We start from the raw sequence: 171450 nt of genomic DNA, 5'->3' as shown, positions 1-171450 counted from the left end.
AGAACGAAATTTCTTTCGTTTTAACCGACTTTAGAGTCTGACGTGTCACTTTATTTCAACTGGAGTTGTGACTTCCAGCGATTTACCAAGAGTAAAAAACTCTCGAAATTTCAGGTTCGCACTACAACCTTGTTCATATCGAACAAAAGTTTAAGCACATCGTTGTTTAATTTACAAGGTACAATCTGCTGTTTTCAAAGAGTTTTCACAACTTTTCGTCGTTCCCAACCGCTCATCAACAGCTTATTTAGTATATCAAAACCAGAAGCGTTTGTCAAGAACTTTTTTCAAATTCTTTTTTGAAGAATCAAGCCGTTCTAAATCAAACTTTTCGGTTTTGCGTTTGTCTCTCAGAGACAGCTTTAATAGAATACCAAATCCCGGAGCATTTGTCAAATACTTTTTTTCGTTTTTTGCAAAGAATTTTGCTGCAAACAAAAAACGGCGGCTCACGCCGTCGTTTTCTCTTTCTCCCGATGTTCGGACAAAATCAGACCGCCGAGCGCCAAAACCGTGCCCAGCCACATGATCGGCGTCATGGTTTCGTGCAGAATCAACGCTGAGCTTACTATTGTAATAACCGGCGTTGCATAAATGTACACGCTGGTTTTCACCGGACCGAGCAGGAAAACCGCGCGATTCCACGTCACAAAGCACGTTGCAGACGCGCAAAGGCCCAGAAACAACAGATTTGCCAGATGCACCGGCTGCGTCCACACGCTCAAACCGGACGGAAACCCTTCAATCACCGCAGGAACGAGCAAAAACAGCAAGCCGTATCCAAAAATGCGGCAGGTGAGCGGAATGGTACGGTAGCCCATGTGACCAAGCTGGCGCACGAGCACCGAGTACACACCCCAGACCAACGCCGCGCCTACGCCGAGCAGTGCGCCAATCGGGCTGAAATGCAGCTCACTGACGCCCGCGAGCGACACGAGCGCGACACCCGCCATCGCACAAACAAAGCCGAAAAAGAACCATTTGCTGAGTTTTTCGTGCAGCACGACCGCTGCGATCAGCGCGGTAAACAGCGGCGCTGCCGCTACGATAACGCCGACCAGTGACGCAGAGATGTACGTCAGCGCGATATTTTCCATCAAAAAATAAAGCGTAACGCCCGAAAGACCGGCCAGCGCAAACAATCCCTCATGCCACCTTTTCTGCGGACGCATGAGGCCCTTGCCCACGATGAGCAGCGCCAGAAAGCCGAGCGTAAACCGCGCTACCATAATCTCCAGCGGCGTGAAGGCGCGCAGCAGTACTTTCGTTGAGACAAATGTCGTACCCCAGACAAGCACGCTGAACGCGCCGAACAAATGCCCCTGTATTCTGTGATTTTCCTGCATGATATTCTCCTTTTCAGCGAAAACGAGCGGTTACGGCTTGACCCAGTTCTCCTGTCCTGCGAATGCGTTATACGGTGCCGGATTGAAATGATTGATCAGACCGCTTCTGAGCACAACCTGCTGCCGCTCAAATGCCAGCGGAATGAGCGGCATTTCATTCAGGAACGTCGTGTACAGACCCTCCGTATTCTCGCCGCTGCGGTACGCCGTGATGGCATTGCTCATGTCCTCACTCGAGTACGATCCATAGTTCAGTCCGCCCTGCGGAGACAGCAGCGGGCGCAGATCGAAGTCCGGCGTCAGCTGGGTTTCGCCGTAGTACGCGTCGAACGAGCCGCTCTGCAGCATGGAAACATAGGTATCATACGGCTCCTCATCCACCGTGACATTGACGCCGTTCAGTGAATTCCACGATGCCGCAACCTGTTTTGCCGCCGCTACTTTAAACGCGTTGTCCGAGTTGACGAGCAGGCGGAACGAAAGCTGCACGGTCGCCGCGTCTGTCACTATCGTATCGGTTACTGTGGTGTCGGTCGAGCCGGAATTGTCTGCAGAGTCGGTCGAATCGCCGGAATCCGTGTTCTCATCGTCCAGAAGCACAGCTTTCCCATCCGAAACCGTCGAATCAGTTCGGTTTTTCGACGTGCGCACGGTCAGAAAATCCACCTTGTAATCGGTATCGCCTGCCCGGCCGCTCGTATAATAGATAAAGTCGCCGTCCTCGTCGTAGTAGCCGTCCTCCTCAGAAGAGTCCGAGTCCTCATCGGAACTGTCTGTAGAATCCGAACCTCCGTCCGAAGAATCGGTGCTGCTGTCACTGCTGCCTGCAGAAGATGCACCTTCCTGTGCCGCCTCGCGCAGCAGCTGCGCCGCAGTCATCAAATCTGCCGACAGGCTGTACGACACGCCGGTGTCCGCCGGCTGCGGATTGATCGGCAGCACCGCCGGATCGGCATAATCCTGCAGCTGGGTTGCACACAGACCCTGACGGCTGATCGCCATAGAAAGCGCCTGCCGCACTTTTGCATTCGTGAACTGGCTGTTATTGTAATTCAAACCGATATAATGCAGCATAGCACTGCTCACCGGAACGGTATCGACCTCGCCGGTGAACGCAATATTCTGGTCGTCCGGCGCAATACGCGCGCTGCGCATGATGGATACATCGCCGGTGCGGAAGCTGGTGTCCGCCGCATCCGCGCGCGTCATTTTGACCAGCGTAATGTGGCGAATGGTGCCGAGAAAGCCGCCGTGCCAATTCTCGTTGGCCTCCAGCGTCCATGCGGCGCCGTTCTGAACCGGCTTGTACGGTCCGGTGCCCTCTGCGAACTCTCCTTCGTCAGTCGTACCCGCCCGATAGATCGGAATATCCAGCAGTTTCGGGAAGTTGACGTTCGGCGACGCAAGCGTAATGCGGACCATGCGCTTTGTCACCGCTTCGATCGAGGCAACCTCGGTCAGTCGGTTGTGGTACGGCGAACTTTCGTTTTCCAGCACAGTCTTGAGACTTTCGGCAACATCACTTGCCGTCAGCTCCGCACCCGACCAGAACTTGATGCCCTTTTTTATCGTAAAGCTGAACGTGGTTCCATCGCTCGTATAGTCCTCGCACAGCTCGTTTTCGAGTGTAAAATCGCTTTTTATCTCAAAAAGGCCCTCGTAAAGCGCCTCACGCAGCATGCTGTTGACCTCGGTGCCGTCCATAACCGGATTGAGCGTTGTGCCCGAGCGATACCACGCCAGACCGAAATACGCGTCCGACACATCCACGTTGTCTACCGGTGCGCCGTCGCCGTCGTTTCCCTGTCCAAACGGGAACGTGCAGCCGCTGAGCACGACCAAAGTTGCCATTGTCAGCGCCAGCGCACGTTTTTTCCAACTTTTCATTGCATTTGATCCTTTCGCTTACAGACAGATCATGCCGCCCTGCACGCCGCGCACGCCGTGCGTTACGCGGTGCGACCAGAATTCATCCGAATGACACATGGTGCAGATGCCGCTGTCGATCACGTTTTCCGCCGAAAGTCCGGCATCCTGCAGCAGCTTTACGCCAATGCCCTGCAGGTCCACATGGAATTTCGGACCTTTCTCCATGATGAACGGATGCACCTGTGCACCGAGCAGCTCTTCCATCGCTTCCGGCACATCCGCATCGGTCTCGAAGCACTCCTGCCGGATGGACGGACCGAGCACGGCGATCAGGCTTTCACGTTTTGTGCCGAGCTGCTCCGCCATCACATCAACGGTTTTCGGCAGAATGCCTGCCGCCATGCCGCGCCAGCCGGAATGACACACGCCTGCGGTATGCGTCGCCGGATCATATAATAAGGTGACAACGCAGTCCGCGTAAAAGCCGATGATGGGCGTGTCCGCGAGTGCGGTCACGATCGCGTCCGACTGCCACTCCATCGGGCGGTGCAGCCCCATGCCGACCTTGTCCTCGGTCACGACCGACACCTGCGTGTCGTGGATCTGCTTGGTGAGCGTCATGCGCGTCTCATCCACGCCGAGCGTCTCGCCCAGCAGGCGATAGTTTTCGCGCACATTCTCCAACTCGTCGCCGCGGTTGAAGCCTAAATTCAGGCTTTCGCACGCGCCCGTGCTCACACCGCCGAATTTGGTGGTGAAGGCATGCCGCACCGGAATCCGTCGGCAGGTATAATATACGAAAGAACCGCGCTGTACGCGGCACATAGACTCGTTCATAGTCGTTCCTCCTCGTCTCTTCCATGAGGGAATACAGAATTATTATAGCAAATCGCCCTGCCGTTCACAAGAGCGCATACCGGCCGTTTTCAAAAAACGCCAAAAACCGCGTATGTCAGCTTGTCTTTTTCTTGACAGTTTGACGAATAGGCTTTACAATTAAACATAGTATAATACCTGCTGTAACAGAGCCGGTGCCAATGGTGAGCACGGCTTTTTTCAAAGGCATTATCTGATTGAACCGATAGCTTTATTTCTATCGGAACCGCATTTTTCTTTTGACAGCGCAAAACTCTGATTTTTTTCGAGCGAAGCTTCGCTTTTTCGGCATATTCCGCCTTTATTCTTCGTGCAGTGCTCATGCGTGCTGCGCGTGTTTCACCGCGGAATCAGCCTGTTTTCTGCCGAACTGCCGCTCTATTGAGAAACAGCACCGCAGATCTGCGGTATTGTCTTGGTTTTGTGCCGTCTCCCAAAATTCGTAAATAGGAGGACACACCAACAGACATGAGCAACATCATCATACCGATCATCACCGGTATCGTGTGTCTCGCAGTAGGCGTAATCATCGGATTCCTGTATCGCAAGAGCGTTGCGGAAAAAGAGATCGGCTCTGCCGAGACCGAGGCCACCCGCATCATCAACGAAGCGATCAAGGCCGGCGAGACCAAAAAACGCGAATCCATACTCGAGGCAAAGGACGAAATCCACAAGCAGCGTGTCGAAGCCGACCGCGAGCTGAAGGAACGCCGCAATGAGACCCAGCAGCTTGAGCGCCGCCTGATTCAGCGCGAGGAAGCACTGGACAAGAAGAGCGATATGCTCGACCGCAAGAATGATGACCTTAGCCGCCAGCTGGACGCAAGCCAGAAGGAAAAGGAAGAACTCGAGCGCATCAAGCTCGAGCAGGTAGAAAAGCTGGAACAGATTGCCAGCATGACCCGCGACGAGGCACGCGATATGCTCGTCCAGTCCATTGAAAACGAAGCAACCCACGATGCAGCCGTCAAGCTGCGCGAGATCAATCAGCGCCTGAAGGACGAGAGCGAGCAGACTGCCCGTGAGATCATCTCGACCGCAATCCAGCGCTGTGCCGCCGATCAGGTATCCGAGGCGACCGTTTCGGTTGTTCCGCTGCCGAACGACGAGATGAAGGGCCGCATTATCGGTCGAGAGGGACGCAATATCCGCACGCTGGAAACCCTTACCGGCGTAGACCTCATCATTGACGATACGCCCGAGGCGATCACCCTGTCCTCGTTCGATCCGGTTCGCCGTGAAATCGCACGTCTGGCACTCGAAAAGCTGATCGTTGACGGTCGTATCCATCCGGCCCGCATTGAGGAAATGGTTGACAAGGCTCGCCGCGAGGTGGAGCAGATCATCAAGAGCGAAGGCGAGCGCGCTACCTTCGAGACCGGCATTCACGGCATTCACCCCGAGCTGGTCAAGATCCTCGGCCGCCTGCGCTACCGCACCAGCTACGGTCAGAACGTCCTGCAGCACTCCATCGAGGTGGCTCACATTGCCGGCATGATGGCCAGCGAACTGGGTCTCGATCCGGTTCCGGCACGCCGCGCAGGCCTGCTGCATGATATCGGCAAGGCCATCGACCACGAGGTTGAGGGCAGCCACGTTCAGATCGGTGTAGACCTTGCCAAGAAGTACAAGGAATCCCAGCCGATCATCCACGCCATCGAGGCACACCACGGTGATGTGGAGGCAAAGACCATCGTAGCATGTCTGGTTCAGGCAGCCGATGCCATCTCCGCTGCACGTCCGGGCGCTCGCCGCGAGAACCTGGAAAACTATATCAAGCGTCTGGAGAAGCTCGAGAGCATCGCCAACGAGACGCCCGGCGTTTCCGGTTCGTTTGCCATTCAGGCAGGCCGCGAGATTCGCATTATCGTCAATCCGGAGAAGGTTTCGGACGACAAGATGGTGCTTCTTGCCCGCGAAATCGCCAAGAAGATCGAGAACGAGCTGGATTATCCCGGCCAGATCAAGGTCAACATGGTACGCGAAACGCGTGCGATCGATTACGCAAAGTAAGCAAAATCATACCCCGCAAGAAAATCTCTTGCGGGGTATTTTTATGCCCTTTTTCAGCCTTTAATCTTTATTGCAGACGATGAACCGCACGCCGCCCTTTATATTTTCCGCCTTGCATGTCAGGCCGTGCAGAGCGAGTATTTTCTGCAGAATGGCCAGTCCCAGTCCGTGCCCGCCCGCTCGGTCACGAGCCTTATCGCCGCGGTAGAACATCTCGAACAGGCGCGGCAGCTCGGTCTCCGGAATGGGTTCGCAGTCGTTCTCGACGGTCAGCAGGTGATTGCGGCTGTTCGTCAGCCGAACGGACACGCGCCCGTTTTCCGGCGAATACTTGGCGGCATTCTCCAGCAGACAGCCGACGGCACGCCGCAGCAGCGTTTCGTCGCCGCGGATGCGCACACCGTCCGCAATATCAGCGGTCAGACGGCGTTTTTCAAACAGCGGTGCATACTCAGTCAGCATATCATTTACAAGTGCGGTCAGATTGAGCGTTTTGCGATTTTTCAGCTCGTCCGTGCGGTCCAGACGGGTGTAATCCAGCATTTCGCGCACAAGGCCGTTCATCCGGTCAGTTTCCTGCTCGATGGCGGCAAGGTAGCGCGCGTTTTCCTCGGGCGAAATGTCCTGCGCGATAGCCTCGGCGTACCCGCCGATGAGCGCAAGCGGCGTTTTCAGGTCGTGGCTTGCCGCCGAGACAAACTGCTGGCGTTTCTCCTCGAGGTCGCGCTCGCTGTCCCAGCGGGTGTGCAGAGTCGTCGCCATTTCGCTCAGCGCACGGTTAAGTTCACCGATTTCGTCTCCGCGCTTCAGGTCAGGCTTGAACTCGTCGAATGCGAGAATCGATACCCGATTGGCTTCTCTTGCCGTGTCAACCAGTGGGTTGGATACCATGCGGCGTACAATTTTATAAAAAAGGAACACGAACATCAGGTACAGCGCAATCGTGATGAACGGCATACGGTAAAAGCACGCGTCATATGCGTATTGCCGGTCAACTAACGCCGCCGTAACGATGAGCCCCATGTCATCATATGGCATTCCGTAAGATGTGCCGACATATCGTTGCGATGCCCGTACCTCTGCCCACTCCTCGTCCGGCATATTTTCGCCGTCTATCGCCCGCAGTTCGGTATCCAGATAGCGCAGCGCATCAAAGTAGCCCTCCATCACTTCGTCCGTGCGAAACGGCCATACCCCCTGTATATAGTCGCCTTCGTCGGAGCGGAACTGATTGGTTTCCTCAACCGGCGTCTGTGCCGTCCATTCCCCATCACCAATACCAATTTGAAGCCGATTCGGGAAAAAGATAAATCCTGTATCTGTCTTAATCTGTTGGCCATAGACTGTGATTAAACGATCTTCCGCGTGCTCGTGACCGCCGAGTATCTCGTTCATTTCGCGCAGCGATTGCTCGGAGAAATCACTTAAATCAATGCCATAGCAGCAGCCTGTTGCCGGATGATAGTACAGCATCAACGGCGATCTAATCAGAACCCGCTTATGATTTTCGTCATAATACCGTATGATATAGGGCGTATCTACATTATAATAGGACGTATCTACACCATCTCTACACAGATTGCTGCGCAGCAAATAATATTCCTCTGTGCCTTCCGCTGGGTAGCGCGCTGCATCACCTTTCAGGATTTCAAAGTCACGCATTAGCAATTCCGTACTCGCTTGCATTCTGGCCCAAGCTAAATCTTTGGCTTCATCCTGTGCAAGTTCTGCCACTCTCCACACCCACGGCACCAGAAACACCGCCAGAATCACTGCCACAATCGCGGTCAGCCTTACCGCGATGCCGATTTTGTGAATTCGCTTTGTCATGTCGATCCCCCCAATCGGTAGCCCTTGCCGTACACCGCACGGATGTGCTGCGAGGCTGTTCCAAGCGCTTTACGCAGACTGGCAATGTGCCGGTCTATCATGCGCTCGTCCCCGTCGAAATCCGTGCCCCATACCCGCTCAATGAGTAGGTCGCGCGACACCGTGCGTCCCTGTTCGCGCAGCAGCAGCTCGAGTATCTTCGCCTCCTTGGGACGCAGATTCACCGGGTTTCCGTCCACCGTTACCGTGCCCGAGGCCGTATCCATCAGGATATTCGCGTAGCCGAGCTCACTCGCGCCCAGCCGCAGCCCGCGGGCCCGCCGCATGAGCGCCTGCGCCTTTGCCACCAGCACCGGAAACGAAAACGGTTTTGTGATGTAATCGTCCGCGCCCGCGCGGAACCCTGCCAGCGTGTCACCCTCCTGTCCGAGTGCCGTGACGAAAATGACCGGTACGTCGCTCTCCTGCCGCACCGCTTCGCAGACCTCCAGCCCGTTCAGATGCGGCATCATCACATCCAGCACCAGCAGGTCGAACGGCTGCTCCTGTGCCAGCACGAGCGCCTGTTCGCCGTCATACGCCGGTGTCACCGCCACGCCTGCCGCCCGAAAGAAATCCTGCATCAGCGCGGATAACGCCTTGTCATCCTCCGCTAAAAGAATGTGTCCTGCCATGGGAATGCCCCCTCTCTATCTGTCATTGGTCTATCCTTTTCCTGTATTTAGTATAGCATAGAATTGTCCATTCTTTATCCAATAAAAAAAGCCTTTCCGAATTTTTCGGAAAGGCTTTTGCGCTATTCGATTTAGACAGCAATTTTATGCCTGCGGCGGAATACAGCCGACACCATCCAGAATAAAGTGCGGACGGTACGCGTAATTCTCCACATCCTGACGGGAAGTACAGCCGGAGAGCACCAGAACGGTGTCCAGACCGGTTTCGATGCCGGCAACAATATCGGTATCCATGCGGTCGCCGATCATAGCCGCCTCGTGCGAGTGCACACCAAGCAGGCGCAGACCGGTACGCATCATCAGCGGGTTCGGCTTGCCGACATAGTATGCGGTCTTGCCGGTGGCCAGCTCAATCGGAGAAACCAGTGCGCGGCATGCCGGAATAATGCCCTGCTCGGACGGGCCGGTCAAATCGGAGTTGGTGGCAATCAGGCGTGCGCCCTTATTGATAAGATCAACGGCCTTGAGAATGGTCTGATAGTTGTAGGTGTTGGTCTCGCCCGCAATAACGTAATCCGGGTCAACATCGTTCATCACGATGCCTGCCTCGTACAGCGCACCGACCAGACCGGGGGCACCGATCACATACGCAGATGCGTGCGGCTTCTGGCTGGCGATAAACTTTGCCGTAGCCAGAGCAGAGGTGTAGAAATGCTCCTCACCGATCTCCAGACCCATACGGGCCAGCTTCTGCTGCAGCTCGAGCGGCGAACGCTCGGAGGAGTTGGTCAGAAAGAGGAAGCTCTTGTTTTCACGCTGCAGCCAGTCTACAAATTCAGGTACACCGGGCAGCAGACGGTTGCCGTGATAGATAACACCGTCCATATCGCAGATGAAGCCTTTCTTCTCTCGAAGCAGCTCTAATTCTTCGTTCATTATGCTGATCTCCTTTCGGTAGGCGACCCATGCTGAAATAGCATAGCCGGAAATCTTTTGTCCATTCTTATTATGCGTAAAATTTCAGCCAACGTCAAGAGCCAACCGAGGAAAAAATGTTAAATCCTCGTAAAGAGCTGAAAAGAGAGCGGAGAGCGAGGAGTGGAGAGTGAAGATTTTCTTCTCCGGGCGCATACCAAGGGACACAGGCGGCTCTGCCGCCGTGTCATTTTTAACAAACACCAAAAAGGACCCGGAATCGATAATTCCGAGTCCTTTTTGGTGCAATAGCCCTTACAGGCGCAAGCCTTTTACGGCTCGAGGCGGTTCATATCACGCGGGAACATAGAAGCCTCGCGGATGTTATTCAGCCCCAGCAGCTGCATGGTCAGGCGCTCCAGACCAATGCCCAGACCGCCATGCGGCGGCATGCCGTACTTGTGCAGCATGGTGAAGGACTCAAACAGCTCGGCGTTCATCTTGCGGGCCTCCAGCTTGTCCATCTGCTCCTGATAATCGTGGATACGCTGACCGCCGGTGGTGATCTCCAGACCGCGGAACAGCAGGTCGAACGACAGCGCCAGCTTCGGGTCCTCCGGATCATCCTTCGCGTAGAACGGACGCTTTGCGGACGGGAAGTGGGTTACAAATACGAAATCAGAGTCGTGCTCCTCCTTTGCCCACTGGCACAGCAGCACTTCTTCGTCCGGGTTGAGGTCATAACGGTTCTTGGACTTGTGGCCGTACTTCTCCTCCATGATCTGCTTGGCCTCGTGGAAGCGGATGGTCGGGATTTCCTTGATCTCCGGAACCTCGGCGTTCAGCATAGCGAGTTCCTCAGCGCAGTGCTCCTTAACGTAAGCCATAACGCTCTTCAGCATGCCGGTCTCCATTGCCATTACATCGTACATGGAATCAATGTAGGCCATCTCGAAGTCCAGACCCATGTACTCGTTCAGGTGACGAGAGGTGTTGTGACGCTCTGCACGGTAAACCGAGCCGATCTCGTATACACGGCCGAATGCACCGGCGAGATACTGCTTGTGGAACTGCGGGGACTGTGCCAGATAAGCCGGGGTGCCGAAGTAATCCAGCTTGAACAGGTTTGCGCCGCCCTCAGCGCCTGCAACTACGATCTTCGGGGTGTGGATGTGGGTGAAGCCCTGCGACTGCATGTACTGTGCAAAGCCGTCAGCGATCGCACCCTGTACGCGGAAGATCGCCTGCTTGCGCGGATGACGCAGCGTGATCGGACGCAGCGGCAGATCAACATCAAGGGACAGGCCCATATACTTCTTGCCGAGCGGTACCGGCAGCTGGTCGTACGGCTTGCCGAGGATGGACAGTGCGCTCAGAACGACCTCAACGCCATGCTCTGCACGCGGCTCCTCACGAACGGTACCGGTAACCTCAAGTACCATTGCATCCTTGACATCCGAACGCTTGATGCCGCCGATCTCGTCACCCTGGAAGGTGCACTGGATCAGACCGCGCTCAACGCGCATTACAACAAAAGAAAAGTCAGACATATCGCGTACACGGTGAACCGTGCCGCGGAACGTGACCTCGCTGCCGACTGCTTCGCAGACGCGCTTTACGGTGTCAACGTACTGACCCGCTTCATGAATCATTTCCATAATATTACGCCTCTCTGTTTACAATTTTCAGATAGAGTTATTGTAGCATGGATTTAATGCCGTGACAAGGTTTTACCAGTGAAATCCACGCTGTTTCGACAATTTTTCTTATCGTTTCAGCCGGCGGAGCACCGCCTGTACTTCCTCGCGGCCCTCACCGCTGACGATAATGCACACTGCATAAACGCCCGCACCGACCACGACAGCCGCGCCAAGGCGAATGAGATTGCCGACCGGCAGCAGCGTGCATGCAAAAGCCGCCGCACCGCACAGCAGCGCCGAAACGATGATGCGCACCAGACTGACCGGTGCCACGCGGAACAGAAACCGGCTGCGCACGCGCACGCAGGTAATGATAAAGTAGGACGCAAATGCGACCACCGAACCGAGCGCACCGCCCGTAAATCCGAGGATTTTGAGCAGAATGACACTCGAAACCACCTTGATAACTGCTGCGATCGCGCTGTTCTGCAGAACGTGTACGGTGGATTGCTCCAGCTCATATGCCTTGTTGGCGTATTCGGTCAGGCCCATGAACAGCATGGCAAGCGCGGTATACGCGATGACCGGCGCACCGGCGGCGTACTTCGCGGGGAACAGGAACCGGCTGAGCGGCAGCGCGACCGCCGTCAGACCTGCAACCGCAGGCACGGCGATCAGCAGATACAGCCGCACGCCCTGATCGAGCAGCGGCTTTGCTGCGGCTTTGCCGCCCTCACGCCAGCCACGCAGCACAGCAAGATACACGCCGCGCATAATGCCGACCGAGATCATCGTGAACAGACCGCTTGCGATCGAGTTGTTATTCGAGTAGTATGCGTACAGAATGTTGCCGTAAAAGCCGACAACAAGGTATTTGTCGATCTGGTTGAGCAGCGCCACCGAAATGGAAACGCCCATCAGCGGTACGCCGTATTTGAGGAACCTGTTCAGCAGCGGCTTGGAGAAATATTTCAGCCGCACAACAACCGGCAGGCTGAGCGCAAACACCGCACCGATGGTGGCTACACCGTCCGCAATGGTATTGGCGAAGATAGCCGGGAACGGCGACGGATAATTCGACTTGCCGCCGACAAGCGCAAATGCAACCGCGAGCTTGAGCACCGCCGAGGTCAGCGACCACAGGATGGACGCTTTTACTCTGCCGAGCTGAATCAGCGCCGCATTGAGCACCTGAAACGCCGTGTAGGTGCAGAACATCAGCGCACCGCCCAGATAAACCGGACTTTGCGTCACAGCTGCCGTAATGCAGCAGCCGATGGCAACAAGCACGCACAATCCCACATAGATGGTAGAAACCGTGGAGAACAGGCCGCGTCCTTCATCGGCGCGGTACTCCTCACCTACATAACGGGTGGCGGAGTTCGCCATCCAGCCCGCGAGGATGAGGTAGAGCAGCTGTATCGTAGTGTTGGTCAGGTTGAACGCGCTGACCGCACCCTCCACAAAGATGTGAGAATACAGCGAGGAACACCCGATGACGAGCAGTCCCTCGACCACCTTGGCCGGCAGGAACAGCATGGCATCGCGCGTCATGGTATTTTTAGAGGACAAAAGAAAAACCCTCACTTTCCGTCAGATAAAATCAGTATACCATGTTCTGAGCAAAAAAACAAACTTCGTTTGCCAAAATACTGCCGAAAAAGACGACATTTACCGCGTCCGAGTTTTGCAATCCCCCTGTTTTCATGGTATACTGATTATACTTGTCAAGTGGAGGTATTTGACTTTGCGAATCATGCATGTAATGGGCGGCGGCGATGTAGGCGGCGCCAAGACCCAGATTATGAATACCGTGACCGGACTCAACCGCAATAACGATGTGATGCTCATCTCGTTCCGCGCAGGTCCGTTTGCGGATGAAGCGCGCGAACGCGGCATTGATGTGCGCGTGATCGAGCGGCACAATCCATTCCGTGCGGCACGAACCATGCGCGACCTGGTAGATGCGTTCAAGCCCGACATTATTCACTGCCACGGCGGCCGTGCCAACCTGATGGGAGCCATGGTGCGCCGCAGCCGTCAGGTGCCGATCGTCACGACCGTGCACTCGGATTATCGGCTGGACTACCTCGGCAGTCCGCTCAAGCAGTACACGCTCGGCACGGCGAATGCCATTGCCCTGCGCTTTCTCGACTTCTATCAGCCGGTCGCGGACCGTATGGCACGCACGCTCATCGAGCGCGGCTTTGACCCGGAGCGCATTGTAAAAATCTACAACGGCATGGATTTTGACCGTCCGAAGGGCGAATTTGACCGTGTTGCCTATCTGCGGGACACCTACGGAGCCGAGATCGAGGACGGCGACGTGCTGTGCGGCATTGCCGCGCGTCTGACTGCCGTCAAGGATATTGCGACCACCATCCGCGGCTTTGCCGAGGCGCTGAAATCCGCGCCGCAGCTGCGCCTGTTCATCGCCGGTGACGGCGAGGACGAGGATATGCTCAAAAAGCTGTGCGACCAGCTCGGCGTGCGTGAGCGCGTAACATTCTGCGGCTGGGTATCGCCGGTCATGCCGTTCTTCCGCGCGATGGACATCAACCTGCTGTCCTCGGTGTCCGAAACCTTCCCGTACTCCATTCTCGAGGGCGTTTGTGCCGGCTGCGCGACCATCTGCTCGGATGTCGGCGGCATGCCCGAGCTCATCGACACCGGCGAAAACGGCTATATCTTCCCGGTCGGGGACGATAAGCGGCTGGCGGAATATCTGGTCCGTCTGGGCAACGATGCCGAACTGCGGCAGAAATTTGCGGACGCGCTGTACGAAAAAGCCTCCCGTGATTTCTCGCGCGACAAAATGTGCGAACGTCAGATGGAAAACTACCATCACCTGCTGGCACGGTTCCACCGTCCGAAAAACGAGCGCGAGAGCATTGTCATCTGCGGTGCTTACGGACGCGGCAACGCCGGTGACGACGCCATCCTCGAGGCCATCGTGCAGGAGATGCGCCAGCTCGATCCCGAACGCACCATCTGCGTTATGTCGCGCAGGCCGAAGGAAACGCGCCTGATCTACCGCACGAACGCCATCTATACTTTTAATGTGTTCTCCGTCCTGCGCAAGTTCCGTCATGCCGCGCTGTATATCAACGGCGGCGGCTCACTCATGCAGGATGTTACGTCCACCCGCTCGATCTGGTACTACTGCTACACGCTGTACGCCGCCAAAAAGCGCGGCTGCAAGGTAATGATGTACGGCTGCGGCATCGGTCCGATCAACCGTCCGGGCAACCGCCGGATGGCCGCCAGAACCATTGATGCATCGGTTGACCGCATCACGCTGCGCGATGACAATTCCCGCGCACTGCTTGCCGAAATGGGCGTTACCCGGCCGGATATCCGTGTTTCCGCCGACCCGACCATCATTCTGACGCCGGCGCCGCGTGAAATCGTCAATATCGCCCTCGAGCAGAGCGGCATTGACCCGAACGGAAAGTATATCGGCTTCGGTCTGCGCAACTGGAAGGGTCTGGACACGGCTCTGCCCGAAATCGCGGCTGCAGCCAACTATGCCTACGAAAAGCACGGCCTGACGCCGGTTTTCGTACCCATCGAGTTCCCGAGCGACCTCATGCCCGCAGAACGTGTCGGCGCACTGCTGCACTGTCCGTGGCACGCCGTGCGTACCCGACAGCCCATCGAAGTCACCATCGGCATCCTCTCCCGCATGAAAACCGTGGTTGGCATCCGACTGCATTCGCTGATGTTCTCCGCCGGTCAGGGCGTTCCGGTCGTCGGCATGAGCTACGACATCAAGGTGGACGGCTTCCTGAAATATATCGGCAGCCGCACCTGCCTGCAGCTTTCGTCCGTCAAGGCGGAGCCGCTGTGCCGCCTCATCGACGAGTGCGTCTCCGGTGCGCTCGATAACGAGGTGCACCGCACAGCGGAAATGCTGAGAGAAAGAGAATCCGAGAATGTGAAGGGTGCAGCGAAGCTGCTGAACATTTCCGAAAACTAAACCGTAGGGCGGGGTGCCCTCACCCCGCCGTCTTTACCATCTGCATACCGCTAACCACGGCGGGCCGAGGTCAGCCCGCCCTACGATATATGATAAAACAATCCACTAAAGGGGTTATATAGATATGAAGAACCACATCGTCTGTCTTTCGACAACGAACTACCATCCTCTGCCGACGCGCAAACAGAACGTGATGAGCCGTCTGCGCAACAGCGAAATCCTGTATTTTGATCCTCCGGTGTCCATGATCGCACCGCTCAAGGACAAAAAAGCCTCCGCATATATCGAAAAGTACAAGCAGCCTGGCGAAAAGGTCGAGGGGCACGAAAACATCACTGTTTACGCACTGCCGCCGGTACTGCCGTTTTTCAACAAGTTCCGCTGGATCAACAAAATCAACCAGAAGCGGCAGGCGGCGTTCATCCGCGAAAAGATGCGCGAGCACGGCTTCGGCGACGAGACCGTGCTGTGGTGCTACTCGCCGTCCTCGTGCGATATTGTGGAGCACCTGCCGCACTCCAAGCTGGTATATGACTGTGTAGACCGTCATTCCGCATACAAGGGCCACATCAATCCCAAGGTTGTGGACAAGATGGAATGCGATCTGGCCAAGCCTGCCGATCAGGTATTCGCAACCGCAGTCGGACTGGCAGAGACACTGGAAAAGATCAACCCGACCACCCAGATGATCCCGAACGGCGCGGCTTACGAGATTTTCTCGCGCGTACAGACCGAGAAGGACACCCTTCCCTGCCCGGAGGACATGAAGGATCTGCCGCATCCGATCTACGGCTTTGTCGGCATGCTGCAGGAGTGCATCGACTATGCACTGATCGAAAAGCTGGCGAAGAGCCGTCCGAACGCGACGATTTTCCTGATCGGACGCACGCTGCCGGGTGTTGACCTGACAAATCTCAAGCAGTACCCGAACATCGTATTCCACGGTCTGGTGCCGCAGCCCGAGCTGCCCGCATATCTGGCGCAGATGGACGTCTGCCTGAACGTATTCCGTGCCGGTGCGCTCTCCAAGGACGTTTCGCCGCTCAAGTTCTACGAATATCTGGCAACCGGCAAGCCGATCGTTTCCACGCGCGAGCCGCTGCAGGTCGAGGATTTCAAGGATGTGGTCTACATTGCCCGCAATCCCGAGATGTTCCTGCCGCTGTGCGATGCCGCTGCCAAGGAAAAACGTCCGGCATGGACGGAAAAACGCCTTGCCTACGGCGCGCAGTGCTCGTGGACCGAGCGCGTGCACCAGATGGAAGAGGTGCTTTATAAAAAGGGCGTTCTGCACGAAAGTGCAGAGGAGTAAAATTTATCTTTGGGCATTTACACAAATCCCGAAAAAAGCGGGTAAAATACTTGCATTAACAAGTTAAATTAGCTAAAATAAATATGTATCGTCACCGTTGGTTTTAAGAAAGAGGTGTACACATGACCGGCAGCGTATTTTTGAACCAGACTGCAGCTGAACAGTTTTTCGTTCTCGGGCATTCGTGCATTCTCTCGGGCATCGGTGCACATAAATGAGCGATTATAGGGCACGGGTATACCCGTGCCCTCATTTGTTTTTGTAGGAGGAATAACAAATGAAAAAAGTTCTCGTTGTCATGGGATCCGACAGTGATCTCAAGGTAATGGAAAAGTGTGTTGACCGTCTGAAATCGTTCGATATTCCGACTGAGGTCCGCATTTGCTCCGCGCACCGCACCCCGGCCGCTGCCGAGCAGCTGGCGAAGAACGCGGCAGCCGAAGGCTTCGGCGTTATCATCGCGGCAGCAGGCAAGGCCGCACACCTCGGCGGTGTACTGGCAGCTTATACCACGCTTCCGGTAATCGGCGTGCCGATGGCCACCAGCGTGATGGGCGGCATGGACAGCCTGCTCTCCATCGTGCAGATGCCCAAGGGTATTCCGGTGGCAACCGTTGCGATCGACGGCGCAGACAACGCCGCCATCCTCGCAGCACAGATGATCGCCCTGTCGGATGACGCGCTGGCACAGAAGCTCGCGCAGTTCAAGGCCGATATGGCAGCGGAAGTTACCGCAAAGGACGAAAAGGTTCGCGCTCAGTTCGCGTAATCTATATAGGTATCTCTGATACCGCATCCCCGCAAGGTAAAGGCATTGGGGCTGCTCCCATTGGCAGCTTCGATGTACAACCTGCAAACAACATTGTTTCAAATTAACACTACTTATACAAATGGAGGAATTGGACATGGAAAAGAAAGAACAGCTGTACGAAGGCAAGGCTAAGAAGGTATTCGCTACCGATGATGCAAATCTCGTAATCGTTGACTACAAGGACGATGCAACCGCATTCAACGGTGAGAAGAAGGGCACCATCACCGGCAAGGGCGTTATCAACAACGTAATGAGCAATCACATGTTCCAGCTGCTCGAGCAGCAGGGCGTGCCGACCCACTTTGTTGAGCAGCTCTCCGAGCGTGAGACCCTGGTAAAGAAGGTCTCCATTGTACCGCTGGAGGTCATCATCCGCAACATTTCCGCCGGTTCCTTTGCGAAGCGTTTCGGCGTGGAAGAGGGCATCGTATTCGACGAGCCGACCATCGAGTTCTCCTACAAAAACGATGAGCTTGGCGACCCGCTCATGAACGCTTACCACGCGATCGCGCTGAAGGCTGCTACCCGTGAGGAGATCGAGACCATCAAGGCAATGGCCTTCAAGGTAAACGAGGTTATGAAGCAGTACTTCGATACCCTGAACGTCATCCTCGTTGATTTTAAGCTCGAGTTCGGCAAGACTGCGGACGGCAAGATCGTTCTCGCGGACGAAATCTCTCCGGATACCTGCCGCCTGTGGGACAAGACCACCAAGGAGAAGCTGGATAAGGACCGCTTCCGTCGTGATATGGGCGGTGTCGAGGAGGCATATCAGGAGATCATGAAGCGCGTTATGGGCAAGTAAGCCCATCCGCAAGGCAAGATTCGGACAAGAAAAGGCTGAAGAATGAAATATCGTATTTTAAGAAAAAGCAGCACTCCGTTTGACAAGGTGCATGAGGAGTGCGGTGTATTCGGTATCGCAGCGCCGGAAGGCAAGGAGATTTCCGCCGCGCACGACGCGTATACCGCACTGTTTGCTCTCCAGCACCGCGGTCAGGAGGCTGCCGGTATCGCCGTAAACAAAAACGGCGTGATCCACTGCCATAAGGACACCGGTCTGGTCAGCGCTGTGTTCAATCAGGACATCCTGGACAACATGCCCGGCTCGATGGCCATCGGTCATGTGCGCTACTCCACCACCGGCGATACCCGCCGCGAGAACGCGCAGCCGATCTCCATCACCCATGTAAAGGGCAATCTCGCGGTTGCACACAACGGCAACCTCGTAAACGCAGGCGAGCTGCGCCGCGAGATCGAGCTGGACGGCGGCATTTTCCGCTCCTCGAACGACACCGAGGTTCTGGTATACACCATTGTTAAGGAACGCCTCAAGTGCGGCTCTATCGAAGAAGCCGTTATGAACACCATGCACCGCATTGAGGGTGCCTACTCTCTGGTCGTTATGTCTCCGCGCAAGCTGATCGCGGCACGCGACCCGCACGGCTTCCGTCCGCTGTGTATCGGCCTGTTGGACAACGACTGCTACATTTTCGCTTCCGAGACCTGCGCTTTGGACGCGCTCGGCGCAAAGTTCATCCGCGATGTAGAACCCGGTGAGGTCTGCGTTGTCGAAAACGGTGAGCTGCGCTCCATGCACTGCGGTATCGAGTGCAAGTCCTCCGCGTGCGTATTCGAGTACATTTACTTTGCCCGTCCGGACTCCATCATTGACGGTGCATCGGTTGAGCTGGCCCGTCAGGAGGCCGGCAAGTACCTGTCCATCGAGCATCCGGTCGGCGCTGACGTGGTTATCGGCGTACCGGATTCCGGTATTCCGGCAGCGATCGGCTACGCAAAGTTCTCCGGCATTCCGTACGGCGTGGGTCTCATCAAGAACCGCTATATCGCCCGCACCTTTATCCAGCCGGGTCAGGACAAGCGCGAGCGCTCGGTGCGTCTCAAGCTGAATGCCCTGCGCACCGCCATTGAGGGCAAGCGCGTGATCATGGTCGATGACTCCATCGTCCGCGGTACGACCTGCGGCCGTCTGGTAAAGCTGCTGCGCGATGCAGGCGCGGCTGAGGTCCACATGAGAATTTCGGCGCCACCGTTCCGTCATCCCTGCTTCTTCGGCACGGATATTCCGGAGCGCAACCAGCTTCTCGCCCACAACCGCACGGTTGAGGAAATGCGCGAGATCATCGGCGTGGATTCGCTCGGTTTCCTGTCGCTCGAGGCCTGCCGCAAGATCGCAGTCGGCTGCAAGCTGGGCTTCTGCGATGCATGCTTCTCCGGAGAGTACCCGATTCCGGTACCCGAGCAGGTGGATAAGAACATGTTCGAGATCGAGATTCCGCTCCCCTCTAACAAAGACTAACTTTTGAATTGAGAATGGAAAATGGAGAATGGAGAATTGCGGTACGGCGCACCGCGCCGCATAAAATAATCGCGCATTGCGCGAATCCGCAATTTTCCATTTTCAATTCTCAATTTTCCATTTTTCCCGTTCATACGATAAATGAAAGTGAGATGTAAAACATGAGTGTAAGCCGTTCTGAAAGCTACAAGGCTGCCGGCGTTGACGTTACCGCAGGCTATGAAGCGGTCAAGCTGATGAAGCCGATGGTAGAAAGCACCTTTACCAAGGGCGTTATGGGTACGCTCGGCGGCTTCGGCGGCCTGTTCCGTCCGGAGTTCAAGGGCATGAAGGATCCGATCCTCGTTTCCGGTACGGATGGCGTCGGCACCAAGCTCAAGCTGGCGTTCCTGATGGACAAGCATGACACCGTTGGCATCGACTGCGTTGCCATGTGCGTAAACGATATCGCCTGCTGCGGTGCACAGCCGCTGTTCTTCCTCGACTATGTTGCAGTCGGCAAGAACCATCCGGAGAAGATCGCACAGATGGTTTCCGGTATCGCAGAGGGCTGCCGTCAGGCAGGCTGCGCGCTGATCGGCGGCGAAACCGCTGAAATGCCGGGCTTCTATCCGGAAAACGAGTACGATATGGCCGGCTTCTCTGTCGGCATGGTCGATAAGGAAAAGATGATCGACGGCACCGGCATCAAGGCCGGCGACGCGCTGATCGGTGTAGCGTCCTCCGGCGTACACTCCAACGGCTATTCTCTGGTTCGCAAGACGCTCGGCATCAACGAGAAGTCGGTTCGCCGCTACATCGACGAGTTCGGCAAGACCCTCGGCGAAGAGCTGCTGACCCCGACCAAGATCTACGTTAAGGCGATCCAGTCCCTGATGGGCAAGGTTGAGGTTAAGGGCATCAGCCATATCACCGGCGGCGGCTTCTATGAGAATGTACCGCGCATGCTGCCGGCAGGCATCGTTGCCAAGATCGAGAAGGCTGCTATGCCGGTTCCGCCGGTATTCGACCTGATCGCAAAGACCGGCAAGATTCCGGAGCGCGACATGTACAACACCTTCAACATGGGCGCCGGTCTGGTTCTGGCCGTTGCCGCTGAGGACGCTTCCCGCGCGGTTGCAGCAATTTCCGCTGCAGGCGAGCAGGCTTATGTTATCGGCGAGTGCGTAAACAGCGCCGAAAAGGGCGTAGAACTCGTTTAAGTAAATTGAAAATGGAGAATTGAGAATTGGCGCTATCCTTGCGCGGGTTTCGTCCGCGCTGCGTGGTTCAGTGCAAAGCGATGTGTTGAATAATCGCGTTCTGCACGAATCCACAATTCTCCATTTCATTTGTTTTTTGGAGAAAAATAAATGACAAAAATTGCAGTTTTGGTTTCGGGCGGCGGCACAAACCTGCAGGCGCTCATTGACGCACAGCAGGCGGGCAAGATCGAAAACGGACAGATTTCGCTCGTGGTTTCGTCCAACCCGAAGGCGTATGCACTCGAGCGTGCCGCAAAAGCGGCTATTCCCTCCGAGGTGCTGCGCCGCAGGGACTTTTCCGACGCGGAAGAGTACGGCAAGGCGCTTACCGCTCTGCTGGAGAACGCAGACATCGGTCTGATCGTGCTCGCAGGCTTCATGACCGTCCTGCCGGACAGCTTCTGCCGCCATTTCGAAAACCGCATTATCAACGTACATCCCTCGCTCATCCCCTCCTTCTGCGGAGAGGGCTTCTACGGTCTGCGCGTGCATGAAGCCGCGTTGGCAAAAGGGGTAAAGGTTACCGGTGCGACCGTGCATTTTGTATCCGAAGTGGTAGACGGCGGCGCAATCATCGCGCAGAAGGCCGTTGAAGTGGAAGATGGCGACACACCGGAGACCTTGCAGAAACGCGTCATGCAGAACGCGGAGTGGATTCTTCTGCCGCAGGCAGTATCCGACTTCTGCGCAGGCAGACTGCGCGTGGACGGCGCTATCGTCCATAAAAACTGAACAGGAGTGACAGCATTATGAGCAAGAATGTTTTTGACATCAGCCAGGAGCTGATGAGCAACGCATATCCCGGCCGCGGCATTATTCTCGGCCGCACCCCGGATAATAAAAAGAATGTTATCGCCTACTTCATCATGGGCCGCTCGGAGAACAGCCGCAACCGCGTGTTCACCGAAACCGAGGACGGTATCCGCACGGAGGCATTTGACCCGTCCAAGATGGTCGATCCCTCGCTGATCATCTATCATCCGGTGCGCCTGTACAACGGCACCCTGGTCGTTACCAACGGCGACCAGACCGATACCATCGTGGACTATCTCAAGCAGGGCAAGAGCTACTTTGAGGCGCTCCGCACCCGCCAGTTTGAGCCGGACGCCCCCAACTACACCTCCCGCATTTCGGGCGTTGTCAATCCGGACGGCTCCTACAGCCTGTCCATCCTCAAGAACTTCACCTCGGACCGCACCGCCAACAAGCGTTTTTTCTATGAGTACGATAAGCCGGTTGCCGGTCTGGGCCATTTCATCCATACCTATCAGTGCGACGGCGATCCGCTGCCGCCGTTCCGCGGCGAGCCGAAGTGCATCCGCATCGAGCTGCCCATTCACGAGTTCACCAACCTGCTCTGGAACAGCCTGAACGAGCAGAACAAGGTTTCGCTGTTCGTGCGCTACGTCGATCTGGAGACCGGCGAAGTTGAGCAGGAAATCCGCAACAAGAACGCAGAATAACTGCGGCCTGATGAGCAGAAAGGACTATTTATGAAAGAATTAGCCTTAAAGTACGGCTGCAACCCCAACCAGAAGCCGGCCCGCATTTTTATGACCGAGGGCGAGCTTCCGATTGAGGTACTCAACGGCAAGCCGGGTTATATCAACTTCTGTGACGCATTCAACTCTTGGCAGCTCGTCCGTGCGCTGAAAAAGGCGACCGGCCTGCCCGCAGCTGCGTCCTTCAAGCACGTTTCTCCGGCCGGTGCCGCGCTCGGCAAGCCGCTGACCGATGTTGAGCGTCAGATGTACTTTGTTGACACCGACAAGGAGCTGTCCCCGATTGCATGCGCTTACATCCGTGCACGCGGCGCTGACCGTCTGTGCTCCTACGGTGACTGGGCGGCGCTGTCCGATACCTGCGACGCAGACACCGCTTCCTACCTCGCACACGAGGTTTCCGACGGCATCATCGCACCGGACTTCACCGCTGAGGCCCTCGAGATCCTCAAGACCAAGCGCAAGGGCGGCTACAACGTTGTCAAGATCGACCCGAACTACGAGCCAAAGCCGATCGAGCAGCGCGACATTTTCGGCATCCGCTTTGAGCAGGGCTACAACAACTACGAGATTAACGAGAGCCTGCTCACCAACATCGTTACCGAGAACAAGAATCTGCCGGAGAGCGCAAAGCACGACATGATCCTTGCGCTCATCACGCTGAAGTACACCCAGTCCAACTCGGTCTGCTACGTCAAGGACGGCATGACCATCGGTGTCGGCGCAGGTCAGCAGAGCCGCATCCACTGCACGCGACTCGCCGGCAACAAGGCCGACAACTGGTTCGTTCGTCAGCATCCGAAGGTTCTCGGTCTGCAGTTTGTTGACGGCATCCGCCGCCCGGACCGCGACAACGCGATCGACGTTTACACCTCGGACGAGTACGAGGATGTGCTGGCTGAGGGCGTATGGCAGAAGACCTTCAAGGTAAAGCCGGAGGTGCTCACCGCTGAGGAAAAGAAGGCGTGGATTGCAAAGAACACCGGCGTAACCGTTGGTTCGGACGCATTCTTCCCGTTCGGCGACAATGTAGAGCGCGCACGCAAGTCCGGCGTGGAGTACATTGTACAGCCGGGCGGCTCCATCCGTGACGACAACGTAATCGAGACCGCGAACAAATACGGCATCACGATGGCGTTCACCGGCATGCGTCTGTTCCATCACTAATGAAACTGCTGAAAGGCTATTATGCCTACTTAGCCGTATCCGGCGGACTGCTGCTCAGTCTGGCCGCGCAGCACAACTGGGCACTGCAGATATTGGCGTTCGCGCTGGTGTCTGCCGGTGCGCTGTCCGTGCAGAATGCGTCCCGCTGGTATATGCGCGCGAGCATTGCCGCGGACGTGACGATGGCGTTCAAGCTCATCCTCGGTCCGGCAGTCATCCCGCCCTGTCTGCTGCGGATTGTGCTGCAGTATGCGGCGCTCGTGCCGCTGCTGCTCACCGGCTGCATGCTGCTGATGGGTGTCAAAGACCAGATGCACAAGATCGAGCACAGCACGCTGCCCGAATGGGTTTTGCTGGTGGTCTGGAGCGCGGGCTACATTCTCGTGCTCGTCAGCGCCCCCGGCTGGCTGAACGACTATCTGTTTAACACCGTGTGGACACTGGCGAACAGCCTCATCTCCATCGGCGGTGTGGCACTCATCGTTGAAATGTTCCGCGCACAGCGCATATACCTACAAACGGAGGAACAATAAATGAAAGTTTTGGTTATCGGCGGCGGCGGCCGTGAGCACGCCATCGTCCATACATTGAAGAAGAGCCCCAAGGTTGACCATATCTGGTGTGCACCGGGCAACGGCGGCATTGCCGCTGAGGCGGAGTGTGTTGCCATCAAGGCGACCGACATCGACGGCATGGTGGCTTTCGCCAAGGAGCACAAGCCGGATCTCGTTATGGTAGCACCGGACGACCCGCTTGCACTCGGCATGGTAGACGCGCTCGAGGCCGCAGGCATCCGTGCCTTCGGTCCGCGCAAGAACGCCGCTATTATTGAGGGCAGCAAGTCCTTTGCGAAGGATTTAATGCAGAAATACAACATCCCGACCGCGGGCTACGCTGTTTTTGAGAACTCCGCAGACGCGATCGAGTACATCAAGAAGAACGGTGCGCCGATTGTTGTCAAGGCGGACGGCCTTGCGCTCGGCAAGGGCGTTACCGTGGCTATGACCGAGGAAGAAGCCATCGAAGCAGTCAAGGACGCCATCGACGGCGGCGCATTCGGCGGCGCCGGTGCGCGTGTCGTTATCGAGGAGTTTCTGACCGGTCCGGAGGTTTCCGTGCTGGCATTCGTTGACGGCAAGCACCTCAAGACCATGCCGTCTGCGCAGGATCACAAACGTGCCTACGACCATGACGAAGGTCCGAACACCGGCGGTATGGGCGCATTCTCGCCGTCCCGCTTCTATACCGACGATATTGCTGCCGAGTGCATGGAGACCATCTTCAAGCCGACCGTCGCGGCTATGGAGAAGGAAGGCCGTCCGTTCAAGGGCGTGCTGTATTTCGGCCTGATGCTGACCCCGAAGGGCCCGCGCGTTATCGAATACAATGCTCGTTTCGGCGATCCGGAGACGCAAGCTGTTCTGTCCCGACTGGACACCGACCTGTTCGACATCTTCAATGCCGTTATCGACGAAAAGCTCGAGGACATTGACATCAAGTGGGCGGACAATGCCGCCTGCTGTGTCTGCATGGCGTCCGGCGGCTATCCGAAGTCCTACGAAAAGGGCAAGGAGATCACCGGTCTGGACGATGTGACCGACTCGTTCGTATTCCACGCCGGCACCGCCGTCAAGGACGGCAAGCTGGTAACGAACGGCGGCCGCGTGCTCGGCGTAACGGCAGTTGCCCCCACGCTCGACGAAGCGATCCTCAAGGCGTATGCCGATGTCAAGAAAATTCACTTCGATAAGGCGCATTATCGCACCGATATCGGCGTAAAGTAATATTTTACGTTTATTGTAGGGCGGGCTGACCTCAGTCCGCCCTACATTCTGCGTGAATGGAAGAAAGGAAAAAAGAATGAAAATCGAACAGCAAAATCAGATTTTAGGCTGCATGAACGATGTTCTCAACCAGAACGGCTTCCGTGCGGAAATCATGCAGAAGGACGGCGCACCGACCATTCTGCGCTGCGAGGCAATGCGTCAGGGAAAGGTTGCCAAGGACGTTGTGATTGAAGCCTGCTTCATCCCGATGCAGCTGCCCGCAGAGGACATGGGTCTGCTGCAGTTCTTCGTCACTCTGTTTCAGGGTGCACCGGAAAACAACAAGGTGCAGCTCCGCCATGCGTGCGATTACTGCAACAACTTCTGTGCGCTCGGCTCGTTCGGCTTCTTTGAGGAGGCCGGTCAGATTTACCTCAAGCACAACACGCTGGTGGACGGCTCTCTCGAACTCGAGAAAATCATTCCGTTTGTGGCGGATAACATTTCCGTGCTGATTGCGGCAGTCTCCCGCTTCATCGACGGTCTGGCGCAGATTGCCTATGCAGGCATGACGCTCGACGCTGTTATCGAGCAGGACTTGTTCCCGAAGCTCGGCTGAAAAGCATAAAAACACCGCAGAGTAATGCTTAACCGTCGTAAGGAACTATAAGTCCTGCGGTTAGGGCAGAGAACGGTGTGACCGTTAAGGTCACGCCGTTTTTTTGCGTCCAAGGGTAGATTCTGCAATCATGGGTTCTGCCAGTGCGGGGATTTCCACATGGTTTCTTTCAAGAATCCGCGAAATCTGCTCTGGGCCTTTGCCGTCAATGCAGAGATCAAAGACGCGCTTGACAATCTGGGCAGCATCCTCATCCAGAATCCACTTGTCCTTGCCGCTGCTCGTTGCCCCATCTGCCGTGTTCGTCCAAAGGGCGAATGGGACACATGACATGAAGGTGCGGATTGGAAATGCCGACGTCCTCCTTGTCGAGAGAATGAACGGCAAAGTCCACTACCATCCCCGGCTCACAAAGTTCTCCAACAAAAATTGCCTTGCCAGAGCGATGTTCTCCTGCAAGGAAAACTCGTTCTGCAAGGCAATGTCAAAGCTGTACGCAAGCTGCGCTTTCTTTCCGCGTTCGACTTTCTCCACCGCGTTCCAGAGGGTTTCACGGTCTGCATACTCCGATGGCGCATGCGATGGCAACAGGATTTCAGAGCAGCGGACGCACAGTCTGTGTCGATTTACTCCGGCTCATCCTCATCGAGCAGCGTGAGTACATCAATCGGCGCGTCATTCTGCGTCACCTGCACATGCACATGGGTGCCGAGTGCGGATTCTGCGGGAATGCTGTCCGCGCACACGCCGAGCGCCTCACCGGCGGAGACAACCTGTCCTTCCTGCACGCGTACATCGTCCATGCCGCAGTACGACGAGGTCAGGCCGTTATTGTGCGTCAGCGTCACGCAGGTGCCGTACAGGCCATCCTCGGCAATCTGCTGCACAGTGCCGTCGGTCAGTGCGAGCACGGTTTCGCCGGCTTCGGCAGAGAAGTCCGTGCCGGCATGAACACGCCAGTCGCCCATGGTCGGCTGGAACAGCAGCGTGTCACCCGAGAACGGCGTCAGCACGGCTCCGGACACCGGCCGCACATACACGGGTGCGCTGACCGTCACCGCCGGTTCCGGCTCTGCCGCCGTGACCGGCTGCTCCTCAAGCACCGGCTCGGGTTCCTGCTCCTGCTGCGGAACAGTGGCCGGTTCGGTCGGTGCTTCTGCGGTCGAGTCGGCCGGTGCGATGATAGGCATGCCGGTGTCCGGCTCGACCGCGTTCTGCCGGTGTGCATTGCCCCAGATCACCCATGCGGATGCGGCGATGATGAGCGCACACAGCGAAAGAATGGTGTAGAATCCGCGGGTAGAGAGCACCGCGGTGTGTTTGGATTGATATTGCTTCATGTCCCTTTACCTCCGTTGCTGACAGTATGGTCGGCTGCTGCGGAAAATATACGCGCCGCCGAAAATTTGCCGCACAGCGAACACTTCATCGGCAGATGCCGGATAGTCCACAAAATGGGAGACGTCTGCGGATTGTACCCAATCGCCGAATGTGGTATACTAAATAAAAAAAGAGAAACGCAAGGAGGGTAAAGACTATGGAACTGGCTGACTTTTTCGCAATTGACCGGCTGTCGCAGCACGACGAGGAACTGCTGATCGAATCCGCGATGCAGATGCAGCAGATGATGCTGCTGTACGAATCCGGCATCCGTGAGATCAAGACCAAGCTGGATATTCTAAGCGATGAGTCGCGTATTTCGGGCAAGCCAAGCCCGATTGATGCCATCAAAAGCCGCATCAAAAGCCCGCGCAGCATTATCAGCAAGCTCAAGCGGCGCGGATTCCCGATCACGCTGCAGTCCATGATAGACAATCTGAACGATATTGGCGGTATCCGCGTGATCTGTCCGTTTATCGAGGATATTTACACAGTAGCGGACATGCTCATGCGGCAGGATGACTTGACGCTGATCGAGAAGAAGGACTACATTGCCAATCCCAAGCCGAACGGCTACCGCAGCCTGCATCTGATCCTCGAGGTGCCGATTTTCCTCGCGGAACGCACGCAGCCGGTACGCATCGAGCTGCAGATTCGCACGATGGCGATGGATTTCTGGGCCAGCCTGGAGCACCAGCTGCGCTATAAATCCGATGTGGAGATTCCGGAGCATGTATCCGATGATTTGAAGAAGTGTGCGGATGTTATTGCGGAGACCGATCAGGAGATGCAGCGCATCGCAAAAGAACTGAAAGTGCTGTAAAAGGAGAAATTATGCAATACATACCCATTATAACCCTGGTCCTGGTTATTATTCTGCTGGGACTGGTCATCGTTCTGCTGACCCGCAAGCCGGAAAAGCCGGAGCTTCCGCAGCAAATTGACCCAACCGCATCCATTACTGCGCTCGGCACGCTCGTGACACAAAACCTGCGCGAAGGCCGGGAAGCACAGAGCAATCAGCTTTCCGCGATGGACAAGAGCCTTGGCGACAAAATGAGCGGTCTGACCGATCAGCTCGGTCGGTTTGAGACGCGTCTGCAGGGCTTTACAGCGGAAACAACACAGAATCTGACCAATATCCGCGAAACCGTGGACAAAAACCTGCACACCTTCACGGGTGAGACTAAGCAGAATCTGGAAACCATTCGCAGCACGATGGACAAGAATCTGCACACCTTCACGGGTGAGACCAAGCAGGATTTGGAGAACATCCGCGTTACAGTGGATAAAAACCTGCGTGCCATGCAGGAGGACAACAACAAAAAGCTGGACGATATGCGTCAAATTGTAGACGAAAAGCTGCAGAAAACGCTGTCTGAGCGCATGAATGAGTCATTCAAGCTGGTCAACGAGCGTTTGGAGCAGGTTTACAAGGGCCTCGGTGAGATGCAGACGCTGGCACAGGGTGTCGGTGATTTGAAGAAGGTGCTCACCAATGTCAAAACCCGCGGCATTGTGGGTGAGATTCAGCTGGGCGCGATCCTCGAGGACATTCTCGCGCCCGAGCAGTACGAAACCAACGTGGCGACCGTGCCGAACAGCCGCAATGTGGTCGAGTATGCGGTCAAGCTGCCCGTTGAGGACGGCAGCTTTGTCTGGCTGCCGATCGACTCCAAGTTCCCGGGAGACACCTACGGGGCGCTCCGTGATGCGTACGAGGAAGGCTCGCGCGAGCAGATTGACGCATGCGTCAAGCAGCTGATCGCCACTCTGAAATCCGAGGCGAAGGACATTCACGACAAGTATCTTGCACCGCCGCATACGACCGAGTTCGGCATCATGTTCCTGCCCTTCGAGGGACTGTACGCCGAAGCTGTCAGCCGCGGCATGGTGGAGATTCTGCAGCGGGACTACCATGTCAATCTGGCCGGTCCGAGCACGATGGCGGCGCTGCTGAACAGCCTGCAGATGTCGTTCCGCACGATTGCGATTCAGAAGCGCTCGGGTGAGGTCTGGAGCGTTCTGGGTGCGGTCAAGACCGAGTTTGACAAGTTTGAAGCCTGCCTGACGCAGACGCAGAACCGACTCGATCAGGCGAGCCGCGAGCTGGATAAGCTGGTCGGTACGCGCACGCGCGCTATCCGCCGCAAGCTGAAGGGCGTTACCGAACTCAGCGAGAGCGAAACGCAGAAGGTTCTGGATATCGGCACCGATTCGGAAGAAGAGTGAAGCGCTGAGCGGAAAGAGATTCTCAACCGCTTTCTCGGCAAAAGAAAACACCGCAGAGCAAGGCTTAATAGTGATAAAGTACTATTTAGCTTTGCGAGGGGCAATATACAGATACTGCCGCCGTATCGGCGTATGAGCCGAATATCTGACTTTAACCCCAAAAGAAACCCTGTCTGTTCCAACAACAGACAGGGTTTTCTCACTGTTACAGCACCTTTTTTTGCCGCCCGGAATCTTTGGCAGATTGAGCGTAGTCACGGCCGAGCACGGCGCTGCACAGCTCTACCACGGCTGCGACCGGTGCATAGCAGAATACATCGTCGAAGCCGGTGCCGCCGGTCATTTCGCGCAGCTCTGCCGCCGAATTTTCCATCTTGCCGGTGTTGACAAAGTGCAGGTCGATGCCGTCCTTCTCCTTAACCTCTGCGGGCGGGAACAGCGCCTCGGCGCGTGCCAGACGGTCCTCGTTCACATCGGTCACAACGTCCATGGACGGACAGACATCACGGTGCAGCGCATACGTCAGCGCACTCAGGCCCATCGGACCGGCGCCTGCCATGATGACCAGCTTGCCGCCCTTTTCAATACCCATTTCGCGGTGATAAACACCTATCTTGGTGTGATAAGCGGCGTTAAACGCACCGACCGAGCAACTCATCGTCTCCGCAAGAGACACCTCGTAGTAAGCGCGGGCTGCAGCGTGAACTTCATGCCCGGCTTGAATTTATCCTGATGCTTCGCGCCAACCTTGACGATATCGCCCGCGAACTCGTGCCCCATGACGGCCGGATGCTCAGCTACATCGGGATGCACGCGCTTGTGCTCGGTGCCGAGGATGGCACACTTGTAGGTGGACATACAGATGCTGTCGGATACGACCTTGACCAGAATCTCATCATCGCGGATTTCCGGCAGTTCAAAGGCATCCAGACGCAGGATCATTCGCAGCATGCAGACGTACATTCCTTGCTTTCATAATAAAACTCTCCTTCACCATATCTTAAAACACGATAGATTTCAACAATTACAGCTTGGAAAAGCGTACCTTCGGAAGCAGCGCCTCGATAACCGAGCGCTCGGCGGCCTGTGTGCCGCTGCACATGACATTCGCGGCTCCGGTTGCAGTCGAGAGACGGACCGCGTTCTCCTCGCTCATATCCTGCGACTCGGCATACGCCAGCGCGGCCACCACGCTGTCACCCGCACCGACCGTACTGCCGACCGGAACCTTGAGTCCCTCAGCGTAAATCGTGCTGCCCTTGCGCAGATACAGCGCACCGCGGCCGCCCAGCGAGATAACCACCCGTTCGATACCGCTCTCCAGCAGCTTTTGACCTTCTGCGGTCAGTTCTTCGATGGTTTCCAGTTTTCTGCCCGCCAGACGCGACAGTTCATCATCATTCGGCTTGATGAGGTACGGCGCGGCCTTTAAGCCTTCCGCCAGTAAAGCGCCGTCCGCATCGAGGAACACCCGCGCACCTGCGTTTTTGCATGCGCTCGTCCACACGCGATAGGTTTCCTGCGGTGCGCCCTTCGGCAAGCTGCCCGCCAGCACCACAATGTCGCCTGCGTGCACCTCAGCCAGAAGGTCGTTCAGCAGCGCATCTAAATCTGCGTTCGTAACGGTCAGACCCGGCTCGTTGATGTCGGTATTCGTGTGGCCGACCCGGTCGATGATTTTGATATTCGTGCGGGTCTGCCCCTCAACGAACCGGAACTGCGTGGTGAAATTCTCGTTTTCGAGCAGCTTTTCAAGCGTTCTGCCGCTCTCACCGCCCAGAATGCCGACGGCGCGGCTCTCGCCGCCCAGCTTGGCAATCACTTTGCTCACGTTAATGCCCTTGCCGCCGGGATCCGTGCGCATTTCCGTGATGCGGTTGACCGTGTCAAGCGCAATACCCGGAATTTCTACCGTTTTATCCAATGCAGGGTTGAGTGTTACCGTATAAATCATGGAATGACTCCCTCCAGATATTTGAAACTATTGAAACAAAAGCTATAATCAAAATAACAACAGTCCATATAAGCGTCAATCTGTTATTTCAACAAATAATCCCTTTCGTTTTTGTAAGGAATTACAAGAGCACATTCTCCCTGTAAATTCTGTTCTGCGTGCAAAAGGAACGGCAATGCAGAATATTTTCCGCATTACCGCTCCCTTTTATGCTTAATCTCTGTGTTCTGAGAACAGACGATCCAGCTTTTCTTCCAACAACTGCACGGCTGCGTCGCGCTGACCGGTCCGCAGGCGCTCGATCACCTCAGGCTCCTCGATCAGCTGTGCGCTCACCATGCGCATGACCTCCACTGGAATCGGATCACCGGTATCCGGCGCAAGCAGCACGAGTGCCCCCATAATCATCTTTCCGGCCTCGTAGACCGGCGGCTGTGCCTGTAAATAGCCGAATCGGCAGTCCGATACCGCCTTTGTCCTGCAATGCAGCAGTAGCGCGAACAGCGGCTTGATATAGGTATCGCCCATGGCTTCCCGCCGGCGCAGCTGCTGCGCTCGAGAAGATGTTCGCTGAGATCAAGTAACTGAATTTCGAGACAATCAAACCTGAAAAAACAGGAGAGGTTATCCCTCTCCTGTTTTTTCAGGTTCCGAACGCAAAGGGTCTCCCGCCATTCGGCGGGAGACCCTTTCTCATTTTACCGGCTTATTTACCGGTCTTTTCACACAGCTTCTGCATGATAACAGCTACCTGTGCACGGGTGGCCGTGCCCTGCGGGTCAAAACGGTTGCCCGATTTGCCGCTCAGCAGACCAGCCTTCTGCATTCTGGTTACAGCGTCCTTCGCGTAAGCGCGGATGCTTACGCTGTCGGCAAATGCGGCTGCACTGCCGTTCTCCTCTACCTTGGTGCCGGTGGCGGTCAGGTAATTGTCCATGATAACCGCAGCCTGCTCACGGGTGATGAGCGCATTCGGATTGAAATGCGAAGCGTCCACGCCGGAAACGATCTTGTTGGCTGCTGCCCAGTTGACGTATGCGTTGTAGTACATTTTGCTGTCTACGTCGGCAAACTGGCTCTGGGTGTTGTACGCGGAGATATCTGCGCCTGCCATACGGCCAAGCACGGTGACAAACATGCCGCGGGTCATACCCTCGTTCGGGGAGAAGGTGGTTGCGGTCGTGCCGTTGAACAGCGCCTTATCGGTCACATATTCGATGGCATCCTTTGCCCAGTGGCCCGCGATGTCGGTAAAGGTGCTTACCGTACCCTCAACGACCTTAACATTCTTGCCCACGGTGCCGTAGTTGTCGTAATCCACAGAGTAATCGTTGAATACATCATCGGATTCGTAGCCTACTGCATCGGTGAAGGTGCCCTCGTTCCAGTCTGCCAGCGTTGCCCAGGTATTGGTATTGCCGGCCTTGACGGTGTACGCGTTGATAACCGGAATATCGGTGGACTTCTCTGCAACAGAGGAGTTCAGTACGGTAGTAACGCGAACATACTTTGCACTGCCCAGTGCGGAAATATCAACCGTGTTCTTGCCGTTCTTCAACTCTGCGGACTGGGAAGCCTTTACGGTCTTGCCGTCGTCCGAGGTCTCAACGGTTGCGGTTGCAGAAGCCGCGCCGGTAATCTCTGCGTTATAGGTAAACTGTGCTGCACTGCCGGTCATTGCGCGCCACTCGGTGGTGTGCGTGCCCTTGGTGACGATATTCTCCGGTGCGTAATCCAGCCATACGACCAGCTTGTCGCTTTCCGGACCCTTTGCAGTCGGATTTGCGTAAATCTGCTTGTTCTCCTCTGCGGTCAGCTTGGTGGTATAGAAGCGGAGCTGACCGATGTCACCTGTCAGCATGGTGTGCGTCTTGCCGCGGCCGCGGCCCGTCAGCAGATGACGGTGGAATGCAAAGCCGGAGTACATGGACTTGCCTTCCCAGTTGCGGATCTCAGAATCAAAATTCGGTGCATCGGTGTGACCGCTTGCCTTGGTATCCTCGTAGCTGTCGCCGCCGGTTGCACGGTCAAAGCCGCCGGTGTACTGTACCCACTTGCCGAGGGTAACGCCGCCGCCCATATTCTCGTCGTCGTTCCAGAAGTACTCGCCGTTATCGTTGTTAAAGCCAATGCCATAGGTAACCATGCCGGTCTTGCGGACTGCCATGCGGAACAGGTAGTTGGTGCCGTAGCTGATGGAAGCGCCCTTCATCAGCAGCGGGTTGTGGTCCCACTCATCGCCCGTTGCCAGACGGTCGATGTTTGCCCAAACCATGCCGGTAACGCCGTTGTCTACCACATAGTTCTTGTTATCCGGAATTTCCACATAATCGTCCACGCCGTCCAGAGACAGACCCCAGCCGCCGTTGTACTTAACGAGCGTCGGATTGCCGCGGATGATGCCGTCGTTGCCCTTGCCGGACTTATCCTTTACGATCGGGGTGCCCTGCATGGAGCCGAGCACGGCAACGGTCTTCTCTGCCGAGTTGCCGACCTTGACGGTATAGCTGCCGCCTGCCGGTGCCTTGTAGGCAAACTCAACCGTGCGGGTCTCGCCTGCCTTAAGCGCAGTCTTCTGCGAGGTAACGGCTGCGCCGTTGATGTACAGCACTGCCTCTGCGGTGCCGTCCTCATTGCCGATGTTCTGCACATCCGCCTTGGCGTAGATGACATCGCTGGTCGGCTCGCTTACTGTGCCGCCGCCGAGCTGCAGGCGCAGGTTGCTGTAGGTGTAGGTTGCCTTGCGGAAGGTAACATTGACAGTCTTGGTGTAGCTGTCCAGCTTGAGGGTATGCGTGCCGAGTGCAGAAAGCGTCAGCGGTGCGCTCAGCGTTGCGGACTCGCCGGGATTCAGACCGACAACACGCTCCTTGCCGCTCTTGCCGAACTCATACAGCCAACGGTCGGTGCCGTTGTCCTTGACACACATGGAGGCGGTCGCCAGACCCTTGCCGACATTGGTCACCTTTGCGGATACCGTAACAGTGCCGTTGGACTGAACGGTGTCCGGGGTGATGGAAATATCGCTGTACGCCAGCTTGGTGCCGTCCTTGGACAGCGTAACCGTCTCAAATACCTTCTCGCCGTCGCTGCTCAGACCCAGGTTCTTATAGGTCAGCAGACCGTCCTTGACGGTTACTTCGAGCATATCGCCCTTGCCGGTTGCAAGCAGGTTGGGATAGTTGTCGTTTAGGCGCTGATCCGGCTTGCCGGTGTCGATCTTGCCGTCGCCGATGCGGGCATCGCCCTGGGTTACATACAGGGTATCCGCGCCGCGCTTCGGATCAGCAGAAGCATAGCGGGAATACAGATGGGTATGGCCGCTGAACATGATATTCACGTTGCCGTTCTCCACGATGGAAGGAACGTACTTGCGGGTCAGGTCATCCTCGAACGGATGGTGCATGGTAACAACGCGGAAGTCAGCCTTCTTGGCATCGTCGGTTGCAAGATCGGCCTTGAGCCAGTCGAGCGACTCGTTTACAACGGCCTTGGTTGCCGCATCTGCCTCGCCGCCGCCCGCAGTGGAGTTCAGCTCGAACAGGGACCACGGGTTGCTGTCCAGCATATCGAAATGCACCGGACCGCAGTCAAACGCTACGTTGCGTCCGGTCTCGTTGGACTTATACTGCTCCTTCTGCACCTTGGTGACATACTCATCAAAGTAGGCACCGTAATCGTGGTTGCCGCTGTTGTAGATAACCGGCACATTGTGCAGGAACGAGCCGACATTCTGGAACCAGTACGGGAACTGATCCTTCTGAGAGCCGGTGCCCTCTACCATATCGCCGGTATGCAGGATAAAGTCCGGATCGAACTGTGCGATCACATCGGAAACCTTGGTTGCCGTTTCAAAGCGATGGCTGTCGCTGACAACCACAAAGCGGATCTCATCCGAATTTTCGGGCAGCGTGCGGAAGTGACCTTCCACAGTCTGTCCGTCCTCGGTCTCAACCTTGTAGGTATAGGTCGTACCCGGAGTCAGATCGGTCAGGCGGGCACGATACATGTGCATGCTCTCACCCTTAAACTTTTCGCCCTCCTCTACCGGAACCTCGAGCGTTTTCTTGTCCGCATCGCTCGTACCGTAGGTAATGGTGGACTTCATCGGTTTATCCAGTTCCCAAACGACAACCATGCCGTTTGTTTTCGGGGTCATCAGGTACGGACCCGTCAGGAAGGAGCCGGTATCCGTCCTTCCGATTGCGAAAGCAGTGCTCGGCACCAGTGTTGCCAGCATCACGGCCGACAGCACACCGCTGAGCAGCCGCCGCATACGCGAAGATTTTTTAGCCATTTTCTTTTCTCCTTTCTCTTCACGGTACGGCTGCCGCCATACCGCCGCGTCTATGTTAAACCTTTTAAGCCAAGGTTCACGCGCTGTAAATATGCGTGTCGAAGTACGAAATCAGCCGCGTGCGGTTCTCGCCTGCCCACTCCAGATCGTAGGTGATGAGCTTGACCTCGTCCAGCGACGGCAGTCCGTCCGCTGCGCGGGCGGTGCTGTTTGCCGGAAGGCGGCAGCTTTTCGCTTCGATATAGCATTCCTCTCCGCGGGAAGAGGTCAGCCAGTCGATAAAGATGCGGGCGTTTTCGCGCTCCTGCTCCGGTGCATTGCGCACAAGCGCGCACGCGCCGATCTCATAGCCGGTGCCGTCTGCCGGACTGCGCACCTCAATGGGATAGCCATCCAGCGCCGCACGGAAGGCATCGTGCGAGAACACGATACCGACGGCGTATTCGCCGTTTTTTACCCGCTCTGCCGGCTCCACACCCGAACGGGTGTACAAACCGACGTTTTGGTCTAATTTTTGAAAATACTCCCACGCCTTGTCTTCGCCGCGCATCTGCACAAGCGTTGCCAGCGTGGTATACGAGGTACCCGAGCTTTTCGGAGTTGCCATCACAATCTGCCCTGCCAGTGCAGGCGACAGCAGATCGTCCCAGCAGGTCGGCATCGGCGTTCCCGTCCGTGCAAACCAGTCGGTGTTGCAGGCGAAGCACAGCGTGCCGATGTAGATCGGATTCCACACGCCCTGCTCATCCTGATAGGCTTCGGACACATCGGTCAGCTCGGGACTTTGATACGCCTCCAGCAGACCGGCCTCTCGCAGCTGAATATAGTTATCCGCCGAGCCGCCCAGCAGCACAGAAGCCCGCGGGTTGTCCCGCTCCTGCTCGAGCCGCGCGGTCATTTCTCCGGCAGGAAGATGAATACAGTCCACGGTAATGCCGGTATCCTTGCGGAAGGCACTGCAGTACAGCAGCGTTTCCGACTCCGGCAGCGGACTGTAAACGGTAAGATGGTCATATTTCGGTGTTTCTGTCCCCTCCTCCATCGCATGATTGTGCTCCTGCGGTGAGGGATCGTTCTGCTGCTGACCCGTACAGCCGCAGAGCAGTCCGGTCAGCAACAGAACAACAGGAAGAAAACATATTCTTTTCATAGCTTCCACCTCGATACAAAAGGCGGGGCAGTTTTTCTCTGTCCTTATACTATAACAGTTTAAGCAGCTTCGCTCTACCGTTCATCATCCGATAAAATTTCACCATTCAAGAAGACCGTTCCTGAATGGTGAATTTCTTACGATATTATTTTACCCTTCTTCCGACCGGCTGCGGTACTCGCGCGGCGAAACGCCGACGTGCTTTTTGAACAGATAGCTGAAATAGTGCGAATCCTGATAACCGACGTCAAACGCAATATCGCTCATGCGGCTGTTTCCCTTGGTCAGCAGATGCTTTGCCGCCTCGATACGGACAGCGGTCAGATATTCGACAAAGGTCTGACCGGTCTCCTGCGAAAACACGGTGGAAAAATGGTTCGGACTGAACCCGACCTCTGCCGCCACCATGTGCAGCGAAATACCGCTGTCCGCATAATTTTCGCGGATAAACTCCTTTGCACGGCTGATCTCCGCGCTGTATCGCACATTCTGATGGCGATAACACAGACGAGTCATGCGGCCGAGCACCTCGGCGGCACAGGCCTTTGTGCCCTCGAGCGTCGCCGCCTGACCGAGCACCGCCTGCGGATCCTCCGGAGGCGGAATGCTGCCTGCCTGCACCTCATCAGCCAGCTGAGAGGCCGTGACGAGCAGGTTCATCAGCAGATAATATCGGTACAGCACGCTCTGCACGTCCTGCGCCGCAGAGCCACCGAAGTAGCCCTCGACAATACGCGGCACGTCCTCGGGAGCGGCATGCCGCAGCTTGTCCGCCAGCGAGCCGCCCGCCGAGAAATCGAACTCGTGCTGCACACCGGCAAAGTCCGTGCTGCCGAATACGCCGTCCTCCGCACATGCGGAGGCCTGCAGCAGTGTATCCTTCGCTGTGCGGTAGCTTTCCGGCAGGGCGCTGACACGGGAGACCGGTGCGCCGATCGCGCACAGCGCGTTCCAGCCCAGCACCTGACAAAGCTCATGCCGCAGGTTCTGACAGAACTCGTAGGCGGTTTCGCGCACAGCTTCCTCGGTCTCTCCGCGCAGCAGGAGCATCAGCCGGCGGCTGCCGCGGAAAAAGGCGCAGACCTCGCTTTCCTCACCGCACAGACGCTCGGTCAGCGCGCGCACCTGCTCCTGCACGGCATTTTCCGGCAGGCGCACGATGCACACAAGATACTGCTTCGCTGTCAGCAGCAGCCCCCAGCGTTCTCCCTGTACAGCCGCCTCCGCAGTCGGCACGCTGCCCGAGAGCAGGTCGTTGAGAAAATGCTCACGCAGCACGTCCTCCTCGTGTTCGCTGCGGCTGTTTGCACCCTCCGAGCGAAGCTGCTGCTGCTCCTGCTCAATCTGCTCGGCAACCTGTCCAAGCGTTTCAAGCAGCTGCGCCGAGCTGACCGGCTTGAGCAGATACGCATCCGCGTGCAGCGAAACCGCCTTCTGTGCATACTCAAATTCATCGTGTCCGCTGAGGAACACAATACGCAGCCATGGCATGGTGCGCCGTACAACCTTTGCCAGCTCCAGACCATCCATAAACGGCATGCGGATGTCCGTAATGAGCACATCCGGCTTCATTTCCATCAGCATAGGCAGTGCCATTTCGCCGTCCGGCGCCTCACCTGCAAATAGAAAGCGTCCCTGCTCCTTTTCAATGCAGTTGCGGATGCCGTCCCGGATGATCTCCTCATCATCCGCAATGAATATACGCATCATAGCGTTTTCCCCTCCTGTTCGTCCGGTACGGTGAAGCTGATGCGTGTGCCGTGCCGGTATTCACTCTCAATCGTCAGTCCGCAGCCGTAATACAGCCGCAGGCGCTGTTCTACATTGCGCAGACCGTAGCCGCCCTTGCCGTCCGGGTCAAGCGGTGCGCCGTTCTGCAGCGAGGTCCGTACCTCGGCAAGACGCTCAGGTGTCATGCCCATGCCGTTGTCCTCCACGGCGAAGTACATGCCTCCTGCCTGCCTGCGGCCGGTCACGGTAATCTGTCCTCTGCCGCGCCTGCGCTTAATGCCGTGATAAATCGCGTTTTCAACCAGCGGCTGCAGCACGATTTTCAGCATATACCGCTCGTGCAGCGCGGGATCAATATCAATCGTATACCGCATGATGCTGCCGTACCGCACCGACTGAATCTGCAGATAGTTTGCAACGTGCTGTTCCTCGCGCTCGACCGTGATGTAATCCGCGCCGCGGCTGAGCGAGATGCGCAGAAAGCCGGTGAACGCCATCGTCATCTCGACAACCTCGCTGTTGCGGCCCTCTTCAGCCAGCCAGACGATGGTTTCCAGCGTATTGTACATGAAATGCGGCGTAATCTGCGCCTGCAGCGCCCGCAGTTCGGCTTTTTTGATGGTCTTTTCCTGCTCGACCCGCTCATGAATGAGCGCACCCAGCTGCTCCGCCATTGTATTGAGATCGTGTGTCAGCAGATGCAGCTCGTCGATCTCAGTCGGCGGGACGCGCTCGGTCAGCTCACCGGCGGCAATGCGGTTGGCAAACTGCTCCAGCTGCCGCAACGACGCGCCGATCGCGCCTTCAAGATTGTCGGATGCCCGAATAGTCAGCCAGACCATCACGCCGACCAGCACAATGAGTGCAAGCGCTGCCGCACCCAGTCCGTGCTGAATGCGGGCGTTGAAACGCCCCATGCGGGCGATCTCATTCTCGATATAGCGGTCAAGCATGCTGCCCGCCAAATGGCCGACGCTGTGAATCTCGCGGTACAGCGATTCGTTGCGGCTGACCGCGGCACCGGCGTCCATCTGCGTTTCCAGCTGATCAACGTAGCTGTCGATCGTGCGGATGGCGCGCAGCGCCGCATTGAGATACTGTGCCTCGTCCTCTCCGGCACTGTCCAGCATGTCGTTCAGCTCGTGCAGAGCGCTGTCAATCAGCATCCGCTGCCGTCCATCCTCGAAGGAAATGCGGCCGGAAACCACGTTCCACACCTCATCCGGCAGGTCCTGCACCAGCACAGTACGAACCTCGGAGGCACGGGTCGTCAATGCAATATCCACGCCATAGCGCTGTGTCAGCACAACCAGCAGACCGGCCAGCACGCACACCGGAAGAATCATGCAGGCCACGCTGCGCAGCAGCGACTGCCGCAGCAAGCCGTGCAGGCTGTGATGGTTTTTACGCATCGGCCGTTCCCTCCTCCGTCAGCACGGCGGTGTCCGCCAGAGCGATATAGGGCTTCCACGGTGCCTTCGCAATCTGCTGGGCTGCGTCTGCGGTCAGTTCAGCCAGCTGCGTATCATCCAGTGCGCCGATTACGGCAACCTCCCCTTTTTTCTGCAGCGCGCGCAGCTCTGCACCGCCGCCAAAAGCACAAATCAGCACATCCTTGCCCGGTTTACGGCCGTGGCTGTGCAGATAATCCACTGCACCGAGCGCCATCGCGTCATTCTGGGCGAAAATGTAGCCGATTTCGTCCAGATGGTCCTCCATCTCCTCCAGTATTTCGCAGCCGCGCGAGCGCATGCCGTCGCCGCACAGGCTGTAGGTTACGGTCAATCCGTGTTCCTCCAGAGCCTCGCGGCAGCCGCGTGCAATCTCTCTTGCGTCCGAAGCATTTACCGTGCCGTAAAGCTCCAGTACACCGTCCCGCGGCATGCGCTGCTGCAGAAGCGCATCCGCCGCCTGCCCGGCGAGCGACGCATAATCAAATCCAATATGCTGCAGCGGCACATCATCCACGCCGCGTATCGCGCGGTCTATCGACAGCAGCGGCACGGAGGCGGATTTTGCTTCGCGCAGCACGTTGTCCCAGCCGCTTTCCACCAGCGGCGTAAATGCGATTGCGTCCACCTGATACACGATCAGCGCACGCACGGCTTCAATCTGTGCCTCCTGCGTGCGCTCGACCGGCATTTCCAGCACTTTGAAGCCATGTTCCTCCGCCGCATGTACAAGCGCTTCGGACTGCGCTTCGCGCCGGTCATCCTCTGCCGCCGTGGTGACAATACCGAGCACCGGCACATGGGCATTCTCTTTTTCCGGCTGTGCCAATCCCTGCAGCAACCGCAGCATCACAACTGTGCAGAGCAGCAGCAATGCCGCCCCTTTCCATCGTTTCATGGTTTTCTCTCCGTTTCTCTTTCTCTCCTGAATGATTTAATCATATCACACTTTGGAGGAATGAGCCAAATGTATTTGACAATAGTATAAAAACTATCCAAATAAGCGCCAATGATATTATGCATATTTCCTCGTTTGGACAGAGAAATATCTTCCGGCGCAGTCGGATCTACTTGCATTAGCTGTTGATATGCGATATATTATGATTACACAAGGAAAGACAAAGTGATAGACATCGTGCACACCCCCTTTCCTGCCGGTATGGGGAGTGGCAGCATAATCAGTATATCATAGCCGCAGTAAATTCGATAAGTATCGACAAAAGGAGCGCAGATTGCAAACATCTGCGCTCCTTTTGCACCTGTATTACCGTTCTTCTTTTTCTGTCGGAATCTCCGTCTGCTCGGCTTCGCGCGCCTTTCTGCGCCGACGGCGCAGGACCGCAACAGCGCCGCCTCCGGCAGCAGCCAGCAGGAGCACCGGCCAGAACATCACCGCACCGACGATGAGCGCGCGAACCGCGTCAACCAGACCGCGTGTTCCGGTCTTAGCCGCCTGCGTGAGCTGTGCGCCGAAGCCGCTGCCTTCTGGCGTTGCGGTCAGCGTCTGCACCTCTTCCAGATCCACATAGAAGGTCGAAAATCCGACCAGATCATCGTAATGGCGCTTAGAGCCGGTCAGCGAGTCGATCTCGTATTCACAGTCGGCCAGCGCGTTCTCGAGCGAGATGATATCCTCCATCTTATCCGCCTGATCGAGCAGCGCCAGCAGCCGCTCGTGCTTGGTGGTCAGCGTTGCCAGACGGGTTTCGATATCGGTATACTGCTCGGTCACGTCCTCGCTCGAACGCGAGCTGTACACCACATGAACGCTGCTGCCGAGCTGCTCGTAAAACGCCTCAAACTTCTCCTGCGGAATACGCAGGACATAGCTTGCATGCCGGCTGCCTGCATCGCCGGAAAGACTGCTCGATTCAAGGTAGCCGCCTGCATCCGCTGCCATCTTCTCAATATCTGCAGAGGCTTTGTCGAAATCCTGCGTTTCGAGCGTCAGATTGGCGTTCAAAATCAGCTTGGCATTCTTTCTCACCGCAGAAAAGTCCGCACCGCTCTCAGCGGTATCTGCCGACGCATCCTCGGTCCAGCCGTTCGCGGCATCCGGCATACTGCCGCTGTCACCGGCTGCCGCCGATGCCGAATTGCCGACGCCTGCTCCGCAGGCGGAAAGCAGCAGCAAAAGTGCAAGGAACAGGGGGAACAATCGCTTTTTCATAACAGACACCTCGTTTCTTGAGCGGTGCGGCGCACGGCCGCTGTATTTTCTCTTGTTACTTGATTAGACGAGATGCCGTGCAATTTGGTTCCCTCTGTTCTGTATATCAATCAAACAATTTTTAATACCCCATCCTATTGAAATTGCGGTCGATTTTGCGTCTTTCTCTTGCAACTCTGTCATTCTTCACCTATAATAAACAAATAAATATTCAGCAAACCAGGCGAAAGCCTGCGACGCAAAGCTAAGAAGCCGCTTTCGCAATGACTGCGAAGCCAGCTTCACAGGGCCTGTAAAATGGCAGCCAACTGCCTCGTTTGAGATGCACAGATGCATTACCGATGTAGCAGTGCATCTTTTTCCTTTTACAGAGAAAAGCCGGACGCATTCCGGCTTACGGAGGGGCATATGAACAGAATTACAACCAGACTGAAACGGTACGGCTGTCTGCTGCTGTGCCTCTGCCTGCTTATGCCGCTGCTGCAGGGCACAGCCGCCGCTGTGCAGGATTCCTCTGTCGTGCGCGTTGCATGGTATCCGGATTCCGCCTACAACATCACCTGCGAAAACGGCGAACGCAGCGGCTACGGCTACGAATATCAGCAGTCCGTCGCCGCATATACCGGCTGGACCTATCATTACATCGAAGCAAACTGGCCGGATTCACTGAACATGCTGCAAAAGGGCGAAATCGACCTGATGGCCGGCGTATCCTACGCCGAGGGCCGTGCCCAGACCATGCTGTTTTCCGATCTGCCGATGGGCGAGGAAAAATATTACCTGTATGCAAATCTCGCCGCTGCCAACATTTCCGTATCCGATTTGACCACCCTGAACGGCAAGCGCATCGGCATGCTGTCTGAAAGTATCGCGACCACGCAGTTCTGCGAATGGGAGACGCGCCACGGTCTGCACACCGAGCATGTGACCATCACCAGCGACGAGGACGCAGCCGCCAAGATCGCCAGCCGCGAAATCGACGGTTTTATCTCGGTCGAGAGTCCCCAGTGGCAGAAATACGGCCTGTCCGCGATCACCTCGTTCGGCAGCTCGGATGTTTACTTCGTGATCAGCAAAAGCCGTCCCGACCTCAAAGAAGCGCTCGATAATGCCATGCGCCGTATTGCACACGACAAGCCGTTCTATCAGGATGATCTGTATCAGCGCTATCTGTCTGCCCAATCGGTCGAGATCCTCTCGACCGAGGAGCGGGACTGGCTCCGGCAGCACGGCGCCATCCGCATCGGTTTTCTGAATCATGACACCGGTATCAGCACCTTTGATATCCAAACCGGTGATGTTGCCGGTGTTCTCACGGATTATGTCGTATATGCGACGAATTGTCTTGGGGATAACGCCTTGCATTTCGACCTGCACGGCTTTGACACGCAGCTTGAGCAGCTGCAGGCACTGCAGAACGGTGAGATCGACCTGATTTTTCACACCAGCCAGAACCCGCGTGCCGCCGAAGAGAACGGTCTTGCTCTATCGAACACCGTCTTGAGTTTCAGTCAGGCGGCGCTTACCACGAAGAACTATTTTAATGAGCTTGAGCCAAACACCGCTGCCATCCCCGAGAACGATTTTTCACTCAAGCAGTACCTTTCCTATAATTATCCCAAGTGGACGATCCTCGAATACCCTTCAGCGAATGACGCGATCAAAGCCATGCGTACCGGCAGTGCGGACTGCTATGTAATGCGTGCCGGTCAGCTGCCGCGCTATATGAAGGACAAAACGCTGTACCGCGTGTTCCTCACACAGCCGAGCAAGACCTCGTTCGCCGTACGGCAGGGCGATACGGCTTTGCTGTCCATCCTGAACAAAACGCTCAAAACCATGCCTTCTTCCCTGCTGACCGGTGCACTTGCCATGTACGACAGTGCGCCCGAAAAGGTCACCGTTGCGGACTTTGTCAAGGACAATCTGACTACTGCCTCTGCTGTGTTCATCCTGCTCTCTCTGCTGCTGTTCGGTCTGTTCCGCAAAGCCCAGCAGTCCGCCAAACAGGCGCAGGAGCTGAACCTCAAGCTGCAGCAGAGCCAGACAGAGCTGCAGGAGGCGCTCACGCAGGCCAAGGCTGCCAACGCCGCCAAAACAACGTTCCTGAACAACATGTCGCACGATATCCGCACACCCATCAACGGCATCATCGGCATGCTGACTATCATCCGAAAAAATAAGGACGACCACGCGCGCATACGCGATTGTCTGCATAAAATCGAGCTGTCCTCTCAGCTGCTTCTGTCTCTGGTGAACGATGTTCTGGATATGGCTCAGCTGGAAAACGGCACCGTTGTTCTGCGGAGCGAATCCATGAATCTGGATGAAGTCTGCGGCAGCATTACCAATTCGGTGCTGTTTCAGGCGGAAGCCGCCGGTCTTACCGTCATCGGTGAGCATGACGATTTTTCCGGTATTTACGTCCGCAGCAGTGCGCTGCATCTGAAAAAAATCCTGATGAATCTGTTCACCAACTGCGTGAAATACAACAAGCCCGGCGGTTCCATCCATATGCAGATGCACATGCTCGAACGGACGGATGCGAAGATCACCTGTCAATTCATCATCGAGGACACCGGTCTGGGCATGTCCGAGGATTTCATCAAAAACCATCTGTTCAATCCGTTTGAGCAGGCGGACGAGTCCCCCCGCTCAAGCTATATGGGTACCGGACTCGGCATGTCTATCGTGCATCAGCTCATCGAGCAAATGGGCGGCACCATTTCGGTGGAAAGCAAACTCGGTGAAGGCAGCCGGTTTACCGTCGTACTGCCTTTTGAACTCGATTGTGACGCGACCGCAGCAGCAGCTTCGCCGCAGACACCGTCAGATATTTCCGGCGCGCGGCTGATCGTTGCCGAGGATAATGAGCTCAACATGGAGATTGCAATCTTCCTGCTGCACGACAGCGGTGTGCAGACCGTGCCGGTGCAGAACGGCAGGCAGGCGCTTGCAGCCTTCCGGGATTCCGAGCCGGGCAGCTTTGATGCCATTCTCATGGACGTGATGATGCCCGAGATGGACGGTCTGGAGGCTGCAAAAGCTATCCGGGCACTCGACCGGCCGGACGCGAAAACCATTCCGATTATCGCCATGACAGCCAACGTCTTCAAGGAGGACCGCGAGAAGTGTCTCGCCGCAGGCATGAACGCGCATCTGTCTAAGCCGCTTGATGCCGAGACGATGAAACGAACCATCTCTGAGCAGCTGAAAAAGCTGAATTAAATACAAAAAGCGGAAGAAACCAAGGTTTCTTCCGCTTTTACTCTGCAAATCTTACTCTATTTCCTCATCGTGCTCCATCGCTCCGACAAGCGGCGCTACCATCTGCTTCTTGCGGCTGACGACGCCGGGCAGGACGACCGAATGCTCGCCGCAGTCGGTCTTGAAGGCCGCACGAACCAGCTGCTGCGCGCCCTTGCCGACGTAGAGCAGCTCTGTCTTTTCCTCGATAATGTTGGTCAGCATAGCGAACAGCATGGACAGACCGCTCGATGCCAGGCAGCTTTCCATGTACTCGAGCATTTTATCACGGATGCCGGACAGCTCGTTCTCACTGACACTCGTCACCTGCGAAATCGCAATCTTCTGATTCTGCACCTGAAAATACTTGAAATCCATGTGGAACAGCTCATCCATCGAGCGATCGAGCAGACGCGAGCTGGAACGGAACATTTCTGTTGCATACTGCTTGATGTCCAGACCGGCGATTTTCGCCAACTCTTCTGCAGCCATGCGGTCAAGCGGCGTACACGTCGGCGAGCGGAACATCAGCGTGTCCGACAGGATTGCCGAGCACAGCAGACCCGCGATTTTCGGCTCGATCTCCACGTTGTGCTCATGGTACATCTGCGTGATGATGGTCGCGGTGCAGCCGAGCGGCTGATTGCGGAAGTAGATCGGTCCGCTGGTTTCCACCGAGTCAATGCGGTGGTGGTCGATGATTTCAACAATATTGGTCGAACGAATGCCTTCGGCGGCCTGATCGCGCTCGTTGTGATCAACCAGAATGACCGACGGACGCTCCAGATCCAACAGGTTGCGCTGTGAGAACATACCGACATATCGTCCCTGTTCATCCATCAACGGGTAATAGCGGATACGCTTCTTGGAAACCGTGCGCTTTACATCCTCAACCGTTTCCTCCGGCTCGAAGGTGATAAGTCTCTTTTTCCGCATCACATGCCGCACCGGAACCGCCTGACCGATAACCTTGACACAGGTATAGGTATCATACGGGGTGGCGATGATGGAAACGCCGTTTTCCGAGGCCAGCTTTCGGATGGTGCGCGAAACCTTGGAGCCGAGACCGATGACCATGCAGCCCGCGCTCATCTCAATGGCGCACAGCTGGCTTTCGTAACGGTTGCCGAGAATGACCATATCATTTTTGCCGATGTAGTCCTCGAGCACGTCCGGATTAGCCGCCGCAACGACCACACTGCCCTGCTCAAACCGCTGGTCAATGTCGCCAACCTCGAGCGTGCCGTCAAGCACATCGACCAGATTGCGATAGCTGGTCTTGGCCTCCGCCAGCGCATTGGCGTCCTGATCCTCGATGTAGAAGCGCGCGATGTCGCCCAGCGTCAGCAGACCCTTCAGATGGCGATCCTCATCGACAACGGCCAGCGTCTGAATGTCATTTTCGTTCATGTAATCCCATGCACGGCGCAGCGACAGCTCCTCGCTGATGCCCGACACCTCGCGGTACTGCACATCGCTCAGGCGCGGCTCAAACGACTTGATGTAGCGCGGCGGCTCCACGCCGAAGCGCTCGAGCACAAATTTGGTCTCCGCATTAACGTGACCCGCGCGGCAGGCTATGTATTCTCCGCCGGTCAGTCTGCGCTTGAGGTGCGCATAGCAGATTGCAGAGCAAATGGAATCCGTATCCGGATTGCGATGTCCGATAACAAAAACTGGGTTCATGCACTGATGCTCCTTTATGTGATAAGGGATGGCTCCCCTTCGGAATCCGTTTGATGGAATGAAACCTTGTGGTTTGATTGTATCATTTAACCGGGGAAATAGCAAGGTACGGAAGAGGAATCCAACCCCAAACCATCTGCAACCGCATTGCGTATGCGATGGAGCTGACCGTACGGATTCCGCCGCTGCACCGAAAATCCTGCCGAAGTCCGCTTCTCCGTCTGCTCGCCTACCTTTTGAAAAACCGAAAATCGCAGCAGTCACCGCCGCAGCCCAGCGTTTTTGTGCGCGAAAAGCCGAGCTTGCGCAGTCCGCCGTAGGTCACGTCATCCACGTCGCAAAACAGCGGACACAGCTCCGGACAGCCGTTTTCCTGGCACGCCGTGTGCCAGAGACACTTGGTAATCGACGCGGAAAAGTGCGTTTTGTCGTGTTCCTGTGTACTCTCCCACAAGTCGGAGGTGCGCATGACTTTGAGAAAACAATAGCTGTAAATCCGATAAAATCCCGGCACAAGCTCCATTTTCGCCGTGAAAGCGTGCTTTTCTGCCGCCACCCAATCCATCATGTACGTCCGCATGTGTGCAAAGGTTTCCTCTGCAGGCAGCTCTGCCTGCAGCACCTTGTACAGCGCAATGCGCGGCAGAATGGTCTGCACCAGTGCTTTCATCTGGCTTTTGGACCTGTTTGCTGCGGTTTTGATTAACATATCCAGCGTTTTTCCCTGCCGTGAAAACAGCGAGCCGCCCCTGCTCCCGCCGAAGGTCCGTACCAGAAACTCCTTAATTTGCTTTTGCTGTTTGCTTTGCATAATTTCTTCATCTCTTTGCTTTTGCGGGATTCCAGTGTCAATCGTTAGTTAGTTCATCCTAACTATATCACACCGGCTTCCAATATGCCACCTTAATATACGAAAACCCTGCCGTTAATCGACACGGGATTGCTTTTCGCCAGTCTCGTTCGCTTTGTTATTCCGCGCAGAAATACGCAGTCTGCAGCTTCCCAGAGTGCTTATGCCGTACCACTCTCGTTCCGCGAGCATGGCAGAAATGGAAAACCACCTGCAAAAAATTGAAGGAAATAGAAAGACAAGTCTGGGCAAGTACAGCAGACGTGACAAGGAGAACCTGCAGATTGCAGAGAAGGTGGAACAGCTACCTATGCAGCATCCGGACAAAGGCTATCGCCGTATCCGAGATGACATCGTTGGTATCCTGCTCAGTGAGCCGGCACTCGACAGCAAGGCGTCTGCTCTATCCACCGAAGCGTTTCAGTGAGATCGTTTTGGGTAATCTTCCAAAATCATTCGTACACCAAGACAATCCCATTCCTGCATCGTCAGCCTTTTGTCTCCCCGTGCGCGATACTGTCCTCAAATTTCATCCATATTGTTAAAACTGCGAAAAATGCCTTGCATATTCCACACAAAAAGTGCTATAATCATTGCGAAAAAATAAAAAGGAGGCAAGCCCTATGGACAGTTGTGACAGACGAAATGTACATATGACGATGGATACAGACTATACTGCTGTTTCGAGTGTCCGTAAGCATCCTCTTTTGAAATAAGCGCTGAGCCTTGCTCCATCGTGATGAACAAGTCCACAACTGATGTTTGTGTCACTGTATCTGTTACGGTGGATTTTTTGTGCCCTTTTCCGGGCACAGAAGGAGGCTGATTATGAAAAAAGCAACATGGAAAAAAACATCTTTTGCCGAGAAAATCGTTGAGATCATCCGCACCTCCCCTTCGATCAATGAGATGCGGGAACAGCTGCAGGATTATCACGACAACGATATCGCACAAAGTCTGCAATTCCTAAACCGCGCGGAACGCAATCTGCTGTACAGCGCACTTGATGCGGAATGGCTGGCGGAGATCATCTCCTATCTGGATGATCCGGCAGAATACATTGATGAAATCGGCATTGACAAGCTGGCCGAAATTCTGAACGAAATGGACGCGGACGACGCGGTCGATCTGTGGGAGAACATCGACGAAAGCGTAAAAGTAAAGCTGCGCCCGATGATCGATGACGAAACCAAGTCAGCCATCCTGCTTATCAATTCCTATGACGACAGCGAAGTCGGCAGCCTGATCACAACCAACTACATCTGCATCAAGCAGAACCTGACCATTCGGCAGGCCATGCACGAGCTGGTAAAGCAGGCCGGTGAAAATGACAACATCGGAACGATTTATGTGGTCGATGATAAAAACCGCTTCTGCGGTGCAATCGATCTGAAGGATCTCATCGTTGCCCGAGAGAATGTTCCGCTGGATTCCATCATCAGCTACGCGTATCCGTATCTGCTCGACCACGAGAAAATCTCAGAGAGCATCGAGAAGATCAAAGATTATGCCGAAGATTCCCTGCCGGTGCTGAATAAGGACAGAAGGATCATCGGTATCATCACCGCACAGGACGTTGTCGAGGCCGTGGATGACGAGCTCGGTGAGGATTATGCAAAGCTCGCCGGTCTGTCCGCCGAAGAGGATCTCAACGAAACCACCAGGGAAAGCATGAAAAAGCGCTTGCCGTGGCTGATCATCCTGCTGTTCCTCGGCATGGGCGTTTCAACCGTTGTCGGTGCATTTGAAGGCGTTGTAGCCGTGCTGCCGGTCGTTATCTGCTTCCAGTCGCTGATTCTCGATATGGCCGGCAACGTCGGTACGCAGTCGCTGGCGGTTACGATTCGTGTGCTGATGGATGAAAAACTGAGTGCTAAGGACAAGCTGCACCTCACCTTCAAGGAAATGAAGGTCGGCATCTGCAACGGCGCGCTGCTCGGCATTATGGCGCTTGTCTTTCTCGGTGCATACATAGCGCTGTTCAAGGGCTATGCCATCGGACATGCGTTCCTGATCTCCGGCTGCGTCGGCATATCACTGCTTGTGGCGATCGTGATTTCCAGTCTGGTCGGTACGCTCGTGCCGATCCTGTTCCATAAAATCAAGGTGGACCCGGCGGTTGCGTCCGGTCCGCTGATTACGACGATCAACGATCTGGTTGCCGTTGTAACCTATTACGGTCTGGCATGGCTGCTGCTGGTTCAGCTTTTGCATATTGTTTGAGCGAAAAAACACCCTCTATATCGGATGATATAGAGGGTGTTTGCTATCTGTTTTTGCTTTTAATCGTGCTTTCTGCGGATACCGAAGTACGCCAGTCCCATTGCGGACAGACCGCACAGAGCCGCCCACAGACCGCCGATATCGCCGGTTTTCGGAACGCTGGACGTCGGAGTCTTGCTGTCGGGAATGTTCACTGTCTTCGTTTTATCCGGCGTCTTGGTCTGTGTTTCCGGCTTGGTCGTCGGAACCTTGCCGTCCGGGATGTTCTCCGTCGGCTTCAGCGGATCAAGCGGTGTAGGCTGATCCGGAATGTCAACCGGAGGCTTCGGATCGGGATCGGGAGTCGGTTTCGGGTCCGGCTTATGGTGACCGCCGCCGCCACCGCCGCCGGATCTCTTGCTGTTGGTGATGGTAAAGCCATCTGCCATGCTGCCGGAAATCGAGGTATTAAAGCCGTCAACGGCCTCCTCTTCGACGGTATAGGTGTAAGCGCCGTCCAGATTTGCAAAGGTGTACGACCAGGTTTTGCCGTCCTTGTCGGTGGATTTTTCGCTCAGAAGCACCGTACCGATTGCGGTTCGCGTGCCGTCCTTCGCAATGCGGATAAGGTTTACGGTAACAGCGGTCGGATACGCGCTTGCGCCGCTCCAAACCTTGTGTACGGTGAGGGAAACCGGATTTTCCAAGGTGTCCTCACCCGGAATGATCACTTCGCCGTTTGTGCCGACACCGCCGCCGCGTTCTGCGGTATTGCCCATAATCTTGAGCGGTGCGGTTTCAGCCAGTGCCTTGCTCTCTGCGGAAACAACAGCCTTGAGACCGTAGCCCTTGATCGCACCGGAAGCCGGCTCAACCGGAGCACCCGGGTTCGCTGCATCGTAGCGGTCGCCTCCGAAAACGCCGTAGTTTGGATCACCCGCGGCGATTGAGGTATCGCGGTACCAGGTTACCAGTCCGCCGCCGTACATCTTGCCGCTGAAGCTGGTGGAAAACGTCTTGTCCCACTTAAGCAGGAATGCCGCATCATCAGCAGATTTGCCTGCCGTATTGCCGAATACAGCTGCATCCGTGCCAAGGCTTACCGTGCCCACCGGGCAGGACCAAATGCCGCCGCCCTGAATGGCTGCCTTGTTTGCGGTAATCAGCGCATTCTTAATCGTGATCGACCACGGTGCATGGCTGACGTAAACGCCGCCGCCCTGTCGACGCGCCGTATTGTTTACAATATTGCCGCCTTTGAGTACAACGCGGTTTCTGCCGGACCAGCTGTATACACCGCCGCCGCAGGATGCCGTATTGTCCGAAATCGTGCCGCCGGTCATGCGGAACTGGCCGCCGCCAACCGTGTCATTCTCGCTCAGAACAGCCGTTGCAACGCCGCCGCCCATGCCGTTGGTCTTGTTGCCGGTAATCGTGCCGTTTGTCATTTCAAACGCTGCGTTATCCTCTACGAAGACACCGCCGCCGCCTGCATTCGGCTGCTGAATTGTAGCGGAATCGACTGCCGTGCTGTTGCCGGAAATCGTACCGTCGGACATGGTGAACTTGCCGTTCTCACGCACGCATACACCGCCGCCGCGCTTTGCCGTGTTGTCTGCAATCGTGCCGCCGCTCATGGCAAGAGACGAAGTGCCGTTTACGAGTACGCCGCCCGCAGCGTTATACTCCGATGCGGTATTGCCCGAAATCGTGCCGTCGGTCATCGTCATGGTGCTGTCCGCGAGGGCAACCGCGCCGGAATACTGGCTCTTGAACATACATCCGGTGATTTTGCCGCCGTTCATGGCAAATGTACCGCCGTTCTTCACATAAACCGCGCCGCAGTATGCGGACGAAGCGGAAATGCTGCTGAGCTCGCCGTTCCCCATGGTGAAGGAGCCGCCGTCCACCGTAATCGCACCCATGTTCGAGCCGCTCAGGCTCATGCGGGTAATCGTGCCGCCGTTCAGCGTCATTGCGCCGTTTACCTCGGCAAACGAGCCTTTAGCGATGCGGAAGCAGGAGAAATTGAAGCTGCCGTCCAGAATCAGCGCCGCGCCTTGCTCCACGCGGAAAGCCGGACCGGCGAAGCCGTTCTTGAACACAACCGAAAGGCCCTTGCCTGCATCGGTCAGCGTGATGGTCTTGCCGGACGGAATCGTAACCGTGCCGCCTACAATGAAGCTCTTGTTTGCGGTAATGGTGGTGTTTCCCTCTGCTGCCGCGTCAACGGCCTGCTGCAGCGTGCTTTCTTCGTCTTCGCGGATATTTGCGCCATCGACAGTGACCGCAAACTTTACAGCAACACCGGCAGGAATCGTCAGCGGATTCGAGTCAATCGCAACATCCGCCGAGCATGCTTCAATATAGAAGTAGGTGATATTGATATCGTTGTTAAATGCCCTATAGCCGATGGTCTGCAGCTGGCTTTTGCCCTTGCCCTGTTCGCCAATCTGCACGGAAGTCAGCTTGGCGCAGGTGCTGAATGCACCGTCCGAGATGGTCTGTACGCTGTCGGCAAGCTCCAGCTTTTCGATACCGGTTTGCGTGAAGGCTGCCTTACCGATGGAAACAACCCCTTCAGGGATGATCAGCGTACCGGAAAGATTCGAGCATCTGTAAAATGCGTAGCTGCCAATATTTTTCAGCGCACTTGGGAACGTAACACTGCTGATGGCAGTGCCGCGAAATGCCTCGGTACCCAGAAAAGTCAGTGCACTCGGCAGCACCAAATTGCCTTCAATCTTGACATTTCTAAATGCCTCATTGCCAATCGAAGTGACCGAATTCGGAAGCTGTAATTCTCCGGTCAGACCGCTGTCTTTGAATGCGCGTTCTCCAATCGACGTAACAGAACCCGACAAGTGCAGTTCGGTCAGACCCTTACAGTTGCTGAACGCACCCGTGCCGATGACCGTGATATGAGACCAGTCAACGCCGGTAATTCCGGTGTTCAAAAATGCACCTTCCGGAATTTCGGTAATGCGTTCCGGCAGAACAACCTTACCGGTAATATCCGTCATGTTAGCGAATGCGCGGACACCCAGAGACTCGAGCGCATCAAAGGTATGCTCACCCAGCTCCAGCGAGAAGGAACCCATATTATTGAAGGCTTCCTGTCTAATGCTCGTCAGCGCGGAGAAATTCAGGCCTTCCAGCGCAGTCAGCGAAGAACAATTCATAAATGCCTGAATACCGACAGAAGTAACCTTGGACAGATCAGCGACCGAAGTCAGCGCCGAGCATGCCGTGAACATATAGTTGCCGATTGCGGTAATATTATCCATGCCGACAACAGTCGTCAGCGACTTCTGACCACGGAAGGCATACTCGCCGATTTCCAGCGGCAGACCGCCCAGATCAACGGTTTCCAGTGCGAGATTGCGGTGATTTGCCCAGTCAAACGCATGATCCTGAATGCCGACAACCTTGTATTCCTTATCGTCATAGGTTACAGTTTCCGGAATAACCAGCTTGGTCACGCTGTCTGCGCAGCCAGTAACAACGGCATCGCCCGAGGAAACATCATACCGGATGCTATCCTGCGTAAACGCGGTGACTGCATACGCCGCAACCGATGCCTGCTCGGCAGATTTTTCTTCAGCAGGCTTCTCCTCTGCCGGAATCTCAGCCGCAGGCGCTTTCTCCGCCGGTGCGGACGGTGCCGCCTCGGTCGGCGATGCAGATGTACTCGGCGATGCAGACTCGCTCGGTGCAGACGGCTCGCTCGGTGCAGACGGCTCGCTCGGCACAGACGGCTCGGCGTTCTCGCCGGTGCCCTCTGTCGGAGCGGGGCTGCTCATGTCCGGTGTGTTTTCTGTACCGCTGTCCTCTGCTTTCGGAGCGGATGCTGCGGGATCGCCGCTCTCGGAGTAACCGGTGTCGGTGCTGCCGTCTTCCGCTTCAGCCGCAAATGCTGCAAAAGTACCCGTACTGAACGTCAGATTAAGCGACAGCAGGATAGCCATCAGCCTTGTAAACTTTTTGCTCATATTACTCAGTCCTTTATCATGAAATCAGGAAATATATCCTCCTCGCCGGTTGTCTGCATCCGCGACAGACGAGGTATTCTCTCTGTATGGTACAGCTTACCATACAGAGGGTACGAAAAAAGGATACATTTTGGCAGAAAGCCTTCAATACGATATCGACAAAACGTAGAAATTATTGATATGCGATTATACAATGTGCTGAAACGCGCGGTCAGGCGTGTAAAAACAATCAAAATCTGCACGAAATATCCAGTATCGGTGCGTCTGACAGATATAATTTTTTCCGTCAAGCAATAAAATATATCCGATTTTACAACTTAAATCAGATATACTATAATATTATGCAAAAAACGAGGTGAGCACATGAAGCCCAAAATACAGACTGTGATACTGTTTTTTCTGACAGCGGTGTTTGCCGTCAGCGCATTTATGCTGGTGCGCCAGATGACGAGCTACCGTGCAGGTGATCAAGCCTACGCCGAGGCTTCCGAGATTGCCGCGATACCCGAAGTGCCGGAGACGGAAACCGTTCAGCAGCCAACCGAACAGCCGCCGCAGGAAACGCAGACCGAACCCGAACCCGCTCCGTCTGCCGACCCGTATGCACAGGCGCTGGAGCAGATGGACCTGCCTGCTCTGCAGCAGGTCAACAGTGATGTCATCGGCTGGATTGCCATTCCGGGCACCGAGATTTCCTATCCGCTGGTGCAGGGCACGGACAACGACTATTATCTGACACACACCTGGAACCAAAACAGCAGCGCAGTCGGCGCGATTTTCATGGACTGCCGCTGCTCTGCCGATTTCAGCGGCTTTAACACCATCGTGTACGGTCACCGGATGAACAACGGCTCGATGTTTGCCGCGCTAAAGCACTATAAAAAGCAGGATTTCCTGCAGGCACATCCGCAGGTATATGTGACCAATGCAAGCGGAACCCATGCGTACAGCATCTATGCGGCCTATGAGGCAGCGCTTGACGGAACCGCGTATTACAGTGCGTTTTCCGATGAAACAATCAAAAAAGCCTTCATTGACGAAGGCGTTTCCCTGTCGGTGATCCACACCGGCGCAGTACCGACCGTAAACGACCATATCCTCACGCTTTCCACCTGCACCGGCAACGGGCATGCAACCCGCTGGGTAGTGCAGGCGGTCATGGAATAAAAAAGTATCCCGCTTGCTGCGCTTCAGCAAGTGGGATGTTGTTATATACTCTTATTCTTCCTCGTCCGCCAGCTTTGCCACGCGGACAAATTCATCCATTTCGCGTGTGCGCCATTTCTCCTTGTGGCTGAAAATCTGGCGGTAGAGCGAAATATAGCAGTCCTCGACCGACAAACGGATCAGCCTTCCCTCTTTTACGCTGTTCTCGACTGCGTACCACGGCAGAAAGGATACACCGCGGTCAATCTCAAGCATGCGAATGAGCAGCGAGGTATCACCGCACTCGAGCGACGGCGTAAGGATGGTCCGCCGCGCGGCAAGACGGCGGTTGAGTACACGGCGATAGTTATCCTGCTCGGTAAGGAAAAAAGGCTGCGTGAGCAGTTCCTCAATCGTCAGCTCTTTTCCGCCCAGCTCCTCGCGCAGCGATGCAGATGCCACAAATACGATTTCCTCGCGCTGCTCCATCAGCTTGTTCCAGTTGTTGCTGTACAGCGGCTCATCAAGCACATAGATCATGTCCAGCTCGCCGCGTTCCATATGCTCAATCAATTCTTCCGGCTCACCGACCGTGATGCGGATAGACACTTTCGGGTTGAATTTGCGGTACAGATGCAGCACCGTCGGCAGCTTGAGACATGCAAGCGACTCAATCGTGCCGATATGCAGCGAACCGTGCAGCTCTGCCGTAGATGTGACCGACATGCGCGCCTGATTGACCTGATTCATCACGTCGCACGCGTGGCTGAGAAAACGCTCGCCCGTGTCGGTCAGCGCGATACGCTTTCCCATACGGTCAAACAGACGCGTGTCCAGTTCCTCCTCCAGCTGGCGTATCTGCACCGTTACCGCCGACTGTGAGTAGCCGAGGCTCTCTGCTGCGCGTGAAAAACTCTTAAACTGTGCTACTCGAATAAAGGTTGCAAGCTGCCGAAGCTCCATGAATTTCCCTCTCTCCCCTATATTATCAATATTTTGAATCGAAATGATAAAATATATGAATTTGACTTAACCCATTAAACAGAATATACTAAATCTACAAAGAGGTCAAGAAAGAAATTGGAGGTTTACCATAGATTTTTTAATTATCCTTTTTACACAAAAACCGCGTCCTATTTTACAGCGTTTCGCCTAAAATAGGCGGTTCTTTTTGTGTCCGGAGGCAAAAATCTCGGCAGACTTTCACGGCAGCAGACCAAAGAGGGGCAAACAAACGGTCTGCGCCGCAAAGGGTAACACCGCATAACCGAACTGTGTGGTGCTGCCCGCCAAAAAAGGAGGAAAAAGAAATGGAAGAAAAGAAAAAATTCAAACTCGGATTACTGCCCAAGCTCATCATCGCCATTATTGTCGGCATCCTGTTCGGCCAGTTCCTGCCGGAAGGCTTCTGCCGCTTTGTGGTAACGCTCTCGTCGTTCTTCAGCCAGTTCCTGTCGTTTATCATCCCGCTGATGATCCTCGCGTATGTTACCATGGGCATTGCTAACCTCAAGAGCGGCGCGGGCAAGCTGCTGCTCATCACAGTTGCCATCGCCTACTGCTCGACCCTGATCGCAGGCTCGGCTTCGTTCTTTGTAGCCGACACCCTGTTCCCGCACTTCATGAGTGCGGACGCGCTCGACAAGATCGCCGCAACCGCAGGCAACTCGCTGGAGCCGTACTTCAGCCTGGAAATTCCGGCGCTGATGAACACGCTGTCCGCTGTTGTTACGGCGTTTGTGCTCGGTCTGTGCATGTCCAGCCTGCGCGGCAAGACCATCGGCGACACGCTGTACAACGGCGTTTCCGACTTCTCCGGCATCATTGACTGCGTACTGCACAAGGTCATCATTCCGCTGCTGCCGCTTTACATCTGCGGCACGTTCACCGATATGACCAAGTCCGGCAAGACCTTTGCCATCCTCGGTATTCTGTGGAAGGTATTCATCGTTGTTATCATCATGCACCTGATCTGCATCTGCATCCAGTTCATAATTGCAGGTCTGGTCAGCCACAAGAACCCGCTCACGCTCATCCGCAACCAGATTCCGGGCTACGCAACCGCACTGGGCACCCAGTCCTCTGCGGCTACCATTCCGGTCAACCTGCAGTGCGCTGAGGCAGACGGCGTTTCCTCGGAAATCCGCAACTTTACGGTTCCGCTGTGCGCGAATATCCACATGGCAGGCTCGATGATTACCATCACAGCCTGCGCTACCGCAGTCTGCCTGATGAACCAGCTGCCGATCTCCATCGGCACCGTTATCCCGTTCATCATGACCCTCGGCATTGCCATGGTGGCGTCTCCCGGTGCGCCGGGCGGCTCCATTATGACCGCCCTGCCCTTCCTGTACATGATCTTCGGCACCGAGGCCGGTGACCCGAGCGGCCCGATCTGCGCTATCATGGTTGCACTGTACATCACGCAGGACTCGTTCGGCACCGCCTGCAACGTCTCCGGCGACAACGCGATCGGAGTAATCGTGGAGACCATCTACCGCAAGTTTATCTGCAAATCCTCCGCTCAGTAAGGAGAATCTCCTATGTCCTTTATCAGTGTTTTTGATGTGCTGGGACCGAATATGATCGGTCCCTCCAGCTCCCATACCGCCGGTGCGGCCGTTATCGCGTATCTGGCTCATAAGATGATCGCGCCGCCGCTTAAAAAGGTGGATTTCACCCTGTACGGCTCGTTCGCCAAGACCTACCACGGCCACGGCACCGACCGCGCCCTGCTCGGCGGCATCATGGGCTTTTCGACCGATGACACCCGCATCCGCAATTCGTTTTCGATTGCGACCGAGCGCGGTCTGTCCTACTCATTCACGCCGTGTGAGACCGAGACCGATGTCCATCCGAACACCGTGGACATCCGCATGGAGAACGTCGCCGGTCAGGTGATGACCATCCGCGGCGAGTCGCTCGGCGGCGGCAAGTGCCGCATCGCGCGCATTAACGGCGTCGAGGTTGACTTTACCGGTGAATACAGCACGGTCATCGTCGTTCAGCAGGACAAGCCGGGCGTTGTGGCGCACATCACCAAGGTGCTCAGCGACAAGGGTGTAAACATTGCGTTCATGCGCCTGTTCCGCGAGTCCAAGGGCAACACCGCTTACACGATCGTCGAATCGGACGGTCATTTCCCCGAGGGCATTGAGGAACCGCTCAAAAACAATCCCAACGTCCACGATGTCATGATCATCGAACCGTAAGGAGGAGAGCAGATTATGGATTTCAAAAACGCATCCGAGCTGCTTGCACTCTGCACGCAGCAGCAGCTCCCCATCTCCGAGATCATGCGCCGCCGCGAGTGCCAGCTGGGCGAAACCACACGTGATGAGGTCACGCACCGTATGAAGAAGGCACTCGAAATCATGCGCTCGTCCGCGCTGACACCGCTCAAAACGCCGGTCAAGTCCATGGGCGGCCTGATTGGCGGCGAAGCAAAAAAACTGGCGCAGCACGCGGCCAAGGGCCACTCCATCTGCGGGGATGTGCTGCACAAAGCGGCGCAGTACGCGATGGCAGTGCTTGAGGTAAATGCTTCTATGGGCCTTATCGTTGCCGCTCCGACCGCAGGCAGCGCCGGTGTTCTGCCGGGCATGCTGTTTGCCCTGCAGGACTGCTACAACATCTCGGACGAACGGCTGATTGACGCCCTGTTCAACGCCGGTGCGATCGGCTACCTCGCCATGCGCAACGCAACCGTTGCAGGCGCGGTCGGCGGCTGTCAGGCTGAGGTCGGCATCGCTTCCGCAATGGCGGCCAGCGCAGCTGTCGAGCTCATGGGCGGCAAGCCTGAGCAGTGCCTTGACGCGGCCTCCACCGTGCTGATGAACATGCTCGGTCTGGTCTGCGATCCAGTCGGCGGTCTGGTCGAGTATCCGTGCCAGAACCGCAACGCGGCAGGCGTAGCCAACGCGCTCGTTGCCGCTGAGCTCTCGCTCGCAGGCATTCACCAGTTTATCCCGTTCGATGAAATGCTCGATACCATGTACGCGGTCGGTCGCCGCATCCCCATCGAGCTGCGCGAGACTGCCCTCGGCGGCTGCGCTGCCACACCGTCTGCATGCGCGAAATGCGGACTGTGCTCTTAAATCAGATCATATCGATACTCTTTTTCGCAGGACATTCCCACCCCTCGGGAATGTCCTTTTCGCTTTTCGCTTACAGAATAAGCCCTTATCATGAAAGCAGAACCGCCCAAATCGAACTATCCCTCCCGGGCAGTAACCGGGAGGGATTTTTGTATCATTTGATTATCACTGATACTCCGCATTGAGGAACATGGGCTTGATGGCGACAACCTCATCGTATTCCTCCTGCGAGACTGTGACATCCGCGTTCAGCGCCTTCAGGTCAGTCTTCACAACGTCGAGCGCCTGCGCGGTAGTCACTGCGCGGCCATCCATGACGGCACGCTGCATGCGGCGCAGCACAACCGGATGTGCATAGCGGGCCGGCAGCGGGAAATTCATATAATCCGCAAGGTAAGCCTGCATTTTCTCCTGTGCCTGCGCATCATTCTGCATGATGGAGGTACGGTTGTTGCGTGCTGTCGGCAGGACGCTGAAGCCTGCAAACGTGAAAATCGCGGCAAGGCCGAACAGCGTAAAATAAATCGAGAACGAGCCGTGACGCACGAAAGAAACGATACCGTAAGCCAGCGCCGCAAATCCCAGCAGTGTGATCGCCATAGCGGCCCAGCGGTAGCTGCCGTTCGTACACTGAAAGTTCCGGCGGCGTTTTGCGGCTGCGCTCAGTCGTTCGGTCAGCTCAGGACGGCGCTCCAGATAGTCGATTGCGTTATCGAGTGCCTGCACGGTTTTCTCCGCCTGTGCGCTCATCGGCGGACGATTGCGCTCTTCTTCCTCCCGGCGGGCCTTCTCCTCGGCAATGCGCTGCTCTGCCGCCGCGCTGACGCACGGAATAGACGGGTGCTCAGCTCGGATAACGCTCAGAAACTCATCGACCTGCTGCTCGTACTTGAAATTGCACACCTTCTGTCCGCCGTCGAACTCCACGACCAGATAGGACAGCGTGGCGAAAATGCCCTTGCCGGAAAAGCCGCCCTTGCTCATCGCAACGCGCTTGTACACACGCGTTACCATGGAAAACGGAACATAATACCGCCGGTCAATAAAAAAGCTGTTCAAATAGAGGGCATGCCTGCCGATGCCGCACGGACCGATTTTCCGACAGGTTTTTTTATCCTCGGCAAGCGACGCGTCATCAATACGTCCCGCGCTGAGCGGATAAGGTTTCAACATTTTCCGTCACCCCGCAATTATCGTTATGGATGGCCGCAGCCGACCGCACAAAGGAACGGCCGGCTGCAGCAATGCTATTATATTCAAGCAGATTTCTTTGCGCCGCGCTTCTTGGTCGCACGGATGAACAGTGCGAGCAGCAGTGCCGCGAATACAATGCCGATCGGGTACGCCACTGCGGTATTGTAAATTACCGTGCCGTCCGCTGTCTTGCTGTTCAGCAGGCTGCCGAGGCACTCCGGTGCAAGGATGAAATAGGTGCAGGAAACTGCACTCATGAACGTAGCCGGAACAGCTGCAATCCAGAAGTTCTTCTTTTCGGTAAACAGGTACATAGCTGCTGCCCACAGAACGATCATAGCGAGCGTCTGGTTGGTCCAGCTGAAGTAACGCCAGATAACCGTGTAGTCGATCAGACCGGTTGCATTGCCGATGCCGAGGATAGCGCCGATACCGAGTACCGGGATGCACAGCTTCAGGCGGTTTGCGTACGAACTCTGATCCATGTGGAACCAGTCGGACAGCGTCAGACGAGCGGAACGGAATGCGGTATCACCGGAAGTGATCGGGCAGATAACAACGCCGATCATGGCCAGAGCAATACCGACGCCGCCCATGGTCTTGGAGCATACATCATAGATTGCTGCGGACTGACCGCCTGCCAGCGCTTCCGCCAGACCGGTGTTGAGACCGCCGGTGACCTCATACAGAGCACAGCCGACTGCCGCCCAGATCAGTGCGATAATGCCTTCGGCTACCATTGCACCGTAGAATACGAAGTGACCCTGCTTCTCGTTCTTCATGCAGCGCGCCATCAACGGCGACTGCGTGGAATGGAAGCCGGAAATTGCACCGCATGCAACCGTGATGAACATGAAGCTCCATACCGGCGTACCGGACGGGTGCATATTGTACAGGTGAGACCAAATCTCCGGAATGGTGTAATTCGGGTTGGTGAAGATACCGATGATAACACCGACCGCCATGATGATCAGGCACATGCCGAACAGCGGGTATACCTTACCGATGATCTTATCGATCGAAATAAAGGTTGCAATAAAGTAGTAAACCAGGATGAGGATCAGCCAGAACAGCGTGGTCGAAAGCACACCGGACACACCGTTGCTCTTGCACAGCGTAACGATCAGACCGGCCGGGCCGACTGCAAATACCGTACCGACCATGATCAACAGTACAACTGAGAACACACGCATGATATTCTGCATGGTGTGACCGAGGTACTTGCCGGTAACCTCTGCGATGGAGGCACCGTCGTTTCGCTCACTGATCATGCCGGAGAAGTAATCGTGTACGCCGCCGGCAAAAATGGTACCGAATGTGATCCACAGGAATACGACCGGGCCCCAGAGGGCGCCCTGCAGGGCACCGAAGATCGGGCCAAGGCCGGCGATGTTCAGCAGCTGTACCAGAAACAGCTTCCACTGCGGCATGACAACGTAGTCAACGCCATCGTTAATGCGAACTGCCGGCGTTTCCCGGTCATCCGGGCCAAAGGTTTTGTCCACAATTTTACCATAAGTAAGATAGCCGGTGATCAATAATAATAAGCATACGATAAAGCTGATCATATTATCTCCTCCTCTATACCGGCTGCGAAAGCATGACTTTCGCATAAAAATCACCGAAAAGCCTACTTTTGGAATTCCTCTTTTTCCCTTTCGGCAATCCCTATTATGAACCTATGATATAAAAACCACAAGGACAATATGTTATAATTTTAACAAGAAAAATTTGCCGAAATTTGTTTCCTTTAGAAAAAACTATCAGCGCAATAAAATCCCCCGACCAATGGCCGGGGGATTCGTTCGCCCTTATAGGAAAGTATTTACTTTTCCAGTTCGGTCCAATCACGAGTTTCGCGCAGCTTGCTCCACTTCTCGTGCTTGTTTCCCTTGATGTCGTAATAGTGGCTGTTCGTAGCCTCCTGTACGGCCAGGTAATACCATGCGGAAGTATCGGAGTTGTCGCTCCACTTGATCATGTCGTTGTGCAGATCCTTTGCAGTCTCCGGAAGGCGCTTGAGGACGCGGTTTACGAGCATCATCGCCTCAGCACGGGTGATCTTGTTATTCGGACGGAAGGTGCCGTCGGTATAACCGTTGATCCAGCCGTTGTTGGCAGCGGCGCTGATTTCGTTCTTTGCCCAGTGGGATGCAATGTCGCTGAAGTCAACAGCGGTCGTGTTGGCCTTGTCGTCAAAACGAGCTGCGATCGCAGCGAACTCCGCACGGGTGATCGGCGCATTCGGATTGAACTTGCCCTGGCTGTCGCCCTTCACGATGCCCATAGCGCTCAGCGTAGAAACAGCGTGGTTGTACCATGCGCCGGCTGCTACATCGGAGTAGCTGTTGGACTTGGTGGAGTTTGCATTGCGGGTCTCATCGGTGAGCAAACGGAAGAAGATGGTTGCTACCTCAGCACGGGTAATGCCGTTCTGAGGACGAACGGTGCTGTCCGGATAGCCTACGATGTAAGCATAGTGGTCATCGCCGTTCAGACCGGTCGGTACATCATCCGGAATGGTAACGGTGGGCTTGCGGCCGCCGCCGCCACCGCCGCCGGAAGAAGATCTTCTTGCGTAGGTGTAGGTAAAGACGGTGTCAGCCTTGATTTCCATGTCAACCTTCGGCTCAACATTCCAGCTGCCAGCACGATAGTCAGCGTCCGGGGTATTGCCTGCCTGTGCGATGTTGGATTCAACCAGCTTCGGCTGAACCGTTTTGCCAGTTTCCATGTTAATCGTGGAAACGTAGAAGATAATGTCCTTGTTATCCTTCGTGTGGCTGTCCCACTTGCCGTTTACTACCTTTTCGGTTACCTTGTACTGGTAACGATCGGGAATGCCGTCACCCTTGTTTTCGGGATCCTTGGAATCGCCCTTGGTGTCAGGATCATAGAACAGCTTGAGCGTCAGCTTCGGAACAGTGCCATCTGCATTTTTAGTCACCGTACCGCTTGCAAGGTAACCATCTGCATGCAGATTCAGCACATAACCAGTGTAACCCTTCGACTTGGCAGTAATGGTCTCATTCAATGCTGCAGTACCGGTTTCGGTATCAGCTTCGACAATTTCATATCTCTCAGTCGTCGGATTGTACTTGTAGTGCTCGATGGCGTACGCGTACTTCGGTACAGTAGCGTAGGTGTAGGTGAATACGGTGTCGTTTGCAACCGTCGCACCAACAACAGGGGTCGTATCCCATTTGCCTTCGCAGTAACCAGCAGCCGGCTTTTCGCCAGCAGTCGGAATACCGTCCGGAATAACGACTTTTTCGATTGCGTTGCCGTTTGCGTCATTGAACGGAACGTAAACGATAACGCCAGCGTTAGTGTCATTGTTCCAGTTGCCGTTTACAACCTTGAAGGTCAGACGGTATTCCCATGCGTCCGGGATGCCGTCACCCTTCTCTTCCGGCTTCTCCCGGTCGCCCTTGGCGTCAAGGTAGTAGTGGAGGTTAATGGTTACAACTTCTACCAGCCTACCGTCCTGCGAAGCAGGGGTAATCGTGGTCATAGACGGAACATAAACGTAGTTCTGCTGGTTCTTCGCATAGTCCGCGTAGAGAGACGCAATCGACGTACCCTTAACAGCAGTACCCTTCTTCGAGAAAGCCATGTCGGCAATCTCGTCACCATTTTCATCGTAGAAATGCTGGTTAATGGTGTACTTATACTCCGGATCCGGATTCTTCACGTAGTTCGGAGTAAAGATAACATCATGTGCAGGCATGGTGAACTTGCCGTCAGTAATCTTTACACCCTCCGTCTCAAGCGTCCAACCAGTAAAGGTGAAGCCGTCCTTTTCAGGATAGTCTTTCTTTACAGATACCTCAGAATTAACATCGTGAGACTCTTCTTCATACGTGGTTTCATCTTCATTCTGGTAGATTACCTTGTAGGACTTCGGCGTCCACTTTGCGTACAGAGTCAGGTCTGCATTCGGCATCCGATCGCCAGTCTGGTACGGCTTATTGTTTGCTTCATCGTACCAACCGTCGAACCTATAGCCTTCACGAGTAATTTCTGCATCAGTCGGAAGCGTCAGCTCCATCTTGGGGTAAACCTTATCCTTGCTGTAGCTGCCGTCAGCAAGCGTACCGCCGTTCGCATCATAAGTCAAATTATGAGAAGTTGCGGAAACATAAATCTTAACGGTAGCATTGCGCTCGTCATTCGTAACCTTAGCAAGATCAAGGCTAAACTGATACTCACCATTTACCTTCTCAGGCTTTCCGAGACCCTCCGGGTCAAGTACTACACTATCAATCATGTAATCCGCAGTCTCCGTCTGACGAACACGTACCGCAGAAACATTAACGGCCGAATTGTACCAGAACGTCTCACTGCGGAGCTCTTTACCAGCATCGAGACCATCCTTAATAATAACCTGATAAGTTACGCTGCGGCGTTCAGGATACTGTATCCAGTTCGGTTCAGCATTAACAGTCCAGTCGGACACGTCAATCTGAACCATCTGAGAATACTCAGTGCGAATCAGATAGTAGAATACAAGCTGAGAGCCTTCAGCAAATGCAGTCCACTTAGGCGAATTCTTTGCCTGATACTCAAGCTGACCGTCGTTGTAGCGAATATTGGTGATTTCGGTACCCTTAGCGGTCTTGTCATCGCCACCCTAGTCAGTCTGCTTTTTGTTGCTGGCATGCACACGAGCCTGCCAGAAAACGGTGTTGTAGGCCGCGTCTGCAGTTGCTTCGCGCTCAGCGGGTGCGAGGTCGGTAACAGCCTTGCCATTGCCGACAACAGCTTCGTTGATGGTCATCGAGTTGCCATCGTCACCGACTGCCCGACGGTTGGTCAGCCAATATTCAGCCTCGATGGTCTGAACCTTATTGGCATAAACATCAACTGCGTTATCGCTATTACCGCTCGTCGTTGCAATTTCATTTGCCGGAGAATTGCTTACTGCATCATTATTCTGAGAATCATTTTCATTGGAATTGCTATTATTGCCAGTCTCCTCGATGTCCGTACCGCCGGACGGTGCCTGTGCAGGATCCTGAGCCTCAGGCTGTCCTTGGGTCCCAGCATCGGGAGTTTGAATGGTGTCTCCTGTGGGAGTACTGTCAACCACCGGCATCTGGCCTTCCGGTGCCGGAAGGGTGGTGATGCCTTCATTGTCGGCCAGCGCCCAGGTCGGGCACATGGTCAGCGCCATGATAGTCGCAAGTGCTCCTGCGAGCAGACGTTTACGCATATTCTTTTTTAACATAGGAATACCTCCTTGGTCAGCGTGCATGCTGATCGAGAGGGATTGCAAATGTATTTCTGGCAACCGGCTGCCATGCGGAAAGAGACTTTCCGTTTAGGCCCCTGGCTTTGCGAGACCGGCTTTCACCGATGGTGCCCTTGTCTGTACAACTTACTCCTTATCGAGTAGCACAGATGGTTGGTTCTTTTTGAAATGGCTGTTGGCAACGCAGAATGGTTGTTCAGTCTCCAAATAAAATACCCCCTTTACAGCGCGCATAGCTCTGCAAGGGGGTACAAAGTACCTTTGGCAACCGGCTGCCATGCGGAGAGGAAAAAACCTCCGTTTAGGCCCATCTGGCTTTGCGACACCGGTTTTCACCGGCTGTGCCTTTGTCTGTACCTGTATCCCTTTACGGAAGTCATGCACAGAATTTTACGATCTTTTCTGTCGGCAGATACGCCGGACTGCATACACAGTCCCTTGCCCGCGCAGGACAGAAATCCTTCGGATCCTCTTCTTCAGTATACCATAAATGCCTGCGAACAACAAGCAAATACTGTAAAAACGAAGAAGAGTTTCAATCCGGAATCGTCTTTTTTATGCAAGAAATCGCCGCTGATTGGGCATAAACATATCCAATCAGGACCATTTGCATACAAAATAAAACGAAAAAGTGTTAAGCCGCAGCTACTGCAAGCGCATCGCTAGTGTTGGTGTAGGTCAGCGGAGATACGCAGTCATGCAGGGTTTTTGCGTTCTTTACGCTGCGGGTAACCGCGTAGGTCAGGTCGATCTGATACCACTTGCCATTCAGGTTTACCTTGTTCCAAGCGTGGTAGCTGGAGCCGGTGTAGCCCTTGGTCAGTGCACACGGGATGCCCTGGCTGCGGCACATTGCTGCAAACAGCGAGGAGAAATCGTAGCAGATACCGGTGGTGCCCTTCAGGGTAGCGGCGGTATCCGGGATGTACTTGGTAATCTTGCCGCTGGTGATCTCATTCGCCAGCTTGTTATCATAAGTATAACGGCTTGCCATGTAGTTGTAGATGGCGATAACCTTAGCCTCGTCGGTCTTGGCGTTCCTGCAGAGCTCAGCAGCCTTAGCGGATACCGTATCACCCTTGGAGAACTGAACCTCGGAAGTGGAGGCCAGATACGGAGCGTAGCTGTCTTTAACGGTTACGTTCATGGACTTGGACTCGACCTGCTGATAGGACGTACCAGAAACGTTGCGGTACAGCGTTACGGTGTACTTGCCGTTGCCCTTATCGAGAGAGAAGGAAGCATCCTTGCCGCTCGGGCAATCATAGAATACGGTCTTGCCGCCGTTGTACTGAATACCAACCTTGAGTCTTGCACTCGAGGAGTAGTTTACGGTAACATAACCGTGGGTGGAATTACTCATATCCACAACATCATTTACTGCTGCTGCGGTAACGCCCATCGAGAGGGCAGTTGCTGCAAAAACTGCGCATACAACACGAAAAAGCCGCTTCATATCCGGCGATCTCCTTTCGGTAACTGGCTGCCAGCCCTCTCGATGAGGGGTAAGGCCCTATAGCTTTGCGTCGCCACCTTTCGGTGGGTTTGCCATTATCGTTTGAGATGCGGTCAAAGCGACTGCATCATCTTCTTTTATCCACACTATAGCGCATCTGTCGTGTTTTGTCAACAGGGTTTTACAAAAAAAGAAGAAATTATGACACGTTGCCGCAGAGTTACCGAAACTATGACATTTTCCCCGTTTCTCCCGCTCTTATCGCAGCGATTTGTCCGGGAATGCAGCTCACTCCAAAGCGTGAGATGGCGGCAAAAAATCGGTAAACAGACGGCGGCAGGGGTATTCCCCTGCCGCCGCTTTCCATCGGTTGATTTGCTTATTTGCTGCCGTACAGTCTGTACAGGAATGTGACAATCTGTGCACGGGTGCAGTTGTTATGCGGACCGAACAGACCGTTTCCGATGCCGCCGGTGATGCCCTTCTGCTCTGCCCATGCTGCCGCATCGGCGTAGTAGGCATCAGCAGGTACATCGGTGAAGGACGCGCTGCCGCTGACTGCCGGACTGCCTGCCGCACGGTACAGGAGCGCTGCGCCTTGTGCTCTCGTGCAGATAGTGCCGGGTGCAAACGTTGTATCGCTCGTGCCATCGGTAATACCGTTCTCAACCGCCCACAGAACTGCCTTTTCGTAATAGCTGCCGGAAGGCACATCCACAAACGGATGGTTTGTGCTCTTCGGCTCGGGCGAGCCCGCCGTACGCCACAGGAAGGTCACAATCTGCGCTCTGGGGCAGGCAGCGTTCGGAGCGAACAGCGTGTCGCTCATGCCGCCGGTAATGCCCTTCTGCGCCGTCCAGAGGACTGCGTCATAGTAATAATCCTCCGCGTGCACATCAGTGAAGAAGTTGAGCATGGTGTTGTCGTCCATAAAGACTGCCTTCACCGTGATCCTGCCTGCAGGCATGACGAAGGTGTACTTGCCGCTGCCCTTGTCGGTCAGCGCAAGCGCCTTGCCGTCCTTGTCCAGCACGGTCAGGCTTTCGAGGACGTAGCCCTTGTCGGGGGTTGCCGTGATGGTCACAGTGTCGCCCTTGGACGCAGACTCAGGAGATACGGTGACAGTGCCGTGCTTTACATCATCTACAGATACCGAATAGCTGGGTGCGGAGAAGCCTCCTCCGCCGCCGCCACCACCTCCGGCGGACGAGCCGCCGCCGGAGGTGGAGTCTGTGATGCGAATGATAATCTTCTTTTCCACGATCACATTGGTGTCTGCGTTGACCGCAGCACAGATCAGGGTCATCGTGCCATCCTGATCACCGAAGCTGAGTGTATTTCCGCTGATAACGGCGTGCGTATCATTCTTTTCCATCGTCCAACGTACAGAAGCCGGATAGGCCGCCAGCTCTTCCGGAGTAAAGGCCTTGCCGAACTGATCGAGCGTCGTTACCTTAACTGCAGACAGATCCAGCGTAGTGTTTTTCCGAACGGACGACGGAATTCCGTCTGCGGTGATTGCAGTCAGCCGTCTCGGGGCATTGACCGTCAGTGTAATGTGGTTACTCTCGATGTCACCGGAACGGGCATAGATCTCGGTAGAATCCTCTTTCAGTGCCTTGAGTGTTCCGTTTTCGAGCGAAACCACATCCGGCTTGGAGGTAACCCATTCAAAGCTGCCGCCGGTCATTTCTCTGCCATACTGATCGTAGCCGGCAGCGGTAAACTGATCTGCAAGAACCGCATTTTCATCCAGCCGCAGGACAAAACCGTCCTTCATGTCAGCGCGAATTGTCTTGAGGGTCGGCTGCTGCTCGACCTTAACAACGACATTCTTTGCAGTCTTGCCGGCAGAGGCAGAGGAGGCTTCCAGAATCACATCCGCATAGGAGGCATCCGGGACACTGCCAACCGCAACGAGCAGTTTTCCGTTTTCAATCGTGGCATTGGTCTGATTGGTGTCTGCCAGCGTCCACTCGATGTCCGACGGAATTCCACAGGGATTGCCGTGCTGATCGCGCGCCAGCAGCGGAATGCGGGACAGATCATACTCTGCGCCCTCTACTGCGGCGGGAGCGCCGTCATTATAATACAGCTCATTCAGATACGGCTTTGCCGTCACCTGTACGGGCAGCGGCTGTGCCGTCCGATAGACCTTTTCGCCCTGCTCGTCCTGTCCGACCGGATAATACAGGGTAACCGTATCCGTGCCGACTACAAGACCGGTGATTACGCTGCCGCTGATTTCGGCATAGCCCTTGTCCGTGGCAAGCCGCCACTCAAACAGGCCATCGTCAAGCGTCATGTCCTCGCCGTACTGATCCTTGGCCTCCACATTGAGCGTGCTCAGGTCAAAGGTGTTCGCCGTATCATCATTATAGATGAGATTGGGAATCGTGCCGTTCACGGTCAGCGTATCGAGCTGCCGTTCGGGCAGAACCTGCAGCGGTACACGGTTGGATTCCGTGCCGTTCACTACGGCATAAATCTGATAGGTTCCCGGTGCGGTAAACTCGATGCTGCCCGTGGTTTCGTCAACCGTAATGTCATCGTTTGCTTCTGCATACCACTTGACCTTGCCGGTTACATCAAAATCGTTGCCGTCCTCGTCCAGAGCGGTCACGGTCAGATTCGAAACATCGGCGGTGTTGCTGCCGTCGTTGAAGTAGAACGGCTCAAAGCTGCCCTCTACCGTAACCGAGGAAAGCACAACGGGCAGGATGGTCAGTTCAATCAGCTCGCTGTTGAAATCATCCGTTGTTTCGATCGAAGCCTTCGGCTGATAGCGCAGGAACAGCTGTGCTCCGTCATTCGGCTTGAGCGCATTGAGGACAGGATAGCCATTGCGGTTTGTCGTGACCTCGGCGTACTCCGAAGCGTCGTTCAGGCCTTCGTCCACAACCGTCCATTCGCCGCTCAGGCGGGGATTGAAGCCGTACCAGTCCACGTCGTGTTCGTTTTTCGCCTCGACCTTGATGCTGTCCAGACGCAGGCTTTGCTGCTCGTACAAAGAAACCTGTTCGGTATCAGGCACCAGACGATCGAGTGCATAGATCGGGTACACCTTCTGCGGGGTGATGACGGTGTTCTTGGAGGTGTAGTGAAACGAACCGAAGTACGGTGCAACCGGCTGACCGGAGCGCAGCTGATCGGCTGCCGTCTTGAATGCTCCCTGATACAGGGTGTTCATGTCCAGCTTGTCGGGGTCGTAGCCGGAGACATTCCGGTTTTCGATGCGGGCATCCAGATCCTCGATTGCACTTCTGCCGTTCCGGCCGAAGGTATACTGCTTAAACTCCCGTCCTTTCCAGCTGTCCACCGAGACACCATTCCCCTTGGTTCGATGATAACCAGTAACCGAGAGGAGCATGGTCTTATACTTGATGTACACCGCGCCGGTATAGGGGATGGTCGTTTGCAGGTCGGTCACATCGACATTGATGTCAATGCCCGTATGTGCCGGCAGCGGTACGGAGATGGTATCCGTAATGGACTGCGCGTAGGACTCCTCCTTGCTGCTCTCGTAGGTCTTTTCCATGCCATAGGAGTAGGAAAAGCTCTGCTCTACCTTGGCAGTGGGCGAAAGCGCGGCCAGAACGGGCACGCTGAATTCGACGCCTACCGTGGTCTCCTCGGTCCAGTTCTGCGAATAGGTATTGGAGACCGTGGTCGAGGTCGTGGTGCTCTTTTCATAGGTATAGCTTTTTTCGACCGTGTTTTCAAAGTCATTGCGGTTTTCCGCCGTCACCTTGTAGCTGTCCGAGCTGCCGCCCAGATTAAACTGGTAGCCCTTCTGCTCGAGCGACGCCGTTGTGTCATCCGCCTCGATGGAAGGCGTTTCAAACCGGTTCGCAATACCCTGAATTTCAAAGTCGTAGAACGCCTGTACATAGTAGCCGTAGCCGGTACTTACATAAGAGTGATGGTCATCGCGTTCCTTCTCCGCTCTGGTAGAGACATAATAAACCGGGGTTTCTTCTTCCGGAAGGCTGTTCAAAACACCCGAGCCGCTCAAAATCGCACTCTGGTCAACGACGCTGCTGACAGCATCCCGCAGGCCCTTGGATGTATACTGTACCTTTGCGTAATCTGCCGCAGTCAGAGCGGTATACGGCTCATGATAGCCGTGTTCATTGTTGTCGTTATAGTACGTTTTTGGCAAAACATTGTTTGCAATGCCCGCCCACTGCTCCGCAAATTCGGGGCTCTTGATCATCTCCTGCAAAATCTGCTCCTGTGTGCCCGGCAGATTGTAGGTGTCTGAGGCATCAAAGATCTCCCAGTCGTTTTCTGCCGTCACGGCTGCCCCGGCTGTTGGGGGCAGCACCCCTATACACATCGCCATCGCCAGCAGGCCGCACAAACCTCGCCGTCGTATCATCTGCTTTTTACTCATACCATTTTCCTCCTTTTCTGTGGTGTTCCTGCTCGGCCATGGAAAACAGCTCGTTATGGCTCATCTCCACATCGCCAAAGCGGACAAAAATGCCGTTTGTCACCGCGCTGTTCCACACCTGCGGGTCGGAAAGTGACCGGAATCGGAATTTATCCAGATAGGGCTTCATATCCAGCAGCAGGCGACTGCCGGAGATAAAATCGACCTGCAGAACGTGGTCGGTCAGCGGCTTGACCGACTGAATGTATTTCCGGTCCAAATGCGTACCTCCTCTCGCCTACACAAAATAAAAGGTTCACCGTACCTATAGGATACGGTGAACCATTCAAAAAAACCATTCACAAGTTGTTAGTTTTTATCCGCAAGCAGGTCGAGCAGCAGCTTGCGCTTCGCACGCGGCTCTCCTGCTATCTGCAGTTTGGTGTAGATTTGATTCACATACTGCCGGATACTGCCCTCGGACAGATACAGCTTTTCCGCGATCTCGCGGTTGTTCAGCCGCTGTGCCATCAGCCGGACAATCTCATATTCCCGCTCGGTCAGCGCCGACAGGGCTTCCGGACGGTCAAACCCGGCCTTTCGCCGCTCTGCGGCTTCTCCCAGTTCGATAATCTGTGCAACCGTTCCGGTTTGCAGCCGCTCTGTCAGCAATGGCTTGAGATAGCGATAATTCTCCGCAAACGGAATGACAAAGCCGTCCGGTTCCGCGTCGGTCAGTGCCTGATCGAGCTGCGCCTGTGCCTCCGCGTGCTTACCCAGCATTTCATACGCCGCTGCCGTCTGGATTCGGATATGCATCGCGACCAGTGCGTAGTGCATGCCTTCGCACACAGCAAGCAGTCTTTCGCTCCGGCCAACGACACGGGCGTAGTCGCCCTGTGCCAGACCGACCTGATTTTCGATCATTTCGATCATCGGCTTGCCCGGTGCAAGTGTATGCACGGTTGAAAGCCTGTGCGCGCGGAAAACCTCCGGAATCTTGTCGGTTTTGCCAAGCAAAGCGTAATAATACGCCGCAATCGCGTTCCATAGGTTCAGCCAGGAAGCATTGTGCTGCCGCAGCAGCTCCGCGTGCCGCTCGGCAAGCGTGCAGTGATACTTCATCTCCGCAAACAGCGACAGCCGCCACGCCAGAAAATCACAGCACAGCGCCATATTGGCCTGCCCGTTGTCCTGAATCCGGGCGCACGCGCTTTCGAGTTCGATATGTGCATCCGTCAAGCGTCCCTGCAGGAACGCCGCCTCGGCACGCATGATGGTCTCGGCACCCTGACCGTGATTGCCGGTGATTTTATAATAGTGCGGCATGCACTCATCCATCTCGGCAAGCTCGCTCTGCAGCTCGCCCGGTGCGCGGTAAAACATCATCAGCACGGACGGTGAACCGAAGGTCCAGCCGCCGCCGGACTGGATGCTGATCGCCTTCCGCGACATCTGCGCGCTGGCACTCCGGTGCAGGCGGCTCATGGCGCTGATATCGTTGTAGCAGAGAAAACTCATGATCAGGTCGCATTCTCCCCGCAAATCGCCTTTTTCCTGTGCGGAAAGCGCTGTATTTTCGGAAATCGCCGTCAGCAGCAGCTCCTTCAGCTCCAGCATTTTCGGGATATTGCGCCAGTTGAACATACTCCGCATAAGCACCAGAATCGCCAGCGGATGGCTTGCGAGCACCGCTGCCGGGCATTCGTCCAGTGCTGCCAGCACTGCCTTCGGGTGCAGCGAGGAAAGCAGAATGCCTGCATCCTTCTGCAGCGTGCGCAGCATCGCATCGTAATCGCCGTTTTGCCGGTACTCGATCATGGCATGCAGATACAGCCGATGATCCTCATACCAGATGCCGAGCCGCCCGCGGTAGACGGTCTGCCGCTCCTTCGGCATGGACAGGAAGGTGTGCAGCGCGCATTCCTTCATCATGTGATGAAACCGGTAGGTCACGCCGTCCGGCAGACGCTTGACAAACGCATTCTGCCCGGTCAGCGCGGCAAGCAGGTCCTCGGCATGCGCGTCTGCCATGACGAACTGCGCCATTTCGACCGTAAATTCGTCGGCAAGTCCCATCACCGCAAGGAATTCCCGCTGCTTTTCGGGCAGCGGATCAATCATCGCAGCCGTAAAGATGGATGAAATATCCGAATTCGGGTCCGGCAGCACACCGTGCTCGGAAAACATCCGCAGATTCAGATAAACCGCCGAAAACCAGCCCTCGCTGTAATACAACAGCGTATCTATCTGCTCATCGGAAAGCGCGGTTCCGCACCGCTTGGTATAGACCGCCAGCTCGGTATGGTTAAGCCGAAGCTGCGCCGTGCCGATCTGGTACACCTTTCCACCCAGCCGGACAAGCTCTGCCGCCGGCAGGAACAGGTCGCGGCTGGCTAAAATCAGATGAACATTGGGCGGCAGCCGTCCGGCCAGCGCACACAGGAATCCCGGTGCGCGCTTGTCGGTCAGCAGGTGAAAATCGTCAATAAAAATATAGCAGGACTTCTCACCGGTCAGCGCATGACACAGATCGTCGATCAGAAGTCCGCCGCTGGCTCCGTCGGTCGGACAGTCGTACTCCCGCAGGAAGGCAAAGCCTGCACGCGCAAAGGCGTCCTGCACACTTTTCCAGAAAATCGCAAGATTGCTCGAGTACACACTGATGCGCACAATGTACGGTGCTTCGGCTCTGGCACGTTCCGCGAGATACCACTCCACCGCCGTCGTTTTGCCGTAGCCCATGGGTGCAACCACGGTCGTCATGGCACAGCGCGAGATTGGCCGCAGGCTCTCCTGCAGTCGCTCAGATATGTAGATCGTGTTCAGATTCCATTTCGATTTTGGCATGGCGCACCTCCGAATACTGTAATGTGCTCTCCTGTCCGTTATACTGTCTAAATTATACGGGATTTCAGAGCGGGTGTAAACCGTGTATGCTGTTAAGGCAGCGTGCATAAATAAGGGAGCCGCCTTCCGGCAGCTCCCCTGCAGCTGATGTTTTTATACCTTAAATATACGGTGCAGCAGCGCATGCTGAACAGCAGTGCGTATATATGCCCTCAATTTGAGCGTCAAGCCGCTTTTCCAACCGGCAGTGTTACCAGAATAGTCGTTCCCGTATCTGCGCTCTGTTCAACGCGCACTGTGCCGCCATGCAGGCGGACAATCTCCTGCACGAGCGCCAGTCCCAGTCCCACGCCGCCCATTGCGCGGCTGCGCGACTTATCCACGCGGAAAAACGGCTGAAAGATGCTGTCCCGGTATTCCTCGGCGATGCCCGGGCCGGTATCGCGCACACGGATGGCCGCCTGACCGCCTTCCCGCTCGACAGACACTTCCACCGAACCGCCCGTGCGATTGTACTTGATCGCGTTCTCTGTCAAATTGAACAGCAGCCGGTACAGCAGCACATCGCTGCCGGTGAGCTGCACATTTTCGCCTGTCTGCGTCAGTGTAATACCGTTTTTCTGTGCCAGCGGTGTCAAATCGACCAGCACCTCCTCAACCATCGGTGCAAGGTCGATACGGTCGGTGCGCGGCACCGACCGCAGGTCGCTCATCTCAAGCAGGGTACGCACAAGCGCACTCAGGCGCTCAACCTGCTCCTGCTGAAAATGCAGCAATTTCGCAGTTTCTTCGCTCATCTGCCGATGTTCTGCCGCAAAGAGCTCCAACCTTGTCTGCATCAGCGCCAGCGGTGTCCGCAGCTCATGGGCGGCGTTGCCCGTAAACTGCCGCTGTGCATCGAACGACTGCGCCAGCCGGTCCAGCATACCGTTCACCGACTCGCTCAGCTGCCGGAACTCGGCAGTCGTATCCTCCGGCAGACGGGTGTCCGTCAGGCTTTCTTCGTTGATCTGTTCGGTCTGCTGTGCAAAATCCTTCAGCGGCTTCAAAGCCTTTCCGCTGAAGAAATACGCGATAATGGCACTCAGCAGTGTCACCAGTGCGGTGATGTACCAGCCTATGCGCTCAAAACGCACCTTTTCTTCATTGACCTGCTGCGAAAAGTCACTGAAAAATGCCTGTATATTCTCTTTGGGTATCTGAATGGTCATTTCCTGCTGGTTTTCCGTCTTGTATTCCACCACAAAGCCGTTCAGCGCATCCATGCTGCCCGAACCGGAGTAAAACAGCAGCAGATTCAGGCTCACACACGCCGCCGCGATAAGCAGCGCGGTCAATATCGTAATGCGCCACTGGACAGAAATTCGTTTGCTCATTCGCCCGCTCCTATCTCATAGCCCTGACCGATCTTGTTGCGGATCGGGTCGTATCCCAGTGCTGCACGCAGTTTTTTCCGCAGCATGGAGATATGCACACGGATGGAGTTGCTGAAGCTGTCCACGCTGCTGTCCCACACATGCTCGATCAGCTCCTCCTGGCTGACGGGTCTGCCGCGGTTGAGCAGCAGATATTCCAGAATGCCGCTCTCCTTGCGCGTGAGCGAAAGCGTCTGTCCGGCTGCCGTGGCCGTGCGGCTGCGGGTATCAAACGTCAGCCCGCCGCACCGCAGGCACACGTCCTGCTGCACAAATCGGCGGCGCGTCAGGCTGCGCACACGCGCTTCCAGTTCCTCTAAATGGAACGGTTTGGACAGATAATCGTTCGCACCGGCATCCAGTCCGTCAACCTTGTCGGATATTTCACTGCGTGCCGACAAGATGAGCACGCCGGTCTCCTGATCATGCTCCCGCAGAGTACGCAGCACCGTCATACCGTCCACCTTAGGCAGATTCAGGTCGAGCAGCACCAGATCGTATTTTTCTACCGCCAACAGCTCCAGCGCCGCTTCTCCGTCAAAGCAGATATCCGCCTCATAGCCGGACAGACGCAGTTTTTTTGCAATGTCCTCACACAGATCGCGCTCATCCTCTATCACCAAAAGACGCATGGTCCTTCCTCCTTGCCGTTTCGTTACCTTTATTATAGCAGATACGGATAAAGTTTGTGTTAATGAAACTGTCAAAAAACTTCATTTTTCCGAGCAGCCTTTGAACTTGCTTCGCAAATTCTATTTTATACGCGCTTCCGCGCGAAACACTGTATGCTCGAAAAATTAACTTTATCGACAGACTGTATGGCACTCTCGCAAAAAAATCTTCCGCATTTCCAGCCTGTTAACAAAGATTTTATGTCGTCCGCTGTATACTGTTCACAACAACTGTGAGAGGAGCACGACTATGCCGCGTTACAAAACCGCCGCTCAGCTGGTGCTGCTGCTGAGTGCTATTGCGATGATTCTTCTGGGCATCCGCCTCGGCGAAGCCGAAACCGTATTATCAAAGGCGATCCGCCTGTGTATGGAGTGTGTTGGCATTGGATAAGAAAAAAATCCCCTTTTTAGCCCGCTTTCGCGGCTGGATACAGGCGGCAGCCACCCTGTTGACCAATATCCACCTGCCGAATTTTGTACAGGGCAAACTATATCAGGGCGGCGGCAAGGCGGTCTGCGTGCCCGGCCTGAACTGCTATTCCTGTCCCGGCGCGGCGGGCGCGTGCCCGATCGGCGCATTTCAGGCGGTCGTCGGCTCGTCGAAATTCCGGTTTTCGTATTACATCACCGGTATCTTGATCCTGCTCGGCGTGCTGCTCGGACGGTTTATCTGCGGCTTTCTGTGCCCGTTCGGCTGGTTTCAGGAGCTGCTGCACAAAATCCCCTCGCCTAAGCTGTCCACCAAAAGGCTGAAGCCGCTCCGCTATGTGAAATATGCGGTGCTGCTGATCATGGTGGTGCTGCTGCCCGTACTTGTCACAAACGAGCTCGGCATGGGCGACCCGTTCTTCTGCAAGTACCTGTGCCCGCAGGGCGTGCTCGAGGGTGCGCTGCCGCTGGCGGCGGTCAACTCCGGCATCCGCGCCGCGCTCGGCGCACTGTTTACCTGGAAAGCAGCCGTTCTGCTGACCGTTATCGTGTGCAGCGTGCTGTTTTACCGTCCGTTCTGCAAGTGGCTGTGCCCGCTCGGCGCCTTTTATGCCCTGCTGAACCGCGTTTCACTGTTTCAAATGCAGGTGGATACGCATAAGTGCGTATCCTGCGGCGCGTGTGCCAAAGCCTGCAAAATGGATGTGGATATCACGAAAAACCCCAATCATGCCGAGTGCATCCGCTGCGGCATGTGTATGAAAGCCTGCCCGACCGATGCTATCTGCTACCGCTACGGTCTGGGCGATAAAACCCAAACGCATAACAAAGGAGAGACCATCTAATGAAACGAAATCGACTGATTGCATTTGCCCTGTCCGTAAGCCTGCTGCTCGGCGCATCCGCCTGCGGCAAACCGGCAAAAACCGTCTCCGAGCTGATAGCGGAGGAAAACGCCATCCTCGACCAGCACCAGGAACTGTGGACAACGGCTCTAAATTCGCTCGACAAGGACAATCTGTCGCAGAGCACCCAGAGCACCAACTACGCTGATGTACTCGATCTTGCGATTAAAAACGTCAAGGACCAGCTCTCGGACGAGGACTACAAGACGCTGACCGACGATGCCGCCAAGGTCCGCAAGCTGGAGGACCAGCTGCAGGAACTTCCGCCCGAGGAAGGCACCACCGCATCCGACGACAGCACGTTCCCCGCTTTCGAGGGCAAAGACCTGGACGGCAACGCCGTGGACAGCAGCTTGTTCGCTAACAACGCGTTTACGGTCGTGAATCTCTGGTTCAGCGGCTGCAAGCCGTGCGTGGCCGAACTTGGTGATCTGGACAAGCTGAATCAGACCGTCAAGGCTCAGGGCGGCGAGGTTATCGGCATCAATACAGAAACGCTCGATGACAATGCGGATGCCATTGCCACCGCTAAACAGATTCTGCAGACCAAGGGGGCATCCTACCGCAACATCACCTTTGCATCCGGCAGCGAGGCCGGTCAGTTTGCACTGAACACCACGGCATTCCCGACCACCTATGTTATCGACCGGAACGGAAAAATCGTCGGTAAACCAGTACTCGGCGGCATCACGAACGAAAACAGCATGAAGCAGCTGCAGGAGAATATTGATACCGCGATTGCAAACGACGGAAAATAACACCCACGGGTAACTGCCGCTGCAATCCGCATCATAAACATACACAGCGCAGATTGTGCTGAGAAAGGCAACGGAGATTAGCACGTGAACGAAGCCGCAGACGAAAGTCTGCGGCTTCTGTCTGTCAAAAAAGTCAGATTGGCGTTTTGCGTTTCGTGCGGTAGCACGCATAAAATAGAATTTGCGAAGCAAATTCATAAATTCCGGGAGCATGTATCTCGGAATTTATACAAGGGAAGAAAAAATGTGCCCGTCAGGGCGCGGTTTTTCTTCGGTTTCGCTCGAAAGCGTGGTTTCGAGCGAGAGGCTGCTCGGAAAACGTTAGTTTTTCGACAGCCTCCGAAGCCGCAGACAAAAGTCTGCGGCTTTTGCGTGCCTGCGGAAATATCCACGAAGATATGCACAAACCTGTGGATAAATTTGAGGACGGAACTTTTCCTTGTTTCTCCTATATGGTATACTAAAATTATACAAGCGAAAATCGCAGGAAAAAGAGAAACACGAGGGAGAAACATGGGACTGTTTTCAAAACCGGAGGTTGTGATTGCGAAAGAATCCAGCAACGCAAAGGAGTATCTGCGGCAGCTGGAAGAGCTGGCGGAAAAGGCAACCGGAGAAAACGCGAAAAAAATCGCAAAAGAGATTGCCGTGGTGAAAGCCGGCATTATCGGTGAGGATAATATTCTGTTTGAGCTGAAAAACAGCGGTATGGATATGGTTGTGCTGCACGATTTGTATATTGAAAGCGTGTCCGGTGCCTCGGCACAGATTGACTTTCTGGTGCTGACTCCAAAGATCAACTTTGTATTGGAGTGCAAAAACCTGTTCGGCAATATCGAAATCAACAGCAAGGGCGATTTTATCCGCACCATTCGCTGCGGCGGTCGGTACTATAAAGAGGGAATTTATTCGCCGATTACGCAGAATCAGCGGCATTTGCAGGTGCTGAATGAATGTCGAAACGAAAATCATGGTAAGGTGATGGCAGCACTTCGAAATCACTGGTTTAGTAACTTTTTCAAGGGATTGGTCGTGCTTTCTAATCCTAAAACGATTATCAATGACCAAGATGCTCCACAGGAAGTAAAAAAACAGGTTATCCGTGCGGATCAGTTGGTGGAAACGATTAAGCGGATGAACAGAGAATCAAGTGAACTGAAATCTTCCATGAAGGATTTGAAAGAAGATGGTGAGTATTATCTGAACAAAATGCACATTGAAAAGCCAATCACCTATATCGAAAAATTCAAGCAGGAGGAGCTGGAAGACCAGCCTGCCGCCGAGCGGCCTGCACCTGCGCCGTCGGAGGGAAAATACTGTCCGAAGTGCGGCAAGCCGCTTGTCATGCGGGAGGCCAGACGCGGCACACATATCGGCGAAAAATTCTGGGGCTGCACAGGATTTCCTCAATGTCATTTTATAAAGAAAATCGTGAAAACCGAAAACAAATAAACAGAAAAGCGGCATGACTTGCATCAAAGTCATGCCGCTTTATGGTTACTTAGAACACCAACGCCTCGCTCTGCTCGATCTCAATCCCGCAGTCCGCGATAACCGTCTGATACTGCGCGTAAACTTCAGCTTCCATGCGCCACGCGATGCCGCATCCGGCGGAAAGCCTGCGCGGCACCGGCACCAGCCGGCCGGCAATACCATTCTGTTTGCAGAACGACTCCATCTCCATGGCGGCATCGGTGGTGTGGAAGGTGAGCACCTGATACGGCTTTTTCTCTCGCATTACGCCTGAAAAACGATCTCGAAGCAGCCGTCCGGACGCACGGTCGTCTGACCGGACTTATTCTCATACTCGAGCATTTTCTCGATATTCTTGCGGGTGTGCGCCTCGTCGCCGAGCACACGGATCAGCTTCCCCGGGTGATCCTGCATCGCGTCCATCGCCAGCAGAACCGGTTCCGGACAGGACAGACCACGAACATCTACTTCAACATATTCAGCCATTGCATATTCTCCTTTTCCGACTTACTTTGCCGTCTTTTTGCGGCGCAGATTGGTGCCCGCAATGACAAACAGCACGATAATGCAGACGATCACGGCGATTTTGCCGGCTGCCGCCGGACCGCCTGCGACTGCAGGCTCGTTTTCGGTTGCCGCCTTGGCAGCCGCGCCGACCAGACCGAAGTTATGCGCAAATGCCGCGCCGATCAACATACCGAGGAAGGTGACCGCGCTGTCAGACGAGCCCTGACCTGCCAGAATGAGCTGACGCAGCGGGCAGCCGCCAGCCAGCACAGCCGCAAAGCCTACAACATACATACCAAGAATGTTCCACAGGTGCTGGGAATGCGCGATCGGCTGACCGGAAAAACCGAGGTGGAAGCTGCCGGTTGCCGCATTGTAGACTGCCATCACTGCAAACAGAGCCGCGATAATGCTGATCAGGTTGAAATTCTTCATCAGAATGATGTCGCGGATGCTGCCTGCAAAGCACATACGGCTCTTCTGCGCGAGCGCACCGATGATGAGCGCAACCACCAGAGAAAGAATGATCGGCGCATGCTTGCTGCCCGGGCCCTCGGTGCTGACCGCGTAAGCGCCGGTCGCCACGCCGATTGCGAGCAGCGCCGCCAGCACAACCGGCAGAACGGCGCCGCCGACCGGCTTGGCCTCATACGCACGACCGAGCGAGAAACCCTTCTTGAGGAAGAACGAGCCGGTCGCCACGCCGCCTGCAAAGCCGATGAGCGCGACCCATGCATTCAGGTCACCGGCGGACATACGCAGCACCATGCGGAGCGGGCAGCCGAGGAACACAAGGGCGCCGATCATCATCGCAGCGCCCAGAATAAAACGCACCATCGGCGAAGAACCGGCGGTGGACTTATACTCCCTGGTCAGCAGCGCCAGCAGGAACGAGCCGCAGACAAAGCCGACGACCTCCGGGCGGAAATACTGCACCGGAGCCGCTGTATGCAGCTTGAGCGCACCCGCTGTATCGCGGATGAAGCAGGCAACACAGATCGCCATGTTGGCAGGGTTGCCGTAAATTGCCAGAAGCATGACCAGCAGTCCGATCACCGCACCGGACACCGCCAGCTTCCATGTCTTGTCAAACAGTTTCATGATTTTCTCCTTTTTTGTGAAATGAGGGAATTTTATGCTGTATTCAGTATATCATGCGGTGTTTTCAATGTGAAATTGATTCTATTGATAATTTGATTGAATCTATTGATATAATCTATAAATACAGCTATAATGGAGAAAACGAAAGGAATGCCGCCCATGGATATTCGTCAGCTGGAAGCCTATGTCTATACCGTGAAGTACCGCAGTTTTTCACTTGCTGCACAGAAGCTGTACCTGTCACAGCCGACCGTCAGCGCACACATCTGCAATCTGGAAAAGGAGCTGCACACGCAGTTGCTCAAGCGCACGACAAAAACGCTCTCGGTGACACCGGCCGGTCAGACGCTGTATAATTATGCCGCAGAAATCCTCGATTTGCGGCACAAAGCCATTCTGGAGCTGTCCAACGAGCAGGAAACCATGCTGCATATCGGCGTATCGTCCGTGCCGTCGCTGTATCTGCTGCCCGAGCTGCTGGCAGCGTACCACGAGAAGGCCCCGGAGATCCGGTTCCGCACCAGCTGCTCGGACAGTCTGGATGTGATAAACAAGGTCGCAGACAGCACCTGCGATATCGGTCTGGTCGGCACAAAGACCGCAGAGGCCAACTGCGAATTTTTGCCGGTCACCTCGGACGAGCTGGTAATCGCCGCACCGAACACACCGCATTTCCGTGCCTATCAAAGCCAGTCGGACCCGCTGACAGCGCTCCTGCGCGAACCGTTCCTGCTGCGCGAGGACAACTCGGGCACCAAGCAGGAAACACTGTATTTCCTTCAAAATCACGGTCTGTCGCTTGATGAACTGAATGTCATCGCCGTCATGGATGACGCGGCAGCGCTCAAGCGTTGCATCGCACTTGGCATGGGCATTTCCATTCTGTCGCGCGCAACTGTGCAGACCGATGCACAGCAGGGACGCCTGCTGCTGTTCCCCCTCGGACAGTCAGCGTTCCTGCGCCGGCTGTACATTGTGTATCCGTCCATACGACGTATGTCCGAGCAGGCTATTCACTTTCTGGATTTTATAAAAAGGTATTATCGGATCGGATGACAGCCGTGCTGTCCGGCTTGACACAGCCAATCGAGCAGGAGGCTCTCCTGCATAGAAAGCCGGCCTCCCGCACCACCGTGCGCGTACCGACCGGTACACGGCAGCCCTATCCGCAAGGTCGAAACCGGCAAAACGTATTTCTTAAATTTACCGGGTATGGTCTTGACAACCGAAGCAATCTGCGAGAACATTATTGCGATAACTATCTTGTTCATGCTGATGTATTCTTTGCGTACAGCAGTGTGTCCTTATGCTTTCGATTACAGATCTAATCATTGTACCGATCGCACTTGCTATGCTCGTACTTTCTGATAAAAAGCAGGAAATTGTGGAGGAATATGATCATGTCAAAAGATGAATATTTGATTACCGATGCGCCCCTGAAAGCGCTGACGGTTTTTGCCATGCCGATGATTCTCGGCAGCTTTTTTCAGCAGGTATATAATATGGCCGACTCCATCATCGTCGGTCAGTTTGTCGGCTCCTCCGCTCTTGCAGCGGTCGGCGCCTGCGCTGCCCTGACCAATGTTTTCATTTGTGTGGCGCTGGGTGCCGGTGTCGGTGCAGGCGTACTCGTAAGCCGTTATTTCGGCGCCAGAGAGTATGGAAAAATGAAAACCATTGTATCTACCTCCCTGATCAGCTTTTTACTTCTGAGCATCATCCTGGGCGTCTTTGGCTTTTGCTTTTCCCATGCGATGATGAGCGGATTACAGACCCCTGCCGATATTCTGGAGAAGGCGGTACTGTACTTGCGGGTCTATTTTGTGGGTTTTCCGTTTTTGTTCATGTATAACATTCTCTCTACCATGTTCACGTCCATCGGTGAATCAAAAATTCCGCTGGGACTGCTGATCTTTTCATCAATCCTGAATATTGTTATGGATCTTTGGATGGTAGCCGGTCTGGGACTTGGCGTGCTCGGTGCGGCGCTTGCAACGCTGATTGCACAGGGCATTTCGGCTGTATTTTCACTTTTGATTTTCTTTTACCGGATGCGGCGGTATAAGAGCAGCTTTGTCTGGTTTGACGGGCAGGAGCTGCGTTCGATGCTTCAGATTGCTGTTCCATCGGTTCTTCAGCAGTCTACCGTATCCATCGGTATGATGATCGTACAGGCGGTGGTAAATCCCTTCGGCACACAGGCACTTGCGGGATACGCGGCGACGATGCGGGTGGAAAATGTCTTTTCCCTGATTTTTGTGTCCATCGGCAATGCGGTTTCGCCGTATGTTTCCCAGAACCTTGGCGCAAACAAAACCCAGCGCATCAAAAAAGGCTACCGCGCAGCATTGATGCTGGATGTATGTTTTGCTGTTCTTGCCTTCCTTGTCATTGAAACGCTGCACACGCAGATTTCCTCGCTGTTCCTTGGAAAAGACGGAACCGCCCTGGCTTATCAGGTGTCCGGGGATTATATGAGATGGCTTGGCTGCTTCTTTATCTTTATGGGTATCAAAATGGCAACCGACGGAGTTCTTCGCGGACTCGGAATCATGCGGCCGTTTCTCATTGCCAATATGGTAAACCTTGCGATTCGCTTGTCCGTGGCGTTGATCTGTGCTCCGCGTTTTGGTATTGCATTTGTCTGGCTTGCCGTGCCGGCAGGCTGGCTTGCCAACTTCCTGGTTTCCTATGCGGCACTCAGAAAATCCTGGCCGACTGAAAAAGTGGTGTTATCCCGGTAAATTCCAGTTTACCGAAAAGATGAAATCCTTCGGAACGGCATCTGAAATAATTAACAGCGAAGTAAAAAAACATCCCGAGTCCTGTGCACAGTCCGGGATTGAACTGCACCCCCTCTGTCAGACAGTATGATATACTGTCTGACAGAGGGGGTGCTTTATTATGTTAAGAGGAAAACCGAAACTTACTCTCCAATCTTCACCCTCAACTCTTTACGCTTTGCACAGTCAGTCGATAATCTTAATGCTCTCAATAACCGGCTGATTTTCCGTCTTAACCGTGCCGTTATCGTCCTCGACCGGCGTATTATCGCAGATTTCATCCACAACATCCATGCCCTTGGTCACATAGCCGAAGCAGGCATACTGACCGTCGAGATAGGTGCTGTCCTGCTGAACGATGAAGAACTGCGAGGATGCGCTGTCCGGGTCGCTTGAGCGTGCCATCGAAACCGCACCGCGCGTGTGCGACAGCTTGTTCTCCACGCCGTTCTCCGAAAACTCGCCCTTGATGGTGTTCTCCGAGCCGCCGGTGCCGTTGCCCAGCGGGTCGCCGCCCTGCATCATAAAGCCGGTAATAATGCGGTGAAAGGTCAGTCCGTCGTAAAAACCGTCGTTTGCCAGGTCCATAAAGTTCTGAACCGAGATAGGCGCTGCATCGCCGTCCAGCTCGATGTCGATCGTGCCGTGGTCCTTGATGGTGATCTGTGCATGGTGCTGACCGATGGGCTGTGCGGTCTCCTCAGCGGTCGTCTGCTGCGCGTTATCGCTCGTGTCGGTGGCATCATCCGTCGAGGTCTGCGCGCCTGATTTGCCGCCGCAGGCGGTCAGAACCAGCATCGCCAGCAGGCCAAAAAGCAAAAATGTACGTTTTTTCATGTGAAATTCTCCTTTTTAGGCAATACCGCATAATTGAACAAGAGCGATTTGCGCGTAAATTTTGCGTTCTGATTAAGCGCGGGTTTGCAGCAATACTTTGTGTATTGCAAAAATCCGCAACGACATCAGAGCGTAAAATTTCCGCAAAGCGCCGCAGCTTTAATTGTGCGGTGTTGCCTTATATCCTGAACGGGTGGAATATGAAAATGTTCCCGCGGTACTCCCCTATTATACGGTACTGAGAACGCGAAAACCAGTGTTTTTTCGGTGTCTGCAAAAAAATGCACCGCAGAATTGCGGTGCATTTTCTATCAAATAATACTGTATAGAGCCGATTCCTGCACAAACCGTGTAGTTCCGCGACAGGTCATAGCTTACTTCATAATGTCCTTGTCGTGGGCCGCCTTGGCAACCAGACCGGACAGCGCCAGCAGCGCGATCAAGTTTGGGAATACCATCAGGCCGTTGAACAGGTCGGACAGGTTCCAGACCAGATCAACATGCAGTGCGGAGCCGATCACGATGCAGATAACAACGATAGCGGCGTAAACCTTAACAGCCTTGTGGCCGAACAGTGCCTTTACGTTCTGCTCACCGAAGAAATACCAGCCGATGATGGTAGAGAACGCGAAGAACAGCATGCAGATCGCAACAAAAGCCATGCCTGCCGAGCCAAGCGAAGCCTTGAAGGCCGCCTGTGCCAGCTCGGTGCCCTGCAGACCGTCCGGTGCACCCGGATTGAGCATGCCCGAGGTCAGGATGACCATAGCGGTCAGCGTCAGTACGATAAAGGTGTCGATAAATACGGAAACGATAGCAATTTCGCCCTGATCCTGCGGACGCTTTACCTTTGCCAGAGCATGTGCGTGCGGGGTGGAACCCATGCCGGCCTCGTTGGAGAACAGACCGCGTGCAACGCCGTAGCGCATTGCCTGACGAACCGTGATGCCTGCAGCGCCGCCGAGGATAGCCTGCGGGTCAAATGCTGCAACAAAGATGGACTTGAATGCCGGAATGATCGCTGCATGATTGATGCACAGGATAACAATGCAGCCAGCCATGTAGAACAGCGCCATGATCGGAACGACCTTCTCGGTAACGGATGCGATACGGCCAACGCCGCCGAGGAAGATAAACGCTGCAATGATCGCGCAGATGATGCCGACAACGATCATCGGTGCGCCGAACGCGGTGTTGAACGCGACGCTGATCGAGTTTGCCTGTACCATGTTGCCGGTAAAGCCCAGTGCAAAAATAATCGCAACCGAGAAGAAGCCGGCAAGGAATTTGCCGAATTTACCGGTAAAGCGTGCGCGGATGTAGTAGATTGGACCGCCGGTAACGTGGCCCTTGTCATCCGTGGTCTTGTACTTCTGCGCGAGAACCGCCTCGCCGTAGATGGTGGACATGCCGAAGAACGCACTCAGCCACATCCAGAAAATCGCACCCGGACCGCCGGAATACAGTGCGGTAGCCGCGCCTGCAATGTTGCCGGTGCCGACCTGCGCCGCGATTGCGGTGGTAAGCGCCTGGAACGGACTCATGCCGTCCTTACCCGCCTTCTCACCGTTGAGCGAGAAATGGCCGAACAGATGCTTCCAGCCTGCGCCGAACTTGCGCACCTGAACGAAGCGCGTGCGGATGGTAAACACGATGCCGGTGCCAACCAGCAGGTACAGCAGCAGGCCGTTCCATACGACGTTGCTGACCTTGCTTACCCAGTCTGCCAATACTTCCATTGTCATTTTACATACCCCTTCTTTGTTTTGCGGCAAACAAAAAAGCCGAACCCAATCAGCATCGGGTTACGGCTCCAAAGAAACGGAAAGACAGCAAACAGACGGTACACCCTGCACCGTGAGAAAACATTTGCTGTGGTTCCGCGGAACTTATTTTTATATCCTAACGTCTATAAAAACAGGTTCATCTCTGTCCTTTTGCCTGAGAGATTGGCACGCAAACCTCTTTGCGCGCGTTGCACCTTCGGCAGTCCCCTTGAGGAACGTTCTCCAGAGCCACATCCATTTACAGTCCTCATCCGGAAAACCGGACACCTGAGAGTTTTGCTCCTTCGGCAAGCCATGGGCAGTTGCCCGCGCGGCTTTTTCCTGCAAACTTCGTTTGTCGCGTATGTAGTTTATGGATTCAGTGTAACACCGTGACAACATTCTGTCAATGTCAATCAAGATATTCGTGAAAGTTTGTGAAAAACAGCAAATTTCTTGACAACCTATGCTATAATAGATAGGCTATACTGGTAGTATTATTGGTAAATCCAAGTAATCAACAGCATCCCTCGAAAGGAGGAAATTTACATGAATGATGCTTTGCAGCAGCTTCTCGACAGGCTGACGGCTCTGCTGGCGGAAAAACCGCTCATCGGGGCGTGGTACACGACCGTTGTGCGCTTTGTGTTCCCGCTGCTGGCGCTGATGATCCTTGTCGGTGCGATCCGCTCGCTGTGGAAGGTCAAGCACCCGGATGAGGTCTGGGGCTATCTGGTGCTGCGCAACGGCGTGCGCCTGCCCATCACCCACTGGGAGAACATCATCGGACGCGCCCCCAGCTGCGATGTGCAGCTGGAATATCCGTCGGTATCGCGTCAGCACGCCGCGCTCATCCGCGAGGATGACGGCAGCTGGACGATATACGACCTCGGTTCCAAGGGCGGCATCAAGGTAAACGACCTGCCGGTGGACGAGTATGCACTCGTCGAGGACGGCGACACGGTCACCTTTGCGGGCATTCCCGCTATCATGGAGCCCATTACCGCTGAGGAGAAGCGCACACAGATGGTCGAACGTCGCATTGAGGGCAAGCCTGCCGGCATGTGGGGTTCGCTCGTACTGCTGACGCTGTTCCAGATCCTCACCGGTCTGCAGCTCATTATCGCACAGGGCGACAAGGCGACCACCACCATTCCGCTCACCTTTTTTGTCTTTACGGTAATCTGCTGGGCGTATTTCATCGTCATGCGCCTGTTCCGCCGCATCGGCTTTGAAATGGAGACGATAGCGTTCTTCCTATGTACGCTGTCACTCGCCGTCACCGGCTCGACCGTGCCGGACGAGCTGCCCAAGCAGCTGATTGCGATTTTGATGGGTCTTGCCATCTTTATCGTGCTCGGCTTCTTCCTGCGCGACCTGACCCGGGCGCAGAAGGTGCGCTGGTTCATGAGCGCAACGGCGGTCGGACTGTTGGCCATTACATTGCTGATCGGCTCGTCGCAGGGCGGTGCGAAGGCATGGCTGCGTCTTGGTCCTCTGTCTCTGCAGACCTCGGAAATTGCGAAAATCTGCTATATTTTCGCCGGTGCCGCAACGCTCGACCGCCTGTTCAACAAGCGCAACCTGTGGATGTTCATCGGTCTGACCGCCATCTGCGGCGGCTGTCTCGCGCTGCAGAACGACTTCGGCACCGCACTTGTGTTCTTCGTGACGTTCCTCGTCATCGCGTACCTGCGTTCGGGCGATTTTGCCACCATCGGCCTTGTGTGCGCCGGCTGCTTCGGCGCCGGCATGGTCATGCTGACCATCAAGCCGCACGTTGCCGCTCGCTTCGCTTCCTGGGGACATATCTGGGAGGACGTGTACGACAAGGGCTTCCAGCAGACACACACGCTGACCGCAGCCGCCTCCGGCGGCATGATCGGCGTCGGCGCGGGCAAGGGCTGGCTCTCGAATCTCCCTGCTGCGGATACCGACATCGTGTTCGGCATGCTGTGTGAGGAATGGGGTCTCGTCATCGCCGTACTGACCATCCTCTGCATCATTACGCTGGCGGTGTTCGCTGTCCGCGCCTGCCGCGCCGGACGCTCCAGCTTTTACACCATCGCCGCATGCGCGGCCACCAGCCTGCTGGTATTCCAGACCTGCCTGAATGTATTCGGTGCAGTCGATATTCTGCCGTTTACCGGCGTTACGCTGCCGTTCGTATCCAACGGCGGTTCGTCCATGCTGTCGGCATGGGGTATGCTCGCCTTTTTGAAGGCGACCGACACCCGACAGAATGCATCGTTCGCAGTTCGTCTGCCCAGCCGCCGCGAGCTTAGAGGGGAGGAGTAACCATGCGGAAAATCGAAAAACGCAGTATTTTCTGTCTGATCCTTGCCGCGCTGCTCGGTCTGGGTCTGGCGTTCTTCTGCTTCCAGTTTGTCGTAGACGGCGGCGACTGGGCCTCCTACCCGTACAACCGTCATCTCTATAACAACTCCGGTCAGCTGAAAGGCGGCACCATCCTCGACCGGGACGGCGATATGCTGTCCACGCTCGATGAGGACGGCAACCGCATCTACAACGATGACGCAGCCGTCCGGCGCGCCACACTGCACGCCGTCGGCGACAAAAACGGCAACATCGGCGCGGGTGCGCTCACCTCGTTCGCGGATAAGCTGTCTGGCTACAATCTGCTCACTGGCGTATATTCTCCGCTCGGCACCGGCAACAGCCTGTATCTGACGATTGATGCCTATTTGAACAATGTCGCCTATCAGGCTTTGAACGGAATGAACGGAACGGTTGGCGTTTATAACTATAAAACCGGTGAAATTTTGTGCATGGTGTCCACACCGACGTTTGATCCGGCTAATCCGCCGGACATTGCGGCGGACGATCCCGCGTGGGACGGCGTTTACGTCAACCGCTTGCTGTCCGCGAACTCGATTCCGGGCTCTATCTTCAAGGTTGTGACCATCAACGCCGCTATCGAGAACATCCCTGACCTGTTCCAGCGCAAGTGGACGTGCACCGGCTCGGTCAACATCGGCGGCGAGGAAGTCACCTGCCCGCACGCTCACGGCGAACAGGATATCGAGGAAGCGCTCGCCAACTCGTGCAACGGTGTGTTCGGTCAGCTGGCCGTCGAACTCGGCGGCGAAACCATGCAAAAATACGCGGATGCGGCAGGACTGACCAAGTCCATCAAGGTGGACGGCATCCAGTCCTCGGTCGGCAAGTTTGATTTCTCGGGCAATGACAATCAGCTGGCGTGGTCGGGTGTCGGTCAGGGTCAGGATACCCTGTGCCCAATCAACATGCTCCAGTATATGGGCGCGATCGCCAACGGCGGCAAGGCTGCCGTGCCGCGTCTGATTGAAAAATCCACCACAGATTACGGCCTGCCGACCGGCATTTACTATCCGCACAAGTCGGCGCAGCTGATTGACGAAAAGACCGCGGGTACCATCGCGGATATGATGCACAACAACGTCATCGAGACCTACGGTCAGGACCGTTTCCCGGGCATGGATATCTGTGCCAAGTCGGGCACCGCCGAGGTCGGCGCGGATAAGTCACCGAACGCATGGTTCACCGGCTTCCTGCGCGACGAGGCTACGCCGTATGCTTTCATCGTTCTCGTCGAGAACGGCGGCGGCGGCTCGTCGGTTGCCGGTACGGTGGCTTCGCAGGTTCTTCAAGCGGCGGTAGAAAAAGCCTACTAAGGAGAGAGAAATCATGGCGCAAAGCACCGAAATACTCCCTAACGGACTGCAATTATTACAGGACGACCGGTTTTTTAAGCTCGGACAGGACAGCGTGCTGCTCAGCGCGTTCGCCAAGCCGAGACGCAATGCCAAACTGCTCGACCTCGGCTGCGGCACAGGCGCACTGGCGCTGCTCGTATGGCGGCCGGATCTCAAGATCACCGGACTGGAACTGCAGGACGGCCCGCTCGACCTGTTCCGGCAGTCCATCACAGCAAACGAGCTGGAAAACGTAACCGCTCTGCAGGGCGATCTGCGGCAGATGCGTACGCTGCTGCCGCACGGCAGTATGGATTACGTCATCTGCAACCCGCCGTATTTCGACCGCAACGCGGGCGCGAATGCGCCGACCGCCGAAAAGCGCACCGCTCGCCAGGACGCCACCTGTTCGGTCGAGGAACTGGCGGTTGCGGCCTCGTTCGTGCTGCATACCGGCGGTAAAGCCGCGTTCGTATTCCGGCCGGAGCGGCTGTGGGTGCTGCTCGAAGCGCTTTCGCGCGTGCGGCTCGTGCCGAAAAGAATGCGGTTCGTACACCAGAGCGTGCAGGCCGCGCCGAGCGTTGTCATGGTCGAGTGCCGAAAAGGCGGCAGCGCGGAAGGACTTGTTGTTGAGCCGCCACTGATCGTTGAGAGTGATGAATATTTCCGTATTTACGGAATTGAGCATTGAAAATGGAGCATCAGGGCTATTCTTGCGCCATGATTTAATTCGGCACCATGTGCCGCACCTTCATTTTTCATTTTCCATTATCCATTCTCCATTTAAGAAATTCCGGAGGGATTGAATTGTCTACATTATACTTAGTCGCAACGCCGATCGGCAACCTGAGTGATTTATCGCCGCGGGCACGCGAGGTGCTCAGCACGGTGGATTTCATCGCGGCAGAGGACACCCGCGTGACGCAAAAGCTGCTTAACGCCTGCGAATTGCCCAAAAAGCCGATGATCTCGTACTACGAACACAATCGCCGCGCACGCGGTGAAGCAGTTTTGGAGAAGCTGCTCGCCGGTGAGACCTGTGCGCTCGTAACCGATGCGGGCACGCCTGCGGTTTCCGATCCGGGTGAGGATCTGGTCGCGCTGTGCGCCGAGCACGATGTGCCCGTTATCCCGATTCCGGGCTGCTGCGCGGCGGTCTGCGCGCTGGCGGCATCCGGTCTGCCGACCGGACGCTGGTGCTTTGAAGGCTTCCTGTCGGTCAACAAAAAGGCCCGCAGAGAGCATTTGGACGCACTGCAGGGCGAAAAACGCACGATGATCTTCTACGAAGCACCGCACAAGCTGTGTGCAACGCTGCGCGACTTGCGCGACGCCTTCGGCGGCGACCGTCGGCTGTCACTCTCGCGCGAGCTGACCAAGCTGCATGAGCAGACGCTCCGCATGACGCTCGACGAAGCGGTTGCCTACTTTGACGCCAACGCGCCACGCGGCGAGTTCGTGCTCATCCTCGAGGGTGCGCCGGACGAGCCGGAGACCGAGCAGGACGAGGCCGAACGTCTTGCCTCTGCCGCCGAGGCGGTCCGCCGCCGCGTGGAACAGGGCCAGACCCAGAAGGACGCGGTCAAGGCGGTTTCCGCCGAAACCGGCGTAAAGAAAAACGCGCTGTACCGATATGTACTCGATCACGAAGAATAACGAAAAAACCGTTGCAAAAAGCAACGGTTTTTTCTTTTTCTGCACCTATTTGAGATGTTTCGGACAGCTGCTGCGGCAGCAATGTCCGCGTCCGGGACACTGCGCATGACGCTCGCACAGCGCAACATCGCCGCCCTCGATCACCAGTCGTTTGCCGTTTACAAGGCAATCTGCCAGCTTGCGGCGGGCATTGTTGTAGATCAGCTGCACCGTTGTGCGGGCTACCCCCATCTGCGCGGCAGCCTGCTCCTGCTGCAGATTCTCCAGATCCAGCAGACGGATGGCTTCATATTCATCCAGCGTCATTTGCACGCACTCTGTCGTATTTTCCTGCGGGGAAAACTCGCTGAACGGCGGCATACCGCAGATTCTGCGGCACTTTCTCGGTCTCGGCATGGATTATTCGTGACAGTGACCGCCGCAGCCGTGGCTGCCGCAGGAATGGCCTTCGCCGTGATCATGGTGCGTGCAGTGCACATTGGGATCAAACGCCAGCGTACCGTTCAGGAAAGCCTGCACTGCCTCATCGGCATTGCCCTGCACACCGCCGATCAGACGGATATTGGCCTCCGCAAGCGCTGCCTGTGCGCCGCCGCCAATGCCGCCGCAGATCAGCGTATCCACACCGAGCTGTGCCAGCAGGCCGGCCAGCGCACCGTGACCGCTGCCGTTCGTATCCACCACCTGTGTATGCAGCAGCTTGCCGCCGGATACCTCGTACAGCTTAAACTGCTCCGTGTGGCCAAAATGCTGGAAAACCTCTCCGTTTTCATAGGTAACTGCGATCTTCATAACCATTTCCTCCGAATCATTTCTGGCATATGCCAATAACGTTACTTATAGTCTATCACGTTTTCGGCATATGTCAATAATAAGTTTTGGCATACCGCTATCCCATTATATAGAAAGCAGACGCCGATATCCGGATAAAGCAAAAACCCTTCCGAAAATCGGAAGGGTTTTGGAGCTTGTGGCCGGACTCGAACCGGCGACCTGCGCATTACGAATGCGCTGCTCTACCAACTGAGCCACACAAGCAGCTATTTGCTGCCGGAACGAGTCTTTTCTCGTTCACAGTGTTCTCAGTATATCATGCTTTTGAAAGTTCGTCAATATTTTTTTGAAATTTTTCTTGACATTCTCCGTGTATCCGTTATAATGGTATAGTATCCTTGCTCACATCAAAGGATGTGGGCCAAAAGTCCAAAAGGAGGTGCTAAGAATATGGCAAAGATTTCTGGCAAGTACGAGACTATCTTCATCGTTAACCCCAAGCTGGAAGAGGCAGCGGCTACCGCTGTTGTGGACAAGTTCAAGTCTCTCGTTGAGGCGAACGGCACGAACGTAGAGGTCGAGGACTGGGGCAAGCGCCGTCTGGCGTACCCGATCGAGGATCAGACGGAGGGCGTTTACACGCTGGTTCGTTTTGAGTCCAAGCCCGATTTCCCGGCTGAGCTGGACCGTATCTACAAGATCACAGACGGCATCATGCGTTCCATCATCGTCTGCCTGGACGACTAAGGCGGTGAACACCAATGCTCAATAAGGCGATTCTGATGGGTCGTTTGACCCGCGATCCCGAATTGCGCCATACCCAGTCCAACATGGCTGTGTGCTCGTTCTCGCTTGCGATCGACCGTGGTCGCAAGGATCAGAACGGCGAACGCCAGACCGACTTCATCGACTGTGTCGCATGGGGCCGTCAGGCAGAGTTCGTTGCACAGTGGTTCACGAAGGGTTCTATGGCAATCGTAGTCGGCCGTATCCAGTCCCGCCGCTGGCAGGACCAGAACGGCAACAACCGCACTGCAATCGAAGTAAATTGCGACGAGGTTTCCTTCGGTGAAACGAAGAAATCCCGCGATGCCTACAATGCAGGCAATCAGGGCGGTTTTGGCGGCTATGACAACGGATCGCAGATGCGGCCCGAGCCTGCCGCGTCCCAGGTTGCTCCGGCTTTCGATCTCCCCGCAGGAGATTCGGATTTTCAGGAGCTTGCTGATGACGACGGCGATGTCCCATTCTAAACTGAAGGAGGTTACGTGATCATGGAAGAAACCAAGAAGGAATTTACTCCCCGTCCGGAGCGTGCAGAGCGCCCGCAGCGCGGCCGTCGCCGTCGCAAGGTATGCGCATTCTGCGTAGATAAGGTTGCACACGTTGACTATAAAGATGCCGGCAAGCTGAAGAAGTACATGTCCGAGCGCGGCAAGATCCTGCCCCGCCGCATGACCGGTACCTGCGCTGCTCATCAGCGTCAGCTGACCGAGGCTATCAAGCGTGCACGTCACATTGCTCTTCTGCCCTACACCGCAGAGTAAGCAATTCGTTTTTTATAATCAAGGATACGCAAAGCGTCGTTTTCGCAAGAAAGCGGCGCTTTTTTGCACCCTTGTTTCTCGTTTGCGGTAAACAAAAAGGACGCGTTATGCGTCCTTTTTTCGTTATTCCTGTGTTCAGTTCATCAGATCGAGCAGCTTATAGCAGCGTGTTTTGGTATAGCTCTGCTTAAAGCTGTAGGATGCAAGCTGCTTTGCGGTGTCATCCTCGGTCTCCTTTGCGGCATTTTCCGCACCGGAATCCCGCTCCTGCACCCACTGCTTGTAGCTTGCCTCCTCGGAAGCGTACTGATCGGCGTTGAGCACGGTCGCAAGGTAGTCGTACATCTCACTCAGCAGGTTATCCCATTGCTCAAACGAGCTTGCGGTCATGGCCAGCTCATCCTCCTGGTTGGCTGCCGACGAAATTTTCAGATCGTCACTTTCCAGCTCATCCATCTTTTTGCTGAATGCATCGCGCTGCTCGGCCTTTTTCTGGCTGTTCTCTTCCTGCTGCTTTTCCTGCTGCTGTGCATCGGAAAGCTGCTTCTGCAGCTCCTTGACCTGCTTTTTCTGGTCAGCGGTCAGCGAATCATCATTTGCCAGAGAATCCAGCTTGCCGCTGGCAGCATCGTACTTTTTATCGTCCAGATAGCTCTGTGCCTCGTCCAGATCGGAGTTAAACTGATCGTCCGACTGAGCAGACTGCGCCTTATCGAGCAAATCCTCGATGGCCTTGTACATCGCGGAATCCGGGTCGGTGACACGGTTCTGCAGCTGCTTGAGCGCCGCAATGGCCTCGGTGTACTGGCCGTTGCCCACATAATCCTCAGCAGACTGATAGTCCTTGATCAGCTGAATGGTTGCATCCAGAGCAGCCGGGTCCTTAGCCTCCTCCTGCGCCTTCTGGTAATACGTAAGCGCCTTGTCGAAGTCACCGTGATCCATGTACTTTTCGGCCATGATGAGGTTTTCGTCGGTCTTGTGCGAATTTGCAAAATACCACACACCTCCGCCGATCAAAGCCGCCACGATGATGACCACCAACGCAACGATCAGGCCGCGTTTTCCCTTGGACGGCTTTTTGTAAACGCGGTCCTTCGGATCGGCCTCGCCATTGTAGTAGGTCGTGCGGCGCTCGGGCATGCCCGCAGCACGGCGGACCGGCGGCGTGTCGATCGGACGCATGGTATCCTGCGTGGGAATGTTCGGATTCGGGATATTGGGATTAGTGTCTGCCAGCGGATCGGCAACCGTGTCGTCCACCGGAAGCTGCTGCTTTTCATCCCGCATAGCCGCGTCAAACGCGCTGGTGTCAATCGGACCGGTTTCGACAGGGTCCTTCATATCATCCGGCAGGGTGGTAAATACAGCGGTTTCGTCGTTGACACCGGTCTGCTCAACAGCTGCGCCGCAGAAGGGGCAGAATTTGCCGGCGATTGGCAGCTCCTTGCCGCAGTTTTTGCAAAGCATGAGTGATTTCCTCCTTTGAAAAAGGGTCGTTTTTATGCTTATTTTATAGTATAACATGCTGTATTCAGATTGTAAAGCGTGGATGGCTGTTCCAGTATTGGGATTGCCGCTTGCGAAGCGAGGGAATCTTGCCTGCCCTCTTGCCCTCTCGGCGTGGGTACGCCGCCCCCAGCGGGCAACGAAATGTTTCGGAACTGAAACCTTACTCGTCTTGACAAGCTCTGGTCCGGAACGTAAAATATAGGTAATAAGGTAAGGCAGAATGTCCGCATTCTGCAACTGTCAAAAAGGGGATAGTATTTTGAAGTTGACAAAACGCATTTTCAGCGGTCTGCTGGCCGCCATGATGCTGTTCACCACTGCTTTTGCCGTAAATGATTCGGCGACAACCACGGCTGCAAACGCGCTGATGTTTGCACTCAAGCCGATCACCGGCAGCGCGTACGACAGCACTGCTCTCCAGACCGATCTGGCAGCAGCGCAGAAGACCATCTCGCAGCGCATGCAGCTTGAGGGTCTGACCGGCGCGTCTACCGCCGTTTCCGGCGATGTGATCACCGTTTCCATTCCGAAAACAGCTACCGGCAGCACTGCCGCTTACTGGGCCGCTCGTCTGGGCGACCGCCGTCTATGCAGTGTGACCGACTTTCTGAACGAGGAGTGGCAGTTCGACCGTGCAGATTTTGCCTCTGCCAAGGCGACCACCGAAAACGGCAAAGAAGCCGTTGAGATCGCCCTGACCGACTCCGGCAAGACCAAGCTGACCGAGGCCCACAACAAGGTAAAGGCATACCTCGCGGACAGCAAGAACGACACTGACAAGGCACAGTGGCTCACCTTCCACTGGGGCACCACCACCTTCCGCATGCTGGTGGACACCAGCTTCTCCGACAGCAAGCTGGTGATCGGCGGCGATTCCGATCCGCTGCGTGCCGGTGCGTCCAAGTACATGCCGCAGTATCTGATGCTCGATCCGCTCCCGTTTGCACTGGAACAGACCGCCGTTCCGACGACCACCGAGCCGACGACTCCGACCACTCCCACCGAACCCACGACTCCGACTGACCCGACCACACCTTCCGATCCGGCGACCACGGATTTCCCGGACATCGACGGTCACTGGGCTGCCGCTTCGCTGCGCAAGGGTGTTGAGCTGGGTCTTCTGAAGGGCATCAACGGCAAAATTATGCCGAATAACTCGGTCAAGCGTTCCGAAGCTATCGTTATCCTCAACCGCGCACTTGGCGCAGCGCAGGCCGACAGTGTATCCGGTCTGGCTGCCAATCAGCAGTCCGCATGGTACAGCAAGGATCTGGGCAAGGCCATCCACCTCGGCCTGATTACCGCAAACGACAACCGCAACTTTGACACTGCAGCTACCCGTGCTGAGGCTTTCGTGCTGATGGCTCGTGCGTTTGCATACGACCGCGCAGAGACCGCTGCCGATGAGCTGAGCAGCTTCACCGACACCTCCTCCATGACCACCGAGCAGAAGCAGGCAGCTGCCGCTCTGATCAGCAAGGGCGTTGTAAACGGTACCTCTGCTACCAAGCTGTCTCCATCGAACAAGCTGACCCGTGCACAGTTCGTCACCATGATTGTGCGCATTGCCGCTGCCACCAACGCAGACAGCGCACCGACCGAGCTGGCCGGCGGCACCGTACTCACCAATCCGAGCATCGCTCTGACCGGCGCTGTCGCAGACGGCGACTGGATCTTTGCCGCTCCCACGAATGAGATTTCGCTCGATTCCGTCAGCAGCTCGCACCGCATCGTCCTCAAGGGCGAGGAGCGCGCTGTACTGAATGCCACCAAGCAGACCAGCATTTCCACGCTTGCTGTTGACCCGGCAGGCACGGCGGATGTTAAGATGGACAACACTTCGTCCATAAACACGCTCGTTATCGCAGGCAAAGGCGGCTCCGTTGGCTACAGCGGCGCAGTCTCCAACATCGAGATCACCGCTTCCGGCCGCACGATCGTGCTCGAAGGCATGACCTCGGATGCCATCACCATCACCGGCAGCAACAACACCATCCTGCTCAAGGGCGACGCGGATACCGTCTCCGTACTGCGCGGCTCCGGCAACCGCATCACGCTGTCCGGCACGGTCGGCACGATGGTTCTGGCCGGCAAGAACACCACGGTCGACGGCACCGGCAAGATCGGCACCGTAGACACCCGCATGGTCGGCTGCACGGTAACGGCTAAGGCCGACCACACGATCGACAACATCGATCCCGGTCTGGATGGCGTTCAGATCACGATGACCGTTCCGGATAAGGTTAAGGCCGGCGGCTCGCTGACTGCCAAGGTCAGCTTCTCCGGCGTAAAGGAAGGCGTTACCTGCACTGCAATCTGGTATCAGGACGGCTCCGCGATCAAGGGCTGCACAAACAACAGCTTCGAGCTGACCAACGGCAAGACCTCCAGCCACACTAGCACCTTCACCTTCACCAAGAATATGAAGACCAGCACGGCGATTGGCTTTAAGCTGCTCTACGACAACCCGTCCACCGGCGAGACCGAGCAGGTTTACGCCCAGAAGACCGTTCCGATCGAGAATTACTCTGCCGAGTGGTATGCACAGCGCGATGCTGCCGCTATCCTCAAGCAGGTATCCTCGGTTTACCGCGGCAACTACACCACGTCCTACGCCGCTAACAACGACTACTCCACCACCACCAAGGAGGTATGGATCAACGCCAAGGGCTACTCCAGCAACACCAATTATCTGGTCTGGATCAACCGCGCATACCAGCATGTAAACGTATTCACCGGCTCCAAGGGCAACTGGAAGCTGACCAAGAGCTTTATCGTCGGCACCGGTGCTGCCTCCACCCCGACTCCGGTCGGCGTGACCACCGTCAGCTACAAGCTGAAGGCAGGCTGGACCACCGGTACTTACACAGTTCGTCCGGTTGTAGGCTTCTATCCGGGCACCGGCTACGCGTTCCACTCCCGCCTGTGCTATCCCGGCACCGATACCGAATACGACTTCAGCAGCGGCTATCCGGTTTCGCACGGCTGTGTACGCATGAAGCACAACGACATCAACTGGATTTACAACAACGTACCGATTGGTTCGACTGTCGTAATCTACTAAACCGCAGCTGCAAACACCGATATTCTCCGTTTTTCCGGAGAGTATCGGTGTTTTTTGCCGCAAAACAGTGTGTACATCATCAACATCCTGTCTTGCACCGCAACGATAAATTCTCACCATGATAATGAATTCGTCATTTTATACGCATTTTTCGCAAATGCGATTGATTATCGTTGTGACATTTTAATGTTGACACCGACAACATCAAGGACTATAATAAACCCATTACAACAAACAACGAGGTGAGCAAATGGCCGATCAGTATCATCACGGAAATCTCAAAAGCAAGCTGCTGGAGGAGGCGGTCACGCTGATCTCGCAGGACGGCCTTGAAAATCTTTCTCTCCGGCGGCTGGCAACGCAGTGCGGCGTGAGTCACAACGCCATCTACCGCCACTTTGACAGCAAGGAGCGCCTGATCGACGCCTGCCGTGCCTACGTCATGCAGGAGCTGACGCGCACACTCGAGCTGACGCTCAGCGGTCTGGACGAAAGCCTGCCGCAGACCATGGAGCAGCTCGGCACCGCCTATCTGGATTTTTACATGCGCAACCCGACGTATTTCAGCGCGTATTTCCGCAACGCATCCCAGAAGCTGACGTTCTCGCTTGAGCCGATCGAGGGCAACTACCCGCCGTTTTCCGTTTTCCGCCGTGTGGCTGTCGCTATCGCGGAAAAGCAAGGCATTCCGCAGGATGAGGCACGATGGCGGCTTCTGCGCTACTGGACGATGCTCAACGGCATGTTCGCCATGTGGATTTCCTCCAACGTGGAACTGCCCGAAAACTGGAAAACCTGTCTGAAAAACGAATTTTAAGGAGCGTTTACGATATGAAACAGATCATTCTCACGGGCGACCGCCCGACCGGCAACCTGCATGTCGGCCACTACGTCGGCTCACTGGCCGAGCGCGTGAAGCTGCAGAATTCCGGAAAATATGACGAAATTTACATCATGATTGCGGATGCACAGGCGCTGACCGACAACGCCGAGCACCCGGAGCGCGTGCGTCAGAACATTATGAAGGTCGCGCTGGACTATCTTGCGGTCGGCATTGACCCGGAAAAGACGAATATCTTCATCCAGTCCATGGTGCCGCAGCTGACCGAGCTGACGTTCTACTACATGAATCTTGTCACGGTGTCCCGTGTACAGCGCAACCCTACCGTTAAGGCAGAGATTCAGATGCGCAACTTTGAAGCCAGCATTCCGGTCGGTTTTTTCTGCTATCCGATCAGTCAGGCGGCGGACATCACCGCATTCAACGCTACGGCTGTTCCGGTCGGCGAGGACCAGGAGCCGATGCTCGAGCAGTGCCGCGAAATCGTGCACAAGTTCAACACGATTTACGGTGAAACGCTGACGATGCCGCAGATTGTTCTTCCGTCCAACAACGCCTGCATGCGTCTGCCCGGCACGGACGGCAAGGCGAAGATGAGCAAGTCGCTCGGCAACTGCATCTACCTTGCGGATCCGGAGGAGGTCGTTCGTGACAAGATCATGTCCATGTACACCGATCCGGACCATATCCGCGTGCAAGATCCCGGCAAGCTGGAGGGCAATACCGTGTTCACCTATCTGGATGCGTTCTGCCAGCCGGAGCACTTCGCAGAATTCCTGCCGGATTACCAGAACCTTGACGAGCTGAAAGCGCACTACCAGCGCGGCGGACTCGGCGATGTGAAGGTAAAGAAGTTCCTGAACAACGTCATGCAGTCTCTGCTGTCGCCCATGCGTGAGCGCCGTGCGCAGTGGGAGGGTCGCCTGCCTGAAGTCTACGAGATTCTCAAGAAGGGCAGCGAAATCGCCGCTGAGACCGCTCAGGGTACGCTCGATCGAGTCCGTCACGCGATGAAGATCGACTATTTCACCGATAACGCCCTGCTCAAGTAAAAATAGCAAAATAAAGGACGAACCGCTTGGTTCGTCCTCTATTTTTACACTTTCGGGATTTGTTGGGTCACGCAGTGGATATTGCCGCCGCCAATCAGAATATCGCGGGCAGCAATCGCAACCACCTTACGGGTCGGGAAAAGCTCCTGCAGGATGGCCTGCGCCTTTTCATCCATCGGGTCGCCGAAGGCGGGCATGACAACAGCCTCGTTCGCAATGTAGAAGTTGACGTAGCTTGCCGCCAGACGCTCTCCCGGGGTACGGGTCGGCTCGCCGTCACACAGGTCAAGGCCGTCGCACTCCTCTGCGGTGATGGTCACCGGCTTGGGCAGCGGCAGCTTGTGCACCTTGATCCTGCGGCCCTTGGCATCGGTCGCAGCTTCCAGTGCATCCAGACTGGCCTTGGAAAGCGCATACTGCGGGTCGGTCTCGTCGTCCGTCCACGCGAGAACCACCTCGCCCGGAGCCGTGAAGGCGCACACATTGTCAACGTGCTCGTTGGTTTCGTCGTTATAAATGCCGCGCGGCAGCCAGATCACCTTGGAAACGCCCATATAATCGCACAAAACCTGCTCAATTTGAGTCTTTGTGAGATCAGGATTGCGTCCCTCGCTCAACAGGCAGGCTTCGGTGACGAGCGCGGTGCCCTCGCCGTCCGAGTGAATGGAGCCGCCCTCGCAAATGAAATTGCGTTTATCATATACATCGTTGTTCAGCAGGTCGCAAAACTTGCGCGCCACACGGTTGTCCTTCTCCCACGAGGGATACAGGCCGTCCACATCGCCGCCCCACGCGTTAAACCCCCAGTCGATGCCGCGGCGCTCTCCCCTGCCGTTGATAACAAAGGTCGGGCCAACGTCACGCGCCCACGCATCGTCAGTCTCCATCACGACCAGACGAACACGGTCGGGCAGCTGCGCACGCGCGTTGTCATACTGCCCTTCCGAGCAGAGCACGGTCATGCTTTCGCTTTCGGAAATCGTCTCGATCACACGCAGAAAGGCTTTCCGGGCCGCATAGGCGCCGTACTGCCAGCTGTCGGCGCGTTCCGGCCAGATCATCAGGCAACCCTCATGCGGCGCAAACTCCGCAGGCATATAAAACCCGTCCTGCGCGGGTGTAGTGTGCAAAATTTTCATGGTATCTCTCCTGTTCGGTGGTACATCAAGAGTACAACATTTTGATGGAATTTGCAATGGTCGTAGGCGGTTTGAAATGAAAAATTGAGAATGGAGAATGGAAAATGAACGTAATATTGAACGGTATGCGGGCGGTCGCCGGCCGTCCCTGCGATTCCACGATTGCCGCCGTTTCTTAACGGATAACGCCATCCTCATCTGATAAATACACCGATTTTCCCCTCGCCTGCATTTTCCATTCTCCATTCTCCATTTTCCATTCTCAATTATTCAACTTTCTCTTTATCAACCCCGCAGAATATGGTACACTAAAAATGTATCAACCCATTTCCAAAGGAGAGGTGCATACCATGAATTACGCTTACACCTATACATACACACCGCTTTTCTCAATGATTTTGCCGATTCTGGCACTTTTACTGATTCTTGCGGGCGGCATCGCGCTGTACACGCTGTTTGTCCGCAAGCCGAATCACTACCACGGCGCGGCAGCTAAGCTGCATGATTTTCTCAATTTCCGGCACGCATACACCGAGGGTCTGCTGAAAATCCTGTACTGCATGACGGTCGCTGCGCTGGCTGTTTACAGCGTTATTCTGCTGTTTTTCCACTTTTTCTGGGCGATCCTGCTGTTTATCGTCGGAAATATTGCTGCACGGCTCGGCTATGAATTTATTATGATGCTGTTCAGCATGCACCGCACCCTGCGCAGCATTGACCGCAAAATGCCCGAGCCGCAGCCGTTCGAGCAGCCGGCTCCCGCACCGCAGCCCGAGCCGCAGAATACACCGGAAAATCCGCTCCCGCCCGATCAGCCGTAACACAGACCGCTGTTTCCACTTGAAATTTGTTCAACGCAGATTGCAAAAACACGCAAGTCATGATAAAATAGATATACTATTACAGAATTTCGCGGCAGGACCAACCCATGTGCTGCCCTACAGAAAAGAGTATCTTAGAAAAGGAGGTCCGTGCATTGAAAATTCAGGAAAGCGCGGAAAACTACCTGGAAGCCATCCTGGTTCTGACGCAGAAAAATGGACAGGTGCGCTCGATCGACGTTGCGCACTACACCGGCTTTTCCAAGCCGAGCATCAGCCGTGCCGTTGGCCTGCTGCGCGATAACGGTTACGTTTCCATCGACCAGAACGGTCTGCTGGGGCTGACCGAATCCGGCATGCAGATCGCCACCAGCATTTACGAGCGCCACACCGTGCTCACCGCGTTCCTCACCGCTCTCGGCGTGGACGCTGAGACCGCCGCTGAGGATGCGTGCCGCATCGAGCATGTGCTGAGCGAGGAAACCTTCGACAAGCTCAAACAGCATGCGAAGGCGTATATCGACGCACAGGGTAAATAAGACCCGTTGAAAATCCTGCCTGAAAAGGCAGGATTTTTTATATCAAACTTTATCGAACAAATTTTCGATAAAATCATTGCATTCAAATCGGCACCCTGTTATAATGGGTGTATCGAATCCGAATGCACCGCCGCTCTGCGGCTTTCATATTTGTAACTTTTTCAGGAGGAAATGCTATCATGGCTACCAAAAAGCAGTTGGAACCGGTCGCTCCTGCGGCTGATAAGAAGAAAGCACTTGCCGCTGCGCTCGGTCAGATCGAAAAGCAGTTCGGCAAAGGCTCGGTTATGCGTCTGGGCGAAAACACCGGCATGAATATCGAACACATCCCGACCGGCTCGATCGGTCTGGATCTCGCACTCGGCATCGGCGGTTTGCCGCGCGGCCGAATCATTGAGATCTACGGACCGGAATCCTCCGGTAAGACCACGGTTGCGCTGCACAGCGTTGCAGAGGCGCAGAAGCTGGGCGGCACGGCTGCGTTTATCGACGCCGAGCATGCGCTCGACCCGGTTTACGCCAAGGCACTCGGCGTTGACATTGACAGCCTGCTGGTCTCCCAGCCTGACACCGGCGAGCAGGGTCTGGACATTGCGGAGGCGCTCGTGCGCTCGGGCGCGATCGACATCGTGGTTATCGACTCGGTTGCCGCGCTGACACCGCGCGCCGAAATCGAAGGCGAAATGGGCGATTCCTTTGTCGGTCTGCATGCCCGCATGATGAGTCAGGCGATGCGCAAGCTGGCCGGCTCGATCGCCAAGAGCCAGTGCGTAGCCATCTTTATCAACCAGCTGCGTGAGAAGGTCGGCGTCATTTACGGCAATCCGGAGGTCACCACCGGCGGCCGTGCGCTCAAGTTCTATGCGTCTGTCCGCATGGAGGTCCGCCGCGTAGAGCATCTGAAAAACGGCACCGAGCTGATCGGCAGCCATACCCGCGTAAAGGTTGTAAAAAACAAGGTCGCTCCCCCGTTCAAGCAGGCTGAGTTCGATATTATGTACGGCGAAGGCATTTCCCGCACGAGCGAGCTGGTCGATCTCGGCGTGGAATTCGGCATCCTCAACAAATCCGGCGCGTGGTTCTCCATGGGCGATACCCGTCTGGGTCAGGGCCGCGATGCTGCCAAGCAGTATTTCAAGGATCATCCGGACATCGCGGATGACGTACAGAAGCAGATCATGGAAAAGGTAGCCGAGGAGCGCAGCAAGCTGGCGCAGAGCCATGCGGCACGTCCTTCTGCCGCTGTGCCGACCGAGAAGGCCGAAAAGCCTGCGGATAAGGCACCGCGTCCGTCGTCCTCCAAGGCAGTCTCCATCGACGCGGACGATTTTGACGACCTCGACGAAGAATAATGAGCGAGGATAAATACCGCGCAGCCCTCGATATGGCGGCAAAACAGCTGTCTTATCGAGCACTGAGTGCGAAAATGTTGCGCGACAAGCTGCTTGCCAAGGGGCACGATGAGGAAGCCGCCGATTACGCGCTTGCGTGGCTGACCGAACGCAGTCTGCTGAACGATATGCTTTTCGCGGAAAGCGTTGTGCGCGGCTACGCGCGCAAGGGCTACGGCGCGGCACGCATCCGGCAAGAGCTGACCCGCCGCGGCATAGACCGCGACACCGCAGAAGCGGCTATGCAGACCTTCTCCCCGGATGAGGCGCAAATGCTGGCTCTGCTCGAAAAACGCCTGCGCGGTGACGTTTCCGATCGAAAAGAGGTCGAAAAAGCCGTTGCGGCACTCCAGCGGCGCGGTTTTGCATGGAATGATATCAAGCGCGCACTCGAAACCTACGGCAATTCGCTGCCGGAGGAAGAATAATTTTTTATTCAAGGGTTTCCATCATCAAGTGAATCTTTTCGCGCGATAGCGCGCATGAAATAGAATTTACTGTGCAAATTCCAAAAAAGTCAGGGCGTGTACCTGACTTTTTTGACTTATAGAGGAAGAAAGTTTCTGCACAGGAACTTTCGGACGACTCTGGAGCGGCCCACGGTCCGTTCCTCTTGTCGGCAAAACGGTAGTTTTGCGACAGGGTCTTGCATGAATCCCGCGGTTGGAGTATCATAATAAGAGGAGAAAACTCTACCGGAAAGGAAGTATTTCCATGGAAACCAATAAAATTCCCGCCCGCGCAGATGTGCCCGAAAAGGACAAATGGGCGATTCAGGATCTGTTTGCGACCGACGATGACTGGCGTGCCGCGTTAGCGAAGGCCAAGGAGTTCATTCCACGCATCACCGCATTCCGCGGCAGACTGGCCGAAAGCGGCGCTGCTCTGCTGTCTTTTTTCCGTCTGGATGATGAAATCAGCCTTGCATTTGACGCGCTCGTACACTATGCGCAGCGCCGCAGCGATGAGGACACCCGCGTCGCCGCGTATCAGGAAATGGTCAGCCAGGTGACGCGCTTCGCGGTCGAAATTCAGTCTGCCGCCGCGTTTGAGACCCCTGAGCTGCTCGCCATCAGCGATGAGGACATGAACCATCTGTACGCCGAAGCACCCGAGCTGGAGCTGTACCGCCTGAATATCGACCGCATTCGCCGCCGAGAGCATGTGCTGTCCGACAAGGAGGAGGCAATCCTCGCCGCTGCAGGCGAAATGGCCGCCAGCCCGGACGATATTTACTCCATGCTCAACGACGCCGACCTCAAATTCCCGGACGCGGTGGACAAGGACGGCAATAAACACCCCGTCACGCATGGCACGTTCATCCCGCTCATGCAGTCCTACGACCGCGTGCTCCGCAAGTCCGCGTTCGATTCGCTGTACTCGGTTTACGGCCAGTTCCGCAACACCTCGGCGGCAACGCTGTCCGCGCAGCTCAAGCAGCTGCTGTTCTTTGCGAATGTCCGCAAGTACCCCTCGACGCTGGATGCCGCGCTCGACGGCAACGAGGTGCCGACCGGGATTTACCGCAACCTGATTGACGCGGTGCACCGCTCGTTTGCGCCCATGTACCGCTATGTTGCGCTGAGAAAGAAGCTGCTCGGCGTGGACGAACTGCACATGTACGACCTGTACGTGCCGGTCGTGGACGGCGTGGAAATGAAATTCACGTTCGAGGAGGCCAAGGAGATCGCACTGAAGGCGCTTGCGCCGCTCGGTGAGGACTACCTGAATCTGCTCCGCGAGGGCTTTGCAAACGGTTGGATCGACGTGTACGAGAACGAAGGCAAGCGCTCGGGCGCGTACTCGGCAGGTGCGCGCGTACACCCGTATGTGCTGCTCAACTTCAAGGGCACGCTCGACGATGTGTTCACGCTCGTGCATGAGATGGGCCACTCTATCCACTCGTACCTGTCCAACAAGACCCAACCGACCGCGTATCAGGATTACGTTATCTTTGTTGCTGAGGTTGCATCCACCTGCAACGAAGCGCTGCTGATGGAGTACCTGCTGTCCGTCACGACCGATAAGAAGGAGCGCGCGTACCTCATCAATCACTTCCTCGAGCAGTTCCGCGGCACGCTGTACCGCCAGACCATGTTCGCCGAGTTCGAGCTGACCGCCAACGAGATGACGCAGCGCGGCGAGGGCACGACCGCCGAAGCGCTCTGCGCGATGTACAAAAAGCTGAACGAGCAGTATTTCGGACCGGAAATGAACGTAGACGAAGAGATTTCGCTTGAATGGGCGCGTATTCCGCACTTCTACTACGATTACTACGTTTACCAGTACGCGACCGGCTACGCCGCTGCCATCGCACTGTCGCGCCGCATTCTGCGGGAGGGTGAACCGGCGGTGAAGGATTACCTCGGCTTCCTGTCCGGCGGCTGCTCCGCCGACCCGATCACGCTGCTGCGCGGCGCAGGCGTGGATATGGCAAGCCCGAAGCCGATCGAGGACGCAACAAAGCTGTTTGATGAAATGATCTCGGAGATGGAAAAGATTCTGAATTGAGAATTGAGGATGGAAAATGAAGAATGACGTTTCTTTTTGCATTTTTCATTGTCTGTAACACTCAATTAGTGTAAAGAAAAGGCACAGCCGTCTGAACAGCACCCCATCTGTTAGATAGTATATCATACTGTCTAACAAATGGGGTGCAGTTCATCTACACATTCTCTATTTTTGAACATACCTATTCTCTCTCTCATCTTGGCGCGGCTGTACTCTCTCGGCTGAGCCATTCTTCTGTCTGCATGGGTGTGTCCCCTCTTTCCTCCTTTTCTTCTTTATGATATGATAAACGAAAGGAAAGCAAACGCGGAGGAACACAGCCATGAAGATGACCATACGTAAAATCGCAGAGCTATCAGGCGTATCGCGCGGAACGGTAGACAAAGTAGTACACGACCGTGAAGGTGTAAGCAACGAAGTGCGTACACATGTGCAGAAGATCATCGATGAATTCGGCTATAAGCTACCCACACGTAAACCGAAAGAGATTATACAGCAAGTTGAGCCAGAACGGAGTTATCGTGTGGCAGTGCTTTCGCCCCGGCTGACTAATCCATTCTTTGAAAAAGTCATTCGCGGCATGCAGGATGCATTGATGAGCGAAAGCGCGCAGTCAGTCCATGCAGAGTATTTTCATTGCGACAGTGAAAACGTCAACGAACAGCTTTCTATTTTATATTACCTGGAGGAGCACGGCATTGACGGCATTCTGCTCCGCGGTACGCGCAATCAGCGCCTGTGTGACCGCATCAATCACTTGACGGAAAAAGGCATTCCGATCGTGTTGTTCGACTCGGATGTTCCCGGCTCCAAACGGCTGTGTTTTGTCGGAGAAAACAGCGGTGCATCCAGCCGTGTCGCGGCCTCGCTGCTAGCGAAAAGCATTGGTGAGGAGGGCGAAGTGGCGATCATCAGCGGCCTGCCTGATATGTCGACACATCGTGCACGTGTACAGGGGTTCGAGCAGGTCATGCGTGAGCGCTTTCCTAAAATATGTATCGTTGAGAAAATCAATTCTCGTGACCAGAGTGTTATTGCATATGAGAAAACACGATATCTGTTGCGACAATATCCGCATTTGCGCGGTATCTTTAACGCAGTAGGCTGCACCGGCGATATTGGGCAGGCACTGATTGATCAGCAGGCGCAGCACATTAAAATGGTGTGTTACAACATGACACCGGACATTGTAGCGCTGGTCAAGCGCGGCATTGTGGATTTCGCGATCGGTCTTGCGCCGTATCAGCAGGGCTTTTCTGCGATGAATGCCATGACAGCGTACCTGACACAGGGCAAGCAGCCTGCCGCGTTCATCGAACTGCCGCAGCTGATCGGCATTGATGAGAACATCGAAGCCTTGGCGAAAACCATGTGAGGTTTAGGTTTTCCTTTCCGTGCCTTCTACGTGCCTTTACAATTCTATCGGTAAAAACGCCGATAGAAACCGTGTTTTCAAAGCGTGCCTTTTTAGGCACGCTTTTTTCTTTCCGCTTTTTCTGCTGCGTGCACGTGTTTGCTTGTGAAATACCACAATCTTCCGCAGCGGTTTTGGACTGATTTCACGAAAACTGCGGTTCGTTTTGTTTGCGAATGGAATCGCAGGTTGCAGGCAGGTATAATTGAACCATGGAAACTGGGAACACCCCGGAAGAGAAAAAAGAAGTTGCCATATCGAAAAGGCACGTAATGAGAGGAGCAATTTCATTATGAAAAAGAAAATCTTAGCAATGTTGATGGCAAGTGCAATGGCACTGACAATGACCGCCTGCGGCGGCTCCGCTTCCCAATCCGGCAGTGACAGCACGGCTGACACCGGTTCGGACGCAGCCGGCGGCAATCACAAAATTTCGGTCATCCTCAAGACGCTGAATTCAGAATACTGGCAGGCGGTTTCCGCAGGTATCAATCAGGCAGCCGATGACCTTGGCGTGACCGTTGACCTGCAGGGTCCTCCGAGCGAGACCTCCTACGACGAGCAACTCAACATGATCGAAACGACGCTCGGCTCGAGCGACGCAGAGGCACTGGTGCTGGCGCCGCTGCAGCCCGATGTAGCGACCACCGCTGTTGCAAATGCAACCATTCCGGTGCTTTCGGTTGATACCACCTTTACCTCGGATAAGCTGGTCAGCTACGTTGGTGTCTCCAACGAGGACGCAGCCAAGAGCGGCGGCGAGTATGTTGCCGAAAAGCTGGGCGGCACAGGCAATGTTGTCATTCTTGCTGGCGTGCAGGGTGACACCACCTCTGAGGATCGTGTAAAGGGCTGGACCGAAGGCATTGAAGCAGGCGGCTGCACGGTGCTGGATATGCAGTACACCGACGCGGTAGCAGACAAGGCAGTTACCACGCTGGAAGGCTTAATGCAGCAGTATCCGGATCAGATCGACGCCGTTGTATGCCACTCCGATGACGTTGCAATGGGCGCAGCGCAGGCGCTGCAGTCCATGGGCAAGCAGGATGATGTTGTTGTCTGCGGCTTCGGCGGTATCTCGGGTGCAACGCCGGTCAAGGAAGGCTCGATCACCGCAACGGTCGATATCGGCGCTTACCAGATGGGCTATGACTGTGTAGCACGCGCACTCGACGCCATCGAGGGCAAGACCATTGATTCGTTCTATCCCTCCGACCCGACCATCATCGACAGCTCCAATGTAGACGACTTCCTTGCGAAACTCGCTGAGTGGAAGGGCTGAGTTCATAATGACCGAGGACCAGCCATATGCTGGTCCTCTTTTCACAACAAACGATACAATATGAAGAAGAAAGGCTGAAATAGTTATGAAGAAGATCAAGATCGGACTGATCGGCGCAGGCTTCATGGGCCGCACCCATTCCACCGCATACAAGTCGGTAAACAACATTTTCGGCGATGATTATGTACCGGAGCTGGTCGTTGTAGCCGATGTGAACAGCGATAACGCGAAGGCGCTTGCGGAGAAATACGGCTTCAAGCGCTGGACGACCGACTGGCACGAGGTCGTTTCGGACCCCGAAGTTGAACTGGTGGACATCACCACGCCGAACGCTTCGCACTGCCCGATTGCGGTCGAGGCAGCAAAGTACGGCAAGAACGTCTACTGCGAAAAACCGCTGTCCATGACCGCGCAGGAGGCGGTTAATGCGACCAAGGTAGTCGAGGACGCCGGCATTGTGACTTCTGTCGGCTTCAATTACGTCCGCAACCCAATCCAGCAGTATGTCAAGGAGCTGATCGCGTCTGGCGAGCTTGGCGAGGTCGTCAACTTCCGCGGCATGTACGATCAGGACTACTACAACGATCCGGATCAGAAGCACGAGTGGCGCATGTTCAAGTCCGCGTCCGCGTCCGGTGCGCTGGGTGATCTGGCAAGCCACACGCTTTCCCTGTCGCAGTACCTCATCGGCGATATTGCCGAGGTCTGCGGCATGACAAAGATCATTGTGCCCGAGCGCCCCGACCCGAAGGACTCCTCCCGCATGCTGCCGGTCGAAAACGACGACGTTGTACAGTTCATGTTCAACTTTGCGAACGGCGCGTGCGGCACGATCTTCTCCAACCGTCTGGCTGCGGGCCGCAAGATGTCGCTCGGCTATGAGATCCAGATGACGAACGGCTGTATCGTATACAATCAGGAAAATCAGAATCAGGTGCAGATCTATCGTCACGATGATCCCAAGACCGAGCGCGGCTTCAAGACCGTACTTATCGCACCGGGTCACGGCGAGTATGACAAGTTCTACGGCGGCGCCGGCATCTGTCTCGGCTACGCAGACCAGAAAACCATCGAGGTCTACCATACCCTCCAGTGTGTTGCGGAGCATAAGCCGTACGAGATCGACTTCCGCTTCGGCATGAAGGTCATGCAGGTCATTGACGCAGTTCTGGAGTCTGCCGAGACCCGTCAGTGGGTAACGGTCAAGTAAGGAGGTCCCTGCCATGAAAATCGGTCTGGTATCCGACTGCCTCGGCGGTCAGTCGTTCGACGAGCTGCTCGACTCGTGCGTAAAACTCGGCATCGAACAGGTCGAGCTCGGCGTGGGCAACTGGTCAAGTGCGCCGCATGTTGATCTGGACGGTCTGTTGGAGAGCGAAGCCAAGCGCGATGAAATGAAGGGCAAGCTGAAGGACCACGGCCTGAGCATTTCGGCGTTCAACTGCTCGGGCAATCCGCTCGCCCCGGGCGACTGGGGAAAGCGCGAAGACGAGGTGACGCACAAGTGCTTCAAGCTGTCCGAATATTTCGACCTCGATAAAGTTGTCATGATGTCCGGTCTGCCGGGCGGCGGTCCGGAGGACAGATACCCGAACTGGGTCGTGACCTCGTGGCCGCCGGAAACGCAGGAAATTCTGGATTATCAGTGGAGCACCGTCGCCATTCCGTACTGGAAGGAGCTGAAAGAAGTCGCAAAGGCGCACGGCGTGACCAAGCTGGCGCTTGAGCCGCACGGTTGTCAGCTCGTGCACGATGTGGAGAACTTTGAGAAACTGCGCGACGCATGTGGCGGCGACAAGACCATCGGCTTCAACCTCGATCCCTCTCACCTGTTCTGGATGGGCGCGGACCCGGTCGCGGTCGCGCGTGCGCTCGGTGACGCGATTTACCATGTTCATGTCAAGGATGTGCGCGTAGAAAAGCCGGCGGCGGTCAATACCCTGCTCGACGGCAAGGGCGTGCTCGAATTTGCCAAGCGCTCGTGGAATTTCGTAATCCCCGGCTACGGCCACGATGAACGCTGGTGGCGCGAATTTCTCGTCACACTCAAGATGATGGGTTACGACGGCGTACTCTCCATCGAGCACGAGGACTACACCATGGATACGATGGAAGCACTGGGCAAAACCGCCCGTCTGCTGCGCGAAAACCGCGTTTGAGCAGCAAAAAACAGGTTCTCTCGCGTCCGCCGCCCGCTCAGAACCTCTCTTTCCTCAAATAGCTGATACGCTCCAATGTTTTGCTCTCGTTCCTTCTCTCTTTCCCCTGTTGTGAAAACAAACTGCGGAAACGCCGCTTGATTGGCTGAACAAGCCTTCGGGCGACGTTCTGTTTACGTTATCGCGCAAATTTCTCTTGCAAAACCATTAAAAAGCATGGATAATAGAAATGGATACCGGTATCGTATCATAAAATTTGTCACATCGAGGAATTATCGTTATGGGAATTACGCTTAAACAGATTGCGGATATGGCGGGTGTGCATAAATCAACCGTGGATAAGGTGATCCACAACCGTCCGGGCGTCAGTGACGCCAAACGCCAGCAGATTCGCGCGCTGCTCAAGGAATACGGCTACGAATCCAATCCGCTGGCGAAAGCGCTCAATTATCAGAAAAAGAAAATGACAATCGGCGTTGCACTGCCGCGCGTCAATGCAACACCCGATCTGCGGCGCGGTATTGAAATCGTGCGGCAGGACTTCAACAGCTTCAATATTGAGATTGACTACCGCGAAATCGACTACCCTAATGCAGATGAGCAAGCGCAGTGTTTAAGGGAATTCCGTGCGGCCGGTGTCGCCGGCGTAGTAGTCAGCCCGATGGAAAGCGAAGCCGTTCTGTCCGAACTGAATTCCCTGCACGATGCGCAGATTCCGGTGGTCGTGGTTCATTCCGATTTGGGAAACGCACCCTGCCTGTGCTTTGTCGGACAGGATATGCAGCAGGCCGGTCAGGTCGCGGCGCGTATGCTGCACCTGCTGACCGACAGCGGCAAGGTCGGCGTTGTCACCAGCCGCAACAGGCTGCACTCGGTCGAACTGCGTGAACAGGCATTTGCCGACTATATTTCCAATTATCCGGAACTGACAATCGCAGATACCATTGATACGCAGGAATCGCCCGATGTCGCGTATGCGCAGACACAGGCCATGCTCAGGCGCCATGCCAACCTAAACGCGCTGTTCATCACCTGCGGCTGTGTGATTGATGTATGCCGTGCGGTGCGAGATGCAGCGCTGCCAGTTCAGCCGTCCATCGTGTGTTTTGAGCGCTATCCCGAAATTATAGAACTGCTCCGTCAGGGCAAAATCGCCTGCACCATCAGCGGTGATTTGCAGGAGCAGGGACGGCTTGCCATGCGCTTCCTATTTGAATATATCATCTATGACCGCACGCCCGAATGCAGCACGGTCTACACCAAAAACGAAATCATCATTGCGGAAAATGCGTAAATTTTTCGGCAGCCCCAGCGGACACTTCTCGTAGTGTCCGCTTTTTTCGTCTGCCCTGTTTTGTGAAGGGTGCATAAAAAATTTGTAAAAAGTATGTGCGGTATTCCTGTTTACAAATTCAGATTTACAATGATATAATCATTTTGCAAACAAGAGATACCGGTATCGTAAACAGCGATTCCGGTATCGTAGAAACATTATATTCATCTAACGCAAGAAAACCGCCTCTGGCGGGAAATTTTTTAGAAAGTTACGATACCGGTATCGTAACTTGAAAAGTACAAAAGGAAGGTATAAAAATGAGCGAACTGAGAATTGGTCTTGTAGGCACCGGCGGTATCGGCCGCACCCACATTGAACGCATCAACAACACCCTGCAGGGCGGCAAGGTTGTAGCCTGCGCGGATCCGGTAGGCGCATTCGGTCTGTCGGTTGCAGAGAAGTACGGCATTAAGGGCTTCGAGAACCCGATCGACATGATCAACGATCCTGAGATTGACGCTGTCATGTGTACCACCGCTGATCCGTATCACGAAGAATACGTTCTGGCTTCCATCGCAGCCGGCAAGTATGTGTTCTGCGAAAAGCCGCTGGCTCCCAAGGCTGATGCCTGCAAGCGCATCGTAGAGGCTGAGATGAAGGCTGGCAAGAAGCTGGTTCAGGTTGGCTTCATGCGCCGTTATGATGAAGGCTACAAGCAGCTCAAGGCAGCGGTTGACAGCGGCAAGTACGGCGAAGCGCTCCTGCTGCACTGTGCACACCGCAACCCGTCCGTTCCGGCTGACTGGGACAACTCCATGGCGGTTGAGAACTCCATGGTTCACGAAATTGACGTTCTGCGCTGGCTGCTTGGCGAGGACTACGCAACCGCTGAGGTTCGTTACGGCAAGTCCACCAACAACGGTCCGAAGGATCTGCACGATCCGCAGATTATGATTCTGACCACCAAGTCCGGCGTACGCATCGACGTTGAATCCTTCGTAAACAACAAGAACGACTACGACATCAAGTGCGAAATCGTATGTGACGGCGCGGTACTGAATATGCCCAAGCCGAATTACATCTCGGTCAACGCGAACGCAACCACCGGTCAGGCAATGTACACCGACTGCTTCCAGCGCTTTGCAGATGCATACAACGCGGAGATTCAGACCTGGATCAACGCTTCCAAGGCAGGCTATGTTGACGGCCCGACCGCTTGGGATGGCTACTGCTGTCAGGTTGCAGCGGCTGCCGCTTCCAAGGCACGCGAGACGCAGACCATCGTTCCGGTCGAGTACGACGAAATGCCGGATTTCTATAAGAAGTAACGCTGAATCTCTCCAATATCCCTCATTTCTTCTCCGAGGCAGGCGCCTGATACCCAGCACCTGCCTCAATCATTCAAAACAACGGAGGTTTTATAGATGAAACTCGCAATTTGCACTGACGTATTCGCTGATCTGTCCTACACGGACATGCTTGACAAGGTAAAGTCCCTCGGTATCGACGCGGTCGAGATGACCGCCGGCGGCTGGGGTGCGCGCAAGCACTGCAACACCGCCGAGCTGCTCGCGGACGAGGGCAAGCGCAAGGAGTTCATGGGCGAACTCGAGAAGCGCGGCATGCGCATTTCTGCACTGAACACCTCGTGCAACCCGCTTTGGCCGTCCAAGACCGGCGAGGAATACAAGAAGTCCATGTACGACTGCGCAACGCTGGCCGGTCTGCTAGGCGTTAAGAAGATCGTAGCGATGGCAGGTCTGCCGGCAGGCAGCGAGACCGACACGACCCCGAACTGGATCACCTCTACCGTTTCTTGGCCGGATTTCATGGCTCCGGCTTACGAGTACCAGTGGAAGGTGACTATTGAGTTCTGGAACGAGTTTATTGTGCACTGCAAGAAATGCGGCATTGAACATATTGCAATCGAAGAATTTCCGGGTACAATGGTATGGTCGGCTTCTACCCTGCTCAAGCTGCGTGAGGCTACCGACCCGATGCTTGGCATCAACCTTGACCCGTCCCACATGATGGTTCTGGGTGCGGACCCGATCGCGGCTGCTCGTGCTCTCAAGGGCTGCATTTTCCACGTTCACGGCAAGGATGCCCGCATCGAGCGCGGTCTGGCTGACACCGACGGTCTGCTCGAGCCTCGCCCCGTTACCGAGTCCGCTGACCGCGTTTGGAACTACGTTGCAGTCGGCTGCGGCAAGGATTTGCAGTGGTGGAAGGAATTCTTCTCCGTTTGCCACATGATGGGCTACGACGGAGACGTTTCCCTCGAGATGGAGGACCTGACCATGACCGTTGATGCAGGTGTCAACACCTCGATCGACGCGCTGCGTCAGACCATCAGCCAGTAAAAAAGCAGCAAAAAAAAGAAAAAGAGAAAGAAACGAGGTAAAGAGTATGAATCTGAACGGCTACGGCAAGCTGATCAAAAAAGATCGCGTGTCCGGATTTGAGAAATTCGCCTTCGGCATGGGTGAAATTTCAACCAATATCGTTTTCACCATCGCAACCAGCCTGTTGACGATGTTCTACACCGATGTAGCGCACGTTTCGGCGGCCGTTATCGGTATGATTATCGCGGTTTCGCAGATTTTCAACGGCATCTCGGATATTTCCGCAGGCTTCATCGTGGACCGCACCCGTTCCAAGTACGGACGCGCCCGCGTCTGGATGCTGCGCATGTCCATTCCGTATGCGATCGCAGCCGTGCTGCTGATGACCGTTCCGCAGCATGTGGGACAGTTCGCACAGGCGATCTACGTGTTTATCACCTATAATCTTATGCTGACCGTGGTCTATACCATGTTCCAGCTTCCGTTTGCGACCACAATGACCTATATGACGCGCGATCAGGACGAGCGCGCCAAGATCAATATTGTCCGCATGGCGATGAGTCCAATCGGCAACATTCTGGTCACCTATTTCTTCACCCGTATCCTGAATTCTATGCCGGGCGGCATGGATTCCCAGCGCAACTGGATTGTGCTGACCGCCATTTACGCTTCTCTGGCAGCGGTTGCGATGCTGTTCTGCTTCGCGTGCGTCCGTGAGCGCGTGCAGGTGCTCGATGAGTACGGCGAGGAGAAGATCCCGCTGAAAAAGGCGATTCCGGCGCTGTTCAAGAACAAATACTTCATCATGCTGTTCCTGTTCTTCGTATTCTTTGCCATGTACCAGACCTTCTCCGGCACGATGGCATCGTACTACTGCAAGCAGATCATTCAGGATTCCAATATCATCGGCAACGTAAACGCGGCTTGCTACGGTATTTCGATTTTTGCAACGTTGCTGCTTGGCAAGGTCATGCACCTGACCACCAAGCGCAACTGGTGCATTATCGGTGCACTCTTTATCATCGCCGGCTCTCTGGTAGTGAAGATTGCTCCGCTGAGCGTCACGATGGTAACGGTCGGCGGTCTGCTCCGCGGTATCGGCATGACACCGATTCTCGGCCTGATCTTCACCATGATTGCGGATGCCATCGAGTACGGCCAGTGGTACACCGGCCTGCGTACCGCCGGCGCGATTCAGTCTGCCGTTACTTCCGGTCAGAAGTTCGGACAGGGCATTGGCTCTGCGCTGATCGGCTTCATCATGTCCGCTTCCGGCTACACCGGCGCGGCAGTTGAGGCAGGCTCCAAGGCAGCAGCAACTATCTCCAACCTGTACATTTACGGCATTGCCATCCTCGGCGCAGTCATGATCTTCATCCTGCTGTTCTATAAGCTGGATAAGGAATACCCGCAAATCATCAAGGAACTGCTCGAACGCGAGTCCAAGAGCAAGTCGAACAACGCTTAACCTGCAATCTCTCCTATATCTTTCCCTCTATGCAGACCAGCGCCTCACCGATTCTGTGAGGCGCTGGTTTTTTGTGCGTGTGAGACCGCTGCCGAGCTATATGCTTGGAACACAGGGATTTCTACAGCTTTTCATCATGCTTCGTATGCGTCATGCTGTGCCAGAAGGATTGACGGAATTTCCCGGGCGGCGTGCCGGTGTATTTCTTGAACATTGCATTAAAGTGACAGATACTGCTGAAGCCGAGCATATCCGCAATCAGTGTGACCGCATGCATAAGCATATCCTGCATCTCGCCGATACAGCGCTTCATCACATACTGCGCATTACTAACTATTGACTACTTCGCAAACTGTCCGACTCTTTCCACTTGATATGAAGTAATTATCTTGCGTACATACCAAAGCCTTCAGGCATGGGCTCGGTGATATCGGGCACGCCGACAAGTTTTTTCTCGATGATCTCGCGGGTGCGGGTACCGTCCGAGATGGCGCGCTCTGGGAAGCCGAGCGGATTGAAGGTCGCAATCCCCTAATGCAGTTCTTCTTTCAGCCTACATTAGGGGATCATTATCTTGAGTGATTCTATCGATTCGCTACAGTGTTTTAATCGACTTACTTGCCCATCTCGCAGAAGCGCATGAGAATTGCAGCAACCTCTGCGCGGGTTGCATTGCTCTTCGGGTTGAGTTTGCCGTTCGAGCCGTTTACAATGCCGTTGGCAACTGCCCACTGCATTGCGTTCACCGCGTAAGTGCTGACACTTGCAGCATCAGAGAACTCGCTCAGCGAACCGGAAGCTGCCGGAGAGCCAGCGTAGCGGTACAGCATGGTAACCAACTGCTCACGGGTAATATTGACGTTCGGATTCGTGCCGTCGGAAACACCGTTGGTCTTGGCCCAGTTCATGCCCTTCTCGTACCAGGTCGAACCGCCGGTGGTGTCCTCGCCAGCGTAGCGAGCAAGGATCGTCATCAGCATACCGCGGGTCGTGGATGCATTCGGAGAGAACTTTCCACTACCTGTGCCGCTCATCAGCTTCTTGCCGGACACATAAGAAATGGCAGATGCAAACCAATCATTTGCAGTCACATCGCTGAATTTTTCAGTTGTTGTACCGCCGGTATTACTGCCATTGTTCGGATCAGCAGGCTTCACAGGTGTTGGGCTGCCGCCAGAGGAAGAACCACCGCCACCGGAAGATCCGCCACTATTTCCGAAATCCTTCCATTTGAGGAGTGTACCATCGCTGCGCCGAACGTCATAACCTGAAGTCGGCACGATTTCCGGCGCATCGGTTGCAATGATAAACCGTCCATCCGTATTGTTGGTAAATGCAGTCTCATCGACCGCTGTTACTGTTTTCGGCAGAGATACCTCGTGCATTTGATTACCTGCAAATGCATTTGCAGGAATTTTCTCCAAGCCATCCTCATAGCCTGGCAGACGATCCTTGACCACAAGCTCAACAATCTGGTTGTTCATAAATGCTTCTTCGCCGATCTCTTCCGCGGTATCCGCCAGAACAACGCGACCGATCTTGTTGTTTTTGAAAGCTCGGGTGCCGACATGAGCAGTGTACTTACCGAGCTGCAGCTCGGTGATTTGGTTGTTCTCAAATGCGCCGGTACGTACACGATGTGTCAGCTCCGGCAGTTCTACCTTTTCGATAGCATTGCCGCGGAAAGCATATTCATCAATACTACGCAGCTTGGCGCTGTTAATGTTCTTCAGGTTCCATCCAAAGGACTGCAGCCCGGTGTTCATAAACGCGCCGATGCCGACAGTTTCCACGCTGTCCGGCAGGATTACACTGGTCAGTTTTGCATCCGCAAAAGCAAACGGTGCAATTTCCGTGATAGCACCTTCACTGCCCGATGCTGGAAGTGTCAGCGCACCGCCTTCTCCCAGATAACGAAGAATGGTCGTGCCCTCAATAATATAGTCCTTGCCCGGATTTTTTACAACCGTCTGTGAACCAGCTGCCTTGCCGTTGATTTTCAGAGTGATAACGGCATTTTCTGTCTGCCGGTCAATCGGCAGATCGAAATAGCCATCCGCATTAGCCGTTGCTGTATAGGTTTTGCCGTTTACAGTTGCCTCAACGGCTGCATTCGGCAGCGAGAAGCCGCGCAGTGTTTCATCTGTATCCAACACAGGGGTACACAAATGCGGTGCCACCGTATCATACAGGAAGGTCAGCGCATTGCTGCGTGCCAGCTTGAGCTTTACCGATGCATCGGTGCTGATATAGGAAACGCCTTCAATTCGAATATCCGGCGGCGTAATGGTCACCGTCTTGCCGATCTGATAGAACGCCGACGCCGGAAGATTGCGCGTCATGCGGGTTTGATTCGGCGCGTACAGCGTATTTCGTCCCAGAATATCCTCGGAATCGCGGATATTGACCTCGGTCAATGTTACCGTCGCTGGATTGATCAAATACTGCTGATCGACCGATTGCAGCTTGGTATTCTCCGCGGTGAACACCTGTGCATACGGAAAATCATACGAACTGCGGACACCGAACGCCTCATCGGCAATTTCGGTCAACTTATCCGCATAAACCTGCACATCGCGAATGCTATCAAAGGCATTTTTGCCGATCTTGGTCACGCCCGGCATGGTGATGCGCAGCGGACTGCCCACTGCCTGGAAGGCTTCCTCAGCAATCTCGTGTACGCTTTCCGGAATGGTCAGCGTCAAGCCCTTATCCGAATCGCTGTACTGATACTTGAATGCGCCCTTGCCGATGGTCGTGAGTGTGGAGGGGAACGTTATGTTGCGCAGCGCGTTGACCTTGAAGGCCTCCTCGTCAATCGTCTCCACGCCCTCCGGAATAACAACGCTCGTCAGTTTGCGCGCGCTGTCCTTGCCGGTGCCGTCAAATGCAGCCTTGCCGATATGCTTGACGGCTACGCCGCCAATCGCTGCCGGAATGACAACCTCTGCCTTGCTGCCCTGATAGCCGGTGATGGTCTGCGTTTCCGGGTCAAAGATAAAAGCATTTTCGTCATCAATCACAGGCGGCTGCTCACCGCTGCCGCTACCGTTGGGATCATCTGTTTCCGGATTGCGTTCCGCATCGGTCGGATACAGCCAGTTTGCTCGGATAGCATAGCCGCCGGCAGGAGAGATCGTCGAAGTGGCTGTAAAGGCGCCATCGTAAACGAAAGAGCGCTCTACCGCCTTTTCCACTGCTCCGGTGTCATAAAGAACGCCCATGCAGTCAGCAAAATCGGTCTTATCTTTCGCGTAGGTGACGGCCACATAGATCGGCTTGTCGGTCTTTACCGTGTACTCGGAAAGATCGACGGTGTTCCACGCATTGGGCGTTTCCACCTGATAATCGTGGAACGGCGCCAGCTCGATCAGTCGGCCGGTATCGTTATAGGTCAGCACGCCGACCTGCACATGCTCACCGCTGTAATACTGGTTCTGCACGAAGAAAATATCCGCGCTTTGCAGCATGCCGCCCTTGTGCGGCGTCTGGAAACGTACCGCTGCGCCCTTCGGGCCGCTGGTGAACTGAATGGTCTGCGCGGTATCCGCAGAAGCGTTGATGCCGTAGTCGGTCTTTTCGCTCTCCACGCCGGAAATGGGCGTGAGTGCTACGGTTTCCATGGTGTTGCTGCCCGCGCCGATCGTGATCTGCTTTTCTACTGCCATATAGCCGTTTTTATAGAAGCGGGCGGTATAGGTGCCGGCGTATACCTCCGCGGTATAGGCACCGGAAGCGTCCGTCGTCAGCATCGGCACATTTTCGTCATCGACCAGACGAACCAGTGCTCCATCCAGAGCGTTTCCGTCTGCGTCCGTTACCTTGCCGGAAACAGCAGCCTTTTCAGCCGGGTGCATGTAAACGGTCGGAACCGTGATCTTGCCCTTGCCGGAAACGGCCTGCGTCTGCGTCTGATAGCCATAGGCCTCAAAGCGCAGCGTATACTTGTTGTCCCCGGAGGCCGCCTGCGTGATAGAATAGCCGCCGTCGATCTCGCTGGACTGCGCGGTGCGCTCCGAACCCTCCACCGTCACTTTTGCGCGGAATGGAATGCCGGACGTACCATCACTGGTGCCGCTTGTCACCACAGCCATGCCGATACCAGACTGATCGTGATAGCCGGTCAAGCCGTTTGTCAGACCGTAGCCAAGCGCCTGACGCGCCTTACCCTTGATTGTGCTGGACAGCTGACTGCTTTCCGATGCAGAATGATACTCCTGCTGCTCGCTGCCGATCATAACATTGTCGATATGCCAGCCAAGGTTGTAACTAGAAAGGTATACTGTTTTTCCTACTGCGGCGCGGAAACGAATATTCACCGTTTTGCCGGCGTAATCTTCCAGCGAAACGCCGATCTGATGCCAGGTAAAAGTCTGCTTATCATCCATCACCGTTTCGCGGGATACGAGCGGCTGCCAGTAGTCACTGTCCGCCGGTTTGATCTCCACCGTATAGCTTACAGCGTCCGAGGCAGATTTAGAGCCGCAGTACGAATCAAAATAGAGGTAATCGCCAGACTGCACTTGCGTTTCAGGCAGCATCAAACCGGCATCCTGACAGTTCGAAGGCCGCTTGTTCAGTGTAACACCCCATTGAGAAGTAAGGTTTTTAGAAAGCCCTTCCCATGCATCGCGTTCAAGCAGTTCACGATCCGCAAGATCCTCCGGTAGAGTGGGCGTACCATGAATCCAGTCATTCACTGTGCCGGTGATAGCAGAGGCGGTAAAACCGCCGTTATCCGATTCAAAATCGTACTTTGTAAGATGCTCCGGCACCTTGTAGGTCAGCGTCAGCTCGTCCGAATACTCGCCTTCGTTGCCTGTAAAGTCCACTGCCTTGACGCGATAGGTATAGGTCTCGCCGTTTTGCGCGGTCGCGTCGGTGTAGTTGACATGATAGTGCGACAGGGGACGCTTATCCTCCTCGCCCTTGTTGATAAACTGAAAGGCATCGTAATCCTGCTCGATCTCGGCCAGCGTTTCAAAATCACCGCCCGCGGTCTTGCGCTCCAGAACATACTTTGCCATATCGGTCTCTTCGTTGGCGTCAAAGTGCAGGGCAAGTCCCTTGCCGCTGACGCTGGCAGCGAGCGCCTGCACCTGTCCCGGTGCGACGGTTTCATTCTTCACGACCGAAAGGTTATCCAGATACCAGCCGACGCCCTCGTCCGGGTCGGAATCGTGGCCAAAGAAGTACACACGGATCTGGATGGGAGCCTCCGCGCCTGCGTACTTTTCCAGAGAGAAGGTGCAGTGCGTCCATTCCCGCTCGGTAATATCCGGGCGGAGAATCACATCGTAAAGATCCTTCCAGCTATCCTCACCTCCGCCGGTGGTGGATACCTGAATTTTCGCCAGACACAGGCCGGTAAAGCCGGTGTACATATCCATGCTCAGCGACGGATGCTCGTCTGCCTTTACCGTACTGAGGTCGATCGGCGGCAGATACAGATTGCTGTCCACCCGGCGCTCAAACCAGGCCTTGCCGGGGTTGATGCCGATATAGGTCGTGTTGCCGTCGCCGGGCAGCTCGGGCTCGCCCTTGTTCGTGCGCTTGGAGATGCCCCAGCTACCGTCCATGAGGAAGCCGGGCAGACCGTTATCCGCATTTTCAAAATTCTGCGTCCACGGCAGGGTCATACCCGGCAGCACGCTGACCGTTTTATCAATGGTCGTTTCGTGCATGCCGTAGTCCACCGTCTTGACCGCAAGCGAAAGTTTGCCCTTTGCCAACTCCTTGCTAGGGATGGTGTAGGTGTATACGCCGTTGTTCTGCTCGCCGGAGGCGAGGCTCATTTTCACCGTTTGGGCCTCGGCGCCCGGCACGGTATAGGTCAGCTCTGCGCTGCGGATGGATACCGCATCGGCAAGACGTGCCGTCACCTGAATATCGCGCCCCAAATAGTATTCATCCTGCATATCAAATGCGGCGGTCGGCGTGTCGGTGTCCTCACCATCCTGCAATACTTCGCCTTCCAGCGTAACAGTATCGCGGCCTGCTAGCTTGGCAACGGCATCATAGGCGTTGACCAGGCCATAGCCGTAGGCGATATTGGGCGATTCTGTATAGGTGCTGTCAGTCAGCGGCTCGGCCGTTTCCTCCAGCAGTGCTCGAACCTCCTCCAGCGTATCCACCTTATCCTCGCAGTCCAGCTTTTTCGCCGCGGCGCGGATGAGTGCGACAACGCCGGTCACATGCGGCGCCGCCATAGAGGTGCCGTTCCAGCTGACATAGTTGCCGTTTGAATCCACCGAGCGCACCTGTACGCCCGGCGCAGAAATTTCCGGCTTCTGTCCGGCCTCCGGGAAGGCGGACGGTCCCTTGTTGGAGAAATTGCCAATCTCCTTGTCGCGGTCGGTCGCGGCAACAGCCAGTACATTGGCGTAGTTTGCCGGGTTGGAGATCGTACCCGCGCCGGGTACCTCGCCAGAGGTATTGCCGGCGGCAAACACCGGGATAATGCCGGCATCGACCCAGGCGTCTACAACATCCTCGAACCAGCGGTCGTCATCGTTGCTGCCGCCCCAGGAGTTGTTGATAACATCCGGCTTTTGCTCCAGCATCCATTCTGCCGCAGCGATCAGGTCGGATTCCCGGCCGCCGTCCTCGCTCATGGCGCGGGCGCTGATGAATTTCGCGCCCGGCGCGACGCCGATGCGGTTGAGGTTATCGCCCTCGCGGCCGACGATCGTACCGGCGACATGCGTGCCATGATCGTCCGACGAGGTGTGCTGCGGGGTGTCGTAGCCGTCCACAAAGTCCTTGTACTTGCCGCTCCACGCGTTTTTCAGCGCGTTTACATTGTAATTTGCGCCGCCGTCGATGATACCGACGGTCGCGCCGGTGCCGTCCACGCCGAACTCATCCCACACCTTATCGGCATGCACCTGCAAAACGCCCCACTCAATATCGCGCTCATCCGGCTGATAGATGGTGTTTGAGAACAGCTTGATGCTGCTCTCCTCCTCTTCGGCATCCTCTACCGGCTCTACACGCTCTACGGTGCCGTTCCATGTGATCTCGTCCACATCATCCAGCTGCGCCAGCTTATAGACCAGCTCTTTCGAGCTGATCTGCGCATGGATGACGTTGGTGATATAGAACGATTCCCAGCTGATTACATCGTCGCTCGCATTTTCCAACAGAGCGCGGGCCTGCGCCTGCGCCGCGTCCGCCTTCTGCTTGAGGGTGAGGGAGGAGCCCTCTGCCGATTTGAAGTAGATCAGCAGGTCATACGGCGCTTGTTTGCCAGCCAGCACCGACTGCACCGCGGCGCTCTGCGTATCCGCCGCAAAGGCGTATGCCGGCATTGCGCCGGGCAGCAGCACCGCCGCCGCCAGCAGCAGCGAAAGCCCTCGCCGCAGTATGGTTTTCATTGGTTGCATATGTGCTTTCTCCTGTCAGTCCATAATGAGATCAATAAATGTACTTGTACAGCACCACATCAACAGAGGCCGTTTTGTAGCCCGCCTTGTACAGCGTGATAGTGAATACCGGCCAGTCTGTTTTTTCATTCGTGAAGGACGAATCGTTAAAATTAAACAGCTCTAGCATTTCGTTCTGATGCTTGTACAGGCTTTCCAGAACGACTGCCTTTACGCCGCCGGTGCTCCAATTTGTGGTGGTGGAATCCACACCGAGGATCACCTTATTATCCGGCTCACTCTTTTTGGCGATGGTCGCACTCATGTTCTTCCAATCGTCCGCGGTAAGATCAGAACCATCCGCAACGAACAGGCTGATCGTGCTGGTGTAGAATGCTTTGGGCAGACCGTCCTGCATATCCGTTACCGCATTGCCGTAATTATCTCCGATCTTATCGGTCTGAATCGGCAGGTCATGGCCGTTTTCGTTCACCGCGCCGTAGGTGACGGTAAAGGTCGTCGGATTCGTAACGCCGACGAGCTTCGCCGTCAGCGTTACGGTATTGCTTTCCAGATAGTCCTTAATGGACGCGTAGGGGATCTCCACCCAATAGGTGTACGCGCCATACGAGCCGGTAGAAACCACCTTCGCGTTTTCGATCTTGTTTTCGCCGTAGTACACTTCCAGACCGGTGTAGCCCTCTTCCGAGCCGCTAAGCTGCGCCCGCGCCGCCGCATACGGAGACAGGTCAGACACATTACCCACCGTCAGCGAACGATCCTTCTTGTAGGACAGCGTGACCTCCGCAGATTCGTCATCTGCTGCGGCAGAAACCACAATCGTTACCGTTTTTGCTTCCGCAAGGCTGGACGCACCGAGGAGCTTTTCGCTTACCAGCGTGATCGTCTTGTTTTCGGTATCCACAGTATAGTCCTCACCGACCTTGAGCGTCGTTTTATCTTCGCCGGCCTTGCGCGCTACCTCAATCGTGCTCATGCTCTCCTTATCAAAGCTGAAATTGCTGAGCGTCAGCATCGGATTCTCCGAAGCGTAGTAGCTGGACTGATTGGATTTCAGCGCAGGCGCGCCCATGTAGGACAGGCGGATGCTGACGCTGGACAGACCTCGTACACGCATGACAAGCGTTGCATAGTCGCCGCCGTAATAGCTGTTGGAGAGATGCTCCTTCACCGCGTCAAACGGTACGGTCAGCTTGTATACATTTTCCGTATCGGTCGCCGTCAGCGTGATGCCCTCCGCGGTATCCCCGCTGCCGAAGGCGAAAGTGGCTGCCTGCGCATCCTCCGCCGGCACATTTACGAAGGTCACATTGGTCGTAAACGGCTTCTTACGGGAGATACTCGAGTATTCCGTGCTGCCATAGGCGATGCCCTCAAACTTTGCGCTGCGGTCGGTCTTGTAGTTAATGCTCATGTTGAATTGGCTGCTGCCCAGAGACAGCTTTGCGGAAAGACCGTAGCTCGGAATCGTGCCGTTCAGCAGCTTTTCGCTGTTGATGGTGATGGTTTTGGCTTCGGCGTCATAGGTCAGGCCGTTGCCGACGGTCAATGTCACCATGTCCGAACCATACCCCTTTGTCAGATTAATATCCGAAGCACTGCCCTTGAAGTTATTAACCGTAACGGTAACATCTTCATTCCAGTTGTAGGTTTTGTCCGTATCCCAGTCGATGGAGAGCATGTTCTCCGGCGCGGTGAACTTGATCTGCATGGTGACTTCGTAGCCATCAACAAGCGGCGAACGGTTAATGCAGTTGTTGTACTTGTTGCCTCCGCTCAAATAGTCCAATGTATTGCGCACAGTAACGGTATTGCCCGCGCCCATCTTGCCTTCCTTCACACTCCATGAAGAACCCAGAACGCCCTCAACCGTATTGCCGTTGGACAGCTTGACGGTTACCTTAGTCGGTAAGTTATAATAATAGGATGAGAGGTAAGATGAACTGTAATCGCATTCCAGTGTCGAGATCGGCTCATAGCCGGTAACGGTGATTTCGCCGTTTTCGGCTTCCCGCCACAAGGCCGTTACGGTCGTATCGGCAGTGATGGTGATAGTATCGCCCGGTTGCTTTTCCTGCGCTTCGCCGTCGCCGGTCTTTACGCTCCATGCCTGGAATACATGGTTGGATATTTCTTCGCCGTCTGTTGTACCCTTCGGTGCAGAAAATGCGCAGGTGGGAAGCTCATATTCTGTGTTTTCCTTTACTGCTGCAGGATCCATGCTGCCGCTGCCCTCACCGGCGGAGAAGGAAATTGCGTACTCGCTCACCGGCACCGTCACAGTAATTTTGCCGGAATCCGCTTCCGCGCTGTTTTTGTGCTCCGCCTTGACCGCAATGGCGCGGATGCGGGTCATTTCGGTGGTCAGCGTCACCGGAGAGGCATAAACCGCGCTTTCGGCGGTCGGCTCGGTGCCGTCCGTGGTGTAATGAATGACGGCGTCCTCAGTCGCACAGCTCAGCGCAAAGCGGTCGGTCGTCAGAAACGCAGAACCGGTCTTGGACGCGCCCTCGCCGTCCGTAAACGCGATGACCGGCGTCGCCGCCTGCTTCATTTCAGTCCACAGGGCATACACTGTGGTGTTCGCGGTGAATTTCGTATCGGTTGTTACCTTTGTACCGGTGTTGTTCTTTTCGGTCGTCCAGCCTGCGAACAGATAACCCGCGCGCGTCGGCTGCGCCGTCGGCAAAGCAGAAAGAACGCCTTTTGTCGTTTTTAGCGCTGCCGGAGCGTTTTCACCGCCGTTGGCATCAAAAGTGATAGTGTATTCGGTCTGCGCAGACGAACTGCCTCCAGAGGAAGAACCGCCACCGGAGGACGATCCGCCACCGCCGCCAGCGGTGCCGGACGAAGCCGTTCCGACCGTTTCGGTCTTGCCTGCGGATACAACCTTATCACCGGCCTTTACGCCAGAAACGCCGCTGGCTGCCGTCACCTTTGCTCCCTTGTTGGTCACTGAAATGTCGTTCGCATTCGCTTTGACTTCGGTCACCTTGCCCTCGCCGGATACCTTGACACCTGCAGCATTGGCATAGATTGTGCCGACAGCGGCATTCTTCTGCACAGAAACGGCCACCTTGCTTGCGGCGGTCACGCTGTCCAGCTTGCCGTCCACCGTCAGATCGGTATAGGCGGTAACTGCGCCGAGCTTGCCATCTACCGCATGAATCAGCACCGTATCCGATGGATTAGAAACGATCGTTCCCTTTGCAGCCGTTGTGCCAGATGCAGTAACACCGCCCGCGCCGCCGCGAATAACAATGCGGCCGGTGACGGTAACATTGCTCAGCATAACGCCGTCCGCACCATCCGCAATGACGAGATCGCCATTGACCGTCACGCCGGAAAGCAGCGCGCCGCTAGCACGGACGATTAAGTTGCCCTCTACCGTGCGATTCGATGCACCCTCTTCTCCGATAAAGGTATCGGTCATGCCGGTGATCAGCTTGGCAAACTCCGCGCGGGTGATGTTGGCTTTGGGGGTCAGACGGCCGTTTGCGCCGTTCACATAGCCGCCTTCTACCAGCGCCGCAATGCTGTCTGCCGCCCAAGGAGATACACTGCCGTTATCTGTAAATTGTTCAAGTGCCGCAGAGGAATCGTCTGTCAACGCAAAGGCGCGCGCCAGTACAGTAAACGCCTCCTCGCGTGTAACAGGATCGTTAGGATTCATCATACCGTTAGAACCCTGCAGAATCCCCATCTGCACAGACTTTGCTATATCGTTATAGTACCACTCACTCGGCAGTACATCATTAAAATTCGTCAAGGAAGCACTCTTCACTGCGCCAAAGGCACGATTGACGATGGCAGCAAGCTGCGCGCGGGTAAGCAATCCCTTGCCATTGATTTTGCCGTTTGAACCGCTGAGCAGACCGTTGTCGATTGCACGAATCAACGGTTCTGTTGACCAGTCATTCGGCAAATCGCTGAAATCAGAACGATTTGCTGCAAAAGCGTTCGCTGGCAGAAGCATCGTACCGGCCAACACCAGCGCAAGAGTGTTTTTCTTGTTCATATTCTTCCTCCTTCGATCCTTAATTAGCCAAAGCTAACTTCCAATCCGAAAATTTGTCCCTCTCCAGGGACAGTTGCGTGGTTAGCGCATGCTAACCACGCAAAGAAGTATATCACGCTTTTTTTCGATGTCAATTCTATGTTGATATTGTGTCTTTTTTGTGTCTTTTCCTGTCCGATCCAAAGAAAGCAATATTTTCCCTGGATTGATAGAAACTTGCAATTATTCAAAAAACAAAAAGCTTCCGACAGGCTTGTAAACACAATAACCTATCGGAAACTTTTTGCGCGTTGTAAAATGAAGTTGCGCATTTTACAACGCGCGGTTTTTATATTTTCGCTGTCTTTCTCAACTGGTATCTCCGAACAATTTCCCACATTGTATTGACAAACATCCAGCCGAGACCGTCGAAAAACTTCGTTTTTCCGACAATCTGTATTGCCTTAATATATAGTGTATTTGCCCTGATGCAATACATTTCCGCAGCCTTTTTCATTCACTTTTCTCATCGGCTCAACCCCAAGGATAGCATTTGACCATGTCTTACAGAATTCTTCTCTTGACAGCGGCGGCTTTCCTCTGCTATAATACCGCTCGGAAAAAGAGCTCATATAATCTCGCTTGATATGGCGCGGGAGTTTCTACGAGATCGCCGAAAGATCTTACTATGAGTGTCCGATGATGGAACAGGTCCATCTTTCGGGCACTTTTTTCATGTCCATTTTTACAGAACATCGTACAGAAAGGTCGATCACAATGAAACTGCTCAAAGGCAACATTATTCACGCGCCCACGCTTGAAAAGCTCGAAACGATCGAAAACGGCGCACTTCTGCTGGAGGACGACGGCACAATCCGCGAGGTGCTGCACGCGGCGCCGCAGGACTTTGACGGTCGCGTCTACGACTGCTCAGGTCAGCTCATCATGCAGTCGTTTGCCGATATGCACCTGCACGCGCCCCAGTTTCCGAACGTCGGCATGGGCATGGACCTGCCGCTGCTCGACTGGCTCAAAACCTACACGTTCCCGGTCGAGGCGAAGTTCGCAGACCTCGACTACGCCCGCCGCATCTACCGCCGTCTGGCGCACGACCTCATCGCAAACGGCACAACGCGCGTGTGCATGTTTTCCTCGCTCCACACGGACGCGACGCTCGTTCTGATGGAGGAGCTCGAAAACGCCGGTGTGACCGGTTTTGTCGGCAAGGTCAACATGGACCGCAACGGCGGTGAAAACCTCGAGGAGACCACCGAGGAGTCCATCCGCGAAACGCGCCGCTGGCTTGAGGGCTGCCGCCGCTTCCGCTTTGTCCGCCCGATCATCACGCCGCGCTTTACCCCAGCCTGCACAGACGAGTTGATGACCGCGCTCGGCAAAATTGCCGCCGAGCAGAACCTCTGCGTCCAGTCGCACCTGTCGGAAAACCTCGACGAAATCGCATGGGTGCGCTCGCTCCACCCTGACTGCGCGCAGTATTGGGAGAGCTACGACAAGTTCGGCCTGTGGAAAAGCCACACGGTCATGGCGCACTGCATCCGCTCGGACGAGCGCGAGCGAACCGCCATCCGCGAGGCAGGCGTCGTTGTGGCACACTGCCCGGACTCCAACATCAACCTGTGCAGCGGCATCGCGCCTGTGCGCGAAATGCTGAACGAAGGCATTCACGTCACCCTCGGCACGGATATTGCCGCAGGCTCGTCCCTCGCCGGCAGCCGCATGGTCACGATGAGCATTCAGGCGTCCAAGGTTCGCAGCTTCACCGACCCGGCACACCCGGCGTTTCTGACCGTGCCCGAGGCGTACTACCTCGGCACGACCTCCGGCCACCGCTATTTCGGCGCAGGCAGCGGCTTCACCCCCGGCGACCGCCTGCACGCTGTCGTGGTGGATGACCGCAGCTTCACCGAGACCCCGTGGGCGCTCAGCCTGCCCGAGCGGCTTGAGCGCGCCCTCTACACCATGAACGCCGCAAATATCACAGCCGTCTGGTCGGAGGGCCGTCTGGTGCATACCCACGAGGCGAAATCTGTCCGTGAACACAGAACGCGCATCGTCGCGCGGGGCGCGAAATAAGCTTGCACAGAAAACCGGAGAGCCGGGGAATTTTTCCCTGCTCTCCGGTTTCGCTTTATTCTTCTATCCGGTCGAGAATATCGTCCGCGAGGTCCTCAAGCTGCTCGTGCTCCTCGCTCCACTCGTCGTAGGCTTCGGAGCTCATGTTCTCCGGCTCGCGCTCGTCGAGCGCGGCGATGCGGCGGCGTATCTCCGCAAGATACGCCGTGAGCGCCTGCCGGTCCATCACGTCGAGGTCGGGCGACACGCCGAATGCAATGATTTCCGCCATCTCTGCTCTCCCCTTTCCGTTGTGGCTCTATCATACCATCTTCTGCCGCGCCCCGTCAATACGTTTCGCGGTTGTCTTTTTCTGTATCCTGTGCTATGCTAAATGCACAGTCACCGCTTTCTCGTTTCTACGAAAGCGGTTTCGCTTTTTTTGAGCAAAGCCTGCAAATAAAAAGTCAAGTTCCAAACAGGACTTGAGAAAAGAAAAATTTCGGTTGATTGTAAACTGAAGTTGAACACTCAAGGCAATACCGCATACCTGGGTAAGAGCGATTTGCGAGCACAGTTTGCGCTATTTCCACGAATTTTTTCGTTTTCCGCGTTGGTGCTCTTGACATACGAACCAATCCGCGCTAATATACAATGTATTGTATATTATATTTAACAAGGTGAAATTACATGGATATTTCGTATATTCTCACACGAAAAATACAGCAATTATCACATCGCATCGTACTGCGCCGCAACAAGGATCTGAAAAGCATGGGACTTACCGCCGAGCAGGCGGACACGCTCCTGTTCTTTCATGCGCACAGCGGCAGCTCCGCCTCCGACCTACGGTGCAGCCTCGGCGTGACCCACCAAGCTGCGCGCGCACTCGTGCAGCGCATGGCGGACAAGGGTCTGCTCTGCGTGACGCCTTCGCCGCGCGATGCGCGGTACAAGCTGATTGCGCTCACCGCCGAGGGCGAGGAGCTTTACGAAACCATGCAGCGCAACTGCACGAACTTCGGTGACCGTCTTCTCGAGCACATCCCGGCAGACGACCGCGAAAAACTGCTTGCGATGATCTCGCAGGCGCTCGACAACATGGAAAAGTGAGGTGAAACCGCATGAAACCTTCCTCTGATCTCAAAAAGCGTACGGCCTGGTATATTCTCGGTCTGAATCTGATTGCAGCGGCAGTGGTGCTCAACATCCGCTACAACGTCGGCGTTGCCGCGTTCAGCTCGGTGATGTACGCCATTTCAGAGATTTATCATATCTCGCTCGGCACAGCATTCATTCTCTGTTATCTGCTGTTTGTGGTACTGCAATGTATCCTTTCGCGCAAAATCACACTTACTTATCTGCTCGAAATCCCGCTTTCGTTTGCGTTCGGCATACTTACCGACGTGTACGACTGGCTCATTCCCGTGCTACCGTTTCCGCTGCCACTGCGGCTGCTCTGCTTTGCGCTGACGATGTTCATCACCGGCGCGGGCGTGTTCCTCTGCGTCAAGAGCCGCATGGTGCTTACCCCGACCGATGGCATCGTGAACACGATATCCGAGGTGTTTCATCTGCGTTTTTCCACCGTCAAGAACGGGTTTGACCTCTCTATGGTTGCCATCAGCGCTGGATTGTGCCTGTTCCATCACTGCCCGTTTTACGGCATCGGTGTCGGCACAGTGCTCTCCGCACTGCTGCTCGGACGGGTCATCAAGCTTTTTGAGCTGCTCCCGCTGTCCGGCGCATAAAAACGCCGCCTGCACACATCATTCCTTGATGTAGCGCAGACGGCGCAGAAACTCTTCGTTATCGGTTTTTTCGCAGATGGCGTCAATGCCGGAGGAGATGATCCAGACCGCCATGCCGCGCCGCGCGCACAGTACGAACAGATCAATGATCACGCCGATTCCTGTCCCGCGAACGGGAAAAAGCGAATCAGCCGCTTGCCTGCCTTAGGAATTAAACAGGCGCACAAACCGTTGAGGTCTGTGCGCCCTTTTCATCTGTCAAATCTTAAATTTAGTTATTTCCCAACATCAAATGCCGTTAATACGTCCGAGTCTACCTCCCCGTCTTTGATTGTATGGGGTATTTCAATGGTATATCCCGTGTTAGTGTAAATACACATACTTTATAGTTTGTCAAGTGTAGTTCACCCAAACACTGTCTTGATCCGACGAACGCACACAGTTTTCGATGAAACGGACACCCTCCGCACCATCGCGGATGTTCGGGAACCAAATATCATCCATGACTACATTGGACGATTCTCCATGGATAACACGATCCATTGCAGTTGCGAACCGGCGATACAGATTCGCCCAAGATTCAAATAGCCCTTCGGCATGTCCACCTCCCATGCGGTCACAAGTGATGGCTTCGTCATCCTGATAGAGATATCCCTGACCACGATCTAGAATCTGAACTGGCCTTCCCTGCTCCTCAAAAATAAGCTGATTGGGGTGTTCATCCCACCACTCGATAGATGCCTTTTCACCGACCACTCGGATTTTCTGCTGATGGGTAGAACCAGCGTTGACACAGCTCGCCCACAGGTTGCCGACTGCACCATTGTCATATTGGATCAGAACAAAAGCGTTGTCCTCCAGAGGGGCACGGCTCTTGACAAAGCTCTGTCTGGCACACATCAGCTTTTCAATTTTGAGGTTGGGTACCATGGTTTCAGCGAGGAACAGCGCATGTGTACCGACATCCCCTAATACGTAGGAAGGTCCCGCCTTTTCGGGGGTGACGCGCCACTTTGTACCCGGATCATTCGCTTCCACAGCGGAGGAATGATAGCCGTGCGCAAATTGCATGTTGATGATGCGGATTTCGCCTAACACCCCTTCCTGAATCATGCGGCGTGCCTGATGAACCATCTGAGCACCAGTATAACCGTAGGTCACGCCAACGATGCGATTTTGCTTTTTTGCAAGAGAAACCAGTTCTTCAGCCTGTTCAGTTGTAAAGCAAAGCGGCTTTTCACAGATGGCATGCAGACCGGCTTCGAGCGCGGCTTTCAGGATCTCGTAATGCGTAAAGTTGGGAGTCGCGATAGAGACCGCCTGAATGCCGTCCGGGCGCTTAGCTTCCTCGGCAAACATGGTCTTGTAATCGGGGTAGCAGCGCTCGGGGGCAACGCCCCAGTTGACGCCGAATTCCCGGCCGCGCTCCTCGTTCACATCGAACGCACCCGCGCACAGCGTGAACAGGCGATCCCGCAGCGCGGAATTGCGGTGGATATAACCGATCTGGCTGCCGCGGCCGCCGCCAACCATACCCCAGCGAATGGGCTGTTCCAGATGGAATTCCTCGTTAAACATAATCAATATCCTCCTTATACGATATTCATTTCTGTCAAATTTTTTGAAATTGCAAACTCAGCTTCGGTTACTGCCTGCACATCGTCAATCGTATACTGTGGATTTAATTCAGTCAATACAAGACCTGTATCTGTAACATTAAACACACACATTTCAGTGATGATTTTAGTGACACAATGTACTGCTGTTAACGGAAGCGTGCATTTTTTCAGAATTTTAGGAATGCCTCGTGCCGTGTGTTCCATCGCAACAATGACCTGACGAACACCTGCCAGCAAATCCATTGCGCCGCCCATTCCGGGGGTTTTCTTTCCAGGGATCATCCAGTTTGCAAGAGATCCCTCCTGATCCACTTGCAGGCTTCCCAGAATCGTGACATCTACATGTCCGCCCCGAATCAGACCGAAGGAGGTCACAGAATCGATGAATGCGCCTCCGGATGCTACCGCAGCCAGTTTGCCGCTGGCATCTGTAATATGCGGATGCCGCGTATCATCCTGCACCTTGTCTAATCCGATAATTCCATTCTCCGATTGGATCGTCACACGGATATCGGAGGGTAAATACTGCGGAATAAGCGTCGGAAGCCCAATGCCAAGGTTTACGACCATGCCATTTTTCAATTCCAAGGCTGTGCGACGTGCAATAATCTCCTTGGCGGAACGTGCTTCAAATGCGTTCAGAGCTTCACTCATCGTCTTGCCCCCCATTCACAATATAATCCACCAGAATCCCGTATGTCTGCACATCTTCAGGTCGAATCTCTCCCACGGATACCAGTTGCTCGGCTTCTGCAATGACGATATCTGCAGCAGTTGCCATAACCTGATTGAAATTGCGAGCCGTGCCGGCATACCAGACATTTCCTTCCTCATCTACCTGCTGACCACAAATCAACGCGAAATCAGCGCTCAGAGGACGCATCAGTAAATAGTCAACACCGTCGATGTTCTGCCGCCCGACCACATAATCTTTTGCGTCCTCAACCAACGTGCCAACGCCGGTTTTGGTTAAGGTTCCGCCCAGACCGGCACCGCCTGCTCGGATCATCTCCGCCAAAGAGCCTTGCGGCAACAGATCAATACGCATGGTACCGGCATTCATCTGCTCTGTTGCCTCTGGGTTCAGTCCAATATGGGTAGTAACTAAGCGGCTGACCTGATGATTGTGAATCAGCTTGGCTACGCCATAATACGCTTCTCCGTTCGGGCCTTCCAAGAGACCGGCATCGTTGCAGATGATAGTAAGATCCTTCTTTTGACTGGCTGCTAGCGCATCCATGAGACGATGTGCCGTGCCACATCCCAGAAACCCGCCGCACATGATTACGGCACCATCCGGAATCATATCAACAGCTTGCTTAGCGGAAAGTTGTTTCTTCATGCTGCACCGTCTCTCCTTAATTATACGCCGAGCTGCTCGCGCATGAACGCGCGCGCTTTCTGGGCGTACTCCAGCGGATCAGCCTTAGCGGGATCCTGCTCGGCCTCCACAACGATCCAGCCCTCGTAATCGCTGGTCTTCAGAATCTCAAAGATCGACATCCAGTCCACGCAGTTGCCGTCGCCCGGCACGGTGAACATACCGTTCTTTACACCCCACAGGAAACTGTGGCCACCCGACTTGACCTGCTCAAACACCTCGCTGCGGACATCCTTCACGTGGATGTGCGCAACACGGCCGATGTACTTCTTCAGGATCTCGACCGGGTCCTCGCCCGCAATCGTCGAGTGGCCGGTGTCGAACAGCAGTCCGACCAGAGCCGGATCGGTCAGCTTCATCAAGCGGTCGATCTCATCCAGCGACTGAATGCCTGTGCCAACATGGGGATGGAAGCAGACCTTCATTCCCTTCTTTTGGGCGCGGCGGCCCAGCTCGTTCAGACCCTCGGCCAGATTCTTCATCTGCTCCTCAGTCAGGATCGGGCAGTTGGAAAAGAGAGGAGTCTCCTCCTGGCCGTGTACGGTCACGCCGCATTCACCGACGCCGATCACACGAGCGCCCAAGCCATAGGTAAAGTCCATGTGCTTTTCAAACTCTGCAAAGGTACGCTCGTTCTCAAAGGTGGTGAAAAAGCTCGAGAACCACATATTGCAGATCTGCAGACCGCGCAGATCGAGCGCCTTCTTGAGCACATCAAAATCCTTGGGGTATTTGCAGCCACCCTCGCTACCCTTGTATCCAGCCAGAGCCATTTCGCTCAGGCACTGCTGATAAGTCAGTTCGCCGCCCAGAGAGGGCAGGTCATCGTTCGTCCAGTTGATCGGCGCGCAGCCAAATTGTACCTTCATATTTATTCTCCTTAATATTTCCGCAGATTCTTGACAACATCATTCAGCTTTTCGTAAGCCTTGCGCACGGATTCCTTCTCGGCGACAGAGGCGGTGCCAACACGCCAAAAATTCTCATAACCTTCGGTCATCGTTCCAGGCAGAACCATGATCTCGATCAGGGTCGAGACATCGGACTGCTTGCTGGCCTCGATGGCAGCGTGCAGCTCGGTGAGCGTGGTGACGCGCCAGGTCTTTACGCCATAGGCAGAGGCAAGCTTGGCATAGTTCACCGGGACGTAACCGCCGGTCAGTCCGCCGGTGGACTGTTCACGGAAGCGGAACTCAGTGCCGAAGGTACCCATGCCCTGCGAACGCTCCAGATTGTGAATGCACTGGTGGCCGCTGTTGTTGAAAAGCAGAACGTTGATCTTGTGCCCCTCCTGAATGCTGGTCAGCAGATCGGAGTGACCCATCAGGAAGCCGCCGTCGCCGACGAAGGTATAGACCTCGTGCTCGGGATCGGCCAGCTTGACGCCCAGAGCGCCGGAGACCTCATAGCCCATGCAGGAGAAACCGTATTCCAGATGATATGCACCCGGACGGCGCACAGTCCAGACGCGCTCCAGATCGGAAGGCAGGCTACCGGAGGCGGCAACGATATTGTCCTCGCACAGCAATTCATTCAGTTCCATCAGCACGCGGGTCTGGTTGAGCGCCGCGGCTTCCGGAGCCTCCAGCTGCGCCAGACGCGCAAGCTCGGTCTGCCAGGAGCGCTTTGCGTCCTTTACCTCATCGCTCCAGTCGGTGTGCCAGCCGCGCGCCTGCAAAGCGGTGTGCAACGCCTCCACGCCTGCACGCGCATCGGCGACAACCGATTCGGCATCCAGCTTGAGCGCGTCCATGCGGCTGGTGTTGATGGAAACAAAGCGTGCATCGGCTGCAAAGCCATTCTTGGAATTGGTAACAAAATCATTGAGTTTGGTGCCGACCGCGAGAATCAGATCGGCCTGCTTGACGATCACGTTGGCAGACAGCGTGCCGCAGATACCAGCACAGCCGAGATACCAGTCGCTTTCGCAGCTGACCTCGCCCTTGCCCGCCTGCGTCTCGGCAACCGGAATGCCAAATTCTTCAGCGAACGCCAGCACAGCCGCGCCCGCATCGCTGTAGCGCACGCCGCCGCCCGACAGAATGACCGGCTTCTTGCTGGTCATCAGAAGTTCTGCTGCCCGCTCCACCGCCTCGGCACTCGCGGGCTGGCGATCCAAATGCCAGACGCGTTTTCTAAAGAATTCTTCGGGGTAATCATAGGCTTCTCCCTGCACATCCTGAGGAAGGCAGACGGTGACCGCGCCGGTCTTTGCGGGGTCGGTCAGAATGCGCATGGCGTTGAGCATGGCTGTCATGAGTTGTTCCGGCCGTTGTACACGATCCCAGTAGCGGCTGACCGCCTTGAACGAATCGTTGACAGAAATCGAATAGTCCTCGTCATGCTCGAACTGCTGGAGCACCGGGTCGGGCTGGCGGTCGGCGTAGGTGTCGGACGGCAGCAGCAGCACAGGGATATGGTTGACCGAGGCCGTGCCGGCTGCGGTAACCATATTGAGCGATCCTGGGCCGATGGACGCAGTGCAGGCGTAAATCGCGCGGCGGCGCATCTGCTTGGCGAATGCCACACAGACGTGGGCAATTTCCTGCTCGTTCTTGCCCTGAATGAAGGGCATCTGGTCGGCATACTGCTCTAATGCCTGTCCTAATCCCACTACATTGCCATGACCGAAAATCCCCATGATGCCATGCACAAACTTTTCTTCTTTCCCATCAACGCAGACATATTGCATGTCAAGAAAACGTACCAACGCCTGCGCCATTGTCAGCTTTACTGTGTTCATTTTCATGATCTCCTCACTGAATGTTCGTTACTTTCATCTATTCAGCACATATTTATCCAGCAATCGGCTGGTTTCGGCAGCCACTTCCGCTACATCACACTGCCAATGCTTGGCACTGATCAGCTCGTAGCTCCACCAACCCTCATAGCCGGTGTCCTTGACGGCCTGCACCCACTCTGCAAGAGGGACTTCACCTTCACCAGCGTACATACCTCGCAGAATAGTCTCATCGAAGGATTCTCCTTCCTTGGGAAGCCTGCAGTCACAGAAGTGAATGTGATAAATACGATTAGGATCAAAATGCCGCACATCATCCGGTGTAGTATCACCGCCGACAAACAGATGGAAAAAGTCGATGACGGTGCCGAAGTTGTCCCGTCCAACTGCTTGGATCAGCTTCTGTGTCAGGCGAAGCGAGTTGATCGGTGACCACCCAACAGGCTCCAGCTGGAAGCGCACGCCGTACTTCGCACCAATGTCACAGATACGCGCAATATTTTTTGCGGTCAGTTCAATTACTTCATCTTCCGAACGCCCCTCCAGAGCCAGCAGTGGAACGAGTTGGATGCAATCACAGCCCAACTGCTGCGCAACCGCAGACAGCTTTTCTGTTTCTGCCAGTGTATTCCGCACCGCATCATCGTCCGTTCGCTCAACATTGGCGATATCATTGATGCTGATGATCTGCATATTATATTGTTTCAGCCGTTCGGTTACCTCGCTTAATGGACTTCCGGAGGATAAGTAGTCCCAAATTTTGCTTGAAGCCACTTCCATTGCGCCAAAGCCGGCTTCGCTGGCCAGACGAATGTCGGTCATTAGATTGCTTTTCCAAATTGATTTCGTATGTAATGCCTTCCCTAACATGCGTAAGTCCTCCTTTACGCTTTTCCTTCGCAGGAATCAGGCCAATATTTTGCGCCGGGTTGTTCCACCCACAGATGCTGCGGGTCAAAATCCGGTTTAATATACGGATTTCCTTCCAGATGCCGAATGACCCAAAGGTAATACATCGCATAGCCGGGGGCGGCAACCTGTGGATGAACCTTGTTGGGTTCAATTAAAACGGTGTCGTTGTGTTCCAGCAGAACGCCTTCCTCTCCCAGCCGCAGCAAGCCAAAACCGTTTTGAGGATAAAACTTATAAAAGTAGATTTCCGGCTGTGCGTGTGAATGTGACGGGAAGCCGGACCATTTTCCGGGATAGTGCATATCTTCCCCAAACATGATATTGGATTCCGGAGAAAGTTTTACATCCTGTGCCGTTCGCACAATACGAGTACCGGCCTCGTTCATGAAACCTTGGCCACGTACTTCTTCCACAATATCATCCTGAGCGCGGATTACCGGCATGAAATCACGTTCATTTTCAGTTCGAATGACTGCGATCTCGCTCTCTTTTGCAATACCACGCAATTTGGCAGGGATATCCTTGGGCAAGTTTACGCTCCAGATCGTATCGTTGGTGTAGGTGGGTCGAGTACCCTTTACGATTTTTCCATTGAACTCGACTTCAATTTCACCGTAAAGCAAGACAAATACACGTTCAAGCGGCAGGTTATCTTCAAATTCCATGTCTGCGGAAATCTTAAGGATACCAAAATCCATCATCATCTCACGATACTTGCCGTTTAATTCTGTAATTGGGTGATAACCAATCGAAAAAGGCTCCTGCTGATGAATTTTCATGTTAGTTTTCCTCCTGCCATAGCATTTTGATGATGTGAAGCGCCTGTTCTTCTACCTGCGCAATTGGCTGGCTGAATAGGCGAAGGCGATCGAACTCGTCTGGCTGGGCTTTCATTTCGGAACGCAAGTGATCTGCAAAGGTCTTTCGTAAAACGGTTCCAAAATTCATTTTTCCAACCCGAGTTTGCTTGAGCTGTGAAATGTCTCCGTCCCTGATGCCGCTTGCTCCGTGAATTACCAGAGGCAGTTGGCATTTGTGTTCAATTTGCTGCAAAACAGGAAATTGAATGGAAACCTTACGGGTGGCTAAACGATGAATATTCCCAACCGAAACAGCGAGCCAATCGACCTGTGTCTGCTCCTGCATTTCCCGCGCTTCTTCCGGATCGGTTAGATTTATTTCGGTTTCTCCGATATCGCTATACGGAACGGTTCCCAGTTCCGCTTCTAAAAACACGTTTTTTTTATGTGCATACTGCGCAATAGCTTGTGTGATCTTCAAATTTTCGGTTATCGGTAGGTGCGAACCATCAAACATAACCGAGGTAAAGCCGCTGTCGATCGCACGGATGAGGGTATCTGTTTCGGTACAGTGATCCAGATGAATGCCAACAGGTACACTCGAAGATTCGGCTAAAGCGTTCAGCAGTGCTGACCAATGCTCCACCGCCATTGCCGTACGTGCATCACGGTTGATCATCAGCAAAACCGGACAAACAGCGCGTTCGGCGGCACGGATCACAGCCTGCGCATCTTCGTATCCAAATATATTAAATCCCGGGATGATTCGCTTTTGCTGTGCGGCCTGTGCAACATAATTCTGTTCCCACTTCATGGCATCATCTCCTTTTCGTGCTGTGCACGATGCTGCTCTGCGGCTTGTAAATTAGGCATTGCATCTCCACAGCTGATTGTTTTCAGCGCCAATGAGGCACAGGCGGTGCCAAGCTGCATTGCATACGCTAAGTTGTGTTTTCGCAGAATGCCATACATCAATCCTGCTGCGTATGCATCACCGGAACCAAACGTCTTTACTGCTGCGGTAGGAATGCTGCCGCAGCGCAAGACCTTACCGTCAGACGTGTATGCTGTGGATCCGTTTGCACCGTCCTTTACAATGACCAGCTTCACGCCGGCATCCAACAGCGCCTGTGCTGATTTGGTATTATCTTTGTTGCCCGGCATGGTGAGGTATTCAACAGCATCAAATTCTTCTCGATTGCCAATAACGATGTCGCATTGTGTGATCACCTGTTGGTAGCAACGTGCAGTTTCATCCTTTGATACCCAGCCGAATGGCCTGTAATCGATATCTAAAACGGTCATCGTTCCGAAATCTCGTGCCAGCTGCAATATTGTAAACATTGCTTCACGCGAAGGGGATTGAGAGAATGCAGTGCCCGAAAGCATCACGGACTGGGATGCGGCAATCAGATCACGATTTACATCTGTGGGGGAATATAGCATATCTGCTGTTCCCTGCCGGTATAGATACGTTCCATGGTGGAATGCATCCCCGCCGGTTGCATAGCCGCCACTCTCTTCGGCGCTGATGATCTCTGTTACTGCAATACAGTTGCGAGCCCCTGTTTTATCAACCACAATACCTTTGGTTTCGATATTTTGTGCCTGCAAAGCGGATAGGATATATTCTCCCATACCATCGTGCGCTACTTTTCCAAGAAAGCCTGTTTTTAGTCCCAAACGTGCCGCTCCCTGCACAATATTAGCGGGAGAGCCGCCTACGGATTTTGTGAATGCCGGGATATCAGCAAAGGTGCAGCCTGCTTTTGTGGTGTTCAGGTCGATCCCCGCACGTCCGGACAATAACAGTTCTATACGCCGATCCTGCACATTTTTCATGTTGGATTCCTCCTTTGGGCTTTCGTTCCCTTGTTGATTTCAGCATATCACCATCCTGCGTTTATTTCAACTTTCACTTTCTTTCGGTTTCGATTATTTCATATTGACATTTCGTTTTATTTCGTTTATCTTAAAAGAAGAAAGGAGAATGTACTATGACAAGTCGTATTGAAGAAATAAGGAAGATGCTTTTTACAAATAAAAAAGTGTTAGTCAACGATTTGAGTGAGCAGTTCGACATCAGTCGTGTTACCATTCGGAAAGATTTGCAGCAGCTAGAGGACGAGGGGATTGCCAAGCGTATTTACGGTGGTGCGATGCTGGCGGACTGCGCTTTGCCTTCTTCGCTATCCAATGTAAACGATCGAACACGAATTGCTTTGGCTGAACGCGCTTGCGAAGAAATACAGGATGGTGACAGCATTTTTTTGGGATCCGGACAAACCTGCTGCTATCTGGCCAAGCTTCTTGAACGCTTTCATGACCTGTCGATCGTAACGAATAATATTACCGCGCTAAATGACCTGTTGAAGACGGATTCCCGCGTATATCTGCTCGGTGGAGAAGTGACATCCACAGATGCGCACACCTTATTTTCAAGTCCTGAAAACCCAAACACCTTCACAAATCATGTTTTCGTTTCAAAAGCATTTACGAGTATCTCGGGCATTGATTTACAGGCGGGGCTTACAGTACATTCTATTGTTTCGACGCATATTTATCGCAATCTGCCGTCTATGGCACGGTCCTGGTACTTGATGGCAGATTGCCATAAATTTGGTCAAATTGCCATGTATCCTGTTGCCGATCTCGATGCATTTCAATATCTGATTGCGGATGATGTGCCTGAAGAATACCGTACGATTTTGCATCAGAATCATACCGAAATCCTTTTGATATAGTACCGGTAAGGTTTATGGCAACACCGCACAATTAAAGCTGCGGCGTTTTGCCGAAATTATGCGGTATTGCCTTATGAATACAGTTGTGTAATGAAAACAGGAGTATGGAAAATCTTTAAGGAGATATATAATAAATGGTTGGAAGAATATATCACGTTGGATTAACAATATCAGATTTGGATAGGTCGATTGCTTTTTATAGAGATATTCTTGGACTTGAATTCCAAGGAGAATTATTGATGGCGGGTGAGGAAACTGATAAATTATTTCATAGGCGAAACTGTAAAGCACGGATTGCTTATCTAAACGGTTCTAAAAATGTTGAATCTCCACCGGTTGAACTTATTCAGTTTATAGATAATGCGGTTCATAAGATACAGTCAGATTTATTCACTACATCTATCTCCGAACTGTGTTTTTATACTGATGATATTGATTTGACTTATAAGCATTTTATTGAAAACAATGTAGAGTGCTTATCTGAACCTCAACATTTCAATTTCACTTCACAAGGATTTGGAGAAAGTAAAGCCTTCTATTTCAAAGATCCAGATGGAATTATACTTGAAATGATGCAAGCACTATAAAAAGAGAACGAAGCGTCCTGTTTGTTAGTCACAAACGCTTTCTCGTTGTGGCTCGCTGCATAAAATGCGGCCGGCAACCTATAGGCTGCCGGCCAGAAAATCTTTATATTTTTTCACTGTCCTCTTGACGGGTAGCGGTTCAATTCACAGACAGCAGGCCCTTTCGATCGTTTACTTCTGCCCTTCCTCAAGCGCTCGCTTGGCCATCGTATAGCAGGTTTCCACCGGCAGCTCGACAAGACTGGCAATATTCTGATAGGAAATGCCCTCCGCACGATACTTGAGAATGGTCAGCGTCAGCTGCGTTCTTTTAATCGCTTTCTGCAATGCATCCGAGTCGTACCGCTTGTTCTCTTTGTCTTTCTTCTAGCATTTACAACAGAACCCGTCCGGTGATGCTGTCCAAATTTCTCCGCACGCTTTATAGAGTGACCGTTCTCTGCTTCGGTGGCGGCAAATCGCACAAATCCCATCCTCCGCATTCGTGGGGCGTTGCTGACACACCTTACACAAACTTTTGAAGTTTTTCATAGAAATCCGCTTTCGGGATTTTCTCCTCCGCATGAGTCGGCGCAAACAAGCGCGTGTTCTGCCATGCGTGACCGATTTTCCCGACCGGCTCGATTGCTTCCATTTCGCGGTGCATGGACGCTTCGCGCGGGTGAACGTAATAATGCGTAGTAGTCGTCACATCGGCGTGCCCGAGCAGACCTGCGACAGTCGCGGCGTCCACGCCCTGCTCAATGGCGCGCATCGCAAACGTGTGCCGAATGTCGTGAAACCGTACATTCGGCAGGTGCAGACCGACTAGCACATCTCGCCAGTAAGCGCTCAGATGGTCTAGGTCGAGCACGCCGCCCACTGCGCTGTAAATTGTCTCTGTCGGCGCCCGTTCAAACAGGGAACGAAACCGCTCCCACTGCACGGTCAGCAGGCCTTGCAGCACTTCCAGTAGGTACAGTGAACGCTCCGAAGCCTCGGTTTTCGCCGTGCTGAACACCAGTTTTGTGCGTTTTCCGTATTCCGCGCTCGGGTCGATCGTGACGCGCCGAACCGTCTGCGTGATATGCAGCGTGCCGCTCGACGCGTCGTAATCCTTCCACCGCGCTGCGCAGACCTCGCCGATCCGCATTCCGGTGTACAGTGCAAGAATGATGCCCGCATTGTTAAGCGACAGGTCGGAAAACAGCCACTTTTCGAGCTTTGTCTGCGCGTTGTCGCTCAGCATCGTCAGCTTTTTCGCCCGGCAGTGCGCGTAAACGGTTTCCGGGACCGGATTTGCGGTCAGAACTCCGTCTGCGACCGCACGTTTGCAGCAGACATCGAGCACCACGCGCAGGTTTTTGACACTTTTCGCGCTCAGCGGACCGCCGGTGCGCAGATTGCCATGCTGTGCCTCGTCGTTCAGAAACCGTTGCACGACCGCTGTCGTCAGCTGGCTCATCGGCAGATTACCCAGTTTAGGGAGAATATGTTTATACATATTGTCGCAGTAATGCTCATAACCGCTCGATTTCGCCACGGGCTTGACATATGTTGCGAGCCATTGCCCTGTCCATTCGTTCAGCGTCATACCGTTTTCACCTTGAACGTCTGAAAAATACGGTCGCCCATGTGCGGCGCGTGCTGATGATACTCACACTGCTTGCGATAACAATATCGCACAAAAGCTGCCTGCATATTGTCCAAACAAACTTTTCTGCCGTCCGGCAGAGTCAACTGCTGACGTTCAAAGTCCCAGCTTTCCCAGCATACTGTTTCGATACCCGGATATGGAAAAACACGAAATAAATATTTGTTTTTCATTAAATCTCGCCTTCCTTTGTCATTTCATAAATGCAAATACCGTCAAAAATAAAAAACTGTGCAGATCTAAAACCTACACAGTATTTATCGGTATGACAAAGAGACGGAAGTTCTGCACTGATCGTGGCGTTTACCCTTGCGTAAACGTCGAAAAAAGGGTATACTGGTACTATAGTGGGGAGATTTCCGTTGTGTAGGTGGGTCGTCACCTGCGCAGGTGCAAGGGAGTTGGCGCTCTCTTGTACTGCCGTATTTGATTTGAAATTCTCTTACTATTGATATAATAGCATATAAGTAGCACTTGCATAACATGCATTATGCACAAATATAAGTGCAACTTGTATTTCAATTTCACTATATTCGTGTAATCTATTCTCTGATATAATATCGAGGGGGGAGCAAATGGCGGCTACCGAGGCGCAAATGCGTGCTACTGCAAAATGGCAGAAAGAAAAGACAGATGAGGTGCGTTTCCGCGTGCCCAAGGGCGAACGCGCCGTTATTCAGGCGCGCGCTAACCACCAAGGCGAATCCACCACCGCATTTATCAAACGTGCAATCAAAGAAACTATGGAGCGCGATAATGCGGAGAAACGTGAGTGATTATCCGCTGCACTCCCAGTGCAATTACATATCGTTCAAAAGACTCGTTGCGTATAGACGGTCGCAAAATAAGGCGAAAGGCTTTCCCGAAAGGGATTGTCTTTCGCCTCATTAGCGTTCAAAGGGAATTACGGTAAAAAAAGGCAATCGCTTTTCGTTTTCGTGAAATCCAGAATATTCCTCATATGCTGCAAATCTCCCGGAGAGTCTGGAACGCTCGCGTCTGAACGCGGGAAAATCCTTTTTCACATAATTCGAGTAATCCAGATCAAAATCCCGGCGGCGTATGGCAATACCGCATAACTGGGTAAGAGCGATGTACGAGTAAATTCTGTACGGTGTTGTCTTAAACATTTCACATTTTACCAAACAAGCTGGTGAAGTTTTGTCCCGCAAGCGAGCCGAACCGCTGTAAAAGGAAATCTATGTCAGCCGATCAAGAAAGGTGCACTCATTCAACATACCTATTGTTAAACCGGTTTTGATGCAATAGATTCAAACGAAAATCAAGAGGTGAAGATTATGCCGCTCCAGGTTGTGAGAAACGACATTACGAAAATGAAGGTTGACGCCATCGTCAACGCTGCCAACGAGTCGCTGCTCGGTGGCGGCGGTGTGGACGGCTGTATTCATCGTGCTGCAGGACCAGAGCTGCTGGCGGAATGTAAAACGCTCCGTGGCTGCAAAACCGGGAGCGCGAAAATCACAAAGGGCTATCAGCTGCCATGCAAATATGTCATTCATGCTGTCGGTCCTCGTTGGTACGATGGACAGCATGGTGAACGTGAACTGTTGATCTCCTGCTATCAGACTTCGCTCATGCTGGCGAAGGAATACGGCTGCGAATCGGTTGCATTCCCCTTGATCTCCTCCGGCATTTTCGGCTATCCGAAGGATCAGGCTCTCAAGGTTGCAATTGACACCATCAGCAGTTTCCTTCTTGAAAACGAAATGACAGTATACATTGTCATTTTTGACCGTAAAGCCTATCAGATCAGCGGCAAGTTGTTTGCTGATATTGCAGCGTACATAGATGACCGCTATGTGGACGAACATACCGATAGTCGTTCCGAGCGTCTGCGCAGAATGAACACCTTCCGGATGGAAGAGCCGATGCCTTGCGAGGCATCCATTCGTGAAATTGCAATCGAACAGCTCACACCTCCCTTCTCTGCGGCAGTTGCCCCTAAAAAGGCGGCAACCCTTGATGATGCACTGGGACAGATCGACGAGAGCTTTTCCGAGATGCTTCTGCGGAAGATTGATGAGCGCGGCATGACGGACGCACAGTGCTATAAGAAGGCAAATATTGATCGGAAACTCTTCTCGAAGATCCGTTCGGACAAATCCTACAAACCTTCCAAGCCCACAGTCATTGCATTTGCCATTGCCCTTGAGCTGCCGCTTGCGGAAATGAAGGATATGCTCATGAAGGCGGGGTTCGCGCTCTCCCATTCCAACAAGTTTGACATTATCGTGGAGTATTTCGTGGAGCATGGAAACTACAACGTCTTTGAAATCAACGAAGCTCTGTTCGCCTTTGATCAGAGCTTGCTCGGCGCATAAAAATGTCGCTTGAAAAGCGACCACTGCTCTCCTGTGATTTGCTACCATAGAGATAACAAATCACAGGAGGTTTTTTTATGAAGCATACAACAGAATTGGTTTTTATCCTGGACCGCAGCGGCTCCATGTCGGGGCTGGAGACAGACACGATCGGTGGATTCAACTCCATGATTGCCAAGCAGAAAAAGGAAGCGGGCGAGGCGCTGGTCTCCACCGTACTCTTTGACAACGAGAGCGTGGTCATCCACGACCGCCTGCCGCTGGAGGATGTGCCGCCCATGACCGAGAAGGAGTATTTCACCCTCGGCTTCACGGCGCTGCTAGATGCCGTGGGCGGGGCCATCCACCACATCGGCAACATCCACAAGTACGCCCGCCGCGAAGATGTACCGGAAAAGACGATGTTCATTATCACCACCGATGGTTACGAAAATGCCAGCCGCCGTTATGACTATGAAACGGTGCGGCGCATGATCGAGCGACAGAAGGAAAAGTACGGCTGGGAGTTTCTCTTTCTGGGTGCCAATATCGACGCAGCGAAGGAAGCGGCACGCTTTGGCATCGGCGCTGACTGTGCGGTGAACTACAAGTGCGATGAGGCCGGTACAGCACTGAACTATGAGGTCATCAGCGAAATAGTTTGCAGCGTTCGCGCCGCAAGACCTCTCGGCGCCGACTGGAAGCGCCGCATCGACGAAGATGTGCAGAAACGCGGGAGATGATGAATATGTACGGTGCGATTTTGGGCGACATTGTGGGCAGTCCCTACGAATTTGACTGCAACAACTACAAGGCCAAGGACTTTCCGTTATTCAGTCAGCGGTCCGAATTTACCGACGATACGGTAATGACGCTGGCCGTGGCACAGGCCCTGCTGGATACTCACGGACAGGATGCTATCACCATCAAAACGGCGCTGGTGCGGGAAATGCAGCGGCTGGGACATGCTTATCCCGACAAGGGCTACGGTGTGCGGTTCAATCAGTGGCTGTATGAGGATAACCCGCAGCCGTACCTCAGCTATGGCAACGGCAGTGCCATGCGGGTTTCTCCCGCGGCATGGCTGGCAGAGAGTATGAAAGAGGCGCTGCATCTGGCACAACTCACCGCTGAGGTAACGCATGATCATCCGGAGGGAATCAAGGGCGCACAAGCCGTTACTGCAGCGATTTTTCTTGCCCGCACCGGCCACAGCAAGGTGGAGATCAAAGCGTATGTGGAATGCGAGTTCAGTTATGACCTCACCCGCACCTGCGACGAAATCCGCCCAACCTATCATCATGTGGAGAGCTGTCAGGAGACTGTGCCGCAGGCTATTGCTGCATTTTTGGAAAGCATGGATTTTGAGGATGCCCTCCGCACGGCGGTGTCCCTCGGCGGTGACAGCGACACGCTGGCCGCTATCACCGGCAGCATCGCCGAGGCATTCTATGGTGTGCAGGAAGATCTGAAACAGGAGTGCCGCAAACGCCTGACACCGGAGCTGGAAGGGATACTGCAAGCGTGTGAAAATGTGCTTTTACTGCGGCAAAAACTATGGTAAACTGTAACCGAAAAGAGAAAAAGGATGGGCAGTCATGGCGATTTTGAACTTTTCCGATGTGCTGAAGAAAGTAGGACTTGACCCGAAAGAGGTCAAGCTGATACGCCACGCATTGTCTGATAAACGATTCAGAGAATGCTACAAGGCCGGTATGGTATACGAATACACACAGCATCAAAAAACAGGTTTCAGCAAAGGGTATTCCTACTGGATCACTTTTATTAGCGACGGCGGTACATACGCGAGACTGCATTCCTGCTGTCGTGTCAATGGCTTTGTAGCGGATATACCGGATGTATGTCCCGCCGGATTGCCCGACTGTGAGGCAAAAAAATACCGTGGTGAAAGAGCGTTTTTTGATTTGGAACCGGTGGATCTGCTGAAGGACTACGAAGGAAAGCTGGTCATCGACTGGGGCGGATCGACTCGAATGTGGCACCAAAAGGCCACGACCGAAAAGCCCATCGTAGCGATTGAGTCAAAGACTCAAAAGCCGTTTGTGGGGTTTGAACAGCTCATTCTGTCCTTTGATGATTTGAAAGAAGTGATCGAAAATGATACGGACTATGAACTGTGGCATGCGGCCATGTCTTCTGTCAACGCAGTTTATCTGATCGTGGATACCAGGACAGGGAACCGATATGTCGGATCGACATATGGTTACGACGGACTTCTTGGGCGTTGGTCCGTCTATGTATCCACTGGCGGCCACGGAAATAACAAGGGCATGATCAGCTATTTGAAGTCTGCGGACCACAGCTGTCACGATTTGCAGTTTTCTGTTCTGCAAGTTTTGTCAAAATCACTTTCAGATCATCAGATCATAGATGCAGAAACGCTCTGGAAGAAAAAACTGCTGACCTGCGAGCCGTTTGGCATGAACCGCAACTAAGCGTTTTGTGATATTTTTCGGATGATACAGCAACTCCCTGATGGAATGACAAATCCTATCAAGGCCGGTGTATTTCTTGAACATTGCATTAAAGTGATAGATACTGCTGAAGCCGAGCATATCCGCAATTTCCGCAATCGGTGTGACCGTATGCATAAGCATATCCTGCATCTCGCCGATACGGCGCTTTATCACATACTGCGCATTACTAACTATTGACTACTTCGCAAACTGTCCGACTCTTTCCACTTGATATGAAGTAATTATCTTGCGTACATACCAAAGCCTTCAGGCATGGGCTCGGTGATATCTGGCACGCCGACAAGGTTTTTCTCGATGATCTCGCGGGTGCGGGTACCGTCCGAGATGGCGCGCTCTGGGAAGCCGAGCGGATTGAAGGTCGCAATGGTACGGTAAGCCGGATCACGGATAAGATTCTGCCTGTGGCGAAAGAATGGCAGCAGCGGCCTCTGGAATCGATCTACGCCGTAGTTTTTTCTGGATGCGATCCACTATCGAAGGTCAGATTGTAAAAAAAGCAGTGTACATTGCCATCGGCCTTGATCTGGATGGCCGCAAAGATGTTCCGGGGATGTGGGTCGGCGAGAATGAGAGCGCAAAGTTCTGGGCGACCGTACTGAATGGCCTGAGGAATCGGGGCGTAGAGGATATTTTTATCGCATGTACAGACAATTTGACCGATTTCGATACAGCCATCCATGCAGTGTTCCCGGAAACGGAGATTCGAGTGTATGAAAAAACTCTGTAAATAAGATTCTTCTATGATAATTACGGGCGATAAGCTTGTGAATCAGGCTTGTCGCTCTTGCTTTATATATAACGGCTACCTACGGGCTTGTCAAGAGCAGGCGATTTCCCGCCTGTCTTCTTGATCCGCTTTTGGATTATTCAGGTAAGCGTCCTTCATACATAATGCTCAATTCTCCATAAACCTGAGCCCAATTACGAATCGTGGCAGTCCATTTTTTCGCCGCCTCAAAAGTATCCAGATACAGCGCCTTTAACAGAGCGGTATCACTTGGAAATACGCTTCTCTGGCGATTCAGCTTCCGGTAAGTGGAATTCAGCGATTCGATTGTATTTGTCGTATAAATGACCGTTCGGACAGTGGTTGAAAACTTAAAAATTAGAGAATAGCATCTCGGTTGCCCTTCCAGCGTTTCATGTAATTCGGGTATTTCGGAGTCCATTTTTCAGTTACGCGGTCTAAGGTAGCCAGAGCCTTCTGCTCATCAACGGCCTGATAGATGGTTTTTAAATCTGCAAAAAAGGCTTTTCTGTCCTTATCCGGAACGTATTTCAGGGTGTTTCTTATCTGACGGACAATATACCGCTGATATTCTGTCTTGGGAAACGCAGCTGAAATCGCTTCTCTCATACCGGTAAGGCTACCGGCACAGACAATCAGGATATCTTTCACTCCGCGATTCTTCAGTTCGTTCAAGACTGCCAGCCAGTATTTTGCGCTTTCATTGTCAACAAGCGTAATCGTCAGAACTTCTTTTTCCCCTCCGCATTAATGCCGAGAATAACGTAGGCTGCAAGTTTACGAATGACTCCATTATCCCGTACAGAATAGTGGATTGCACCCATGTAGGTGTCGTAAATTGCTATCCCCTCTGAAATAGGGTGACGTTTCGTTACTTCATCACTCAAATACGTGCATCAAATCCAGCTCACAACCGATCAGCGTAAACACCTTTGCGGCGGTGTCTTCTTTAGTGTAAACGGCAACGGTACGATACAAGCCGTTCTCCAGCACAAACACGGTTGCGTTCTGTTCCTGCGGCGATACGATCCAGTATTCCGGTACGCCCGCCTGCTGATAACGGTTCAGCTTCACCAGTCGATCAGCTTTGGCAGTTGAGGGAGAAAGGATTTCCATTACTACAGTCGGCGCACCGAAGCAGTATTGTTCACACAATTTGTTAGGATCACAGATTACCGCCAGATCAGGCACATAGACGGTACTCACATCATCTGCGCTCTGGTTGGCATGGTTCGGAAGAAGCACCTCAATCTCTGCAAATACGCGGCAAGGCTTGCCGTCCAGAAAGTTGCGGAGCTGCTGCAAAAGTGCGCCCTCTATGTTCTGGTGCTGGATACTCGGACGCGCCTGCATGACTGCCACGCCGTCGAATAACTCATACTTCTGCTCGGTATCCCATGTCAGATAGTCGGCATAGGTGCTGTGTGTGGTTTGCGGTAATGGCATGGTTTAACCCTCCTCGTATTGTCAGACACTCGTTTTTCGCAATAATTTGATTTTATTATAACACACTGAAAATAGCATAACCAGTTAAAACTACTTCGGCTATTAACTGGGGCCTCTGCCTGCGACGGCGGCACACTCCACGTCCTGCGTCAAGGCCGGTAAAATGACGTTGCGCATGAGGCGCGGCAGCGTGACCGGAACCTACGCAAGGAGCCGCGACTTTAATTGTGCGGTGTTGCCTTAGCAATCCCCACCTCAACCGCACCCACAACATCATGATTTGTAACCCACCAGTGTCCCGTCGTATCTCTATTTTGCGGAGTTACTTCACTCAAGTCATGACAGTGCGCCTTACCCTGCTTAGTTACCAGCAGTACACCTGTTTCCACATATAACGCATCTATGACATCGCCGCCATGCCCCCACTGTATCAGCTGTACACCTGCACCCAGTCCCAGCTTTGGCTCAATCATACGCTTTTCCGCTGTGTCCGGCGACAGTACAAGTCCTCTGCCTTTCTCTGTCACAATAATCAGCTTATGCTCCGGCTGGTAGACCATAAGCTGACAAAGTGAATCTCCTGTCTTCAACTTCATGCCGGAAACCAATCCGATACCTAGATTTTTATACTCATGCATCGCCTGAACAGACACGCGCAATGCCTTTCCTTGACGGCTGACAAACAGCAATTCGTCTTCCGCTGTGCTGCAACACGCTGTGACAATTTTCTCCCCACCTGTACGTACAATCTGCATACCGTCTGGTATAACACGCACTTGATCCAACGACAGCCGCACCTGCCTGCCGCTTTGCGCTGCACAGACCAGCGAAGTATCCTTAAGATTACATTCGGTCAGCACACCATCTTTAAGCAATGCTTCATGACATTTCTGCCATCTACCATTTTTGCAGAAGTCATCCACTGTTATTGAAGCCGGCAGATACCATGCCTGACCACTCGAACTGACCAGAACTTTATCAGCTGATTGTCGGAAAACCACTATCCGCTTCACTTGAAGTTTCTTATCCAATCCCATCGAACAAACGCCTGATTTACAAATCCAGCGGTTTTCCGGCACTTTAACCAGTCTGCCGCTGGATAACACAGCCAGCAATTCTTCTTCACAGATACCCTCTTTCTCCTCCAGCTTTGACTTCATCTTTGACGATTCAGCCTGTTGGCTGCATGGATACGGCTTTCCCTCTGCATCCACGACCTCCGGCAGCCACTCGCGCTCTAAATCCTCCACTTCCGGCATACTATCCACAAGTTCCGGATTCTCAAAAAGGCCGACCGATGTATAAATAGACCGGCTCTTCTCAGCCATATCCGCCGCAAGACGTGTTTCCTCACGCATTGCTGACGTACATCCCAGTTCCATCGGCCGTTTAAACGAACTATATGTATGCAGGATTGTTTGCTCTGTCAATAACTCTGCCTCGCCCTCGATTTCGACTCTCAACCTATCATTTGGCTCTATCGTTTCCGTATAAAGCTCATACTCTGCATTCTCCGTCACCGTCAGTTCAACCGGACCGTCATACACTTTCGACATACCCTTTTTCAGAGTATCCTGCTCCATCCCGGTCTTACCACAGATATACATATAAATCGGCCGCTGCATCATGACATGAAGCAGTCTGCGCTGTCCATCTGCATTGGCGAAGTCAAACACCTCGGTTCCATCATTCTCCTGTGCATGACCCATCAGTGCCGAAATTTCGTCACGAGAAGCATCCGTGGTATCATACTCGGTTGCTGCCTGATGACGCAGAATATACGCCGTGACAGATTGTTCATACTCTTTCCCATATGTTTCATCAACCGTTAACAGTGCATCCGCTTCCTCAAAAAAACCTTCTTCTACACCAGCATCGCAGCAGATATTTTTAAACATTTGATTCACTTCTCTCGTCGTGCAGCGTTTCCAGTACGCTTGACCTTGACATCCAAGCGGCCATCTATCTACCTCTGCATCCGATGTACCTCCATGCTCATGGTAATATGTGAGCGCTTTCTTTTTACGTTCCATAAGAAAATTTCGAAACTCTTTTACAAGTGGCAGCAAGCGATATGAATTTGATGTTTTTCCGCCCACTTGAACGTCACGCGAGCTCTGCTTTTCCACATATCTGCGTTCAATCGCATATAGATCCTCATCCATCTGACGAATATCGCCATATGACAAGCCAGCGGCCTCTGAGGTGCGAAGGCCCAGCAGCAGCATTGCAAGCAGTGCAACGCACTCACCAAAGCGATCTGCACGACTTAACATTTCTTCATAAATACGAATTACTACGCTGATGGGAAGCGATTTTGGGCGCTTCAGCAGCTTATGTGCAAGATTGAACAAATACTTTTGCCCCTCAGCGGTGCGCGCAAGACCATTTTTGCAAAGTTCCACATCAACATTTCCCCAGAAACGCATCTGGGACAGGTCATGCTGATATGCTTGCTCAACAATGCAGGAAAAAATTTTCTCAGCGTTTTGCTCAATGATCCTGTCACCCAGACCAAACTGTCGCCTTTCCATCCACAGCTTTTCTGCCAGTTCTTCATTGAGATCTGCATACGGTATCCCCCGAAAAATCGGTGCAACAGACCGCCAGAATTCTCTGTCATACGCTATGCATGTACTCTTGGCCCAGTGACGATCATTTTGCATATCCAGCAAAAATTGTTCGTAACCGCCTTCCAGCGTTAACTCGCCTTCTGCTGTCACTGGTTGATACTTATAATCGCTCCGATCACACTTGCACGGAACTTTAAACTCATCTAAATTTTGTCCCGTTACTTTTCTTGGGCTATGAAAAAATTTCCCATTTTTCTCCTTTTTATCTAAAAAACTTGGACAGTCCGCCCAAGTTTCTTTGGTTTGCCGCCGGAAGCTTTCAGTATAGACACCCTTTTATCTCGCAGCAAAGCTCTTGTTAATCAGATGCGCAAGGAGGTGGATAACTGGTGCTTACAGGAACCGCTCTCATGAACGAGCTTGTCAATGAACTGAATGAGCTTAAACTTTTAACAATGGCAGCCACCTTAGATGATCTGTATGGTACAGACCTCATTCTCCATTCCGACCAGGGCTGGCCGTATCAGCACAAGCAGTACTATCGCATGCTCCGAGAGAAGGGCATCCGGCAAAGCATGAGCCGCAAGGGAAACTGTCTGGATAATGCTGTGATTGAAAACTTCTTTGGATTACTTAAAAGCGAGCTGTTGTATCTACAGGAATTTCATTCCATGGAACACTTCAAGCAGGAGCTCATTGCGTATCTGGATTACTACAACAATCGCAGGATCAAGGCAAAGCTCAAGGGCTTGCCGCCTGCAATTCACAGACAGCAAGCCCTTTCGGCTGCTTGAACAATTTTTACTTCAAAATATTGTCTAACTTTTTGGGGTCACTTCACAATGCCGCATGTCTTCTCTTCATAACTGGTTTTTCTGTCGTCCGCCGACATACAGTTCCATCTGATCAAAGACCATTCTACTGCATCGCTATCGGGTTTTTCCGTTGCCCGCCAACATTCCGGCCCAAAGTCCGGCATCAATTTCAGATTTTAGGTGCCAGCCGCACCAGAGGGATGACGCCCTCTGTCCATTTTCATTATATGCATTTCCAGTGGAAAAGTCAACGAAACGTGTGAAGAAAGAGCTGTCTACTTGCGCAGTTAACTCTAATATTGCATCATAACTCTTTTCAAGTTAAGATACAATATTAGAGTTAAGATCCGTCGCAGACCTACATCTCCACTACCGCTTCTCAGCTAAGCTACTGATAGCGCTGCGCTTATGCACTTTATAAAACGAAATTTCAAAAGAGAATTCTCAAAACTGGTTGATTAAAAACCATATATCGAATATACTATAAATAGGAAAGCAGGCGACATCCTGCTGGTGCGGCTGACACCTTAAATCCGATAGAGAATCCGGATGTATAGACCGGAGGGTTGGCAGGCAACGATAAAACCTGATTGTGATTCCAGACGTATGGGCTGGAGTGTTGGCGGACAACGATAAAATCAGTCATAAGGGGGAGACGCACAGCATCGCGGTGTTGTAGTCTCCCTTTTAATTTATATGGAGTCAACATCAACCGAATATTTAAAAAGGTTGCGAAATTAGTTGATATTACGGTATGAAGGATTGTCTAACTTTTTTTGGGGGCACTTCAATATTCTATTCGCGCGGGAATAAATTCAAAAAAACTTCTATTGTCATTATACCTATCACACAAACGAAAACCAGCAAATCCCACTCTCATTTTATCCCCGTTGGGGTACAATTGGGGCTGGAGCGCCTATCTGCGCATCTTCAAATCCTCTGAAAATACAAAAAAACCGCTGATTTCAACGAAATCAGCGGTTAAACATGGTTGCGGGGACAGGACTTGAACCTGCGGCCTCCGGGTTATGAGCCCGACGAGCTACCAACTGCTCTACCCCGCGATATAGATTTTATCGCAGCTCTCTTTCAGAGTGCTTATATACTATACCATAGGATAACACAGTTGTCAAGCATAATTTTCAATTTTCTATTCGACAAATTCAGTCTTTTATCTTGCTGTCCTCCGCGGGCAGCAGATCCGGCAGCTCAAACCAGAAGCAGATACCGCCTTCGACGTTCTCCGCGCCGCAGGCGCCGTGCAGGGTATCCGCGATGGCGCGGACAAGCGACAGACCGATGCCGGTGCCGCCGGCCTCTCGGGTACGGGCGCGGTCGGTGCGGTAGAATTTCTCCCAGATCTTCGGCAGCTCCTCCTCCGGCAGACCATCGCCTTCATTGAACACGGACAGGCGCACGCTGTTGCCGGTTTTTGTGGCCGAAATCTCAATATGCTTTCCCTCAGGCGTGTAGCGGATAGCGTTGGACAGGTAATTCATCAGCACCTGATCGAGCAGATCGCCGTCCGTGCGGACCGTAATATGCGCGTTCTCATATTCCACGGTCAAACCTCGATTTTCACACAAAACAGCGGTTTTGCGCACCGCTTCCGCACAAAGTGCATGCAGATCAATATCCTCGTCGAACGTCTGCTCTGCACCCAGCTCCAACCGCGACAGACTGAGCAGCTGCATGACCAGCTTGTTCATGTGGTCGGCCTCATCGGCGATGGTGTCACAGTAGAACTTGCGGTCCTCAGGGTCATCGGCCACGCCGGCCGTCAGGCCCTCAGCATAGCCCTGAATGAGCGCGATCGGCGTTTTCAGCTCATGCGACACGTTCACGATGAACTCCTGCCGCATATTGTCGATACGCTCCTTCTCCTCGATCTCCTGTGCCAGCTGATCGTTGGACTCCTTCAGCTCACCGATCGACTGCTCCAAATACGCAGACAGGCGGTTGAGCGACTGTCCCAGCTGGTCAATCTCATCGCCGTCCCCCTTGCCGGTGTACTGCATAGAGAAATCCAGCTCACTCATCCGGTCGGCCAGTCCCGCCATTTGAATAAGCGGGCGCGTAAACTGACGCGAGATAACATAGCCGCACCCCAGACAAATCAGCAGCGCACAGCCGCCGGCAATCAGCAGAAACACCAGATTCAGCGAAGAATTCTGTTCGATATACGCATAGGGCATATATGCGATCAGATATTCACCGTGTTCCGCATTCAGCACACCGATCAGACACAAATACTGGTCATTATCGCGCAGACTGATCGTCATAAAGCGGTATTCGTTTTTACCCAAATCTACCCAGTCACGATTCTGGACCACGGACGCCAGCACCGCAAAGCTGCGGAACTTCTGCTCCATGTGCCCAAAATCAAACCCTACGTCACCCTCCTGCATGGCAGACGAGGTAATCACATCGCCGTTATCGGTCACCACTGCCAGACGAATGGCACTGCGGCTCTCATAGCTGTCCAGCAGCGCGGCAACATCCGAGGAATCACTCGCGTAGCTGGTACAGATGCTGCCGTAGGCATCACGCAGCTCGCTCCGGCGTGTCATCATATAGTAATCCTGATAGAAAAACACGTTGAGCAGCACAAGAATACCGATAAACACCAACGCGATAATGCTGATCGCAGCAAAAAACGTAAACCGGATTGACCGATGCTTCAGCTTCATACCTCAAAGCGGTAACCGTAGCCGCGCACGGTTTCGATCATGGTGCCGCACTCGCCGAGCTTGGCGCGCAGCTTTTTAACGTGCGTATCCACGGTACGCAGGTCGCCGAAGTAATCGTAACCCCATACTGCATTGAGGATACTCTCACGCGACAGCGCAATCGCACGATTGTTCTTGAAGTAGATAAGCAGCTCGTACTCCTTGGGAGTCAGGTCGATCGGCTTGTTCTCCACCATGACCTCACGGCGCAGCTCATTGACCGACAGCTTGCCAAGCTGTTCGAGCGGTGCACCGGCACGGCCTTCTCTTTTGAGCAGTGTGCGCACGCGGGCCGCCAGCACGATCGGCGAGAACGGCTTGGTGACGTAATCGTCCGCACCGCCTTCCAGACCGCGCACCTGATCTGCGTCCTCGGCACGGGCGGTGAGCAGCATAACCGGCAGGTGGGTTTCGCCGTGCTCCTGCTCGCGCAGCTCCCGCAGTACTTCAAAGCCGTCCATCCCCGGCATCATCACGTCCAGAATGGCCATATCCAGTCCCGGACGGCGGTTCTCCAGAATATTCAGCGCTTCCTTGCCATCGGCGGCCTCGACGATGGTATGACCGTCCCGCTTGAGAAAGTCGCTGACCAGACGACGGATACGCGCCTCATCGTCTGCGATTAAAATAGTAGACAATATAATTCCACCTTACATTCTTATAATACCGCAAGTATACCGCCGGTGTTTGTTCGTTGTGTGAACAAAATCATGGGTTTTCAATTTTTGTTGAACAGGAGGTTGCTGCTTGAGAAGCGAACGGGTCTTGCCTACCCTACTGCTGCACATATCGGCTACTCAACGCAAAGGGCGGCGTAACAGCGCCGCCCAGAGGTTTTATTGGTTATTATACTCAGCACCGCCGGATTAGGCTGTATACAACTCGTAGCTATACGGAATCCACAGTGCGGGCAGACTGCTGTCGGCTGTTGCCTTGTGCATGGTCAGCTTGACGTATTTGCCGTTCTCTTTACCGGTATTCGGGTCGGTAAACCGGTACAAAAGCGCAGCATACTCATTATTATCGCCGAAATAATACTCGGATTTCTCATCCGGTTTACTGTACATGCCGCCCAGTGCAAGTATCGTCGATGCACACCAGTGCGGATTGCCGAGGGTCTCCGGATGGTCCTTCCAGTCGTTTTGCAGATTTTTCAGTTCATCATCAGTATAAACCGGCAAATCGAGTTTGCCATACAGCAGGTCGAACTGCTCCGCTGTGGCGCCATCGGTCGAATCCGCCAGATGCTCTACCTTTATCGGCTCTGTGTTTGTTATATCCTCGAAAGTTACACGATCCACGGCGTATTCTTTTACGTTCACCGGGAAAACCATACGGCTGACATAGACCTCACAGGAATTATTATCCGTATTAACAGCAACCTGATACGGCTGGTCATGCTGTGCGCCCATATGCAGGACCGCATAATGTGCACCGAGACTTGTCAGCAGCTGCGCACGGCGAACGGTACCGTCCTTATCCGTCAGGTCGTCGAGTACAAAATCCTCCGCGGTGATATTCTGCGCGGCAGTGAACATTTCCTTGTACTTGGCGGCAATCTCCTGATTGGACGGGTCATACTGCACATCGGACACATACGCCAGATAATAGGTCAAACCGTCCTTTTCGGCAAGCTGCTTGACCGGAGACGGATAGTTTTCCGTCCAGTTTTCGCCGTATTCGCTGTGCAAAACGGCGGTTGCGTCTACATTCAGCGTCATAATGCAGATGTCATGCGCCGAGCTGCTGTCTGCCTCATCCAGCATATTGAAATGCACACTGCCGTCCTCATACTGGCTGATGCCGACCGTATTATGGAACGAAAGCGGCAGCTCAAGCGTATAGTCCAGCACATCATTGCGGTATGCCACCGAGTTCAGGGTTTCGTCACCGTGTACGACGGTGGCCGCCTCCCCGTTCTGCATGGCGTACAGCGCCGCCGCCTTGTGCTGAATGTGACGGGCATCGGTGTATTCCAGCACCAGTGCGTGCAGATACGGCTCCACCGCCGTGGAGGTAAGCGACTTGCTCATGCTCTCCGGCACGGTGTACGTCCAGCCGTCAGCGGTTTTGGTGAGCACTGTCTGCTCATCTATTAGCGCATCCTGCATGGTGCCGTCCAGATTGACCAACCGGTTGGTGAGCTGTACGCCGCCGGACGGCTCATTCGCAAACGTAAATTTGATGGTATCACCGACTGCCAGCTCAGGCGGCAGTTTGCCAGTTATCAGCGCACCTCTTGCGTTCGCGCCGATGCCGAGCTCCTGCTCCCCGCTCTTAGCGGTGATGTCCTCCACCACGCCGACCGGCTGCCAGTAGCCCGCAGCGGTTTTCTCCAGCTGCACCTTAACCGGCGCACTGGAATCGCCAAATGTCAGCTGTACAACGGCAGTTTCTGTATTGCTGTCGCCTTCACCGAACGAACCGGTCGCCCGCCGGATGACCTCGGTGTCCTTCACCAGCATCAGATAGGAATCGCCGCGCAGCGCCATGCCGAAATACTGCATAGCCGCCTGTGCCGGATCGGCGTAGCCTCTTATCATCTGCGTATCCATGCTGTCGATGTACTGCGGCACGGTCGGCCACGACAGACCGGTCGCATAGTACGTCCGGAACAATTCGCTCTGCGTCATGCTGTCCGTACTGAGTTCGCGGATATCGCCGATCACCGAGCTGTTTTTGTTCTCGCGGATGGTCTGCACGGTGTACGCCGAGCGCGCATCATTCACGCCGCTGCCAGACAGACGGAATACAACGCAGTAGCTATTTTCGTCATCGGTGGGTACAAGCACGAAATCCGTTGCAGATGGCGAGGACGGACCGTATTTCCACGTCCACTGCTCGCCGCCAGTCATGGCTTTCTGCTGCGTGATAAGATCTTTCTGACCGTCCGGCGTCAAAATCGGGAACAGATACTGCGCACTCTTGTGCAGAACTGCGCGTGCGTACTGCTGCGCGAGATCCGCCGCGGTGCGGGAACGAACGCCGCTGCCGTCCGTCCAGTCCTGCGGCAGCCAGCCCTGACCAAACTGGTTGACCATCGTGACAACAACCTTGCTGTTATCCTTAAACGTGAATGTTACCTTGCGGATGTCGTTGTACGGTGCGGCATCTTGGTTGCTGCCTTCCACCTGACTGGCCGCCGGGAAAATACCGAGCAGCACTTCTGCTGCATTTACCGGGTCGCTGATATTGTAGCCGTTTGTGATTTTCCACTGGTTACTGTCCGAGAGGAAATCAGGCAAGCCGAGATCATTCTCATACAACAGCTTAAATTCATCCAGAGAAGTCACACGGCCGTTTTCCGGCACAATCTCGCTGTTCGATACGGCCCACTCTCCATCCTGTTTAGCAAAGGTCAGCTTTTGTACCACACGTCCGGGAATGGTTTCGCCCGGATTATCGCTGAACTCTCTATCCGTGATCAAATAGGTGTCTTTCCCGTCCAGTTTGACCGTATAACCGAGATTTTCCGCCTCATTCGCCTGTTTTTGTGCCAGCTGTATACGCAGCTCTTTCGTTAGACCCTTATCGTTATCACCGACCGCGATCGTGCAGCCGAGCGAGCCGACCAGAAGCGCGATCATCACAACGAGCGCGACACCGCGTTTTTTGACTGACTTGTCAAACAATCCCTCAAACCGACGCATGAGCGTCTTTTTGTCATCACCGAAGCAGGACACCAAAGCCTTTCTCTTTTGCGCCTGCGCGATAGCTGACCGCAGGATGGTCTCGCCGTAGGCTCGGCGGTACGCGCCATCGTGTCCGCGAACAACCGCATCGTCGCACGCCGCCTCAATGTCCTCCTGCGCAAATCGCGCGATCAGATGCACCAGTGGATTGAACCAGTGCAGACAGCGTGCCGCCAGAAGCAGCAGCTTGAGCCACAGATCGCCGTGCTTGTAATGCGTCAGCTCGTGGCGGAAAATGAACGCCGCATCCGTCCGGGAAATGCGCTCATCCGGCAAATACAGCGTCGGATGGATAAATCCGGCCAGCATCGGGCAGTCCGCCGCCGAGGATACCCGCAGCGGGATTCCCCGGTCAATAACCAGATCGGTGCACTGCTCCTGCAAAATCGTGTGCAGATCCGCGCGTTCGACCGAACGGGACTTACCTTTCAGGCTGCGTATCAGCCGGTAATAGCCAATCCCCTGCCAGAGTATACAGGAAATAACACCGGCCAGCCACAGTGTCAGCAGAATGTCGGTAATATCCACGGTCTTGACCGTGCCGGTGTCTGCCGCGCTGAGCATTTGCGCCTGCGTGCCCGTCACCCATCGGGCTGGGTTCTGCGCAACCGGCAGTCCGGCCTGCCGGAACGCCGTCTGGTTGCTCTGCACCACATAGTTGGTGCGCGGCATGACCTGCACCGGCGCCTGCGGCAGTGTCAGCTGCACCGGAACGAGCAGCCGCAGCGCGAGAATCGCCCACACCACACATACCATACGGGCCGGATAGCGTTTTTTCATCAGCCGCCGCAGAATGAGCGGCACGAGCGCCGCCAACGATACGGTCAGGCCGATCTGCATCAGATTGTTGAGCAGTTTTTCCGAGAATTGCAGCATAAGATCCCCTCCTTAGTGCGCCTGCCTGTCGAGGAACGCGCGCAGCTCGTCGATGTCCTGCTCGGTCAGTGCGCCCGCATCCGACAGACTCGCGACCAGATTTTTCACCGAGCCGCCGCACAGCCGGCGCAGAAAACCGACGCTCTCGCGCTGACGGTAGTCCTCCTCGCTGACGAGCGGCGTGTACAGGTTTTGCCGTCCCTCCTTCGTGCAGGAAAGAAATCCCTTGTCGCACAGGCGGGACAGGAACGTGAGCACGCTGGTCATTTTCCAATCCTTATCCGCGTGCTGCTGCACCTCGGCCGCCGTGACCTGTGTGCCCAGAGACCAGATTGTCTGCATGACCTCCAGCTCCGCATCGGGCAATCGCTTGTCGTTTCGCATAGTCTAACCCTCCTTCTATTCTACAAATGTAAAACACCTTTTATTGCTTATATTCTACAACAGTAGAAGATGGTTGTCAATCCTTATTGCACAAATTCCCACAAAGTGCGCTGACATATACAAATTGTTTACATTTTGTAATTTTTATTGCGTTGACAGTGCTGTTTTTTTAGGATATGCTTTAATTAGATGCGTTTGATTTATCAATTCGGCACGGATTTTTCTGCACCGGCTGCGCGGGGCACACGAACTGCCGCAGGCGGGTTCGCCCTATCCGGGCGGAGTGTTTTCCGCTGAACCTCAGCGGGGGATTCGCCGCCGCTGCGGCGGGAACGTCGCGGCACCCGCCGCGGGGGTAAAAAGGAAGGACAACCTGCGGTTTTCCTTCCTCTTTGAACTCCTACCTTTCCCTTGTTAGATAGTCTGGCGAAAATCGGAGAGCGGCGACCGCTCCGAAACAGGAGAACGACAGTCGGGTTACCACTGCGTTTGTTTCGTGAAATGTTCGCAGTTCACAGATAACGTACTGCTACACAGGTCGGAGGGTCAACGCAGGCGCAACATACTCGTGTTGCGCAACTCGTTAGTCTGGAGATTATGGACGGCACCTACGAATCTATCTATTTAGTAGCATTTATCCTCGCAGGTGCCGTCTGGTATAACACGTTAAAGAGTTGTGCGGTACTGCTATCCCCCAGGGGACCCTCTCTTGCCCTTCGGGCAATTCACCTTGTGCCGCACCCTGCGCAGAGTAAACCGCCTATGTAGCAGTAATTTATCTGACGCTGCGAAGATGTCGGGACATAGGAGCACACTGTGCTCCCCTACGGTAGAAAAAATCCTCTGTCGTCCTCCTGATCGAAGCGGTCGCCGATCTCTGGTCTGCGCCAGACTAAGAAATAAAGGGAAACGGGAGTTAAGAGGGTAGAAACCGTAGGTGTCTACCCTCTTGCCCCGCCGCGGGGCGCGGCGAACTTCCGCGCTCCGCAGAGCGCAGCTCTCCGCTTGATTTCAGTCAAAAAAACTACCGTTCACAATCAAAAACCTGTTTTATATAAAACCCAAAGGAGTTAATTTCCCATGCGAAAAACCATTTCGTTCGTGTTGGCCATCTGCGGCACGCTGCTGCTTCTGCTGCTGTTCGCCACCGGACGTTTGATCTATACCCACGTTTACAGCCAGGACTTTTCCGACATAGCGGAAACCGGACCGCAATCCACCATCACCCTCACCGAGAATGACGTGGAGGTACCACAAACCGACGACAACCAGAAAACCGCTATCATACAGCTTCTCAGTGAGCAGACCTACACCGCCTATCCGCACTTTATCAAGCCCAGCCAGAACAAGCTGACTGCCAACCGCCTGACCGTAACCTTCCAGAACGGCAACTCGATCGGCGTGAATACGGACGGCTATGTGTTCGTCAACGGCAAGCTGCGCGCCATCAAGAGCGGTGACGGACGCAATCTGTACCACGATCTGTTCGTGCTGTTCTATCCTACGGCGAAGGAGTAACAGAATATGAAAAAATTAACCGCCTTATGGCTGTCCCTGCTGCTGACGTTCGGCACGCTGACCGGCTGTGCCGGTCAAATCGGCATTATTGGCGGGGCGGACGGACCGACCGCCATCATCACCTCGGACAGCGCTTCCGCTGTTTCCGTCACCGAGGATGGGCAGTACGACAGCAAGGACGAGGTTTCCGCCTATCTGACCGAATACGGGCACTTACCCTCCAACTACATCACGAAAAAGCAGGCGCAGGCACTCGGCTGGCAGGGCGGCTCGCTCGAGCCGTATGCACCCGGCTGCTCGATCGGCGGCGACCGGTTCGGCAACTACGAAGGCACCCTGCCGGACGGCAACTATCACGAGTGTGACCTCAACACCCGCGGAGCCGACAAGCGCGGCGCGGAACGGCTGGTCTACGCGGACGACGGCCGAATCTACTACACCGCCGACCATTACGAGAGTTTTGAGGAAATCACAGAATAGCTTTTACAATAATTCAATTTCGGGGGAATGAGAATGAAAGAACTGCTTCTGGACGCGGAAACGCTGTACACGCGCGAGCATCTGCACGATGTGCTGACCAAGGTGTGCGGCTTTCCTGCCGACTACGGCCGCAATCTGGACGCGCTGTACGACCTGCTGACCGCCTATCCGGCGGCGCGGCTCACGTTGCGGCACCCGGAGATGCTGGTCGCGCATCTCGGCAATTACGGCGAGCTGGTGCTCCGCGTGCTGGCGGATGCGGCCGCCGAAAATCCGGCGTTTACGCTGAATGTACAGTAACAGGCAAAACAAAAACCGAGGCATCCGCCTCGGTTTTCTTTTTATTCCGGCTTGCTTGCAAGCCGCACCCGCATGGCAGGATTTCGTCCAGAAATCCGAGCCATTGGCTCCGCCGCAGCGGACAGCGCGTAAGCGCGCATATAATAGAAAAAGGCGGTCTATGCCGCCTCTTTTCATAAAATCCCGCGACATGTGCGTGGGATTTTATACAAGTAAGGGATTCTGTGTGCCCGCAAAGCGGACGCGCAGAATCCCGCCCCAGACATGTCCGAGCTATTGCTCGGCATGTCCTCCTCGATCACGAGCGTGGTCGTGATCGAAGTTAGAATACGGTTACGACTGCACCCTTATAGGTCTCGTCAACGTACTTCTTAACGTCGTCGCTCTGCAGCGCCTTCTTCAGTGCCTGAATCTTGTCGCTGTTCTCCTCACCGGAACGGCAAGCAACTACGTTTACATAGACCTTAGCGTAGTCCGGGTTCTCGGTGATGAGGGAGTCCTCAGCGGCGTTCAGGTCTGCCTGCAGTGCATAGTTGCCGTTGATAACAGCAAGGTCAACGTCTGCCAGAGAACGCGGCAGCTGCTCAGCAGCGATCTCCTGGATGTCCAGGTTCTTCGGGTTCTCGGTGATATCCAGCTTGGTAGCGTCGGAGGTCGGGTCAATGCCGTCCTTCAGCTTGATTAGACCGGCATCCTGCAGCAGAAGCAGTGCGCGGGTCTCGTTGGAGCCGTCGTTCGGGATGGCAATGGAAGCGCCGTCCTTCAGCTCCTCGATGGAAGCGGTCTTACCGGCGTAAATGCCGAACGGCTCGTAGTGCATATCGAATGCAGCAGCCAGATCCGTGCCGTTCTCCTTGTTGAAGTTGTTCAGGTACGGAGTGTGCTGGAAGTAGTTTGCATCCAGATCACCGTCAACCAGTGCGGTGTTCGGCTGCACATAGTCGGTGAACTCAACAACATTCAGGGTGTAGCCCTCAGCCTTGAGTGCGTCCTTTGCCGCATTCAGGATTTCAGCGTGCGGAGTCGGGGTAGCGCCAACAGTGATCGTCTTGTCGTCGCCTGCTGCTGCGCTGCTGCTGTCAGCTGCAGCGCTGTCGGTCTTGCTGCCGCCGCAAGCGGTCAGGGCGGTCAGGCACAGGGCGCCTGCCAGGATTGCTGCGATTGTCTTCTTCATGGGAATTCGCTCCTTTTCTGATATATATCATTTTTAATGATAACAAAATAAAAGTGAGAATGAAAAACGATTATCTGTTTCTCTTATCCAGATGGTGTGCAAGACGCATGCCGACCTCCTGGAAAATCTGAACAACGATAACGATAATAATAACCGCTACCAGCATGATCGGGAAATTATAGCGGTTATAGCCGTAGTTTACGGCTACGGTACCCAGACCGCCGCCGCCGATAAAGCCTGCCATTGCGGAATAGCCGAGGATGGTAACGACCGAAATCGCGCCGCCGACCATCAGGGACGGCTTTGCCTCCGGCACGAGCACCTTCCACACGATCTGCCACGGGCTTGCACCCATGGACTGTGCGGCTTCGATCACACCAAACGGCACCTCCTTGATGGAGGATTCAACCATGCGGGCTACATACGGTGCTGCCGCAAAGGTCAGCGGAACGATCATCGCAGTGGTGCCGATGGCCTTGCCGACCATCGCGCGCGTAATCGGCGTAATCATAACGGCAAGAATCAGGAACGGGACAGAGCGCAGGATATTGACAACCACGCCCAGAACCGTGTTGACGATCGGCATCGGACGGATGCCGCCCTTATCGGTAACAACCAGCGTCAGACCGAGCGGCAGACCGATCGCATACGAGATAACGGTCGAAACAATGACCATATACAGGGTTTCCCAAAGGCTCTGCGCCCAAACATTAAACGGAAGCATAATCGGCTACCTCCTCTGCGTGTACGTTCTGGGTTTCGAGGTACGCCAGTGCGCGTTTTGCTGCGCGTTCGTCCTCGGGAAGCTGCAGGATCATCTGACCGTAAGCCTTGCCATCGATGTTCTTGGTGTCCGCGAACATAATATTGACCGGCGCCTTGCACTCGAGCACCATGTTGGATACCACCGGCTCGAACGACGAATTGCCGTCGAATACAATGCGGCAGTACCGCTTGCCGGTCGCAAGAGAATTGCGCTTGCCGTCCGGATAGATAAGCTGCTTGGCCATTGCAGATTTCGGTCGGGTGAACACCTCGTCCACCGTGCCGACCTCGGCAATACGGCTGGAATCAATGATCGCAACTCTCTGGCAGATTTCCTCGATGACCGCCATCTCATGCGTGATAACGATGATGGTGATGCCGAGCGTCTTGTTGATCTCCTTAAGCAGTGCGAGGATCGACCGCGTTGTCGTCGGGTCGAGTGCGCTTGTCGCCTCGTCGCACAGCAGGATTTTCGGGTTGGTCGCAAGTGCTCGTGCAATCGCCACACGCTGCTGCTGACCGCCGGACAGCTGGCTCGGATAGTTATCCGCACGGTCTGACAGACCGACGATCTCAAGCAGCTCACGCGCCCGCTTTTCCGCATCGGCTTTGCTCGTTCCCGCAATCTCGAGCGGAAAACAGATATTCTGCAGTGCGGTTCTCTGCTGCAGCAGGTTGAACTGCTGGAAGATCATACCCATCGACCGGCGAGCCTCGAGCAGCTGTTTTTTGCTCAGTCTGCCGAGCTCCTGTCCATCCACCGTTACCGTGCCCTCGGTGGGCTTCTCCAAAAAGTTGATACAGCGTACCAGTGTGGACTTGCCTGCGCCCGAAAGACCGATAATGCCGAAAATCTCGCCGCGATAGATATCAAGGTCGATACCGTTCAGCGCAACTACCGTTCCGGCTCTGCCGCGAAAGGTCTTGTTTAGACCCTGAATCCGGACGATCACATCCTGTGCCACATTCATTCCTCCTTACATTTTCAAAAGAAAAGCGGAAAGCAGGTTTCTGCTTTCCGCCCGTTTTCTGTATCAGCCGCATGAAAAGCGGCCCGCTTACGCGTTTCAGCCTTACGGCTGCTTCGCAGAAAAACGAGCAGAACCACACATCATGCACATTTCCATTCGAACTGCACGCACGGTGATTTCCTCCTTTTCCTGCGGTTTAAATACTCTAAGCTGTGGGATAAGTATAGCTTTTTACAGGCGGTTTGTCAAGTAGTTTTGTCCAAACAGAGCGTAAAATACGATCACTCGATCAAATACTGCTTAACCAGACGGGCATAGAACATATTGCCGTAGGCATACCGCCAGCCGCCGTTTTCCTGAACTGCCATCGGGTTATCATACTGGATGGTATTGCCGCCAGACTGCTTCTCCGCGAATTTCTCAGCCAGCTCGGTGCTGTACACACCGTTGAACTTGGCCGCGTAATCGAGGAAACCGCTGCCGTAATTATACGCCTGAATGATGCAGTCCAGATCACAGTCCAGCGATTTGCCCTTGCTCAGCAGGTGTGCAAAATAGGTGCAGCCCTGCCGGATCGAGCTCTCCTCCTCGAGTGAATCGTTCGGCAATCCGGCGCTGCCGGAGGACTGCATGATATCGGTCAGCTTGCCGCCGCTCTCCACCTGCATGATAGCCAGCAGTACATCCGTGTACTCCGGAATGCCGTTCTGTTCGGCGTATTTCTGCACCACCGGCTGATAGTACATAACCGACTGATAGACATTCACTGCCTTGGCTACCTGCTTGACCTCCTCGGTCGCGCTCGTGCCGGAATTGCCGGTACCACCGTCCGCGCCGCTCTGCTGCGGTGTGCTGATCAAATGCCGAAAGGCGAAAATAAGCACAATGAGCAGGACTGCCAGCCCGAGCAGCGCAAACTGCCGACGGCGTGCCCGCTGTCTGCGGCGCACTTCCGCCTCGGGCAGACGGCGTCTGACCGTTTTCTGCGTTCTTACCGGCTGCATATGCCGCGTACTGCGATATGCATGGGCGGTTTTCCGCCGATCGCTGCCTCTGTTATGTCGTTTTTGTTGCTTTCTTGCCATGTTATCACTTTCCTGTGACAAAGTGGTTGCTCTCGCCGGTGACCGGGCGGAACCTTCCCTGTCACCATTGGCATTATTGGCTATTTTACCACAACATTGCGTTTTGAGCAACATTTCAGGCGATCATCATGTAATATTTTCCAATTCTGATTTGCTCCGCAGCAGCCCCTCCTGCTGTGCCCAGTCGCGCAGCACGCGGTTTTTTTCGTTGACCGGACCGAACAAATCCAGACAGCAGACCGCATTTCCGCACTGCCGTACAAGCGCCTGCGCACGCGCGTAAGCGTCCTCACCGATCGGCTGATACGCCCGCTCGGTGACGGTCTCGACCGCCAGAGCACGAGCCGTCGGCAGCTCTACATCGTTCTCCGGCAGAACGCCTGCCGCGAATGGAATGCCGCGCCGCTGCAGTCTGCGGTACAGTGCCGTTCCGCTTCCGCCGCCGCCGATAACGAACACGCGCGGCTCGCCTGTCACCCGCTCGAGCTCCAGACTGCCGAACTGCTCGTTATAAGTGCCGCGCTCGAGGTCATACAGGGTGCGGATGTAATCGCCGGTGAATACCTGCTCCGGCGTACCGCAGCGCTCAATTCTGCCGTTGTGAACGCAGATGAGCCGATCGGACAGCTTCTGCGCCAGATCAATCTCATGCAGCGAGAGAATGACCGCCACCTGCTTTTCGCGCACCAGCTGCTTGAGCACGGTCAGCAGTTCCAGCTTGTAGCGAATGTCGAGGAAGGAGGTGGGCTCATCGAGCACAATGACCTCCGGCTCCTGGCAGATGGCACGGGCCAGCAGCACACGCTGCCGCTGTCCATCGCTGATGCAGGAAAAATCGCGGTCGGCAAGTTCATCCGCGCCGACAAGCGCAAGCGCCTCGTCCACCTTGACGCGGTCCTCGTCACTGAGCAGACCCAGCCGTCCGGTGTACGGATAGCGGCCTGCAGCCGCCACATCCCAGCAGGTCATCAGCTCCGGCCGCACATGCTCGGTGAGCAGCACGGACATCGTGCGCGCAAGGTCACGTTCAGGCAGAGTCTGCAGCGATTTGCCATCCAGATATACCGTACCGCCGATGAGCGCCAGCTGACGGATGAGGCTTTTGAGGATTGTCGATTTACCCGAGCCGTTCGGACCGATGAGCGTTAAAATCTCACCGCGGTGAACACGCAGGGCGATGTCGCGGATGAGCGGCACACCGCGGTAGCCGACGGTCATTTCTTTTGTTTCGACGAAAGGATGGGCCATTTTGTACCTTCTTCTTTAACATGATTGCTTACGAAGCAAGAGAATCTTGCCTACCCGGCAGGGGCGCCGTGCCCACAGCGAGGGGCATAAGGGTGGACACCAAGGTTTCCACCCTTATGAATCCCGTTTCCTTTTGGGATAGCACGGCGAAATTTGCAGAGCTGAGACTCGCAAAGGAACGGCAGAGGATTTTTTCTTCCGCAGGACACGTTTAACGCGCCCATGTGTCCACATATTCGCAGTGTCAGATAGCGTACTGCTACACATACCGGCTACTCTGTGCAGGGTGCGGCATAACAGTGCCGCACGATTTGTGAGCCGGTTATAATAGACAGCATCTGCGTAGATAAATTCTACTAAGCAGAAAAATTCGTAGGTGCCGGGCGTTACAGCGTGCCCAAGGGTTGCGCGGCACTGCCATGCCGCGCCTGCGGAGACCTTCCGACCTGTGTAGCAGTACGTTATCTGTGAACCG

137 protein-coding genes, 2 tRNA genes, 4 pseudogenes and 5 riboswitches are annotated in these 171450 nt (G+C 54.5%); of the genes and pseudogenes, 67 read left to right on the top strand and 76 right to left on the bottom strand.

Annotation, left to right across the window (positions count from 1 at the left end):
• Positions 1-255: 255 nt before the first annotated feature.
• Genes IEY11_RS06865 through pgeF form a run of 4 tightly spaced genes read right to left on the bottom strand, consistent with a single transcriptional unit; the run spans position 256 to position 4052 of the window.
• The gene (locus IEY11_RS06865; RefSeq protein WP_188886157.1) at positions 256-453 is read right to left on the bottom strand and encodes a hypothetical protein; all 198 of its coding nucleotides are present in this window, start codon (positions 451-453) and stop codon (positions 256-258) included.
• Positions 450-1346 carry a DMT family transporter gene (locus IEY11_RS06860; RefSeq protein ID WP_188886156.1) on the bottom strand — a complete coding sequence of 299 codons (897 nt, stop codon included), beginning with the start codon at positions 1344-1346 and terminating at the stop codon, positions 450-452. Before IEY11_RS06860 ends, IEY11_RS06865 begins: the two co-directional genes overlap by 4 nt.
• A gap of 30 nt (positions 1347-1376) precedes the next feature.
• The gene (locus IEY11_RS06855) at positions 1377-3233 is read right to left on the bottom strand and encodes an ABC transporter substrate-binding protein (protein WP_188886155.1); all 1857 of its coding nucleotides are present in this window, start codon (positions 3231-3233) and stop codon (positions 1377-1379) included.
• 18 nt (positions 3234-3251) lie between these two features.
• On the bottom strand, positions 3252-4052 hold the full coding sequence (gene pgeF, locus IEY11_RS06850; protein ID WP_188886154.1) for a peptidoglycan editing factor PgeF: 801 nt from the start codon (positions 4050-4052) through the stop codon (positions 3252-3254).
• 507 nt (positions 4053-4559) lie between these two features.
• Between pgeF and rny the strand changes: the two genes are divergently transcribed.
• Positions 4560-6104: a ribonuclease Y gene (gene rny, locus IEY11_RS06845; RefSeq protein ID WP_117752096.1), complete on the top strand. Its 1545-nt coding sequence runs from the start codon at positions 4560-4562 to the stop codon at positions 6102-6104.
• Positions 6105-6164: 60 nt separating this feature from the next.
• Here the strand turns inward: rny and IEY11_RS06840 are convergent, their stop codons facing one another.
• The 5 genes from IEY11_RS06840 to IEY11_RS06820 form a co-directional block, all read right to left on the bottom strand.
• Positions 6165-7934 (bottom strand): sensor histidine kinase, encoded by a 1770-nt coding sequence (locus IEY11_RS06840; protein ID WP_118564691.1) that lies wholly within the window; start codon positions 7932-7934, stop codon positions 6165-6167.
• Positions 7931-8608 (bottom strand): response regulator transcription factor, encoded by a 678-nt coding sequence (locus IEY11_RS06835; protein ID WP_117492095.1) that lies wholly within the window; start codon positions 8606-8608, stop codon positions 7931-7933. The genes IEY11_RS06840 and IEY11_RS06835 overlap by 4 nt, the downstream gene beginning before the upstream one ends.
• A gap of 144 nt (positions 8609-8752) precedes the next feature.
• Positions 8753-9544, bottom strand: a complete 792-nt coding sequence (locus IEY11_RS06830) for an HAD-IIA family hydrolase (RefSeq protein ID WP_188886153.1) — start codon at positions 9542-9544, stop codon at positions 8753-8755.
• 311 nt (positions 9545-9855) lie between these two features.
• The gene (aspS, locus tag IEY11_RS06825; RefSeq protein WP_188886152.1) at positions 9856-11181 is read right to left on the bottom strand and encodes an aspartate--tRNA(Asn) ligase; all 1326 of its coding nucleotides are present in this window, start codon (positions 11179-11181) and stop codon (positions 9856-9858) included.
• A gap of 108 nt (positions 11182-11289) precedes the next feature.
• Positions 11290-12735: a lipopolysaccharide biosynthesis protein gene (locus IEY11_RS06820; RefSeq protein ID WP_188886151.1), complete on the bottom strand. Its 1446-nt coding sequence runs from the start codon at positions 12733-12735 to the stop codon at positions 11290-11292.
• Between the two features lie 184 nt (positions 12736-12919).
• On the opposite strand from IEY11_RS06820, the gene csaB reads away from it, so the two are divergent.
• From csaB to IEY11_RS15215, 13 genes are all read left to right on the top strand, one after another.
• A complete protein-coding gene (csaB, locus tag IEY11_RS06815; protein WP_243183971.1) occupies positions 12920-15142 on the top strand; it encodes a polysaccharide pyruvyl transferase CsaB in 2223 nt (740 codons plus the stop codon).
• 124 nt (positions 15143-15266) lie between these two features.
• Positions 15267-16454: a glycosyltransferase gene (locus IEY11_RS06810; protein ID WP_118729165.1), complete on the top strand. Its 1188-nt coding sequence runs from the start codon at positions 15267-15269 to the stop codon at positions 16452-16454.
• A gap of 277 nt (positions 16455-16731) precedes the next feature.
• Complete coding sequence (gene purE, locus IEY11_RS06805; RefSeq protein WP_110435884.1) at positions 16732-17223, top strand: 5-(carboxyamino)imidazole ribonucleotide mutase; 492 nt, start codon at positions 16732-16734, stop codon at positions 17221-17223.
• A gap of 136 nt (positions 17224-17359) precedes the next feature.
• A complete protein-coding gene (gene purC, locus IEY11_RS06800; RefSeq protein WP_110435883.1) occupies positions 17360-18070 on the top strand; it encodes a phosphoribosylaminoimidazolesuccinocarboxamide synthase in 711 nt (236 codons plus the stop codon).
• A 42-nt stretch (positions 18071-18112) separates the two neighbouring features.
• The gene (gene purF, locus IEY11_RS06795) at positions 18113-19585 is read left to right on the top strand and encodes an amidophosphoribosyltransferase (RefSeq protein ID WP_118360633.1); all 1473 of its coding nucleotides are present in this window, start codon (positions 18113-18115) and stop codon (positions 19583-19585) included.
• A 161-nt stretch (positions 19586-19746) separates the two neighbouring features.
• Positions 19747-20787: a phosphoribosylformylglycinamidine cyclo-ligase gene (purM, locus tag IEY11_RS06790; RefSeq protein WP_118360632.1), complete on the top strand. Its 1041-nt coding sequence runs from the start codon at positions 19747-19749 to the stop codon at positions 20785-20787.
• A gap of 150 nt (positions 20788-20937) precedes the next feature.
• Complete coding sequence (gene purN, locus IEY11_RS06785; protein WP_118360631.1) at positions 20938-21561, top strand: phosphoribosylglycinamide formyltransferase; 624 nt, start codon at positions 20938-20940, stop codon at positions 21559-21561.
• A gap of 17 nt (positions 21562-21578) precedes the next feature.
• Positions 21579-22292 (top strand): IMP cyclohydrolase, encoded by a 714-nt coding sequence (locus IEY11_RS06780; protein ID WP_117492078.1) that lies wholly within the window; start codon positions 21579-21581, stop codon positions 22290-22292.
• Positions 22293-22322: 30 nt separating this feature from the next.
• Positions 22323-23498 carry a phosphoribosylaminoimidazolecarboxamide formyltransferase gene (locus tag IEY11_RS06775; protein ID WP_118360630.1) on the top strand — a complete coding sequence of 392 codons (1176 nt, stop codon included), beginning with the start codon at positions 22323-22325 and terminating at the stop codon, positions 23496-23498.
• Complete coding sequence (locus IEY11_RS06770) at positions 23498-24031, top strand: hypothetical protein (protein WP_188886149.1); 534 nt, start codon at positions 23498-23500, stop codon at positions 24029-24031. Before IEY11_RS06775 ends, IEY11_RS06770 begins: the two co-directional genes overlap by 1 nt.
• Entirely contained in the window at positions 24032-25282 is a 1251-nt protein-coding gene (gene purD / locus IEY11_RS06765) for a phosphoribosylamine--glycine ligase (RefSeq protein ID WP_188886148.1), read from the top strand. It abuts the gene before it with no gap.
• A 76-nt stretch (positions 25283-25358) separates the two neighbouring features.
• Complete coding sequence (locus tag IEY11_RS06760) at positions 25359-25883, top strand: type III secretion system chaperone family protein (RefSeq protein ID WP_110435875.1); 525 nt, start codon at positions 25359-25361, stop codon at positions 25881-25883.
• 159 nt (positions 25884-26042) lie between these two features.
• A complete protein-coding gene (locus IEY11_RS15215; RefSeq protein WP_407926645.1) occupies positions 26043-26213 on the top strand; it encodes a hypothetical protein in 171 nt (56 codons plus the stop codon).
• On the opposite strand, the pseudogene IEY11_RS06755 reads toward IEY11_RS15215, so the two are convergent.
• Both IEY11_RS06755 and IEY11_RS06750 read right to left on the bottom strand, forming a co-directional pair.
• Positions 26155-26492, bottom strand: a pseudogene (locus IEY11_RS06755) (MobA/MobL family protein); the annotation flags it as partial. The gene IEY11_RS15215 and the pseudogene IEY11_RS06755 sit on opposite strands and share 59 nt — an antisense overlap.
• A gap of 17 nt (positions 26493-26509) precedes the next feature.
• Complete coding sequence (locus tag IEY11_RS06750; RefSeq protein ID WP_188886147.1) at positions 26510-27223, bottom strand: M23 family metallopeptidase; 714 nt, start codon at positions 27221-27223, stop codon at positions 26510-26512.
• Positions 27224-27420: 197 nt separating this feature from the next.
• On the opposite strand from IEY11_RS06750, the gene IEY11_RS06745 reads away from it, so the two are divergent.
• Together IEY11_RS06745 and IEY11_RS06740 are read left to right on the top strand one after the other, a co-directional pair.
• Positions 27421-28086 carry a GTP pyrophosphokinase gene (locus tag IEY11_RS06745; RefSeq protein WP_117492072.1) on the top strand — a complete coding sequence of 222 codons (666 nt, stop codon included), beginning with the start codon at positions 27421-27423 and terminating at the stop codon, positions 28084-28086.
• Positions 28087-28097: 11 nt separating this feature from the next.
• The gene (locus IEY11_RS06740; protein ID WP_188886146.1) at positions 28098-29495 is read left to right on the top strand and encodes a DNA recombination protein RmuC; all 1398 of its coding nucleotides are present in this window, start codon (positions 28098-28100) and stop codon (positions 29493-29495) included.
• Positions 29496-29700: 205 nt separating this feature from the next.
• On the opposite strand, the gene IEY11_RS06735 is transcribed toward IEY11_RS06740, so the two are convergent.
• The 10 genes from IEY11_RS06735 to IEY11_RS06695 all read right to left on the bottom strand — a co-directional run bounded on the left by IEY11_RS06735 (position 29701) and on the right by IEY11_RS06695 (position 42248).
• On the bottom strand, positions 29701-30153 hold the full coding sequence (locus IEY11_RS06735; protein WP_243183968.1) for an MDR/zinc-dependent alcohol dehydrogenase-like family protein: 453 nt from the start codon (positions 30151-30153) through the stop codon (positions 29701-29703).
• Positions 30150-30446: an alcohol dehydrogenase catalytic domain-containing protein gene (locus IEY11_RS14880; protein WP_243183967.1), complete on the bottom strand. Its 297-nt coding sequence runs from the start codon at positions 30444-30446 to the stop codon at positions 30150-30152. The genes IEY11_RS06735 and IEY11_RS14880 overlap by 4 nt, the downstream gene beginning before the upstream one ends.
• Positions 30447-30519: 73 nt before the next feature.
• Positions 30520-31449, bottom strand: a complete 930-nt coding sequence (pfkB, locus tag IEY11_RS06730; RefSeq protein WP_118729169.1) for a 1-phosphofructokinase — start codon at positions 31447-31449, stop codon at positions 30520-30522.
• A 213-nt stretch (positions 31450-31662) separates the two neighbouring features.
• On the bottom strand, positions 31663-31995 hold the full coding sequence (locus IEY11_RS06725) for a PTS sugar transporter subunit IIA (protein ID WP_279220770.1): 333 nt from the start codon (positions 31993-31995) through the stop codon (positions 31663-31665).
• Between the two features lie 160 nt (positions 31996-32155).
• A complete protein-coding gene (locus tag IEY11_RS06720; RefSeq protein ID WP_188886145.1) occupies positions 32156-35746 on the bottom strand; it encodes an S-layer homology domain-containing protein in 3591 nt (1196 codons plus the stop codon).
• Between the two features lie 76 nt (positions 35747-35822).
• Positions 35823-36896 carry an ABC transporter substrate-binding protein gene (locus tag IEY11_RS06715; protein WP_188886144.1) on the bottom strand — a complete coding sequence of 358 codons (1074 nt, stop codon included), beginning with the start codon at positions 36894-36896 and terminating at the stop codon, positions 35823-35825.
• Between the two features lie 150 nt (positions 36897-37046).
• A complete protein-coding gene (locus IEY11_RS06710; RefSeq protein WP_188886143.1) occupies positions 37047-38606 on the bottom strand; it encodes a response regulator in 1560 nt (519 codons plus the stop codon).
• Positions 38603-40039 (bottom strand): sensor histidine kinase, encoded by a 1437-nt coding sequence (locus IEY11_RS06705; protein WP_188886142.1) that lies wholly within the window; start codon positions 40037-40039, stop codon positions 38603-38605. The genes IEY11_RS06710 and IEY11_RS06705 overlap by 4 nt, the downstream gene beginning before the upstream one ends.
• The gene (locus IEY11_RS06700; RefSeq protein ID WP_188886141.1) at positions 40032-40976 is read right to left on the bottom strand and encodes a substrate-binding domain-containing protein; all 945 of its coding nucleotides are present in this window, start codon (positions 40974-40976) and stop codon (positions 40032-40034) included. The genes IEY11_RS06705 and IEY11_RS06700 overlap by 8 nt, the downstream gene beginning before the upstream one ends.
• Positions 40977-41342: 366 nt before the next feature.
• Positions 41343-42248, bottom strand: a complete 906-nt coding sequence (locus tag IEY11_RS06695) for a DUF4349 domain-containing protein (RefSeq protein ID WP_188886140.1) — start codon at positions 42246-42248, stop codon at positions 41343-41345.
• Between the two features lie 408 nt (positions 42249-42656).
• Between IEY11_RS06695 and IEY11_RS06690 the strand changes: the two genes are divergently transcribed.
• On the top strand, positions 42657-45476 hold the full coding sequence (locus IEY11_RS06690) for an ATP-binding protein (protein ID WP_188886139.1): 2820 nt from the start codon (positions 42657-42659) through the stop codon (positions 45474-45476).
• Positions 45477-45527: 51 nt separating this feature from the next.
• Here IEY11_RS06690 and IEY11_RS06685 read toward each other — a convergent pair whose 3' ends face one another.
• Positions 45528-47180 carry a putative manganese-dependent inorganic diphosphatase gene (locus IEY11_RS06685; protein WP_118729179.1) on the bottom strand — a complete coding sequence of 551 codons (1653 nt, stop codon included), beginning with the start codon at positions 47178-47180 and terminating at the stop codon, positions 45528-45530.
• Positions 47181-47409: 229 nt separating this feature from the next.
• Positions 47410-47889 carry an L-2-amino-thiazoline-4-carboxylic acid hydrolase gene (locus IEY11_RS06680; RefSeq protein ID WP_188886138.1) on the bottom strand — a complete coding sequence of 160 codons (480 nt, stop codon included), beginning with the start codon at positions 47887-47889 and terminating at the stop codon, positions 47410-47412.
• 331 nt (positions 47890-48220) lie between these two features.
• Here IEY11_RS06680 and IEY11_RS06675 point away from each other — a divergent pair, with 331 nt between their 5' ends.
• Together IEY11_RS06675 and mgtE are read left to right on the top strand one after the other, a co-directional pair.
• On the top strand, positions 48221-48457 hold the full coding sequence (locus IEY11_RS06675; protein ID WP_194461864.1) for a hypothetical protein: 237 nt from the start codon (positions 48221-48223) through the stop codon (positions 48455-48457).
• A gap of 401 nt (positions 48458-48858) precedes the next feature.
• On the top strand, positions 48859-50253 hold the full coding sequence (mgtE, locus tag IEY11_RS06670; protein ID WP_188886136.1) for a magnesium transporter: 1395 nt from the start codon (positions 48859-48861) through the stop codon (positions 50251-50253).
• A 59-nt stretch (positions 50254-50312) separates the two neighbouring features.
• Here mgtE and IEY11_RS06665 read toward each other — a convergent pair whose 3' ends face one another.
• Positions 50313-54224, bottom strand: coding sequence for a leucine-rich repeat protein (locus tag IEY11_RS06665; RefSeq protein WP_188886135.1), 3912 nt, complete (start codon positions 54222-54224; stop codon positions 50313-50315).
• 363 nt (positions 54225-54587) lie between these two features.
• Between IEY11_RS06665 and srtB the strand changes: the two genes are divergently transcribed.
• Positions 54588-55391: a class B sortase gene (srtB, locus tag IEY11_RS06660; protein WP_194461863.1), complete on the top strand. Its 804-nt coding sequence runs from the start codon at positions 54588-54590 to the stop codon at positions 55389-55391.
• A gap of 51 nt (positions 55392-55442) precedes the next feature.
• Here srtB and IEY11_RS06655 read toward each other — a convergent pair whose 3' ends face one another.
• Positions 55443-56333, bottom strand: coding sequence for a LysR family transcriptional regulator (locus IEY11_RS06655; protein ID WP_188886133.1), 891 nt, complete (start codon positions 56331-56333; stop codon positions 55443-55445).
• A gap of 347 nt (positions 56334-56680) precedes the next feature.
• Between IEY11_RS06655 and IEY11_RS06650 the strand changes: the two genes are divergently transcribed.
• From IEY11_RS06650 to sdaAA, 3 genes are read left to right on the top strand one after another with little or no spacing between them, the layout of a single operon-like run.
• A complete protein-coding gene (locus IEY11_RS06650) occupies positions 56681-57901 on the top strand; it encodes a dicarboxylate/amino acid:cation symporter (protein ID WP_188886132.1) in 1221 nt (406 codons plus the stop codon).
• Between the two features lie 12 nt (positions 57902-57913).
• Positions 57914-58582, top strand: coding sequence for an L-serine ammonia-lyase, iron-sulfur-dependent subunit beta (gene sdaAB / locus IEY11_RS06645; RefSeq protein ID WP_188886131.1), 669 nt, complete (start codon positions 57914-57916; stop codon positions 58580-58582).
• A gap of 15 nt (positions 58583-58597) precedes the next feature.
• Positions 58598-59467 carry an L-serine ammonia-lyase, iron-sulfur-dependent, subunit alpha gene (gene sdaAA, locus IEY11_RS06640; RefSeq protein ID WP_119189860.1) on the top strand — a complete coding sequence of 290 codons (870 nt, stop codon included), beginning with the start codon at positions 58598-58600 and terminating at the stop codon, positions 59465-59467.
• A gap of 165 nt (positions 59468-59632) precedes the next feature.
• Here sdaAA and IEY11_RS06635 read toward each other — a convergent pair whose 3' ends face one another.
• The 10 genes from IEY11_RS06635 to IEY11_RS06590 form a co-directional block, all read right to left on the bottom strand.
• Complete coding sequence (locus tag IEY11_RS06635) at positions 59633-60640, bottom strand: ATPase P (RefSeq protein WP_188886130.1); 1008 nt, start codon at positions 60638-60640, stop codon at positions 59633-59635.
• Positions 60641-60723: 83 nt separating this feature from the next.
• Positions 60724-62229: a carbon starvation CstA family protein gene (locus IEY11_RS06630; RefSeq protein WP_188886129.1), complete on the bottom strand. Its 1506-nt coding sequence runs from the start codon at positions 62227-62229 to the stop codon at positions 60724-60726.
• 257 nt (positions 62230-62486) lie between these two features.
• Entirely contained in the window at positions 62487-64931 is a 2445-nt protein-coding gene (locus IEY11_RS06625; protein ID WP_188886128.1) for an S-layer homology domain-containing protein, read from the bottom strand.
• Positions 64932-65294: 363 nt separating this feature from the next.
• Positions 65295-65891, bottom strand: coding sequence for a hypothetical protein (locus tag IEY11_RS06620; RefSeq protein ID WP_188886127.1), 597 nt, complete (start codon positions 65889-65891; stop codon positions 65295-65297).
• 55 nt (positions 65892-65946) lie between these two features.
• A riboswitch (cyclic di-GMP riboswitch) is annotated at positions 65947-66037 on the bottom strand.
• Between the two features lie 138 nt (positions 66038-66175).
• Positions 66176-66271: riboswitch (cyclic di-GMP riboswitch) on the bottom strand.
• 278 nt (positions 66272-66549) lie between these two features.
• Positions 66550-67371, bottom strand: a complete 822-nt coding sequence (locus tag IEY11_RS06615) for a transglutaminase-like domain-containing protein (RefSeq protein WP_188886126.1) — start codon at positions 67369-67371, stop codon at positions 66550-66552.
• A gap of 15 nt (positions 67372-67386) precedes the next feature.
• Positions 67387-67475: riboswitch (cyclic di-GMP riboswitch) on the bottom strand.
• Positions 67476-67750: 275 nt separating this feature from the next.
• Positions 67751-71767: an S-layer homology domain-containing protein gene (locus IEY11_RS06610; protein ID WP_188886125.1), complete on the bottom strand. Its 4017-nt coding sequence runs from the start codon at positions 71765-71767 to the stop codon at positions 67751-67753.
• The gene (locus IEY11_RS06605) at positions 71760-72026 is read right to left on the bottom strand and encodes a DUF2442 domain-containing protein (protein ID WP_117752124.1); all 267 of its coding nucleotides are present in this window, start codon (positions 72024-72026) and stop codon (positions 71760-71762) included. Before IEY11_RS06605 ends, IEY11_RS06610 begins: the two co-directional genes overlap by 8 nt.
• A gap of 89 nt (positions 72027-72115) precedes the next feature.
• Positions 72116-74596 carry a helix-turn-helix transcriptional regulator gene (locus IEY11_RS06600; protein WP_188886124.1) on the bottom strand — a complete coding sequence of 827 codons (2481 nt, stop codon included), beginning with the start codon at positions 74594-74596 and terminating at the stop codon, positions 72116-72118.
• Between the two features lie 224 nt (positions 74597-74820).
• Positions 74821-75972, bottom strand: a complete 1152-nt coding sequence (locus IEY11_RS06595) for a sensor histidine kinase (RefSeq protein ID WP_188886123.1) — start codon at positions 75970-75972, stop codon at positions 74821-74823.
• A complete protein-coding gene (locus tag IEY11_RS06590) occupies positions 75969-76643 on the bottom strand; it encodes a response regulator transcription factor (protein ID WP_118761463.1) in 675 nt (224 codons plus the stop codon). Before IEY11_RS06590 ends, IEY11_RS06595 begins: the two co-directional genes overlap by 4 nt.
• Before the next feature lie 289 nt (positions 76644-76932).
• Here IEY11_RS06590 and IEY11_RS06585 point away from each other — a divergent pair, with 289 nt between their 5' ends.
• The 4 genes from IEY11_RS06585 to IEY11_RS06570 all read left to right on the top strand — a co-directional run bounded on the left by IEY11_RS06585 (position 76933) and on the right by IEY11_RS06570 (position 80229).
• On the top strand, positions 76933-77076 hold the full coding sequence (locus tag IEY11_RS06585; protein WP_117490152.1) for a CD1871A family CXXC motif-containing protein: 144 nt from the start codon (positions 76933-76935) through the stop codon (positions 77074-77076).
• Positions 77069-77959, top strand: coding sequence for a 4Fe-4S binding protein (locus IEY11_RS06580; protein ID WP_201309078.1), 891 nt, complete (start codon positions 77069-77071; stop codon positions 77957-77959). Before IEY11_RS06585 ends, IEY11_RS06580 begins: the two co-directional genes overlap by 8 nt.
• Positions 77959-78777, top strand: coding sequence for a TlpA family protein disulfide reductase (locus IEY11_RS06575; RefSeq protein WP_188886121.1), 819 nt, complete (start codon positions 77959-77961; stop codon positions 78775-78777). Before IEY11_RS06580 ends, IEY11_RS06575 begins: the two co-directional genes overlap by 1 nt.
• A 513-nt stretch (positions 78778-79290) precedes the next feature.
• The gene (locus IEY11_RS06570; RefSeq protein ID WP_188886120.1) at positions 79291-80229 is read left to right on the top strand and encodes a nuclease-related domain-containing protein; all 939 of its coding nucleotides are present in this window, start codon (positions 79291-79293) and stop codon (positions 80227-80229) included.
• A gap of 49 nt (positions 80230-80278) precedes the next feature.
• Here the strand turns inward: IEY11_RS06570 and IEY11_RS06565 are convergent, their stop codons facing one another.
• From IEY11_RS06565 to yedE, 3 genes are read right to left on the bottom strand one after another with little or no spacing between them, the layout of a single operon-like run.
• On the bottom strand, positions 80279-80515 hold the full coding sequence (locus IEY11_RS06565) for a DUF3343 domain-containing protein (RefSeq protein WP_118284743.1): 237 nt from the start codon (positions 80513-80515) through the stop codon (positions 80279-80281).
• On the bottom strand, positions 80515-80736 hold the full coding sequence (locus IEY11_RS06560; protein WP_118284744.1) for a sulfurtransferase TusA family protein: 222 nt from the start codon (positions 80734-80736) through the stop codon (positions 80515-80517). The genes IEY11_RS06565 and IEY11_RS06560 overlap by 1 nt, the downstream gene beginning before the upstream one ends.
• A gap of 21 nt (positions 80737-80757) precedes the next feature.
• On the bottom strand, positions 80758-81858 hold the full coding sequence (yedE, locus tag IEY11_RS06555; protein WP_188886119.1) for a YedE family putative selenium transporter: 1101 nt from the start codon (positions 81856-81858) through the stop codon (positions 80758-80760).
• 159 nt (positions 81859-82017) lie between these two features.
• Between yedE and IEY11_RS06550 the strand changes: the two genes are divergently transcribed.
• A complete protein-coding gene (locus tag IEY11_RS06550; protein ID WP_188886118.1) occupies positions 82018-82914 on the top strand; it encodes a selenium metabolism-associated LysR family transcriptional regulator in 897 nt (298 codons plus the stop codon).
• Positions 82915-83252: 338 nt separating this feature from the next.
• Positions 83253-84602: an MATE family efflux transporter gene (locus IEY11_RS06540; protein WP_456236993.1), complete on the top strand. Its 1350-nt coding sequence runs from the start codon at positions 83253-83255 to the stop codon at positions 84600-84602.
• Positions 84603-84827: 225 nt separating this feature from the next.
• Here the strand turns inward: IEY11_RS06540 and IEY11_RS06535 are convergent, their stop codons facing one another.
• Together IEY11_RS06535 and IEY11_RS06530 are read right to left on the bottom strand one after the other, a co-directional pair.
• Positions 84828-85478 carry a peptidylprolyl isomerase gene (locus IEY11_RS06535; RefSeq protein WP_188886115.1) on the bottom strand — a complete coding sequence of 217 codons (651 nt, stop codon included), beginning with the start codon at positions 85476-85478 and terminating at the stop codon, positions 84828-84830.
• A gap of 374 nt (positions 85479-85852) precedes the next feature.
• Positions 85853-87217, bottom strand: coding sequence for an alanine/glycine:cation symporter family protein (locus tag IEY11_RS06530; protein WP_188886160.1), 1365 nt, complete (start codon positions 87215-87217; stop codon positions 85853-85855).
• A gap of 180 nt (positions 87218-87397) precedes the next feature.
• Positions 87398-87501: riboswitch (glycine riboswitch) on the bottom strand.
• A gap of 292 nt (positions 87502-87793) precedes the next feature.
• Here IEY11_RS06530 and IEY11_RS06525 point away from each other — a divergent pair.
• From IEY11_RS06525 to rsmI, 4 genes are all read left to right on the top strand, one after another.
• Complete coding sequence (locus IEY11_RS06525; protein WP_117490171.1) at positions 87794-89542, top strand: FtsW/RodA/SpoVE family cell cycle protein; 1749 nt, start codon at positions 87794-87796, stop codon at positions 89540-89542.
• A gap of 2 nt (positions 89543-89544) precedes the next feature.
• Positions 89545-90918, top strand: coding sequence for a penicillin-binding transpeptidase domain-containing protein (locus IEY11_RS06520; protein WP_188886114.1), 1374 nt, complete (start codon positions 89545-89547; stop codon positions 90916-90918).
• 13 nt (positions 90919-90931) lie between these two features.
• The gene (locus tag IEY11_RS06515; RefSeq protein ID WP_118761454.1) at positions 90932-91630 is read left to right on the top strand and encodes a tRNA1(Val) (adenine(37)-N6)-methyltransferase; all 699 of its coding nucleotides are present in this window, start codon (positions 90932-90934) and stop codon (positions 91628-91630) included.
• A 116-nt stretch (positions 91631-91746) separates the two neighbouring features.
• A complete protein-coding gene (gene rsmI / locus IEY11_RS06510) occupies positions 91747-92595 on the top strand; it encodes a 16S rRNA (cytidine(1402)-2'-O)-methyltransferase (protein ID WP_116705314.1) in 849 nt (282 codons plus the stop codon).
• A 45-nt stretch (positions 92596-92640) separates the two neighbouring features.
• On the opposite strand, the gene IEY11_RS06505 is transcribed toward rsmI, so the two are convergent.
• The 3 genes from IEY11_RS06505 to IEY11_RS06495 all read right to left on the bottom strand — a co-directional run bounded on the left by IEY11_RS06505 (position 92641) and on the right by IEY11_RS06495 (position 93633).
• Positions 92641-92991 (bottom strand): DUF134 domain-containing protein, encoded by a 351-nt coding sequence (locus IEY11_RS06505; RefSeq protein ID WP_188886112.1) that lies wholly within the window; start codon positions 92989-92991, stop codon positions 92641-92643.
• Positions 92992-92994: 3 nt separating this feature from the next.
• On the bottom strand, positions 92995-93387 hold the full coding sequence (locus IEY11_RS06500; RefSeq protein WP_116705315.1) for a NifB/NifX family molybdenum-iron cluster-binding protein: 393 nt from the start codon (positions 93385-93387) through the stop codon (positions 92995-92997).
• A gap of 170 nt (positions 93388-93557) precedes the next feature.
• Positions 93558-93633, bottom strand: a tRNA-Thr gene (locus tag IEY11_RS06495).
• Positions 93634-93819: 186 nt separating this feature from the next.
• Here IEY11_RS06495 and rpsF point away from each other — a divergent pair.
• The 3 genes from rpsF to rpsR are packed head-to-tail and all read left to right on the top strand — an operon-like array spanning position 93820 to position 94916.
• The gene (gene rpsF, locus IEY11_RS06490; protein ID WP_110435639.1) at positions 93820-94116 is read left to right on the top strand and encodes a 30S ribosomal protein S6; all 297 of its coding nucleotides are present in this window, start codon (positions 93820-93822) and stop codon (positions 94114-94116) included.
• Positions 94117-94130: 14 nt separating this feature from the next.
• Positions 94131-94622, top strand: a complete 492-nt coding sequence (locus IEY11_RS06485; protein ID WP_110435640.1) for a single-stranded DNA-binding protein — start codon at positions 94131-94133, stop codon at positions 94620-94622.
• A 21-nt stretch (positions 94623-94643) separates the two neighbouring features.
• Positions 94644-94916 (top strand): 30S ribosomal protein S18, encoded by a 273-nt coding sequence (gene rpsR / locus IEY11_RS06480; RefSeq protein WP_110435641.1) that lies wholly within the window; start codon positions 94644-94646, stop codon positions 94914-94916.
• Between the two features lie 135 nt (positions 94917-95051).
• Here rpsR and IEY11_RS06475 read toward each other — a convergent pair whose 3' ends face one another.
• Positions 95052-96386: a zinc ribbon domain-containing protein gene (locus IEY11_RS06475; protein ID WP_188886111.1), complete on the bottom strand. Its 1335-nt coding sequence runs from the start codon at positions 96384-96386 to the stop codon at positions 95052-95054.
• A gap of 301 nt (positions 96387-96687) precedes the next feature.
• Between IEY11_RS06475 and IEY11_RS06470 the strand changes: the two genes are divergently transcribed.
• The 3 genes from IEY11_RS06470 to trpS all read left to right on the top strand — a co-directional run bounded on the left by IEY11_RS06470 (position 96688) and on the right by trpS (position 101385).
• Positions 96688-99492: a L,D-transpeptidase family protein gene (locus tag IEY11_RS06470; RefSeq protein WP_188886110.1), complete on the top strand. Its 2805-nt coding sequence runs from the start codon at positions 96688-96690 to the stop codon at positions 99490-99492.
• Between the two features lie 250 nt (positions 99493-99742).
• Positions 99743-100309, top strand: coding sequence for a TetR/AcrR family transcriptional regulator (locus IEY11_RS06465; RefSeq protein ID WP_119194600.1), 567 nt, complete (start codon positions 99743-99745; stop codon positions 100307-100309).
• Between the two features lie 14 nt (positions 100310-100323).
• Positions 100324-101385: a tryptophan--tRNA ligase gene (trpS, locus tag IEY11_RS06460; protein WP_188886109.1), complete on the top strand. Its 1062-nt coding sequence runs from the start codon at positions 100324-100326 to the stop codon at positions 101383-101385.
• A 44-nt stretch (positions 101386-101429) separates the two neighbouring features.
• Here the strand turns inward: trpS and aguA are convergent, their stop codons facing one another.
• Complete coding sequence (gene aguA, locus IEY11_RS06455; RefSeq protein ID WP_188886108.1) at positions 101430-102524, bottom strand: agmatine deiminase; 1095 nt, start codon at positions 102522-102524, stop codon at positions 101430-101432.
• 350 nt (positions 102525-102874) lie between these two features.
• Here aguA and IEY11_RS06450 point away from each other — a divergent pair, with 350 nt between their 5' ends.
• The 13 genes from IEY11_RS06450 to IEY11_RS06390 all read left to right on the top strand — a co-directional run bounded on the left by IEY11_RS06450 (position 102875) and on the right by IEY11_RS06390 (position 117730).
• Positions 102875-103345, top strand: a complete 471-nt coding sequence (locus IEY11_RS06450) for a DUF4282 domain-containing protein (protein WP_118479829.1) — start codon at positions 102875-102877, stop codon at positions 103343-103345.
• A gap of 155 nt (positions 103346-103500) precedes the next feature.
• Complete coding sequence (locus IEY11_RS06445; protein ID WP_110435666.1) at positions 103501-103884, top strand: metal-dependent transcriptional regulator; 384 nt, start codon at positions 103501-103503, stop codon at positions 103882-103884.
• A gap of 179 nt (positions 103885-104063) precedes the next feature.
• Positions 104064-105236, top strand: coding sequence for a recombinase RecA (gene recA / locus IEY11_RS06440; protein WP_110435667.1), 1173 nt, complete (start codon positions 104064-104066; stop codon positions 105234-105236).
• Positions 105236-105703 (top strand): regulatory protein RecX, encoded by a 468-nt coding sequence (locus IEY11_RS06435; protein WP_188886107.1) that lies wholly within the window; start codon positions 105236-105238, stop codon positions 105701-105703. The genes recA and IEY11_RS06435 overlap by 1 nt, the downstream gene beginning before the upstream one ends.
• A gap of 286 nt (positions 105704-105989) precedes the next feature.
• Positions 105990-107786 (top strand): oligoendopeptidase F, encoded by a 1797-nt coding sequence (gene pepF / locus IEY11_RS06430; RefSeq protein ID WP_188886106.1) that lies wholly within the window; start codon positions 105990-105992, stop codon positions 107784-107786.
• Positions 107787-108108: 322 nt separating this feature from the next.
• Entirely contained in the window at positions 108109-109161 is a 1053-nt protein-coding gene (locus IEY11_RS06425) for a LacI family DNA-binding transcriptional regulator (RefSeq protein WP_118729213.1), read from the top strand.
• Between the two features lie 331 nt (positions 109162-109492).
• Entirely contained in the window at positions 109493-110482 is a 990-nt protein-coding gene (locus tag IEY11_RS06420; RefSeq protein ID WP_118729214.1) for a sugar ABC transporter substrate-binding protein, read from the top strand.
• An 85-nt stretch (positions 110483-110567) separates the two neighbouring features.
• Positions 110568-111692, top strand: coding sequence for a Gfo/Idh/MocA family protein (locus tag IEY11_RS06415; RefSeq protein ID WP_188886105.1), 1125 nt, complete (start codon positions 110568-110570; stop codon positions 111690-111692).
• Positions 111693-111705: 13 nt separating this feature from the next.
• The gene (locus IEY11_RS06410; RefSeq protein ID WP_118729216.1) at positions 111706-112641 is read left to right on the top strand and encodes a sugar phosphate isomerase/epimerase family protein; all 936 of its coding nucleotides are present in this window, start codon (positions 111706-111708) and stop codon (positions 112639-112641) included.
• A 280-nt stretch (positions 112642-112921) separates the two neighbouring features.
• Positions 112922-113935, top strand: a complete 1014-nt coding sequence (locus IEY11_RS06405; RefSeq protein ID WP_118729217.1) for a LacI family DNA-binding transcriptional regulator — start codon at positions 112922-112924, stop codon at positions 113933-113935.
• A 299-nt stretch (positions 113936-114234) separates the two neighbouring features.
• On the top strand, positions 114235-115245 hold the full coding sequence (locus IEY11_RS06400; protein WP_118729218.1) for a Gfo/Idh/MocA family protein: 1011 nt from the start codon (positions 114235-114237) through the stop codon (positions 115243-115245).
• A 96-nt stretch (positions 115246-115341) separates the two neighbouring features.
• Positions 115342-116280 (top strand): sugar phosphate isomerase/epimerase family protein, encoded by a 939-nt coding sequence (locus tag IEY11_RS06395; protein WP_118729219.1) that lies wholly within the window; start codon positions 115342-115344, stop codon positions 116278-116280.
• Positions 116281-116326: 46 nt separating this feature from the next.
• Entirely contained in the window at positions 116327-117730 is a 1404-nt protein-coding gene (locus IEY11_RS06390; protein ID WP_158578286.1) for an MFS transporter, read from the top strand.
• A 121-nt stretch (positions 117731-117851) separates the two neighbouring features.
• On the opposite strand, the gene IEY11_RS06385 is transcribed toward IEY11_RS06390, so the two are convergent.
• The 3 genes from IEY11_RS06385 to IEY11_RS06375 all read right to left on the bottom strand — a co-directional run bounded on the left by IEY11_RS06385 (position 117852) and on the right by IEY11_RS06375 (position 129133).
• On the bottom strand, positions 117852-118043 hold the full coding sequence (locus IEY11_RS06385) for a helix-turn-helix domain-containing protein (RefSeq protein ID WP_118729221.1): 192 nt from the start codon (positions 118041-118043) through the stop codon (positions 117852-117854).
• Positions 118044-118344: 301 nt separating this feature from the next.
• A complete protein-coding gene (locus IEY11_RS06380) occupies positions 118345-125115 on the bottom strand; it encodes a S8 family serine peptidase (protein WP_118729222.1) in 6771 nt (2256 codons plus the stop codon).
• A 31-nt stretch (positions 125116-125146) separates the two neighbouring features.
• Entirely contained in the window at positions 125147-129133 is a 3987-nt protein-coding gene (locus IEY11_RS06375; RefSeq protein WP_188886104.1) for an S-layer homology domain-containing protein, read from the bottom strand.
• Positions 129134-129720: 587 nt separating this feature from the next.
• A riboswitch (purine riboswitch) is annotated at positions 129721-129821 on the top strand.
• A 68-nt stretch (positions 129822-129889) separates the two neighbouring features.
• On the opposite strand from IEY11_RS06375, the gene IEY11_RS06370 reads away from it, so the two are divergent.
• Positions 129890-131206 (top strand): amidohydrolase family protein, encoded by a 1317-nt coding sequence (locus IEY11_RS06370; protein WP_243183966.1) that lies wholly within the window; start codon positions 129890-129892, stop codon positions 131204-131206.
• Positions 131207-131261: 55 nt separating this feature from the next.
• Here the strand turns inward: IEY11_RS06370 and IEY11_RS06365 are convergent, their stop codons facing one another.
• A complete protein-coding gene (locus IEY11_RS06365; RefSeq protein ID WP_188886103.1) occupies positions 131262-131477 on the bottom strand; it encodes a hypothetical protein in 216 nt (71 codons plus the stop codon).
• 398 nt (positions 131478-131875) lie between these two features.
• Here IEY11_RS06365 and IEY11_RS06360 point away from each other — a divergent pair, with 398 nt between their 5' ends.
• Both IEY11_RS06360 and IEY11_RS06355 read left to right on the top strand, forming a co-directional pair.
• A complete protein-coding gene (locus tag IEY11_RS06360) occupies positions 131876-132298 on the top strand; it encodes a MarR family winged helix-turn-helix transcriptional regulator (protein WP_118729224.1) in 423 nt (140 codons plus the stop codon).
• 11 nt (positions 132299-132309) lie between these two features.
• Positions 132310-132936 carry a YczE/YyaS/YitT family protein gene (locus IEY11_RS06355; RefSeq protein ID WP_188886102.1) on the top strand — a complete coding sequence of 209 codons (627 nt, stop codon included), beginning with the start codon at positions 132310-132312 and terminating at the stop codon, positions 132934-132936.
• A gap of 18 nt (positions 132937-132954) precedes the next feature.
• Here IEY11_RS06355 and IEY11_RS15060 read toward each other — a convergent pair whose 3' ends face one another.
• The 10 genes from IEY11_RS15060 to iolC all read right to left on the bottom strand — a co-directional run bounded on the left by IEY11_RS15060 (position 132955) and on the right by iolC (position 142230).
• Positions 132955-133089: a hypothetical protein gene (locus tag IEY11_RS15060; RefSeq protein ID WP_279289185.1), complete on the bottom strand. Its 135-nt coding sequence runs from the start codon at positions 133087-133089 to the stop codon at positions 132955-132957.
• Between the two features lie 240 nt (positions 133090-133329).
• Positions 133330-134514, bottom strand: coding sequence for a Gfo/Idh/MocA family protein (locus IEY11_RS06350; RefSeq protein ID WP_188886101.1), 1185 nt, complete (start codon positions 134512-134514; stop codon positions 133330-133332).
• Between the two features lie 14 nt (positions 134515-134528).
• Complete coding sequence (locus tag IEY11_RS06345; RefSeq protein WP_118284779.1) at positions 134529-135209, bottom strand: 3-oxoacid CoA-transferase subunit B; 681 nt, start codon at positions 135207-135209, stop codon at positions 134529-134531.
• Positions 135202-135897 (bottom strand): CoA transferase subunit A, encoded by a 696-nt coding sequence (locus tag IEY11_RS06340; protein ID WP_118284780.1) that lies wholly within the window; start codon positions 135895-135897, stop codon positions 135202-135204. The genes IEY11_RS06345 and IEY11_RS06340 overlap by 8 nt, the downstream gene beginning before the upstream one ends.
• A gap of 20 nt (positions 135898-135917) precedes the next feature.
• Entirely contained in the window at positions 135918-136805 is an 888-nt protein-coding gene (gene iolE, locus IEY11_RS06335; protein ID WP_118729226.1) for a myo-inosose-2 dehydratase, read from the bottom strand.
• An 11-nt stretch (positions 136806-136816) separates the two neighbouring features.
• Positions 136817-138679, bottom strand: coding sequence for a 3D-(3,5/4)-trihydroxycyclohexane-1,2-dione acylhydrolase (decyclizing) (iolD, locus tag IEY11_RS06330; RefSeq protein ID WP_188886100.1), 1863 nt, complete (start codon positions 138677-138679; stop codon positions 136817-136819).
• Positions 138680-138712: 33 nt separating this feature from the next.
• Positions 138713-139546: a sugar phosphate isomerase/epimerase family protein gene (locus IEY11_RS06325; protein ID WP_188886099.1), complete on the bottom strand. Its 834-nt coding sequence runs from the start codon at positions 139544-139546 to the stop codon at positions 138713-138715.
• Between the two features lie 14 nt (positions 139547-139560).
• A complete protein-coding gene (locus IEY11_RS06320) occupies positions 139561-140367 on the bottom strand; it encodes a 5-deoxy-glucuronate isomerase (RefSeq protein WP_118284784.1) in 807 nt (268 codons plus the stop codon).
• A 1-nt stretch (position 140368) separates the two neighbouring features.
• Positions 140369-141202, bottom strand: coding sequence for a class II fructose-bisphosphate aldolase (locus IEY11_RS06315; protein ID WP_188886098.1), 834 nt, complete (start codon positions 141200-141202; stop codon positions 140369-140371).
• Positions 141199-142230, bottom strand: coding sequence for a 5-dehydro-2-deoxygluconokinase (gene iolC, locus IEY11_RS06310; protein ID WP_117490221.1), 1032 nt, complete (start codon positions 142228-142230; stop codon positions 141199-141201). The genes IEY11_RS06315 and iolC overlap by 4 nt, the downstream gene beginning before the upstream one ends.
• A 155-nt stretch (positions 142231-142385) precedes the next feature.
• On the opposite strand from iolC, the gene IEY11_RS06305 reads away from it, so the two are divergent.
• Positions 142386-143132: a DeoR/GlpR family DNA-binding transcription regulator gene (locus IEY11_RS06305; RefSeq protein ID WP_188886097.1), complete on the top strand. Its 747-nt coding sequence runs from the start codon at positions 142386-142388 to the stop codon at positions 143130-143132.
• A 134-nt stretch (positions 143133-143266) separates the two neighbouring features.
• A complete protein-coding gene (locus IEY11_RS06300) occupies positions 143267-143719 on the top strand; it encodes a VOC family protein (protein WP_116705357.1) in 453 nt (150 codons plus the stop codon).
• A 171-nt stretch (positions 143720-143890) separates the two neighbouring features.
• Here the strand turns inward: IEY11_RS06300 and IEY11_RS06295 are convergent, their stop codons facing one another.
• The 3 genes from IEY11_RS06295 to IEY11_RS06285 all read right to left on the bottom strand — a co-directional run bounded on the left by IEY11_RS06295 (position 143891) and on the right by IEY11_RS06285 (position 145525).
• Entirely contained in the window at positions 143891-144046 is a 156-nt protein-coding gene (locus tag IEY11_RS06295) for a hypothetical protein (RefSeq protein ID WP_158578288.1), read from the bottom strand.
• 178 nt (positions 144047-144224) lie between these two features.
• Complete coding sequence (locus tag IEY11_RS06290) at positions 144225-145292, bottom strand: tyrosine-type recombinase/integrase (RefSeq protein ID WP_118729232.1); 1068 nt, start codon at positions 145290-145292, stop codon at positions 144225-144227.
• On the bottom strand, positions 145289-145525 hold the full coding sequence (locus IEY11_RS06285; protein WP_118729233.1) for a hypothetical protein: 237 nt from the start codon (positions 145523-145525) through the stop codon (positions 145289-145291). The genes IEY11_RS06290 and IEY11_RS06285 overlap by 4 nt, the downstream gene beginning before the upstream one ends.
• A gap of 402 nt (positions 145526-145927) precedes the next feature.
• Between IEY11_RS06285 and IEY11_RS06280 the strand changes: the two genes are divergently transcribed.
• From IEY11_RS06280 to IEY11_RS06260, 5 genes are all read left to right on the top strand, one after another.
• Positions 145928-146128: a hypothetical protein gene (locus IEY11_RS06280; RefSeq protein WP_188886096.1), complete on the top strand. Its 201-nt coding sequence runs from the start codon at positions 145928-145930 to the stop codon at positions 146126-146128.
• Positions 146129-146650: 522 nt separating this feature from the next.
• Positions 146651-147694, top strand: a complete 1044-nt coding sequence (locus IEY11_RS06275) for an O-acetyl-ADP-ribose deacetylase (protein WP_188886095.1) — start codon at positions 146651-146653, stop codon at positions 147692-147694.
• A gap of 77 nt (positions 147695-147771) precedes the next feature.
• On the top strand, positions 147772-148416 hold the full coding sequence (locus IEY11_RS06270; RefSeq protein ID WP_119214786.1) for a vWA domain-containing protein: 645 nt from the start codon (positions 147772-147774) through the stop codon (positions 148414-148416).
• Positions 148417-148421: 5 nt separating this feature from the next.
• Positions 148422-149237, top strand: coding sequence for an ADP-ribosylglycohydrolase family protein (locus IEY11_RS06265; protein WP_188886094.1), 816 nt, complete (start codon positions 148422-148424; stop codon positions 149235-149237).
• Between the two features lie 34 nt (positions 149238-149271).
• Positions 149272-150129 carry a GIY-YIG nuclease family protein gene (locus IEY11_RS06260; RefSeq protein WP_188886093.1) on the top strand — a complete coding sequence of 286 codons (858 nt, stop codon included), beginning with the start codon at positions 149272-149274 and terminating at the stop codon, positions 150127-150129.
• Here the strand turns inward: IEY11_RS06260 and IEY11_RS15210 are convergent.
• On the bottom strand, positions 150046-150324 hold the full coding sequence (locus IEY11_RS15210) for a helix-turn-helix domain-containing protein (RefSeq protein ID WP_188886092.1): 279 nt from the start codon (positions 150322-150324) through the stop codon (positions 150046-150048). The genes IEY11_RS06260 and IEY11_RS15210 overlap by 84 nt on opposite strands.
• Before the next feature lie 218 nt (positions 150325-150542).
• Here IEY11_RS15210 and IEY11_RS06250 point away from each other — a divergent pair.
• Positions 150543-150880 (top strand): annotated as a pseudogene (locus IEY11_RS06250) (transposase); the annotation flags it as partial.
• 154 nt (positions 150881-151034) lie between these two features.
• Here the strand turns inward: IEY11_RS06250 and IEY11_RS06245 are convergent.
• From IEY11_RS06245 to IEY11_RS06235, 3 genes and pseudogenes are all read right to left on the bottom strand, one after another.
• Positions 151035-151746, bottom strand: a pseudogene (locus tag IEY11_RS06245) (IS256 family transposase); the annotation flags it as partial.
• Positions 151747-151798: 52 nt separating this feature from the next.
• Positions 151799-152365, bottom strand: coding sequence for a Uma2 family endonuclease (locus tag IEY11_RS06240; protein WP_188886091.1), 567 nt, complete (start codon positions 152363-152365; stop codon positions 151799-151801).
• A 221-nt stretch (positions 152366-152586) separates the two neighbouring features.
• Complete coding sequence (locus IEY11_RS06235) at positions 152587-155088, bottom strand: site-specific integrase (RefSeq protein WP_118729240.1); 2502 nt, start codon at positions 155086-155088, stop codon at positions 152587-152589.
• 341 nt (positions 155089-155429) lie between these two features.
• Here IEY11_RS06235 and IEY11_RS06230 point away from each other — a divergent pair.
• Positions 155430-155732: pseudogene (locus IEY11_RS06230) on the top strand (transposase); the annotation flags it as partial.
• Positions 155733-156741: 1009 nt separating this feature from the next.
• Here the strand turns inward: IEY11_RS06230 and IEY11_RS06225 are convergent.
• The 5 genes from IEY11_RS06225 to IEY11_RS06205 all read right to left on the bottom strand — a co-directional run bounded on the left by IEY11_RS06225 (position 156742) and on the right by IEY11_RS06205 (position 163434).
• A tRNA-Met gene (locus tag IEY11_RS06225) sits at positions 156742-156817 on the bottom strand.
• Between the two features lie 99 nt (positions 156818-156916).
• Positions 156917-158443, bottom strand: a complete 1527-nt coding sequence (locus IEY11_RS06220; protein ID WP_119214784.1) for a sensor histidine kinase — start codon at positions 158441-158443, stop codon at positions 156917-156919.
• Positions 158440-159120: a response regulator transcription factor gene (locus tag IEY11_RS06215; protein WP_110435724.1), complete on the bottom strand. Its 681-nt coding sequence runs from the start codon at positions 159118-159120 to the stop codon at positions 158440-158442. Before IEY11_RS06215 ends, IEY11_RS06220 begins: the two co-directional genes overlap by 4 nt.
• 228 nt (positions 159121-159348) lie before the next feature.
• Entirely contained in the window at positions 159349-163050 is a 3702-nt protein-coding gene (locus tag IEY11_RS06210; RefSeq protein ID WP_188886090.1) for a M56 family metallopeptidase, read from the bottom strand.
• 12 nt (positions 163051-163062) lie between these two features.
• Entirely contained in the window at positions 163063-163434 is a 372-nt protein-coding gene (locus tag IEY11_RS06205) for a BlaI/MecI/CopY family transcriptional regulator (RefSeq protein ID WP_118360575.1), read from the bottom strand.
• 1080 nt (positions 163435-164514) lie between these two features.
• On the opposite strand from IEY11_RS06205, the gene IEY11_RS06200 reads away from it, so the two are divergent.
• Genes IEY11_RS06200 through IEY11_RS06190 form a run of 3 tightly spaced genes read left to right on the top strand, consistent with a single transcriptional unit; the run spans position 164515 to position 165732 of the window.
• The gene (locus IEY11_RS06200) at positions 164515-164952 is read left to right on the top strand and encodes a hypothetical protein (protein ID WP_188886089.1); all 438 of its coding nucleotides are present in this window, start codon (positions 164515-164517) and stop codon (positions 164950-164952) included.
• Between the two features lie 6 nt (positions 164953-164958).
• Positions 164959-165432, top strand: a complete 474-nt coding sequence (locus IEY11_RS06195; protein WP_188886088.1) for a ribonuclease domain-containing protein — start codon at positions 164959-164961, stop codon at positions 165430-165432.
• 33 nt (positions 165433-165465) lie between these two features.
• On the top strand, positions 165466-165732 hold the full coding sequence (locus IEY11_RS06190; RefSeq protein WP_188886087.1) for a barstar family protein: 267 nt from the start codon (positions 165466-165468) through the stop codon (positions 165730-165732).
• A gap of 322 nt (positions 165733-166054) precedes the next feature.
• On the opposite strand, the gene IEY11_RS06185 is transcribed toward IEY11_RS06190, so the two are convergent.
• The 5 genes from IEY11_RS06185 to IEY11_RS06165 all read right to left on the bottom strand — a co-directional run bounded on the left by IEY11_RS06185 (position 166055) and on the right by IEY11_RS06165 (position 170975).
• Complete coding sequence (locus tag IEY11_RS06185) at positions 166055-166906, bottom strand: MetQ/NlpA family ABC transporter substrate-binding protein (RefSeq protein ID WP_110435730.1); 852 nt, start codon at positions 166904-166906, stop codon at positions 166055-166057.
• Positions 166907-166976: 70 nt separating this feature from the next.
• The gene (locus IEY11_RS06180) at positions 166977-167630 is read right to left on the bottom strand and encodes a methionine ABC transporter permease (protein WP_188886086.1); all 654 of its coding nucleotides are present in this window, start codon (positions 167628-167630) and stop codon (positions 166977-166979) included.
• Positions 167617-168642, bottom strand: a complete 1026-nt coding sequence (locus tag IEY11_RS06175; RefSeq protein ID WP_110435732.1) for a methionine ABC transporter ATP-binding protein — start codon at positions 168640-168642, stop codon at positions 167617-167619. Before IEY11_RS06175 ends, IEY11_RS06180 begins: the two co-directional genes overlap by 14 nt.
• Before the next feature lie 281 nt (positions 168643-168923).
• Positions 168924-169646 (bottom strand): lysozyme family protein, encoded by a 723-nt coding sequence (locus IEY11_RS14875; RefSeq protein ID WP_243183965.1) that lies wholly within the window; start codon positions 169644-169646, stop codon positions 168924-168926.
• A gap of 207 nt (positions 169647-169853) precedes the next feature.
• Entirely contained in the window at positions 169854-170975 is a 1122-nt protein-coding gene (locus tag IEY11_RS06165) for an ABC transporter ATP-binding protein (protein ID WP_188886085.1), read from the bottom strand.
• Positions 170976-171450: the final 475 nt, after the last annotated feature.

Origin of the sequence: Butyricicoccus faecihominis (assembly GCF_014648015.1) — a bacterium.
Taxonomy (GTDB): Bacteria; Bacillota; Clostridia; order Oscillospirales; family Butyricicoccaceae; genus Agathobaculum; species Agathobaculum butyriciproducens.
This window is presented reverse-complemented; position numbering and strand designations above follow the sequence as displayed.

Excerpts from the sequence above, each read along its gene's own strand:
- IEY11_RS06860 (WP_188886156.1), bottom strand. The coding sequence starts at position 1,346 with ATGCAGGAAAATCACAGAATACAGGGGCATTTGTTCGGCGCGTTCAGC.
- IEY11_RS06855 (WP_188886155.1), bottom strand. The coding sequence starts at position 3,233 with ATGAAAAGTTGGAAAAAACGTGCGCTGGCGCTGACAATGGCAACTTTG.
- pgeF (WP_188886154.1), bottom strand. The coding sequence starts at position 4,052 with ATGAACGAGTCTATGTGCCGCGTACAGCGCGGTTCTTTCGTATATTAT.
- rny (WP_117752096.1), top strand. The coding sequence starts at position 4,560 with ATGAGCAACATCATCATACCGATCATCACCGGTATCGTGTGTCTCGCA.
- IEY11_RS06840 (WP_118564691.1), bottom strand. The coding sequence starts at position 7,934 with ATGACAAAGCGAATTCACAAAATCGGCATCGCGGTAAGGCTGACCGCG.
- IEY11_RS06835 (WP_117492095.1), bottom strand. The coding sequence starts at position 8,608 with ATGGCAGGACACATTCTTTTAGCGGAGGATGACAAGGCGTTATCCGCG.
- IEY11_RS06830 (WP_188886153.1), bottom strand. The coding sequence starts at position 9,544 with ATGAACGAAGAATTAGAGCTGCTTCGAGAGAAGAAAGGCTTCATCTGC.
- aspS (WP_188886152.1), bottom strand. The coding sequence starts at position 11,181 with ATGGAAATGATTCATGAAGCGGGTCAGTACGTTGACACCGTAAAGCGC.
- csaB (WP_243183971.1), top strand. The coding sequence starts at position 12,920 with ATGCATGTAATGGGCGGCGGCGATGTAGGCGGCGCCAAGACCCAGATT.
- IEY11_RS06810 (WP_118729165.1), top strand. The coding sequence starts at position 15,267 with ATGAAGAACCACATCGTCTGTCTTTCGACAACGAACTACCATCCTCTG.
- purE (WP_110435884.1), top strand. The coding sequence starts at position 16,732 with ATGAAAAAAGTTCTCGTTGTCATGGGATCCGACAGTGATCTCAAGGTA.
- purC (WP_110435883.1), top strand. The coding sequence starts at position 17,360 with ATGGAAAAGAAAGAACAGCTGTACGAAGGCAAGGCTAAGAAGGTATTC.
- purF (WP_118360633.1), top strand. The coding sequence starts at position 18,113 with ATGAAATATCGTATTTTAAGAAAAAGCAGCACTCCGTTTGACAAGGTG.
- purM (WP_118360632.1), top strand. The coding sequence starts at position 19,747 with ATGAGTGTAAGCCGTTCTGAAAGCTACAAGGCTGCCGGCGTTGACGTT.
- purN (WP_118360631.1), top strand. The coding sequence starts at position 20,938 with ATGACAAAAATTGCAGTTTTGGTTTCGGGCGGCGGCACAAACCTGCAG.
- IEY11_RS06780 (WP_117492078.1), top strand. The coding sequence starts at position 21,579 with ATGAGCAAGAATGTTTTTGACATCAGCCAGGAGCTGATGAGCAACGCA.
- IEY11_RS06775 (WP_118360630.1), top strand. The coding sequence starts at position 22,323 with ATGAAAGAATTAGCCTTAAAGTACGGCTGCAACCCCAACCAGAAGCCG.
- IEY11_RS06770 (WP_188886149.1), top strand. The coding sequence starts at position 23,498 with ATGAAACTGCTGAAAGGCTATTATGCCTACTTAGCCGTATCCGGCGGA.
- purD (WP_188886148.1), top strand. The coding sequence starts at position 24,032 with ATGAAAGTTTTGGTTATCGGCGGCGGCGGCCGTGAGCACGCCATCGTC.
- IEY11_RS06760 (WP_110435875.1), top strand. The coding sequence starts at position 25,359 with ATGAAAATCGAACAGCAAAATCAGATTTTAGGCTGCATGAACGATGTT.
- IEY11_RS15215 (WP_407926645.1), top strand. The coding sequence starts at position 26,043 with ATGGTTTCTTTCAAGAATCCGCGAAATCTGCTCTGGGCCTTTGCCGTC.
- IEY11_RS06750 (WP_188886147.1), bottom strand. The coding sequence starts at position 27,223 with ATGAAGCAATATCAATCCAAACACACCGCGGTGCTCTCTACCCGCGGA.
- IEY11_RS06745 (WP_117492072.1), top strand. The coding sequence starts at position 27,421 with ATGGAACTGGCTGACTTTTTCGCAATTGACCGGCTGTCGCAGCACGAC.
- IEY11_RS06740 (WP_188886146.1), top strand. The coding sequence starts at position 28,098 with ATGCAATACATACCCATTATAACCCTGGTCCTGGTTATTATTCTGCTG.
- IEY11_RS06735 (WP_243183968.1), bottom strand. The coding sequence starts at position 30,153 with ATGAGTTGCTCGGTCGGTGCGTTTAACGCCGCTTATCACACCAAGATA.
- IEY11_RS14880 (WP_243183967.1), bottom strand. The coding sequence starts at position 30,446 with ATGCTGCGAATGATCCTGCGTCTGGATGCCTTTGAACTGCCGGAAATC.
- pfkB (WP_118729169.1), bottom strand. The coding sequence starts at position 31,449 with ATGATTTATACGGTAACACTCAACCCTGCATTGGATAAAACGGTAGAA.
- IEY11_RS06720 (WP_188886145.1), bottom strand. The coding sequence starts at position 35,746 with ATGGCTAAAAAATCTTCGCGTATGCGGCGGCTGCTCAGCGGTGTGCTG.
- IEY11_RS06715 (WP_188886144.1), bottom strand. The coding sequence starts at position 36,896 with ATGAAAAGAATATGTTTTCTTCCTGTTGTTCTGTTGCTGACCGGACTG.
- IEY11_RS06710 (WP_188886143.1), bottom strand. The coding sequence starts at position 38,606 with ATGATGCGTATATTCATTGCGGATGATGAGGAGATCATCCGGGACGGC.
- IEY11_RS06705 (WP_188886142.1), bottom strand. The coding sequence starts at position 40,039 with ATGCGTAAAAACCATCACAGCCTGCACGGCTTGCTGCGGCAGTCGCTG.
- IEY11_RS06700 (WP_188886141.1), bottom strand. The coding sequence starts at position 40,976 with ATGAAACGATGGAAAGGGGCGGCATTGCTGCTGCTCTGCACAGTTGTG.
- IEY11_RS06695 (WP_188886140.1), bottom strand. The coding sequence starts at position 42,248 with ATGAAAAAGCGATTGTTCCCCCTGTTCCTTGCACTTTTGCTGCTGCTT.
- IEY11_RS06690 (WP_188886139.1), top strand. The coding sequence starts at position 42,657 with ATGAACAGAATTACAACCAGACTGAAACGGTACGGCTGTCTGCTGCTG.
- IEY11_RS06685 (WP_118729179.1), bottom strand. The coding sequence starts at position 47,180 with ATGAACCCAGTTTTTGTTATCGGACATCGCAATCCGGATACGGATTCC.
- IEY11_RS06680 (WP_188886138.1), bottom strand. The coding sequence starts at position 47,889 with ATGTTAATCAAAACCGCAGCAAACAGGTCCAAAAGCCAGATGAAAGCA.
- IEY11_RS06675 (WP_194461864.1), top strand. The coding sequence starts at position 48,221 with ATGGCAGAAATGGAAAACCACCTGCAAAAAATTGAAGGAAATAGAAAG.
- mgtE (WP_188886136.1), top strand. The coding sequence starts at position 48,859 with ATGAAAAAAGCAACATGGAAAAAAACATCTTTTGCCGAGAAAATCGTT.
- IEY11_RS06665 (WP_188886135.1), bottom strand. The coding sequence starts at position 54,224 with ATGAGCAAAAAGTTTACAAGGCTGATGGCTATCCTGCTGTCGCTTAAT.
- srtB (WP_194461863.1), top strand. The coding sequence starts at position 54,588 with ATGAAGCCCAAAATACAGACTGTGATACTGTTTTTTCTGACAGCGGTG.
- IEY11_RS06655 (WP_188886133.1), bottom strand. The coding sequence starts at position 56,333 with ATGGAGCTTCGGCAGCTTGCAACCTTTATTCGAGTAGCACAGTTTAAG.
- IEY11_RS06650 (WP_188886132.1), top strand. The coding sequence starts at position 56,681 with ATGGAAGAAAAGAAAAAATTCAAACTCGGATTACTGCCCAAGCTCATC.
- sdaAB (WP_188886131.1), top strand. The coding sequence starts at position 57,914 with ATGTCCTTTATCAGTGTTTTTGATGTGCTGGGACCGAATATGATCGGT.
- sdaAA (WP_119189860.1), top strand. The coding sequence starts at position 58,598 with ATGGATTTCAAAAACGCATCCGAGCTGCTTGCACTCTGCACGCAGCAG.
- IEY11_RS06635 (WP_188886130.1), bottom strand. The coding sequence starts at position 60,640 with ATGTTGAAACCTTATCCGCTCAGCGCGGGACGTATTGATGACGCGTCG.
- IEY11_RS06630 (WP_188886129.1), bottom strand. The coding sequence starts at position 62,229 with ATGATCAGCTTTATCGTATGCTTATTATTATTGATCACCGGCTATCTT.
- IEY11_RS06625 (WP_188886128.1), bottom strand. The coding sequence starts at position 64,931 with ATGATTGATAGTGTAGTACTTGACCCGGAGGGTCTCGGAAAGCCTGAG.
- IEY11_RS06620 (WP_188886127.1), bottom strand. The coding sequence starts at position 65,891 with ATGTTAAAAAAGAATATGCGTAAACGTCTGCTCGCAGGAGCACTTGCG.
- IEY11_RS06615 (WP_188886126.1), bottom strand. The coding sequence starts at position 67,371 with ATGAAGCGGCTTTTTCGTGTTGTATGCGCAGTTTTTGCAGCAACTGCC.
- IEY11_RS06610 (WP_188886125.1), bottom strand. The coding sequence starts at position 71,767 with ATGAGTAAAAAGCAGATGATACGACGGCGAGGTTTGTGCGGCCTGCTG.
- IEY11_RS06600 (WP_188886124.1), bottom strand. The coding sequence starts at position 74,596 with ATGCCAAAATCGAAATGGAATCTGAACACGATCTACATATCTGAGCGA.
- IEY11_RS06595 (WP_188886123.1), bottom strand. The coding sequence starts at position 75,972 with ATGAGCAAACGAATTTCTGTCCAGTGGCGCATTACGATATTGACCGCG.
- IEY11_RS06590 (WP_118761463.1), bottom strand. The coding sequence starts at position 76,643 with ATGCGTCTTTTGGTGATAGAGGATGAGCGCGATCTGTGTGAGGACATT.
- IEY11_RS06585 (WP_117490152.1), top strand. The coding sequence starts at position 76,933 with ATGCCGCGTTACAAAACCGCCGCTCAGCTGGTGCTGCTGCTGAGTGCT.
- IEY11_RS06575 (WP_188886121.1), top strand. The coding sequence starts at position 77,959 with ATGAAACGAAATCGACTGATTGCATTTGCCCTGTCCGTAAGCCTGCTG.
- IEY11_RS06570 (WP_188886120.1), top strand. The coding sequence starts at position 79,291 with ATGGGACTGTTTTCAAAACCGGAGGTTGTGATTGCGAAAGAATCCAGC.
- IEY11_RS06565 (WP_118284743.1), bottom strand. The coding sequence starts at position 80,515 with ATGCGAGAGAAAAAGCCGTATCAGGTGCTCACCTTCCACACCACCGAT.
- IEY11_RS06560 (WP_118284744.1), bottom strand. The coding sequence starts at position 80,736 with ATGGCTGAATATGTTGAAGTAGATGTTCGTGGTCTGTCCTGTCCGGAA.
- yedE (WP_188886119.1), bottom strand. The coding sequence starts at position 81,858 with ATGAAACTGTTTGACAAGACATGGAAGCTGGCGGTGTCCGGTGCGGTG.
- IEY11_RS06550 (WP_188886118.1), top strand. The coding sequence starts at position 82,018 with ATGGATATTCGTCAGCTGGAAGCCTATGTCTATACCGTGAAGTACCGC.
- IEY11_RS06540 (WP_456236993.1), top strand. The coding sequence starts at position 83,253 with ATGATCATGTCAAAAGATGAATATTTGATTACCGATGCGCCCCTGAAA.
- IEY11_RS06535 (WP_188886115.1), bottom strand. The coding sequence starts at position 85,478 with ATGAAAAAACGTACATTTTTGCTTTTTGGCCTGCTGGCGATGCTGGTT.
- IEY11_RS06530 (WP_188886160.1), bottom strand. The coding sequence starts at position 87,217 with ATGGAAGTATTGGCAGACTGGGTAAGCAAGGTCAGCAACGTCGTATGG.
- IEY11_RS06525 (WP_117490171.1), top strand. The coding sequence starts at position 87,794 with ATGAATGATGCTTTGCAGCAGCTTCTCGACAGGCTGACGGCTCTGCTG.
- IEY11_RS06520 (WP_188886114.1), top strand. The coding sequence starts at position 89,545 with ATGCGGAAAATCGAAAAACGCAGTATTTTCTGTCTGATCCTTGCCGCG.
- IEY11_RS06515 (WP_118761454.1), top strand. The coding sequence starts at position 90,932 with ATGGCGCAAAGCACCGAAATACTCCCTAACGGACTGCAATTATTACAG.
- IEY11_RS06505 (WP_188886112.1), bottom strand. The coding sequence starts at position 92,991 with ATGCCGAGACCGAGAAAGTGCCGCAGAATCTGCGGTATGCCGCCGTTC.
- IEY11_RS06500 (WP_116705315.1), bottom strand. The coding sequence starts at position 93,387 with ATGAAGATCGCAGTTACCTATGAAAACGGAGAGGTTTTCCAGCATTTT.
- rpsF (WP_110435639.1), top strand. The coding sequence starts at position 93,820 with ATGGCAAAGATTTCTGGCAAGTACGAGACTATCTTCATCGTTAACCCC.
- IEY11_RS06485 (WP_110435640.1), top strand. The coding sequence starts at position 94,131 with ATGCTCAATAAGGCGATTCTGATGGGTCGTTTGACCCGCGATCCCGAA.
- rpsR (WP_110435641.1), top strand. The coding sequence starts at position 94,644 with ATGGAAGAAACCAAGAAGGAATTTACTCCCCGTCCGGAGCGTGCAGAG.
- IEY11_RS06475 (WP_188886111.1), bottom strand. The coding sequence starts at position 96,386 with ATGCTTTGCAAAAACTGCGGCAAGGAGCTGCCAATCGCCGGCAAATTC.
- IEY11_RS06465 (WP_119194600.1), top strand. The coding sequence starts at position 99,743 with ATGGCCGATCAGTATCATCACGGAAATCTCAAAAGCAAGCTGCTGGAG.
- trpS (WP_188886109.1), top strand. The coding sequence starts at position 100,324 with ATGAAACAGATCATTCTCACGGGCGACCGCCCGACCGGCAACCTGCAT.
- aguA (WP_188886108.1), bottom strand. The coding sequence starts at position 102,524 with ATGAAAATTTTGCACACTACACCCGCGCAGGACGGGTTTTATATGCCT.
- IEY11_RS06450 (WP_118479829.1), top strand. The coding sequence starts at position 102,875 with ATGAATTACGCTTACACCTATACATACACACCGCTTTTCTCAATGATT.
- recA (WP_110435667.1), top strand. The coding sequence starts at position 104,064 with ATGGCTACCAAAAAGCAGTTGGAACCGGTCGCTCCTGCGGCTGATAAG.
- IEY11_RS06435 (WP_188886107.1), top strand. The coding sequence starts at position 105,236 with ATGAGCGAGGATAAATACCGCGCAGCCCTCGATATGGCGGCAAAACAG.
- pepF (WP_188886106.1), top strand. The coding sequence starts at position 105,990 with ATGGAAACCAATAAAATTCCCGCCCGCGCAGATGTGCCCGAAAAGGAC.
- IEY11_RS06425 (WP_118729213.1), top strand. The coding sequence starts at position 108,109 with ATGAAGATGACCATACGTAAAATCGCAGAGCTATCAGGCGTATCGCGC.
- IEY11_RS06420 (WP_118729214.1), top strand. The coding sequence starts at position 109,493 with ATGAAAAAGAAAATCTTAGCAATGTTGATGGCAAGTGCAATGGCACTG.
- IEY11_RS06415 (WP_188886105.1), top strand. The coding sequence starts at position 110,568 with ATGAAGAAGATCAAGATCGGACTGATCGGCGCAGGCTTCATGGGCCGC.
- IEY11_RS06410 (WP_118729216.1), top strand. The coding sequence starts at position 111,706 with ATGAAAATCGGTCTGGTATCCGACTGCCTCGGCGGTCAGTCGTTCGAC.
- IEY11_RS06405 (WP_118729217.1), top strand. The coding sequence starts at position 112,922 with ATGGGAATTACGCTTAAACAGATTGCGGATATGGCGGGTGTGCATAAA.
- IEY11_RS06400 (WP_118729218.1), top strand. The coding sequence starts at position 114,235 with ATGAGCGAACTGAGAATTGGTCTTGTAGGCACCGGCGGTATCGGCCGC.
- IEY11_RS06395 (WP_118729219.1), top strand. The coding sequence starts at position 115,342 with ATGAAACTCGCAATTTGCACTGACGTATTCGCTGATCTGTCCTACACG.
- IEY11_RS06390 (WP_158578286.1), top strand. The coding sequence starts at position 116,327 with ATGAATCTGAACGGCTACGGCAAGCTGATCAAAAAAGATCGCGTGTCC.
- IEY11_RS06385 (WP_118729221.1), bottom strand. The coding sequence starts at position 118,043 with ATGAAGCGCTGTATCGGCGAGATGCAGGATATGCTTATGCATGCGGTC.
- IEY11_RS06380 (WP_118729222.1), bottom strand. The coding sequence starts at position 125,115 with ATGCAACCAATGAAAACCATACTGCGGCGAGGGCTTTCGCTGCTGCTG.
- IEY11_RS06375 (WP_188886104.1), bottom strand. The coding sequence starts at position 129,133 with ATGAACAAGAAAAACACTCTTGCGCTGGTGTTGGCCGGTACGATGCTT.
- IEY11_RS06370 (WP_243183966.1), top strand. The coding sequence starts at position 129,890 with ATGAAACTGCTCAAAGGCAACATTATTCACGCGCCCACGCTTGAAAAG.
- IEY11_RS06365 (WP_188886103.1), bottom strand. The coding sequence starts at position 131,477 with ATGGCGGAAATCATTGCATTCGGCGTGTCGCCCGACCTCGACGTGATG.
- IEY11_RS06360 (WP_118729224.1), top strand. The coding sequence starts at position 131,876 with ATGGATATTTCGTATATTCTCACACGAAAAATACAGCAATTATCACAT.
- IEY11_RS06355 (WP_188886102.1), top strand. The coding sequence starts at position 132,310 with ATGAAACCTTCCTCTGATCTCAAAAAGCGTACGGCCTGGTATATTCTC.
- IEY11_RS06350 (WP_188886101.1), bottom strand. The coding sequence starts at position 134,514 with ATGTTTAACGAGGAATTCCATCTGGAACAGCCCATTCGCTGGGGTATG.
- IEY11_RS06345 (WP_118284779.1), bottom strand. The coding sequence starts at position 135,209 with ATGAGTGAAGCTCTGAACGCATTTGAAGCACGTTCCGCCAAGGAGATT.
- IEY11_RS06340 (WP_118284780.1), bottom strand. The coding sequence starts at position 135,897 with ATGAAGAAACAACTTTCCGCTAAGCAAGCTGTTGATATGATTCCGGAT.
- iolE (WP_118729226.1), bottom strand. The coding sequence starts at position 136,805 with ATGAAGGTACAATTTGGCTGCGCGCCGATCAACTGGACGAACGATGAC.
- iolD (WP_188886100.1), bottom strand. The coding sequence starts at position 138,679 with ATGAACACAGTAAAGCTGACAATGGCGCAGGCGTTGGTACGTTTTCTT.
- IEY11_RS06325 (WP_188886099.1), bottom strand. The coding sequence starts at position 139,546 with ATGTTAGGGAAGGCATTACATACGAAATCAATTTGGAAAAGCAATCTA.
- IEY11_RS06320 (WP_118284784.1), bottom strand. The coding sequence starts at position 140,367 with ATGAAAATTCATCAGCAGGAGCCTTTTTCGATTGGTTATCACCCAATT.
- IEY11_RS06315 (WP_188886098.1), bottom strand. The coding sequence starts at position 141,202 with ATGAAGTGGGAACAGAATTATGTTGCACAGGCCGCACAGCAAAAGCGA.
- iolC (WP_117490221.1), bottom strand. The coding sequence starts at position 142,230 with ATGAAAAATGTGCAGGATCGGCGTATAGAACTGTTATTGTCCGGACGT.
- IEY11_RS06305 (WP_188886097.1), top strand. The coding sequence starts at position 142,386 with ATGACAAGTCGTATTGAAGAAATAAGGAAGATGCTTTTTACAAATAAA.
- IEY11_RS06300 (WP_116705357.1), top strand. The coding sequence starts at position 143,267 with ATGGTTGGAAGAATATATCACGTTGGATTAACAATATCAGATTTGGAT.
- IEY11_RS06290 (WP_118729232.1), bottom strand. The coding sequence starts at position 145,292 with ATGACGCTGAACGAATGGACAGGGCAATGGCTCGCAACATATGTCAAG.
- IEY11_RS06285 (WP_118729233.1), bottom strand. The coding sequence starts at position 145,525 with ATGAAAAACAAATATTTATTTCGTGTTTTTCCATATCCGGGTATCGAA.
- IEY11_RS06280 (WP_188886096.1), top strand. The coding sequence starts at position 145,928 with ATGGCGGCTACCGAGGCGCAAATGCGTGCTACTGCAAAATGGCAGAAA.
- IEY11_RS06275 (WP_188886095.1), top strand. The coding sequence starts at position 146,651 with ATGCCGCTCCAGGTTGTGAGAAACGACATTACGAAAATGAAGGTTGAC.
- IEY11_RS06270 (WP_119214786.1), top strand. The coding sequence starts at position 147,772 with ATGAAGCATACAACAGAATTGGTTTTTATCCTGGACCGCAGCGGCTCC.
- IEY11_RS06265 (WP_188886094.1), top strand. The coding sequence starts at position 148,422 with ATGTACGGTGCGATTTTGGGCGACATTGTGGGCAGTCCCTACGAATTT.
- IEY11_RS06260 (WP_188886093.1), top strand. The coding sequence starts at position 149,272 with ATGGCGATTTTGAACTTTTCCGATGTGCTGAAGAAAGTAGGACTTGAC.
- IEY11_RS06240 (WP_188886091.1), bottom strand. The coding sequence starts at position 152,365 with ATGCCATTACCGCAAACCACACACAGCACCTATGCCGACTATCTGACA.
- IEY11_RS06220 (WP_119214784.1), bottom strand. The coding sequence starts at position 158,443 with ATGAAGCTGAAGCATCGGTCAATCCGGTTTACGTTTTTTGCTGCGATC.
- IEY11_RS06210 (WP_188886090.1), bottom strand. The coding sequence starts at position 163,050 with ATGCTGCAATTCTCGGAAAAACTGCTCAACAATCTGATGCAGATCGGC.
- IEY11_RS06205 (WP_118360575.1), bottom strand. The coding sequence starts at position 163,434 with ATGCGAAACGACAAGCGATTGCCCGATGCGGAGCTGGAGGTCATGCAG.
- IEY11_RS06200 (WP_188886089.1), top strand. The coding sequence starts at position 164,515 with ATGCGAAAAACCATTTCGTTCGTGTTGGCCATCTGCGGCACGCTGCTG.
- IEY11_RS06195 (WP_188886088.1), top strand. The coding sequence starts at position 164,959 with ATGAAAAAATTAACCGCCTTATGGCTGTCCCTGCTGCTGACGTTCGGC.
- IEY11_RS06190 (WP_188886087.1), top strand. The coding sequence starts at position 165,466 with ATGAAAGAACTGCTTCTGGACGCGGAAACGCTGTACACGCGCGAGCAT.
- IEY11_RS06185 (WP_110435730.1), bottom strand. The coding sequence starts at position 166,906 with ATGAAGAAGACAATCGCAGCAATCCTGGCAGGCGCCCTGTGCCTGACC.
- IEY11_RS06180 (WP_188886086.1), bottom strand. The coding sequence starts at position 167,630 with ATGCTTCCGTTTAATGTTTGGGCGCAGAGCCTTTGGGAAACCCTGTAT.
- IEY11_RS06175 (WP_110435732.1), bottom strand. The coding sequence starts at position 168,642 with ATGAATGTGGCACAGGATGTGATCGTCCGGATTCAGGGTCTAAACAAG.
- IEY11_RS14875 (WP_243183965.1), bottom strand. The coding sequence starts at position 169,646 with ATGCAGCCGGTAAGAACGCAGAAAACGGTCAGACGCCGTCTGCCCGAG.
- IEY11_RS06165 (WP_188886085.1), bottom strand. The coding sequence starts at position 170,975 with ATGGCCCATCCTTTCGTCGAAACAAAAGAAATGACCGTCGGCTACCGC.